General features: G+C 65.7%; 231 protein-coding genes, 1 tRNA gene, 5 pseudogenes and 1 riboswitch (2 of these 238 running past the window's edge). Of the genes and pseudogenes, 130 read left to right on the forward strand and 107 right to left on the reverse strand.

Translation table 11 applies throughout. The features are described 5' to 3' along the window. Positions 1-1,320: the 3' portion of a lipopolysaccharide biosynthesis protein gene (locus OVY29_RS12830; protein ID WP_313911549.1), read on the forward strand. It extends 213 nt beyond the left edge of the window; the window shows 1,320 of its 1,533 coding nt (coding positions 214-1,533); its start codon lies off the left edge, out of view; the stop codon is at positions 1,318-1,320. On the opposite strand, the gene OVY29_RS12835 is transcribed toward OVY29_RS12830, so the two are convergent. Then, complete coding sequence (locus OVY29_RS12835; protein ID WP_037556697.1) at positions 1,305-1,730, reverse strand: CBS domain-containing protein; 426 nt, start codon at positions 1,728-1,730, stop codon at positions 1,305-1,307. The genes OVY29_RS12830 and OVY29_RS12835 overlap by 16 nt on opposite strands. Positions 1,731-1,855: 125 nt before the next feature. On the opposite strand from OVY29_RS12835, the gene OVY29_RS12840 reads away from it, so the two are divergent. Next, entirely contained in the window at positions 1,856-2,158 is a 303-nt protein-coding gene (locus OVY29_RS12840; RefSeq protein WP_037556703.1) for a hypothetical protein, read from the forward strand. Continuing rightward, positions 2,155-2,547, forward strand: coding sequence for an acyl-CoA thioesterase (locus OVY29_RS12845; RefSeq protein ID WP_037556698.1), 393 nt, complete (start codon positions 2,155-2,157; stop codon positions 2,545-2,547). The genes OVY29_RS12840 and OVY29_RS12845 overlap by 4 nt, the downstream gene beginning before the upstream one ends. Here OVY29_RS12845 and OVY29_RS12850 read toward each other — a convergent pair. From OVY29_RS12850 to hisS, 6 genes are all read right to left on the reverse strand, one after another. Beyond that, entirely contained in the window at positions 2,544-4,100 is a 1,557-nt protein-coding gene (locus OVY29_RS12850; RefSeq protein WP_313911550.1) for a hypothetical protein, read from the reverse strand. The genes OVY29_RS12845 and OVY29_RS12850 overlap by 4 nt on opposite strands. A gap of 13 nt (positions 4,101-4,113) precedes the next feature. After that, positions 4,114-5,526, reverse strand: a complete 1,413-nt coding sequence (locus OVY29_RS12855) for a DUF4139 domain-containing protein (RefSeq protein ID WP_081933180.1) — start codon at positions 5,524-5,526, stop codon at positions 4,114-4,116. 75 nt (positions 5,527-5,601) lie between these two features. Then, positions 5,602-6,444, reverse strand: a complete 843-nt coding sequence (locus tag OVY29_RS12860; RefSeq protein WP_037556928.1) for a DUF4167 domain-containing protein — start codon at positions 6,442-6,444, stop codon at positions 5,602-5,604. A gap of 252 nt (positions 6,445-6,696) precedes the next feature. Beyond that, on the reverse strand, positions 6,697-7,521 hold the full coding sequence (gene prmC / locus OVY29_RS12865) for a peptide chain release factor N(5)-glutamine methyltransferase (RefSeq protein ID WP_037556927.1): 825 nt from the start codon (positions 7,519-7,521) through the stop codon (positions 6,697-6,699). Further along, positions 7,514-8,581, reverse strand: coding sequence for a peptide chain release factor 1 (prfA, locus tag OVY29_RS12870; RefSeq protein ID WP_037556926.1), 1,068 nt, complete (start codon positions 8,579-8,581; stop codon positions 7,514-7,516). The genes prmC and prfA overlap by 8 nt, the downstream gene beginning before the upstream one ends. Next, complete coding sequence (gene hisS, locus OVY29_RS12875; RefSeq protein WP_037556925.1) at positions 8,581-9,828, reverse strand: histidine--tRNA ligase; 1,248 nt, start codon at positions 9,826-9,828, stop codon at positions 8,581-8,583. The genes prfA and hisS overlap by 1 nt, the downstream gene beginning before the upstream one ends. Before the next feature lie 256 nt (positions 9,829-10,084). Here hisS and OVY29_RS12880 point away from each other — a divergent pair, with 256 nt between their 5' ends. Beyond that, positions 10,085-12,022, forward strand: coding sequence for a M61 family metallopeptidase (locus tag OVY29_RS12880; RefSeq protein WP_037556923.1), 1,938 nt, complete (start codon positions 10,085-10,087; stop codon positions 12,020-12,022). A gap of 111 nt (positions 12,023-12,133) precedes the next feature. Then, positions 12,134-12,670 (forward strand): inorganic diphosphatase, encoded by a 537-nt coding sequence (gene ppa, locus OVY29_RS12885; RefSeq protein ID WP_037556922.1) that lies wholly within the window; start codon positions 12,134-12,136, stop codon positions 12,668-12,670. Here the strand turns inward: ppa and OVY29_RS12890 are convergent. The 4 genes from OVY29_RS12890 to OVY29_RS12905 form a co-directional block, all read right to left on the reverse strand. Continuing rightward, positions 12,667-13,599 (reverse strand): mechanosensitive ion channel family protein, encoded by a 933-nt coding sequence (locus OVY29_RS12890; RefSeq protein ID WP_052182408.1) that lies wholly within the window; start codon positions 13,597-13,599, stop codon positions 12,667-12,669. The genes ppa and OVY29_RS12890 overlap by 4 nt on opposite strands. Before the next feature lie 5 nt (positions 13,600-13,604). Further along, the gene (metC, locus tag OVY29_RS12895; RefSeq protein WP_037556921.1) at positions 13,605-14,810 is read right to left on the reverse strand and encodes a cystathionine beta-lyase; all 1,206 of its coding nucleotides are present in this window, start codon (positions 14,808-14,810) and stop codon (positions 13,605-13,607) included. A 171-nt stretch (positions 14,811-14,981) separates the two neighbouring features. Continuing rightward, on the reverse strand, positions 14,982-15,821 hold the full coding sequence (gene sseA, locus OVY29_RS12900) for a 3-mercaptopyruvate sulfurtransferase (protein ID WP_037556919.1): 840 nt from the start codon (positions 15,819-15,821) through the stop codon (positions 14,982-14,984). 181 nt (positions 15,822-16,002) lie between these two features. Continuing rightward, positions 16,003-17,301 carry a hypothetical protein gene (locus OVY29_RS12905; RefSeq protein WP_037556918.1) on the reverse strand — a complete coding sequence of 433 codons (1,299 nt, stop codon included), beginning with the start codon at positions 17,299-17,301 and terminating at the stop codon, positions 16,003-16,005. 126 nt (positions 17,302-17,427) lie between these two features. Here OVY29_RS12905 and queF point away from each other — a divergent pair, with 126 nt between their 5' ends. Both queF and OVY29_RS12915 read left to right on the forward strand, forming a co-directional pair. Continuing rightward, positions 17,428-17,898: a preQ(1) synthase gene (gene queF, locus OVY29_RS12910; RefSeq protein ID WP_037556917.1), complete on the forward strand. Its 471-nt coding sequence runs from the start codon at positions 17,428-17,430 to the stop codon at positions 17,896-17,898. 45 nt (positions 17,899-17,943) lie between these two features. After that, complete coding sequence (locus tag OVY29_RS12915) at positions 17,944-18,354, forward strand: acyl-CoA thioesterase (RefSeq protein ID WP_037556916.1); 411 nt, start codon at positions 17,944-17,946, stop codon at positions 18,352-18,354. 49 nt (positions 18,355-18,403) lie between these two features. Here the strand turns inward: OVY29_RS12915 and OVY29_RS12920 are convergent, their stop codons facing one another. After that, a complete protein-coding gene (locus tag OVY29_RS12920; protein ID WP_152567669.1) occupies positions 18,404-18,640 on the reverse strand; it encodes a hypothetical protein in 237 nt (78 codons plus the stop codon). A gap of 82 nt (positions 18,641-18,722) precedes the next feature. After that, on the reverse strand, positions 18,723-20,009 hold the full coding sequence (locus tag OVY29_RS12925) for a cytochrome P450 (protein ID WP_037556914.1): 1,287 nt from the start codon (positions 20,007-20,009) through the stop codon (positions 18,723-18,725). Positions 20,010-20,127: 118 nt separating this feature from the next. Here OVY29_RS12925 and OVY29_RS12930 point away from each other — a divergent pair, with 118 nt between their 5' ends. Beyond that, positions 20,128-22,842, forward strand: coding sequence for a M1 family metallopeptidase (locus OVY29_RS12930; protein ID WP_081933181.1), 2,715 nt, complete (start codon positions 20,128-20,130; stop codon positions 22,840-22,842). Positions 22,843-22,862: 20 nt separating this feature from the next. Here the strand turns inward: OVY29_RS12930 and OVY29_RS12935 are convergent, their stop codons facing one another. From OVY29_RS12935 to rpoB, 4 genes are all read right to left on the reverse strand, one after another. Continuing rightward, positions 22,863-23,321 (reverse strand): hypothetical protein, encoded by a 459-nt coding sequence (locus OVY29_RS12935; RefSeq protein WP_152567668.1) that lies wholly within the window; start codon positions 23,319-23,321, stop codon positions 22,863-22,865. A 55-nt stretch (positions 23,322-23,376) separates the two neighbouring features. Next, entirely contained in the window at positions 23,377-24,972 is a 1,596-nt protein-coding gene (locus tag OVY29_RS12940) for a helicase HerA-like domain-containing protein (protein WP_037556912.1), read from the reverse strand. A gap of 323 nt (positions 24,973-25,295) precedes the next feature. Beyond that, positions 25,296-29,579, reverse strand: coding sequence for a DNA-directed RNA polymerase subunit beta' (rpoC, locus tag OVY29_RS12945; protein WP_313911551.1), 4,284 nt, complete (start codon positions 29,577-29,579; stop codon positions 25,296-25,298). 130 nt (positions 29,580-29,709) lie between these two features. Further along, positions 29,710-33,888: a DNA-directed RNA polymerase subunit beta gene (rpoB, locus tag OVY29_RS12950; RefSeq protein WP_037556875.1), complete on the reverse strand. Its 4,179-nt coding sequence runs from the start codon at positions 33,886-33,888 to the stop codon at positions 29,710-29,712. 365 nt (positions 33,889-34,253) lie between these two features. Between rpoB and OVY29_RS12955 the strand changes: the two genes are divergently transcribed. Further along, on the forward strand, positions 34,254-36,521 hold the full coding sequence (locus tag OVY29_RS12955) for a TonB-dependent receptor (RefSeq protein WP_037556874.1): 2,268 nt from the start codon (positions 34,254-34,256) through the stop codon (positions 36,519-36,521). A gap of 90 nt (positions 36,522-36,611) precedes the next feature. Then, a complete protein-coding gene (locus OVY29_RS12960; RefSeq protein ID WP_037556873.1) occupies positions 36,612-36,941 on the forward strand; it encodes a hypothetical protein in 330 nt (109 codons plus the stop codon). Positions 36,942-36,953: 12 nt separating this feature from the next. Here OVY29_RS12960 and OVY29_RS12965 read toward each other — a convergent pair whose 3' ends face one another. Beyond that, positions 36,954-38,360, reverse strand: coding sequence for a methyltransferase family protein (locus OVY29_RS12965; RefSeq protein WP_409581464.1), 1,407 nt, complete (start codon positions 38,358-38,360; stop codon positions 36,954-36,956). A gap of 232 nt (positions 38,361-38,592) precedes the next feature. Between OVY29_RS12965 and OVY29_RS12970 the strand changes: the two genes are divergently transcribed. Together OVY29_RS12970 and OVY29_RS12975 are read left to right on the forward strand one after the other, a co-directional pair. Next, complete coding sequence (locus tag OVY29_RS12970) at positions 38,593-39,795, forward strand: M23 family metallopeptidase (protein ID WP_052182404.1); 1,203 nt, start codon at positions 38,593-38,595, stop codon at positions 39,793-39,795. Between the two features lies 1 nt (position 39,796). Then, positions 39,797-40,192 carry a polymer-forming cytoskeletal protein gene (locus OVY29_RS12975; RefSeq protein WP_037556872.1) on the forward strand — a complete coding sequence of 132 codons (396 nt, stop codon included), beginning with the start codon at positions 39,797-39,799 and terminating at the stop codon, positions 40,190-40,192. Positions 40,193-40,230: 38 nt separating this feature from the next. On the opposite strand, the gene OVY29_RS12980 is transcribed toward OVY29_RS12975, so the two are convergent. The 3 genes and pseudogenes from OVY29_RS12980 to OVY29_RS12990 all read right to left on the reverse strand — a co-directional run. Then, positions 40,231-41,994 carry a GGDEF domain-containing protein gene (locus OVY29_RS12980; protein ID WP_235211577.1) on the reverse strand — a complete coding sequence of 588 codons (1,764 nt, stop codon included), beginning with the start codon at positions 41,992-41,994 and terminating at the stop codon, positions 40,231-40,233. 46 nt (positions 41,995-42,040) lie between these two features. After that, positions 42,041-42,343 (reverse strand): DUF1905 domain-containing protein, encoded by a 303-nt coding sequence (locus OVY29_RS12985; RefSeq protein ID WP_037556871.1) that lies wholly within the window; start codon positions 42,341-42,343, stop codon positions 42,041-42,043. Then, positions 42,343-43,215, reverse strand: a pseudogene (locus tag OVY29_RS12990) (YifB family Mg chelatase-like AAA ATPase); the annotation flags it as partial. The gene OVY29_RS12985 and the pseudogene OVY29_RS12990, both read right to left, overlap by 1 nt. A 38-nt stretch (positions 43,216-43,253) precedes the next feature. On the opposite strand from OVY29_RS12990, the gene OVY29_RS12995 reads away from it, so the two are divergent. The 5 genes from OVY29_RS12995 to OVY29_RS13015 all read left to right on the forward strand — a co-directional run bounded on the left by OVY29_RS12995 (position 43,254) and on the right by OVY29_RS13015 (position 53,550). Beyond that, positions 43,254-44,819, forward strand: coding sequence for a recombinase family protein (locus OVY29_RS12995; protein ID WP_313911552.1), 1,566 nt, complete (start codon positions 43,254-43,256; stop codon positions 44,817-44,819). Between the two features lie 474 nt (positions 44,820-45,293). Further along, a complete protein-coding gene (locus tag OVY29_RS13000) occupies positions 45,294-45,908 on the forward strand; it encodes a hypothetical protein (RefSeq protein WP_313911553.1) in 615 nt (204 codons plus the stop codon). A 2,026-nt stretch (positions 45,909-47,934) separates the two neighbouring features. Further along, positions 47,935-51,765 carry a hypothetical protein gene (locus OVY29_RS13005; RefSeq protein WP_313911554.1) on the forward strand — a complete coding sequence of 1,277 codons (3,831 nt, stop codon included), beginning with the start codon at positions 47,935-47,937 and terminating at the stop codon, positions 51,763-51,765. 871 nt (positions 51,766-52,636) lie between these two features. Continuing rightward, positions 52,637-52,867, forward strand: a complete 231-nt coding sequence (locus tag OVY29_RS13010; protein WP_313911555.1) for a hypothetical protein — start codon at positions 52,637-52,639, stop codon at positions 52,865-52,867. Next, a complete protein-coding gene (locus OVY29_RS13015; RefSeq protein WP_313911556.1) occupies positions 52,864-53,550 on the forward strand; it encodes a recombinase family protein in 687 nt (228 codons plus the stop codon). The genes OVY29_RS13010 and OVY29_RS13015 overlap by 4 nt, the downstream gene beginning before the upstream one ends. A 94-nt stretch (positions 53,551-53,644) precedes the next feature. Here the strand turns inward: OVY29_RS13015 and OVY29_RS13020 are convergent, their stop codons facing one another. From OVY29_RS13020 to OVY29_RS13030, 3 genes and pseudogenes are all read right to left on the reverse strand, one after another. Further along, a complete protein-coding gene (locus OVY29_RS13020; protein WP_313911557.1) occupies positions 53,645-53,956 on the reverse strand; it encodes a hypothetical protein in 312 nt (103 codons plus the stop codon). 267 nt (positions 53,957-54,223) lie between these two features. Next, positions 54,224-54,598 (reverse strand): DUF4145 domain-containing protein, encoded by a 375-nt coding sequence (locus OVY29_RS13025; protein ID WP_313911558.1) that lies wholly within the window; start codon positions 54,596-54,598, stop codon positions 54,224-54,226. Between the two features lie 790 nt (positions 54,599-55,388). Beyond that, positions 55,389-56,170, reverse strand: a pseudogene (locus OVY29_RS13030) (IS5 family transposase). A 258-nt stretch (positions 56,171-56,428) separates the two neighbouring features. Here OVY29_RS13030 and OVY29_RS13040 point away from each other — a divergent pair. Both OVY29_RS13040 and OVY29_RS13045 read left to right on the forward strand, forming a co-directional pair. Further along, positions 56,429-57,856 (forward strand): P-loop NTPase fold protein, encoded by a 1,428-nt coding sequence (locus tag OVY29_RS13040; RefSeq protein ID WP_313911560.1) that lies wholly within the window; start codon positions 56,429-56,431, stop codon positions 57,854-57,856. A gap of 150 nt (positions 57,857-58,006) precedes the next feature. After that, complete coding sequence (locus OVY29_RS13045) at positions 58,007-58,513, forward strand: hypothetical protein (protein ID WP_313911561.1); 507 nt, start codon at positions 58,007-58,009, stop codon at positions 58,511-58,513. Between the two features lie 123 nt (positions 58,514-58,636). On the opposite strand, the pseudogene OVY29_RS13050 reads toward OVY29_RS13045, so the two are convergent. Next, positions 58,637-59,281 (reverse strand): annotated as a pseudogene (locus OVY29_RS13050) (magnesium chelatase domain-containing protein); the annotation flags it as partial. A gap of 162 nt (positions 59,282-59,443) precedes the next feature. On the opposite strand from OVY29_RS13050, the gene OVY29_RS13055 reads away from it, so the two are divergent. From OVY29_RS13055 to OVY29_RS13175, 25 genes and pseudogenes are all read left to right on the forward strand, one after another. Continuing rightward, a complete protein-coding gene (locus tag OVY29_RS13055; protein ID WP_081933178.1) occupies positions 59,444-60,145 on the forward strand; it encodes a TetR/AcrR family transcriptional regulator in 702 nt (233 codons plus the stop codon). 73 nt (positions 60,146-60,218) lie between these two features. Then, positions 60,219-60,653: a VOC family protein gene (locus OVY29_RS13060; RefSeq protein WP_037556869.1), complete on the forward strand. Its 435-nt coding sequence runs from the start codon at positions 60,219-60,221 to the stop codon at positions 60,651-60,653. Positions 60,654-60,679: 26 nt separating this feature from the next. Further along, a complete protein-coding gene (locus OVY29_RS13065) occupies positions 60,680-61,099 on the forward strand; it encodes a DoxX family protein (protein WP_052182403.1) in 420 nt (139 codons plus the stop codon). 60 nt (positions 61,100-61,159) lie between these two features. After that, positions 61,160-62,128, forward strand: coding sequence for an alpha/beta fold hydrolase (locus OVY29_RS13070; protein ID WP_081933177.1), 969 nt, complete (start codon positions 61,160-61,162; stop codon positions 62,126-62,128). 150 nt (positions 62,129-62,278) lie between these two features. After that, a complete protein-coding gene (locus tag OVY29_RS13075) occupies positions 62,279-62,953 on the forward strand; it encodes a glutathione S-transferase family protein (RefSeq protein ID WP_037556865.1) in 675 nt (224 codons plus the stop codon). A 31-nt stretch (positions 62,954-62,984) separates the two neighbouring features. After that, a pseudogene (locus OVY29_RS13080) lies at positions 62,985-63,281 on the forward strand (DUF1428 domain-containing protein); the annotation flags it as partial. 69 nt (positions 63,282-63,350) lie between these two features. After that, complete coding sequence (locus OVY29_RS13085; protein WP_235211489.1) at positions 63,351-63,704, forward strand: DUF1428 domain-containing protein; 354 nt, start codon at positions 63,351-63,353, stop codon at positions 63,702-63,704. 53 nt (positions 63,705-63,757) lie between these two features. After that, positions 63,758-64,129 carry a nuclear transport factor 2 family protein gene (locus tag OVY29_RS13090; RefSeq protein WP_168707934.1) on the forward strand — a complete coding sequence of 124 codons (372 nt, stop codon included), beginning with the start codon at positions 63,758-63,760 and terminating at the stop codon, positions 64,127-64,129. Between the two features lie 23 nt (positions 64,130-64,152). Beyond that, the gene (locus tag OVY29_RS13095) at positions 64,153-64,797 is read left to right on the forward strand and encodes a glutathione S-transferase family protein (protein WP_313911562.1); all 645 of its coding nucleotides are present in this window, start codon (positions 64,153-64,155) and stop codon (positions 64,795-64,797) included. After that, positions 64,797-65,351: a hypothetical protein gene (locus OVY29_RS13100; RefSeq protein WP_313911563.1), complete on the forward strand. Its 555-nt coding sequence runs from the start codon at positions 64,797-64,799 to the stop codon at positions 65,349-65,351. Before OVY29_RS13095 ends, OVY29_RS13100 begins: the two co-directional genes overlap by 1 nt. Next, positions 65,348-65,659: a DUF6958 family protein gene (locus OVY29_RS13105; protein ID WP_313911564.1), complete on the forward strand. Its 312-nt coding sequence runs from the start codon at positions 65,348-65,350 to the stop codon at positions 65,657-65,659. Before OVY29_RS13100 ends, OVY29_RS13105 begins: the two co-directional genes overlap by 4 nt. A 77-nt stretch (positions 65,660-65,736) precedes the next feature. Beyond that, positions 65,737-66,531 carry a VOC family protein gene (locus OVY29_RS13110; RefSeq protein ID WP_037554966.1) on the forward strand — a complete coding sequence of 265 codons (795 nt, stop codon included), beginning with the start codon at positions 65,737-65,739 and terminating at the stop codon, positions 66,529-66,531. An 87-nt stretch (positions 66,532-66,618) separates the two neighbouring features. Continuing rightward, on the forward strand, positions 66,619-67,044 hold the full coding sequence (locus tag OVY29_RS13115; protein ID WP_037554964.1) for a VOC family protein: 426 nt from the start codon (positions 66,619-66,621) through the stop codon (positions 67,042-67,044). Then, complete coding sequence (locus OVY29_RS13120) at positions 67,041-67,535, forward strand: VOC family protein (protein ID WP_037554963.1); 495 nt, start codon at positions 67,041-67,043, stop codon at positions 67,533-67,535. Before OVY29_RS13115 ends, OVY29_RS13120 begins: the two co-directional genes overlap by 4 nt. A gap of 24 nt (positions 67,536-67,559) precedes the next feature. Further along, complete coding sequence (locus tag OVY29_RS13125) at positions 67,560-68,066, forward strand: VOC family protein (RefSeq protein WP_037554984.1); 507 nt, start codon at positions 67,560-67,562, stop codon at positions 68,064-68,066. Between the two features lie 18 nt (positions 68,067-68,084). Beyond that, positions 68,085-68,738 carry a glutathione S-transferase family protein gene (locus OVY29_RS13130; protein ID WP_037554961.1) on the forward strand — a complete coding sequence of 218 codons (654 nt, stop codon included), beginning with the start codon at positions 68,085-68,087 and terminating at the stop codon, positions 68,736-68,738. A 134-nt stretch (positions 68,739-68,872) separates the two neighbouring features. Continuing rightward, on the forward strand, positions 68,873-69,652 hold the full coding sequence (locus OVY29_RS13135; RefSeq protein WP_037554960.1) for an alpha/beta hydrolase: 780 nt from the start codon (positions 68,873-68,875) through the stop codon (positions 69,650-69,652). A 141-nt stretch (positions 69,653-69,793) separates the two neighbouring features. Further along, positions 69,794-69,928, forward strand: coding sequence for an entericidin A/B family lipoprotein (locus OVY29_RS13140; RefSeq protein WP_152567598.1), 135 nt, complete (start codon positions 69,794-69,796; stop codon positions 69,926-69,928). Positions 69,929-70,166: 238 nt separating this feature from the next. After that, on the forward strand, positions 70,167-70,430 hold the full coding sequence (locus OVY29_RS13145; protein ID WP_037554959.1) for a PGPGW domain-containing protein: 264 nt from the start codon (positions 70,167-70,169) through the stop codon (positions 70,428-70,430). Positions 70,431-70,531: 101 nt separating this feature from the next. After that, positions 70,532-70,666, forward strand: coding sequence for a 50S ribosomal protein L34 (gene rpmH / locus OVY29_RS13150; RefSeq protein ID WP_037554958.1), 135 nt, complete (start codon positions 70,532-70,534; stop codon positions 70,664-70,666). Between the two features lie 29 nt (positions 70,667-70,695). Further along, positions 70,696-71,043, forward strand: coding sequence for a ribonuclease P protein component (rnpA, locus tag OVY29_RS13155; RefSeq protein WP_037554956.1), 348 nt, complete (start codon positions 70,696-70,698; stop codon positions 71,041-71,043). Between the two features lie 166 nt (positions 71,044-71,209). After that, a complete protein-coding gene (gene yidD / locus OVY29_RS13160; protein ID WP_037554955.1) occupies positions 71,210-71,422 on the forward strand; it encodes a membrane protein insertion efficiency factor YidD in 213 nt (70 codons plus the stop codon). Positions 71,423-71,478: 56 nt separating this feature from the next. Further along, complete coding sequence (yidC, locus tag OVY29_RS13165; protein ID WP_037554953.1) at positions 71,479-73,227, forward strand: membrane protein insertase YidC; 1,749 nt, start codon at positions 71,479-71,481, stop codon at positions 73,225-73,227. Next, entirely contained in the window at positions 73,224-73,874 is a 651-nt protein-coding gene (yihA, locus tag OVY29_RS13170) for a ribosome biogenesis GTP-binding protein YihA/YsxC (RefSeq protein WP_052182180.1), read from the forward strand. Before yidC ends, yihA begins: the two co-directional genes overlap by 4 nt. 177 nt (positions 73,875-74,051) lie before the next feature. Continuing rightward, positions 74,052-74,723, forward strand: a complete 672-nt coding sequence (locus OVY29_RS13175; protein WP_037554952.1) for a glutathione S-transferase family protein — start codon at positions 74,052-74,054, stop codon at positions 74,721-74,723. A gap of 7 nt (positions 74,724-74,730) precedes the next feature. Here the strand turns inward: OVY29_RS13175 and OVY29_RS13180 are convergent, their stop codons facing one another. Further along, positions 74,731-75,477 carry a 16S rRNA (uracil(1498)-N(3))-methyltransferase gene (locus OVY29_RS13180; protein ID WP_037554951.1) on the reverse strand — a complete coding sequence of 249 codons (747 nt, stop codon included), beginning with the start codon at positions 75,475-75,477 and terminating at the stop codon, positions 74,731-74,733. 202 nt (positions 75,478-75,679) lie between these two features. Between OVY29_RS13180 and OVY29_RS13185 the strand changes: the two genes are divergently transcribed. From OVY29_RS13185 to ubiA, 4 genes are all read left to right on the forward strand, one after another. After that, positions 75,680-77,647, forward strand: coding sequence for a TadE/TadG family type IV pilus assembly protein (locus OVY29_RS13185; RefSeq protein ID WP_037554950.1), 1,968 nt, complete (start codon positions 75,680-75,682; stop codon positions 77,645-77,647). Further along, positions 77,644-78,213, forward strand: coding sequence for a TadE/TadG family type IV pilus assembly protein (locus tag OVY29_RS13190; RefSeq protein WP_037554949.1), 570 nt, complete (start codon positions 77,644-77,646; stop codon positions 78,211-78,213). Before OVY29_RS13185 ends, OVY29_RS13190 begins: the two co-directional genes overlap by 4 nt. Next, entirely contained in the window at positions 78,210-78,869 is a 660-nt protein-coding gene (locus OVY29_RS13195; protein WP_037554948.1) for a TadE/TadG family type IV pilus assembly protein, read from the forward strand. Before OVY29_RS13190 ends, OVY29_RS13195 begins: the two co-directional genes overlap by 4 nt. 70 nt (positions 78,870-78,939) lie before the next feature. Then, positions 78,940-79,848 carry a 4-hydroxybenzoate octaprenyltransferase gene (gene ubiA / locus OVY29_RS13200; protein ID WP_037554947.1) on the forward strand — a complete coding sequence of 303 codons (909 nt, stop codon included), beginning with the start codon at positions 78,940-78,942 and terminating at the stop codon, positions 79,846-79,848. 207 nt (positions 79,849-80,055) lie between these two features. On the opposite strand, the gene smc is transcribed toward ubiA, so the two are convergent. The 4 genes from smc to OVY29_RS13220 form a co-directional block, all read right to left on the reverse strand. Beyond that, entirely contained in the window at positions 80,056-83,499 is a 3,444-nt protein-coding gene (smc, locus tag OVY29_RS13205) for a chromosome segregation protein SMC (RefSeq protein WP_037554946.1), read from the reverse strand. Positions 83,500-83,801: 302 nt separating this feature from the next. Continuing rightward, entirely contained in the window at positions 83,802-84,539 is a 738-nt protein-coding gene (locus OVY29_RS13210; RefSeq protein ID WP_037554945.1) for a DsbA family protein, read from the reverse strand. 38 nt (positions 84,540-84,577) lie between these two features. Next, positions 84,578-85,294, reverse strand: coding sequence for a thioredoxin domain-containing protein (locus tag OVY29_RS13215; protein ID WP_313911565.1), 717 nt, complete (start codon positions 85,292-85,294; stop codon positions 84,578-84,580). Between the two features lie 10 nt (positions 85,295-85,304). Continuing rightward, positions 85,305-85,901, reverse strand: a complete 597-nt coding sequence (locus tag OVY29_RS13220; RefSeq protein WP_235211487.1) for a DUF721 domain-containing protein — start codon at positions 85,899-85,901, stop codon at positions 85,305-85,307. A gap of 259 nt (positions 85,902-86,160) precedes the next feature. Between OVY29_RS13220 and OVY29_RS13225 the strand changes: the two genes are divergently transcribed. Genes OVY29_RS13225 through nudC form a run of 3 tightly spaced genes read left to right on the forward strand, consistent with a single transcriptional unit; the run spans position 86,161 to position 89,356 of the window. After that, positions 86,161-87,207, forward strand: coding sequence for an A/G-specific adenine glycosylase (locus OVY29_RS13225; RefSeq protein ID WP_037554943.1), 1,047 nt, complete (start codon positions 86,161-86,163; stop codon positions 87,205-87,207). Then, positions 87,204-88,490: a serine hydrolase domain-containing protein gene (locus OVY29_RS13230; protein WP_037554942.1), complete on the forward strand. Its 1,287-nt coding sequence runs from the start codon at positions 87,204-87,206 to the stop codon at positions 88,488-88,490. Before OVY29_RS13225 ends, OVY29_RS13230 begins: the two co-directional genes overlap by 4 nt. Continuing rightward, positions 88,490-89,356, forward strand: a complete 867-nt coding sequence (nudC, locus tag OVY29_RS13235) for an NAD(+) diphosphatase (RefSeq protein ID WP_037554941.1) — start codon at positions 88,490-88,492, stop codon at positions 89,354-89,356. The genes OVY29_RS13230 and nudC overlap by 1 nt, the downstream gene beginning before the upstream one ends. A gap of 98 nt (positions 89,357-89,454) precedes the next feature. Here the strand turns inward: nudC and OVY29_RS13240 are convergent, their stop codons facing one another. Further along, positions 89,455-89,634: a PspC domain-containing protein gene (locus OVY29_RS13240; protein ID WP_037554940.1), complete on the reverse strand. Its 180-nt coding sequence runs from the start codon at positions 89,632-89,634 to the stop codon at positions 89,455-89,457. Between the two features lie 55 nt (positions 89,635-89,689). After that, a complete protein-coding gene (locus OVY29_RS13245) occupies positions 89,690-89,818 on the reverse strand; it encodes a hypothetical protein (RefSeq protein WP_268746858.1) in 129 nt (42 codons plus the stop codon). Between OVY29_RS13245 and OVY29_RS13250 the strand changes: the two genes are divergently transcribed. After that, complete coding sequence (locus tag OVY29_RS13250; RefSeq protein ID WP_152567597.1) at positions 89,817-90,047, forward strand: hypothetical protein; 231 nt, start codon at positions 89,817-89,819, stop codon at positions 90,045-90,047. The genes OVY29_RS13245 and OVY29_RS13250 overlap by 2 nt on opposite strands. Positions 90,048-90,059: 12 nt before the next feature. After that, the gene (gene recF / locus OVY29_RS13255) at positions 90,060-91,166 is read left to right on the forward strand and encodes a DNA replication/repair protein RecF (protein ID WP_313911566.1); all 1,107 of its coding nucleotides are present in this window, start codon (positions 90,060-90,062) and stop codon (positions 91,164-91,166) included. On the opposite strand, the gene arsC is transcribed toward recF, so the two are convergent. Then, positions 91,163-91,507 (reverse strand): arsenate reductase (glutaredoxin), encoded by a 345-nt coding sequence (gene arsC, locus OVY29_RS13260; RefSeq protein ID WP_037554938.1) that lies wholly within the window; start codon positions 91,505-91,507, stop codon positions 91,163-91,165. The genes recF and arsC overlap by 4 nt on opposite strands. A 170-nt stretch (positions 91,508-91,677) precedes the next feature. Between arsC and OVY29_RS13265 the strand changes: the two genes are divergently transcribed. Beyond that, positions 91,678-92,424, forward strand: coding sequence for a murein L,D-transpeptidase catalytic domain-containing protein (locus tag OVY29_RS13265; protein ID WP_052182175.1), 747 nt, complete (start codon positions 91,678-91,680; stop codon positions 92,422-92,424). Positions 92,425-92,623: 199 nt separating this feature from the next. On the opposite strand, the gene OVY29_RS13270 is transcribed toward OVY29_RS13265, so the two are convergent. From OVY29_RS13270 to OVY29_RS13285, 4 genes are all read right to left on the reverse strand, one after another. Beyond that, on the reverse strand, positions 92,624-93,982 hold the full coding sequence (locus OVY29_RS13270; RefSeq protein ID WP_200880166.1) for a L,D-transpeptidase family protein: 1,359 nt from the start codon (positions 93,980-93,982) through the stop codon (positions 92,624-92,626). A gap of 145 nt (positions 93,983-94,127) precedes the next feature. Next, complete coding sequence (gene accC, locus OVY29_RS13275) at positions 94,128-95,489, reverse strand: acetyl-CoA carboxylase biotin carboxylase subunit (RefSeq protein ID WP_037554937.1); 1,362 nt, start codon at positions 95,487-95,489, stop codon at positions 94,128-94,130. An 8-nt stretch (positions 95,490-95,497) separates the two neighbouring features. Continuing rightward, positions 95,498-95,983 carry an acetyl-CoA carboxylase biotin carboxyl carrier protein gene (accB, locus tag OVY29_RS13280; protein ID WP_313911567.1) on the reverse strand — a complete coding sequence of 162 codons (486 nt, stop codon included), beginning with the start codon at positions 95,981-95,983 and terminating at the stop codon, positions 95,498-95,500. Positions 95,984-96,054: 71 nt separating this feature from the next. Then, positions 96,055-96,495 (reverse strand): type II 3-dehydroquinate dehydratase, encoded by a 441-nt coding sequence (locus OVY29_RS13285; RefSeq protein ID WP_037554935.1) that lies wholly within the window; start codon positions 96,493-96,495, stop codon positions 96,055-96,057. Positions 96,496-96,574: 79 nt separating this feature from the next. Here OVY29_RS13285 and thiS point away from each other — a divergent pair, with 79 nt between their 5' ends. The 3 genes from thiS (at position 96,575) to OVY29_RS13300 (ending at position 98,219) form a co-directional block, all read left to right on the forward strand. After that, on the forward strand, positions 96,575-96,775 hold the full coding sequence (gene thiS, locus OVY29_RS13290) for a sulfur carrier protein ThiS (protein WP_037554934.1): 201 nt from the start codon (positions 96,575-96,577) through the stop codon (positions 96,773-96,775). Between the two features lies 1 nt (position 96,776). After that, entirely contained in the window at positions 96,777-97,550 is a 774-nt protein-coding gene (locus tag OVY29_RS13295; RefSeq protein ID WP_037554933.1) for a bifunctional sulfur carrier protein/thiazole synthase protein, read from the forward strand. Positions 97,551-97,646: 96 nt separating this feature from the next. Next, on the forward strand, positions 97,647-98,219 hold the full coding sequence (locus tag OVY29_RS13300; protein ID WP_037554932.1) for a urate hydroxylase PuuD: 573 nt from the start codon (positions 97,647-97,649) through the stop codon (positions 98,217-98,219). Between the two features lie 149 nt (positions 98,220-98,368). On the opposite strand, the gene OVY29_RS13305 is transcribed toward OVY29_RS13300, so the two are convergent. The 7 genes from OVY29_RS13305 to OVY29_RS13335 form a co-directional block, all read right to left on the reverse strand. Beyond that, complete coding sequence (locus OVY29_RS13305) at positions 98,369-98,923, reverse strand: gamma carbonic anhydrase family protein (RefSeq protein WP_037554931.1); 555 nt, start codon at positions 98,921-98,923, stop codon at positions 98,369-98,371. Beyond that, positions 98,920-101,172 carry a fused MFS/spermidine synthase gene (locus OVY29_RS13310; RefSeq protein WP_037554930.1) on the reverse strand — a complete coding sequence of 751 codons (2,253 nt, stop codon included), beginning with the start codon at positions 101,170-101,172 and terminating at the stop codon, positions 98,920-98,922. The genes OVY29_RS13305 and OVY29_RS13310 overlap by 4 nt, the downstream gene beginning before the upstream one ends. After that, entirely contained in the window at positions 101,169-101,723 is a 555-nt protein-coding gene (locus OVY29_RS13315; RefSeq protein ID WP_037554929.1) for a GNAT family N-acetyltransferase, read from the reverse strand. The genes OVY29_RS13310 and OVY29_RS13315 overlap by 4 nt, the downstream gene beginning before the upstream one ends. Next, positions 101,720-102,274, reverse strand: coding sequence for a GNAT family N-acetyltransferase (locus tag OVY29_RS13320; RefSeq protein ID WP_037554928.1), 555 nt, complete (start codon positions 102,272-102,274; stop codon positions 101,720-101,722). Before OVY29_RS13320 ends, OVY29_RS13315 begins: the two co-directional genes overlap by 4 nt. Then, positions 102,271-103,269, reverse strand: a complete 999-nt coding sequence (gene hemB, locus OVY29_RS13325) for a porphobilinogen synthase (protein WP_037554927.1) — start codon at positions 103,267-103,269, stop codon at positions 102,271-102,273. The genes OVY29_RS13320 and hemB overlap by 4 nt, the downstream gene beginning before the upstream one ends. A gap of 83 nt (positions 103,270-103,352) precedes the next feature. After that, positions 103,353-104,894, reverse strand: coding sequence for a peptidoglycan DD-metalloendopeptidase family protein (locus OVY29_RS13330; RefSeq protein ID WP_409581481.1), 1,542 nt, complete (start codon positions 104,892-104,894; stop codon positions 103,353-103,355). 117 nt (positions 104,895-105,011) lie between these two features. Further along, the gene (locus OVY29_RS13335) at positions 105,012-105,197 is read right to left on the reverse strand and encodes a hypothetical protein (protein ID WP_313912087.1); all 186 of its coding nucleotides are present in this window, start codon (positions 105,195-105,197) and stop codon (positions 105,012-105,014) included. On the opposite strand from OVY29_RS13335, the gene OVY29_RS13340 reads away from it, so the two are divergent. The 6 genes and pseudogenes from OVY29_RS13340 (at position 105,169) to OVY29_RS13365 (ending at position 114,122) form a co-directional block, all read left to right on the forward strand. Further along, positions 105,169-107,943: a helicase-related protein gene (locus OVY29_RS13340; RefSeq protein WP_313911569.1), complete on the forward strand. Its 2,775-nt coding sequence runs from the start codon at positions 105,169-105,171 to the stop codon at positions 107,941-107,943. The genes OVY29_RS13335 and OVY29_RS13340 overlap by 29 nt on opposite strands. Positions 107,944-107,950: 7 nt before the next feature. After that, on the forward strand, positions 107,951-108,250 hold the full coding sequence (locus OVY29_RS13345) for an RNA-binding S4 domain-containing protein (protein WP_037554925.1): 300 nt from the start codon (positions 107,951-107,953) through the stop codon (positions 108,248-108,250). 173 nt (positions 108,251-108,423) lie between these two features. Continuing rightward, the gene (gene fdxA / locus OVY29_RS13350) at positions 108,424-108,762 is read left to right on the forward strand and encodes a ferredoxin FdxA (RefSeq protein ID WP_037554924.1); all 339 of its coding nucleotides are present in this window, start codon (positions 108,424-108,426) and stop codon (positions 108,760-108,762) included. 371 nt (positions 108,763-109,133) lie between these two features. Next, the gene (gene clpP, locus OVY29_RS13355; RefSeq protein WP_313911570.1) at positions 109,134-109,784 is read left to right on the forward strand and encodes an ATP-dependent Clp endopeptidase proteolytic subunit ClpP; all 651 of its coding nucleotides are present in this window, start codon (positions 109,134-109,136) and stop codon (positions 109,782-109,784) included. 261 nt (positions 109,785-110,045) lie between these two features. Continuing rightward, positions 110,046-111,317 (forward strand): ATP-dependent Clp protease ATP-binding subunit ClpX, encoded by a 1,272-nt coding sequence (gene clpX / locus OVY29_RS13360; RefSeq protein ID WP_037554922.1) that lies wholly within the window; start codon positions 110,046-110,048, stop codon positions 111,315-111,317. Between the two features lie 270 nt (positions 111,318-111,587). After that, positions 111,588-114,122: pseudogene (locus OVY29_RS13365) on the forward strand (TonB-dependent receptor). 314 nt (positions 114,123-114,436) lie between these two features. Here the strand turns inward: OVY29_RS13365 and OVY29_RS13370 are convergent. The 10 genes from OVY29_RS13370 to OVY29_RS13415 form a co-directional block, all read right to left on the reverse strand. Then, positions 114,437-114,847, reverse strand: coding sequence for a SufE family protein (locus OVY29_RS13370; RefSeq protein WP_313911571.1), 411 nt, complete (start codon positions 114,845-114,847; stop codon positions 114,437-114,439). Between the two features lie 200 nt (positions 114,848-115,047). Further along, a complete protein-coding gene (locus OVY29_RS13375; RefSeq protein WP_037554919.1) occupies positions 115,048-115,293 on the reverse strand; it encodes a hypothetical protein in 246 nt (81 codons plus the stop codon). A 23-nt stretch (positions 115,294-115,316) separates the two neighbouring features. Beyond that, positions 115,317-115,577, reverse strand: a complete 261-nt coding sequence (locus OVY29_RS13380; RefSeq protein WP_037554918.1) for a hypothetical protein — start codon at positions 115,575-115,577, stop codon at positions 115,317-115,319. A 33-nt stretch (positions 115,578-115,610) separates the two neighbouring features. Next, positions 115,611-115,874, reverse strand: a complete 264-nt coding sequence (locus OVY29_RS13385; protein ID WP_037554916.1) for a hypothetical protein — start codon at positions 115,872-115,874, stop codon at positions 115,611-115,613. Positions 115,875-115,885: 11 nt separating this feature from the next. Continuing rightward, positions 115,886-116,203: a hypothetical protein gene (locus tag OVY29_RS13390; protein ID WP_037554914.1), complete on the reverse strand. Its 318-nt coding sequence runs from the start codon at positions 116,201-116,203 to the stop codon at positions 115,886-115,888. A 12-nt stretch (positions 116,204-116,215) separates the two neighbouring features. Next, the gene (locus OVY29_RS13395) at positions 116,216-116,515 is read right to left on the reverse strand and encodes a hypothetical protein (protein ID WP_037554913.1); all 300 of its coding nucleotides are present in this window, start codon (positions 116,513-116,515) and stop codon (positions 116,216-116,218) included. 28 nt (positions 116,516-116,543) lie between these two features. Further along, positions 116,544-116,924 carry an envelope stress response membrane protein PspC gene (gene pspC, locus OVY29_RS13400; protein WP_037554912.1) on the reverse strand — a complete coding sequence of 127 codons (381 nt, stop codon included), beginning with the start codon at positions 116,922-116,924 and terminating at the stop codon, positions 116,544-116,546. Position 116,925: 1 nt separating this feature from the next. After that, positions 116,926-117,204: an envelope stress response membrane protein PspB gene (gene pspB / locus OVY29_RS13405; RefSeq protein WP_037554911.1), complete on the reverse strand. Its 279-nt coding sequence runs from the start codon at positions 117,202-117,204 to the stop codon at positions 116,926-116,928. 12 nt (positions 117,205-117,216) lie between these two features. Continuing rightward, on the reverse strand, positions 117,217-117,879 hold the full coding sequence (pspA, locus tag OVY29_RS13410) for a phage shock protein PspA (protein WP_037554910.1): 663 nt from the start codon (positions 117,877-117,879) through the stop codon (positions 117,217-117,219). A 99-nt stretch (positions 117,880-117,978) separates the two neighbouring features. Then, the gene (locus OVY29_RS13415; protein WP_161786539.1) at positions 117,979-118,149 is read right to left on the reverse strand and encodes a hypothetical protein; all 171 of its coding nucleotides are present in this window, start codon (positions 118,147-118,149) and stop codon (positions 117,979-117,981) included. Positions 118,150-118,323: 174 nt separating this feature from the next. Between OVY29_RS13415 and pspF the strand changes: the two genes are divergently transcribed. Beyond that, complete coding sequence (gene pspF, locus OVY29_RS13420; RefSeq protein WP_313911572.1) at positions 118,324-119,349, forward strand: phage shock protein operon transcriptional activator; 1,026 nt, start codon at positions 118,324-118,326, stop codon at positions 119,347-119,349. A 154-nt stretch (positions 119,350-119,503) separates the two neighbouring features. Here the strand turns inward: pspF and OVY29_RS13425 are convergent, their stop codons facing one another. After that, positions 119,504-120,013 carry a hypothetical protein gene (locus tag OVY29_RS13425; RefSeq protein ID WP_037554907.1) on the reverse strand — a complete coding sequence of 170 codons (510 nt, stop codon included), beginning with the start codon at positions 120,011-120,013 and terminating at the stop codon, positions 119,504-119,506. 229 nt (positions 120,014-120,242) lie between these two features. On the opposite strand from OVY29_RS13425, the gene rplU reads away from it, so the two are divergent. From rplU to OVY29_RS13440, 3 genes are all read left to right on the forward strand, one after another. Further along, positions 120,243-120,731 (forward strand): 50S ribosomal protein L21, encoded by a 489-nt coding sequence (rplU, locus tag OVY29_RS13430; RefSeq protein WP_037554905.1) that lies wholly within the window; start codon positions 120,243-120,245, stop codon positions 120,729-120,731. Between the two features lie 49 nt (positions 120,732-120,780). Beyond that, entirely contained in the window at positions 120,781-121,050 is a 270-nt protein-coding gene (rpmA, locus tag OVY29_RS13435) for a 50S ribosomal protein L27 (protein WP_037554904.1), read from the forward strand. 240 nt (positions 121,051-121,290) lie between these two features. Continuing rightward, entirely contained in the window at positions 121,291-121,887 is a 597-nt protein-coding gene (locus OVY29_RS13440) for a GNAT family N-acetyltransferase (protein ID WP_037554903.1), read from the forward strand. Between the two features lie 142 nt (positions 121,888-122,029). Here OVY29_RS13440 and OVY29_RS13445 read toward each other — a convergent pair whose 3' ends face one another. Continuing rightward, entirely contained in the window at positions 122,030-122,632 is a 603-nt protein-coding gene (locus OVY29_RS13445) for a DUF937 domain-containing protein (protein ID WP_037554902.1), read from the reverse strand. A gap of 175 nt (positions 122,633-122,807) precedes the next feature. Between OVY29_RS13445 and OVY29_RS13450 the strand changes: the two genes are divergently transcribed. From OVY29_RS13450 to OVY29_RS13460, 3 genes are all read left to right on the forward strand, one after another. After that, positions 122,808-123,206 carry a DUF3597 domain-containing protein gene (locus OVY29_RS13450; protein WP_037554901.1) on the forward strand — a complete coding sequence of 133 codons (399 nt, stop codon included), beginning with the start codon at positions 122,808-122,810 and terminating at the stop codon, positions 123,204-123,206. Positions 123,207-123,423: 217 nt separating this feature from the next. Further along, entirely contained in the window at positions 123,424-125,268 is a 1,845-nt protein-coding gene (locus OVY29_RS13455; protein WP_037554900.1) for a DUF885 domain-containing protein, read from the forward strand. After that, positions 125,265-126,206: a DUF2268 domain-containing putative Zn-dependent protease gene (locus OVY29_RS13460; protein ID WP_081933055.1), complete on the forward strand. Its 942-nt coding sequence runs from the start codon at positions 125,265-125,267 to the stop codon at positions 126,204-126,206. Before OVY29_RS13455 ends, OVY29_RS13460 begins: the two co-directional genes overlap by 4 nt. A 147-nt stretch (positions 126,207-126,353) precedes the next feature. On the opposite strand, the gene OVY29_RS13465 is transcribed toward OVY29_RS13460, so the two are convergent. Both OVY29_RS13465 and OVY29_RS13470 read right to left on the reverse strand, forming a co-directional pair. Beyond that, on the reverse strand, positions 126,354-126,803 hold the full coding sequence (locus tag OVY29_RS13465) for a hypothetical protein (RefSeq protein ID WP_052182172.1): 450 nt from the start codon (positions 126,801-126,803) through the stop codon (positions 126,354-126,356). A 49-nt stretch (positions 126,804-126,852) separates the two neighbouring features. Beyond that, complete coding sequence (locus OVY29_RS13470; RefSeq protein ID WP_037554898.1) at positions 126,853-128,454, reverse strand: phosphoenolpyruvate carboxykinase; 1,602 nt, start codon at positions 128,452-128,454, stop codon at positions 126,853-126,855. 278 nt (positions 128,455-128,732) lie between these two features. Here OVY29_RS13470 and OVY29_RS13475 point away from each other — a divergent pair, with 278 nt between their 5' ends. The 8 genes from OVY29_RS13475 (at position 128,733) to OVY29_RS13510 (ending at position 135,157) form a co-directional block, all read left to right on the forward strand. Next, the gene (locus tag OVY29_RS13475) at positions 128,733-129,443 is read left to right on the forward strand and encodes a response regulator transcription factor (RefSeq protein WP_037554897.1); all 711 of its coding nucleotides are present in this window, start codon (positions 128,733-128,735) and stop codon (positions 129,441-129,443) included. Next, positions 129,433-131,055, forward strand: a complete 1,623-nt coding sequence (locus OVY29_RS13480) for an ATP-binding protein (RefSeq protein ID WP_313911573.1) — start codon at positions 129,433-129,435, stop codon at positions 131,053-131,055. Before OVY29_RS13475 ends, OVY29_RS13480 begins: the two co-directional genes overlap by 11 nt. Positions 131,056-131,243: 188 nt before the next feature. After that, a complete protein-coding gene (locus OVY29_RS13485; protein WP_313911574.1) occupies positions 131,244-131,690 on the forward strand; it encodes a serine kinase in 447 nt (148 codons plus the stop codon). Then, the gene (gene rapZ, locus OVY29_RS13490; protein ID WP_313911575.1) at positions 131,687-132,625 is read left to right on the forward strand and encodes an RNase adapter RapZ; all 939 of its coding nucleotides are present in this window, start codon (positions 131,687-131,689) and stop codon (positions 132,623-132,625) included. Before OVY29_RS13485 ends, rapZ begins: the two co-directional genes overlap by 4 nt. Positions 132,626-132,639: 14 nt before the next feature. Then, positions 132,640-133,068: a PTS sugar transporter subunit IIA gene (locus OVY29_RS13495; protein WP_037555413.1), complete on the forward strand. Its 429-nt coding sequence runs from the start codon at positions 132,640-132,642 to the stop codon at positions 133,066-133,068. Next, on the forward strand, positions 133,065-133,343 hold the full coding sequence (locus OVY29_RS13500) for an HPr family phosphocarrier protein (protein ID WP_037555414.1): 279 nt from the start codon (positions 133,065-133,067) through the stop codon (positions 133,341-133,343). Before OVY29_RS13495 ends, OVY29_RS13500 begins: the two co-directional genes overlap by 4 nt. 139 nt (positions 133,344-133,482) lie before the next feature. After that, complete coding sequence (locus OVY29_RS13505) at positions 133,483-134,295, forward strand: TrmH family RNA methyltransferase (RefSeq protein ID WP_037555415.1); 813 nt, start codon at positions 133,483-133,485, stop codon at positions 134,293-134,295. A gap of 148 nt (positions 134,296-134,443) precedes the next feature. Then, positions 134,444-135,157, forward strand: coding sequence for an META domain-containing protein (locus OVY29_RS13510; protein WP_037555416.1), 714 nt, complete (start codon positions 134,444-134,446; stop codon positions 135,155-135,157). 127 nt (positions 135,158-135,284) lie between these two features. Here OVY29_RS13510 and OVY29_RS13515 read toward each other — a convergent pair whose 3' ends face one another. From OVY29_RS13515 to OVY29_RS13525, 3 genes are all read right to left on the reverse strand, one after another. Next, positions 135,285-136,640 carry a DNA recombination protein RmuC gene (locus tag OVY29_RS13515; protein WP_037555417.1) on the reverse strand — a complete coding sequence of 452 codons (1,356 nt, stop codon included), beginning with the start codon at positions 136,638-136,640 and terminating at the stop codon, positions 135,285-135,287. Positions 136,641-137,180: 540 nt separating this feature from the next. After that, a complete protein-coding gene (locus OVY29_RS13520; RefSeq protein ID WP_037555418.1) occupies positions 137,181-137,657 on the reverse strand; it encodes a hypothetical protein in 477 nt (158 codons plus the stop codon). Positions 137,658-137,663: 6 nt separating this feature from the next. Next, positions 137,664-138,200, reverse strand: coding sequence for a copper chaperone PCu(A)C (locus OVY29_RS13525; protein WP_037555419.1), 537 nt, complete (start codon positions 138,198-138,200; stop codon positions 137,664-137,666). Between the two features lie 167 nt (positions 138,201-138,367). Between OVY29_RS13525 and dnaK the strand changes: the two genes are divergently transcribed. After that, positions 138,368-140,275, forward strand: a complete 1,908-nt coding sequence (gene dnaK, locus OVY29_RS13530) for a molecular chaperone DnaK (protein WP_037555420.1) — start codon at positions 138,368-138,370, stop codon at positions 140,273-140,275. A gap of 61 nt (positions 140,276-140,336) precedes the next feature. After that, the gene (gene dnaJ, locus OVY29_RS13535; protein WP_037555421.1) at positions 140,337-141,467 is read left to right on the forward strand and encodes a molecular chaperone DnaJ; all 1,131 of its coding nucleotides are present in this window, start codon (positions 140,337-140,339) and stop codon (positions 141,465-141,467) included. A gap of 161 nt (positions 141,468-141,628) precedes the next feature. Here dnaJ and OVY29_RS13540 read toward each other — a convergent pair whose 3' ends face one another. Continuing rightward, the gene (locus OVY29_RS13540; protein WP_037555422.1) at positions 141,629-143,941 is read right to left on the reverse strand and encodes a patatin-like protein; all 2,313 of its coding nucleotides are present in this window, start codon (positions 143,939-143,941) and stop codon (positions 141,629-141,631) included. Positions 143,942-144,228: 287 nt separating this feature from the next. On the opposite strand from OVY29_RS13540, the gene OVY29_RS13545 reads away from it, so the two are divergent. Both OVY29_RS13545 and OVY29_RS13550 read left to right on the forward strand, forming a co-directional pair. Then, positions 144,229-146,433, forward strand: coding sequence for a TonB-dependent receptor (locus tag OVY29_RS13545; RefSeq protein ID WP_313912064.1), 2,205 nt, complete (start codon positions 144,229-144,231; stop codon positions 146,431-146,433). 2 nt (positions 146,434-146,435) lie between these two features. Beyond that, on the forward strand, positions 146,436-147,524 hold the full coding sequence (locus OVY29_RS13550; RefSeq protein ID WP_037555464.1) for a PepSY-associated TM helix domain-containing protein: 1,089 nt from the start codon (positions 146,436-146,438) through the stop codon (positions 147,522-147,524). A 57-nt stretch (positions 147,525-147,581) separates the two neighbouring features. Here OVY29_RS13550 and OVY29_RS13555 read toward each other — a convergent pair whose 3' ends face one another. Next, positions 147,582-148,601: a MipA/OmpV family protein gene (locus OVY29_RS13555; RefSeq protein ID WP_313911576.1), complete on the reverse strand. Its 1,020-nt coding sequence runs from the start codon at positions 148,599-148,601 to the stop codon at positions 147,582-147,584. Positions 148,602-148,797: 196 nt separating this feature from the next. Between OVY29_RS13555 and OVY29_RS13560 the strand changes: the two genes are divergently transcribed. From OVY29_RS13560 to OVY29_RS13575, 4 genes are all read left to right on the forward strand, one after another. Next, positions 148,798-149,022: a hypothetical protein gene (locus tag OVY29_RS13560; RefSeq protein WP_152567612.1), complete on the forward strand. Its 225-nt coding sequence runs from the start codon at positions 148,798-148,800 to the stop codon at positions 149,020-149,022. Between the two features lie 163 nt (positions 149,023-149,185). Beyond that, positions 149,186-151,114: a 1-deoxy-D-xylulose-5-phosphate synthase gene (gene dxs, locus OVY29_RS13565; RefSeq protein WP_037555424.1), complete on the forward strand. Its 1,929-nt coding sequence runs from the start codon at positions 149,186-149,188 to the stop codon at positions 151,112-151,114. After that, positions 151,111-151,542 carry a hypothetical protein gene (locus tag OVY29_RS13570; protein ID WP_037555425.1) on the forward strand — a complete coding sequence of 144 codons (432 nt, stop codon included), beginning with the start codon at positions 151,111-151,113 and terminating at the stop codon, positions 151,540-151,542. Before dxs ends, OVY29_RS13570 begins: the two co-directional genes overlap by 4 nt. After that, positions 151,539-151,715, forward strand: coding sequence for a hypothetical protein (locus OVY29_RS13575; protein ID WP_161786546.1), 177 nt, complete (start codon positions 151,539-151,541; stop codon positions 151,713-151,715). Before OVY29_RS13570 ends, OVY29_RS13575 begins: the two co-directional genes overlap by 4 nt. Here the strand turns inward: OVY29_RS13575 and OVY29_RS13580 are convergent. After that, on the reverse strand, positions 151,712-152,146 hold the full coding sequence (locus tag OVY29_RS13580) for a PaaI family thioesterase (protein WP_037555426.1): 435 nt from the start codon (positions 152,144-152,146) through the stop codon (positions 151,712-151,714). The two genes, OVY29_RS13575 and OVY29_RS13580, sit on opposite strands and share 4 nt — an antisense overlap. A 79-nt stretch (positions 152,147-152,225) precedes the next feature. On the opposite strand from OVY29_RS13580, the gene OVY29_RS13585 reads away from it, so the two are divergent. Then, positions 152,226-152,576 (forward strand): winged helix-turn-helix transcriptional regulator, encoded by a 351-nt coding sequence (locus OVY29_RS13585; RefSeq protein WP_052182245.1) that lies wholly within the window; start codon positions 152,226-152,228, stop codon positions 152,574-152,576. 308 nt (positions 152,577-152,884) lie between these two features. On the opposite strand, the gene OVY29_RS13590 is transcribed toward OVY29_RS13585, so the two are convergent. The 8 genes from OVY29_RS13590 to purE form a co-directional block, all read right to left on the reverse strand. Beyond that, positions 152,885-153,304, reverse strand: coding sequence for a DUF3035 domain-containing protein (locus OVY29_RS13590; protein ID WP_037555427.1), 420 nt, complete (start codon positions 153,302-153,304; stop codon positions 152,885-152,887). Between the two features lie 25 nt (positions 153,305-153,329). After that, positions 153,330-153,851, reverse strand: coding sequence for a signal peptidase II (gene lspA / locus OVY29_RS13595; protein WP_037555428.1), 522 nt, complete (start codon positions 153,849-153,851; stop codon positions 153,330-153,332). Then, on the reverse strand, positions 153,848-156,853 hold the full coding sequence (gene ileS, locus OVY29_RS13600; protein WP_037555429.1) for an isoleucine--tRNA ligase: 3,006 nt from the start codon (positions 156,851-156,853) through the stop codon (positions 153,848-153,850). Before ileS ends, lspA begins: the two co-directional genes overlap by 4 nt. Before the next feature lie 150 nt (positions 156,854-157,003). Further along, positions 157,004-157,933: a bifunctional riboflavin kinase/FAD synthetase gene (locus OVY29_RS13605; protein WP_052182246.1), complete on the reverse strand. Its 930-nt coding sequence runs from the start codon at positions 157,931-157,933 to the stop codon at positions 157,004-157,006. Between the two features lie 118 nt (positions 157,934-158,051). Continuing rightward, positions 158,052-159,233 (reverse strand): dipeptidase, encoded by a 1,182-nt coding sequence (locus OVY29_RS13610; RefSeq protein WP_037555430.1) that lies wholly within the window; start codon positions 159,231-159,233, stop codon positions 158,052-158,054. Between the two features lie 2 nt (positions 159,234-159,235). Continuing rightward, a complete protein-coding gene (locus tag OVY29_RS13615) occupies positions 159,236-159,727 on the reverse strand; it encodes a dihydrofolate reductase (RefSeq protein ID WP_037555431.1) in 492 nt (163 codons plus the stop codon). Continuing rightward, entirely contained in the window at positions 159,724-160,797 is a 1,074-nt protein-coding gene (locus OVY29_RS13620) for a 5-(carboxyamino)imidazole ribonucleotide synthase (RefSeq protein ID WP_037555432.1), read from the reverse strand. The genes OVY29_RS13615 and OVY29_RS13620 overlap by 4 nt, the downstream gene beginning before the upstream one ends. Positions 160,798-160,806: 9 nt before the next feature. Next, positions 160,807-161,304 (reverse strand): 5-(carboxyamino)imidazole ribonucleotide mutase, encoded by a 498-nt coding sequence (gene purE, locus OVY29_RS13625; protein WP_037555433.1) that lies wholly within the window; start codon positions 161,302-161,304, stop codon positions 160,807-160,809. Between the two features lie 189 nt (positions 161,305-161,493). Here purE and OVY29_RS13630 point away from each other — a divergent pair, with 189 nt between their 5' ends. The 4 genes from OVY29_RS13630 to OVY29_RS13645 all read left to right on the forward strand — a co-directional run bounded on the left by OVY29_RS13630 (position 161,494) and on the right by OVY29_RS13645 (position 163,708). After that, positions 161,494-162,138: a GGDEF domain-containing protein gene (locus OVY29_RS13630; protein WP_037555434.1), complete on the forward strand. Its 645-nt coding sequence runs from the start codon at positions 161,494-161,496 to the stop codon at positions 162,136-162,138. Between the two features lie 65 nt (positions 162,139-162,203). Continuing rightward, entirely contained in the window at positions 162,204-162,533 is a 330-nt protein-coding gene (locus OVY29_RS13635; protein WP_313911577.1) for a hypothetical protein, read from the forward strand. Positions 162,534-162,565: 32 nt separating this feature from the next. Then, a complete protein-coding gene (locus OVY29_RS13640; protein ID WP_037555436.1) occupies positions 162,566-163,132 on the forward strand; it encodes a TMEM165/GDT1 family protein in 567 nt (188 codons plus the stop codon). Between the two features lie 114 nt (positions 163,133-163,246). Next, a complete protein-coding gene (locus OVY29_RS13645) occupies positions 163,247-163,708 on the forward strand; it encodes a Dps family protein (RefSeq protein WP_037555437.1) in 462 nt (153 codons plus the stop codon). Positions 163,709-163,926: 218 nt separating this feature from the next. Here the strand turns inward: OVY29_RS13645 and OVY29_RS13650 are convergent, their stop codons facing one another. From OVY29_RS13650 to OVY29_RS13665, 4 genes are all read right to left on the reverse strand, one after another. After that, positions 163,927-164,352, reverse strand: a complete 426-nt coding sequence (locus tag OVY29_RS13650) for an ExbD/TolR family protein (protein ID WP_037555438.1) — start codon at positions 164,350-164,352, stop codon at positions 163,927-163,929. A 35-nt stretch (positions 164,353-164,387) separates the two neighbouring features. Further along, positions 164,388-164,909 carry an ExbD/TolR family protein gene (locus tag OVY29_RS13655; RefSeq protein WP_037555439.1) on the reverse strand — a complete coding sequence of 174 codons (522 nt, stop codon included), beginning with the start codon at positions 164,907-164,909 and terminating at the stop codon, positions 164,388-164,390. A gap of 127 nt (positions 164,910-165,036) precedes the next feature. After that, positions 165,037-165,852 carry a MotA/TolQ/ExbB proton channel family protein gene (locus tag OVY29_RS13660; protein ID WP_313911578.1) on the reverse strand — a complete coding sequence of 272 codons (816 nt, stop codon included), beginning with the start codon at positions 165,850-165,852 and terminating at the stop codon, positions 165,037-165,039. 54 nt (positions 165,853-165,906) lie between these two features. Beyond that, positions 165,907-166,560 (reverse strand): energy transducer TonB, encoded by a 654-nt coding sequence (locus OVY29_RS13665; RefSeq protein ID WP_037555440.1) that lies wholly within the window; start codon positions 166,558-166,560, stop codon positions 165,907-165,909. A gap of 269 nt (positions 166,561-166,829) precedes the next feature. Here OVY29_RS13665 and OVY29_RS13670 point away from each other — a divergent pair, with 269 nt between their 5' ends. Both OVY29_RS13670 and OVY29_RS13675 read left to right on the forward strand, forming a co-directional pair. Further along, positions 166,830-167,711 (forward strand): hypothetical protein, encoded by an 882-nt coding sequence (locus OVY29_RS13670; protein ID WP_081933086.1) that lies wholly within the window; start codon positions 166,830-166,832, stop codon positions 167,709-167,711. Between the two features lie 215 nt (positions 167,712-167,926). Next, on the forward strand, positions 167,927-169,255 hold the full coding sequence (locus tag OVY29_RS13675; protein ID WP_052182247.1) for a homoserine dehydrogenase: 1,329 nt from the start codon (positions 167,927-167,929) through the stop codon (positions 169,253-169,255). Here OVY29_RS13675 and OVY29_RS13680 read toward each other — a convergent pair. After that, complete coding sequence (locus tag OVY29_RS13680; RefSeq protein ID WP_235211517.1) at positions 169,252-169,653, reverse strand: hypothetical protein; 402 nt, start codon at positions 169,651-169,653, stop codon at positions 169,252-169,254. The genes OVY29_RS13675 and OVY29_RS13680 overlap by 4 nt on opposite strands. A 129-nt stretch (positions 169,654-169,782) precedes the next feature. On the opposite strand from OVY29_RS13680, the gene glpX reads away from it, so the two are divergent. Further along, positions 169,783-170,754, forward strand: a complete 972-nt coding sequence (glpX, locus tag OVY29_RS13685) for a class II fructose-bisphosphatase (protein WP_037555442.1) — start codon at positions 169,783-169,785, stop codon at positions 170,752-170,754. A gap of 210 nt (positions 170,755-170,964) precedes the next feature. Here glpX and rpmG read toward each other — a convergent pair whose 3' ends face one another. From rpmG to OVY29_RS13710, 5 genes are all read right to left on the reverse strand, one after another. Beyond that, positions 170,965-171,132 carry a 50S ribosomal protein L33 gene (gene rpmG / locus OVY29_RS13690; protein WP_003042331.1) on the reverse strand — a complete coding sequence of 56 codons (168 nt, stop codon included), beginning with the start codon at positions 171,130-171,132 and terminating at the stop codon, positions 170,965-170,967. A gap of 218 nt (positions 171,133-171,350) precedes the next feature. Continuing rightward, a complete protein-coding gene (locus tag OVY29_RS13695; protein ID WP_037555443.1) occupies positions 171,351-172,088 on the reverse strand; it encodes an energy transducer TonB in 738 nt (245 codons plus the stop codon). 192 nt (positions 172,089-172,280) lie between these two features. Next, positions 172,281-173,591, reverse strand: a complete 1,311-nt coding sequence (locus OVY29_RS13700) for a glutamate--tRNA ligase (RefSeq protein WP_037555444.1) — start codon at positions 173,589-173,591, stop codon at positions 172,281-172,283. Between the two features lie 39 nt (positions 173,592-173,630). Then, positions 173,631-174,047, reverse strand: a complete 417-nt coding sequence (locus OVY29_RS13705) for a DoxX family protein (RefSeq protein WP_313911579.1) — start codon at positions 174,045-174,047, stop codon at positions 173,631-173,633. Between the two features lie 15 nt (positions 174,048-174,062). Beyond that, positions 174,063-175,724 (reverse strand): NAD+ synthase, encoded by a 1,662-nt coding sequence (locus OVY29_RS13710; protein WP_037555445.1) that lies wholly within the window; start codon positions 175,722-175,724, stop codon positions 174,063-174,065. 406 nt (positions 175,725-176,130) lie between these two features. Between OVY29_RS13710 and OVY29_RS13715 the strand changes: the two genes are divergently transcribed. Beyond that, on the forward strand, positions 176,131-177,066 hold the full coding sequence (locus OVY29_RS13715) for a ribose-phosphate pyrophosphokinase (RefSeq protein ID WP_037555446.1): 936 nt from the start codon (positions 176,131-176,133) through the stop codon (positions 177,064-177,066). Positions 177,067-177,070: 4 nt separating this feature from the next. Here OVY29_RS13715 and OVY29_RS13720 read toward each other — a convergent pair whose 3' ends face one another. Then, on the reverse strand, positions 177,071-177,613 hold the full coding sequence (locus OVY29_RS13720; protein ID WP_052182249.1) for a TetR/AcrR family transcriptional regulator: 543 nt from the start codon (positions 177,611-177,613) through the stop codon (positions 177,071-177,073). Positions 177,614-177,729: 116 nt separating this feature from the next. On the opposite strand from OVY29_RS13720, the gene hisN reads away from it, so the two are divergent. From hisN to rplT, 4 genes are all read left to right on the forward strand, one after another. Continuing rightward, on the forward strand, positions 177,730-178,524 hold the full coding sequence (gene hisN, locus OVY29_RS13725; protein ID WP_037555447.1) for a histidinol-phosphatase: 795 nt from the start codon (positions 177,730-177,732) through the stop codon (positions 178,522-178,524). A gap of 31 nt (positions 178,525-178,555) precedes the next feature. Further along, a complete protein-coding gene (locus OVY29_RS13730; RefSeq protein WP_037555448.1) occupies positions 178,556-178,906 on the forward strand; it encodes a GFA family protein in 351 nt (116 codons plus the stop codon). Between the two features lie 140 nt (positions 178,907-179,046). Next, positions 179,047-179,250: a 50S ribosomal protein L35 gene (gene rpmI / locus OVY29_RS13735; RefSeq protein WP_037555449.1), complete on the forward strand. Its 204-nt coding sequence runs from the start codon at positions 179,047-179,049 to the stop codon at positions 179,248-179,250. A 13-nt stretch (positions 179,251-179,263) separates the two neighbouring features. Next, positions 179,264-179,629, forward strand: coding sequence for a 50S ribosomal protein L20 (gene rplT / locus OVY29_RS13740; protein WP_037555450.1), 366 nt, complete (start codon positions 179,264-179,266; stop codon positions 179,627-179,629). Between the two features lie 277 nt (positions 179,630-179,906). On the opposite strand, the gene OVY29_RS13745 is transcribed toward rplT, so the two are convergent. Beyond that, on the reverse strand, positions 179,907-180,797 hold the full coding sequence (locus OVY29_RS13745; protein ID WP_037555451.1) for a LysR family transcriptional regulator: 891 nt from the start codon (positions 180,795-180,797) through the stop codon (positions 179,907-179,909). Positions 180,798-180,889: 92 nt separating this feature from the next. Between OVY29_RS13745 and OVY29_RS13750 the strand changes: the two genes are divergently transcribed. The 4 genes from OVY29_RS13750 to OVY29_RS13765 are packed head-to-tail and all read left to right on the forward strand — an operon-like array spanning position 180,890 to position 182,836. Continuing rightward, positions 180,890-181,522 carry a pyridoxamine 5'-phosphate oxidase family protein gene (locus OVY29_RS13750; RefSeq protein ID WP_037555452.1) on the forward strand — a complete coding sequence of 211 codons (633 nt, stop codon included), beginning with the start codon at positions 180,890-180,892 and terminating at the stop codon, positions 181,520-181,522. Then, on the forward strand, positions 181,519-182,127 hold the full coding sequence (locus tag OVY29_RS13755; protein WP_037555453.1) for a glutathione S-transferase family protein: 609 nt from the start codon (positions 181,519-181,521) through the stop codon (positions 182,125-182,127). The genes OVY29_RS13750 and OVY29_RS13755 overlap by 4 nt, the downstream gene beginning before the upstream one ends. Next, complete coding sequence (locus tag OVY29_RS13760; protein ID WP_313911580.1) at positions 182,124-182,378, forward strand: 4-oxalocrotonate tautomerase family protein; 255 nt, start codon at positions 182,124-182,126, stop codon at positions 182,376-182,378. Before OVY29_RS13755 ends, OVY29_RS13760 begins: the two co-directional genes overlap by 4 nt. Continuing rightward, positions 182,378-182,836: a DMT family transporter gene (locus OVY29_RS13765; protein ID WP_037555454.1), complete on the forward strand. Its 459-nt coding sequence runs from the start codon at positions 182,378-182,380 to the stop codon at positions 182,834-182,836. Before OVY29_RS13760 ends, OVY29_RS13765 begins: the two co-directional genes overlap by 1 nt. A 101-nt stretch (positions 182,837-182,937) precedes the next feature. Here OVY29_RS13765 and OVY29_RS13770 read toward each other — a convergent pair whose 3' ends face one another. The 3 genes from OVY29_RS13770 to OVY29_RS13780 form a co-directional block, all read right to left on the reverse strand. Continuing rightward, entirely contained in the window at positions 182,938-183,342 is a 405-nt protein-coding gene (locus OVY29_RS13770) for a GFA family protein (RefSeq protein WP_037555455.1), read from the reverse strand. A 79-nt stretch (positions 183,343-183,421) separates the two neighbouring features. Then, positions 183,422-184,117, reverse strand: a complete 696-nt coding sequence (locus OVY29_RS13775) for a helix-turn-helix transcriptional regulator (protein ID WP_037555456.1) — start codon at positions 184,115-184,117, stop codon at positions 183,422-183,424. A gap of 16 nt (positions 184,118-184,133) precedes the next feature. Continuing rightward, positions 184,134-184,574 (reverse strand): DUF6265 family protein, encoded by a 441-nt coding sequence (locus OVY29_RS13780; RefSeq protein ID WP_313911581.1) that lies wholly within the window; start codon positions 184,572-184,574, stop codon positions 184,134-184,136. A 77-nt stretch (positions 184,575-184,651) separates the two neighbouring features. Beyond that, a riboswitch (TPP riboswitch) is annotated at positions 184,652-184,762 on the forward strand. A 42-nt stretch (positions 184,763-184,804) separates the two neighbouring features. On the opposite strand from OVY29_RS13780, the gene thiC reads away from it, so the two are divergent. The 4 genes from thiC (at position 184,805) to OVY29_RS13800 (ending at position 188,353) form a co-directional block, all read left to right on the forward strand. Then, positions 184,805-186,697 carry a phosphomethylpyrimidine synthase ThiC gene (thiC, locus tag OVY29_RS13785; protein WP_037555457.1) on the forward strand — a complete coding sequence of 631 codons (1,893 nt, stop codon included), beginning with the start codon at positions 184,805-184,807 and terminating at the stop codon, positions 186,695-186,697. Between the two features lie 263 nt (positions 186,698-186,960). Continuing rightward, positions 186,961-187,350 carry a hypothetical protein gene (locus OVY29_RS13790; RefSeq protein WP_313911582.1) on the forward strand — a complete coding sequence of 130 codons (390 nt, stop codon included), beginning with the start codon at positions 186,961-186,963 and terminating at the stop codon, positions 187,348-187,350. A 98-nt stretch (positions 187,351-187,448) separates the two neighbouring features. Continuing rightward, positions 187,449-187,733, forward strand: coding sequence for a hypothetical protein (locus tag OVY29_RS13795; RefSeq protein ID WP_313911583.1), 285 nt, complete (start codon positions 187,449-187,451; stop codon positions 187,731-187,733). A 107-nt stretch (positions 187,734-187,840) separates the two neighbouring features. Then, complete coding sequence (locus tag OVY29_RS13800; RefSeq protein WP_052182251.1) at positions 187,841-188,353, forward strand: 2'-5' RNA ligase family protein; 513 nt, start codon at positions 187,841-187,843, stop codon at positions 188,351-188,353. A gap of 167 nt (positions 188,354-188,520) precedes the next feature. Here OVY29_RS13800 and OVY29_RS13805 read toward each other — a convergent pair whose 3' ends face one another. Next, positions 188,521-188,760 carry a hypothetical protein gene (locus OVY29_RS13805; RefSeq protein ID WP_037555462.1) on the reverse strand — a complete coding sequence of 80 codons (240 nt, stop codon included), beginning with the start codon at positions 188,758-188,760 and terminating at the stop codon, positions 188,521-188,523. Between the two features lie 163 nt (positions 188,761-188,923). Here OVY29_RS13805 and OVY29_RS13810 point away from each other — a divergent pair, with 163 nt between their 5' ends. The 6 genes from OVY29_RS13810 to OVY29_RS13835 all read left to right on the forward strand — a co-directional run bounded on the left by OVY29_RS13810 (position 188,924) and on the right by OVY29_RS13835 (position 192,597). Next, positions 188,924-189,577 (forward strand): hypothetical protein, encoded by a 654-nt coding sequence (locus tag OVY29_RS13810; RefSeq protein WP_313911584.1) that lies wholly within the window; start codon positions 188,924-188,926, stop codon positions 189,575-189,577. Positions 189,578-189,670: 93 nt separating this feature from the next. Continuing rightward, positions 189,671-190,204 (forward strand): hypothetical protein, encoded by a 534-nt coding sequence (locus OVY29_RS13815; protein ID WP_200880196.1) that lies wholly within the window; start codon positions 189,671-189,673, stop codon positions 190,202-190,204. Beyond that, the gene (gene arr / locus OVY29_RS13820; RefSeq protein WP_052182338.1) at positions 190,204-190,629 is read left to right on the forward strand and encodes an NAD(+)--rifampin ADP-ribosyltransferase; all 426 of its coding nucleotides are present in this window, start codon (positions 190,204-190,206) and stop codon (positions 190,627-190,629) included. The genes OVY29_RS13815 and arr overlap by 1 nt, the downstream gene beginning before the upstream one ends. Positions 190,630-190,688: 59 nt before the next feature. Then, complete coding sequence (locus OVY29_RS13825) at positions 190,689-191,120, forward strand: NIPSNAP family protein (protein WP_037556301.1); 432 nt, start codon at positions 190,689-190,691, stop codon at positions 191,118-191,120. A gap of 122 nt (positions 191,121-191,242) precedes the next feature. After that, positions 191,243-191,698, forward strand: a complete 456-nt coding sequence (locus tag OVY29_RS13830) for a glycine zipper 2TM domain-containing protein (protein WP_037556300.1) — start codon at positions 191,243-191,245, stop codon at positions 191,696-191,698. Positions 191,699-191,775: 77 nt separating this feature from the next. Further along, positions 191,776-192,597 (forward strand): ThuA domain-containing protein, encoded by an 822-nt coding sequence (locus OVY29_RS13835; protein ID WP_037556299.1) that lies wholly within the window; start codon positions 191,776-191,778, stop codon positions 192,595-192,597. On the opposite strand, the gene OVY29_RS13840 is transcribed toward OVY29_RS13835, so the two are convergent. The 4 genes from OVY29_RS13840 to OVY29_RS13855 form a co-directional block, all read right to left on the reverse strand. After that, positions 192,594-192,992, reverse strand: a complete 399-nt coding sequence (locus OVY29_RS13840; protein WP_037556298.1) for a DUF1801 domain-containing protein — start codon at positions 192,990-192,992, stop codon at positions 192,594-192,596. The two genes, OVY29_RS13835 and OVY29_RS13840, sit on opposite strands and share 4 nt — an antisense overlap. A gap of 10 nt (positions 192,993-193,002) precedes the next feature. Beyond that, entirely contained in the window at positions 193,003-193,431 is a 429-nt protein-coding gene (locus OVY29_RS13845) for a DUF1801 domain-containing protein (protein ID WP_037556297.1), read from the reverse strand. A gap of 11 nt (positions 193,432-193,442) precedes the next feature. Beyond that, positions 193,443-194,300, reverse strand: coding sequence for a TauD/TfdA dioxygenase family protein (locus tag OVY29_RS13850; protein WP_037556296.1), 858 nt, complete (start codon positions 194,298-194,300; stop codon positions 193,443-193,445). A gap of 69 nt (positions 194,301-194,369) precedes the next feature. Further along, positions 194,370-195,251, reverse strand: a complete 882-nt coding sequence (locus OVY29_RS13855) for an arylamine N-acetyltransferase family protein (RefSeq protein WP_081933136.1) — start codon at positions 195,249-195,251, stop codon at positions 194,370-194,372. 196 nt (positions 195,252-195,447) lie between these two features. Between OVY29_RS13855 and OVY29_RS13860 the strand changes: the two genes are divergently transcribed. Both OVY29_RS13860 and OVY29_RS13865 read left to right on the forward strand, forming a co-directional pair. Beyond that, positions 195,448-195,900 (forward strand): nuclear transport factor 2 family protein, encoded by a 453-nt coding sequence (locus OVY29_RS13860; RefSeq protein WP_161786554.1) that lies wholly within the window; start codon positions 195,448-195,450, stop codon positions 195,898-195,900. Positions 195,901-195,970: 70 nt separating this feature from the next. Then, complete coding sequence (locus tag OVY29_RS13865) at positions 195,971-196,555, forward strand: hypothetical protein (protein ID WP_313911585.1); 585 nt, start codon at positions 195,971-195,973, stop codon at positions 196,553-196,555. Here OVY29_RS13865 and OVY29_RS13870 read toward each other — a convergent pair. The 6 genes from OVY29_RS13870 to OVY29_RS13895 all read right to left on the reverse strand — a co-directional run bounded on the left by OVY29_RS13870 (position 196,552) and on the right by OVY29_RS13895 (position 199,362). After that, the gene (locus OVY29_RS13870; protein ID WP_037556293.1) at positions 196,552-196,980 is read right to left on the reverse strand and encodes an OsmC family protein; all 429 of its coding nucleotides are present in this window, start codon (positions 196,978-196,980) and stop codon (positions 196,552-196,554) included. The two genes, OVY29_RS13865 and OVY29_RS13870, sit on opposite strands and share 4 nt — an antisense overlap. A 76-nt stretch (positions 196,981-197,056) precedes the next feature. Next, positions 197,057-197,260 (reverse strand): DUF2061 domain-containing protein, encoded by a 204-nt coding sequence (locus OVY29_RS13875; RefSeq protein ID WP_037556292.1) that lies wholly within the window; start codon positions 197,258-197,260, stop codon positions 197,057-197,059. Positions 197,261-197,333: 73 nt separating this feature from the next. Continuing rightward, entirely contained in the window at positions 197,334-197,681 is a 348-nt protein-coding gene (locus OVY29_RS13880; RefSeq protein WP_313912065.1) for a DUF962 domain-containing protein, read from the reverse strand. Between the two features lie 109 nt (positions 197,682-197,790). Continuing rightward, positions 197,791-198,240, reverse strand: a complete 450-nt coding sequence (locus tag OVY29_RS13885) for a DUF4402 domain-containing protein (protein WP_052182337.1) — start codon at positions 198,238-198,240, stop codon at positions 197,791-197,793. A gap of 226 nt (positions 198,241-198,466) precedes the next feature. Beyond that, positions 198,467-198,664 (reverse strand): zinc-finger domain-containing protein, encoded by a 198-nt coding sequence (locus tag OVY29_RS13890; RefSeq protein WP_037556291.1) that lies wholly within the window; start codon positions 198,662-198,664, stop codon positions 198,467-198,469. Between the two features lie 137 nt (positions 198,665-198,801). Further along, on the reverse strand, positions 198,802-199,362 hold the full coding sequence (locus OVY29_RS13895; RefSeq protein ID WP_037556290.1) for a DUF4402 domain-containing protein: 561 nt from the start codon (positions 199,360-199,362) through the stop codon (positions 198,802-198,804). A gap of 112 nt (positions 199,363-199,474) precedes the next feature. Here OVY29_RS13895 and OVY29_RS13900 point away from each other — a divergent pair, with 112 nt between their 5' ends. Continuing rightward, complete coding sequence (locus OVY29_RS13900) at positions 199,475-200,395, forward strand: ABC transporter ATP-binding protein (RefSeq protein WP_037556310.1); 921 nt, start codon at positions 199,475-199,477, stop codon at positions 200,393-200,395. Between the two features lie 3 nt (positions 200,396-200,398). On the opposite strand, the gene OVY29_RS13905 is transcribed toward OVY29_RS13900, so the two are convergent. Further along, positions 200,399-201,169, reverse strand: coding sequence for a PHB depolymerase family esterase (locus tag OVY29_RS13905; RefSeq protein WP_152567642.1), 771 nt, complete (start codon positions 201,167-201,169; stop codon positions 200,399-200,401). 261 nt (positions 201,170-201,430) lie between these two features. On the opposite strand from OVY29_RS13905, the gene nadB reads away from it, so the two are divergent. After that, positions 201,431-203,017 carry an L-aspartate oxidase gene (gene nadB, locus OVY29_RS13910; protein WP_037556309.1) on the forward strand — a complete coding sequence of 529 codons (1,587 nt, stop codon included), beginning with the start codon at positions 201,431-201,433 and terminating at the stop codon, positions 203,015-203,017. On the opposite strand, the gene OVY29_RS13915 is transcribed toward nadB, so the two are convergent. Next, on the reverse strand, positions 203,014-203,259 hold the full coding sequence (locus OVY29_RS13915) for a GlsB/YeaQ/YmgE family stress response membrane protein (RefSeq protein ID WP_037556288.1): 246 nt from the start codon (positions 203,257-203,259) through the stop codon (positions 203,014-203,016). The two genes, nadB and OVY29_RS13915, sit on opposite strands and share 4 nt — an antisense overlap. Beyond that, positions 203,256-204,488, reverse strand: coding sequence for a M20 family metallopeptidase (locus OVY29_RS13920; RefSeq protein ID WP_409581465.1), 1,233 nt, complete (start codon positions 204,486-204,488; stop codon positions 203,256-203,258). The genes OVY29_RS13915 and OVY29_RS13920 overlap by 4 nt, the downstream gene beginning before the upstream one ends. A 424-nt stretch (positions 204,489-204,912) precedes the next feature. Here OVY29_RS13920 and OVY29_RS13925 point away from each other — a divergent pair, with 424 nt between their 5' ends. Beyond that, positions 204,913-205,269, forward strand: a complete 357-nt coding sequence (locus OVY29_RS13925; RefSeq protein ID WP_161786553.1) for a hypothetical protein — start codon at positions 204,913-204,915, stop codon at positions 205,267-205,269. Between the two features lie 210 nt (positions 205,270-205,479). Further along, positions 205,480-205,797: a metalloregulator ArsR/SmtB family transcription factor gene (locus OVY29_RS13930; RefSeq protein WP_037556285.1), complete on the forward strand. Its 318-nt coding sequence runs from the start codon at positions 205,480-205,482 to the stop codon at positions 205,795-205,797. Here the strand turns inward: OVY29_RS13930 and OVY29_RS13935 are convergent. Next, positions 205,794-206,969 carry an acyl-CoA dehydrogenase family protein gene (locus OVY29_RS13935; protein ID WP_037556308.1) on the reverse strand — a complete coding sequence of 392 codons (1,176 nt, stop codon included), beginning with the start codon at positions 206,967-206,969 and terminating at the stop codon, positions 205,794-205,796. The genes OVY29_RS13930 and OVY29_RS13935 overlap by 4 nt on opposite strands. Before the next feature lie 92 nt (positions 206,970-207,061). On the opposite strand from OVY29_RS13935, the gene OVY29_RS13940 reads away from it, so the two are divergent. Continuing rightward, the gene (locus OVY29_RS13940; RefSeq protein WP_037556284.1) at positions 207,062-208,318 is read left to right on the forward strand and encodes a dipeptidase; all 1,257 of its coding nucleotides are present in this window, start codon (positions 207,062-207,064) and stop codon (positions 208,316-208,318) included. A gap of 4 nt (positions 208,319-208,322) precedes the next feature. On the opposite strand, the gene OVY29_RS13945 is transcribed toward OVY29_RS13940, so the two are convergent. Continuing rightward, the gene (locus OVY29_RS13945) at positions 208,323-208,724 is read right to left on the reverse strand and encodes a DoxX family protein (RefSeq protein WP_200880195.1); all 402 of its coding nucleotides are present in this window, start codon (positions 208,722-208,724) and stop codon (positions 208,323-208,325) included. Then, the gene (locus OVY29_RS13950; RefSeq protein ID WP_037556283.1) at positions 208,721-210,013 is read right to left on the reverse strand and encodes an FAD-dependent oxidoreductase; all 1,293 of its coding nucleotides are present in this window, start codon (positions 210,011-210,013) and stop codon (positions 208,721-208,723) included. The genes OVY29_RS13945 and OVY29_RS13950 overlap by 4 nt, the downstream gene beginning before the upstream one ends. A gap of 154 nt (positions 210,014-210,167) precedes the next feature. Here OVY29_RS13950 and OVY29_RS13955 point away from each other — a divergent pair. The 8 genes from OVY29_RS13955 to OVY29_RS13990 all read left to right on the forward strand — a co-directional run bounded on the left by OVY29_RS13955 (position 210,168) and on the right by OVY29_RS13990 (position 217,645). Further along, positions 210,168-210,241 (forward strand) — tRNA-Gln (locus tag OVY29_RS13955). Between the two features lie 243 nt (positions 210,242-210,484). Further along, the gene (locus OVY29_RS13960) at positions 210,485-210,979 is read left to right on the forward strand and encodes a hypothetical protein (protein WP_152567641.1); all 495 of its coding nucleotides are present in this window, start codon (positions 210,485-210,487) and stop codon (positions 210,977-210,979) included. 27 nt (positions 210,980-211,006) lie between these two features. Next, on the forward strand, positions 211,007-213,868 hold the full coding sequence (locus tag OVY29_RS13965) for a TonB-dependent receptor domain-containing protein (protein ID WP_052182335.1): 2,862 nt from the start codon (positions 211,007-211,009) through the stop codon (positions 213,866-213,868). A gap of 186 nt (positions 213,869-214,054) precedes the next feature. After that, a complete protein-coding gene (locus OVY29_RS13970; RefSeq protein ID WP_052182334.1) occupies positions 214,055-215,179 on the forward strand; it encodes a sensor histidine kinase in 1,125 nt (374 codons plus the stop codon). Then, complete coding sequence (locus OVY29_RS13975; protein WP_037556282.1) at positions 215,176-215,970, forward strand: LytR/AlgR family response regulator transcription factor; 795 nt, start codon at positions 215,176-215,178, stop codon at positions 215,968-215,970. Before OVY29_RS13970 ends, OVY29_RS13975 begins: the two co-directional genes overlap by 4 nt. Before the next feature lie 226 nt (positions 215,971-216,196). Next, positions 216,197-216,793, forward strand: a complete 597-nt coding sequence (locus OVY29_RS13980; RefSeq protein ID WP_037556281.1) for a hypothetical protein — start codon at positions 216,197-216,199, stop codon at positions 216,791-216,793. After that, positions 216,786-217,325 (forward strand): RNA polymerase sigma factor, encoded by a 540-nt coding sequence (locus OVY29_RS13985; protein WP_037556280.1) that lies wholly within the window; start codon positions 216,786-216,788, stop codon positions 217,323-217,325. The genes OVY29_RS13980 and OVY29_RS13985 overlap by 8 nt, the downstream gene beginning before the upstream one ends. Next, complete coding sequence (locus OVY29_RS13990) at positions 217,322-217,645, forward strand: hypothetical protein (protein ID WP_037556279.1); 324 nt, start codon at positions 217,322-217,324, stop codon at positions 217,643-217,645. The genes OVY29_RS13985 and OVY29_RS13990 overlap by 4 nt, the downstream gene beginning before the upstream one ends. 12 nt (positions 217,646-217,657) lie before the next feature. Here OVY29_RS13990 and OVY29_RS13995 read toward each other — a convergent pair whose 3' ends face one another. The 3 genes from OVY29_RS13995 to OVY29_RS14005 form a co-directional block, all read right to left on the reverse strand. Next, complete coding sequence (locus OVY29_RS13995; RefSeq protein ID WP_037556278.1) at positions 217,658-218,386, reverse strand: hypothetical protein; 729 nt, start codon at positions 218,384-218,386, stop codon at positions 217,658-217,660. A gap of 8 nt (positions 218,387-218,394) precedes the next feature. Then, entirely contained in the window at positions 218,395-219,606 is a 1,212-nt protein-coding gene (locus OVY29_RS14000) for a toxic anion resistance protein (RefSeq protein ID WP_037556277.1), read from the reverse strand. Between the two features lie 69 nt (positions 219,607-219,675). Then, a complete protein-coding gene (locus OVY29_RS14005) occupies positions 219,676-220,626 on the reverse strand; it encodes a bile acid:sodium symporter family protein (RefSeq protein ID WP_052182332.1) in 951 nt (316 codons plus the stop codon). Positions 220,627-220,838: 212 nt separating this feature from the next. On the opposite strand from OVY29_RS14005, the gene OVY29_RS14010 reads away from it, so the two are divergent. Beyond that, positions 220,839-221,489: a purine phosphorylase gene (locus OVY29_RS14010; RefSeq protein ID WP_313911586.1), complete on the forward strand. Its 651-nt coding sequence runs from the start codon at positions 220,839-220,841 to the stop codon at positions 221,487-221,489. Between the two features lie 64 nt (positions 221,490-221,553). After that, a protein-coding gene (locus OVY29_RS14015) for a tetratricopeptide repeat protein (RefSeq protein ID WP_081933133.1) crosses the window boundary here: on the forward strand, positions 221,554-221,759 show its start. Its footprint extends 715 nt past the window's final position; the window shows 206 of its 921 coding nt (coding positions 1-206); its start codon is at positions 221,554-221,556; its stop codon lies off the right edge, out of view.

Raw genomic sequence — 221,759 nt, forward strand, 5'->3', positions numbered from 1 at the left:
CTCGCCTTCCTTAATGGGTGGGGATTCGCGAGCGCGCTTGTGCAATCCGACTCGGTCGACCCGTTCCGAATCAGACAAGCGTTCGGCCTGCTGCTGCTGCTCAACGCGCTGCTCGCCGCGATCCAGTTCTTCGGCGCGCCGCTCGCCGCGGCCTATTATGGGCAGCCGATGGTCGCCGACCTGCTTCGCGTGCAGGCGCTGCTCTTCCTCGCCACGCCCTTCATCGCGCTTCCCGAAGTGATGATGAGCCGCGCGCTCGATTTCCGGCGCCAGGCGATCGTCAATCTGCTCGCGGCGTTCGCGGGCGCGGGCACCGCACTCGGCTGCGCGCTCGCGGGCTATGGCGTGTGGACGCTCGTCTATGCGCCGATCGCGATGTTCTGGACGCGCGCTATCGGGCTGACCCTCGTCGCGCGGCTGCTCGTCTGGCCGAGCTTCAACTTCAAGGGATGCGGCCAGATCGTCGGATTCGGATCGGCGGTGCTGTTCAGCCAGCTCTTCTGGCTGGTGCAAAGCCAGTCGGACATTTTCATCGCCGGCGCGCGATTCGATGCCCACGCGCTCGGCCTTTATGCCGAGGCGCTCTTCCTCGCGCAGATATTCATGGCGAAGTTCGTGCCGCCGCTGAACGAGGTCGCCTTCCCCGCCTATGCGCGAATCAAGAGGGATGCCGCCGCGGTGCGCTGGTCCTTTCTGAAGACGGTGCGAATCCTGATGCTCGTCGCCGCGCCCTTCTATTGCGGGCTCGCGGTGGTCGCCGCGCCGATGATCGAAACGCTGTTCGGGACGAAGTGGCTGGGAATGGCGCCCTATATCCAGCTCATCTCGCTCGCGCTGATCCTGATGACGGTGCAGATTCTCTTCGCCCCGGTCACCAATGCGCTCGGCAAACCGTCGATTTCGATGTTCACCGCGATGAGCGGCGCGATTCTCTTTCCGGTGTCATTCCTCGTCGGCGCCGAATGGGGGCTGATCGGCATGGCGTGGGCGTGGCTGATCGCGGCCCCCCTGCTCCTTATCGTCACCGCGCGGCTGTCGGCGCCGCTGATCGGCATATCGCTGTGGGATGTCGCGCGCGCGATGCTGCCGGGACTCGCGCCCGCACTGGTGATGGCGATCGGGGTCGGCTTTGCGGGTCAGGCGCTCGAATCGCTCGGCCTCGCCGCGCCGGTGCAGCTCGCGCTGCTCGTCGGCCTTGGCGTGGCGCTATACGGCGCGCTCCTGTGGCTGCTCGAACGCGAGGCGCTCGCCGAGGTGATCCGTCTGGTGCTTCGTCGCCGGCCGCCCGCCGCCGACGCGCCGACTCAGGACGCGATATAGTCGCGCATCGCCGCGGCTTCGGCCTCGATCTTGTCGATGCGATATTTGACGAGATCGCCGATCGACACGAAGCCCACCATCTTGCCGCCATGGACGACGGGCAGGTGACGGATGCGCTTTTGCGTCATCTGCGATAGCGCGCCGATCACCGCCATGTCCGAATCGCAGGTCACCGGCGATTTGGTCATCACCTCGTCGAGGCTGCGGTCGAGCGCGTCGGGACCATAAGAGGAGAGGAGGCGAACGATATCGCGTTCGGAAAAGATGCCGACCACCATATCGCCCTCGAGCACCGGAACCGCGCCGATTCGATTCTGCGCCAGCAGGTCGATCACGGCGCGGACCGCGTCGCCCGGCCGCGCCGAAATCACCGCCCCGGTCCGTTCACGAAGAATCGCTCCGATCGTCATAGCTGCCGCTCCCATATTTGGTTCTGTTGCCGGGCAAGCCTATCATGATTCGCCGGTGGGACGAAACGTCCCACCCGCCGCAATGCCGCTTGGCCGCGGCGGCGGCTTGGTCCATGGAGGCGCGCATGGTCAAACGCTCTCCGCTCGACAATCGCGACACGTCGAATGTCGCCTGGGCGCGCTATCGCCGGCTGATGAAGGGCATGGCGCTGGTGTCGCTGCTCGCCGTCCTCGGCGCGCTCGGCTGGCTGCGCTTCACGATGGGCGAGGCGCTGACGATCCATATGATCATAGCGACCGCGGCCGGCATCGGCCTGTCGGTGATGCTCGGCGCGGCGCTGATGGGACTCGTCTTTCTGTCGAGCGGCAGCGGCCACGACGAATCGATCGAAGACCCTTTCGAAGACGACCCGGATCTGAAACCATGACCGAACCAACGCCCCCCGATTGCCCGCGCGACCCGATCTTGCGCGTCGTCCCCCGCCCCGCCGACATCAACGCCAACGGGCATATCTTCGGCGGCTGGGTGCTGAGCCAGATGGACATCGCGGGCGGCATCGTCGCCGGGCGCGTCGCACAGGGCGCGGTCGCGACGGTGGCGATCGAGACGATGGAGTTCATCGCACCGATCCTGCTGCGCGACATCATCTCGGTCTATGCGCATCTCGAGCGGCGCGGGCGCACGTCGATGGGCATCAGGATCGAAGTGATCGCGACGCGCGACGGCGGGCGGACCGAGGAGCGCGTCACCGAGGGGCTGTTCACCTTCGTCGCGCTCGACGAGAATCACCGCCCGCGCGCGCTGCCCCCGGCTTAGTCTTCCGCCTTCACGCGGTAGTGGAACGTCTTGCTGCCGTTCGCGGGGACGCGGACGACCCAGGTGAGCAGGCCGTCGCGGCGCGGAAGCTTGCGGATGCGCGAATCGAGGCGGTCGCTGTCGTCGACGTCGAAGCCGAGTTCGACGTCCGCGGGATGCGGGTTCGCATTGGTCACGGTGATGCGATAGTCGTGCTGGCCATTCTTCGGCGGCATATAATTCTCCATGTCGATTCGCACCTGGCTGCTCTCGCCGATGACGAGATCGACCTTCTCGCCGACCGCATGGTCGCGCATCCGGCCCTCGCCGACCAGCATCTCGCGGCCGCCGACGGGCTCGAACACCGCCGCCTGTCCGCTCGGCAGCGGAACGCCCAGCCCTTCGGCCTTCTTGTTCTGCATCCGCAGCAGGATTTCGGGCTCCATCGCCTCGCCCTCGTCGCCCGGATAGACGCGCAGGCGATAGATTGTGCGAAACGGCACGCCGTCCTTGACGAGCAGCGCGACCTGTTTCTGTCCGTTCGCGGCGACGGTGACCGGGATGGGCACGCGATAGAGTTTTAGGTCGCCCAGATCTTCCTGGCTCGCGACGATCGCGACGGGCGTCGTCATCATCGCGCGCTGCATGCGCGATCCGGTGACGACGATGCTGTCCATGCCCTCCTCCATCGCCGCGGGCGGCGGCGGCGCGGGCGGCGGGGGTGGAGGCGGCGCGCCATAGCGTCCGCTGCCGGTCGGAAAGCAGCTGAGATGCAGCGGCGGCGTGCGCGGCCGTTCGGCGAGTTCCTCGAAATCGCTGACTTTATTGAGCGTCCCCGCGATCGCCGCCAGCCCGGCGTCGGCGAAGCTCTCGCCATTGCTGTTGGCGACGGTCAACCAGGCGAAGAGGTCGAGCGTCTTTCCGTCCTCACGCACGCGGGCGACATAATTGCTCGCCCAGTCGAAGCCGGTCGACAAATAGGTGAGCGTCACCGTGGCGCGCTGCGCCGCCGGGCTGCGCGTCGTCACCGACAGCGTCGGCTTCGCGGTCAGCCCCGCGGGCACGCCGTCGTAGAGAATCGATTCGGGAACGCCGGTGCAGCGCAGGGCTTCGTAACCCGCCGATGTTTGCAGCACGACCGCCCCCGCCGGACCCGAGCGGATGATCGCCTCCTCCTCGGTAACCTTGCCCGTCGCGCGACTGGTGCGGCGGATATGGACGCGGTTGCCGAGCGAGCCGTCAAGCAGGCTGGCGGGCGACAGCAGCGCCGCGTCGCGATTTTTCTGCACCACCCCGCCGGGCAAGCCGGTGACGATCGCCGATACCGCGATCATGCCTTCGGCGACGCCTTCGAATCGCACCGTCGCCTCGCCCGCGGGAAGATCGATCGTCCGCGTCTCGGAGATCAATGCGAAACCCTCGAGCCAGTTGGGCGAAATCTCGCCGCCCTCGTCGCGGCCGGGGTCACGAAAGACGCTGACCGAGACTTTCTCGGGGGCGAGCGAGGTCACCGCGGGCTGCGCCGCCGCCGGGGATGCGGCGAGCATCGACAGCAGGAGCGGCCAGCGGCGCATCACCGGCCGCGAATCAGGTGCGCGTTTCAAAGGTGGCGGTGATCGTCGCCTCGCCATTGGCGGGCAATTCGACCCGCCAGCGCGTGCCGTCGCTGTCGAGCCGCTCGCTCTTCCGGCTTTCGTCGACGATGCGCGTGTCGTCCCAATACCAGTCGAGCCCGCGCTGGATGAGGTCGAGCGTGACCGGATTCGCCCGCGCGTTGGTGAGCAGATAGGATATTTGCGTCCGCCAGCGACGGTCCGAAATGCGCTCGCGCTTCATGACCGTCGCCTGTACCTTGACGTCGAACGCCTGTCCGGTCGCGAGGCCGAGTTCGCTTCCCATCGGCGTATGGCCGATGTTGTTTTCGCCGATGAACTGCGGATCGCCGCGCATGTCGCGCTGATAGAAGCGCACCGTTCCCGCGGGCAGCGCGTCGCCGAGGCCGCCGCCCTTCGCGCCCGTGTTGAACTTGATCACGCTCGCCGCACTGGCGGGCTCGGTCATCGTCTCGAACCCGCCGACGGTGAATTCATAGATTTTTTGCGCCGGAACGCCGCTGACGTCGAGGAAGCTCACCTGCTTGGTCTGCGCATTGGCGATCGTCGTCCGTTCGGCGAGCGGATAGAGATAATAATCGCCGAGCTGCTCGCGCGGCGCGGTTTCGGTGCCCGCGCGGCGGAGGTTGCCCGGCGGCTGCGGGCGCGGGCGATAGGCGGGCGAGACCGCGCCGCGGGTCGAGGGCGTTCCCGCGACGAGCAAAGTCTTCGCATTGTCGAAGGTCGTGCCGGTGTTGTTGGAGAGCGTCACCCAGCCCTGGACGTCGATCGTCCCGGCCTTTTCGTCATAGAGCGAGACATAGTCGGCCGCCCAGCCGAGCCCGTTCGTGAGGTAGGAGAGCGTGGCGGGCCGCGTCCCCGCCCGGTCGCTGTCGACGGTGATCGACAGGGTCGGCTTGGCGCGCAGGTTCGGCGGAATCTTGTCGAAGATCACGCGCACCGGCAGCCCGTCGTCACGCAATATCTCGATCCGCGGGCCGATCTGCAGCACGACGCCACCATTGACCGCGAGCACCTTGGCGCGTTCGCGCGTTTCGGCGCCGGTGGCGGGGTTGGTGCGCAGCAGCGTCACCGTCTCGCCCACCGCCTTTTGCATCAGCGCATTCGGCGAGAGCAGATCATAGTCGAAATTCTGCTCGACGATCGCGGTGTTCGCCGCCGCGAAGGAAACCGTCTGCGTTCGGATCTGCGCCGAAACATCGGGAAATTCCTGTCGCGTCCGGCCGGCAGGGAAAGCGATCTGCCGGATATCCTGAACCAGCGACTGGCCGCCGTTATAGATGGTGACGGCAAGATCGCCCTGCGCATTGCCCCTTGTGGGGTCCTGCGCCGCCGCGGGGGCTGCCGTCAGGACGAACGGAACGCAAAGCATTGCCAACGCACGCATAAAAAGCCTCCCCGCGAATATCCCGCGGGGAGGCTATGGCATGTCGGATTCAAATTCTAGCGCGAAATCGCGGGCCTATTCGGCTGCCTCGACGTCGCTATTGCGCGCCGCGAGCGTGCGGCGGGTGCGGCGCGGCTTGGCGGCGGGAGCCTCGTCGGCCGCTTCGCCCTCGGCGCTGCGTTCCGGCCGGCCGATCGCCGGCGGCAGCACGGCGGTGTCGATCCCGGCATTTTCCGCGGCATTGCCCTTGTCGGCGCCGTCGTCCTGACGCGCGCGGCGGGCGGGACGGCGCGCGGGGCGCGGGGCGGGTTCCTGCCCGGCGGCTTCGTCGCGCGGTGCGGCATCGCCACGATCGTCGCGACCTTCGTCCTCGTCGCGATTGCGCGCGGCGCGCCCGCGCGATTGCTGGCGATTGCCGCGATTGTCGTCGTCGCGATCGCCGCGCGCTTCACGGTTGCCGCGATTGTCGCGCGGGCCGCGGTCGCCCCGATCATTGCGATCGCTCCGCTCGTCGCCGCTTTCGCCGTCGTCGCGGCCGGTGTCGGTGTCGATATCGCCGTCGGTATCGTCATGGCCGTCGAAATCCTCGACGCCGCGAATCTCGCGGCCGCGATCATTGCTGCGTTCCTGGCCGTTCGCCGCGGCCTTTTCTTCCTGCCGGGCGCGGAAGTCGCTCACGACGCGGAAATAATGGTCGGCGAACTGCAGATAATATTCGGTCTGAACCCGGTCGCCCGCAAGCTGCGCGTCGCGCGCGAGGTTGCGATATTTTTCGATCATCTGGGCGCCGTTGCCGCGCGCCCGGCTGTCGATGCGGTTGGCTTGGTCGACCCCGCCGCGACCGCCCGACTGCGAGCGGTTGTTATTGTTGCTGTTGTTGTTGCGGCCGCGACGGCGACCGCTCTGCCGGTTGTTCATGTTCAACTGAGACATCCTGTCGAATAAGCTAATAAGCTACGCCAACCCCTTTTGGCCGATCGCGCCAATTGCGCGTCGCGCCCGCGCCATGCGCGGTTCTTGCCCTTTACCGCTTGCGCCGGGCCCCAAGGCCCCGCACCAGCATCGTAAGTGGGAAACAGACCAGCCGGACCGATCAAGGTACCCGTGCCGTGTCTGTAAGCCGCCCCTACCGCGCTTTGCCGCGGAAACCAAGCGAATTCTGTGCGGGTGTCAGGGGCGGGTCAGCAAAAGCGCCCTGTCGCGGCCGCCCAGATCCTGTCTGCAGGCGACCTTGAATCCCGCGGCTTCGGCGAGCTCACCCACCGAAATATGTTGTGTGCGCCCGATTTCAAGGATCGCGACGCCGCCGGGCGCCAATATTCGCGGCAGATCGGGAATGATCCGGCGATAATCGTCGAGGCCGTCGGTGCCGGCGAACAGCGCACCCGCGGGCTCATGATCGGCGACATCGGGCATCAGCTTCTCGTTATCGGCGATATAGGGCGGATTGCAGAGGATGAGGTCGAAGCGGTCCCTGACCTCCTCCGCCCAATTCCCCTGTTTCAGTTCGGCGCGATCGGCCAGCCCGAGCGCCGCCGCATTGGCCCGCGCATAGCCGAGCGCCGTTTCGCTGGCATCGACGCCGAGGCCGCTCGCCGCGGGCCATTCGCAGAGCGCCGCGTAGAGAAGCGTGCCGGGTCCGGTGCCGAGATCGAGGATGCGCTTCGGGCCGGCCGCGCCGAAATGCTGGACGGCCGCTTCGATCAAACTCTCGCTGTCGGGTCGCGGGATCAGCACGCCGGGACCGACCCCGATCCGCGCCGTCCAGAAGTCGCGATAGCCGAGAATGTAGGCGACCGGTTCGTGCGCCGCCCGGCGCGCTACGAGTGCGTCGAAATCCGCCGGCAGGGCGAAGCGCGCCGGATCGAGCAGCAGCGCCTGCCGCTCGACGCCCAGCGCATGCGCCATCAGCAATTCGGCATCGAGCCGCGGCGTATCCGAAACCGCCGCGAGCCGCGCCGCCGCATCGCGCAGCGCGGCGCTTACCTCAGTCACCCAGCCCCGCCAGCCGCTGCGCCTGATCCTCGGCGATCAGCGCGTCGATCAGCTCGTCCATCTGTCCCTCGATGATCTCGGGCAGACGGTGGAGCGTCAGGTTGATGCGGTGGTCTGTCACGCGCCCCTGCGGGAAATTATAGGTGCGGATGCGTTCGGAGCGGTCGCCCGACCCGACCATCGACTTGCGCGCCGACGCCTCGGCGCTGTGGATCTTCTCGCGCTCGAGATCGTAGAGCCGCGCGCGCAGCACCTGCATCGCCTTGGCGCGATTCTTGTGCTGGCTGCGCTGGTCCTGCTGGATCACGACGAGGCCGGTCGGGATATGCGTGATGCGGATCGCCGAATCGGTCGTGTTGACATGCTGCCCGCCGGCGCCGCTCGCGCGGTAGATATCGATCTTGAGGTCATTGTCGTTGATCGCGACGTCGACTTCCTCGGCCTCGGGCAGCACCGCAACGGTCGCGGCGCTGGTGTGGATGCGCCCCTGGCTTTCGGTCGCGGGGACGCGCTGGACGCGGTGGACGCCGCTCTCGAACTTGAGCTTCGCGAAGACGCCCTGGCCGCTGACCGACGCGACGACCTCCTTGTAGCCGCCGACCTCGGCCTCGTTCGCCGAGATGATCTCGACCTTCCACCCCTGCGTATCGGCGAAGCGGCTGTACATGCGCAGCAGATCGCCCGCGAACAGCGCCGCCTCGTCGCCGCCGGTGCCGGCGCGGATTTCGAGCATCGCGGCGCGTTCGTCGGCGACATCCCTGGGGAGCAGCTTGATCGCGAGATCATGCTCGGCCACGGGCAGCGCGTCCTCGATCGCGGCGATTTCTTCGGCCGCCATCGCCTTCATCTCGGGGTCGGCAAGCATCTCGTTCAGCGAGACGAGCTCGCCGCGCAGCCGCGTCACCTCGGCGGCGGCTTTCGCGACGGGTTCGAGCTCGGCGAACTCCTTCGACGCCGCGACGAAATCGGCGGGCGCCATGTCGCCCGTCGCCATGCGCGCCTGCAAGGCGGCGTGGCGTTCGATGATGGCGTCGATCTGTCTTTCGGAAACGGAGGTCATCAGAGCGTACGAATGATCGCGTCGATCGTTATCGTCAGTTCGCTATCGCCGCGAATGTTTGTGTATGATTGGCCATCACGCGTGCCGATTGCAATCAGAGAGAGCGCGGGAATCTTCCCGGCCTTGTCAAAGCGTTTGCGCGGCGAGCCGGTAGCCACGATTTCAGTCGCAAGCCCCTTGTGGCGCATTGCCGCAAGCAACTTCATCGCATACTCAATCAGACCATCGTCCTCGACCGCGATCACTGCGTCGAGCCGGGTATCGATCACGTCGTCGTCAAGCAACATCGCCAGCCGCTCGATCCCCGCTGCCCAGCCGACCGCCGGGGTCGGCGGACCGCCGAGATTCTCGATCAGCCCGTCATATCGCCCACCGCCGAGCACGGTGCCCTGCGCGCCGAGACGGTCGGTGACGAATTCGAACGCGGTGTGGCGATAATAGTCGAGCCCCCGCACCAGCCGCGCGTTGCGCTCCCAAGCGACGCCCGCGGCGTCGAGACCCGCGGTCACTGCGCCGAAGAAATCCTGTGCCTCGCTCGTCAGAAACGCATCGATGTCGGGGGCGCTGTCGGCGATCGGGCGGTCCTTGGGATCCTTGCTGTCGAGGATGCGCAGCGGATTCTTGTCGAGCCGCGCTAGGCTGTCTTCCGACAAATCGCCGCGATGCCCCTCGAAATGCTCGACGAGCGCCGCGCGCCATGCGTCGCGACTCGCCGCATCGCCGAGCGTGTTGAGCGTCAGTGTCACGCCCTCGGCGATCCCCAGCTCTTTCAAAAGCTGATCCGCGAACACCAGCAATTCCGCGTCCGCCAGCGGGCTGTCGCTGCCCAGCACTTCGGCATCCAATTGATGGAACTGGCGATACCGCCCCTTTTGCGGGCGTTCGTAACGGAACAAGGGCCCGTGCGTCGCGACCTTCAGCGGCGCGAACTGCTGCCAGCCGTTGGTGACATAGGCGCGCGCGATCCCCGCGGTGAATTCGGGACGCAAGGTGATCGATTCGCCGCCGCGATCCTCGAACGAATACATTTCCTTCGAGACGACGTCGGTCGTCTCGCCGAGCGAGCGCGCGAACACCGCGGTCGGCTCGATCACCGGCACCTCGATCCGCTTGAAGCCGTAAAGACGGCGCACGCGGTCGAAGGTATCGACGACATGCTGGAAACGGTCGGCGAAATCGCCGAGCATGTCCTGCGTGCCGCGCACGGCCTGCGGCGTCGGGATTCTGGCGGATTTGTCCTTGCTCATGGAGCGGGCGTCTAGTCGATTTTGCCGGGGGCGCAAAGTCCCCTCTCCCCTTGCGGGAGAGGGATGCGCAGACTTGGCAGCTTGCTGCCTAGTCGTAGCTGGGTGAGGGGTAGCGAGCCATTGGCTCGCGCGGTCGCGTTGCGACCGCAACCCCTCATCCAACTGCGCCTAGCCGCTTTGCGGCAAGGCTTCGTATCCTTCTCCCGCAAGGGGAGAAGGTTGTGGAAGAAAGCATTTCCTGCCTAAAGGACAGGCCATGAAAAAAGCACCGTTCGTCGCAGCCGCGTTCTTCGCCCTCGCCCCCGCCGCGCATGCCGAGGAAGCGGGCAGCCGCCCCCAGCCGGTCGTCCAGCCGCTGACCATCCCGCTGCCCGCCGACAAACCCTATCCGGGGACGATGCAGCTGCGCGTCGATGCGACCGACGTTGCGCGCGGCATCTTTCACGTTCGGCAGACGATCCCGGTGGCGAAGACCGGGAAGCTCACCCTGCTCTATCCCGAATGGCTGCCCGGCAAGCACGCGCCGCGCGGCGCGATCGCCGAGATGGCGGGTTTCAAGGCCTCGGCGGGCGGCAAGCCGCTCGCCTGGACGCGCCAGCCGACCGACGTCTACGCCTTTGACATCGACGTCCCTGCGGGCACGAAGAGCATCGACGTCACCTTCGACTTCCTGTCGCCGACGCGCACGAGCGAGGGCCGCGTCGTCGTCACCCCGGCGATGATGAACCTGCAATGGGAACAGGTCAGCCTCTATCCCGCGGGCTATTTCACGCGGAATATTCCGGTGCAGCTCGACGTGACGCTGCCCGAAGGCTGGACCGGCGTGGCGGCGCTCGACGGGCTCAAAGTATCGGCGGGCCGCTACAGCTTTGCCCCGACCAATTACGAGACCCTCGTCGACAGCCCGATGTTTGCGGGGAAATATTTCCGCAAATGGGACCTCGGCAACAAGGTGACGCTGAACGTCGTCGCCGACGAAGCGAAATATCTGGAGGCGAGCCCCGACCATATCGCACGCCACGCAGCGCTGGTGTCCGAAGCCGTCGCGCTGTTCGGCGTCCGCCATTTCGACCGTTATGAATTTCTGCTCGCGCTCAGCGACGAACTTGGCGGGATCGGGCTCGAGCATCACCGTTCGAGCGAGAACAGCCGCAACCCCGACTATTTCACCAAATGGGAGGAGAATGGCAGCGAGCGCGGACTGCTCCCACACGAACTCGTCCACAGCTGGAACGGCAAATATCGCCGGCCGGACAAGCTGTGGACCCCCGATTATCGCACCCCGATGCAGGGCAATCTGCTATGGGTTTACGAAGGCCAGACGAGCTTCTGGGACCTCGTGCTCGCCGCCCGGTCGGGGATGCAGTCGAAAGAGATGGTGCTCGCCGAATGGGCGACCAACGCCGGTTATTACAGTGTCCAGCCGGGGCGCGAGTGGCGCCCGGTCGAGGATACGACGCTCGACCCGGTGATCGCCGCGCGCAAGCCCAAGCCCTTTTCGAGCTGGTCGCGGAGCGAGGATTATTACAACGAGGGATCGCTGATGTGGCTCGAGGCCGACATGCTGATCCGCGGCGCGACGAACAACGCCAAGAGCCTCGACGATTTCGCCCGCGCCTTTTTCGGCGGACGCGAAGGCGATTGGGGGCAGCAGGTCTATGATTTCGACGATGTCGTCGCCGCGCTCAATGCCATCCATTCCTATGACTGGGCGACTTTCCTGCGCGAACGGATGCAGACGAGCGGGCGCCCCGCCCCCACCGGCGGGATCGAGCGCGCAGGCTATCGCCTCGTCTGGCGCAACACGCCGAACGTCTTCGATCGCGACCGCATGGCGCAGGCGAAGAACGCCGATCTCACTCATTCGCTGGGAATGTCGATCGACAAGGATGGCGTCGCGACGGGCATCCTGTGGAACGGTCCTGCCTTCAAGGCCGACATCGTCAATGGCACGAAGATCGTCGCGGTCGAGGGACTCGCCTATAGCCGCGAGCGAATCGAAGCGGCGGTGCAGGCGGCAGCCGACGGCAAGACGCCGGTGCGGCTGCTGGTCGAGCGCGGCGGGCGCTATCGGAATGTCGATATCGACTATCACGGCGGATTGCGCTGGCCGCACCTCGAAAAAAGCGGGGAAAAAAGCGGGAGCGGCCCCGACTGGTTCGATCGGCTATTGGCGCCGCGGCGGGCGCTGTAGCTCCCCTCCCGCCCGCGGGAGGGGACCTAAGCTTCGATAGACGCCCCCTCGACTTTTGGCTCTTTCCGGCGCTAAAGGCGCGCGCAATTCAAAAACACAAAAGGATCTCCCATGCGCATCGACCTGATTCCCGCCGGCGACAACCCGCCCGACAGCCTCAACGTCCTGATCGAAGTGCCGATCGGCGGCGAGCCGGTGAAATATGAATTCGACAAGGCGTCGGGCGCACTGTTCGTCGACCGTTTCCTTCATACCCCGATGCGCTATCCCGCCAATTACGGCTTCGTTCCGCACACGCTGGGCGAGGATGGCGACCCGCTGGATGCCCTGGTCGTCGCGCGCTCGCCGATCGTCGCGGGCGCGGTGGTCAAGTGCCGCCCGATCGGCGTGCTCAACATGGTCGACGATGCCGGCGGCGACGAGAAGCTGCTGTGCGTTCCCGTCAACAAGACCTTTCCCTATTACGATAAGGTCGCGACCTATAAGGACATGCCCGAAATCGTGCTCCAGCAGATCGAGCATTTCTTCACCCACTACAAGGATCTCGAACCCGGCAAATGGGCCAAGCTCAACGGCTGGGGCGATGTCGACGAGGCGAAGCGCATCATCGTCGAATGTATCGAACGCGCGAAGAAGGTCGGCTTCTAATTTTCGTCCGCGGGCGCCGGGTTCTGATCCGGCGCCCCGACCATCCGCACGTCGGTGCGCGGATAGGGAATGCGGATGCCCGCTTCCTTGAACCGGTCCCAGATCCCCAGAAAAACTTCGCCCTGGATGTTGCCGAGCCCCGCCTCGGGGTCCGAAATCCAATAACGCAGCTCATGCTCGACGGCGCGTTCGCCGAAGGCGGTAATCCACACGACGGGTTCGGGTTCGGCGAGGATGCGCGGATTTTCCTTTGCCGTTTCGACCATCAGCCGCTGCGCGAGGCGGAGGTCGCAGTCATAGCCGACCGGAACGCGCATCCGCACGCGCACCTCGGGGCTGGCAAAGCTCCAATTCTCGACCGCCTGCGTCATCAGCAGTTCGTTCGGAATCAGATGCTTCTTGCCGTCGCGGGTGATGACGTTGACCGCGCGCACGCCGATCTTGGCGACGCGCCCGACGTTGGGCATCCCGCCCGGCAAGCTGATGCCGCCCATCGCGCTGCCGTCGCCGACGACGACGATGTCGCCCGGCTTGATCGAGCGGTCCATCAGCAGGATGATTCCGGCGATCAGATTGCCGACGGTTTTCTGTAGTCCGAAGCCGATCGCGAGGCCCGCGGCGCCCGAAAAGACCGCCAGCGCGGTCAGGTCGATGCCGAGCAGGTCGATGCCGAACAATATCGCAAAGACGAAGAGCGCGATCGCGATCAGCTTTTCGGCCAGCAGTCTTTGCGTCGCGTCGATCTGGGTGTTGCGGCGAAGCAGCCATTTGGTCGAGCGCAGCACGATCCGCACCGCGATATAGAGCAGGATCGCGACGATGACCGTCGAAAACAGGCCATAGAGCGACAGCCGGTACGAGCCGACGTCGATGCCGATCGCTTTCAGCGTGTCGATCGCGCGGACGGTCGCTTCGGACAGGCCGTCCATCGCGCTCAACCCCGCATCGCCGCAAAACCGCGTTCGAGATCGGCGATCAGATCGGCCGGATCCTCGAGCCCGATCGACAGGCGGACGAGCGGGTCGGGGTCGGCCCAGCGGGTCGCGGTGCGAATAGTCGCCGGATCGCTCGGCACGACGAGGCTTTCGTAGCCGCCCCAGCTGAAACCGATGCCGAAATGGGCGAGTGAATCGATGAAGCGCGTCCGCGCCGCCTCGTCGGCGCCCTTCAGCGTGAAACCGAACAGCCCGCTGGCGCCCGAAAAGTCGCGCGACCAGATAGCATGCCCGGGATCGCCGGGCAGCGCGGGGTACAGCACGCGGCCGACCTCGGCGCGGTCCGCGAGCCAGTTCGCGACGGCAAGGCCATTTTCGCCCTGCCGCTGCATCCGCACCTCGAGCGTCCGGAGGCCGCGCAGGACAGCCGCGCAATCGTCGGGCGAAACCGACTGGCCGAGCTGGTAGGCGGCGCTGCGAAGCTTCGGCCACACGGCGCGAGTCGCCGTCAGCGAACCCATCATCACGTCGCTGTGCCCGCCGACATATTTGGTGAGGCTCATCATCGCGACGTCGACGCCGTGCGCGAGCGCAGGGAAAAGCAAGGGTGTCGCCCAGGTGTTGTCGAGCATCGTCAACACACCCCGCTCGCGCGCCACGGCAGTAATCGCCGGAATATCCTGCACCTCGAAGGTCAGGCTGCCGGGCGATTCGAGAAAGATCAGCCGGGTTTCCGGCCTAATGAGGTCGGCGATTCCCGCCCCGACAAGCGGGTCATAATAGCTCGTCTCGACGCCGAGCCGTGCGAGCATGGAGTTGCAGAAGGCGCGCGTCGGTTCATAGGCGCTGTCGACCATCAGCAGATGGTCGCCCGGCGACAGCAGCGCGAGCAGCCCCGCCGAATTGGCCGCGACCCCCGACGGGTAGAGCAGGGTCCCTTCGGCGCCCGCCTCCATCCCGGTCAGCGCATCGGCGAGCGCCCACACGGTCGGCGTCCCGCGCCGGCCGTAATAAAGCTTGTCGTGCGTCGCATGGCCGCGCGCCTTGAGGTCGGCGATATTGTCGTAAAGGATCGTCGAGGCGCGCCAGACCGGCGGATTGACGATTCCGCCGCCGAGCCGGGGATCGCCGGTCCACTCGGGCCGCCGTCCGCCCTGCACGAGTTTGGTCGCAGGGCGGAGGCTTGGATCGTCGTTCTTGCTCATCGCAGCCTTGTTAGCGGAGCACGGGCCAAAATCCAGCGATGCAACGACGTGGAGCAAACTAATCCGTTCGCACTGAGCCTGTCGACGTGCCGTTGTTCTTTCAGCGATACAGAAGGAAGAACGGTGCTTCGATAGGCTCAGCACAAACGGTTAGAAAGCCGCTTGGGCGTTTCAGGCCGCCCCGGTCGCCTTCGGCGTCGCGGGGTCGGCGCCCCATTCGAGCCAGCTGCCGTCATAGACTGCGACATCGTCCTTGCCGAGCAGATGCGCGCCGAAGGCGACGACGGTGGCGGTCATGCCGCTGCCGCAGGTGGTGACGAGCGGCTGGTCGAGATCGACTCCGGCGGCGTCGAACGCGGCCTTCAGATCGTCGCCGCGCTTCCATGTGCCGTCGGCGTTGAACAGCTCGCCGTGCGGCAGGCTGCGCGAGTTCGGGATATGACCCGGCGCGAGGCCCGGACGCGGGTCGCGTTCTTCGCCGGTGAAGCGCGCCGCGGGGCGCGCGTCCACGACCTGCTCGGCGCCGCTGTCGACGTTCGCGACCATCTGTTCCTTGGTGCGCACCGCCTTCGCGTCGCGCCAGACGGTAAAGTGGCGGTGGCGCAGCGTCTGCTTGCCCATTTCGAGCGCGCGGCCCTCCGCCTTCCACTTGGCGAGACCGCCGTCGAGCAGCGCGACGTCGTGCGCACCGAACAGCTTCAAAAGCCACCAGGCGCGCGCCGCGCTCTTCAGCGGGCTGTCGTCGTAAAGCACGATGCGGCTGCCGTCGCCGAGCCCCAGGGACTGCATGCGGCTGGCGAATTTCTCGGCGGAGGGAGCCATGTTTTCGACCGCGTTCGACGCGTCGGTCAGCTCGGCCAGGTCCATGAACACCGCACCGGGGATGTGCCCCGCTTCATATTCGGCGCGCGCGTCGCGATCGGTCCCCAGAAATTTCGTCGCATCGACGACCCGCAGGTCCGATGCCCCCAGTTCGCGTTCCAGCCAGTCGGTTGAGACCAAGGCGTCCATGTCATGCTCCTGTTACGACCGGTCGGGAACCTTGTTTGCCTGTCCCTCGCCCGGCCATCCTGCTGTGGCTTCTTTCCGGGGATAGTCAGCCTATGCCCCCACCCCTGCTTTTTCAAGCTGGTCCGTCCTGCCGCAGTCGATGCTGCACCGCAACAGAAAACCAGTGCAGTTTTGAGCCGGACTATTGGCTGCGCTTGATCGCGGTCGCGCGCGCGCCGGGTCGGTCGACGGCATAGGAGGGCCGGTCGAGCGGCAGCGGCGCGAGCTTCTCGCTGCCGCTCGCGCCCTGTTCGCGGCCGATGACGAAGCTGCCCGCATTCTGGCCGAACGCCTCGCCCTCGCCGTCCCAGTGATAGGTGATGTCGAATGCGATGACGGGGACGATCATCGGCTTGCCGCCGATCATCAGCGGCTCGATCGCGGCGCGCGGCAGCATCACTTCGGTCGACAATTCCTCGCCCGCGCCGACCGCCAGCGCGATGTCGTCGCGCAGCACGCTGCCCCCCGCGCCGTCGAAAAAGCGACTGAGCACCGGCTCGGTCATCGCCGAGCCCTGACCCAGCGCGATGCGCACCATCAGGCCGGTCGCCGGCACCGTCCCCTGGTTCATCAGGTTGAGCGCGAAACCGACCGCCACATGATCGGGCGCGAACCGGATGCTGCGGATGTCGAGCGCCATGCCGACCACGGCGCGCTTTTCGTCCGCGGCGCGCGTGACTAGCGGATGGGCGGACGCCGCCTCGGGTCGCGATACCGGTGCGGGTGGTGGAGCGGGCGCCGGACGCGGAACCGGCGGAGCGGCAGGCTTGGGCAGCGGGGCGGCCGCTCGGGCTGCCGGACGCGGGGTCTCGTCAACCTCGTCGACCGCCGGACCGGCTAGCGCGGTGCGGCGACGCCAATACCAGAAAGCGGCACCCCCCGCCGCCAGAACCGCGAGCGCCCAGGCCCAAATCGGCGTGCCCGAGGGCGTCTCGGCCGGCGCGGCGGCAACCGGCGTTTCGTCCGCAGTTTCCGGCGCTGCGTCCACGGTTGCGGGCTGCGGCGGCGCGGCCGTATCGAGGGGCGGCAATGGCTGGTTATCGGTGGTCGTCGCGGGCTCCACCGTTTCGGGCTGGGCCGGACGCGGCGTCGCGGTTGCGGGGGTCTCGCGACGCGCGGGAGCCGGGGCGGGGGTCGCCGTATCCGGCCGCGTCGGCGTCACGCGCGGCGGCGCAACGGGCTGCGGCGATGTCGGTGCTGGAGTCGGCGTGGGTGTCGGCTGACCCCGCCGCTCGCCCGGCGCCACCGGAGGCAAACCATTGTCCGACGGGCCCTGCACGCCCGGCGTGCGGCCGTCGTCGGTAGGCGGCGGCAGGCGGAAATCGATCGGGGGGGACGACGTCGTCGTATCCTGCGCGGCCACAGGACCGCCCGCAGCCAGCGTTGCCGCCGCCAGCGCAAACGCCGCCGCCTGTTGTCGCCCGAAGTTACGCACCGTCATCTTGTCCGCGATCCCACGCTAACCATATGTCGCCCGCGCCGCTGAATTGGCGCTGAACCTTGCAGCGGTCGATTTCCGGGCACCGGCCCGGATGACATCGGCCGCGCTGCGCACTAGAGCCTTTCCATGACCGATTCCACCCCTACCCCGCTCGCGCCCAAACATCTCGGCCAATCGAGCGAACTGCCCGTCTCACCCGAAGCGGCCGTCCTCGATTATGTCCCTAATCCGCGCGCCGGAGAGCTTTATCTCGTTCGCTTCGCCGCGCCCGAATTCACGTCGCTCTGCCCCGTGACCGGCCAGCCCGATTTCGCGCATCTGGTCATCGATTACGCCCCTGGCGAAACGATCGTCGAATCGAAAAGCCTCAAGCTCTTCCTCGGCTCGTTCCGCAATCATGCGGGCTTTCACGAGGATTGCACCGTCGGCATCGGCCGCCGCCTGTTCGACGAGATGCGGCCCCAATGGCTGCGCATCGGCGGCTATTGGTATCCGCGCGGCGGGATTCCGATCGACGTCTTCTGGCAATCGGGAACCCCGCCCGCAGGACTGTGGCTCCCCGATCAGGGCGTTGCGCCCTATCGCGGGCGGGGATGAAGATTCATCTTTCCGTCACAATATATTGACACTAGTGTCAACGATATGAGCGCAACCGCCCTGCCCCACGACCATGACATCAAGGTCGGACCCGACGTCATCGACTTCATGGGGCATGTGAACAACGCCCATTATCTGAGCTGGGTGCAGGAAGCGGTGCTCGCGCATTGGCGCCATATCGCGCCGCCCGAAGCGGTCGCGGCCCATCTGTGGGTCGCGCTGAAGCACGAGATCACCTACCGCCGCCCCGCCTTCCTCGACGATCAGGTCATCGCCACCGTGATCCTCGAGAAGGTTCAGGGCGCGCGCGCCTTTTACGAGACGATCATCAAGCGCGGCGAGGATGTGCTCGCCGAGGTCAAGTCGAGCTGGTGCTGCATCGACGCCGAAACGCTTCGCCCCGCGCGGCTCGCGAGCGAAGTGGTTGCACGCTTCTTTCCTGGCGAGAAGAGCTAGCACCCGCCCCGTTTCGCAGGGGCGGGCGCCTTAAAGCAAAAGAAGAATTTTACGGGCTGACCGGATCGTCATTGTCGTCATCGACGACCAGCCAGATGCCGCCGGCAATGATGGCTAGACCCAGCACGATCGCGATCCAGCTTGCGCCTTCGAGATTATTTTCACCGCTTACAGCCGATGTCGCACGCGCGCCGTCGATTGCAGATGCTGCCGAAGCCGCCACCGGCGCAAGGACCATCGAAGCTGCCGCGATAGCGATCGCGCCCTTTTTCAATCTTTTCATCATCACAAACTCCTCCAGCTCGCCCGAAACGCGGCCCGCGAGCGATCGTTCCATTTTTGCAGGAAAAGGTTGAATCCAAACGTTATTAGGCGATCTCGAAGCGGATCGGCAGGCGCTTCAACCCGCCGACGAACACCGATTCGACGCGTGCGGGTTCGCCCGCGAGTTCGAGGCTCTCGAGGCGCGGCAGCAGCTCCTCCATCAATATCCGCATTTCCATGCGCGCGAGATGCTGGCCGAGACAGACGTGTGCGCCGAAGCCGAAGGCGATCTGCTGGTTCTTCTCGCGATCGGGGTCGAAGGCGAAGGGATCGCCGAACACATCCTCGTCGCGGTTGGCCGATACATAGTTCAGCATCAGCCAGTCGCCTTCGCGGATCGTCTGGCCGCCGATTTCGACGTCTTCGCGCGCGCTGCGCATGAAATGCTGGACCGGCGTCGTCCAGCGAATCGCCTCCTCGATCAGACCGGCCTTGTCGCTTTGTGCATCGCGGAAACGGGCGAACAGCTCGGGGCTCTTCGCCAGTTCCATGATCGCGCCCGCGGTCGAGGCGCTCGTCGTGTCGTGACCCGCGGTCGCGATGATCATATAATAGCCGGCAAGCTCGCGATCGGGGATCGGCGCGCCGCCGACCACGGCATTGGCGATCACCGTCGCGATATCCTCGCGCGGATTGGCTCGGCGGTCGGCGGTCAGCGCGCCGAAATATTGTTCGAAATCGGCGATGACATAATTGAGCATCGCGATCGCCTGTTCGGCACTGGTGATCGCCTCGCGGCTGCGGTTGAGCTCGGGATCGGTCGATCCGAATAATTGCTGCGTCAGCATCAGCATCCGCGGCTCGTCCTCGGGCGGCACCCCCAATATGTCCATGATCACGCGCAGCGGATAATGCGCCGCGACGTCGCGCGCGAAATCGCATTCACCGTCCATCGCGAGCATCTGTTCGACCGCATTGCGCGCGTGGTGACGGATCCGGTCTTCGACGATCTTCAAATTCTTGGGCATGAACCAGGCCTGGGTGAGCAGCCGGTATTTCATATGATCGGGGGCATCCATCTGCACCAGCGAACGGATGAGGTGCCCGTCACCCCCCGGCGTCGCGGCGCGCGCGATCGCCTCGCCGTCGCGGTTGGTGAGCACCGTGGGGCGCAGACCATTGGCGAAGCGCTGCGGATCGCGGCTGATCGCCATGATGTCGGCGTGGCGCGTCACCAGCCAGAAGGGATCGAGCTCGGGGTTTTCGGCCACCGCAAGCGGCGCATTCGCCCGCGCCCATGCAAGCTTTTCGTGCAGCGGGTCCCAATTGCCGTATGCGACGGGGTCGACGACGGCGGCGGCTACCTCTCCGGGCAATATAGGTTTCGTCATGCAACCAAGCTGCCGCGAATCGCGTCGTCTGTCGATAGGCTTTGACCACCCGTCGAAGCGGCGCCCGCGCGAACGCCGCATCGGCGTAGCGCGGCATAAAATAACCGGGGATTTCATCATGAAAACAATTGCACGTCGTTTCCTTTTCGCCGCCGTCTCGTCGCTCAGCCTCGCAGCCTGTGCCGCGCAGCCGGGGATCGCGCCGACCGCACCCGTCGCGACCGCACCCGTCGCAGCGGCGCCCGCGCTCGCCGGCGCGCCGCTCGACGCGAGCATCCCGAGCCAGCTGCCGCGGATCGCGCGGCCGGTGCATTACGACATCAGCGTCGTCCCCGATGCGCAGGCGCTGCGCTTCACCGGCGAGGCGGGCATCGACATCATATTATACGAACCCTCGGCGGTGCTGACGCTGAACGCGCTCGACCTCGACTTCGCGGGCGCCAGCCTCACCGGTGCCGACGGCAAGGCGATTCCGCTGACCGCGACGACCGATGCCGCGGCGCAGACGGTGCGTTTCACCGCGCCCGCGCCGCTCGCGCCGGGCAAATATCGCCTCGCTACCCGCTACACCGGCACGATCAACACGCAGGCGAACGGGCTTTTCGCGCTCGATTATCCCGACAAGGTCAGCGGCGACGAGGTGCGCGGGCTGTTCACCCAGTTCGAGGCCCCCGACGCGCGGCGCTTCGTCCCGAGCTTCGACGAGCCGAGCTACAAGGCGACCTTCAGCCTCTCCGCCACCGTCTCCGCGGGCGATCTTGCGGTGAGCAACATGCCCGTGGCGAGCGAAACGCCGGCCCCCGGCGGCAAGAAGAAGGTGACCTTCGAGATCTCGCCCAAAATGTCGTCCTATCTCCTCTTCTTCGCGACCGGAAGTTTCGAGCGGCTCGCGGCGAAGAGCGAGGGCGGCGTCGAGGTCGGCATCGTGTCGCCCAAGGGGTCGGGCGAGCAGGCGCGCTTCGCGCTCGACAGCCTCGGTCCGCTGCTCGGCTATTACAGCGACTATTTCGGCCAGCCCTATCCGCTGCCCAAGCTCGACAATGTCGCGGGGCCCGGTCAGTCGCAATTCTTCGGCGCGATGGAAAATTGGGGCGCGATCTTCACCTTCGAGCGCATCCTGCTCGACGATCCCAAGATCACGAGCGATGCGACGCGGCAGGCGATCTATTCGGTGCAGGCGCACGAGGTCGCGCACCAATGGTTCGGCGACCTCGTCACCATGGCGTGGTGGGACGACCTCTGGCTCAACGAAGGGTTCGCGAGCTGGATGGAAACCAAGGCGAGCGATCATTTCCATCCCGATTGGCAGCCCTTGCTCGACCGCGTCGATGGCCGCGAGCGCGCAATGGGGCTCGACGCCTTTGCGACGACCCACCCGATCGTCCAGACGATCCGCACGGTCGAGGACACCAACCAGGCGTTCGATGCGATCACTTATCAGAAGGGCGAGGCGGTGATCACCATGCTCGAATCCTACGCCGGCGAGGATGTGTGGCGGCAGGGTCTGCGCACCTATATGGAAAAGCACAAATATGCGAACACGCGCACCGACGACCTGTGGAACGCGGTCGAGGCGGCGGGCGCCGAGGGGCTGACCGCGATCGCGCATGATTTCACCAATCAGCCGGGCATTCCGCTGCTGCGCGTCGGCAGCGTGACCTGCGCCGGCGGCAAGACGATTGTCGAGGTGGCGCAGGGCGAATTTTCACGCGACCGCAAGGACGCGATCGAAGCCGAAGGCCGCCGCTGGAAGGTGCCCGTTCTCGCGCGCGCCGGCACTGGCGCGATCGCGCGGCAGGTAGTCGCGAGCGGGACCGGCACGCTGACCCTGCCCGGCTGCGGCGCGGTGCTGATCAATGCCGGTCAGGCGGGCTATTACCGCACGCTCTATTCGCCCGCCGCGCTCGCGGCGCTGCGTGGCGCGTTTGCGACCTTGGCCCCGATCGACCAGCTCGGGCTGCTCGGCGACAATTTCGCGCTCGCTTATGCCGGTTATCAGCCGATGGGCGCGGCGCTCGACCTGCTGGCGGCGGTGCCGAATGATGCAAACCAGAAGCTGCTCGGCGACGCCGCCGGGCGCTATGCCGCGCTCTACAAGCTGTTCGACGGCCAGCCCGCGGTGCAAAAGCAGATCGCGGCACGCGGCACCGCGGCGCTCGGCGCGGCGATGGCGCGGCTCGGCTTCGACGCGCGCGCCGGCGAGCCCGCACTCGACAGCATCTTGCGCTCCGAATCGCTCGGCGCACTCGGCACGCTGGGCGATGCCAAAATACTCGCCGAAGCGCGGCGGCGCTTCGCGCTGCTCGACCGCGATCCCGCCGCGCTCGACGGCCCGCTGAAGGCGCGCTGGCTGAGCATCGTCGCGGCGAACGCGGGCGACGCCGAATGGAACAAGCTGCGCGCAATGGCGAAGGCGTCGAAGTCGGCGGTCGAGCGCAGCACTTTCTACACGCTGCTCGGCTCGGCGAAGGACGAAGCGCTCGCCAAGCGCGCGCTCGCGCTCGCGCTGACCGACGAACCCGGCAAGACGGTCAGCGCCTCCATCATCGGCGCGGTCGCGGCGAACCATGCCGAAATGGCGGTCGATTTTGCGCAGGCCAATCAGGCGGCGGTCGACCGGCTGATCGACGCCTCGGCGCGCGCGCGCTTCCTCGCGGGGCTCGCCGCATCGTCGAACGACCCCGCAATGATCGCAAAGCTCGAAGCGATCGCGGCGCCGCTGCCCGCCGATGTGCGCAAACCCTATGACAAGGTGCTGGCGAGCCTGAAGGAACGCAGCGTCAGCCGCCCGCGCATCACGCGCGAAACCGCGAGCTGGCTGAAGGCGAAGTAGGAAAAGTCCGCCGCAGTTCGTCAGCCCGCCGGCTGCGGCGTTCCAACCGGCATCGCGCTTTCCCACTCGGCGCGCGCTTGGCGGATCATCGCCTTCAGGGCCTCGGCCTGGCGCCGCCATGCGGCCGCCGCGGCGGCGCTCCATCCCGCACCTGACGCGGTGCCGAGTTCTTCGACCGTCATGTCGATGAAGGCGTCATATTCGGCGATCGGCAATGGCCCATAGGCGCGGTGGGTGAAGACGAGTTCGGCGACGAGCGGCCAGACCCAGCCCTCGCCTTTCGCCAGCCCGAGCATCATCTGCAATGTCTCGTCGGTCATCCGCCGCGACGAGGCATCGACGATCATGAAGCTCGCGCGGCGGTCGGGAAAGACGGCGAAGAAGCGATCGAACAGCGCGTGGCGGACATCCACCCCCGCGTCGGCGACGGCGACGAGGCTCGCCTCCATCGCCGCGACGTCATGAGCCGCCCCCGACATTCTCTATCGGTCATCCCGGCGAAGGCCGGGATGACGGACAGGAGGATGCGGCGGTTCACTTGAACAGGCTGCCCAAAATGCCGCGCATCAGCTGGCCGCCGAACTTGCCGGCGACCTGCCGGCCGAGGCTCGTCGCCGCGGATCGCGCAGCGGACTGCATCATCTTTTCGGCCATCGAGGGCTTCGCCGCCTCGCGCGCGGCGGCCTTTTCGAGCCGGATGCGCTCGCGCTCCTCGGCCGCCTTGCGCTTCGCCTCTTCCTTCGCGGCGATCGCAGCCTGCTTGTCGGCTTCGACCTGGGCTTTCGCCTCGATCGCGGCGGCCTGCGCCTGCTCGGCCTTGGCGGCGAGCAGTTCTTCGGCGCTTTCGCGATCTACGGCCGTGTCATATTTGCCCTCGACCGGCGAGATCGACTGGATGATCGCGCGCTCCTTGGCCTCCAGAGGACCGGCGCGCGAGCAGGGCGGCTTGATCAGCGTGCGCTCGACCGGCGACGGCGCGCCGTCGGCCATCAGCAGCGAGACGAGCGCCTCGCCGACCTTCAGCTCGGTGATCTCGCGCGCGACGTCGACCTTGGGGTTGGGGCGGAAGGTTTCGGCGGCGGCCTTCACCGCCTTCTGGTCGCGCGGCGTGAAGGCGCGGAGTGCGTGCTGGACACGATTGCCGAGCTGGCCCGCGACCTCTTCGGGCACGTCGATCGGATTTTGCGTCACGAAATAGACGCCGACGCCCTTCGAGCGGATCAGCCGCACGACCTGCTCGATCTTTTCGGTCAGCGCGGGCGGCGCGTCGTCGAACAGCAGATGCGCCTCGTCGAAGAAGAAGACGAGCTTCGGCTTGTCGGGGTCGCCGACCTCGGGAAGCGTCTCGAACATCTCCGACAAGAGCCAGAGCAGGAAGGTCGCATAGAGTTTCGGGCTCGCCATCAGCTTGTCGGCGGCGAGGATGTTGACATAGCCGCGGCCGTTTTCGTCCGAGCGGATCATGTCCTGAATGTCGAGCGCGGGCTCGCCGAAGAAATGGTCGCCGCCCTGACTTTCGAGCGTGAGCAATTGCCGCTGGATCGTGCCGACGGTCGCCTTCGACACATTGCCATATTTGGTCGTGAGTTCGTCGGCGTTCTCGGCGCACCAGACGAGCATCGCCTGCAAATCGCCCAGATCGAGCAACAGCAGATTCTGTTCGTCGGCGACCCGGAACGCGATCGCGAGCACGCCTTCCTGCACTTCGTTGAGGCCCATCAGCCGCGCGAGCAGCAGCGGGCCCATTTCGGAGATGGTGGTGCGGATCGGGTGCCCCTGTTCGCCGAACAGGTCCCAGAAGATCACCGGATTGTCGCGATAGGCCCATGTCGTGTCGCCAATTTCGGCGGCGCGCTTCGAAAAAGGCTCATGCACCTTGGCGGTCGAACTGCCCGCCATCGCCATGCCGGCGAGGTCGCCCTTTACGTCGGCGACGAACACCGGGACGCCCACCGCCGAAAAGCCCTCGGCGAGGCCCTGCAGGGTCACCGTCTTGCCGGTGCCAGTCGCACCGGCGATCAGCCCGTGACGGTTCGCGCGTTTGAGCACCAGCGACTGGCGCGGTCCGTCGGCCGCCCCGCCGCCGCCAAGACCGATATAGATTTCGCTCGCCGTGCTGCCGTCGCTCACCCGCTGTCCTCCGTTCGAAAGCCTTTCCCAAGGTCTAGAGCGGGGGGCCGGGACAGGCAATCGGCAATGGGGCGCTGGTGGCCGTATCGACCGGTTGCGGCATTGAGAAGCCCTCCCTTCAGGGAGGTTGTGAGGTCATCGCGCGTCGATAGACCCCACCCCACTACCCGACCAGGCAGCAAGCTGCCGTTCGCGTTGCCCCTCCCCGAAGGGAGGGGCTAAATTGCCGCAACGTCCGCCTCCACCCCACAGTCGCCAAAGAAAAGCCCCGCCGGATCGCTCCGGCGGGGCTCATTTCTGTCGGGCCAAAGCCGCGAGGAAGCTTATTCCTCGCCCTCACCTTCGGGGCGTTCCTCGACCATCACGTCGTCCGACGTGAAGTCCTCGCCCTGCACCTTGCCGAGCGGATCGTCGCCCATCGCGGCTTCGGGGCCCTGCGCCAGTTCGGCTTCATGCTCTTCAGCGGCGGTCGCCGGCGCGATCAGATGCTCCTGGTTCGCGGCGCGCATCGCGGCGCGCAGCGCGGCATCCTTCGACGAGGCGGTCACGCGGACGCGGTTCATGGCAGCGCCGGTACCCGCCGGGATGAGGCGGCCGACGATGACATTCTCCTTGAGGCCCTGCAGCGAGTCGATCTTGCCCTGCACCGAAGCCTCGGTGAGAACGCGGGTCGTCTCCTGGAAGGAAGCGGCCGAAACGAAGCTGCGGGTCTGCAGCGACGCCTTGGTGATGCCGAGCAGGACCGGACGGCCCTCTGCCGGCACGCCGTTCTTCGGCAGCTTGGCGTTATATTCCATCATCTCCAGATAATCGAGCTGTTCGCCCGGCAGCAGCGTGGTGTCGCCGCCCGAGGTGATCTCGACCTTTTGCAGCATCTGGCGAACGATCACCTCGATGTGCTTGTCGTTGATCTTCACGCCCTGCAGTCGATAGACTTCCTGGATTTCCGCGACGAGATATTCCGCCAGCGCCTCGACGCCCATGACGTCGAGGATGTCGTGAGGGTTCGGCGAGCCCGAAATCAGCGCGTCGCCGCGCTTGACCTGGTCGCCTTCCTGCACTTCGAGGACTTTCGACTTGGGGATCAGATACTCGATCGGATCGCCTTCTTCCGGAACGATCGCGATCTTGCGCTTCGCCTTGTAATCCTTGACGAATTCAATGCGGCCGCTGATCTTCGCGATAACGCTGTTGTCCTTCGGAATGCGCGCTTCGAACAGCTCGGCAACACGCGGCAGACCGCCGGTGATGTCGCGCGTCTTCGACGCTTCGCGGCTGACGCGCGCCAGAACGTCGCCCGCCTGTACTTCCTGACCGTCCTCGACCGACAGCATCGTCCCGACCGCGAGCAGGTAGCGCGCGGCTTCACCCGACTCGTCGTCCAGCAGGGTGAGGCGCGGCTGAAGATCTTCCTTCTTGGCGCGGCCCGCCGAGCGATATTCAATCACGACGCGCTGGGCGATGCCCGTCGCTTCGTCGACCTGTTCGACCAGCGTCTTGCCGTCGGCCAGATCCTGATACTTCACGACGCCCTGCTTTTCGGTGATCAGCGGCATGGTGAACGGATCCCATTCGGCAATCCGGTCGCCCTTCTTCACCTTCTCGCCGTCCTTGTGCATGATCTGCGCACCATAGGGCAGCTTGTGCGTCGCGCGCTCGCGGCCTTCGCTGTCGATGATCGCGATTTCGCCCGAACGCGACAGCGCCAGACGGCGGCCGCGCTGGTCGACGATCGTCGCCATGTCGCGATATTCGATCGTGCCGTCCGAAATCGCTTCGGCGTTCGACTGCTCGTTCACCTGCGCCGCGCCACCGATGTGGAAGGTACGCATCGTCAGCTGCGTGCCGGGTTCGCCGATCGACTGCGCGGCGATGACGCCGACAGCTTCACCGATGTTCACCGGCGTACCGCGGGCGAGGTCGCGGCCATAGCATTTGCCGCAAACGCCGAGCGTCGCTTCGCAAACCAAAGGCGAACGGATCTTGACCGACTGGACTTCGGCGTCTTCAATGCGCTGCGTCGTCGCTTCGTCGAGCAGCGTGCCGACCGGCGCGATGATGTTGCCGTCCTTGTCGGCGACATCCTCGAGCGTCGTACGGCCGAGGATGCGCTCGCCGAGCGAAGCGATCGTCGAACCGCCCTGGATGATCGCGCGCATTTCCATGCCGCGTTCGGTGCCGCAATCTTCCTCGATCACGACGCAGTCCTGCGATACGTCGACCAGACGGCGGGTCAAATAACCCGAGTTCGCCGTCTTGAGCGCCGTATCGGCCAGACCCTTACGCGCACCGTGGGTCGAGTTGAAATACTCGAGAACGGTGAGACCTTCCTTGAAGTTCGAGATGATCGGCGTTTCGATGATCTCGCCCGACGGCTTGGCCATCAGGCCGCGCATGCCGGCAAGCTGCTTCATCTGGGCCTGCGAACCACGGGCACCCGAGTGCGCCATCATATAGATGGAGTTGATCGGGGCCAGACGGCCGTCGTCGAGCTTCGGCGTCGCACGGATTTCGTCCATCATCGCGTTCGCGACCTTGTCGCCGCACTGCGACCACGCATCAATGGCCTTATTGTACTTTTCCTGCTGCGTGATCAGGCCGTCCTGATACTGCTGCTCGAAATCCTTCACGAGCGCGCGGGTTTCGTCGACCATCCCTTCCTTCGACGCCGGGATGATCATGTCGTCCTTGCCGAAGGAGATGCCGGCCTTGAACGCGTTGCGGAAGCCCAGCGCCATGATGGCGTCCGCGAACAGAACCGTCTCTTTCTGGCCGGTGTGGCGATAGACCTGATCGATCACGTCGCCGATTTCCTTCTTGGTCAGAAGGCGGTTGACGACGTCGAAGGGCACGGTGTGCGACTTCGGCAGGCATTCGCCAATCAGCATGCGGCCCGGCGTGGTCTCGAACCGCTTGAGATACTCGTTGCCCTGCTCGTCGGTCTGCGGAACGCGGCTCACCACCTTGGTGTGCAGCGTCACCGCGCCGGTGAACAGCGCCTGATGCACTTCGGCCATGTCGGCGAGCAACATACCCTCGCCCGGTTCGCCTTCGCGTTCGAGCGACAGGTAATAGAGACCGAGGACCATGTCCTGCGACGGAACGATAATCGGCTTGCCGTTCGCGGGGCTGAGGATGTTGTTGGTCGACATCATCAGCACGCGCGCTTCGAGCTGCGCTTCCAGCGAGAGCGGCACGTGGACCGCCATCTGGTCGCCGTCGAAGTCGGCGTTGAACGCGGCGCAGACCAGCGGGTGAAGCTGGATCGCCTTGCCTTCGATCAGCACGGGCTCGAACGCCTGAATGCCGAGGCGGTGGAGCGTCGGGGCGCGGTTCAGCAGCACCGGATGCTCGCGAATGACTTCGTCGAGGATGTCCCAGACTTCCTTGCGTTCCTTTTCGACCCACTTCTTCGCCTGCTTCAGGGTCATCGACAGACCCTTGGCGTCGAGGCGCGCGTAGATGAACGGCTTGAACAGTTCGAGCGCCATCTTCTTCGGCAGGCCGCACTGGTGCAGCTTGAGTTCGGGACCGGTCACGATGACCGAACGACCCGAATAGTCGACGCGCTTGCCGAGCAGGTTCTGACGGAAGCGGCCCTGCTTGCCCTTGAGCATGTCGGAGAGCGACTTGAGGGGCCGCTTGTTCGCGCCGGTGATCGTGCGGCCGCGGCGACCGTTGTCGAACAGCGCGTCGACCGCTTCCTGCAGCATGCGCTTTTCGTTGCGGACGATGATGTCCGGCGCGCGCAGCTCCATCAGGCGCTTCAAACGATTGTTGCGGTTGATCACGCGGCGGTAAAGATCGTTAAGGTCGCTTGTCGCGAAGCGGCCGCCGTCGAGCGGCACCAGCGGGCGCAGTTCGGGCGGGATGACCGGCACGACTTCGAGGATCATCCACTCGGGACGGTTGCCCGATTCGATGAAGCTCTCGACCACCTTGAGGCGCTTGATGATCTTCTTGGGCTTGAGCTCCGACTTGGTGGTCGCGAGCTCTTCCATCAGGTCAACGCGTTCCTGTTCGAGATCGAGATTTTCGAGGAGCACGCGGATCGCCTCGGCGCCGATACCGGCCGAGAAGGCGTCCTCGCCATATTCGTCCTGCGCGTCGAGCAGTTCGTCTTCGGTCAGAAGCTGGAACTTTTCGAGCGGGGTCAGGCCGGGCTCGAGCACGATATAGGCTTCGAAATAGAGGACGCGCTCGAGCTGCTTCAGCTGCATGTCGAGCAGCAGGCCGATGCGCGACGGCAGCGACTTCAGGAACCAGATGTGCGCGACGGGCGCGGCGAGCTCGATATGGCCCATGCGCTCGCGGCGGACCTTGGTCACCGTGACTTCGACACCGCACTTCTCGCAGACGATGCCCTTGTATTTCATGCGCTTATACTTACCGCACAGGCATTCATAATCCTTGATCGGGCCAAAGATGCGCGCGCAGAACAGGCCGTCACGCTCGGGCTTGAACGTGCGGTAGTTGATCGTTTCGGGCTTCTTGATCTCGCCGAACGACCACGAGCGGATACGCTCGGGGCTCGCGATGCCGATCTTGATCATGTCGAAGGTTTCGGGCTTCGCGACCGGGTTCATGAAGTTGGTAAGCTGGTTCATTCTTTTCGTCCCTCGATCCAGTTCCCCTCCCGCTTGCGGGAGGGGTTAGGGGTGGGCAATCTGGTCTCTCAGAAGTGGGCTTGTCCCGCGCCCACCCCCGGCCCCTCCCGCAAGCGGGAGGGGAGATCTATTATTCGGCGGCTTCCGGTAGCGCTTCCGGACCTTCGTCATCGTCTTCGTCCGCATAGGACGAAAGCTCGACGTTGAGGCCCAGCGAGCGCATTTCCTTGACGAGCACGTTGAAGCTTTCGGGAATGCCGGCCTCGAAGGTGTCGTCGCCCTTGACGATCGCTTCGTAAACCTTGGTGCGGCCGATCACGTCGTCGGACTTCACCGTCAGCATTTCCTGCAGCGTGTATGCCGCGCCATAAGCTTGCAGAGCCCACACTTCCATTTCACCGAAGCGCTGGCCACCGAACTGCGCCTTACCGCCCAGCGGCTGCTGGGTGACGAGGCTGTAGGGACCGATCGAACGCGCGTGGATCTTGTCGTCGACGAGGTGGTGGAGCTTCAGCATATAGATGTAGCCCACGGTCACCTTGCGGTCGAACTTGTCGCCGGTGCGGCCGTCGTAAAGATCCGACTGCCCCGATTCGTGCAGCCCCGCGAGGGTCAGCATGTTCGACACATCGGCTTCCTTCGCGCCGTCGAACACCGGGGTCGCGAACGGCACGCCAACGCGGAGGTTGTCGGCCAGTTCGACGATGCTTTCGGCATCGCGCGACTTGATGTCCTCGACATATTCGCCGCCATAGACGTTTTCGAGCGCATCGCGCACGGCCGCGGGCATCTGCCCGCCGACCGCGTCGGGATTGGCGTCGCGCCATTCGTCGAGCGCCTGCGTGACCTGCCGGCCCAGACCGCGCGAAGCCCAGCCGAGGTGGGTTTCGAGGATCTGCCCGACGTTCATGCGCGAGGGCACGCCCAGCGGGTTGAGCACGATGTCGACATGCGTCCCGTCCTCGAGGAACGGCATGTCCTCGTTCGGGAGGATGCGGCTGATGACGCCCTTGTTGCCGTGACGGCCGGCCATCTTGTCACCCGGCTGCAGCTTGCGCTTGATGGCGACAAAGACCTTGACCATCTTGAGCACGCCCGGGGCGAGTTCGTCGCCGCGCTGCAGCTTCTCGACGCGATCTTCATACTTCGCGTTGATCCGCTTGATCGCGTCGTCATACTGCGCCTTGATGGCTTCCAATGCGGTCTGGGCATTGTCCTCGACCACCGCGAGCTTCCACCAGTCGGCGCGGTCGAGCTCGACCAGCATCTCTTCGGTGACGACATCGCCCTTCTTCAGCCCCTTCGGCACCGCGCTGGTCGTCTGACCGATCAGCAGGTCCTTGAGGCTCGAGAAGGTCGCGCGGTTGAGGATCGCGCGCTCGTCGTCGGCGTCCTGCTTCAGCCGTTCGATTTCCTCGCGTTCGATCGCGATCGCACGTTCGTCCTTGTCGATGCCGTGACGGTTGAAGACGCGGACTTCGACGACGGTGCCCGACACGCCCGGCGGCAGGCGAAGCGACGTGTCGCGCACGTCGCTGGCCTTTTCGCCGAAGATCGCGCGGAGCAGCTTTTCTTCCGGCGTCATCGGCGATTCACCCTTGGGGGTGATCTTGCCGGCCAGAATGTCGCCCGGGCCGACTTCGGCGCCGATGTAGACGATGCCCGCTTCGTCGAGGTTGCGAAGCGCTTCCTCGCCGACGTTCGGGATGTCGCGCGTGATATCTTCGGGGCCAAGGCGCGTGTCGCGTGCGGTGACTTCGAATTCCTCGATATGGATCGAGGTGAAGACGTCGTCCTTCACGATGCGTTCGCTGATGAGGATCGAGTCCTCATAGTTGTAGCCGTTCCACGGCATGAACGCGACGAGCACATTCTTGCCGAGCGCCAGTTCGCCGAGCTCGGTCGACGGACCGTCGGCGATGATGTCGCCCGAGCGGACGACGTCGCCAACCTTCACCAGCGGACGCTGGTTGATGCAGGTCGACTGGTTCGAACGCTGGAACTTCTGCAGGCGATAGATGTCGACGCCCGACTTGCCGGGTTCGACCATGTCGGTCGCGCGGATAACGATACGCGTCGCATCGACCTGGTCGATCACGCCGCCGCGGCGTGCGGCAATGGCGGCACCCGAGTCGCGTGCCACGGTGCCTTCCATGCCCGTGCCGACGACCGGAGCCTCCGCGCGGAGCAGCGGCACCGCCTGACGCTGCATGTTCGATCCCATGAGCGCGCGGTTGGCGTCGTCGTTCTCGAGGAACGGAATGAGCGACGCTGCAACCGAAACGAGCTGCTTCGGCGACACGTCCATCAGCGTGATCTGGTCGCGCGGGGCCATCAGGAATTCGCCCGCTTCGCGTGCCGAGATCAGTTCGTCGATGAAGCTGCCGTCGGGGTTGAGGTCGGCGTTCGCCTGCGCGACGGTGTGCTTCGACTCTTCCATCGCCGAGAGATAGACGACTTCGTTGGTGACCTTGCCGTCGACGATGCGGCGGTACGGCGTCTCGATGAAGCCATATTTGTTGACGCGCGCAAAGGTCGCGAGGCTGTTGATCAGACCGATGTTCGGGCCTTCGGGCGTTTCGATCGGGCAGATGCGGCCATAGTGGGTCGGGTGAACGTCGCGGACTTCGAAGCCCGCGCGTTCACGCGTCAGACCGCCCGGCCCGAGCGCCGACACGCGGCGCTTGTGGGTGACTTCGGACAGCGGGTTGGTCTGGTCCATGAACTGCGAGAGTTGCGACGAGCCGAAGAATTCGCGCACCGCGGCGACAGCGGGCTTCGCGTTGATCAGGTCGTTCGGCATCACGGTCGACACGTCGACCGAGCTCATGCGCTCCTTGACCGCGCGTTCCATGCGGAGCAGGCCGACGCGATACTGGTTTTCGAGCAGCTCGCCGACCGAACGCACGCGGCGGTTGCCGAGATTGTCGATGTCGTCGATCTCGCCCTTGCCGTCCTTCAGGTTCACCAGCTCCTTGACCACGGCGAGGATATCTTCGCTGCGCAGCGTGGTGACCGTGTCCTCGGCGTCGAGGCCAAGGCGCATGTTGAGCTTGACGCGGCCGACGGCCGACAGGTCGTAGCGCTCGGCGTCGAAGAACAGGCCGCCGAAGAGGGCTTCGGCGGTTTCGCGCGTCGGCGGCTCGCCGGGGCGCATCACGCGATAAATGTCGCTCAATGCCTGGTCGCGGTCCTCGGCCTTGTCGGCCTTGAGCGTGTTGCGGATCCAGGGGCCCGTGTTGTTGTGGTCGATGTCGAGCAGGACGAGCTTGTCGATGCCCGCGGCGTCGAGCTTCTCGAGGTTGTCGGCCGACACTTCGTCGCCGGCTTCGATGTAGATCTCGCCGGTCGCTTCGTTGATCAGGTCATAAGCGCTGTAGCGGCCGAAGATTTCCTCGGTCGGGATAAGCAGCGTGTCGAGACCGTCCTTCGCGGCCTTGTTGGCAAGGCGCGGGCTGATCTTGTGGCCGGCGGCGAAGACGACTTCGCCGGTCTTGGCGTCGACCACGTCGAAGGCGGGCTTGGAGCCGCGCCAGTTTTCGACGACGAACGGCACCTTCCAGCCGTTTTCGGCGCGCTCGAAGACGAGGCGGTCATAGAAATGGTTGAGGATTTCCTCACCCGTCATGCCCAGCGCATAGAGCAGGCTGGTGACCGGCAGCTTGCGCTTGCGGTCGATACGAACGTTGACGATATCCTTGGCGTCGAATTCGAAGTCGAGCCACGAACCACGGTAGGGGATGACGCGCGCGGCGAACAGGAATTTGCCCGACGAGTGGGTCTTGCCGCGGTCATGGTCGAAGAGCACACCCGGCGAACGGTGCATCTGCGACACGATGACGCGCTCGGTGCCGTTGACGAAGAAGGTGCCGTTCTCGGTCATGAGCGGCATGTCGCCCATGTAGACGTCCTGCTCCTTGATATCGAGGACCGAACGGGTGTCGGTTTCGCTGTCGACCTCGAAGACGATCAGGCGCAGCGTGACCTTCATCGGCGCCGCATAGGTGATGCCGCGCTGACGGCATTCCTCGACGTCGTACTTGGGCTCTTCGAGTTCGTAATGGACGAAGTCGAGCTCGGCGGTGCCGGCGAAATCGCGGATCGGGAAAACGCTGCGCAGCGTCTTTTCGAGACCCGAAACATAACCGATCGAAGGATCCGAGCGCAGGAACTGCTCATAGGATTCGCGCTGCACCTCGATGAGGTTGGGCATCTCCACCGCTTCGTGGATGTTGCCGAACAGCTTGCGGATTCGCTTGCTTGCGGTTGCTTCGAGGGCCTTGCCCACCGACTTCGCCTTGGTCGCCATAAGTGATTGTCTCGCCTTAAGAAAATAGCTCGCGAGCGCAGGAGAGACGCAAAAAGGCCGCGACGAACCGTTGCCGGCTTACCGCAGCTTTCCAACGCATCTCGAAATCCCCGCCGCCCTATCCGTACAGCCTGTTGCGCAAAGTCAGGCCCTATCTCGGACGACGGGATATGGGCGCAATATAGGATTGGGGCCACGCGGTGTCAACGGCGGCGGGGCGGTCGCCAAAGTGCAGCAATTTCGCAACACTGCTGACACGAACGTCAGCGCCGCGCATTTCCGCGATTGATCGCGCGCGCGCGCGCAGCCAAAGAGCCTTGGTTTTCCGCTCTCCCATCGTCAACTCTGTTTCAGGAAGCTCGCCCATGCGCCACTTTCCTTCCGCTACCGCTATAAGCCTTGCCCTCGCCGCCGCGACCTGGGCCGTCCCCGCCGCCGCGCAGGATGCGCCTGTCGATCCCGTGACCGAAGACAGCGGCCTTGGCGACATCGTCGTCACCGCGCAGCGCCGCGAAGAAAGCCTGCAGGACGTGCCCGTCGCCGTCTCGGTGCTGTCGGGCGACACGCTCGGCGCGATCACCTCGACCGGCGCCGACGTCCGCGTGCTCGCGGGCCGCGTCCCCAGCCTCAACATCGAAAGCTCGTTCGGGCGCACCTTCCCGCGCTTCTATATCCGCGGGCTCGGCAACACCGACTTCGACCTCAACGCGTCGCAGCCGGTCAGCCTCGTCTATGACGATGTCGTGCTCGAAAACCCGATCCTCAAAGGCTTCCCGATCTTCGACCTCGACCGCGTCGAAGTGCTGCGCGGGCCGCAGGGCACGCTGTTCGGCCGCAACACGCCGGCGGGTATCGTCAAGTTCGACACGGTCAAGCCCGGCAAGACCGGCGGCCATGCCCGCGTCAGCTATGGCCGTTACGGCACGAGCCAGGTCGAGGTCGCGGCGGGTGCCGCCGACGACAGCGGCTTCTCGGTCCGCCTTTCGGGCCTCTATCAGCATCGCGACGACTGGGTCGACAATATCGCGACGACGAAGAAGGACGATCTCGGCGGCTATGACGATATCGCCGCGCGCCTCCAGCTCCAATATGAAAACGGCCCCTTCACCGGCCGCGTCACCGGCCAGGTCCGCGTCTATGACGGCTCGGCGATCATCTTCCGCGCCAACACGCAGGTTCCGGGCAGCAACAAGCTCGTCGGGCTCGGCGGCGCAGGCACCGAGTTCGAGCGCGACAAGGTGTGGCAGGACGGGATCAACTTCCAGAAGCTCAACACCTATAATGCCGCGTTGAACCTCGAATATGATTTCGGGCCGGTGACCGCCTATTCGATCACCTCCTACTGGAACGGCAATTTCCGCAGCCGCGGCGACATCGACGGCGGCTTCGGCGCGGTGTTCCTGCCCGAATCGGGGCCGGGGCTGATTCCGTTCCAGGCGCAGAGCCAGGATAATGTCCCGAGCCTCGACCAGTTCACGCAGGAAATCCGCATCGCGTCGAACAACAGCGGCGGGCTCGGCTATCAGTTCGGCGCCTTCTATTTCGACGAAAAGCTCGACATTTCGAGCTTCGAATTCGGCGGCCCGACCGACGCGACCCCGTCGGCGATCGCGATCCAGCGTCAGGACAGCGAAGCTTACGGCATTTTCGGCTCGGTCAATTATGAATTCGACAATGGCTTCAAGCTGCAGGCCGGCGCGCGTTACAACAACGACACGCGCGATTTCGTCGCGTCGCGTCCGGTCGAGACGCGCCCCGACTTCGTCGTCAACCCGAACACGCCGGTCCCGCCGCAGGCCGCCCGCGTCAAGGGCAAGCTGCTGACGTGGGACGCAAGCGCGAGCTATGAAGCGTCGGACGCACTGACGCTCTACGCCCGTGTCGCACGCGGCTATCGCGCGCCGTCGGTGCAGGGTCGCCTGACCTTTGCGCGGACGATCTCGACCGCCGATCAGGAAGAAACGATGTCGTATGAAGCGGGGATCAAGACCGCGTTCCTGAACGACCGGGTCCGCTTCAACCTGACCGGCTATTATTTCGACACCAAGGATCTGCAGCTGACCGCGGTCGGCGGTACCGCGAACGTCGCGAGCCTGCTCAACGTCGACGCCAAGGGCCACGGGATCGAGGCCGAGCTGCAGGCGGCGCCCGCGCGCGGGCTGACCTTCTCGGTCGGCGGCGCGTGGAACGTCGCCGAAATCGACGATGCCAACGCCTTCGTCGCGGGTTGCGGCTCGGCGACGCCGTGCACCATACTCGATCCGCAGCGCCCCGGCAGCCCCGGCATCTTCTCGATCGACGGCAACCAGCTGCCGCAGTCGCCGAAATGGACGCTCAATGCGACCGCGGGTTATGAAATCCCCGTCGGCGACGGCGCCATCTATGCCTTCACCGACTGGTATTATCGTTCGAAGGTGCAGTTCTTCCTCTATCGCTCGGTCGAATTTTCGGACGACAAGATGATCGAGGGCGGGCTGCGCGTCGGATACAAGACCGATCGCTTCGACATTGCGGGCTTCGTACGCAACATCACCAATGATGAATCGCCGACCGGCGGCATCGATTTCAACAATCTGACCAGCTACGTCAACGAACCCCGCATCTGGGGCGTCGAGGCGGGCGTGAAGTTCTGATGATGGTCCGGCCCGCGCGGTTCCAGCACCGCGCGGGCCGGGCTTCGCATCGCGATCTTTCCATGTTATCATCGACATGCAACCCAGTTGATGTGGGAGTCGATGATGATCCGTTGGACCGCCAGCCTGACCGCGCTTGCCCTGTTTTCTACCGCTGCGGCGGCGCAGGGCATAGACCTCAACTCGGCCGCCACGATCGGCTCCAATAGCTTCGGCGAATATGTCCGGGCCTTTCCTGCAGGCGCCGATGACAGCCCCAAGGCCGTCCTCGCGCGGCTCAATCAGCTTTGCGCCAGCGATCGGTATTCCGATCAGCAACGCTGCGAAAAGGCGTGGCGGCTGATCAATCGGGCCCATGCCGATCTGCAGGCCCGCCGCGCGGCCGAAGCCGCCGCGGCAAGCCATAGCGTCACAAATTAGGAAGAACGGAAGCTAGGCGACCGGACCGACGCGCTCGTCGGGTTCGAGCCGGATGAGTGGGCGCGGGCGGCCGGTCATCCGGGCGAACAGGCGCGGCACCAGCGCATGGGTTTGCGCCCAATTCCAATATTGGACATAGGCGGGATCGGCGAGAAGATGCTTCTCCTCGGTCTTGGCGCGCCAGTAATAGATGCCGCTGACCAGCCCGAGCAGCGCGACATTGCGCGCGCCCTCGATCCAGCCGCCCGCGGTGACGAGGAACGGCAGCGAACCGATCCACCAGGTCATATTCTTGGAAATATAGGCGGGATGGCGGGTGAAGGCATAGGGCCCGTGGGTGATGATGCCGCGATGCGTCAGGTTCGAAAAGCGGATGCCGAACGCCATCGTCGCCCAGCTGTAGACCGCGGTGAGCAACACCAGCAGGGTCCCCCAGACGATCAGCAGCCCCTCGTGCCCCGCGAGCCAATAGCCCCAGTCGGAACCATGAACCTGATAATCGAGCGGACCGCCGCTCATCAGGATGAAGGGGGGGTAGCAGACGAGCGCCGCGACCCACGCCATGCCATAGGGATTGGCGGTGCGGATATGCGCGTCGAGCGGCTTCAGCGTCAATATATAGCCGACCGTCGCGATATGGACGTCCACCAGATAGAGGAGATTGATCGCCCACAGCCCGGTCAGATAGGGATTGGCGGTTACCTCGCGCATCGGCACGGTGACGAGTGCCGAAAAATTGCCCGGCACGATCGACAGCATGAAGGCGGTGAAGAAGCCTTTCACCGCCCAGGCGCGCAGATGATGCCCGATCGCCTTGCCGTCGACGGGTTGGCCGGGCGCGATCAGCCAGCGCCCGAATTGCCAGCAGCCGTCGCGCGGCTCGACCAAGCGGCGGTCGAGCCACAACATATAGGGGACCGAGACGAGCAACAGCCACGGCGCGACGGTCTCGAGCAGGTTCATCGAAAAGGCGTAATTGCCTTCCCAATAATAGCGCATCGTCGCATAGATCAGCGCGATCAGACCCCAAGTCGCCCAAAGACCCGCGAGCTTGGTCAGGCTGATATCAAGCGTTTCGCGCCACGGTCGGCGCTGCGCCCAGTCGACCCCGGTCGACGGATTGCGATGCACCTTGTCGACGAAGACCGACCACAGCACCATCGGCAGACCGCAGGCGAGCACACTCGCGATCGCCGAATTCGGCCCGCTCATCGGCCCGCGCGATCCCCACTCGATGCCAAGGAAAGCCGCGATTTCCGGCGTGAAGCGCGCGATGAGCAAATAGCTTACCAATCCCGCGAGGCCGACGATGCCGACCCCCGTGCTGACCGCCGAACGCGGACGTGCGCCCGTCGGCGCGGATACGTCGCGCGGCGATTCGTCCGAAGCGGAGAAAGCGGATTCGGCCATGATATTCACCCGCTTAGTCCTAGCCAAAAAGGGTAAGCAAGCCGTCAATATAAAAGACCGATTCGCCTGCGGAATCCCGCCAAATTGGTAGCATTCGCGCAAGTTGACACCGTTCACCGCGCAAGGGTTTCGATTCAACCCGACTCGGGGCGCAAAGATTCGCCTGGGTCCGATCGGCCTGATAAGGCGCGCATCAATCGGGGCGGAGGGCTCCACAAAACAAACAAGATGGGGTCGCCACTTGTCGTCGAAAACAACGGGCCTGCGCGATTTGCGCCAGCGCGTCTCCGCGCTGTTTCAGGACCATGAAATCTTCGTTCGCACGCACGGCCATGTCCGATTCCTGCGTGTCAGCGCCGTCTGGCAAAAACGCGTCGCGCTGATCGCCGGCGTCGTGCTGCTCGCCTGGGCCGGCGCTACGCTTGCCGTGCTGATCAACCAGTTGCTCACCGCCGACGAACGCGCGGCCGTGGCGCATCAGCAAGCCGCCGCCGCCGCATCGGAAGCGCGCATCGCCAAATATCGTGATCGCGTCGCCGAAACCGCCGCCGATCTCGAGGAGCGCCAGGCGCTGCTCGAAAGCGTCGCCGAAACCCATTTCGGGATCGATCCGGCGGCGATGCCCGCCGAAGCGGCGGCGCAGCAGCCCGCCGTTCCGGCCGAGCCCGTCAAGACCAGCGCGATCGATCCGAACCTGCCTCCCGAAGCGCAGATCCTCGCGCGGCTCGCCACGCGGCAGGAAGCCTTCGCGGGCCGCCTGCTCGCGGCGGTCAAGGACCGTGCGGCGAAGGCCGAAACCGCGGTCGCAGCGCTCGGCCTCAACCCCGACAGGCTCGTACGCAACGCCGCGGCCGGCCGCGGTGGTCCCTTCATCCCCTATCGCGACCGCATGGGCAAAGCCAAGACGCTGGGCGCCAGCTTCGCGGCGCTCGACAGCGCGCTGTTCCGCATGGAGGTGCTCGAACGCACGCTCGTCGCGGTGCCGTCGGGCAATCCCGCCAATGTGATGATGATGTCCTCGGGCTTCGGCTATCGCAGCGACCCCTTCACCGGCGCGGGCGCGATGCACGCGGGTCTCGACTTCCGCGGCCCGATCGGCACCCCTATCCTCGCCGCCGCACCGGGCCGCGTCAGCTTCGTCGGCCGGAAGTCGGGCTATGGCAATGTCGTCGAGGTCGATCATGGTCAGGGCATCCTGACGCGCTATGCGCACTTGTCGGGGTTCACCACCAAGGTCGGCACGCAGGTCACCGCCGGCCAGCAAATCGCCAAGATGGGCTCGACCGGCCGATCGACCGGCAGCCACCTGCATTTCGAAGTCCGCCTGAACGGCGAAGCGGTCAATCCACGCAGATTCCTGGAGGCAAAAGCCGATGTTCTCGAAGTCAAAGCCGATGCCCGACAGCGAGTCGGTTCCGTCGCTGCCGCCCGCAGTGCCCGCTAAGATGGCGACCGGCGCGCGTCATACGACCTTTTCGATCCTCGGATCGGACGTTGTCGTCACCGGCAATGTCGCCGCCAGCGTCGACCTGCACGTCGACGGCAAAATCGAGGGCGACCTTAAATGCGCCAATCTCGTCCAGGGCGAGGCGAGCGAGATCAAGGGCGCCGTGACCGCCGAGACCGCGAAGATCGCGGGGCTGCTCGACGGGTCGATCGAAGCCAAGACGCTGATCGTCCACGCGACCGCGCGGATTACCGGCGACGTGGTCTATGAGACCATCACGATCGAGAACGGCGGCAAGGTCGACGGCAAGCTGTCGCATCGCCGCCATGGGGCCGCGGCCGCCAAAGCGCCGCCGCCGCTGGAAGTCGTCGAGAACAAGTCGGCCGCGCTCTGACCGGAGCCGCGCATCGGCGCGGCCCCAATCATTTCACGTCATTTCGATACGGCGATCTCGCGCCCGGACGCGCGGCCCGCGTCATTCTGGTGGCGCTGGACGGCGACCCTGTTCCGGCCGCCGCGCTTGGCGTCGTAAAGCGCTTCGTCGGCGAGCCGGTAGAGCTGCTTGAAATCGCACGCCGGCCGCACCTCGGCGACGCCCACGCTCGCAGTCACCAGCCGCTCACCCACCGCCTCGCTATGATCGCACGCGGCGATCCCGCGCCGGATGCTTTCGGCGAAGCGGCTCAGGATGATGCCCTCCATCCCGATCGTCAGCAATCCGAACTCTTCGCCGCCCAGCCGCGCGACGGTACACATCGGACCTTCCCACCGTTCGATCCGGCGGCCGATACCGCACAGCACCGCGTCGCCCGCCTCATGACCGAAAATATCGTTGATCGACTTGAACCGGTCGATGTCGACGAGGAGCAGCGCCGCCGGCAAATTGTCGGCGCGCGCGCGGTCGAGCAGCGGCGTCACGCTGTCGATGAAGCCCCGGCGGTTCGGCAGGCCGGTCAGCGGGTCGCGGCGCGCCAGTTGCTGCGCCTGCGCCTCGGCATCGCGTGCATGGTCGCGCTCGATCCGCAGATGGGCGAGGCGGCGCGTCGCCGCCGCCGCGAGCCACAGCGCCTGCCATGTCGCGGCGACGAGCATGACGAGCTTCGACCCGCCGCCCCAGAAGCCGTCCTCGATATCGACGATGTGAATGAAGGCCAGCACCGCCATGGGCAGCCCCCAGGCGCCAAGGAAGTCGCGCGCCTCGATCGACCCGCGCCGCCACGCCCAGCCGAGATAGAGGACGACCATCACCAGGTCGGCGATGACGAGGAGCCCGAGCAGATCGGCCAGCGCCGCGAGGCTGCCGCCGCGGATGAGCGCCAGCGGTATGCCCGCGAGGCCGACGCCGACGCCGAGAAGCAGCGTGGCGGTCCGGAGTCCCTTGGGCACGGTACCGCGTTCGACGGCGGTTACCGCGCTGGCGGTCGCGACAGCGATCGCGAGGCAAGCGAGGAAGGTCCCGGCCTGCGCGGTGATCGTGCCCGCCGTCGCCGGCACGAGCCCCAGATGCGCCTGCGACCAGAGCGCACCCCAGAGCAGCATTGTAGCCGCCCACGCCGCCTGCCACGCGAGATATTGGCGGCGCACCGCGACCGCGAGCGAGAGGCTGTAGATGCCGCTGACGAGCAGCAGGGTCAGCGCGGCGCCGACCGCCGCCGCCATGCCCGCCGACTGCATTCCCGCCTCGTCCTTCGTAAGAATCCGCGCCCGCACGAACTGGTGTCCCGAAAGCCCGTCGAAGCGCATCGTCACGGCGGTGAGCGGGACGCCGCGCCCGGGTGCCTCGAACAATATCTGTCCGCCGGCGCGCCAGTGCGTCCCGAAATCGCCGCTGCGCACCCGCTGCCAGCGCGTCGCGCCGTCGGCATAGGAGAAGCCGGCCGCGAGCCGGTCGAACCGTGAATTATGGACCATCAGCGCCAGATCGCGGCGTGGTACGGTGCCGTCGAGCGGAGTGCGGAGCCACAGGCTCCCCCGCTGATAGCCCGCCGGCGCGCCGCGGCACGAAAAGCGAAGCCCGGACAGGGCATCGTCGTCCAGCGTGGTGCCGCTCACCGCGTGGCAGAAGTCGCGTTCGACATCGAGCGCGCGCGCATGCGCGGGGGCAGCGATCAGGGCGAGAAGCAGCGCGGACAGGCCGAGCCACAGCCGGCCGCGCCATGTTTCCACCAGATCGCCCGTCGCAGTCATCGCCGCCATATGACATCAATAGGTTGTGAAATCTTTGCCATCGGGCAAACTCGCTTCAGCGCGCGCCGGGCCGGCCGACCCGCATGGCGACCGCGACCCGATTGCCGAGGCCGATGCTCTCGGCTTTCTGCACCGCCAGCTTGACCGGCAACAAATAGCTTCCGTCGCGCGGGAAAAGCGAGGTCGCGAACTCGGTGCCGCCGATCGTCGCCACCACCGGCACCACGCCCCAGCCATAGCTCGCCGTCATCGCGGCATAACGGATCGCGCCGATATGCTCGTCGGGAACGACCGCGAAAAGGAAGGGCGCCGGTCCGCGCCATTCGATGATCTCAGCCCCGAAGCGGAACGTCTCCATCAGTTCCTCGGCGCCTGCCTGCGATAGCTCAATGCCTCCGCGATATGGATGCGACCCACGGATTCGGCGGCCGCAAGGTCGGCGATCGTCCGCGCCACGCGCAGAATCCGCGTATAACCGCGCGCCGAAAGCCGCATCGCCTCGGCCGCCTGGGCGAGCAGCTTGCGCCCGGCTTCGTCGGGTGTCGCGACAGCTTCGAGCAGTTCGCCATCGATCTCGGCATTGGTGCGCGCCTTGTGCCCGGCATAGCGCGCGGTCTGCACATCGCGCGCCGCCGCGACGCGCGCCGCGACTTCGGCGCTGCCCTCGGCGGGCGGCGGCAGGACGAGGTCGGCGGCGCTCACCGCCTGTACTTCGACGTGGAGGTCGATGCGGTCGAGTAAGGGCCCCGACAGCTTCGCCTGATAGTCGGCGGCGCAGCGGGGTGCGCGGCTGCACGCGAGCGCCGCGTCGCCGAGATGGCCGCAGCGGCACGGGTTCATCGCGGCGACGAGCTGGACGCGCGCCGGAAAAGTGACATGGGCGTTGGCGCGCGCGACGCTGACCTCGCCTGTCTCAAGCGGCTGGCGGAGCGAATCGAGCACCCCGCGCTGGAATTCGGGAAGCTCGTCGAGGAAGAGCACGCCGAGATGCGCAAGGCTGACCTCGCCCGGCCGCACCCGCAGCCCGCCGCCAACGAGCGCGGGCATCGACGCCGAATGATGCGGGCTGCGGAACGGGCGCGCGCGGACGAGGCGCCCGCCTTCGAGCGTTCCCGCGACCGAGGCGATCATCGACACTTCGAGCGCCTCGGCGGGCGTCAGGTCGGGGAGGATGCCCGGCATGCACGCCGCCATCAGCGACTTGCCCGCGCCGGGCGGTCCCGACATCATCATATATCGCACTTGGAGACCCCCTTGATGGAGCTTCAATGATGCGGCACGCTTACCCCATGCCCAAGCTATACTCCTACACACGATTTAGCACCGCGGAACAAGGCGAAGGCGATAGCGAACGCCGGCAGATGCAAGCGGCTGCTGAGTTTGCTGCGGCCCGCGGTCTGGAACTCGACGAAGCTTTGAAGATCGCGGATTTCGGCGTATCGGGTTACAGGCTGGCCAATCTATCGCCCGACGCCGGTCTCGGTAAGTTTATGGAAGCCGTCCGCGCGGGGCTGGTTGAACCGGGCTCAATGCTTCTCCTGGAAAGCCTCGACCGCTTTTCACGCGCCGAGCCTGTCGACGTTCAGCACGAACTTACCGGCCTCATTCGAGCCGGTATCGAGATAGCGACGCTCAACGACGGGCGGGTCTATTCACGCGAGAGCTTAGCGAGAGACAATGGCCTGGGGCTCATGATCTCCCTTATGGTCGCCATAAGGGCCCATGAAGAAAGCAAAGCGAAAGGTGATCGCGTCGCCGCGGCTTGGGAAGAGAAGCGCCGTAAGGTCCGCGCGGGCGAGACCAAGCGGCTGACCAAGCGAGCCCCTGCTTGGCTCATATGGGACGCGAAGGCGGAAACATGGGGGATCGACAACGATAAAGCCGAGACGGTCCGCAAGATATTCCAATGGGCCCTGGAGGGACAGGGCGAGCACAAGATCGTCGCACGATTGAACCGTGAGGGCATCCCGACTTTAGGCAGAGGCGAGCAATGGGGCCGCTCCAGTGTTGGAAAAATTCTCCGAAACCGCGCTGTCATTGGCGAGCTCATCCCTGGGAGGATCGAGCATCACGAAGGAAGGAAGCGCAGGGTCCTGGAGGAGCCCGTCAAGGGCGTGTTTCCTGTGATCATTTCCGATGCTGATTGGAACGCCGTGGCGGGCCTAAAGGACGGACATGCGCCGGCACCCAAGGGACGCGGCGCGCTTCGCCCCCTTGCTAATTTGTTGGGCGGGTTGGCTCGCTGCCCGGTTTGCGGCTCAGCAATGACGCGCGTTGTAAAAGGGAAGAAAGGCGGTGCACCGAAACTTGTCTGCACGCGCGCCAAGGCTGGCAACGGGTGTGTCTATCGGGCCGTCCCGCTCGCCGCAGTAGAGGCGGTGATTTTGGGATCGGGAGCCGACCTACTTGCAAATATACCCGCGGGCGATGCTGAAAGCCGGTTGGACGCGAGGGCGCTTGAGCTGGAAAGCAATATCGCCGGGACGCTGGAGCACATGCGCGACCTTGGCGACGCTCTAGAAGCTAGCCCGTCTAAGGCCGGCGCGGCGCGTCTAGCTAAACTCGAACGAGAATTAGAAACTCTCCATGATGCGCTGGTAGCCACCCAGGAACAGAGACGGCTGGTGGATGGCGGGCTAATTACGGCACGAACAGAACGACTTTATGATGCCTTGGAAGCCGGGATTTCTGAGGGTCGGGAAGGGATCAACACGCTGTTGCGCGTGCTGTTTGACTCCGTCACGGTCGACTACGTCCGCAGGGTATTGGTCTTCCGATGGCGGCAAGGCGGTGAGACCGAAATACCATGCGGGTTTGGCGACCTCGTCAATTAGCTCACACTATGTGGAGAAGAGAAACCCCCCATAGCTGGGGATGACGGTTATCCTCGGACCCTTGGGGGGTAAGGGGGGTAAACGTTATGGGTCTATATGATTGAACATAATCATATCCCATATGGTTTCCCTTTTAGAAGACCCATAAACAAGATCACCCATAGAGATCACATTATGATTGGTCTCTAGTGGGGTCTCTCCTCGGGTGGTCTTTCATCGGCACCGCCGATTAAGCTGGTCGACCCATATGTCCCCCCTAAGGGCTCCTGTGAGCTCGCTGAGTAATTGCAGCCCACACCTGCCAATCAACCTGCCCTGCCCCCTTGATACGCTCAAGGGGCCGCCTGAGGGCATCCCAGAGCTTCCATATTTCGCGCAGCGTCTGCCGTGCGCGACTTCCGCCCCCGGCGTCATTCTCGGCCCGCTGGGGGCGGCCTACCCTTCAATGGCCGAGCAATTACAGGAAAACGAAATATGGCCGAGAACGCCAATTCTGACGACGACGAATTTACCGGCATTCCCGATATGCCCTCCGACGATAGCATTCGCTCAGAGGTGATCCGAACGGGAGGCATAGAACATTGGAACCCCCGCGGCGCTACGAGAACAGGCCCGGTCGACTTTACCGCCCTTTCCAAGGACATGGCTAACAAGGTATTGGCTGCTCGACTTGCGATGGGGCCTGGCCCGAACGCGAATGCGTTCCAGCACGCCATCTGGGATCAACATCGGCGCATCGCTGAGCTCGATAACGAACATGATCGAATTGTGAAGCAACTTGACGAGGTTCGGCGCTTCGAGAACGTAGAAGGCAAAGCGGTCCCTATTCCCATGCTTTCGGACCCGCAACGACGCAAAGCTTTGGGCTTGCGACTTGTGGAAATTGCGAAAGAGCAATCGCTAATCGAGGGTGAGCCTGGGCAGAAGAAGTTGAACAAGGCGGTTGCTGAAAGCGTGCTCGCTGAAAAGCGCCGTATCAAACAGGCCTATATCGCCTCTGAAGCCAAACGTCGCGCTGCCGCCTCATTGACAAATGATGCCATTGATCGGCTCGCGGACGGCATCCGAAAGACCGCACCAAGCGCATGACCTCGCGCCTAGCAAACCGGGCGCGTGCAATTAAGCGGAAACGGGCCAGATCCGGCGACAATGCAGCCTACGCCGTCCTCACTCGCGGTAGCTCATCCCCTGACCCCTGGGCGAATATTCCAGCGCATCAGCGGATAACCGTGACAAAGACGCTCGCAAGCGGGGCCATCGTGACGAGCTACGTCGACACCCTCGCTGACCATTTCAAGCCAGCGACGCGGGCTCCTGAAAAGACTTCGGCGCCAGTTCCTCTGGAACAATCGGCGCCAGTTGTCAGGGAAGAGCAACAGCATAACCCCGATAATCCTTGGTCTCTGATTGATAAATCGGATGAAAGAACCATTGGGGATAGCCAGTGACGGCACTGTCTGCGCGTCTCTACGGTTTCGACCTGCGATGGCATCCGGGTTGGGAGCCCCTGCTTCTCGTCATGTCTTAATGGGCCGAATGGCTCAATCCAACAGCACACCTGGCTCTCCACTAGCTCCCGCACAGGGTTGAGCTGTGGAGACCCGCGGCGGCCTCATTGGCCCGCATGGCAGGGGCCTCGAATTGGGGCCGCCGCGTAGCTGCCAACTGCCAACTGCCAACTGCCATAATTGGTGAAAGGAAATATCCTGCCATGTCGAATACCATGAATGAACGCACTTGCGCGAACTGCGGCGGCCCGATGGAGGGTAAGCGTTCTCACGCGCAATATTGCTCAGATCATTGCCGCAGTCTTGCTGCAAATAGACGGCGCTATCACGCTGACCTGGACGCCGCCCGCTCTCGCAATCGAGACAAATATTATCGCATCAAGGCTCGTCGCGAAAACCAGCCGCGTCCTGCCCTGAGCCTTTGGGAGCGATTGCTTTCAGCATTCCGCCGTTTGCTTGCGGTGTATGCTACGAAGTGAGAGGCCGCCACGAAACATCATGCCAAAGCTGTGGCATCACATTTCAGGCCTCTCGCGCGGACGCCAAATACTGTTCCGCCCGGTGTCGCCAAAGAGCCCGTAGGAAACCTCAAGATTTCCGCAGCCGGCTACTTGGAAAAGCACTGAAGGCGGCCGGGTTTCTAATCGGGCCAGTCGGCTCAACCCGCGTGGATGGAAAAATAGAACCCGTCCTAGGCTTGTTGATCCCCCGCGCCGCGGCGCTTGTCGAGCTCAACCACTTTCTAAACATGCCTGAGCAATATACGGAGGCTGAGCTTTCAGCCGTATTGCGGTCTGAAAACATCATAGATTACAGCGCCGGTGCCTCGAATGAGGCGACTGGTGATCGCGGCAAGCGGCGTCGACGTTCTGGCTAAAGTCCGTAAGCGCAATAGGCGGACCTTAACCGACCGCGAGTTCGCCGCACTCAAAGATATCCGTCGAGCGACGTCTAAAGCCAAAGGCTCAGATTATTCCGAAATCCGAGCCGCCTTTCACACCTTCCTTACGGCTGAGAGAGGCGCTCCCAGTCCGAAAGATACTTAGGGTCCGATGACTAAGTTTCGGGCCTTGTCCCGTAAGGTCCCTGAACGATCCACACCCAACTCAAGGAGCCCGTAGAGGCTTCGGCAGCCTGTCCCTTGTGGGAAGACATAAGAGCCTTGATGGCCCTTCTCGACCCACAAGGGGCCATCGTGCCCACTTCGGGTAGAACCAAAAGCGGCTCATCGACGCGCCGACATTCTCGTCGCTAGCTGTGACAATTCGGCGCGGCGCTGCCTTACATATACCGCCCCCGATTTTGTCACAAATTACGGCGGTGAAACCCGCAGAAATGTGTGGGTAAGATATCGAGTTTTGAGGAGCCTCGGGTCGCTGTGTTTAGACCCTGACCTCCCCTGCCAGAAAGATCATATATGGATTATCCATTCGCTCACATTGCGAGCCGAATGAAGACCGAACTCGCGCGCGATAGGTTCGCGGAGCGAGTGCTTCACAATTCCGGCCGCTATGAATTGTTGCGCCGTGCCTACGAACACCATGCGGACACCTCGCTGCCGACGCGTGGGGTCCAGCCGACTAGCGCCAATTCGGAAGGAGACAGCAATGCCTCTCACTCCTGAAGAACAACGCGAATTAGAGTTTCTAGAGAGCCTCTATGGTCCTCAGACTGAGGATGAGAAAGGGGTCGAAAAGGCTGAAGCCTTCCGCACCATGGCCTCGCGGCCGGTGAAGAAGGACACCGCTCGCCCCTTCTCTTTCCAGCGCGCCTTTGGTGGCGGTCTTCGTGATGCCATTCAAGGCATCTTCGATACCGCACAGGACTACCAAGCGTCCCGAAATATGCTGGTAGCGAACCTCACTGACGCCATAATCACCCCTGAGGCTGGCGAAGTGTCCGCATCACAGTATGCAAAGCTTGTTGCAGAAGGCACGCGGTTCACTCTGCCCAACTTCAAGGGCTCTGAGGACGCGGGCTGGGCGGAGAGCGCGGTGCGCGGTATCACGTCCTGGGCGATCCCCTTCAGCGGGTTCGCTAAGGCGGCCTCTACGCTGCGCAGCACCACGATCCTGGGCCGACTGGGTCAGGGCCTGGCGGCTGGCGCCGCGGCTGATTTCGTTCAGTTCGATCCTGTGGCCGGTAATATGGCCAATGTCCTCCGTGATGGGTTCGGGATAGACAACGAAATGTTGAGCTCGCTGGCGGCCGAAGAGGATGATACGGCGCTTATGCAGCGGTTTAAGGCCGCAGCCGCGGGCGCCCCTTTGGGCATCGTCGGTGACGCGGCCTTTGAGGCCGGCGGTCGTCTCTTGAAAGCCTATCGAGGCTGGAAAGGTTCGGTCGATGAGGCTTCGGCTATCGTCGAGAACCTGAAGAAAGGTCCGATTGAGATCGACCGACCCAAGTTGCTGACCCAAGCGGCGCGTGACGTCGGTGTGGTTGACGATGCTGGGGCCGCAGCAGCGCGTGGGGCCGATGAAGGCGATATCCCGCTGGTCGAGGCCGATGAAATACTCGATCCAGTTGACGCTGAGCTCGGGCTGAAGAGCCGCGAGTTCGATGACTTCGATGATATCCTGGATTTCTTGAAGTCCAAGGCTGGCGATCCTGACCTGAGCGATGCTGCGATAGAGCGAATGGCTCTCCATCTCCTCGAAGGTGACCCAGAGAACGCCTTAGCCCGCCTTGGGATCGACCCATTGAAGATCGACTTCTCCAAGTGGGACAACGAGGCTCTCCTTGGTCGGCTCCATAAGGGCCTTGGGGAAATCTATGAGACCCTTGCCTCCCGCCTGGGTCGCTCGAATATCCGGGTTTCAGAGCTCGCCATCGTGCGCGGGGCGGAAGCCCTGGGCTCCGATCCTGGCGTCCTGAAGACCCTTTACAAAGCCACAGAGAACCTCCCGGAGCTCCTGATGGGCGCCCGTCTCTTCGTAGGCGCGCACTCGACGAAACTCCTAGCCACCGCAGAGGCCGCATTGGCGGACCTTAAGGCGGGTAAGGGGACCGGCGAAGCCTGGACCTCCTTCCTGGAAGCGTTCTCGCGCCAAGCCTACTACCTCGGGACGCTCCGCGGTGCAGGCTCTGAGATCGCGCGGGCACTTAGGTCGCTCCAAACGGTCCCGAGCGCCGGCAAGCGGCTGGCCGCCAAGGTTCTGGTCGACGCTGACACCAATGAGGCAGCAATCCAGCGGCTGGGTGGTGGCGGTGACGGGTTCGCAGATGCGTCCCGCACCTTTGCCGACACGCTCAACACCGATGCTGAGCGCATCCAGGCTCTACAGCGCCTTATCGATCTCCGCGGTGACGCAGGGGAGCTCTCGCGGACCACGCGGGAGATGATGAGCAACAGTGGTCAGCGGATCACCCAAGCCTACCGCGAGACGGTTGGCAACCTGTTCACGCCGGCCACTGGTCTGGCGAACGCGGGGAGCGGTATCAGCTTCCTAGCCATGAACGGGCTCGGCAAGATCACCGCGGCGATCGCTCGAACGCCTGGCCTTCTTGCCGGCGGTCGGGCCGCTTTCGAGGCCAAACGGGCCGCTTATGAAGCATGGGCCTACAACGAAGCCTTGATCAACGGCTGGGGCGTTGCTTTCCGTGAGACTTGGAAACTGCTTCAGCGTGAGGGGATATCAGAGGCCGCAGTCAATTTAGACGGACTTGGGCTAAGCAAGCTTGCAACGAAGGCGGCGGCAAAGTCTTCAGACATAGGGCTGGAGATGGTCGAGCACTTCGAGCGCGCCGATGTTGTCCATACGAAGCGTTTCGCTTTGACTTCGGCAGAGACCCGGACGCTAGAAAATTGGGCGACCGAGAACTCTGGGTTCAGCTTTATTGAAGCCGGGTTGCGAGGTCTGATCCGATCCGTTGGGAGTGTGATAAATGCCGCGGGTTCAGTGACGCGGACGGGCACGACCCTCTTCATCAATGCCCCTGATCAACTTGTTGGAACCATCGCGGTCCAAGCAGGCGCCAAAGCGCAGGCCGTAAGGCTAGCCGCGGCGGAGGCGGCGGAGCTAGGTCTTACCGGCAAAGAGCTCCGGGAATACCTCAAGGCCCGCACGGTGCAGTTATATGGCCATGGCCCTGAAACATGGGGAAGCAATGGCTCTCTGGCTGGCGAGCGTTACATCATGGCCCGCGCCGGCGAAACGGAAGCTAAGTCGGTCCTCTTCCAAGATGATTTAGAGACGGTGTGGCTCAGGGGTGCTGATGCTTTCCTCGCCAGAAATGGTGGGATCGTATCTAGCACCCTCATGCCGTTCTTTAGAACGCCCGCGCGCATCATTGAGCGAACGGCAATCGACTTCACACCGCTTGGCCTCGTCAAAGAACGTATCCGCAAAGCAATCGCAGCGGGTGGCCCTCAGCGCGACGAAGCTGTGACCCGAATGGCCCTGTCGGCAGTCGTGATGACTGTTGCGTTCAATCTCGCTGACGAAGACGCCGATGGAGACAGGAGCTTGGTGGGTTATGATGGCGGCTTCCGCAGCACAGCCCGCGACGCTGATCGTCCAAGCTACTCGATCAAGGTCGGGGATGATGCTTTGGAGTTCAACAGGCTTGACCCCTTGGGCACCCTCCTGGGGATGGCCGCAGACCTTCGGGCTTTCTATGATGCCGCTGAGGAAAGCCCGCAGCGCGACAGCACGATAGCTGAAGGGTTGGAGGCGATCTTTTGGTCCTTGAACCGCAACGTTCTCTCCAAGACCTGGCTAACGTCGCTGGACGGCATCATGCAGATCGTCACCGCGAAAAGTGCTGAAGAGCTTGCAGATGCAAAAAGGCGCTTCGCCGTGAACGCGGCGGGGCGTATTGTCCCCGGTGCCGGTATTCAGAAGACCGCGGAAGGCATTACTGACGGAAATATGCGCGAAGCGCGCACCTTCGTTGATGGCCTCCTTCGGGCCTCGCTGGGCGCCGACCAACTCCCCATTAAGCGGGACTTCCTGGGTCGACCGTTGCGTCTTACCGAACAAGAACGGATCACCGGACTGAAGGGAGGCATCCAGCCTTGGGAGGGTGATGATCCGTTGAACGCGGAGATGGCCAAGCTGTCTCTGACCACAGCGAAACCCGCGTGGACCCAGGACGGCGTCACGCTGACGCCTACGCAATACTCTCGGCTCCTTGAGATACGTGGGCAGGAGGTGGTCGACCCGGCGACGGGCATGACGATGCAGCAGGCGCTGGACACTCTGATCCAGATGGAAGGCTATGACGAACTCCCCCGGCCGGCCAAGGTCGAAGCCTGGCGGGAGGTGATCAGCGGTTACACGGCGCTGGCGAAGGGACCCATGGTTGATGAGTTCCCTGAGTTGGGCCGCGAATGGCTTAAAACAAAGGTCTGGGGTGATGCGGCTCGCGAGGGCTGGCAACCAGACAGACGTGACCGAGAGCTCCAGAAACTAAAGGCGGACCTCGGGCTCTAAGCGCACTATGGAGGCGGCTACGTCGGGATTGGTCTCGGCGTGGCTTGCCGCCCTAGCGTGCTCGATAGGAGCACATGAGGATACATAAGGTGTCTTCATGTGTTCTTCATGTAGATAATCCATAATCTATATCATAATACAATCATAAGGGTTCACTTAGAGTGAACATTATGTTGAACCTTATGGGATCATTATGTCTAACATAAAGATAACATAGGGGGCTCTCCAACTACTGCGTGCCAATTAACACCGTAGGTTGGAGAGCCTTGGATTTGCTGGCCTTAGGGGTTATTATCCTGGGGTGGTCTTACCCAAGTATGTGCCTGGGGGAGACTTGGTGAGCCTAAAACGTTGCGCCCGCACCCCCGAGCAAGCCGAGAAGCCGGCCACCGGCGCCGACCTTCAAGGCCGTCCAGGTTCTCATAAGGTTTCAGAAAGGGCACGTTCGGCATCGAACGGGAAACTGCCGATTGCTTTTGGTGCAAAAATCCGAAGCCCCATATACGTGTGTTCGTCGACCGCATTCCCCCATGGGGGTGCCGCCCGGTGACACAGCCTGACGCGCTTTGCTGTCACACTAAAGCCAATGCGCGCCCGTCTTCCCGCCTTAGATGACATAAGGGATGGCATGGCGGCTTGATCATGGGAGCCTCATGGGTCGAAAGGGCGAGGCATGGGCGTAGGCCGCGCTTCGCTTGCGGCGCCTGTCGGGGCGCTATGGATCGCCAAGGTTGCGGACCTGATCTCCTTCCACAATCCCGCTCATAAGCTGGCTCGGTTTGATATTTTGCTTGCCTCTTGACATGTCTGCCCTTCTGTTCCATATTGCCTATCGGTCATTAGGCCAAATGGAACAAGAGGAGGAATTACCATGTCTATCGTCAAGCTAGCCGCTGATCGCGCCATTGCCGTGCGCGCTAACGCTGAAGTTGTCCGCGCCTCGCGTATCCGGGATGCCATCTATGGTATCGTAGGTATCGAGGCGGTGGACCGTCGCGCCATGCGTTCCACGCCCGCATTGCCAAAGGCGCGGTCATCGGAAATGCAACGTGCTTTAGAGCTAGCTGGGCACGCCAAGCGCCTCATTGGGGTGAGCCTATGAAGGCCGTCGCCTACTATCGAGTATCAACTGCCGCGCAGGGGCGTTCGGGGCTTGGCCTCGACGCTCAGCGGAAGGCCGTCGCGGACTTATGCAGCGCGCGCGGTTGGGAGTTGATCGCGGAATATACCGAGATTGAAAGCGGCAAGCGGAACAATCGCCCCGAGCTCTCAGAAGCCTTGCGGCGGGCCAAGCTAACAGGTGCAACCTTGGTGGTAGCCAAGCTGGATCGCCTATCACGGTCCGTTGCGTTCCTGTCCGCGCTGCAAGAAAGCGGCGCGAACTTCGTTGCGGCGGACATGCCGGAAGCGAATGAGCTTACTGTCCATATTCTAGCCGCCGTCGCCCAAGCTGAGCGCAAGGCCATCTCTCGGCGCACCAAAGAAGCCCTAGAGGCCGCAAAGGCTCGCGGGATCAAGCTAGGTAACCCCAATGGTGCGGCACCACTTCGCCGCGCGGGAAAGGGCAACAGTGCGGCCGTAGCTGCACGCCAAGCGGCTCTTAATGAGCGATGTGCGGAGCTGTCCGATGAAATCGCAGCGATACGCCAAGAGGGCGCAAAGAGCCTTAGAGAGATCGCGGCGGCCCTTAACGCTCGCCATATTGAAGCCCCTCGCGGCGGCTTATGGCATCCTCCGGCAGTCGCGCGGTTGCTTAAGAGGCTGGAGGTCCAAAAATCGACCTAGTGCGGCGCCTATCGCCCCAATACGCGCATTCGGCGGCCTCAATCACGGCGGCGATTGTTTGCCTTGTCCGTCCGTCACCCCCTGCTTTTTTTGTTCAGGCGCCGCGCCAAGCCATAAGCGCCACAATGACCACCATAACCGCCCCTAAGGAGAATGAGCGCCGCCATGCCGCGAGCCCGACGCCAAGCGTCGCGGGCAATATTGCCCCGACAAGGGAATATATGCCGGTCCTGCTAAAGCTCCCTGCCAAGCCGTCAGCGGCAGCATTGAGGGCGCCCCAAGGTATCATTGCGACCGCGCCCAAAGCGTAGATCAGGGCCGCCTCGTATAACGTTATCCTAGGGCGCTTCGCCCCGCCGGTTGCGGCGCCAGTAGGCACATCGCCGTTTGCTTCGAGTTCGTTCATGCTGTTCCCCATCTTCGCCGACGCCGCGCATGTCCCTGACAAGTTATCTGTGACAAAATGGCCTATCCTATCCTAGGATACCCCCGCCGTTCAGATTGCGCTGTAAGACCCCTTTTTGGGCAATCTAGAGGCAAATGATAGCCAGCCGGCCACCCCATCAATCTACCATAGAGTTCCCATGAAGCGACCCTCAGCTATTCAGATCGAATTTGTGCTGGTTCTCTTAATGTCGGTCGCCGGGATCGTTATGTTCGTTATAGGCTTATTCTAAGGTTGATTGGCTTCCTTAGCGCCGCTTTGCTTTCGCAGTGACGATAGAGCGCCTAAGAGCTTGTCATATTGATAGCCAGCCTTGACTATCTCCTTTGCAAGCATGACTGCGACCGCAGCTTCCTGGGCTCCCACTTTGTCATAAGTTGCTGCTTCCACATGGGCAGCGTCGTTTCCAAGCAAGCGAAGTTCGTCCATAGCGGCGAGGAGCGCAGCGGGTAGCGTCATAACTGTCCCTAAGCTGGCTATGCGTTCCTTGAGATTTTTCCCTGTGGCGCCTTTGTCTTTACAGACCTCTTCGATAGTGCGCCGCACCATTAAGGCAGACGCGCGGAAGCACCCAGCTGCGTGGCAGGAGATCGCTTCTTCCAAGCTCGTCGCTATAACCTCGGGCAGGCCGTCAGCGTCAAAATCGATACGCTCTCGGGGCAGGCTATGGAGAACTTTCGTTCCCGACGAGATGATAAAAACCGGAGCCCGGCAACCAGCGTTCGGGCAAAATCTGATAGACGCATTCACTACCCGCCCTACGGCGCCCGCATCCGTCTGATGTTCTACTTGATATTGCCATCCCTGAGGAATTTGGAATGTCCCTACATGGCTACAGTGCGGGCATTTCAAGGTTACGTTCGCCGGCGCTTCAGCGCCTGCTGAGCCTCGCGCACCTAGTTTAGCAATTGGCACGCTGGACCAGTCGAACTCCCGCGAGCCTTGAGCTATTAGTTGAGACACCCCTGCATACCTCCCTTTCAACCGACTTATCGCTGTTCCGCCTTCAGATGAGAGGCCTAGACAATGCAGCGTCCACCATAGCCGCCCATATTCTCATCGTAAGAGGTCTACGCGCAGGCAAGCTTTCTATATGAGCCTCGCCCGCAATCGTCATGGCCTCATCCGGCGCTCGGATCGCACCCAATACCGCGCGAGCTTCCGGGAGATAGTCCTGCCAGAGCGGCTTGCCATCCATCATGGCATCCTCAGGGTGGCCGTCGAGGTGACATAGTGCGCGTGCGGCGCGCTCAAGGGCGGGCTTGCTCATTGGGGCGATATACTCCCATTGCGTCCCTGTCTCGATAGATAATTATCTGTAACAAAATGACGGAGACCATATCAGGGCACCTCCGAGCTTAACTTCGCGCTGTGAGGGCAGTTTCTGGGCAATCTAGGCCGCGTTGACAAAAGACTTCAACCATAGGCGCACGGCAGCGAGGTTGAGGAAGCTCTCGAAGGACAGGATGGTCTTGTCGTAACGGGTGGCGATGCGTCGCTGCTGCTTGAGTTTGCCGAACATGCGTTCGATGCGGTTGCGATCCTTGTAGCGCCGATAGTCAGGATGTTCGGGGGCCTTGCGGTTCGAGCGCGGCGGGATGATCGGCAGGATGCCCTGGATCAAGAGGCTTTCGCGGAAGCGATCACCGTCATAGCCTTTGTCGGCGAGCAGCGCCTTGGGCTTGGCGACCGGGATTTTCATCAGCGGTTCGGCGGCGGCGTAATCCGATGCTTCACCGCCGGTCAGGAGGAAGCCGAGAGGGCGTCCCTGATTGTCCGAGCGGGCGTGGACCTTGCACGTAAAGCCGCCGCGTGATCGACCAAAAGCGTTCGCAGCATCCCCCCTTTTCCGCCCACTGCCGAGACATGGCCGCGAACCGTGGTACTGTCGATCATGTGCTGCCAGTCGTCGGTGAGCCCCAGATCGACCAGCGTTTGCAGCAGGCCATCCCAAACCCCTTGTTCGGCCCAGCGCCGGAACCGGACATAGACCGAGTTCCACTTGCCATAGCGCTCGTGCATGTCCCGCCAGGGACAGCCGACCCGCAAAACATGCAGCATCCCGTTCAGGAACCGTCGGTTGTCGCCCGCCGGACGCGCCCAGCGTCCCCGCTCAGATGGCAACAGCGGTCCGATCAGCGCCCATTCCCCGTCCGACAAATCCCCGCGACCCATGGCTGCTCCCCAAAAAACAGCTCTGAATCAGAACTAGACCCGTTTGGGAATCCCTTTTGTCAACACGGCCTAGACACATATCAGGCCGCCGTTACAAGTTCGGCTTTGTTATTATGGACGCTACTTCTTTTCCAGAATAGTGTTTAGGGTCAATTCTTCACAACCACGTCGGGGGCAACATTGGCTGCGCTAGAGGATATTTGGCAAGACGACACACTGGGACGGCGGCATGACGGGGACACGGTATATCGGTTCCTGATGGGACAGATCGAAGCTCGCCGCGCGCGGGGCGCTGTCGCCTCATACGTGTTGAACATCGATGCCGCATGGGGGCACGGCAAGAGCTACTTTCTCGACCGTTTCGCCACTCAGCTAGAGCTCTCCGGCCATGTCGTTGCCCGCGTGAATGCTTGGGAAAACGACCTAACTAATGAGCCGATGATAGCTGTAATGGCGGCGATAGAGGATGCCCTTAAGGACCACCTATCGACCCCCTCGAAAGTCCAACGCAAATGGAAGGCGCTGGTAAAATCGAGCGGTCCCCTCGCGGTTTCGCTGGTGCGCGGTGTGGCTACTAGCCTTCTCAAGAAGCATACGGACACCTTTTTAGAAGACGTTGGCGATGCCCTTAACGGGGAACCGATGTCAACCACCGCTTCAGAGGATGCGGACGACTCCGCCATTGGCGAGGGCGTGGCTGCGGTCGTTGAGAAACTCGGGGATGACTTCGCTTCTGGCTTGATCGAAGCCCATAAGCAGCAGCTAAATTCCATAAAAACCTTTCGTGCTAATCTGGCGTCTATGTCCGCGAGTTTGCGCGAAAGCATGGGGACGGACTCTCTCATATTTATTCTCGTAGATGAACTCGACCGATGCCGGCCGAGCCACGCCATCGACCTCTTGGAGGCTGTAAAACACCTCTTCAACACCGACGGCATCGTCTTCGTCGTGGCGACAAACACCGACCAACTCTCGGCATCGGTGAAGGCGGTCTACGGGAATGACTTCAACGCGAAGACTTACCTTCTCCGCTTTTTCGACCGCACATTTAGGTTTCGAGACGCGGAGCCGAAGATATTCATTGGCCACCTGTTCAAACTACACGGGATCGACCCCGCCCCTCTTTCAAGATTTCAAATGGACAGCATCGAGTTGAGCGCGGCTTATTTCTCGATCTTTGATATGTCGTTGAGGGATATCGAACAGTGCTTTGAGATTTTCGCCACGGTGCACACCCTATGGGAAAGCAAAGTGCCGTTGCAGCTTCCCCTACTCTGGCCGATGATTTGTATGTATCATACCGGACGGGAACAGGCGTTCGAACTCCTCTGCGGTCAGCCGTCGCGTGCTGAAATCGATTCTGTGTTTCCCACCAACCGAATCCTGCTTTCGCAGAAAGAGCACGATCTCCCCCGCCGAGAAATAGTGACAAAGTCAATCGAGGCCAAAGGTTTAACGCAGTGCTTCATGAGCGGCTTTACGAAGCCCCTCCATAATTTGGTGGACGCCTCGACCGGATCGCTGGCAAGACGCGCTGCCGCTGATTACTTTGCCGCAGAGCTAAGCCAGCTACACGGGAATCGCTACAACCCGGCCGACCCGCCCTATTCCGTTATTCGACAATACCGAGATTTGGTTAAGCTGGCCGTGCAATTCAAACAGTCTGAGCCTACCGACGCGCTTTGACAGCCGCCGTCGCCAAATAGCGCGAAACTAGCGGGCCGCGACTGTTATTGAAATTAGAGAGGCGCCGCCACGTCGGTGAAATCTGTTGGTTGTTGGTAAGGAATTTCGGCCTATAGCGGTTGGCAGATAGTAGTTCGGAGGGGGGAATTGATGAGATTGACCGCTATAATGATTGCTGCGCTTGCCTCACCGGCCACAGCGCAAGCGGAACCTGTGTGGGACAAGGTAGAATTTGGGATGACGCGCACGCAGGTGGAGGCGCTCTATCCGAAATCCTCGAAGGTAGACTACCAAAAGAAGGCAATCGAGATTAGCGACATTCCGATCATCGCTAAATGTAATGCCGAAGTGAACATCAGGTTCGACGACAGCGATACCGTTCATCAAGTCATGATCGCGGGCGACCCTAGCCTCGGCGGGCGCTGCTCGCGCGATGTGCTGGCCGCTCTATCGGCTAAATATGGCGAGCCCCTCAATCGCGATACCAGCGATGGCTCAATCCTCGCCCGCCAAGGGAAAATATTCACATGGACGCGCCCCGGCGGCGTCACCATGCAGTTCAAGAAGTTTGAAAACGGGGGCTTTGGAGGCGGAGGTCTAGGCAAGGCATCGTGGGAACTGACCTACTCGAAACTTGGTGAACTGATTGGGCTATAGCTGGAGGTTCCGGCCTCCTAATCTGTCGAGCCGGCTGTCCCGGCTATGCTCCGCGGCTCGATAGGAACTACGACGGCATAGGTTGCGGATAGACCCTTATTCGGGGAAGGGTCTTTACGTTTCCAACATCATCAGATTGTGCGCGCCCGCCGCCGCGATTTCGAGCGCGCGCTTCGCGGTCTCCTGTCCCTTGACCTGCGACAGGTCGGCGGCGCGGACGGGTTCTTCGACTTCGCCGGGCACCGGCGGCGACAGCGGGGCATTGCCCTTGAAATGATTGAGCAGCGACAGGAGGTCGGGGGCGCCGATCACCTCGACATTGCCCGCCCACGCCGCCTCGGGACCCTGGATCGCGGGGCAGATGAGCCCGCGCTCGACGCTGCCCGCGTGGATCGCGGCAAGCAGCACGCCGGGCGACGGTGCGACGCGGCCGTCGAGGCCGAGCTCGCCGACGACGACATAGGAAGCGAGCGTCTCGGGGTCGATCACGCCCATTGCGCCGAGGAGCGCGAGCGCGATGGGGAGGTCGTAGTGCGAGCCTTCCTTGGGCAGGTCGGCGGGCGAGAGGTTGACGGTGATGACCTTGGGCGGGAGCGACAGGCCGATCGCGGCGATCGCGGCGCGGACGCGCTCGCGGCTTTCGCCGACCGCCTTGTCGGGCAGGCCGACGACGACGAAGCGCGGGACGCCCGGCGTGATCTGGCACTGCACCTCGACCCCGCGGGCTTCGATGCCGAGATAGGCGGTGGTTGAGACGATCGCGACCATATTTTCCCCCGGAACCGCACGATGTGCCCCCTTTGTTCCGAGGGCCTTTTTAGGCGAAGTGGCGGGAAGGTCGAGTCTTTTTCGGAAGGTGACGAAGGTGCCGCGGAGCTTGGGCCCGATCGCCGTTTGACAACATACCAACTAGTCGGTATGTTGATTCGCATGACGACGACGAATCGCCCTTCCTCTTCCTCCGCAGCGAGCCCCGCAGCCGCCGCCCGCGTCCCCTCGGCGGGCGGCGGCACCCCGGGCCAGCGCGCGCCGCGCGGCAGCGCCCGCGCCAAGCTGATCGCGGCGGCGCACGCGATGGTGCGCAAACAGGGCTATGCGGCGACGACGGTCGACCAGATCTGCGCCGAAGCGGGCGTGACCAAGGGCGCCTTTTTCCACCATTTCGCGTCGAAGGAGGATCTGGCGGTCGCGGCGGCCGAGGGCTGGACCGACCGGGCGCGCCCGATGTTCGAGATGCCGCCGCACGTCCACCTCGACGATCCGCTGGCCCGGCTGCTCGGCCATATCGATTTCCGCCTTGCGATGCTCGACGGCCCGACCGAAGATTACACCTGCTTCGTCGGCACGATGGTGCAGGAAGCCTATGCGACGAGCGACCGGATCCGCGCCGCGTGCGAGGCGAGCATCAACGCCTATTGCGAAGCGCTCGCGCCCGACATCCAGGCGACGATCGATCTTTATGGCGCGCCCGGGGACGTCACCGCGATCGGCCTCGCCCAGCATATCCAGTCGGTGCTGCAGGGCAGCTTCGTTCTGGCGAAAACGACGAACGATCCGGCGATTGCGCGCGAGAGCGTCACCCATCTGAAGCGTTATGTGCGGATGCTGTTCGGCAGCGGAGGCGCGGCATGACGCGACAGGTAATTGCGGCGGCGCGCCGCGCACGCTGACTTCGAACAACCACCACCCCCCAAGGAGAGAGTAAATGCCCCAGATGATTTTCGTGAACCTGCCGGTCACCGACCTGGACAAGTCGAAAGCCTTTTATGAGGCGGTCGGCGCGGCGAACAACCCCGCCTTCACCGACGAGACCGCCGCGTGCATGGTCGTCGCCGAAGGGTCGATCCACGTCATGCTGCTGACCCACGCCAAATGGGCAGACTTCACGACCAAGACGATCCCCGACGCGCACACGACCGCGCAGGTCCTGCTCTGCCTGTCGGCCGACAGCCGCGAAGAGGTCGACGGCCAGGTCGACAAGGCGGTCAAGGCGGGCGGCAAGGCCGACCCGACCCCGACGCAGGATTTCGGCTTCATGTACGGCCGCAGCTTCGAGGACCCCGACGGCCATATCTGGGAAGTGATGTGGATGGACCCCACCGCGATCCCCGCCGGCGAACCCGCCGAAGCGACCGCATAAGCCAAGCCACAGGGAGGAGGAAGAGAATGACCGACGCAGCCCCCGGAAATGGGCCCGGAAAAGGTCAATTGATCGCCGGCCGCGTCCTGAGCGGCCTTGTGATCCTCTTCCTCCTCTTCGATGCCGGGCTCAAGCTGGTGTCGCCCGAAACGGCGATCAAATACAGCCCGCCCGGCCTCGGATGGCCGCTCGAAGTCGGCACGATGCACATGCTCGGTATCCTGCTGCTGATCCCGACCTTGCTTTATATCTGGCCGCGCACCGCCGTGCTCGGCGCGATCCTGATCACCGGCTATCTCGGCGGCGCGATCGCGACGCATCTGCGCATCGACAGCCCGCTGTTCAGCCACACATTGTTCGGCGTCTATCTGGGCGTGATGCTCTGGGCAGGCCTGTGGCTACGTTCGCCCGCATTGCGCTTGCTGATCACCCCCCGACGGGCCTGATCGCCTGTCTCAAAGGCAAACGCGCCTAGTCTCCGTCTAACACGCAAAGAGGATGGTTCGATGATACGACGCTCTCCCCTCCCCACGCTTGCCTCGGCCTTTGCGATGATCGCGGTCGTGGCGACGCTCGCCGCGCTGCCGCAGCCGGCGGCAGCAGAAGCGCCCGGCGCCAGCGAGCGGCCCGCCGCCCCGTCCGCCGGCGCCGTCCGGAACGGCCATGTCGATGTCGCCGGCGCCGCGATCCATTATCAGGTGCACGGCGACCTCGCATCGGGCCGCACCCCGCTGCTCGTCCTCCACGGCGCCTTCATGTCGGCCGATGCGATGAAGCCGCTGATCGATCCGCTCGCCGCGTCGCGGCCGGTGATCGCGGTCGACGCGCGCGGCCATGGCCGCTCGGGCGGCGTCGACGGACCGCTGAGCTATGACCGCATGGCCGACGACACGGCGGCGGTGCTCGACAAGCTCGGCGTCGAAAAGGCCGATGTCCTCGGTTACTCGATGGGCGGTTCGACCGCGGTCGCGCTGGCAGTCGGGCATCCCGACAAGGTCGGCAAGCAGGTGATATTGTCGGCGACCTCGCGGCTCGACGGCTGGTATCCCGAAGTGCTGGCCGGCATTTCCACGCTGACCCCCGACATCTTCGCGGGCAGCCCGATCGACACCGAATATAAGCGCCTGTCGCCCGCGCCCGACAAGTTCCCGAAACTGGTCGCCAATATCAAGGCGCTCGACGCGACGCCGTTCGGCTGGTCCGACGCCGCGGTGCAGGCGATCCCCGGCAAGACGATGGTGATCATCGGCGACGCCGACGGCGTCACGCTCGACCATGCGATCGCGCTGTTCAAGCTGCGCGGCGGCGGCGACGTGGCGGCCGCGACGCAGGGCTTTCTGACCGCGGCGCCGAAGGCGCGGCTCGCGATCCTGCCCGCGACCTCGCACATCGGGATCATGGGCGAAATCCCCGCGATCGCGGCGATGGTCGTGCCCTTTCTCGACGACAAGGCGCCGCCGCCGCCGTCCTTCTAGCGCGGCTTGGCTTCCATCGTCATTCCGGCGGAGGCCGGAATCTCGACGGAGCGGAAGAAAGCAAGGGTGAGATCCCGGCCCCTTGGACTGCCTTGCAGGCGCTCAGGTCAGGCTTCGCCCGGATGACGATAGGAAACAGAAGGAACGATCATGCCCGTGAACCCCGACAGCAACATCGAAGTCACCGCCTTTGACTGGGTCCCCGATTTCGCGCGCGGCTATGTCCGCGACCTTCGCCCGCGCTGGGCGTGCGAGGAAATCGGCCTCGATTATGCCGAACATCTGATCAGCGCGGTCAACCGCCCCGCCGACCATTTCCTGTTCCAGCCATGGGGGCAGGTCCCCGTGCTCTGCGACAATGGCGTGCGATTGTTCGAGAGCGGCGCGATCCTGCTCCACCTTGCCGAAAAGGACGAACGGCTGATGCCGCGCGACGCGCAGGCGCGCGCGAGCACGCTCGCCTGGCTGTTCGCCGCCTATAACAGCGTCGAACCGATGCTGTTCGAGCTCGGCAATGTCGACCTGTTCGCGAAGGACGAGGAGTGGGCGAAGCTGCGCCGGCCGAGCCTGATCGAATTCATCCAGGGCCGGCTCGGCCGCCTTAACGACGCGATGGGCGACAAGGAATATCTGGTCGACGAATTCACCGTCGCCGACATCGCGATGGCGACCGTGCTGCGCGAAGGTGTCGAAGCCGGGCTGATTGCCGAGCAGCCGCGGTTGCAGGCCTATCTCGACCGCTGCCTCGCCCGCCCCGCCTTCCAGCGCGCGATGGACGCGCAGCTGGCCGCCTTCAGCGAAGAAGCGGGACCGCCCGCCGCCTGAAACCCCCTCCCGCCCCCCAAGGAGAGACAAGATGACCTATGTAGAAGGATTTGTGGTCGCGGTGCCGACCGCCAACAAGGAAGCCTATCGCAAACATGCCGCCGAGGCGGCGCCGCTGTTCAAGGAATTCGGCGTCAGCCGCATGGTCGAATGCTGGGGCGACGATGTTCCCGACGGCAAGGTGAACGACTTCAAGGGCGCGGTGCAGGCGAAGCCCGACGAGACCGTCGTGTTCAGCTGGTTCGAATATCCCGACAAGGCGACGCGCGACGCCGCGAACGAAAAGATGATGAGCGATCCCCGGATGCAGAGCATGGGCGAAGCGATGCCGTTCGACGCGAAACGCATGATCATCGGCGGTTTCGATTCGATCGTCGACGACGCCGCGGACGGCAAGATGGGCTATGTCGACGGCTATATCGTTCCCGTCCCCGACGGCAACAAGGACGCCTATCGCACGATGGCACAAAAGGCGTCCGAAGTGTTCCGCGATTATGGCGCGACGCGCGTCGTCGAGGCGTGGAGCGACGACGTTCCCGACGGCAAGGTCACCGACTATGCCCGCGCCGCGCACAGGAAGGATGGCGAGAGCGTCGTCTACAGCTGGGTGGAATGGCCCGACAAGGAAACGCGGGTCGCCGGCTGGGAAAAGATGATGACCGACGAGCGGATGAAGAATGATCCCGCGACCAACCCGTTCGACGGCAAGCGCATGATCTATGGCGGCTTCGCGCCGATCGTCGAGGCGTGAAACGAGGGCGCGGCGGCAGGCCCGTCGCGCCCCGCCCCCCGAAGGAACGAACCATGGCCAAATCCCCCACCGAGGTCGCCAAGGCTGCATTTCAGGCCTATGTCGACGACGATCGCGCCGCCATCGAGGCGCTGATCGCCGACGATCTGGTCTTTACCAGCCCCTATGACAATGGGATCGGCCGCGAGACATATTTCACGCTTTGCTGGCCCAATCACGAAAGAATGGCCGGAGTCGATATCGTCCGCGCGATCGAGTCCGGGAACGAAGCCCTGCTGACCTATGTCGGCCGGATGAAGGACGGGCGCGCCAGCCGAAACACCGAAATCTTCACGATCCGGGATGGGCGTATCCATGCGGTCGAAGTCTATTTCGGCTGGTCGATCCCCCATGATGCGGCGCCCGGCCAGCACAAGAATCCCTGATCAAGGATTTGAAAGGCCAAAAGATGATCACACTCTATGGCACTCCCCCCACCCGCGCCTTGCGCGCGATGTGGCTGCTCAATGAACTCGACCTCGCGCATGAGATCGTCCCCATCGACATCGGCGCCGGTGAAAACCGGACCTCCGAATTTCTCGCGCTCAACCCCGCCGGAAAGCTGCCGGTGCTGGTCGACGGCGATCTGGTGATCAGCGAATCGGCGGCGATCCAGCTCTATCTCGCCGATAAATATGGCGACCGCTTTCCGGGCGGCGGGCTGATCCCCGAGACGGCCGATGATCGCGCGCGCATGCACCACTGGCTGTTCTTCCTGATGACCGAGATCGAGGCGCCGCTGTGGCGGGTCGCCCTGCACAGCTTCCTCTATGCCGAGGACGAGAAATCGGAAGCCGAGATCGCGCTGGCTAAGCGCGACGGCCGGCGGATGATCGCGGTGCTCGAACAGCATATGCAGGGACGCGATTTCATCGTCGGCGGCGCGGTCACCGTGGCCGATTTCAACGCCGCCTTCACGCTCGACTGGGCGAACGAAGAAGGGCTTCTCGACGAAGCTCCCGCGCTCCGCGCCTGGCTGAAGTCGATGTATGCGCGCGCCAAGGCGCCGGTGACGATCGCCGAGGGCATGGCCGCGCTGGAAGCATCGGCGTGATGGCCCGCGCCGACAAGCCTGACATCAAGCGCATCGCATCGTGCCGGTGCGGCGCGGTGACGCTGGAGCTTTCCGGCAAGCCGATCGTCGCGGCGACCTGTTACTGCCATAGCTGTCAGGAGGCGGGCCGTGGCTTCGAGGCGGCACCGGGCGCGCCCGCCGTCGTCGGCGCCGATGGCGGCACGCCCTATGTGCTGATGCGCAAGGACCGCCTCCTATGGCTGTCGGGATCGGACGAACTGGAGGCGCACCGGCTGAAACCCGAGTCGCCGACGCGGCGCTTCGTCGCGCGTTGTTGCAATGCGCCGATCGCGCTCGAATTCACCAAGGGGCATTGGCTCAGCGTCTATTCGGACCGCATCGCCGCAGAAGAGCGGCCGGCGGCCGAGATGCGGACGATCGTCGGCGACCGGCCCGCGGGTGTCGAGCTGCCCGGCGACATCCCCAATTACCGGACGCCGTCGGGCAAGTTCATGTGGCGGCTGCTGAAGGCCTGGGCGGCGATGGGCTTTCGCGCCCCGCCGCTGGAAGCGACGAAGGGATTTGCGCAATGAGCAGGAATATCGCCAAAACCGTCGAACGCGTCGAGATGCGCAGCATAACCAGCCCCGGCTTCGCGCTGAATGTCGACAAGGCGAAATATGACGCGATGAAAGAGGCGCTGCTCGCGGCGGTGCCGAAAGGCCACCCGGGGCTGACTGTCGCCGAGGTCAAGGAAGGCGTGCTGCCGTTGCTGCCCGATGCGCTGTTCCCCGGCGGTGCGAAGGCGGGCTGGTGGCTGAAGGGCGTTCAGCTCGACCTCGAGGCGCGCGGGACGCTCGCGCGCGAAAATACGAAGCCGCTGCGGTTGTACCGGCCATAGGAAAGCAGGAGGTGCAGGACGGGCGCGGCGACTGGCTTTCCCGCTGACCCACGCCCCGACATCTGAGGAGAGAGACGATGAGCAAAGCATCGAACTTCATCTGGTACGAATTGATGACGTCCGACCCCGCGGGCGCGGCGCGCTTTTACGGCGCGGTGGTCGGCTGGACGATCGCCGCGACACGCGATCCCGCGGCGGGCGACGTCGACTATCGCATGATCGTGCGCGGCGACGGCGGCAATGCCGGCGGAGTACTCGCGCTCGGCGCCGACATGCTTGCGGGCGGCGCGCGGCCGGGCTGGATGGGCTATCTCGAGGTCGACGACGTCGATAGCACCCTCGCGGCGATCAAGGCCGACGGCGGCGCGGTGCATATGCCCGCGACCGATCTGCCCGTCGGACGCATCGCGATGGTGTCGGACCCGCAGGGCGCGCATTTCTATGTCATGGATCCGATCCCGCCCGAAGGGATGGAGACACAAGAGAGCGACGTGTTTTCGGTGACCGAGGCGCAGCATATGCGCTGGAACGAGCTCGCGACGAGCGACTCCGACGCGGCGATCGCCTTTTACCGCAAGCATTTCGGCTGGGGGCAGGAGGGCGCGATGGATATGGGGCCGCTCGGTTCCTATCGCTTCCTCCAGCGCGGCGAGGTGATGATCGGCGCGGTGATGCCGCTGATGGAAGGCTATCCGGTGCCGGTGTGGAATTTCTACATCGGCGTCGACGACATCGACCGCGCGCACGCCGCGGTGACCGCGAACGGCGGCACCGTCACCAGCGAGCCGATGGAAATTCCCGGCGGCGAATATGCGATGAACGGCATCGACCCGCAGGGCGCCGCCTTCGGCCTCGTCGGCCCGCGCCGATAACCGGAACCTTCAAGGGGGCGGGGCGGGACCGACTGGTATCCGAGCCTGCGATACGACGACTGAACCCACAGGAAGAGGAGAGAGACGATGGCGAACCCCGCGAATACCGCGCCGACCGGCGGCCTGACCCCGCACATCACGATCCGCGACCGGCGCGCGAAGGAGGCGATCGACTTCTACGCCAAGGCGTTTGGCGCGACCGAAGTCGTGCGCGTTCCCGCCGACGACGGCGAGCGGCTGATGCACGCGCATGTCCATATCAACGGCGCGTCGCTGATGATGCACGACGATTTTCCGGAATATACGGGCGGCCCGGCATCCGAGCCCGCGTCCGTCGTGCTCCATCTGCAGGTCGACGACGCCGACAGCTGGTACGACCGCGCGATCGCCGCGGGGGCGGTGTCGGTGATGGCGCCCGAAAATATGTTCTGGGGGGACCGCTACGCGCAGGTGCGCGACCCGTTCGGCCATCTCTGGTCGATCGGCCACCCGTTGAAAGGAGAAGACGCATGACCAAGACGCCGATGACGCTCTGCCTCTGGTACGAAGGCGATGCCGAGGAGGCCGCGGCCTTTTACGCGAAGACCTTTGCCGACAGCAAAGTCGGCGCGGTCAACCGCGCGCCGGCGGATTCGCCGGGCGGCAAGGAAGGCGATGTGCAGACGGTGGAGTTCACTTTGCTCGGCACGCCGTGCGTGGGGCTCAACGGCCCGCCGATCTTCAAGCACAACGAAGCCTTCTCGTTCCAGGTCCATACCGACACGCAGGAAGAGACCGACCGGCTGTGGAACGCGATCGTCGATAATGGCGGACAGGAAAGCGTGTGCGGCTGGTGCAAGGATAAATGGGGCGTCTCGTGGCAGATCTGCCCGCGCGCGCTCACCGACGCGACGACCGGCAGCGACCGCGCGGCGGCGAAGCGCGCGTTCGAGGCGATGATGACGATGAAGAAGATCGACATCGCGAAGATCGAGGCCGCGGTGCGCGGCGAAGCGGTCGCCTGACGGCCGCGACAAGGGAGAAGGATGATGAGCGAAGGAAGCGAACCGGTCACGATGTGCCTGTGGTACGATCGTGACGCCGAAGCGGCGGCGAAATTCTATGCCGCGACCTTTCCGGACAGCGAATTCGTCGCGGCGAACCGATCGCCGAGCGACTTTCCCGACGGCAAGGAAGGCGATGTGCTGACGGTCGAATTCACCGTGATGGGCGTGCCCTTCATCGCGATCAACGGCGGGCCCGCGTTCAAGCAGGACGAGGCGTTTTCGATCGTGATCAACACCGACACGCAGGAAGAGACCGACCGTTACTGGAACGCGATCGTGGGCAACGGCGGCGCCGAAAGCATGTGCGGCTGGTGCAAGGACAAATGGGGGGTCAACTGGCAGATCACCCCGCGCGTGCTGACGCGCGCGATGACCCACCCCGACCGCGCCGCGGCGAAGCGCGCGATGGACGCGATGATGACGATGAAGAAGATCGAAATCGCGAAGATCGAGGCGGCGCTGAAGGGCGAAACCGTCGGCGCGGCGTAGCCAGAGGAAAGGCAATCGATGCTGATTTTTTATGGACACCCCTTCTCTTCCTATACGTGGAAGGTGCTGATCGCGCTTTACGAGAAGGGGGTCGATTTCGACTATCGCGTGATCGGGCCCGACGCGCCGCAGCATGGCGAGGAATTGCAGGCGCACTGGCCGGTGGGACAGTTTCCGTTGCTCGTCGCGGACGGGGTGCCTTATTTCGAATCGTCGATCATCATCGAATATCTCGACCATCTGGTGCCCGAACCGCGGCTGATCCCCGCCGATTTCGGGGCGGCGCTGAGGGTGCGCTTCTTCGACCGCATCTTCGACAATCATGTGATGGCGCGGATGCAGGCGGTGGTCGCCGACGCGCTGCGCGGGCCCGAAAATCATGTGCCGATGATCGTCGATCAGGCGAAGGCGGCGCTCGGGAGCGTCTATGGCTGGCTCGACAAGGAGCTGGCGGGCGGCGGCTGGGCGACGCCCGACGGCTTCACGCTGGCCGATTGCGCGGCGGCGCCATCGCTTTTCTATGCCGACTGGGTGCATCCGATCCCCGAGCGGCACGAGAATCTGCGTGCCTATCGCGCGCGGCTGCTCGCGCATCCGTCGGTTTCGCGCTGCGTCGAGGATGCACGGCCGTATCGCGCCTTCTTCCCGCTCGGCGCGCCCGACCGCGACTGATCTCATCTTGGTCATCCCGGCCTTCGCCGGGATGACGGGATAAGGGTTCGTGCCGCCGTCCCGAAACGGGGTTAACGGCGTGCTGACGCTGCCCGTTTGCCAATTGATCATCGCGCCCGCGCGAAAGCGGGGCCATGGGTTCGCCGTCCGCCTTTCTTCGCACGCTGATCGTCGCCGCTTTGGCGGCGGTGCTGGCGTTCGCGCCGGCGCACGCACAGCAGGTCGTGACGATCACGACGACGGTGACGACGTGGACCTATGACGAGGGCGACGACGCGGGCGCGGACACTATCGACGAGGACGCCGCACTGCTGGATGACGAGGCGCTGGCCGACGATGCCGAGTTCGCCGCGACGCGGCGCTATGCCCCCGCCGCCACGCTTACGACGCTGGGCCATGCGAAGGCGCGGTTCGGGCCGTTTTCGGTCATCGACGCATCGACGGTTCGCATGGCGGGCGACGTCACCTCGGCGAGCCCGCGCCAGTTCGCGGCGATGCTCGCCGCCTTTCCGGGGCTGAGGCGGCTCGAGATGGTCGATTGCCCCGGCAGCCTCGACGAGGAGGCCAATCTGATCCTCGCGCGCGCGATCCGGCGGCAGGGGATGGAGACGGTGGTGCCCGCGGGCGGATCGATCCGCTCGGGCGCGGTCGAGCTGTGGCTTGCCGGCGTCACGCGCCGCGCGGCGCCCGACGCCGAATTCGGCGTGCATAGCTGGGCCGACGAATATGGCCGCGAGGCGAACGACTATCCCGCGAACGACCCGGTTCACGCCGAATATCTGGGCTATTACCGTGAAATGGGGATGGATGGCGCGAAGGCGCGCGCCTTTTACGCGCTGACCAACGCGACGCCGTTCGACGACGTCCGTTACCTGACGCGCGACGATATGGCGCGCTTCGTCACGCTCGACTGAATAGCGTCGCAGCCCCTTTCCCAGCCTGACGATCATTTGGAACGCTTCGGCCAGCGTGACGCCGGCGCAGCGGAACGATCGCTGCGAACAGCCGTTTCGGCTCAATGGAGGGCAGTTCGCCCTCGCCGTCGGAGAGAGACAATGAAAAAGCTTCTGACCATTTTCGCACTTGGCAGCTCGATGCTGCTTTTGTCGGCCTGCAACACCGTTGAAGGTGCCGGAAAAGACGTTGAATCGGTTGGCGACTGTGCCGATGGCGTTGAAGGCAATTGCTAGGCGGCGTGAACAAATCGGCGTGAACCGGCGTTCGCGGATCGCCGTTATCGGCCGATTATTGCCGTCTCCCCTCCCGCTTGCGGGAGGGGGATGACTGAAACCCGCCCCAAAACCGCCGTTCGCGGTCGTCGCCACCTCGCGCCGAGCTGCTTTAGCCTTGTAACACGCCGTCGTCTCCCCCACATCGCCCCCTATGGCGAAGCGGAGCCTCTACCAACGATTGCGGTCGAATGCGCAGATGCGCACCGCCTTGTTCGCGCTCGGCATATTGCTGATGATCACGGGCATCGCGATCGGGCCGTTGCCGGGACCCGGATTCCTGATCGTCTTTCCGCTCGGCCTCATGCTCTGCCTGCAGAACAGTGCGTGGGCCAAGCGCGCCTATGTGCGCTTCAAGTGGCGCCACCCCCGCTATGGCGACTGGGCCGACCGGATCATGCGCCGCGTCAGCGCCGCGCGGCGCCGGGCGCGCGCCGCGCTGGACAAGCTAGATGGCGATTGACTTTCCACCGACTCTTGCTTATCCGCGCCCTCAACAGTGGCCGCCCACGCTTGGCGGCCCTTTTCTGTTGCAGCATTTGACGAGATCTAGGGAAAACCGCGATGAAGCGCACTTATCAACCGAGCCGCCTCGTGCGCAAGCGCCGTCACGGCTTCCGCGCCCGCAAGGCCACCGTCGGCGGCCGCAAGGTCCTGGCCGCCCGCCGCGCCCGTGGCCGCGCGAAGCTGTCGGCCTGATCGCCCACGCTTCGCCGCCAGCGCGTCTGGTGCGAACGCTTTCAAAACGTAGCGAATTTCTGGCCGCGAACCGCGGCCTTCGCTTTCCCATGCCCGGCTTCGTCCTGCTCGTCCGTCCGCGCGGCGACGATGAGGATGCGCTGGGCATCGGCTATACGGTCAGCAAGAAGGTCGGCAACGCGGTCACGCGCAACCGGATGAAGCGGCGATTTCGCGAACTCGCGCGCGCCGCGCTGCCGGAGGCGGGAATCGCCGGCGCCGACCATGTGCTGATCGGCCGCCCGGGGGCGAACGACATGCCGTTTGCCGAATTGGGCGAGCATCTCGATTCGGCGCTGAAGCGCGCGGCGAAGAAGCTGGCGGCGAAGGCGTCGTGATTACGCCCACTGCCTCTTATCGTCACCCCGGACCCTTCGACAACGCCCAGGACAGGCTTGATCCGGGGTCCATTGCCACCGGCGCCGCATGGACCCCGGATCAAGTCCGGGGTGACGAAGTGGGGCCAATCGCGAATAAACTTCCACCGTTTTCCGGGCTTCCTGCATGATCGCCCGCCTGTTGATCCTGATCGCGCGCGGTTGGCAGCTTGGTCCGTCGCGCATCCTTCCCCCCACCTGCCGCTATGCGCCGTCGTGCAGCGAATATGCGATTATCGCGCTCCAGCGCCATGGTGCGATCAAGGGTGGCTGGCTGGCGACAAAGCGGCTATTGCGCTGCCATCCTTGGGGGGGCCACGGCTATGACCCGGTGCCATAGGCCTTCGGCGCCGGCATCATCCCCGATATTTTTGAGACGAAGAGAGACCGAAGAGCGTGGACGACAAGCGTAACCTGATCGCGGCGATTTTGCTGTCGGTGGCCATATTGATCGGCTGGAACTTCGTTTCGGAGAAATATTTTCCGACCCCCGACACGCCCGACGTGACCGAGACGGTCGCGGGCGCAAACGGCGCGGCGCCCGCAGCGACGCCCGCGACGCAGGGCCAGCCGAGCGCGCTGCCTACCCCGGGTGCGCCCGCCGCGCAGACGATCCGCCCGGTCGACGCGGTGCTCGCCGAAGGCCGGCGTATTCCGATCGAAACCCCCGCGATCAAGGGGTCGATCAACCTCGTCGGCGCGCGCATCGACGACATCACGCTCAGCAAATATCGCCAGACGATCAAGAAGGATTCGCCCGCGGTGCGCCTGTTCGCGCCGGGCGGGACCGAGGCCGCCTATTTCGCGAGCCTCGGCTGGTCGGCGCAGGGCATCGAGGTGCCGAACGCGAACACCGTGTGGACCGCGAGCGGTGCGAAGCTGACCCCGGCGACGCCGGTAACGCTGAGCTGGTCGAACGCGACCGGGCAGACGTTCCGCATCGAATATAGCATCGATGCCGATTACCTGATCACCGCGAAGCAGACAATCGCCAACACCGGCACCGCCCCGGTCAATGCGAGCAGCTTTGCGCTGATCGACCGGCTCGGCAAGCCGACCGACCCGCACGAAGTCGACAGCTGGACGATCCACGTCGGCCCGACGGGCTATCTCGACGGCAAGTCGGTGTTCGACACCGATTATGACGATGTCGAGGAAGCGACGAACCGCACCGTGCGATACAATTCGGCGGGCTGGCTCGGCTTCACCGACAAATATTGGCTCGCCGCGATCGTCCCGGCGAAGGGCGAGCGCGTGACCGCCGCGATCAGTTCGCCCGCCGCGAACAATTACCAGACTTTGTTCGCGCGCGACTTCCGCCAGATCGCGCCCGGCACGCAGGTGACGACGACGAGCCGCATCTTCGCCGGCGCCAAGGAAGTCAGCATCCTGTCGCAATATCAGGACAAGGAAGGCATCACGCGCCTGTCGAACGCGATCGACTGGGGCTGGTTCGAATTTTTCGAGGTCCCGATCTTCAAGCTGCTCGACTGGCTGTTCCGCATGGTCGGCAATTTCGGCGTCGCGATCATGGCGCTGACGCTGATCATCCGCCTGCTGATGTTCCCGATCGCGAACCGGCAATTCTCGTCGATGGCGCAGATGCGCCTCGTCCAGCCGAAGATGAAGGCGCTGCAGGAACGCCACAAGGACGACAAGCCGAAGATGCAGCAGGAGCTGATGAAGCTCTATAAGGACGAGAAGATCAATCCGCTCGCGGGCTGTTTGCCGATCGTCATCCAGATCCCGATCTTCTATGCACTGTACAAGGTGCTGATGCTGACGATCGAAATGCGGCACCAGCCGTTCATCCTGTGGATCAAGGATCTGTCGGCGCCCGATCCGCTGCACATTTTGAACCTGTTCGGCCTCTTGCCCTTCACCCCGCCGTCGATCCTGTCGATCGGCGTGCTCGCGGTGATCCTGGGCATCACCATGTGGTTGCAGTTCCGCCTCAACCCGCAGGCGACCGACCCCGTGCAGCAACAGGTGTTCAAGATCATGCCGTGGCTGTTCATGTTCATCATGGCGCCGTTCGCGGCGGGCCTGCTCCTCTACTGGATCACCAACAATATCCTGTCGATCGGGCAGCAGCAGTGGATGTACCGCAAGTTCCCGGCGCTGCGGGCGGCGCCGGCGAAGTGAGCGCGATCGATCCGGGCGCAGAGGACAGGGCGGAGCGGGCGCGCAAGCTGTTCGCGGGCCCGATCGCCTTTCTGAAATCGGCGCCCGCGCTCCAGCATCTGCCGAGCCCGAGCGTGCCCGAGATCGCCTTTGCGGGCCGATCGAACGTCGGCAAATCGTCGCTGCTCAACGCGCTGACGAACCGGAACGGGCTGGCGCGCACGTCGGTGACGCCGGGGCGAACGCAGGAGCTCAATTATTTCGACGTGGGTTCGCCTTTGGTGTTCCGGCTGGTCGACATGCCGGGCTATGGTTTTGCCAAGGCGCCGAAAGATATCGTCAAGAAATGGCGCTTCCTCGTCAATGATTACCTCCGCGGGCGGCAGGTCTTGAAACGGACATTGGTGCTGATCGACAGTCGCCACGGGATCAAGGACGTCGATCGCGAGGTGCTCGAGATGCTCGACGTTGCGGCGGTGAGTTACCGGCTCGTGCTGACCAAGGCCGACAAGATCAAGGCGACCGAACTTGAAGCCGTACAGGCCGCGACCGAAGCCGAAGCCCGCAAGCATCCCGCCGCGCACCCACAGGTGATCGCGACGAGCAGCGAAAAGGGCATGGGGATCGCCGAACTGCGCACCGCGGTGCTGGAGGCGGTGGAGTCATAAACGCTCCTCTCCCCTTGCGGGAGAGGATGGTGCAGGTTGCGGACTTGTCCGCTACCGTAACCTGATGAGGGTATGCAGGCGGCGGTTGACACCCCTCACCCAGCTTCGGCTAGGCAGCAAGCTGCCAAGCCTGCACAACCCTCTCCCCCAAGGGGAGAGGGGGTTTAAGGAGACCCCATGAAACTCTTCATCGGCAACAAGGCCTATTCCAGCTGGAGCCTGCGCGGCTGGCTCGCGGTCAAGCATAGCGGGCTGCCGTTCGAGGAAGTCACCGTCCCGCTCTATGACGAGGACTGGTCGAACCGGCGCGAGGGCGACGAGTTCGCGCCGTCGGGCGGCAAGGTGCCGATATTGTGGGACGGCGACGATATCGTCGTGTGGGACAGCCTCGCGATCGTCGATTATCTCAACGAAAAGACCGGCGGGACGAAGCATTTCTGGCCCGACGACATGGCGGCGCGCGCGATGGCGCGGTCGATGGCCGCCGAAATGCACTCGAGCTTCGCCGCGTTGCGCCGCGAGCACAGCATGAACATCCGGCGCATCTACCCCGCGGCCGAGCTGCTGCCCGAAGTGCAGGCCGATGTCGTGCGCATCTTCCAGATCTGGGCCGAGGCGCGCGCGCGGTTCGGCGGCGAGGGCGATTTCCTCTTCGGCGACTGGTCGGCGGCCGACATCATGTTCGCGCCGGTGGTGACGCGCTTCGTCACCTATTCGATTCCGCTGCCGCGCTTCGCCGCCGCCTATGCGCAGGCGGTGATCAGCCATCCGTGCATGCAGGAATGGATCGGCGGCGCGCAGGCCGAGGATTGGGTGATCGAGCAGTTCGAGGGGCCGGTCGAGGGCTAGGGACCGCCTATCCGCCCGCCCAGTCGCCGTGCTGCGCCATCCACAGGCTGACGGCGGCGAGCGCGGCGGTTTCGGCGCGCAGGATGCGCGGGCCGAGCGCGATGCGGCGCACCGCGGCGTGGGCGAGGAGCATGTCGCGCTCGCGGTCGGTGAAGCCGCCCTCGGGACCAGTGAGGATCGCCGCGGGCGCGGGTGCCGCGACGTCGGCGACCGGGACGCCCCCGGCTTCGTCGGCGAAGAGCAGCGCGCGCGTCGCAGGCCAGCCCTTCAGCAGCTGCGGCAGTTTGACCGGCGGCGCCAGTTCGGGAAGCGCGGTGCGGCCGCATTGCTCGCACGCCTCGACGATCTGCGCCTCGATCCGCTCGCTCTTGACGCGTTCGACGATCGTGCGTTCGGTGATCACCGGCTGCAAGCGCGCGACGCCGAGTTCGGTCGCCTTTTCGACGATCCAGTCGAGCCGCGCCTTCTTCACCGGCGCGAAACAGAGCCAAAGGTCGGGCACGCGCTCGAGCGGGCGCGTCTGCCGCTCGATCCTCAAGGTCAGCGAACGTTTCGCGGCGTCGGCGACGACCGCGAGCCATTCGCCGCTCCGGTTGTCGAAGAGGAGCACCGGATCGCCCGCCTTCAGCCGCATGACGCCGAGCAGATAATGCGCGGCCGGCCCGTCGATCGCGGGCGCGGCGTCGGGGGCGAGCGGCTGGTCGATGAACAGGCGGGGCGTGCTGGCGGGCGGCCAGGCGGGAGTCGCGGGCATGGTGCGCGCGATAGCAGATGGCGGCCTGTCGTGCATCTTTTGCCGCAAGATGGGACAGCCTGTCCCGATCCGGGGCAAAAGCGCCGATCCGGGCCCTGCCGCGCCGCGCCGATTAGCCATTTGGTAAGCAGTTCCCCCCTAGGTGCGAGGATACCAGCGGCCCAACTGGTGGGGGCGCCGCGGGCCGAAGAGGGGTTTGACCATGCGAGGGACCTGGATCAGCCGGCTGCGCGCCGGTGCCAAAGCGCTTCTGAGCGACCAGCGCGGCAACGCCTTCATGCTGACCGCGGCGGCGATCATACCGGTGATCGGCATCGTCGGGTCGGCGGTCGACATCGGCCGCGCCTATATGACGCAGCTGCGCCTGCAGCAGGCGTGCGACTCGGGCGTGCTCGCCGGACGGCGCGCGATGGGCGGCGCGACCTATTCGGACGCGGCGCAGGCCGAAGCGAACAAGATGTTCAACTTCAACTTTCCCGAGGCCAAATATGGCGCGTCGGGCATTCTCTTCTCCTCGCAAGCCATAAACGCGTCGGACGTCGCCGGACAGGCCTCGGCCGCTTTGCCCACCGAGCTGATGTTCCTGTTCGGCAAGGACCAGTTCCGCCTGTCGGCCAATTGCACGGCGAAGCTCGAAATCTCGAACGTCGATGTCATGCTCGTGCTCGACGTCACGGGATCGATGGCGCAAACCAATTCGGGCGATACGGTAAACCGCATCACGGCGCTCCAAGATGCGACGATGGACTTTTTCGACACGCTGACGACGGCCGATATCGGTGACGGGCGGCTGCGCTTCGGCGTGGTGCCCTATAGCTCGACGGCGAATGTCGGCGCGATTCTTCGCGAAGAGAATCCCGACTGGCTGTCGGATTTTACCATCCTGCCTTCACGCTCGCCGGTCATCCGCTATGACTGGAGCGGCACCAATCCGCCCACGTCGGTCACCACGGGCACGACCACCAACGGCGCATGGGAGAATTTTCTGCCGATCAGCGGCTTTACGAACAGCACCGCCTGTTCGGCCGTCGTTGCGCCGGCCGACACGATGCCGGCGCTGACAGATGCCCAGAATATGAATCGGACGGCGCGGGTCGTCGACCGCAACGGCACGCGCCGCTATGTCACCGTCGCCGGCACACAGCACCGCTATTTCAACTATCGCTACAACTATAATTCGTCGGACGACACCTGCTGGCTGCAACGCCGCACGGTGACATTCGACCACACGGCCTCGCCGGCTCCCAGCTCGACGTCCTTTTTCAGCCAGTATCGCTATGAAGACCGCCTGTTCGACGTGAGCAGCGCCAAGAACGGCGGGACGATCAGCGTCGATACGGGCGATTCGGGCGCTTTGCAGAGCGTCAGTTGGAGCGGCTGCGTGATCGAACGCCGCACGTCGCCCTTCGGGGCGTCGTCGTCGGCGTCCGACTCCGCGCTCGACATGGACATTGACCTCGTTCCAAACGATGAAAACAGCCGCTGGCGGATTCTGCTTCCGGAAATCTCCTATCATCGCGCCACCAACCTGGGTACCGTGCCTTCGGGGACGGGCGTTCGGACCATCGCAAGCTCGAACGTATCCGGCGGCAACTGGCAAAACTATAGTTATCACGCGTCAAGCGGTTGGGGCGCCTGCCCGGTCGAAGCGATGAAGCTGACCGAGATGGACAAGGATGATCGCCCCGCCTTCAACACCTATATCCAGTCGCTGCAGCCTTTGGGCGGCACCTATCACGATGCCGGCATGATCTGGGGCGCCCGGCTGCTATCGCCAAGCGGCTTGTTCGCGGACGAAAATGCGACGGCGCCGAACAATCGGCCGATCAGCCGCCATATCGTCTTCATGACCGACGGTGCGATGGCCCCGAACTGGCAGAATCTGACGTTCCAAGGTTATGAATATCTGATGCAGCGCATCAGCGGTTCGGCCACGACCGATAACTCGCTGCTCACCGCACGCCACAACAACCGCTTCGTGCAATTGTGCCGCGCGGCGCGCCAGCGCGGCATCACGATCTGGGTTGTGTCCTTCGGCGTGGGCAGCAACAGCAATCTGAACAGCTGTGCTTCCTCGGGCGAGGCTTTCGAGGCCGACAACGCCGCCGAGCTCAACGAGCAGTTCCAGGCGATCGCGCGGCAGATTTCCAAGCTGAGGCTGTCGCAATGACCGGCGGGCGCACCCTGCTCCGCCGGCTGCGGCGAAGCGAGCGCGGCACCGCGTTCGTCGAATTCGCGCTGACCGCGCCGGTCTTCCTGCTGATCCTGCTCGGCATCTTCGATTATTGCTGGCAGATGTATGCGCAACAGGTGTTGCAGGGCGTGGTCGCCAAGGCGGGCCGCGACGCAACGCTCGAAGGCTTTGCCGCCGACCAGCAGGCACTCGACGACAAGGTCGAAGCGGAAGTGAAGAAGGTGTTCAAGAACGCCACGGTCAATTTCAACCGCCGCGTTTTCGACGATTACAGCGATATCAGGCCGCTACGCTGGGTCGACACCAACGGCAACGGCGTCCAGGACCCCTCGCCCGACGATTGCTGGGAGGATGGCGGCCGGCAGGGCAATGGCGGCGCCGACGACGTCGTCCAATATACGGTGTCGATGCGTTTCGACCGCGTGCTGCCGGTGTGGCAGATGCTGGGACAGCCGCAATCCAAAACGCTCACCTCGACGACGCTGCTGCGCAACCAGCCCTTCGCCGCCGATGGCGAGGTGCTGGCGGAGACGTGCGGATGACCCGGCTTTCGCGCCTTTGCCGCCGGGCGCGGGTCGCCGCGCGCCATCTCGCGCGCAGCACCCGCGGTGCCGTGATGCTCGAAATGGCCTTTGCCATTCCCTTCCTCGTGCTCGTCGGCTTCGGCGGGCTCGAGATCGCCAATCTGACGCTCGCGCACACGCGCGTCAGCCAGCTCGGGCTCAACACCGCCGACAATGCCGCGCGGATCGCGGCGGGGAGCAATCTGACGCAGCCACAGGTTCGCGAGGTCGACATCAACGAGGTGTTCGAAGGCGCCGAACGGCAGGTTGCGGGGCTGAATTTCGAGAATAACGGCCGCATCATCCTGTCGAGCCTGCAGCGCAACAACGATGGCGGGCAGACGATCAAATGGCAGCGCTGTTTCGGCAATATGGAGGTCGCATCGGCCTATGGCGTCGAAGGCACCGGCGCGACGGGGACCGATTTCCCGGGCATGGGACCGGTGGGCCGCGAGGTGACCGCGGCGGCGGGCACCGCGATCATGTTCGTCGAGGTCACCTATCAATATCAGCCGCTGCTGTTCGGTGCCTGGCTGGGGCCGCAGACCATCCGGTCGACCGCGGCCTATAATATCCGCGAGGCGCGCGACCTGTCGGGGGTCAAGGCACCCGGCACTCCGGCCACCTGCACCTGAGGGCGCGGGCGCAGACGACATCGATCGGGCATTTATTCCCTGCATTGGGCCTGCTATCGCCCGGGCATCGATGACGGCCACCCATCCTCCCGACAGCCAGCTTCGCGGTTTCGTCGCGCTGCTCCCCGCCGCGGCGCGGCCCTATGCGCTGCTCGCGCGCTTCGACCGGCCGATCGGCTGGTGGCTGCTTTACTGGCCGTGCGCCTGGGCCATCGCGCTCGGCGGTGGGGCGGTGAGCCACTGGCCGCTTTTCCTCTGGTTGCTGCTCGGCGCGATCGCGATGCGCGGGGCAGGATGCGTCTATAACGACGTCGTCGACCGCGATCTCGACGCGAAGGTCGCGCGCACGGCGTCGCGGCCGGTGGCGAGCGGGGCGGTGCCGGTGCGAAACGCCTTGCTCTGGACACTGCTGTTGTCGCTGGTCGGCCTGCTCGTGCTGCTCCAGCTGCCGCGGCCGGCGCAGATCGTCGCGCTCGCGAGCCTGATCCTCGTCGCGGGCTATCCCTTCATGAAGCGCATCACCTGGTGGCCGCAGGCGTGGCTGGGGCTGGTGTTCAGCTGGGGCGCGCTCGTCGCCTGGGTCGCGGTCGGCGGCCAGCAGGGCCTCGCGTTGCCCTTGCTCTATGCCGGCTCTATCGCGTGGGTAATCGGGTATGACACCATCTATGCGCTGCAGGATATCGAGGACGATATGCTGGTCGGCGTGAAGTCGAGCGCGCGCGCGATGGGGAGCCATGTGAAGGGCGGGGTCGCGATGTGCTATGCGGCGGCGCTCGCGTGCTGGGGCGGCGCGCTGTGGGCGGTGCGCCCCGATCCGCTGGCGCTCGCCGCGCTGTTGCCCGCGGCGGTGCATCTGACCGGACAGGTGGTGACGCTCGACCCTGCGAACGGCGAGGATGCGCTGGCGAAATTCCGGAGCAATCGCTTTGCGGGGCTGCTGGTGTTCGCCGCGATGCTGGTGGTGGGGATGGCGCCGTGATCTTTCCTCCCTGTCGCGTAGCGATGGGGAGGTGGCAGCGGCCCTTCGGCTGCCTTGCAGGCGCTCAGGATAAACTGCGCCTTTGGCGCAGCCGCTGACGGAGGAGCAGATAGCGAGCCGTCGCGGCCCCTCCACCACCGCTTCGCGGCGGTCCCGCTGGCGCTACGCGCCGTCTGCGACTCCCCCACGGCTCCGCCGCAGGGAGGATCATTCCGCCGCGAGCAGCTCCTCGGCGCCGCCGAGGTCGACCGAGACGAGGCGGCTGACGCCGCGTTCGACCATCGTCACCCCGAACAGGCGGTGCATGCGCGCCATCGTCACCGCATTGTGGGTGACGATCAGGTAGCGCGTGTCGGTTTCGCGCGCCATGCGGTCGAGCAGATCGCAGAAGCGTTCGATATTGGCGTCGTCGAGCGGCGCATCGACCTCGTCGAGGACGCAGATCGGCGCGGGGTTGGTGAGGAAGAGGCCGAAGATCAGCGCGACGGCGGTGAGCGCCTGTTCGCCGCCCGACAGCAAGGTCAGCGTGCCGAGCCGCTTGCCCGGCGGCTGCGCCATGATTTCGAGCCCGGCTTCCAAGGGATCGTCCGAATCGACGAGTTCGAGATGCGCCTGTCCGCCGTTGAACAGCGTCGTGAAAAGGCGCTGGAAATGCGCGTTCACCGCCTCGAACGCCGCGAGCAGGCGTGCCCGCCCTTCGCGGTTGAGGCTGCCGATCGAGCCGCGCAGCCGGTTCACCGCCTGCGTCAACTCCTCGATCTCCGCTGCGTTTCTTTCCCGTTCGGTGTCGAGTTCGACGAGTTCGTCGGCGGCGACGAGGTTGACCGGCCCCAATCGCTCGCGATCCGCAACGAGCCGGTCGTGCTGCGCCGATTCGGCATTGGCGTCGCCCACGCTCGCACTTTCGAACCCCGCCTTTTGCGGGAGGAGCGGCGGCGGGCATTCGAAACGCTCGCCCGAGAGGCGGCCCATCTCGATCCGGCGGAGTTCGGCATTTTCGGAGCGCGCGACGGCTCCCGCGCGCGTTTCGCGCGCGGCGGCGACGCGCTCGCGGATCGCGTTCAGCGCGGTTTCGGCTTCGCGGAGCGCGGCCTCGGCGGCGCGCTCCTGCGCTTCGGCGGCGGCGACCTTGTCGCGCAGCGCGTCCTGCTGCGCCTCGGCGGCGGCGCGCTGCTGCGCGAGCTTCGCGGGCGCGTCGGCAAGCTTGGCGGCTTCGGCGGCGAGCGCCTCGGCGCGCTTGTCCATTTCGGTGACGCGGCGCGCGGCCTCGCCCGCGCGGGCTTTCCAGCTCTTGATCTCGGCGCTGACGACCGCCTGCCGCTCGCTGAGGCTCGCGAGCGTGCGTTCGTGCGCCGCGAGCGCATCCCGCGCCGTGCCCGCGTCGGCGCGCGCGCGCTCGGTCGCCGCCTCCTCGGCATCGAGCGCGGCGCGCGCCAGCCGCTCGTCGGGGAGCGCGGCAAGCGCGGCCTCGTGCGTCGCGAGCGTGTCGGCGGCTTCCTGTCCCGCTTCGGCGATCTCGGCGAGGCGGCGATCGAACAGCGCGGCGGCGTCGCGGTGCCGGTCGAGCGCGGCCTGCGCCTGATCGGCGGCGCGCAGCGCGGTGCGGCGCGCCTCGTCGGCCCCGGCCAGCGCCTTGCGCGCGGTCGCGGCGGCGTCGGCGAGGGTGGCGGCTTTTGCGGCGGCGGCGTCGCGGCGGTCGCGCAGTTCCTGCACGCCGAGCTCGACCTGCGGGCGCTGCGCCGCGAGCGCGTCGAGGCGGTTCTGGCGTTGCAACCGCTCGGTCGCGGTCGCGCCGTCGCCGCGCGTGACGAAGCCGTCCCAGCGGCGCATCACGCCGTCGAGGGTGACGAGCCGCTGGCCGACCGCGAGCGGCTGGCCCGCGTCGGTTTCGGCCGCCGCGACCTGCGCGAGACGGCGCGCGAGCGCGGCGGGGGCCTTTACATATTCGGCGAGCGGCGTGGTGCCGGCAGGCAGCGAAGGGTCGCCCTTCGCCGTATCGGCGCCGCCCCAGCTCCGCGCGGCGTCGCGGTCGGTGCCGGCGTCGAGATCGTCGCCGAGCGCGGCGGCGAGCGCGGCTTCATAACCCGGCGCGACGCGCAATTTGTCGAGGATGCGGTCGTCGTCGCTGCGCGCGGCGGCGAGCGCGCGTTCGAGCGTCGTCGCCTCGCCTTCGAGCGCGGCGAGCGCGGCGCGCGCTTCGGCGAGCCCGGCTTCGGCGCTCGCGAGGTCGGCGGCGGTCGCTTCGCGGTCGGCTTCGGCGTTCTGCAGCGCGGTTTCGGCGGCCGCGATCGCGGCTTCGGCAGCTTCGGCAGCCTGCACGCTGTGGGCATGCGTCGCCGTGAGCGCGGCGCTGTCGCCGAGCGCCGCGACCTCGGCATCGACGCGCGCCTTGTCCTGTGCGACCCGGCGCACGGCAGCTTCGGCGCTGTCCACCGCCGACACCGCAATGCGCCGGTCGGCGGCTTCGCTCGCGGCCTTGGCGCGCGCTTGCGCAAGCGCGACCTCGGCATCGCGGAGGCGCGCCTGCGCGGCGAGGCTGGCGTCGGCGAGCGCGGCCTTGCCCGCGTCGTGCCCGGTGATGTCCTGTGCGAGCTTTTTGGTTTCGGCGTCGAGCGCGGTGAGTGCGGCATGGGCTTCGCGCGCGAGTTCGCCCTCGTGCGCGCGGTCGTCGGCGATCCGCCGCTGCTGCGCCGCGAGATCCTCGAGCCGCTGGAGCGCGGCGCGCTCCTCGCCCTGCAATCGCACCTGCGTCGCGGTGGCGTCGGCGAGCGCGTCGCGCTGCGCCTGCGCATCGCTGCGCGCCGCCGCGACGCGCGTCGCGACCTCGGTCTGCGCTTTCGAGATGGTTTCGAGTTCGTCCTGCGCCGCCTTCACCGCCGCCTCGGCGGCGTCGGCGTCGCGGCGCGCCTGATCGGCGGCTTCGGCGGCGTCGCGCCAGCGCGCGTAGATCAACCGCCCCTCGGCGATGCGAATGTCGTCCGAGAGCTTCTTGTATTTCTCCGCCGCGCGCGCTTGCCGCCGCAGCGCGTTCGCGCGCACCTCCATGTCGGCGACGATTTCGGAGAGGCGCGTCAAATTGGTCTCGGTCGCGCGCAATTTCTGCTCGGCGTCCTTGCGGCGGACGTGGAGGCCCGCGATACCCGCCGCTTCCTCGAGCATCGCGCGGCGGTCGGTCGGCTTGGCGGCGATGACGTTGGCAATCTTGCCCTGGCTGACGAGCGCGGGGCTGTGCGCGCCGGTCGCGGCGTCGGCGAAGATCAGCGCGACGTCCTTGGCGCGCACGTCGCGGCCGTTGGCGCGATAGGCGCTGCCCGCGCCGCGCTCGATGCGGCGGATGACCTCGAGATCGTCGCCGTCGCCGCCATCCGACAGGCCCGCGACGAGCGCGCCCTCGGTATCGCAATGGAGCGCGACCTCGGCGAAATCGCGCGCCGGGCGCGACGAGGTGCCGGCGAAGATCACATCCTCCATCCCGCCGCCGCGCATCGATTTGGGCGAAGATTCGCCCATCACCCAGCGGATCGCCTCGAGCAGGTTCGACTTGCCGCAGCCATTGGGGCCGACGACGCCGGTCAGCCCGGGTTCGATGCGGAGTTCGGTGGGTTCGACGAAAGATTTGAAACCGGTGAGGCGCAGCCGTTTTATCTGCACGGGATGCCCCCGGGCAGCTCATCGAATCGGAGCTGGTGCAACCTTGGTGTCACATATCCCCCATGCAGCCGTCATGCCGCGTGGCGGGGGGAGTCGCAAGGGGCTCAAATTCTCCCTGCCGCCCTTCGGCTGGCCGGCAGGCCGGCCGCTCAGGATGAACTCCCTTCGGGGCAGCGATGGGGAGGTGGCAGCCCGGCGGGCTGACGGAGGGGCAAATAACGCGACGTTGGGGCCCCTCCACCATCCGCTTCGCGGACGGTCCCCCTCCCCATGGCTGCGCTACAGGGAGGATCTCGATCGTATCAGCGCGCGCCCATCGTGCGCAGGCGGTCGCGCAAGGGACCCCATGATGCGATGCCTTCGGCGACCTGGCCGTTGATGACGAAGGTCGGCGTGCCGGTGATCTGATATTTCTCGACCCCGGCGTTGGTGCCTTTTTCGATCGCCTCGACATTTTCGACCTTGCTGAGACACTGTTCGATCGTCGCGGCGGGGACGCCGCGCTGCTGGTAGAATTGATCGATCCCCCAGCCCTTGGCGAGCGCGGTGAAACGCTGCGCGGGCGGCAGCTTCATCGCTTCCTCGATCCCCGGCTGCGGCTTCGACGCGCCGGCGATGAAGGCTTCATGCTCGATGAAGGTCGCATCGGCGAGCGGGAAGAAGCGGTCGAGGCCGGTGCATTTGACGATCGCACCGGCGATCGCGTCGACCGGGTGGAGCATGAACGGCGTCAGCTTGTACGATACGCGGCCGGTGTCGACGAAGTCGCGCTTCAGTTCCTCGTGCGAATCCTGCGTGAATTTCGCGCAGTGCCCGCAGGTGAAGGCGCCGAATTCCTCGATCTTGATCGGGGCATCGGGGTTGCCCATCACGACGCCGTCGCCGTCGACGCGCACGACCTGCGACCAGCTCTTGCCGGCGGGCGGTGCGACCTTCGCAACCACCTCCTGCTCCTTGGCGGGATCGGTCTTGCTTTCGCCGCACGCGGCAAGGGCGAGCGCGCCCATCGAGGTCAGGAGGACGGTACGCAGCAGGGTCATGATCTTTCTTTCTCCACAAAGGGGGGAATGCGGGGCTTTTAAGAGGCCTTGAGCGCGAGGTCGAGTTTCGATTTGAGCGCGGGCCAAGCGGTGACTTCGGCGTTGCGGCCATTGACGAAGAAGCTCGGCGTGCCCTCGACCCGGTCGGCATTTAGGCCGATGTTGGTCATGCCGGTGAGTTCGGCCTGCGCGACCTCGCTGTCGAGCGCGGCGTCGAGCTGGGTTTGCGAATAGCCCCGCGCGCGCATCAGCGCGAAGAGGCCGGTGCCGGCCGCGATCTTCCGCGCGCGCTCGGCCGTGGTGCCTTCGAGCCAGCTCTTTTTCTGCGCCTCGGTGGCTTTCTGGACCTTGGCGATCGTCGCCGGGAAAGCGGCGAAGATCGCCTGGTGATTGCCGGCGAAAGCTTTCGCGCCGCCAACGCGTGCCAGCAACGCCGCGGTCATGTCGACGGGGTCGCGGACGAGATTGCGATATTCGAACAGCACGAGCCCGCGGTCGATATAGCCCGTCTTGAGCGGCAGCGAGCCCGCCTTCGCGAAATCGGCGCAGATGTGGCAGGTGTAGCTGAAATATTCGACGAGCCGGACCTTCGCGGCGGGGTTTCCGGCGACGAAGGCGCCGATCGGGCTGGTCGTGACGCTCTGCGACCATGTAGCGGATTTGGCGGGCGCCGCCGCGATCAGGCCGAGCGCCGCACCCGAGAGCGCGAGCACCGCCGTGCGGCGGTCGAGAAGCGGGTCGTCAAAAACGGACATGATCGTGGCCCTAACTGATTTTCGGAAGCCTGGGCGGCGCCGCGAGGCCGGCGGCCATGCGTTCGAGCACGGTCCTGAGTTCCGGATCGCCGATGTCGCGGAGACTGTCCCCCAGTTCGGCGGGTACGGGTTTGAGCATTGCCGGCGGCTGAACGGGCGCGGCGGGGGTGACCTGGCCGTGCGTCATGCGGACGGCGGCGATCGCGGCATAGCCGAAGAAGCGGTTGACCGCGGCGATGATGTCGGGCGCGACATGCTGGAGCATCGGCGCGTGCGCGCCGCTGATCGTCAGGTGGAGCGTGCCGCCCGCTTTCTGCCCGGCGGGAAAGCGGATCATCGCGGGCTGGGTGACGTCGGCGAGTTTGTCGCCGACGATCTCGCGCCAGCGGCTGACCACCGACGACTGGACGAAGCCGAATTTGCGAAAGGCGGTGCGGCCGATTTCGGGGACGAGGTCGGAAATCGCGCGCGCCTCGCCGCCGCGCGGGCGCTCATAGGGACGTGCGGGGGCCTTCGCGGTTTTCACGCCGCCTTTCGCCGCGCCCTTCGCCCCCCCTTTCGCCTTCGCCTTTTTGGCGGGCGGGCCGTCTCCCGTCTCTTTCGTCATGCGGGAGGCCATGCCATAGGCGGGGGGTGAGCGTCCAGACTTCCGCTATCGCAGGTGACACTGAATCGACCCTCCCCTTCAGGGGAGGGCAGCGAGACTTGCGAACTTGTTCGCTAGTCGCAGCGGGTGGGGCCGCGCGGCCTTGCGCAAGGATCAGAGGCCCCACCCCAACCCAGTGCCGGGTGAAACGTCCCCCGGACGTTTCAGGTCGGTCCGGGGGACCGACCGGCCCGACACTCCTGAAGGGGAGGGGCTTAATATGACCGCCGCAATAGAGACGATGAACTTTTCGAGCCGCCTGCTCGGCTGGTACGACCGGTCGGCGCGCATCCTGCCGTGGCGGATCGCGCCGGGAAGCGCGGAGAGCCCCGATCCCTATCGCGTCTGGCTCGCCGAGGTGATGCTGCAGCAGACGACGGTCGCCGCGGTCGCGGGCTATTTCGCGCGCTTCACGGCGCGCTGGCCGACGGTCGCCGACCTCGCCGCCGCCGACGACGCCGACGTCATGGCGGCGTGGGCGGGGCTCGGTTATTATGCCCGCGCGCGCAACCTGCTCGCGTGCGCGCGCGCCGTCGTCGCCGATCATGGCGGGATTTTTCCCGATAGCGAGGCGGGGCTGCGCGCGCTGCCGGGGGTCGGCGACTATACCGCCACGGCGGTCGCGGCGATCGCCTTCGGGCGACCGGCGGTCGTCGTCGATGCCAATATCGAGCGCGTGATCGCGCGCCACCGGCTGATCACAACCCCGCTGCCAACGGCGAAGCGCGAGATTCGCGCCGCGCTCGCCCCGCTCGTCCCCGGCGAGCGGCCGGGCGATTTCGCGCAGGCGTTGATGGATCTCGGTGCCACGATCTGCACGCCGCGCTCGCCTTCCTGCGCGATCTGCCCGGTGATGGCCGATTGCCGCGCGCGCGGCCGGCCCGACATCGAGCGCCTGCCGGTCAAGCCGCCGAAGAAGGCGAAGCCGCATCGCCACGGGCTGGCCTGGTGGATCGAGCGCGACGGCGCGATCTGGCTCGTTCGGCGGCCCGACAAGGGAATGCTGGGCGGGATGCGCGCGCTGCCCGGCGGCGACTGGTCGGACGAACCCCCGCCCGAGTCGGGAATCGTCCGCGTCGATCATGGGTTCACCCATTTCGACCTGACGCTGGCGCTGGTGCGCCGCGACGCGCCGCCCAAAGCCTCTGCCGAAGCGCCGGATGCCGCAGCGGAAGGCATATGGTGGCCGATCGCGGAGCTTGACGCCGCCGGACTGCCGACGCTCTATCGCAAGCTGACCGACAAGATGCTGGAGAGGGATTTATGAACATGATGGTTTCGCGCCGCGCGTTGATGGGCGGAATGGCGCTGGCGGGCGCGGGCGCGCTGCTGCCGCGCGTCGCGCTCGCATGGCGCGCCGACGGCGCGGCGCTTTATCCCGCGACCAGCGCGTTCATCCAAGGCTTCGTCGACCGCCGCGAACTCGCCGGCACGCTCGCCGCGATCGGCAAGGGACAGGAGGCGCCGGTGTTCATCGGCGCGGGGGTGCAGTCGAACGGGTCGCCGACGCCGGTCGGTCCCGACACGTTGTGGCGGCTTTATTCGATGACCAAGCCGGTCACCGGGATCGCGGCGATGCTGCTGATCGAGGACGGCAAGATGACGCTCGACCAGCCGATCGCCGATTTCCTGCCCGCCTTCGCCAATATGAAGGTCCAGAACACCCCCGACGGTTCGATCACCGACGTGCGCCCGGCGAGGGGCCCGATCACGGTGCGCCAATTGCTCACCCATACCGCGGGGCTCGGCTACAACATCATCCAGAAGGGGCCGATCAAGGCGGCCTATGATCGTGCGGGCATCGTCGGCGGCCAGGCGAGCCGCCTGCCGATCCCCGGTTTCGCCGAGGTGACGCCGGCGCCGAGCCTCGCCGTCATGGCCGACCGGCTCGCCGAGCTGCCGCTGGTCTATGAACCGGGGACGAAATGGAGCTATTCGATCGGCCTCGACCTGATGGGGCGGCTGATCGAGGTCGTGTCGGGGCAGGCGTTCGACGCCTTTCTGAAGGCGCGGCTGTTCGGCCCGCTCGGCATGACGAGCACGGGGTTCATGGTGAAGGCGGAGGACGTCGCGCGCTTCACGAGCAATTATGCGCCGTTCGGCGGTGCGCTCATCCCCTTCGACCCCGCCGCGAGTTCGATCTATCTCGATCCCCCGCCCTATCCGTTCGGCGGCGGCGGGCTGGTGTCGAGCGCGCGCGATTACGACCGCTTCCTTGCGATGCTGCTGGGGGAAGGCGCCACGGGCGGGGTGCGCGTGATGAAACCCGAAACCGCAAGGCTTGCGATGTCGAACCTGATCGCCGACAGCGTCGACCGCAAGGGCAGCTTCATCGACGGGCAGGGTTTCGGCGCGGGCGGGCGCGTGTCGCTGCCGACCTCGCCCGGCGGCGAAGGCATTTTCGGCTGGGCGGGCGCCGCGGGGACGATCGGTTTCGTCCACCGCGGGCTCGGCTATCGCGCCGCCGGCTATACGCAGATCATGCCGCCCGAAGCGGTGCCGTTCCAGAGCAAGTTCGGCGAGACTTTCTTCAGGGATGTGACGAGCTGATGCCCTTGCCGCTCGGTTTTACCGGCGCTCGGCTCGACCGCGCCGACCAGTTGCGCACGAACGAGGCCGCGTTCGCCGCCGCCGCGGCGGATCCGCGCGCGACCTGCCTGACGCTCGACGGGATCGATTTTGTTCCGGGGGCGAGCGGCGGGTTGCTGTGGGAGCCGCTCGACCCCGCCGACGAGCGCGCGCTGATGCTGCTCGGGATCGACGATACCGGCGCGCCGCGCTTCGTGCGCGAAGCGGCGGGGGGTCGTATCGACGCGCGTTCGCGCACGGTGATGCGGTTGCTGCCGTTGCTGTCGACCGAGGAGGCCGCGCTCTATGGCGGCGCGCGCAGCCTCGTCGACTGGCACGCACGGCACCGTTTCTGCGCGGTGTGCGGATCGCCCACCGACCTGTTCCGCGGCGGCTGGGGGCGGCGCTGCGGCAGTTGCAACGCCGAGCATTTCCCGCGCGTCGACCCGGTCGTGATCATGCTCGCCGAGTTCGAGGGCCGCGTTCTCGTCGGGCGGCAGGGCGGCTTTCCGCCGGGCTTTTTCTCGGCGCTTGCGGGCTTTGTCGAGCCCGGCGAATCGCTCGAAGAAGCGGTCGCGCGCGAATTGTTCGAGGAGGCGGGCATCCATGTTTCGGACGTCTCCTATGTGGCGAGCCAGCCCTGGCCCTTCCCCTCGTCGCTGATGATCGGATGCCGCGCGGTGGCGAAGGATCCGGCGCTGACGCTCGACACGACCGAGATCGAGGCGGCGATGTGGGTCGACCGCGCCGAGGTGCGCGCGGCGCTTGGCGGAGACATGGGCGCGCCCTTCATGGCGCCGCCGTCGCTGGCGATCGCGCGCTATCTGCTCGAGGACTGGGCGGCATAATGAAAAGGGCCCACCGGTCCGGCCGGTGAGCCCCTGGTCTTTGGGAATGTGCGGGCCGGTGCGACTGTGCGCTTCGAAAGCGTCCAGCCCGGGCTGTCCTATGGCGCGAGGATCGCGACGGCGAGGTACAGCAGCAGAGGCAGGCCGAAGCCCAAGAGCGTCAGTGCGACAAAGGCGATGCGCGTCCACAAGACATCGATGCCGAACTGGTCCGCCATCCCGGCGCAGACGCCGAAGATCATCCCGTTACGGCGATTCTTGCGAAAACCCTGGTTCATTTCTTTCCTTTCGATCCCGGCCTTTTGGCCGGCGTTTTGGGAGTGGGGCGGCTGGTCAGGCGACCAGCCCGCCGAAATGCGCAGCGTTCGGGCCGACAGCGGCGAGGAACATCAGCGAGCAGTAGAGCGAGGCAACACCAGCGATCGCGTAGCTCTTGAACGATTCGACGTTGAAATGGGCCATGATATTTTCCTTCCTTGAACCTTCCATCCGGACCATCCGGTGGATGCCGGAGGTGGTGCAGGGACCGTGCCAATTTCATTCATTGGCGGTTAAGCGCGGTTTTTTGGTTCCAGAAATTTTATTTCAGCGCGAAATATGCGCCAAGATGGTGAAAATTCCCGTTCGTCGGAAAAATTTCTATGCCGGATCAGGGCGCGATGGGCTGGCTTCGCCCGATGCGCTGCGGTAGGCGCGATTCAGAATGACGCTGACCCGCCTATCGCTGACCGATTTTCGCAATCATGCCGCCGCGGACATGGCGGCCGGGCCGGGACTCGTCGCGCTCTACGGCGACAATGGCGCGGGCAAGACCAATATATTGGAGGCGGTCTCGCTGCTCGCGCCGGGGCGCGGGCTGCGCCGCGCGCCGTTGGCGGACATGGTGCGCGACGGAGCGAGCGGCGGCGCCGTCTTTGCCGAGGTTCAGGCGGGCGCCGACCTGCCCCCCGTCGCGCTGGGGACGGGAATGGAGCCCGCGCAGCCGGGGCGGCGGATCGTGCGCATCAACGGCGCCCCCGCCGCGGCGACGGCGCTCGGCGAATGGCTGGCGGTGCTGTGGCTGACCCCCGCGATGGACCGGCTGTTCGTCGAGAGCGCGGGGAATCGGCGCCGCTTCCTCGACCGGCTCGTGCTCGCGCTCGACCCGCGCCACGCGCAGCACGGCAATCGTTATGAAGCGGCGCTACGCGCGCGCGGCAAGCTGCTCGCCGACCCCGCCGGTGCCGACCAGCAATGGCTCGCCAGCCTCGAGGCACAGCTCGCCGAGCATGGCGCCGCGATCGACGCCGCGCGGCAGGCGATGCTCGCGGGGCTGTCGGCCGAACTCGCGGGCCAGCCCGACGCGCCCTTCGCCCGCCCGTTGCTGACGCTCGTCGACAGCGACGGCAAGGCGCGCGCCGCGCCGTATGCGGCCGATACGTTGAAGGCGTTGTTCGCGTCGCGCCGGCGGATCGACGCCGCCGCGGGCCGCGCGACCGCCGGGCCGCATCGCGACGACCTCGACGCCGTCCATGCCGCGACGGGCCGCGCGGCGGCGCGCTGCTCGACCGGCGAGCAAAAGGCGATGCTGCTCTCGCTGATCCTCGCGCACAGCGACTGCGTCGCGCGCGCCAGAGAGAGGCGTCCGCTCCTGTTGCTCGACGAGGTCGCCGCGCATCTCGACCCGCTGCGCCGCGCCGCGCTCTATGATCGACTCGCCGGGCAAGGCGGCCAGGCGTGGCTTACCGGGACCGAGGCGGCGCTGTTCGACGCCATGCCCGGCCCCGCTACGCGCTTTCGCGTCGCGGGCGGGCGGATCGCCGCGGGCTAGAGAATTTCGCGCACCACATCCTGCGGACGGCACAGGCGCACGCCCTTGTCGGTTTCGACGATCGGGCGCTCGACATAGGCGGGGTTGGTCGCCATAGCGGCGATGATCTCGTCCTCGCTCGCGTCCTTCAGGCCGCGCTCTTCGGCGTCGGTGCCGCGCAGGCGCAGCGCGTCGCGCGCGGTGAGGCCAGCGTCGGCGAAGAGCTGGCGCAGCTTGCCGGCGCTATAGGGATTTTTGAGATATTCGACGACGGTGAGCTCGACGCCCGGCGTCTCTTCGAGAATCGCCAGCGTCTTGCGCGAGGTGCCGCATGCGGGGTTGTGCCAGATGGTCGCTTTCATGGAATGGCGTCCTAACGCAGCCTTACCGCGGCGTAAACGCGCTATTCATGGCATATATGGCACATCTTCCCGCATGAAGGGGAACCACCAGCTTGCCTTTCGCGGCCGACACACGACTTATGCGAAGTCGAGGGATCGCCAAAGGCGGCCAATGCGGGGTTGGGTTGCAAGTGAATGAATTGATCGATCGCAGAAGGCTGCTCGCCGGGATCGCGGGAGCGGGGGCGCTGGCCGCCGTTCCGACGCGCGCGCAGCTTCCGAACTGGGTCCAGCAACCGGTGGCGCCATTGCCCCCGCCGGTCGACTATCTCGCCGTCGCGAAGAAGCAGCTTGCGATGCAGGCGCGCAATATCCCGCAGACCGACCGCGTCGGCGTCGTCGATTTCGGCCTGCCCTCGTCGCGCCCGCGTTTCGCTTTGGTCGACATGGTCGCGGGCAAGATCGACATGTTCCCGGTGACGCACGGGCGCGGATCGGATCCGCAGCACGACGGCTGGCTCAAGAGCTTTTCGAGCCGCGTCGGCAGCCTTGCGACTTCGCGCGGCGCCTATCGCACCAGCGACTATTATTGGGGCGCGAACGGATCGTCGATGCGCCTCGCGGGGCTGGAGCCCGACAATTATACCGCCGACCAGCGCGCGATCGTCGTGCACGGCGCCTGGTACGCCGACCCGGCACTGATCGCGACGCAGGGCAAGCTCGGGCGCAGCGAGGGCTGCTTCGTGTTCGGCGAGGAACTGCTGCCGATGATCCTCTACAAGCTGGGGCCCGGCCGACTGCTCTTCGCCGACCGGCTGAGCGCGCATCCGCCGACGCCGACGCCGTTCCAGCTGCCGCCCGCCGACCCGCTGCCGGGAACCGAAAATCTGCGGCGCGCGAGTACGTTCAGCGGGACGCTGCCGACGACCGCGGATTAAGCGGCGAAAGGGTGGGGAACTGCCCTAAGCTCCTCCCTGTGGCGAAGCCATGGGGAGGTGGCAGCGCGAAGCACTGACGAAGGGGCTATTGCGCTACCGTCGCGGCCCCTCCACCACGCCCTGCGGGCGCGGTCCCGCTCCCCGCGGCTTCGCCGCAGGGAGGATATAACGGCCGCTTCCGGTCGCTAGCTGACCCCGCTCAATAAATCCCACTCGTCGAGGGCGTCGTCACGCGCGCGGCGGTGGGGATCGTCGGGACGACCGGCGGCGGCTCGGGCGCGATGATCGTCGCGGTCGGGCGGCCGGGCTTGGCGAAGCTCGCCACCACCGGCGCGTCGCGGCCATAGATGTCGGCGAGCTTTTTCACGCCGCCCTTGCCGTCGGGAACCATCGTCCAATAGGCGACATAGACGGGGAAGGGCTGGTCGAAGCCGAAGCGCGTCGTCTTGCCGCTCGCGATCGCCTCGCCGAATTCCTCGGGGCTTCTCCCCGCGAACATCACCGCCATCAGGCCCGAGAAGTGCAGCGCGCGCTCGGTGCGGATGCAGCCGTGGCTGAACGCGCGCGCCGCGGCGTTGAACGCGCCCTTCGAGGGGGTGTCGTGAAGGTAGATCGCATGCTCGTTGAGCATTTCCATCTTCATCACGCCGAGCGCATTGTTCGCCCCCGGCTGCTGCACCACCGACAGCGTCTTGCCGCTGCCCGTCCAGGTATAGCCCTGCGCGCGCGCCGAGGCGGGGTTGCGCGCGATCGTCGCGCCGATGCCCTCGTTGATGATGCTGCGCGGCAGCGTCCAAGTGGGGTTGACGATGATGCCGGTCGCCATCGGGTTCAATTGCGGCGTCGGGGTCGAATTCTTGCCGACGACGGCCTTGTGCGTGGCGATGGTCGTGCCGCCGTGGACGACGCGCGTGACATATTCGGGGACGTTGCTGACGACATAGCGTTCGCCGAGGCTGCGCGGCATCCAGCGCCAGCGTTCCATATTGACGCGGATCGCATTGGCCTCGGCGGGCGTTTTCGCCGTCTTGAGCGACGCCTTGAGTAGCGCGAAATCGGGATGGACGGGGTCGAGGCTGGCGAGCGTTTCGGGCACCGTTCCGGCGCCGAGCGCGGCCGTGAGCAGCGACAGCAGGGGTTCGCTGTCGCCGTCGCTGTCGGTCATGAACCATTGCTTGCGCGCGGCATTCGGCGTCCGGCCGTCGCGCAGGTGCGTCGCGAGCAACAGGAAGCGGTCGGTCGCGGCCTTGTCGAGCGCCGCCTGATCGTCGGCGAGGATCGCGGCGGCGAGGCCGTCGGGATAATAATCCTTGGCGAACAGGCCCTCGTCGCCGACCTTTTCGATGAAGCTCAGCAGCGCGGTCGCATTGTCCTCGGTCCAGCTCGGCATGTCGATTTGCACGGCGACGACGGGCGCGTCATCCTTCACCTTGTCGGGCTGGAGGATCACCGAATCCTCCTTCACCTCGGTTTGCGCGAAGGCAGGGACCGCGAACAGGGTCAGCGGGAGGAGGAGGAGCGCAGCGGGACGCGCGGAAAAGGGAGCGTTTTTGGCCATGGTCAAAGCCCATAGCCAAAAACAAGAGCTAGCGGAAGTGACGCGGAGCACGCTCCGTCGCAGGTCAAAACTTCCTTTGTCATTCCGGCGGAGGCCGGAATCTCGACGGCGGGACCCCGGCCTTCGCCGGGGTGACGGGATGTGGCTAAGCCCCGGCCTCCTCATCCTGCCGCGCCAGCCATTCCTCGAGCCACTTGATCGTATAGTCGCCGTGGATGACGTCGGGGTCGGCGAGCAAGGCCTGATGGAGCGGGATGTTCGTCTTGACCCCGCCGATCACCATTTCCTCGAGCGCGCGGCGCATCCGCATCATGCAGCTTTCGCGGCTGCGGCCATAGACGATCAGCTTGCCGATCATGCTGTCGTAATAGGGCGGGATCGAATAGCCGGCGTAGAGCCCGCTATCGACGCGGACGTGCATGCCGCCCGCGGCGTGATAGCTCGTCACCTTGCCCGGCGAGGGCAGGAAGCTGCGCGGATCCTCGGCATTGATGCGGCATTCGATCGAATGGCCGCGAAATTCGAGGTCTTCCTGTTTGACCGAAAGCCCCGCGCCGCCCGCGATGCGGATCTGTTCGCGAACGAGGTCGAAACCGGTGATCATCTCGGTCACCGGATGTTCGACCTGGATGCGGGTGTTCATCTCGATGAAGAAGAATTCGCCATTTTCCCACAGGAATTCGATCGTGCCGGCGCCGCGATAGCCCATCGCCGCCATCGCGTCGGCGCAGACCTTGCCCATGCGCGCGCGTTCGTCGGCCGAGATGATCGGCGAAGGCGCTTCTTCGAGCACCTTCTGGTGCCGCCGCTGGAGCGAGCAGTCGCGCTCGCCCAAATGGATCGCGTTGCCGTTGCCGTCGCCGAACACCTGAAATTCGATGTGGCGCGGGTTGCCGAGATATTTTTCCATGTAAACGGTCGGGTCGCCGAAGGCGGCCGCCGCTTCGGAGGAAGCCTGTCCCATCAGGCTTTCGAGGCTGTCCTCGTCGGGGACGACCTTCATGCCGCGCCCGCCGCCGCCCGAGGCGGCCTTGATCAGCACCGGATAGCCGATTTCCTTGGCGAGCTTTTTGGTTTCCTCGCTGAAGGTGACGGCACCGGGAGAGCCCGGAACGACCGGAAGGCCGAGTGCCACCGCGGTACGCTTCGCCTCGACCTTGTCGCCCATCGTGCGGATATGCTCGGGCTTCGGCCCGACGAAGACCATATTATGCGCTTCGATGATCTCGGCGAAACGCTCGTTTTCCGACAGGAAGCCGTAACCCGGGTGGATCGCGTCGGCGCCGGTGATTTCGGCCGCCGCGATGATCGCGGGAATGTTGAGATAGCTGTCCTTTGCCGCGGGCGGGCCGATGCACACCGCCTCGTCGGCGAGGCGGACGTGCATCGCGTCGGTGTCGGCGGTCGAATGGACCGCGACCGTCTTGATGCCCATTTCGTGGCACGCACGATGGATGCGCAGCGCGATCTCGCCGCGGTTGGCGATCAGGAGTTTCTCGATAGCCATAGGATGGATCAGCCGATGGTGAACAGCGGCTGGTCGAACTCGACCGGCTGGCTGTTCTCGACATGCACGGCCTTGAGCGTGCCCGACGCGGTCGCGGTGATCGGGTTCATGACCTTCATCGCTTCGATGATCAGGATCGTGTCGCCGGGCTTCACCGCCGAGCCGACGGCCGCGAAATTGGGCGCGCCGGGTTCGGGCGCGAGATAGACGGTGCCGACCATCGGCGACTTCACCGCGTCGGCGAAATTGTCGGCGGCGGGGGCCGCCGCCGCAGGGGCGGCGGCCGGAGCGGCGGGGGCTGCGGCGGGCGCGGCCACCGGCGCCGGCGCGAAGGCGACGGGTGCGGCGGCGGCGGTCAGCGTGCGCGCGACGCGCACCTTGCGGTCGCCGTCCTCGACCTCGATTTCGCTCAGCTGCGTGTCGTCGAGCAGCTCGGCGAGCGCGCGAACGAACGCCGGATCGATGTTGATGCCATTGTCTTTATGGTCACCCATGAGAATTTTTCCTGCTGTTGCGGCGCTGTCGTTGCAAACGCCCGGACCCCGATTTTTGATGCGCCCTATTGTCAGAGACGCGCGGCGGCGTCCAGCGCCAGCGTATAGCTGTTCGCGCCATGCCCTGCAAAATGCTGGGCCGCCGCCATGCCGACATAGCTGATGTGGCGAAACGTCTCGCGCTGCATCGGGTCCGACAGATGGACCTCGATCACCGGCACCTTGATCGACTTGATCGCGTCGTGGATCGCGATCGAGGTATGCGTATAGCCCCCCGCGTTGAGCAGCACCGCCTTGGCGCCAGCGATATAGGCTTCGTGCAGCCAGTCGATCAGCACGCCCTCATGGTTCGTCTGGCGGCATTCGAGCCTGATCCCTAGCCCCTCCGCCTGCGCCTCCAGCCGCGCGTGAATGTCGTTGAGCGTGTCATGGCCATAGATTTCGGGCTCGCGCGTGCCGAGCAGGTTGAGATTGGGGCCGGAGAGGACAAAGACGGTCGGAAGTTCAGCCAAGGCACGGCCTTTCGGTTGCGGCGTTGCGGGCTCCCCCTATATGGGCTGCTCGGCAAAAGGCAAAGCGAGGCGAATTGACGTGATTTCGGTCATTCTCAACGGCGAACCCCGGCAGGTGCGCGAAGGCAGCATCGCCGACCTCGTCGCGTCGCTCGGCCTCGACGTCAAGAAGGTCGCGGTCGAGCGCAACCGCGACATCGTCCCGCGCTCGACGCTCGCCGACGTCGCGCTCGCCGAGGGCGATGCGCTCGAAATCGTTCATTTCGTAGGAGGCGGTTGAGTTGTCAGCGGATCAGTGGAGCGTCGCCGGCCGGACATTTACGTCGCGGCTGATCGTCGGCACCGGCAAATACAAGGATTTCGAACAGAACGCCGCCGCCCTCGAAGCGTCGGGGGCGGAGATCGTCACCGTCGCGGTGCGCCGCGTCAATGTGTCCGATCCGACGGCGCCGATGCTCACCGACTATATTGATCCCAAGAAGGTCACTTACCTCCCCAACACCGCGGGCTGTTTCAACGCCGACGAAGCGATCCGCACCTTGCGCCTCGCGCGCGAGGCGGGAGGCTGGGATCTGGTGAAGCTCGAGGTGCTCGGCGAGGCGAAGACGCTCTATCCCAATATGCGCGAAACGCTCGAGGCGACCGAGGTGCTCGCGAAGGAGGGCTTCCTGCCCATGGTTTACTGCGTCGACGATCCGATCGCCGCGAAGCAGCTTGAGGATGCGGGCGCGGTCGCGATCATGCCCTTGGGCGCACCGATCGGGTCGGGGCTCGGCATCCAGAACCGCGTGACGATCCGCCTGATCGTCGAGGGCGCCTCGGTGCCCGTGCTCGTCGATGCCGGCGTCGGCACCGCGAGCGACGCCGCGGTCGCGATGGAGCTCGGTTGCGACGGGGTGCTGATGAACACCGCGATCGCCGAGGCGAAGGACCCGATTCTTATGGCGCGCGCGATGAAGCGCGCGGTCGAGGCGGGACGCGACGCCTATCTGGCGGGGCGCATGGGACTTCGCAAATATGCCGATCCGTCGAGCCCGCTCGCGGGGTTGATCTAGGCCCCGCTTCCAACAAGCTTGAGCGCTTCCCCCGTCGCTGGCATATCGGCACAGGCACCGGGTCGCACGGCGCCGATATAAAATGGGGGAACTGCCATGGACAAGTTTTTCGGAAATCTGCACGCCGTGCTCGGCACGGGCCTGGTGCTCGCAATTATCCTGATGCTGTGCCTCAACGGCCAGAATTTCGAGGACGGCGTCGCCGCGGGCAACGCGATCATGCGCTGGCTGCACACCTTCTTCGGCGTGCTGTGGATCGGGCTGCTTTACTATTTCAACTTCGTCCAGATGCCGACGATGCCCAAGATTCCGGCCGAGCTGAAACCCGCCGTCGGCAAGCATATCGCGCCCGCCGCGCTCTTCTGGTTCCGCTGGGCGGCACTGCTGACCGTCTTGCTGGGGATCGGCATCGCGGGGCACGCCAAATATCTGGCGCCCGCGCTGGGACTGCAGGAACCTTACCGGCTGATCGGCGTCGGCATGTGGCTGGGGCTGATCATGGCGTTCAACGTCTGGTTCCTGATCTGGCCGAACCAGAAAAAGGCGCTGGGGATCGTCGAGGCCGACGACGCGGCCAAGGCCAAGGCCGCGCGGACCGCGATGATCTTTTCGCGGACCAACACCTTGCTGTCGATCCCGATGCTCTATGCGATGGTGAATTTCAGCTAAGCCAACATCCTCCCTGTGGCGAAGCCATGGGGAGGTGGCGGCGGCGTAGCCGCTGACGGAGGGGCGATAGCGCAGCGTTGCCGCCCCTCCACCACCGCCTGCGGCGGCGGTCCCCCTCCCCATGCCCTTCGGGCACAGGGAGGATTTGCTCATCCCTCCACCGCCGCCTTGTGCATGCGGCCGTTCATCACATAATGCGCGACGCCGAGCTGCATGCCCGCCGCCTGCGCATCGCCGATTTCGCGCACGCGCCGCGCGGGCGATCCGGCCCAGAGTTCGCGGTCGGGAATTTCCTTATTCTCGGTCAGCAGCGCGCCCGCGGCGAGCATCGCGTCGCTGCCGATGCGGCAGCCGTTCATCACCGTCGCTTTCAGGCCGACGAAGGCCCGATCCGCCAGCGTGCAGCCGTGCACCATCGCGAGATGGCCGATCAGCACATCTTCGCCGATGATCGTCGGAAAGCCTTCGGGGTGATGCGGCATCGGGCCGTCGCAATGGACGACGCTGCCGTCCTGGATGTTCGATCGCGCACCGACGACGATATGGCTGACGTCGGCGCGCAGCACGCAATTATACCAGATGCTGACGTCGGGCCCGATCGTCACGTCGCCGATGATCCGGCAGCCGGGCGCGATGAAGGCGCTGGGGTCGATCCGCGGCGTCTTGCCATTGACGCTGATGATGCTGACGTCCTGATATGTCATTCGTCGCGGCCTCCGATGATATTCTTCCAGATGAGGACCGGCAGCGTCGAGGCATAATCGTCGGTCCAGCGGGTGAAACCGGGGCGCGCCTCGAGCGGAACCCACGCCCCATCGTCGTAGCTATCCTTGCGCGGCCGGATGCCGCCGGTCAATTGCCGCATCCGGTCCGGCGTCGCGGTCAGCGCGACCCAGTTCGACCCCGTCAGATCGCCATATTCGTCGCCCGCCGGGCCGGGATCCATGCGGATCGCCGCGGTCCAGCCGCGCGCCTTCGCCTCCGCCGCGAGCACGGGTTCGAGCCCGAAGAAGCGGTTCGAGATATGGATGAGCAGGATGCCGCCGGGTTTCAGCGCGCGCGCATAGATGCCGATCGCTTCCTTCGTCAGCAGATGGAGCGGGATCGCGTCCGACGAAAAGGCGTCGATGACGATGATGTCGAAGTGGCCCGAGGGTTGCTCGGCGATCCGGAGCCGCGCATCGCCGATGACGATCGGCGTGTCGGGCGCGCAGTCGGAAAGGAAAGTGAATTTGGCGGGATCGCGCGCGATGTCGACCATCACCGGATCGATCTCGAAAATCGTCCAGTCCTGCCCCGGCTTCCGATAACAAGCGAGCGTCCCTGCGCCGAGCCCGACGATGCCGACCGACGCGTTCGGACCCGCGAGCGCCTCGGCCCTGCCCAATGTCAGCCCGACCCCCGACTGCGGCCCATAATAGGTCGTCGGGTCGCGCCGGTGTTCGGCGTCGGTGCGCTGGAGCCCGTGGAGCGTCGTGCCGTGCGCGAGGCGGCGCTGGTTCGTTTCGGGATAGTCGGTGACCGTATAGACGCCGAAATAGCTGCGCACGCGCGCGTCGGTGAAGCTTTCCTGGATCGTGTCCCAGCCGCCCACACCGATCATCAGCAGCGCGAGCGCCGACACGAAGGCCCAGCGCCAGCCGATCACGAGCATGCCGATGACGAAGATCGCGACGCCCCACACGGTCACGGCCTGGTCGAGCCGCCCGGTCCAGTCTTCGACCATGTGCCACGCGGCAAAGGCGGCGATCGCGACGAGCAGCACCACCAGCGCCCGCGCGGCCTTGTCCTCGAGTCCCAGCCATTTGTCCCACGGGAGAAGCGCAGGGAGCGGGATCAGCATCGCCGCAGCGAGAATCAGCAGCGGATGCTCGTACACCCAGTCGAAGATCAGCGGCGCGAACAGCGCGGCGAACAGCCCGCCGATGACGCCGCCCGCCGACATGATCAGATAGAAAAGCGTCAGGTGCCGCGCGCCCGGGCGGAGGTGATAGAGATAGCCGTGGAGCGCGACCGCGACGGTGAAGAGCATCGCGAGGCTGGCGAGCGCGACCATCATCGACCCGCCGCCTGAGCTCAGCAGCCCGAGCCCGCCGACCGCGAGCAGCACCACCGGCGCGAGCAAAGTGATGATCTGCGTCAGACGCGTGAACGTCGAAAAGGCGATGACGAAGCTCAGAAGATAGAGGCCGAGCGGCAGCACCCATAGCAAGGGCATCGCGACGATGTCGGTGGTGAGATGCGTCGTCGTCGACAGCATCAGCCCCGACGGGACCGCGGCGATCAGCAGCCAGTGGACCTGCCGCCGCAGCGTCGGGCGCGGTTCGTCGGTGACGGCGGCGTGCGCCTCAATCCCAGCGTGCCGGCGCGCCGCCGCCGCGCCCGCGACGAGCAGGACGAGCAGCACATAGCCCGCGGTCCAGCCCCAGCTTTGCGCGGCGAGCGGCATCGCGGGTTCGACGAGCGCCGGATAGCTGATCAGGCCCGCAAAGCTGCCGAGGTTCGACGCGGCGTAGAGATAATAGGGGTCGCCGGCGCGGGGATCGGCGGCGAACCAGCGTTGCATCAACGGCGCCTGCGCCGACACGACGAAGAAAACGGGGCCGATCGACGCAAGCAGGAGCAAGGGCACCCACAGCGCCTCCTGCCCCGGGCCGGGCGATGCGAGCTGCGCGATACCGATCGGGAGCCAGAGCGCGGCGACGAGAAAAAGCGCAAGATGGATGATCGCCTGCCGCCGCACGGTAAAGCGGCCGAGCCAGTGCGCATAGGCGTAGCCGCCGAGCAGCAGTGCCTGATAGACGAGCATCGCGCTGTTCCACACCGCGGGCGCGCCGCCGAGCTTGGGCAGCACCATCCGCGCGACCATCGGCTGGACGAGGAAGAGGAGAAAGCTGCCGACGAGGATCGTCAGCACGAACAGCCAGCGGCGCGGCGACAGCGAAGATGTCATGCGGTTTTCCATGTCGAGCGCGGCAACGAATAGGTGACGTGCGGCCGCAAGCGGTCGCCTTCGGCCAGTTTGGGATGATCGAAGTCGAGGTCGGCGCGATAGTGCATGCCGAGCCGTTCCATCACCGCGCGGCTGCGGACATTGCCCCGCCATGTAATCGCCCGGATTTCATCGTCGGGCAGATTGGCGAAGCTCCACGCCGCCGCACCGCGGGCCGCCTCGCTCGCGAAACCCGCGCCCCAGCAATCGCGCGCGAGCCGCCAGCCGATCTCGACCTTGTCCGCCACCGGACCCGTGTCGCCGCGGATCACGCCGCACCAGCCGATCAGCCGCGCATCTTCGCGGCGCTCGAGCGCCCAGAAGCAATGACCATGCGCGGCTTCATGCTCGCGCATCCATGCGATCCGCGCCGCGGTGGCATCGATATCGAGCGGCGGGCCGAGCGTCGCCATGACCTCGGGATCGCTGCATATCCGCTGGAAAGGCACGATGTCTTCGTCGCGCCAACTGCGCATCCGCAGCCGGCCGGTGTCGATCGCGATCCCGGTCATGCACGCCCATCCCACGCTTCGCGCGCGATGCGCCACACGGTGGTCGGATTGTCCTCGACCGGATAATCGGGATCGAAATAATCGAGCGCGGGGAGGCGCTCGAAGCCCAGCCGCAGCATCATGCGGGTCGATCCGATATTCGAATCACTGGTTTGCCCAAAAATGGCCGCACAATGAGAAGCCGCGAAGCCATAGCCCAGCGCCGCGCGCGCCGCCTCGGTCGCATAACCCTGCCCCCACGCCCGTTCGGCGAGCGTCCAGCCGATCTCGCTCGCGCCGCGCAGAGCTTCGGGCGCGGCTTCGCTATGCACATGAAACAGGCCGCAGCGACCTATGCGGCGGTCGTCGTCGCGCCGCCATATTGTCCATCGCCGATGCCCGGCCGCTTCTGCGAAAGCTGCGATATCGGCAGCAAGGCCGTCGGCGACCTCCGCATCGCTCCGCATTCCGCCGAGGTGGCGCATCACCGCTTCGCTATTCATCTCGGCGCGTATCCACGGCAAGTCCTCCGCGCTCGGAGGACGCAGCACCAGCCGTTCGGTCTCGATCATGCACCAAGCAGTCTCGCGGCATGGAGCGCGTGATAGCTGAGTACGCCCGAGGCGCCGGCACGGCGGAAGGCGAGCAGGGTTTCGAGGACGAGCGCATCGCGGTCGCCCGCGCCGGCAGCCGCCGACGCCTCGATCATCGCATATTCGCCCGACACCTGATAGGCGTAGACGGGCACCGCGAAATTGTCCTTCACCGCGCGTATGATGTCGAGATAGGGCAGCCCGGGCTTGACCATCACGCTGTCGGCGCCCTCGGCCAGGTCCTGCGCGACCTCGCGCAGCGCTTCCTCGCTGTTCGCGGGGTCCATCTGGTACGTCTTCTTGTCGCCCTTCAAGAGCCCGCGCGAGCCGACCGCGTCGCGGAACGGGCCATAAAAGGCCGAGGCATATTTGGCGGCATAGCTCATGATCTGGACATGGCCGAAGCCTTCGGCCTCGAGCGCCTGCCGGACCCTGCCGATACGGCCGTCCATCATGTCGCTGGGCGCGATGATGTCGGCGCCCGCGCGCGCCTGATTGAGCGCCTGCCCGACGAGCACCTCGACCGTTTCGTCGTTGAGGACATAGCCCGCGCCGTCGATCAGCCCGTCCTGCCCGTGGCTGGTATAGGGATCGAGCGCGACGTCGGTGAGGACCCCGATCTCGTCGCCGAGCGCCTGCTTGATCGCGGCGGTGGCGCGGCACATGAGGTTATCGGGATTGAGCGCCTCGCCGCCATCCGCGCTGCGCCGCTCGGCCTGCGTATAGGGGAAGAGCGCGAGGCACGGGATGCCCGCCGCGACCGCCTCCTTCGCGCGCTCGACGAGCAGGTCGACCGACCAGCGCGACACGCCGGGCAGGCTCGCGACCGGTTCCTCGCGGTCCGATCCGTCGCAGACGAAGAGCGGCCAGATGAGGTTCGCGGGCGAAAGATGCGTTTCGCGCACCATCGCGCGGCTCCAGCCGGTGCGGCGGGTGCGGCGCAGGCGCAGGTCGGGGAAAGCGGCGTGGGTCATGCGGCGTGCATAGCGGCGCGCGGGCGCGGGGCAAATGGATAATGGAGCGCAAACCTCCCCTCCCGCTTGCGGGAGGGAGGGGCTTATATCCCGTCGCCCGCCCGCTTCGACGCCACATCGGCGAGGCTGCCGAGCTGCGGTCCCTCGACCTGCTTCGGCGCGATCGGGGTGAGTGCGGCGCCCGGGGCGACCGAGGTCAGTTCGCGGATGCGCGCACGGAAGGCGGCGAGCGCCTTGCCCTCGAGCAGCGCGCGGGTGACGAAGGTCACCGACGACGGGTTGACCGCGCGGCCGTTGCGATACAGCTCGTAATGGAGATGCGGGCCGGTCGACAGGCCGGTCGAGCCGATATAGCCGATCACCTGCCCGCGCTTGACGCGCTGGCCCGACCGTACCGCGATCCGGCTCATATGCCCGTAACCGGTGCCGAGCCCCTTGCCGTGATTGAGCTTCACATAATTGCCGAAACCGCCGTGGCGCCCGGCGATCGTCACGATGCCGTCGGTCACCGCATAGATCGGCGCGCCATAGCCGCCGCCGAAATCCATGCCGCTGTGCATGCGCTTGTAACCGAGGATCGGGTGGCGCCGCATCCCGAAATTCGAAGTGACGCGGCCGCGCGTCGGCCGCGTCATGCCGCCGCGCTGTTCGCCGACGCCCGACGCCTCGAACCATTGGGAGCGGCCGTCGGCATTCCATTCGAGCATCGAGAGTTTGGGTTTCCCGCCGCGAATGAGCCCGGCGTAGAGCAGCTTGCCCGTCTCGCTTTCGCCCGTTTCGGCGCGGCGATAGTCGACGATGATGTCGAACTCGTCGCTGCTGCGAATATCGCGGCTGACCGAAATCTGGCGGCCGATGACGCGCAGATAGGACTGGATCGCCTCCGGCGGCGCACCCGCGGCGCGCGCCGAGCGGTAGAGGCTGTCGCCGACTTTGCCGCGGATACGCAGCGGCGTCGCATCGACCGCGATCGGGATACGCCGCATCATGAGCTGGCCGCCGACGCGCTCCATTTCGATGCGCAGGTCGAAACGCGCGCGCATCGCGAGCGCTTCGACCGGGCGCGGCATGGTACGCGCGGCGCGGCGGCCGAGGATCAGGTCGATGCGCGTGCCCGGCGCGATGTCGGCCAGCGGAACCGCGCCCGACACGCGGTTTGCCAGCGCCTGCGCCTCGCTGCTCCCGACGCCCGAGCGTTCGAGCAGGCGCGCGAAGCTGTCGCCGCGCCCCAGGGTGGCGGTGAGTTCGATCTGCGGCCGTTCGGGGGTCTGAGTGAGCGGGCGGACGGCGTCGGTCGCCGCCATGTGGCGGCCGGTGTCGCCGCCGAAGGCCAGCGGCACGATCATCTGCGCGCGCGCTTCGTTGAAATCGGCGGCGTCGAGCGCGGGCGCGCCCACCGCGAGCGGCTGGACGCCCGGGAAGGTCGCGATCGCGGTGCCGCAAAGCAGGGTTAACGTCGCGAGCCCGCGCCACCATTCGGCCGATCCGATGTTGCTGCCAAGGTCGGGGACAAGGTCGAGTTGCGCCAGCCGGTCGCGCCAGCCGAGCTGCGGCTGCGCGCCGGAATCGGCCCGCCGCAGCGGGATCGCTTGCGACATCGTGAGCGCCGCCGCGTTGCCGGACATCCCCGCGATGGGTTCGTGACGCTGAAACAAAGTGCAACCCCCGCTCGGCGGACCTCCCCATAGCCGGCCGCCGAATGATGTTTTCGAGGGCTTGTCTGTAAAGAAAGACCGTTAAAGTCAATTTAATGGCGGATTTGCGCCGGTGCATTGCGGCGAGGCGTGGCGGGGCCGGGATATTTTGCGGGCGCTGCGGGAAAAATCGGCCGCCTCCCCGCTATTCGACGATCGGCTGTTGCGCGCGACCCGCGCCCATGCCAGCTTGGCTTCCAAGAAAATGACCTCTTCCTCTTCCCAGCCGGTCAAGGCTGTCCTTGGCCCCACCAACACCGGCAAAACCCATTTGGCGGTCGAGCGCCTGACCGCCCATTCGAGTGGCATGATCGGCTTTCCGCTGCGTCTGCTCGCGCGCGAGGTTTACGACCGCGTCGTGGCGATCAAGGGCGCGGCGCAGGTCGGCCTGATCACCGGCGAGGAGCGCATCCTGCCGCCCGACGCGCGCTATCTGCTCGGCACGATGGAAGCACTGCCGGTGACGCGCGACGTCGCCTTCGTCGGCATCGACGAGGCGCAGCTCGGCGCCGATCCCGAACGCGGCCATGTCTTCACCGACCGGATGCTGCGCGCGCGCGGGCGCGAGGAAACGATGATCCTCGGCTCGGCGAGCATCAAGGGGCTGGTCAAGGGACTGGTGCCCGAAGCCGAGATCATCACGCGTCCGCGTTTCTCGACGCTGAGCTATGCCGGATCGTCGAAGCTGTCGCGCCTGCCCAAACGCTCGGCGGTCGTCGCCTTCTCGGCCGAGGAGGTTTACGCGATCGCCGAAATGCTACGCCGTTTCTCCGGCGGCGCCGCGGTGGTGATGGGCGCACTCAGCCCCAAGACGCGCAACGCCCAGGTCGCGATGTTCGAGGCGGGCGAGGTCGATTATCTGGTCGCCACCGACGCGATCGGCATGGGGCTGAACCTCGACGTCCAGCATGTCGCCTTTGCGAGCCTGCAGAAATTTGACGGACGGCGCCTGCGCCGCCTGACGATTTCGGAGATGGCGCAGATCGCCGGGCGCGCCGGGCGCCACCAGCAGGACGGCAGCTTCGGCACCGTCGGCTTGCCGCAAGGCGGCTTCACGCCCGAGGAAATTCACGCGATCGAGGGCCATCATTTCCCGCCGCTCGCCAGCCTGTTCTGGCGCAATCCGACGCCGCGCTTCGGCTCGCTCGACCAGCTTCTGGCCGATCTGGCGCAGCCGCCCAGCCAGCCGATGCTGCGCGCCGCGCCCGAGGCGGTCGACATCGCGGTGCTGAGGCATCTGGCGGGCGACATGGAGGTGCGCGCGCGCGGTGGCGATTTCGATGCCGTCGAACGACTGTGGGACGTGTGCGGCCTGCCCGATTTCGAGCAATTGGGCGCCGAGCACCACAGCCGCACCGTGTTCAAGCTGTGGCAATGGCGCACGAGCGGCGACGGGATGATCGATCCCGACTGGTTCGCGCGGCGCCTCGCCCGGCTCAACGATGTCGAGGGCGACATCGACCAGCTCGCGAGCCGTATCGCTGCCGTCCGCACGCTCTGTTTCATCGCGCAGCGCGGCGACTGGATCGCCGGCGCCGCGGGCTGGACCGAGCAGGCGCAGGCGCTCGAATCGCGATTGTCCGACGCGCTCCACGACGCGCTCGCGCAGCGCTTCGTCGACCGGCGGCTCGCGCTGCTGCTGCGCGACGCGGGACAGCGCGGTACCGCGCTGCCGGTCGCGGTCGGCGCCGACGGGACCGTCGCGGTCGACGGCGAGGCGATCGGCACGCTCAAAGGGTTTCAGTTCAAGGTCGACCCGGTCGCCAAGGCGAGCGACCACCGGTTGCTGCTCGCGGCGGCCGAAAAGCATCTGCGCGCCGAGCTGGCGCGCCGCGCGACCGCGCTCGCCGAGGGCGACGACGCCGCGCTGTCGCTGGTCGCCGAGCCCGGCACCGCGCCGCGCCTCGCCTGGCACGGCCATGTCGTCGCGACATTGACGCGCGGCCCGACGCTCGTTCAGCCCGCGATCCAGATCGACCCCTCGCTCCGCCGCCTCGAGCCGAGCCAGGTGCAGGCGATCGCCGAGCGGCTCCAGCGCTTCGTCGCGGCGCAGCTCGCGCGCCACGCCGGCCCGCTCGCCGCGATGGGCGAGGCCGCGGGGGACCTGTTCACCCCGCCGCGCGTCCGCGCGCTGCTCGCCGCGCTCACCGACAACAGCGGCACAATCGGCCGGGCGGCGGTCGAAGAGCAGCTGAACGCGCTGACGGCGGACGAGCGCCCGCAGCTGCGCAAGCTCGGCTTCACCATCGGCTCGCTCGACATCTTCCATCCCTTGTTGCTCAAGCCCGAGGCGGTGCGCTGGCGCGCCGCGCTGACCGCCGCGCAGCAAGGGGCCCCCGTGCCCGCGCTGCCCCCGCACGGCGCGGTGCTGCAAAAGACGGGCAGCCAGGCGGGCCTCGCCATCGCGGGTTTCCGCCGCTGCGCATCTGGCTGGCTGCGCATCGACATGGCCGAAAAGCTGGCACGGCAGGCCCACGCCGCGCGCATGCAGGCGGCCGCCCCGCCGACTTCGCCGGTCGCGGGCGGCGCCGAGCATCATCACGACGATCATGGCGAAGAGGAAGTCCACAGCGCCGCGCCGCCGGGCTTCGTGATCGACCCCGCGCTCGCGACCTCGCTCGGGCTCGACGAGGAAACGCGCCGCGCGCTGCTCGGCAGCTTCGGCTTCCGCGGCGTCGGCGACCCGGCGCTGCAGCGCTGGCGCTGGTCGGGGCTGCGCAAGGCCGCCGACAAGCGCCCGCGCCGCAAGAAGGACCGCAAGGGAAGCGACAGCGCACCGCGCGCCGCCGCCAATGGCGCCGCGCGCCGCCCCCCCGCCGATCAGGCAAAGGGCAAGCGCGGCAAGCCGGGCAAGCCCCGCCCCGACACCGGCCGGCCGCCGCGCCCGGATCGCCCCGACCGATCGCCGCGCCGCGGTCCGTCGCCGAACAGCCCGTTCGCGGGCCTTGCCGCGCTGCTCGCCGACGCACGCAAGGACTGACGCGCGGATGGCGAGTCCCGGCGCGGCAGGAAGCATCCGGCTCGACAAGCTGCTGTGGTTCCTGCGTTTCGCGCGCTCGCGCAGCATCGCGCAGGCGATGGTCGAAACGGGGCATATCCGGCTCGACGGGCGGCGCGTCACGCGCTCGTCCTCTGCGGTCCACGCTGGGGCGACACTGGTGCTGCCGGTCGGCGAGCGCATCGAGGTGATCCGGCTTCTGACCCTGCCCTTGCGTCGCGGCCCGGCGCCCGAGGCGCAGTCCTGCTATGTCCGGCTCGACTCGCCGGACCCCGCCCCCTCCAGCTGAACTATCGGCGGGCAAGGAAAAGCTGTCGCCCGGAACCGCATGATTTTCCCTATCGAGTGAGAGTGATTCGCAACTGTCGCTTTGCGTTGACGCGTAACATTCGCGCGGCTTAGAGGCAGGGGCATTCATTGTCCGGACGGCAAGGGTGCCGCCGACCAAGGGAGCGAATACCCATGACCTATGTCGTCACCGATGCCTGCGTCCGGTGCAAATATATGGACTGCGTCGAGGTGTGCCCCGTCGACTGTTTCTATGAGGGCGAGAATATGCTCGTCATCAACCCGAACGAGTGCATCGACTGCGGCGTGTGCGAACCCGAATGCCCCGCCGAGGCGATCCTGCCCGACACCGAGAGCGGCCTCGAAAAATGGCTCGAGGTCAACAGCAAGTTCAGCGCCGAATGGCCGAACATCACGGTCAAGAAGGAAACCCCCGCCGACGCCGACGAGTATAAGGGCGTCGAGGACAAGTTCGACAAATTTTTCTCGCCCGAACCGGGCGAAGGCGACTGATCGCTTCGATACGAGACAATGGGGCGGGACTTTCCCGCCCCTTATTTTTTGGCGAGAGTGATCCTTAGGGTCAGGACCCTAATCCTCCCTGTGGCGAAGCCATGGGAGGGGGGCCGTTCGCGAAGCGAATGGTGGAGGGGCCAGCGACGTCGCGCCACAGCCCCTCCGTCAGCGGCCGCGCCGCTGCCACCTCCCCATGGCTTCGCCACAAGGAGGATCGGTCCACCGCCACCCACCCACGCGACCATCGCCAACCGTCCCCCATGATTTGCCCTCTTGAAACACTCCGCCTTGCCGCCGATGTAGGTCACCGAAGGGGGAGCCCGCCGGTCCTCGGCGCGGCAATCCGGAAAATATAAGGACTCTATTCCATGATCGACCCGCTCGCCGCCCTTGTTCCCGTCGTCGTCGAGCAGACGAGCCGCGGCGAACGCAGCTTCGACATTTTCTCGCGTCTGCTGCGCGAACGGATCGTCTTCGTCACCGGCGAGGTCGAGGATAATATGGCCTCGCTGATCGTAGCCCAGCTGCTCTTCCTCGAATCGGAAAATCCGAAGAAGGACATCTATATGTACATCAACTCGCCGGGCGGCGTCGTCACGGCGGGCATGGCGATCCACGACACGATGCAATATATCCGCCCGCGCGTCGGCACCGTCTGCATCGGCCAGGCCGCGTCGATGGGCAGCTTCCTGCTCGCGGCGGGCGAGCCCGGGATGCGCGTCGCGCTGACCAACGCGCGCGTGATGGTCCACCAGCCGTCGGGCGGCGCGCGCGGCATGGCGTCGGACATCGAGATTCAGGCCAAGGAAATCCTGCGCATCAAGAAGCGGATGAACGACCTGTACGTCAAATATACCGGCAAGCCGCTGAAAGAGATCGAAAAGGCGATGGACCGCGACACCTTCCTCGAGGCCGACGAAGCGAAGGAATTCGGCATCGTCGATCATGTCTACGACCGCCGCCCGGGCCTTCCCGGCGACGACGCGCCGAAGGATGTGAGCGAGGGGCCGACGCCCTGATTCGGTAGTGTTACGGCACCGGCCCGCTCCCCCTCCCAGCCTCCCGACATGGTATCCTATGGGAGGCTGGGAGGGGGAGCGGGCCGGTGCCGCCTGTGCCGACGAAAGGCCCTGGTAACCGCATTTGTTGACATCCGCTTGGCGCCTTGGCGCTAGGCGGAACATTGAACCCATGTCACCCAATTGCCATATTGTATTTGGGTGACCGGGGGCTAGGATAAGGACGGCCGCGCCCCTTTCGGGCCCGCCATAGGAAGATTTATGACGAAATTGAGTGGCTCGGACAGCAAGAGCACCCTCTATTGCTCCTTCTGCGGCAAGTCGCAGCACGAAGTCCGCAAGCTGATTGCCGGGCCGACCGTGTTCATCTGCGACGAATGCGTCGAGCTGTGCAACGACATCATCCGCGAAGAGATCAAGGGCGGCGTCGCCGCGCGCAAGGACGGCGCGGTGCCCACGCCGCTCGAAATCTGCCAGCATCTCGACGCCTATGTCATCGGCCAGAACACCGCCAAGCGCGTGCTGTCGGTCGCGGTGCACAATCACTACAAGCGCCTCGCGAACAGCGGCCGCGGCGACGATGTCGAACTGGCGAAGTCGAACATCCTGCTCGTCGGCCCGACCGGCAGCGGCAAAACCCTGCTCGCGCAGACGCTCGCGCGCTTCCTCGACGTGCCCTTCACCATGGCCGATGCGACGACGCTGACCGAGGCGGGCTATGTCGGTGAGGATGTCGAGAATATCATCCTCAAGCTGCTGCAGGCCAGCGACTATAATGTCGAAAAGGCGCAGCGCGGCATCGTCTATATCGACGAGATCGACAAGATCAGCCGCAAGGCCGAAAATCCGTCGATCACGCGCGACGTGTCGGGCGAGGGCGTGCAGCAGGCGCTCCTCAAGCTGATGGAAGGCACGACCGCGAGCGTTCCGCCGCAGGGCGGGCGCAAGCATCCGCAGCAGGAATTCCTGCAGGTCGACACGACGAACATATTGTTCATCGCGGGCGGCGCGTTCAGCGGGCTCGAAAAGATCATCGGCGACCGCCTCCAGGGCAAGTCGATCGGTTTCGGCGCGCATGTCGCCGGCCCCGACGAGCGCCGCAGCGGCGAAGTGCTGAAGCAGATCGAGCCCGAGGATCTGCTGAAGTTCGGCCTGATCCCCGAATTCGTCGGCCGCCTGCCCGTTATCGCGACGCTCGAAGATCTCGACGTCGACGCGCTGGTCAAGATTCTGGGCGAGCCCAAGAATGCGCTGGTCAAACAATATAAGAAGCTGTTCGATCTCGAGGAAGTCGCGCTGACTTTCACCGACGACGCGCTCGTCGCGGTCGCCAAAAAGGCGATCGAACGCAAGACCGGCGCGCGCGGGCTGCGCTCGATCGTCGAGGCGATCCTGCTCGACACCATGTTCGACCTGCCCGACCTCACCGATGTGGTCGAGATCGTCGTCGACAAGGATGTCGTCGAAGGCCGCAAGGATCCCGTGCGCGTCTATGCCGACAAAACGAAGGAAGCGGCCGGCGACGCCGCCTGATCCGAGTCGCGCGCCTTTCGGCGCGCGACTTTATGTTGCATTGCAGCAACAGTAGCCCGGAAAAACGCAGCCGCGCCTGTGGATAATTTCGCGCGCGCCACGGAAATTCGGGCTTTTTCGATCCCCCTTCGGGTAGCCCGCCGCACGCGGCTTGCACTGTCACAATTGCTGTCACAATCGTGCCACATGCGGGCTTCAGGGGCGCTCGCAGGTCTTGGCGCGCCCCGATTGCGTGCCTGCCGAACGCACCACCAAAGGGGAAATCCTGAAATGAAATTCCGTCAAACGCTCACCGCCAGCGTTGCGCTGCTTCCGGTCGCGCTGCTTTCCACGCCGGCCTTCGCCCAGTCGACCGGCTCGGTCGACTTCGAGGACGAAATCGTCGTCTCGGGTTCGCGCGTCACCGACGTCGCCGGCATCCAGTCGCCCGATACGTCGAAGGCAAAGTCGGTTCTGGGCCAGGAAGTCATCGCCCGCCAGAACCCCGGCCAGACGATCCTCGACACGATCAATCTCGTGCCGGGCGTCGTCTTCACCAACAATGACGCCTATGGTTCGTCGGGCGGTCAGCTGACCATCCGCGGCTTTTCGGCCGACCGCATCAGCCTGACCTTCGACGGCGTGCCGCTCAACGATTCGGGCAACTATGCTATTTACTCGAACCAGCAGCTCGACCCCGAGCTGATCGAACAGGTCAACGTCAACCTCGGCTCGACCGATGTCGACAGCCCGACCGCCGCCGCCACGGGTTCGACCGTCAATTACCGCACGATGGTTCCGACCGAAGAATTCGGCGTCAACCTGTCGGGCTCGGCGGGCGAGTTTAAATTCTTCCGCATCTTCGGCCTCGTGAACACCGGCACCTTCACGCCGTGGGGCACGCGCGCTTTCCTTTCGGCCTCGACCGCGTCGAACGACAATCCGTTCAACAATTATGGCCGCGTCCGCAAGAAGCAGTTCAACGGCCGCATCTATCAGCCGATCGGCGCCGATGGCGACTTCGTCTCGGTCGCGGGTCACTATAACGAAAACCGCAACAACTTCTTCGGTTCGGTGTCGCTGCGCAACGACCGTGACGTTCCTTCGGGTTTCCCGCAGTCGAGCGACGACCGCGAATATGACATCAACTATCCGTGCAACACGACCGCGACGGTCACGCCGGGTGAAGCCGATGCGGCTTCGTCGTGCGGCACCGAATTCGATCGCCGCTAAAACCCCTCGAACACGGGCAACATCCGCGGCGCGTCGAAGTTCACGCTGAGCGAAGGCATCACGCTGACCGTCGACCCCAGCTACCAATATGTGAAGGCTAACGGCGGCGGTACTGTCAACGCCCGCGAACGCTTCAACAATGGCCTGACCGGTTATATGGGCGGACGTCCCTATTTCGGCATGGACCTCAACGGCGACGGCGACCTGCTCGACGAAGTCGCGATGCTGGCACCGAGCCAGACGCAGACGCACCGCTATGGCGTGATCGCCAACCTGCGCTGGGACATCACCGAGGGCCACACCGTCCGCATCGGTTACACCTATGACCGCGCGCGTCACCGCCAGACCGGCCAGGTCGGGCTGCTCCAGTTCAACGGCGAACCTTTCGACGTCTTCCCGGTCAACGATCCGCAGACCGACGTCAGCGGCGCGGTGCTGCAGAAGCGCGATCGCCTGTCCTACGCGATGCTTAATCAGGTGTCGGGCGAATATCGCGGCGAATTCCTCGACGGGACCCTCGTCACGACGCTTGGTGTGCGCGCGCCCTTCTTCAAGCGCGACCTGAACAATTATTGCTTCACGACCAGCGATTCGGGCTTCGTCGACTGCTTCGGCAAGGACGACCCGCGCAACGCCGCCTATGCGGCTGCCAACCCGACCAACTCGGACGGATCGGTACGTCAGGGGCCGCAGCAGCGCGTCCTGAAATATGACGACATCCTCCCGAACGTCGGCCTGCTTTTCAAGCCGAGCAACCAGATGTCGGTCTTCGCCAACTATTCGAAGGGGCTGCAGGTTCCGGGCACCGACGCGCTGTATAATGCCTTCTATTTCGATGCCGACACGCCGTCGGCACGGCCGAAGGCGGAAACCTCGGACAACTTCGACCTCGGCGTCCGCTATCGCAGCGGCAAGATCCAGGCGCAGCTGTCGGGCTGGTTCACCAAGTATAACGACCGCCTCGCCTCGGCCTATGACCCGGTTACCGAGCGCAACGTCTATCGCAACCTCGGCCGCGTCGACAAATATGGCGTCGACGGCAGCATCGCCTTCCAGCCGGTTCCCGAACTCGCCCTCTACGCCTTCGGCTCGTGGATGAAGTCGGAAATCAAGGACGATGTCCAGTCGGGTACGTGCGACGCCGATGACATTGCCGACGACGTCCCGGGCTGCTCGGCGGTGGGCGATCCCATCTTCACGCCGACCAAGGGCAAGCGCGAAGCCGGTGCCCCCGAATATACCTTCGGCGCATCGGCGCGCGGGACGCTGGGTCCGGTCGAGCTGGGCGTCACCGCAAAGCGCACCGGTGGTCGCTTTATCTACGACACCAACGTTCCGGTGGTGGCCAGCGGCGTCGAAGTCTATCCGGCGAAGACCAATGCTTATTGGCTGGTCAACCTCGATGCTCGCCTGAGCCTCGAATTCCTCGGCCTGAACGACAAGACCTTCTTCCAGCTGAACGTCTACAACCTGTTCGACGAACTCTATGTCGGCAGCTACACGAGCTCGCTGGCTCAGGGCACCTCGTCGCCGCCGTTCGCCCAGATCGGCGCGCCGCGCACGGTCAGCGGCACGCTTTCGGTCGCTTTCTAAGCGATCCCAAAGAACGGGAAATCGGGCGCGGGAGGTAACTCCCGCGCCCCTTTCTTTTGGGCAGACGGCGGTCGTTGAGAGGCCGCTTTCGACCGGCTGCGACCCTTGATCCTCCCTGTGGCGAAGCCATGGGGAGGTGGCAGCGCGAAGCGCTGACGGACGGGCTAATGGCGCGACGTCGCGGCGCCTCCACCATCCGCTTCGCGGACGATCCCCCTCCCCATCGCTTCGCGACAGGGAGGATCGGTAATGGCAGCTCACCCACCCCAAAACTGCCTTCAAGTCGCAACCCCGCCGCGCGACGATGCGGCGCCTCAGTCCGCCACGATCCTCCGCGCGGTGTCCTGGACGAGCGCGATCATGTTTGGGACACCCTGCGTGCGGTTCGACGACAGCTGGCGCGTCAGGTCGAAGGGCGCGAGCGCGGCGGCGACGTCCATCGCCGCGACCTCGCTCGCCGCTTTGTCCTGTACCGCGGCGAGGACGAGCGCGACGATCCCCTTGGTGATCGCGGCATTGCTGTCCGCGAGGAAATGGAGCCGGCCGTCATCGCGCGGCACCGGATAGACCCACACGCTCGCGCTGCAGCCGCGCACCAGCGTCGCGTCGGTCTTGAGCGCGTCGGGCATCGGTTCCAGCTCGCGGCCGAGTTCGATCAGTAGGCGATAGCGATCGTCGCCGTCGAGAAAATCATATTCTTCGAAGATGTCGGAGAGGCTGCGCATGGCGGCGGCAGTGGCAGATTTGGGGAGGAGTTGGAAGGTCTGTTTCGTCTCTCCTATGGAGAGGCAACGAGACTGGCAGCTTGCTGCCTAGTCGCAGTGGTGAGGGGTCCGGAGCTTGCCGACAGGGCAGAGCCCCTCATCCAACTCCGCCTAACCGCTTCGCGGTAAGCCTCCATATCCTTCTCCCTCAGGGAGAAGGATTATAAGTCGACCCCCGCCGCGATCGCCTCCAGTTTGCGCAGCCGTTCCTTGAGGTCGGCGATCTCGATCCGCGACCCGGCGTTCGGGACGCTGTGGTCCTGCGGTGCCGCGACATGCCCCGCGGCGAGTTCCTCGCGCTTGAGCTGGATCCAGTCGCGCCAGCCGCGCAGCGCGACGAGGCTGACGATGCTCAGCGCGCTGAGCGCGACCGCTGCGGCGGTGAAGTCGGGCGTGATGAAAGCCATGAGCGTTGCTCCTTTGCCGGCATTCAGATTTTGCTGCTGTCGCGCAGCTTCTCGATTTCCTGATCGAGCGTGACCGCGCGGTTGTTGTCGGTGGCGATGCGTTCGAGCACCTGGATCCGGTCCTTGAGCGCGCGGATCTCGGCCTGCAGCGCCTTGGTCTCGGCGTCGTTTCCGACGACATAATCATGGCCGTGGCGGTCGCGGCGGATGCCGTGCTTGGCGCGGATGATGCTGCCGACCGTCACGATGAGGACGATGCCGATGACCATTTCAAACGGGCCCATGGGGAGGTTCCTTTCCTGTCTCTCTTTTTCTTGTCAGTTGAGCGGGGCGTCGCGCAGCTTTTCGATCTCGTCGGCGACATCAATTCCCTTGTCGGTAACGATGCGCTCGAGAACGCGGACGCGCGCCTCCAGCCGTTCGGTGTGCGCCGCATATTGGGCGGCCTTTTCGGCGGTTTCGTTGGTGATCGCCTTGAACTGCCGTTCCTTGAACTTCAGGTGGCGCTCATAGGCGGCGTAGCCGATGCCGAGGGTGACGGGCAGTCCGACGACGATCAGGAGGATGACGATGGCTTCCATGGTTACTCTCCTCAGTTCGCCGGGCGCCGCAGCGCCTCGATCTCGTGGCTCAGCCGGTGCCCCTCGTCGGTGACGATGCGTTCGATCACCGCGAGGCGATCCTTCACCGAACCGAGTTCGGCGCGCAGCTGGGCATTTTCCTGACTGATCAGCTTGACGCGCTCCATCGCCTCGTCGCTGGTCTTGGGATAGACCGCCTTGCCCCAGCTGTTCTCGAGCGGATAGCCGTTCTTGACGCGCAGCCAGGTGGTGAAGACCCATCCCGCGACCCCGGCCAGGCCAACGATCGCGGCAACAGGGGCAACGGCGTTCAGCACATCCAAATTCATTGTCTTATCCTCTCAGCGCAGACGGTCGATCTGGTCGGCGAGCTGCGCCGCCTTTCCGCCCTCTTCGGTCGCGATGCGTTCGAGCACCGAGATCCGCTCCTCCAGCCGGCTGACCTGCCCCGCCAGCTTGGCGTTGTCGTCGGTCAGCAGGGCGATTTTTCGATCAGCGTCGGGGTCGGTTCGATGAACCGTGCCGCCCCATTCATTCTCGACGGGATAGCCGTGCTTGGCGCGGATCCAGGTGGTGAACATCCAGCCGCCGATCGACAGAGCGATGATGGCGAGGACGAAAGCGGTACCACCGAAATTCATATGTCGTCTCCCTGTTGCTCCAGCCCGCTCAGCGCAGCGCGTCGATCTCGTCGGCGAGGCGGCGGTTATGGCTGGTGTAATATTGCTCGATGTCGGCAAGCCGGCGGTCGATGTCGCGGAAGCGCGACTTGATGTCGCGGGTCGACGCGGCCGGGTTGCTGCGCACGCCCTGCCAGAATTTCGCTTCCTCGCTCGATCCATAGAGCGCGAATGGCTTGGGCGTGCCCATCCAGGCGACCATCCAATATGCGATCAGCGTCCAGGGGAAGCCGCCCATCAGGGTGAGCAGCACCGCGCCGACGCGGACCCAGAGCACGTCGATCCCGCTATAGTCCGCGATCCCCGCGCACACGCCGCTCCATTTGGCGTTCTGCTTGTCGAGATAGAATTTGGTGCGGCTGGCAGACATCTCAGTTCCTCCGGTTCGTCATGTTTTCGAGCTGCGCCAGTTCTTCATCGCTGCGTACCGCGGGGCGGAAGTCGGGATGGTCGGCGCTGATGATACGTTCGACAGTATGTAGACGATTCTCGAGCCGCCGAGCCGTATCGTAAAGTTCGTCGAGCAGCTGTTCATCTTCTCCGGTCAGCGTCTTGGCCTGCTTCCACTTGGTGATGTAGTGGAGGATCAGCCAGGGCAGACCGAGGAAGAGCGTTCCGATGACGATCGGGACGATGATGACTTCTTCCATCGGTCCGGCTCCTTATTTCTTGCCCTGCGCGGCCTTCAGCTCGGCGAGTTCGTCGGCGACCTTGTCGGCGGCCTGCAGCTCGGCGATTTCCTCGTCGAGCGACTTCTTGTAGCCGAGGCCCAGCGCATCGGCACGGCCTTCGGCTTCGTCGACGCGGCGTTCGAGGATTTCGAAGCGCGAGAAGGCGTCTTCGACACGGTCGCCGTTGGTCATCTCGCGCAGCTTGTAGCGATTCTCGGCGCTTTCGAGGCGGTTGACCACGCTCGACTGGCGCGCGCGGGCTTCCGAAAGCTTCTTCTGCAGCTTGGCGATGTCGGCTTCATAGCCGGTCAGCGCGTCGTCGAGGACGGCGATCTCGGCCTTGAGACGCTCGGCCATGTCGCCCGCCTTCTGCTTTTCGACGAGCGCGGCGGTGGCGAGGTCCTCGCGGTCCTTCGACAGCGCGAGTTCGGCCTTTTCCTTCCAGCCGTCCTGCAGGCTTTCGAGCTTGGCGATATGGCGGCGCATCTCCTTCTGGTCCGCAATCGTGCGGGCGGCGGAGGCGCGGACTTCGACGAGCGTTTCGTTCATCTCGAAGATGATCTGGCGGATCATCTTTTCGGGGTCCTCGGCCCGGTCGAGCAGGTCGGTGACGTTGGCGGCGATGATGTCGCGGGTTCGTGAGAAAATACCCATTTGAAACTCCTGTCGAAAACTTGAGACCATTGTCTGTTCTTAAAAAAGGCTGGTGCCGGGGCGGGGCAAGGGGGGAGAGTGCTCCGGCACCAGTGCCGGTCAGGCCATCGGACTGACCGCCGGGGTCGAAGCAGCACCGACCAGACCGACGACCGGGAGGCCGGCGGCGTTGGCGGCTGTGGCAGGATAGTCGATCACGCCGACGAGGACGGCCAGCGCACCCACCGCGCTGAACGCGAAAGTAGCGGCCTGGGCAATCTTCGTTTTCATCGTTTCGACCTTCCTGTTTGCTGCACCGGCGCGCTGTGCGCCGGTTCGCTGAAATCTTTGCAGGAGGCGTGCCAATTATAGAAAACGGCAGGAAAGCCGGAAAATTCGCGTATAATTCTGCACCGCAACCGATTTGACTTGCCAATCTGCGGGAAAATTTGCCAATGATTGGGAATGGAGCGTGAAACGCAATTCATCGGCCAGTCGGCGGCGTTTCAGGACGCGGTCGAGCGCGCGAGCCTCGCGGCGTCGCTCGACCGCCCGGTGCTCGTGATAGGCGAGCGCGGCACGGGCAAGGAACTGATCGCCGAGCGCCTCCACCGCCTGTCGACGCGGTGGGATCGGCCCTATGTCATCATGAACTGCGCCGCGATGCCCGAAACGCTGATCGAAAGCGAACTGTTCGGGCACGAGGCGGGCGCCTTCACCGGCGCGACGCGCAGCCGCGCCGGCCGTTTCGAGGAGGCCGACGGCGGCACGCTCTTTCTCGACGAGCTTGCGACGATGTCGATGGGCGCACAGGAACGCCTGCTGCGCGCGGTCGAATATGGCGAGGTGACGCGCGTCGGCGCGTCGCGCCCGATCCGCGTCGATGTGCGCATCGTCGCCGCGACGAACGAGCATCTGCCCGCACTGGTCGACGACAATCGTTTCCGGGCCGACCTGCTCGACCGGCTGTCGTTCGAGGTCATCACCCTGCCCCCGCTGCGCGCGCGCGAAGGCGATATCGAGGTGCTCGCCACCTATTTCGGCCAGCGCATGGCGGCAGTGATCGGCTGGGACGAATGGCCGGGCTTCGGCCCGCGCGCGCTCGCGGCGATGGAGGGACACGACTGGCCGGGCAATGTCCGCGAGCTTCGCAACGTCATCGAGCGCGCCATATATCGTTGGGCCGACCCGACGAAACCGGTCGATGCGCTGAGCTTCGATCCGTTCGCGAGCCCGTGGCAGCCCGCGGTGCGCAAGGCGGCGGCGAAAGCCGAAGCGCCTGCCGCGACGACGGCCGATCCGGCGCCGGCGGCCACCGCGCCCGCAGGTCCGGTCAGCGACCTGCGCGCCGCGGTCGACGCCTACGAACGGACGATCCTCGCCGACACGATGGCGCGCTGCCGCTTCAACCAGAAGGTCGCGGCCGAGGCGCTGGGGCTGAGTTACGACCAGATCCGCCACGCGCTGAAGAAGCATGGGTTGAATCAGTAGCATCAAATTGATCCTCCCTGTGGCGAAGCCATGGGGAGGGGGACCGTTCGCGCAGCGAATGGTGGATGGGCTGCGACGGTGCGCAAAGGGCCCCTCCGTCAGTGCTTCGCCCTGCCACCTCCCCATGGCTTCGCCACGGGGAGGATTTGGAGCATTACCCCCTCGGCAAGCCTGCACTCAACGCCTCGATCACCGCATCCTGCGTCGAGACCAGATCGGCGAGCCGGTCGCGCAGCGCATAGATATCGGGCAGGCCGTCGACCTGCTCGTCGACGCTGCGATCGAGATACAGCCGGTCGATGTCGGCGAGCGCTGCGGTGAGCGGCGCGCGCGCGGCGATCAGGCGCGAGATCGCCTGCTGCGCGACGACCCAGCGTTCGCCGGCAACCGGCGCGCCCGCCGCGGCCGCCACGAGCGAGGCGGCGGCGGCGCGCTCGGCGGCGAACGCCTGCTGCCCGGCGGCGGCATCGGCCTCCCAGCGATCGAGCCGCCCGGCGAGGTCGGCGGGCAGCGGCCCGGGCGGTGCCACGACGACCGCGGGCGGCGCGACGTCGAATCGCCCCTCGACCGCGCGCTTCGCCAGCGAGGGGCCGTCACCGGACTGCGTCGCGGCGCAAGCGGGCAGCGACAGGAACAACGGGGTGAAAAGAAGGACGCGCTTCATCGCCGCCCCTGATATGGTCGCGCCGGTGGCGCAGCAAGTGCCGAATCGGGCGCGCGCGCAATAATCGGCACCATCGCCGCGCTTTCGGATAAAAAGCGCGGAAATATGCGGTTGACAGCACGGGCCTGGCTCGCTAGTGGCGCTGACTTTCCCGCATGCCGGAAAAATCGCCCGCTTCGGCGGGGGACTGGCAGCGCGGGTGTTCTAGTTTCTGATTGGATGGAAGACCATGTTCGCAATCGTGCGCACGGGCGGAAAGCAGTATCGCGTTGCCGCCGGAGACAAGATCGCCGTCGAGAAGATCGAGGGTGAAGCCGGTGACACCGTGTCGCTGGGCGACATCCTGCTGGCCGGCGACGGCGGCGAGGTGAAGGATGCGAAGGGTCTCGTCGTTTCGGCCGAGATCATCGCCCAGACGCGCGGCGAAAAGGTCATCGTCTTCAAGAAGCGCCGCCGGCACAATTATCGCCGCCGCAACGGTCACCGCCAGTCGCTGACGCTGCTGCGCATCCTCGCCGTCGGCGATGCCAAGAAGGCCGCGCCGAAGAAGGAAGCCGCTCCGAAGGCCGAAGCCGCTCCCGCCGCCGAAGCCAAGGCTGCTCCCGCGAAGGAAGCCGCGCCGAAGAAGGCCGCTGCTCCCAAGAAGGAAGCCGCACCCAAGGCCGAAGCTGAAAAGAAGCCCGCTGCCAAGAAGGCGGCCCCCAAGAAGGACGCCTGAGCGCGATTTCGCGGCTCGGCCTCCCCGAACGAATTAAGGAGCATCAGTCATGGCACATAAGAAAGCAGGCGGTTCTTCGCGCAACGGTCGCGACTCAGCCGGCCGCCGCCTTGGCGTGAAGAAGTTCGGCGGTCAGGAAGTGATCGGCGGCAACATTATCGTGCGCCAGCGCGGTACCAAGGTGTACCCGGGCGCCAATGTCGGCATGGGCAAGGACCACACGCTGTTCGCGACCGCGGACGGCCGCGTCCGATTCCACGACGGCAAGCTCGGCCGCAAATATGTATCGGTCGACATGATGGCCGAAGCCGCCGAATAAAGGACGTTTCCTGCGGGTCGTCCACCAAGGGATGACCCGGAGCTGTCCTTTCCGCCACCAGCGGGAACAAGGTTCGAAAAGAGGGAGACGGGTCACCCCGGACTCCCTTTTTTCTTGCCCGAAATCCGTCGCTTGAGACGAACGGGCGCGAAAACGGGGCCATCCATCTCCCTCCATATCGAATGTCGTCAAAGCGTCACCATCTGGCGCCAAGGCGACAGGCATTGGGAGTTTGAGAATATGTTCGCGCGTACCGAAAGACTGTTGCTGCGGCCCGGCTGGCAGGAAGATGCCCCCGCGCTCGCCCGTGCGATCGGCGAAGAAGCGGTGGTCCGCAATCTCGCGACCGCCCCCTGGCCCTATGGCGAGGCGCAGGCGCAGGAGTTTCTGGCGAAGCCGATCGACCCCGACCAGCCACGTTTCCTGATCTTCGCGCGCACCGGCGGCGCGCCGCGCCTCGTCGGCGGCTGCGGCATTTCGCCGAGCCCGGAAGGCGAACTCGAAATGGGTTACTGGATCGCGCGGCCCTATTGGGGTCTCGGTTTCGCGACCGAGGCGGGGCGCCAGCTGCTTCACATCGCGCGCGCGATGAACCTGCCCAGGCTGTCGGCGGGCCATTTCCTCGACAATCCGGCGTCGGGCGCGGTGCTGCGCAAGCTCGGCTTTCGTCCGACCGGCAAGGTCGCGCAGCGTTACAGCCTCGCGCGCGGCGGCGACGCGCCCTGCGCGCTGTTCGAGGAAGGCGATGCCGACGCCGATGGCACCGTCACCCCGATGCGAAGCCGCATCGGGGTGGACGAGGATTTCCGCGAGGATATCAGGCTGATGGCGGCGTGAACATACACGCCCTCCCCTTCAGGGGAGGGCAGCGAGACTTGCCAGCTTGCTGGCTTAGTCGCAGCGGGTGGGGTCCATCGGCCTTGCGCAAGGCCGATGGACCCCACCCCAACCCCTCCCCTGAAGGGGAGGGGCTTGATGATCACCCCCGCATCTTGTTCACCATGCCCATGATGTCGTCGAGCGGATTGCCGTTGCCGTCCATGTCGAGCATCTTGCCGATGCCGCCCAAACCGCCGGCGGAAGCCGCCGCGCCGCCGCCCATCGCGCCGCCGAGGACATTGCCGAGCATGCCGCCGAGGCCGCCGCTGGCCGCGCCCCCGCCGCTCGCGCCGCCCTGCTTCGCCATATAGCCCGCAACCATCATCGCGAGCATCGGCAGCATCTGCTTGAGCAGCCTCGAATCGATCCCGGTCTGTGCGGCCGCCTGCCCCGCTACCGTCCGGCTGACATCCTTCGACCCGAAAATCTGGCCGAGCACCTCATTCCCCTGGCTTACCGGGGTCGGCTGCGGCGCGAGCACCGAATCGAGCAGGCCGCCGCCGCCGAGCTGACCGAGCAGCCCGCCGAGTCCCTCGAGGCCCTGGGCTCCCCCGCCGCCCGATTGTGCCTGTTTCTTGAACCCGCCGAGGATCGCGGGGAGCAGGGCCTCGGCGCCCTGTTTCGCCATCGCGGGCGGAATTCCGAGTTCTTTCGCCATCGATTCGATGCCGCCGGCCTGAGCCAAAATATCGGTCAGATTCATGGATCATACTCCCGCTGCGGCACGGATCGGACCGCGCCGATACGTATCAGTATAGCAGCCGGGGGGATCGGGAGGAGTCGTCATTTGGCTGTCATTCTCAATTGCATAGTCCTAGCCTGCACCAGTGCGACTCGCCTTTCCGGGGAGCGCCGTGGTTTCTAGTGGGAGCTACACAATGAGCATTTTCGGCAAGATCAAGGACGCCATTTTCGGCAAGAAGGCCGTCGCCGCGGAACCTGCCGCCCCGGCTGCGCCCAGCCCCGTCGGCACCGCGCTCGACGCCGCGACGCAGGCAATGGCGTCGGCCGCCGCCGCGCCGGTCGACGTCGACGCGATCCTCACCGCCGAGGCGGCGAAGGCCGGGCAGGATCTCAACTGGCGCACGTCGATCGTCGACCTGATGAAGCTGCTCGGCATCGATTCGAGCCTCGCCAACCGCAAGGAACTGGCGCAGGAGCTCGGCTATACCGGCGCGCTCGACGGCAGCGCCGAAATGAACATCTGGCTGCACAAGGCGGTGATGCGCGAGCTCGCGGCGAACGGCGGCAAGGTGCCCGCCGATCTTACCGACTGACTTTTTTAATCCTCCCTGTGGCGAAGCCATGGGGAGGTGGCAGCGGCGCAGCCGCTGACGGAGGGGCCATAGCGCACCGTCGCCGCCCCTCCACCATCCTTAGGATGGTCCCCCTCCCCACCGCTTCGCGGCAGGGAGGATCGGCAATGTCATTGACCGCGCTGCGCCCCACTCCCTAGACAGGTTTCACAAGAAACAAAGTCGCAGGGAGCCCGTAGTGCAACATCCGCTTTCCATCCCCGTCAGCCGCCGACGCACGCTCGCCACGCTTGGCGCGGGCACCGCCGGCCTCGCGATCGCGGGCCCCGCCGCGGCGCTTCAGGACCCGCCCAAGAGCGGCGCGCAGCAATTGCTCGACTCGGTTGCCGACAATCTGCTCGCGCAGTCGCCCGAGGGTGCGACCTCGCTCGGCATCGACACCGGCGCGCGCGCGGCGATGCGCGGGCAGCTGAGCGATCGCTCGGCGGCGGGGGTGAAGGCGCTTGCCGACACGCTGAAAGCCGACGTCGCGCGCGTCCGCGCCTTCGACAAAGCGGGGCTCGACCATGCGACGCGCACCAGCCTCGCGGTCGTCGAAAGCGCCTATGACGTCGCGCTCGCGGGCTTCGCGCTGCCCTATGGCGATGTCGCGGTCGGCGGCTGGCGCAACACGCCTTACGTGGTGATCCAGAATGTCGGCGCCTATCTCGATGTGCCGAAATTCCTCGACAGCGACCATCCGGTGAAGAGCTCGGCCGACGCCGAGGCCTATCTCGCGCGCCTCAACGCCTTTTCCGGCGTGCTTGATGGTGAAACCGACCGGCTGAAGGCAGCGGGCGGCCAGGGACTGATCGCCCCCGCCTTCCTGATCGACAAGGCGGTCAAGCAGATGGAAGCGACGATCGCCGACGCGAAGGCGGGCGGGTTGATGGTCGAAAGCCTCGTCCGCCGCACCGGCGAAGCGAAGATCGCGGGCGACTGGTCGGCGCGTTCGGCGAAGATCGTGCAGGGCCCCGTCGCCGCGGCGCTCGAACGCCAGCTCGCCGAGCTGAAGGCGCAGCAGCCCAAGGCGACGATGGATGCGGGTATGTGGGCGCGCCCCGGCGGCGACGAATGGTATGCCTGGGGGCTCCGAGCCTCGACGACGACGCGCATGACCCCCGACGAGATTCACGCGATGGGCCGCGAGGAACTCGCCGAACTCCATGGCCGGATGGACCCGATCCTCAGGAAGCTTGGGCTTACGCAGGGCTCGGTCGGCGACCGGATGAACGCGCTCGCCAAGGATCCCAAATATAAATTCCCCGACAATGATCGGGGCCGCGCCGAGATCACTGCCTATATCCAGACCTGGCTCGGCAAGATCCGCGCCGAACTGCCGCGCGCCTTCCGCACTTTGGTGAAGGGCAATGTCGAGGTGAAGCGGCTGCCGCTCGCCGAGGAGCCCGGCGCGCCCGCGGCCTATGGCGGCGCGGGGTCGATCGACGGCAGCATTCCCGGACGCTTCTGGATCAACCTGCGCACGACCGAACTGCACAGCAAATATTCGCTCCCCGATTTGACGATGCACGAAGCGATCCCGGGCCATGCCTGGCAGGGCGAATATGCGCATGCGATGCCGCTGATCCGCACGATGCTGGCGTTCAACGCCTATTCGGAAGGCTGGGCGCTCTATGCCGAGCAGCTTGCCGACGAACTCGGCCTTTACGACGATTTCGAGGTCGGGCGCCTCGGCTATCTCCAGTCGCTCGCCTTCCGCGCCTGCCGCCTCGTCGTCGACACCGGCCTCCACGCCAAACGCTGGACGCGCGAGCAGGGGGTGGAGTTTTTCGTGCGTGAAAATGGCTCGAACCCGCTCGAGGTCGCGAGCGAGGTCGACCGCTATTGCAGCTGGGCCGGGCAGGCCTGCGGCTACAAGGTCGGGCACAGCGAAATCGTGCGCCAGCGCGGGCTGGCGCAAAAGGCGCTGGGCGCAAAATATGACCTGCGCGATTTCAACGATGTCGTGGTCAAGGGCGGCAACGTCCCGCTCGACGTGCTCGCGAAGAATGTCGAGGAATATGTGCGGGAGGCGAAGGCATGAGGCCGCACGTCATGATGAAGGGCCTGTTCGGCGCCGCATTGCTCGCCGCGATCCCCGCCCACGCGCATGAAACGGCGGAAGCGCCCGGCGGCGGGCGCGTCACCATCGCGACGAGCGACGTCGATCGCTTTTACGCGCTCTATGACGACCCCGCGCTCGCGGCGCAGCCCGAGGTGGTGGCGGCGCGCTATCTCGCCACCCCTTCGCCGGGTCTCGCCGAATTCATGGTGATGCGCCGGATCACGCCCGAAAAGCTCGCCGCCGCGCTGGGCAAGAAGCCGCAGGTCTTTGCCGACGCGCGCGGCTGCGCGGCAAATCTTCCCGCGGTGCGCACGCGCCTTGTCGCCGCGACCGATCGCCTCGCGCAAATCTATCCCGCCGCGAAATTTCCGCCGATCACCATCGCGATCGGCCGCGCGACGACCGCGGGGACCGCCAATGCGAAGGGGCTTTACATCGGCCTCGAAGCCCTGTGCGCCGCCAAATTCGTCGAAGCCGACGACGAGGACCGCTTCGTCCATGTCATCGCGCATGAATATGTCCATGTGCAGCAGCCGCTGGCGCAGGTCGAGGACCGCGAAGAATCGGTGCTGCGCGCGGCGCTCGTCGAGGGCGCGGCCGAATTCGTCGCCGAGCGGATGACCGGATCGGTCGCCTATCCGCTGCTGCACCAATGGGCGAAGGGGCGCGAGAAGGAGCTCGAGACGATCTTCCTCGCCGAAAAGGACCAGAAGGCGATCGGTTCGCGCTGGCTCTACAATCAGAAGGGCGCCGATGGCTGGCCGGGCGACCTTGGCTATTGGGTCGGTTATCGCGTCGCCAAAGCCTATTACGACCGCACGCCCGACAAGGCGGCGGCGATCAAGGCGATCGTCGAAATGAAGGATCCGGCCGCCTTTCTTGCGGAAAGCGGCTGGTCGCCGGGCATCGGGCTTTAGGGCTTCCTCGACCGAATAAACTGTGCTCCCGCGAAGGCGGGAGCCTATCTCCGGCCGGCGCTATTTTGAACCGGCGGGAGATGGGTCCCCGCCTTCGCGGGGACACGGGAATTTCTCAAATGCGCTTCATTCAAAGCCGAACAGCATCTAGCCGGGCAGCGGCGCCAGGTCGGGTTCGACGAAACCGCGCCGCGCGGGAACCGAAAAGAGCAGTTCGCGGCTGTAGAAGCGCAGCGGCCAGTCGCGGTGGCCGACGTCGGACAGCAGCAGCGCGTTGACGCGCGCCGCAAGCCCCGTCTCGGCCGTTTCCCGCAGGAACAGCCGCACGCCGACGACATAGGCGCGCGTGATGCTGTCGTGATAGCCATTATGGTCGTCGTTCACGCCACCGACGCTCTCGTTGAAGCGGCGGATCAGGCCTGCGATCTCGGCATCGATATCGATGTCGGGGCGCTCGGTCAGGAGCCAGAGGCACGCGCCGAGATGCGCCTCGTGCGTCCACGCCTCGCGCGGCAACGCGCACGCCAGCAAGCCTTTACCAAGCGCGCGGATGTCTTCGTCGCGCGCGAACAGACGTGGTATATATTCGGTAGTCATTTGTCCGGTCCTTCCGGGTGAATGAACACCCGGAAGCGATCCGGGTCAATTATGCGGCGACGGCCGCCCGCGGTGCCGCCTGGCGGACGCCTTCGTCGACATGCTCCGCAAATTGCGCGAAATTTTCGATGAATTGGCCGACAAGCGTCTGCGCGGTGCGGTCATAGGCGGCCTTGTCGGCCCAGGCTTCGCGCGGGTCGAGCAGCGCTGAATCGACGCCCGGAACCGCGACGGGGACCATGAAGCCGAAATTGGGGTCCTTGCGGAATTCGGCGTCATTGAGGCTGCCGTCGAGCGCGGCGTTGAGCAGCGCGCGGGTCGCCTTGATCGGCATGCGCTTGATGCCGTCCATCGTCGCCATGCCGCCGGTCCAGCCGGTGTTGACGAGCCAGCACTGGACGCCGCCCCTGGCGATGCGGTCCTTGAGCAGATTGCCATAAACCGACGGATGGCGCGGCATGAAGGGCGCGCCGAAGCAGGTCGAGAAGGTCGCCTCAGGCTCGGTCACGCCGATCTCGGTCCCCGCGACGCGCGCGGTGTAACCCGACAGGAAGTGATACATCGCCTGATCGGGGGTCAGCTTCGCGATCGGGGGCAGCACGCCGTACGCATCGGCGGTGAGCATGATCACCGTCTTGGGCACCGGGCCCATATTCTGTTCCGACGTGTTCGGAATGAAGTCGATCGGGTAGGAGCCGCGGCTGTTCTCGGCGAGGCTCGCGTCGTCGAAATCGAGTTCGCGCGTCGCGGGGTCCATCACGACATTTTCGAGGATCGTGCCGAAGCGCTTGGTCGTCGCGAAAATCTCGGGCTCGGCCTCGGGCGAGAGGCGGATCATCTTGGCATAGCAGCCGCCCTCGAAATTGAAGACCGCGGTATCCGACCAGCCATGCTCGTCGTCGCCGATCAGCGTGCGCGAGGCGTCGGCCGACAGCGTCGTCTTGCCGGTGCCCGAAAGGCCGAAGAAGACGGCGGTGTCGCCGTTCGCGCCAATGTTGGCCGAACAGTGCATCGGCATCACGCCCTTTACCGGGAGCAGATAGTTCAAGATGCCGAACACCGACTTCTTCATCTCGCCGGCATATTGCGTGCCGCCGATCAGGATCAGCTTCTCGGTGAAATTGACCGCGATCACCGTTTCGCTCCGCGTGCCGTGCTTCGCCGGGTCGGCGCGGAAGCTCGGCAGGTCGATGATCGTATATTCGGCCGCGAAATCCACGAGCTCGGCCGCGGTGGGGCGACAGAGCAAGGTGCGGATGAACTGGCTGTGCCAGGCGAATTCGGTGACGACCTGCACCGCGACGCGGTGCTCGGGCTGCGAGCCGCCGAACAGTTGCTGGCGATAGAGGCGTGGACGTTCGGCGAGGTGCGCGAGGAAATCGGCCTTGAGCGACGCGAAATGATTGGGGGTCATGGGGACGTTCGTCTTGCCCCACCAGATGGTGTCGGCGGTCTCGGCGTCCTGAACGATGAACTTGTCCTTGGCGCTGCGCCCCGTGTGCTTGCCCGTCTCGACGACAAGCGGGCCGTCCTTGGCGAGCCGGCCTTCGCCGTGGCGCACCGCGTCCTCGATCAGCGCCGACGTGCCCCAGTTTTCGGCCACCTCCGCCTTCGTCTCGATGCTGTCGCGGCCGAACACAATCTTGGTCATTTGCTTCGCCTTTCCTTGCCGGACAGCGTCCTTGCATACCTATGCAATGCTTAGCGCGCTAATGGGCTGGCCCGCATATACATGGGTGCCGACGTGTCCGCCGATTCCGAAATCCCGGCCGCGTTAGCGACGGCGGGGGCCGAGGTCAAAAGATTAACGTGGCGCAGTGCAGCATGTGCGACGAGCGCATGACCAAGGGAACCGGTGCCACGCGCGCGGTTGTCGCTGAACGCCGGATAGGCTAATCGCTCCCTTGGAGCCCGCCCAATGGAAAGAGCATGACGGCAACCATCGCGCTGGTCGACGACGACCGCAATATCCTGCAATCGCTGTCGATCGCGCTGCAAGCCGAGGGATTCGTCACGCGCGTCTATTCGGACGGCGAGGCGGCGCTGAAGCCGTTGATCGACAATCCGCCCGACCTGGCCGTTTTCGACATCAAGATGCCGCGGATGGACGGGCTCGAACTGCTGCGGCGGCTGCGCGAGAAGAGCCAGCTTCCCGTCATCTTCCTGACCAGCAAGGACGACGAGATCGACGAGGCGCTGGGCCTCGCGATGGGCGCCGACGACTATATCGCCAAACCCTTTTCGCAGCGGCTGGTGATCGCGCGCATCCGCGCCATTCTGCGCCGCGTCGAGCTCAACCGGAGCGCGCCGAGCGAGGACGACGAGCCCGTCGCCGAGCCGATCACGCGCGGGCGGCTGAGCATGGACCCGGCGCGGCACAAGGTCGCCTGGGACGGCAAGGATGTGACGCTGACCGTCACCGAATTCCTGATCCTCGAAACGCTCGCGAGCCGCCCCGGCGTCGTGCGCAGCCGCAATCAGCTGATGGACGCCGCCTATCAGGACGACGTCTATATCGACGACCGCACGATCGACAGCCACATCAAGCGCCTGCGCCGCAAGTTCCGCGAGGTCGATCCCGAATTCGACGCGATCGCGACCCTCTATGGCGCGGGCTACCGCTTCGCCGATGAAAGCTGACGCCCCGAAACCCGACCGGCTGAAGGCCGACGCGAGCATCGCCGAACAGGAGGAATCGCCGCTCGTCTGGTCGGCGCGCTGGTCGCTGACCACCCGCATCCTCGCGGTCAATATCCTCGCCGTCGCGCTGCTCGCGGGCGGCTTCTATTATCTCGACACCTATCGCAGCCGTCTGGTCGACACGCGCATCGAGGTGATGAAAGACCAGCTCGCGATGCTCGACAGCGCGCTCGAAGCCGCGCGGCCCGACCAGCGCGCCAGCCTGATCAGCGAATTCACCAGGGCTACCGAATCGCGGCTGCGCTTCTATGGTGCCGACGGCAGGCGCCTCTCCGACAGCTTCGCGAACGGGCCGCCGACCTACACGCTGCGCGATCCCGAGCTGCAACCGTGGAAACGCGATGCCGCGCGCGCGATGGACCGCGGCATCGACTGGATCGTGGGCGCACCAAGCTATCCCGATTTCGAGGAACCGCGCGTCGACCGCGCGCAGTCGTGGCCCGAAGTCGTCGAGGCGCAGCGAAGCGGCCTCGCGGCGAGCCGCTTCCGTTATGCGCCCGAGCGCACGCCGCTGCTCAGCGCCGCGCGCGTCGTCGATCTCGAAGCGCCGCAAACGGTGCTGATGACGCTCAACGCGCGCGACATCACGCGCACGGTGCGCGCCGAACGCTTCCGGCTCGCGGTGGTCATCCTCGTCGTGCTGATGGCGTCGGTGCTGCTCTCGCTCTTCCTCGCGCGCACGATCGTCCGCCCATTGCGCCGCCTCGCGCGCGCTGCCGTCCGCGTCCGGCTAGGCCGCGCGCGCGAAGTCGTGGTGCCGCGCCTGCCGAGCCGCCGCGACGAGATCGGCACGCTGGCGCGCGCGCTGTCGGACATGACGCAAGCCCTTCGCGAGCGCATCGACGCGGGCGAGCATTTCGCCGCCGACGTGACGCACGAGCTCAAGAACCCGATCGCCTCGGTCCGCTCGGCGATCGAGGGGCTCGGCCGCGTCAAGAGCGACGAGCAGCGCGCGCAATTGCTCCGCATCGCCGACGAAGACGTCCGCCGGCTCGACCGGCTGGTGAGCGACATCAGCGAGGCGAGCCGCGTCGATGCGCAACTGTCGCGCACCCTGTTCGAACCCGTCGACGTCGGCATCATGATCGAATCGATGCTCGCCGCGCGCGCCGCGCGCGTCGAGGCGGGCGCGCCGCACCCGCGCGTCGCCTTCGCCCGCCCGCGCAAGGGGACGACCGTGGTGATGGGCGACGGCCACCGGCTCGAGCGCGCGATCGACAATGTCATCGACAATGCGATCAGCTTCTCGCCCGCGAACGGTCTCGTCTGCGTGTCGGCGACCCGCCTCGGCGACGAGGTGCATGTGAAGGTCGACGACGACGGCCCGGGAATCGAACCGGCGCAGCGCGACGCGATTTTCCGCCGCTTTCACAGCGAGCGCCCCGCGAGCGAAGCGTTCGGGCGCCACAGCGGCCTCGGCCTCGCGATCGCGCGGACGATCGTCGAAGGCCACAGCGGGACGATCAGCGCCCGGGATCGCGACGACGGCAATCCGGGCGCGAGCCTGCTGATCACGCTGCCGGCGCGCGAGGGCGGACAGGAGGCGGGCTGAACAATCCTCCCTGTCGCGCAGCGATGGGGAGGGGGACCGCTCGCGAAGCGAGTGGTGGAGGGGCCGCGACGTCGCGTCATGGCCCCTCCGTCAGCGGCTCCGCCGCTGCCACCTCCCCATGGCTTCGCCACAGGGAGGATCAGTTTGTCGCCTTGCGGCCCCGCTTCGGCGCCGGTAAGCCTTGCGCCATGCTTCCGAGCCGGACCAGAACCGAAATCGTCAATATCCATGCGAGCTGCGTCGCGGCGGGCAATGGCGGCGTCCTGATTCTCGGCAATTCGGGGCAAGGCAAGTCGGACCTTGCGCTGCGGCTGATCGATCGCGGCGCCAAGCTGGTCGCCGACGACCGCTGCGATATCTGGTTCGATCGGGGGCGCCTGTGGTGCCGCCCGCCCGAGGCGCTCGCCGGCAAGCTCGAGGTGCGCGGGATCGGCATCGTCGAGCGCCCGTGGACGGCGCCGGTGTCGCTCGCGCTCGCGGTGCGCCTCTCCGACCGTTACGACCGCATGCCCGCGGTGGGTCAGGTCGAAACGGTCGCGGGCCATCCGCTTCCCGCGCTGCTCTTGTCGGCGTTCGAAGCATCGGCGCCGATCAAGATCCTGCTCGCGCTCGAACAGCTGGCGCCCGCGGCATGAGCCAGGATGCCGAATCGCGGCTGCTGCTCGTCACCGGCCTGTCGGGCGCGGGCAAGTCGACCGTGCTCAAGGTGCTCGAGGATCTCGGCTGGGAGGTGGTCGACAACTTGCCCCTAGCCTTGCTCGAAACGCTAATCGACGCCCCTGCCAAGCGCGGCGAGGCGGGGCGCCCGCTCGCGATCGGTATCGACAGCCGCAGCCGCGGCTTCCGCCCCGCCTTGCTCGTCCGGCGGATCAAGGAATTGCGCGAAAGCGGCCGCCGCGACATCCAGACTTTGTTCCTCGACTGCGCCGGCGCCGAGCTCGAGCGCCGCTTTTCCGAAACGCGGCGGCGCCACCCGATGGCCGAGGACCGCCCCGCCGCCGACGGGATCGCGCGCGAGCGCGAGATGATGGAGCCGCTCCGCCGCTGGGCCGAGCATGTCGTCGACACGACCAATTACAGCAGCAACGATTTGCAGCAGGAAATCCGCCAGCGCTTCGCCGCCGCGAACGACGGCGAACCGGTGCTCAACATCCTGAGCTTCGGCTTCGCGCGCGGCCTGCCGCGCAACGCCGACCTGGTGTTCGACATGCGCTATCTGCGCAACCCGCATTGGGACCCGAAGCTCAAGCCCGGCACCGGGCTCGACGCCGACGTCGCCGCCTATGTGATCGCCGATCCGGCCTATGAGGACAGCGTGTCGCAGATCGAGCGGCTGATCCTGACATTGCTGCCGCGCTACCGCGCCGAGGGCAAAAGCTATGTCACTATTGCCTTTGGCTGCACCGGCGGGCGGCACCGGTCGGTCCATGTCGCGGCGCGGGTGGCTCAAACGCTGCGCGAGTCCGGTTATGAGCCAGCGTTGACCCACCGCAATCTTGACTCCGCCCCGCAAGATGGGCTTGAGGGCAGGCCCCCGCCCGCTTCTCCCGTAACCGGCGGCAACATATAAGGGTCGACGACTGCATGGGTAACGACAAGGCTCTGCCGCTCTTGGGAATGGTGCTCGTCACCCACGGCCGTCTCGCCGAGGAAATGGTGCGCGCGATGGAGCATGTCGTCGGTCCGCAAAGGGCGATCGCGACCGTGTGCATCGGCCCCAACGACAATATGGAAATGCGCCGCAAGGAAATCGCCGACGCGATTCGCAAGGTCGACGAGGGCCGCGGCGTCGTGATGCTGACCGACCTGTTCGGCGGCACGCCATCGAACCTCGCGATCAGCCTGCTCGAAGCGGGGCGCACCGAAGTGATCGCCGGCGTCAACCTGCCGATGCTGATCCGCCTCGAAAGCGCCCGCAAGACGATGGAACTTCGCGCCGCGGTGATCGCGGCGAAGGAAGCCGGCCAGAAATATATTTCGGTCGCGTCGGAAATGCTGGGAGTAGGCCCTTGAACGAAAATAGCGAGACGGTCGAAATCACCAATCAGCGCGGGCTGCACGCGCGCGCCAGCGCCAAATTCGTGACCTTCGTCAGCCGCCTGCCCGAAAGCGTGTCGGTCGAGGTCGAAAAGGGCGGCAGCCGCGTCAACGGCACATCGATCATGGGACTGATGATGCTCGGCGCCGCGAAGGGCGATTCGATCACCATCCATACGAAGGGCGACGGCGCCGACGCGGCGCTGCTCAAGCTGGTCGGGCTGGTCAAGGACAGCTTCGGCGAGGATTGATATTCTTCCTCGCATCCCCGAGCGAAGACGAGGGGCCATGCCGAGCGAAGTCGAGGCAGCAACGTGGCGGTTCTCGCTACGCTCGAACGAGCCCCTCGTCTTCGCTCGGGGATGCGGGGTCCTGCCTTAAGGATTAGCGTTGACCCATCGCCGCAGCACAATCGAAAGCCTCTCCAATCCGCTGGTCAAGCGGATGCGGCTGCTGCGCGAGAAGCGCCATCGCCGCGCCGAGCGGCTGTTCCTCGCCGAAGGGCTGCGCATCGCGACCGAGGCGCGTGAGGCGGGAATATTGCCTTTATGGCTGTTCCTCGGCCCCGAGGGAGCGGCGCATCCGCTGGCGAAGGCGCTGGCCGACGCAACCTTGGCGGCGGGGGGCGAGGTGATCGACACAACGCCGGCGATCCTTTCCAAATTGTCGGGCAAGGATAATCCGCAGACGGTCGTCGGCATCTATGCCGAGCCCGAAACCGCGCTCGCCGATCTCGACCGCGACGCGGCGCCGATCTGGCTCGTCGCCGAGCGCCTCCGCGACCCCGGCAATCTCGGCACGATGCTGCGCACCGGCGACGCGGTCGGCGCGGGCGGGCTGATCCTGCTCGATGACAGCACCGATCCCTATGCGGTCGAGGCGGTGCGCGCGAGCATGGGGGCGATCTTCACGCAAAAGCTGGTGGTCGCGCGCTGGGAGGAATTCCTCCCCTGGCTGCGCCAGGGGCCGGGCCAGCTCGTCGCGACCTGGCTCGGCGGCGACACCGAGGATTATCAGGCAGTGCGCTATGCCGCGCCGACCTTCATCCTCACCGGCAATGAATCGCAGGGGCTGCCGCCCGAATATGCCGCCGCCGCCGACGTGCGGGTCAAGATGCCGATGCTGGGCAAGGCCGACAGTTTGAACGCCGCGGTCGCGACCGCCGTGATGGCCTATGAGGTGCTGAACCAGCGGCGGCGATAGTTTTCCATCGGAGTTTTCTGTAACCTTCGCCATGCTGAACTCGATTCAGCATCCATTCTTCCTTCGGCCGATAAGCAGACGCCGAATGGATCCCGGATCTCCTGAGCTTGTCGAAGGACCGGGATGACGACGAGGAAAGGTCCGTTCGATGATCCGCACCCCGCTTCTGATTGCCCTGCCCGTCTTTGCCGCCCTCGCCGCCTGCGCACCCGCGGCCGACATGCCGCGCGGCCCCGGCGAACCGCCCGCCGCCTATATGGCGCTCGGCACCGAACCCGGATGGACGCTCGAGATCACGCCGTCGCGGCTCAATTACGACGGCGATTATGGCGAGACCAAGATCATGGTGCCGAACCCCGGCGCGCGCGCCGTCACGGACGGCGAAGAATATGTGACCGACCGGCTGAAGGTCGAGATCGCGCGCGGCGAATGCAGCGACGGGATGAGCGACCGCCGCTATCGCGACACGGTGACCGTCGTCGCCGACGGCAAGACGGTGAAAGGCTGCGGCGGCGGAATCTTGCCGCCGACCGAGCTGGCGGGCACCAACTGGACCTTCGTGTCGATCGGCGGGGTGCCCGTCGCGGCCGACCGCCCGACCGCGCTCGCCTTCGATGCCGACCGGCTGAGCGGCAGCGCGGGCTGCAACCGCTTCTCGGGCGGCTATTCGCTTGCCGACCGCACGCTGACCGCGGGGCCGCTGATGGCGACCAAGATGGCGTGTCCCGGCGCGGGCATGACGCAGGAAAGCGCCTTCTTCGCGCTGATGCGCGGTCCGGTAAGCCTGGCCTTCCCGACCGATGGGACGCTGATCCTGACGGGGAGCGACGGGCAGACGGCGGTGTTGAAGCGGGTGATTTGAGCTTCAAGACGCGCGTCCATCAAACCCCGTTCGTGCTGAGCTTGTCGAAGCACCGTTCTTCTTTCTGGGCCGAAGAGAAGAACGGCCCTTCGACAAGCTCAGGGCGAACGGGAGTGGGATAGGCTCGCTACTCGCCCGCGTCGTTGACCGCCGCGGGCGCGGGCGCCAGCTTAGCGAGCGGACGCGCCGCCTGTTCGGCGACGGGAAGCGCGGGAATTTCCTTGCCGCCGGTCTCGACGTCGAGCGCCTCGAACCGCTTCGCCTGCGTCAACACCTGGCTTTCGAAACTGCCGACGAAGGCGTTATAGGCGCCCGTCGCCTGATCGAGATTCTTGCCGACGCGCGCGATGTGCGAACCCATCACCGACATGCGCGCATAGAGCTCCTTGCCCAGCGCCGCGATCTCGCGCGCTTGGCCCGCGAGCTTTTCCTGCCGCCACACCGCCGCGACGGTGCGCGCGATCGCGATGAGGTTCGTCGGCGTCGCGAGCAGCACCTTGCGCTCGAACGCATAATCCCAAAGCTCGTGATCCTGATCGAGCGCGGCGACGAGGAAATGTTCGCCGGGGACGAACATCACGACGAAGTCCGGCGTGTCGTCGAACTGGTTCCAATAGCTTTTGGCGCCGAGCGTGTTGACGTGCGCGCGCATCGCCGCGGCATGCGCGGCGAGATGCGTGGCCTTCTCGCTTTCGTCGACCGCGCCGAAGGCGTCCTGATAGGCGTTGAGCGAGACTTTAGCGTCGATGACGAGGTTTTGCCCGCCGGGGACCTTGACGACGACGTCGGGACGCAGCCGTCCGCCGTCGCCATCCTGGACGCTGACCTCGGTCTGGAAATCGGCATGTTCGGAAAGCCCGCAGCTTTCAAGCACGTTCCTGAGCTGCTGCTCGCCCCAGCGCCCGCGCGCCTTGGGTGCATTGCGGAGCGCGTTGACGAGCTTCGCCGCCTCGCTCGACACGCGTTCGGTGCCCTCACGCATCGCGGCGATCTGGCCGTGGAGCAGCCCGAACGCGTCGCGGCGCTCGGCCTCGACCTTGCCGACGGCTTCCTCATATTTGGCGAGCCGCTCGTGGACGGGCGACAGCAGCGCCTTCAGATTCTGTCCCGCGCTCTCCTCGCTCTGCCGGAAACGCGCATCGGCGCGCTCGAGAAACGCCTTTTGCGCTTCGCCGAGCATCGTCTGCCCCACTTCGCGGAACTGCGCGGTGAGCGCCGCCTGCGCGTCCTTCAATTGCGCGATCTGCGCATCGTGCGCGGCGTCGCGCGCCTTTTGTTCACTGAGCAATGCCGCGAGCCGGATATCGGCCGCCTTGCGCGCCTCGGCCTCGGCCGCGAGGTCGGTCACCGCGCTCTTGAACCGTTCCGCCAACCCGTCGCGCTCGGCCTTGAGCCCGCCCGATTGCCGGCCGGCGAAAAGCCAGCCGATCAGCGCGCCGATGGCGAGGGCAACAAGGGCGACGACGAGCGAGAGTTCATCCATGCCGGGAACATAGGACGAACGCCGGGGGCTTGGCTAGCCGATAATTGGGGAACGGCACGGGTGCCGCTTTGGGGTGGGGAGCTGTCGTCCAGATACTCCCCTTTGCGCAGCAATGGGGAGGTGGCAGCCCGCAGGGCTGACGGAGGGGTCGACGCCGTCAGGCGTCGGCGCAAGGCCAGACCCCTCCACCACCGCTTCGCGGCGGTCCCCCTCCCCAGCGCTTCGCGATGGGGAGGATCGAGCGGCCGCTTCCGGTCGTAGCGCGCATCTAGCAAAGCCCGAAGCTACTCTGCCTTATTTTTGAGCGCCGCAGCGCTTCTGAACTTTTCAATCGCAGCCTGCTTGGCAGCTCTGCTCTGGCCGAGCGGGTCACCGACATGATCTAAACTCCCGTCCAGTTTCGGCACCGACTGGTGAGCGCGCGCCTTCCTGCGAGCGCTCCCCGTTCTCGTACGGCTGGCTGATACGACGCTAGACATACTCCGCAGATAACATGAAGTCCGAGAAAGCCAAATGTCCGCAATCGGTCGAATCAAGACGTCACACCGTGTTCCACGACCCGGGCAGGATCGCGCGATAGGCCTCCACGCCCGGCGCACCGCCGACCACCATGCCCTGCGTCAGCAGCCAGTAATGCCGCACGATCTCGGCCTGTTGTTCGAGCCCGTAGCGTTCGAGGAGCCAGCCGGGTTTGAGACTGTAGCTGTAGGTCGCGAACGGGTGGCGCATCAGCACCAGATACCAGCGCCCGCGCGTCTGCGCCTGCCAGACATGCGTCATTTCATGGATGAACAGCCCCTGGAGCCGCTGCGACGCCGCGCTGAAATCCTCGCAATAGAGGTCGCCGTGCGGATTGAAGTGCAGGCTGCCCATCGGCGCCATCACGATATGGCGCGGCTGGAAGAATATCCATTTATGATGGTTCACGCGCACGCGGTCATAGGCGATCGCTTCGCCGAACACCGTCCGGGCGAGCGCGATCTCGCCGGTCGTCAGCGGTCGCGACGGACGCGGCACCGATGCTTATTTCTTCGCGGCGTCGGGGACGGCCGTTTCGGCGCCCTTCTCGATCGAACCATGGTCCATCGCGCCATGATCGGCCGCGTCGGCGGCGCCTTCGGCGGGCTTGATCACCATATCGAAGAGGATGCGTTCGTTATTGTTGTTGGTGAAGACGAACGCCATCGGCAGCTTGCCCGCGCGCACCGCGGCGCCGTTGATGCCCCAGATCATCAGATGCTTGCCGCCCTGCTTGAACACCAGCTCGCCCTTGGCGGGGACCGGCGCGCGGAGCAGCGGCTTCATCGTCGTCATTCCATTCTCGCGCACGCTTTCGTGCATCTCGACCCGCTGCGCGAGGTCGCTGGTCACCGCGACCAGCTCGACGTCGCGCGGCCCGCCTTCGACGCGGAAATAGCCGACCGCCGGGCGGTCCGCCGTCGCCCCCATCACGATATGGCCGCTCACCACATTGAGCGGCTGCCCCGCACCCAGATTTTCACCGCAGCCGGTCAGGCTGAGCGCGGCGGCGGCGAGAGCGGCAAGTGCGAAGGGTTTCATTTTGGGAGGACTCCGTAAAAGCGCGACAATTCGCACCCTCGATAAGCCGTCAAAGCCCTTGTGCCAAGGATTAGCGCACCTATATCGCGCCCATGTAACCCCCAAGGGATCAACAGGACGGCGTGCCTTTTCAGGGCGCCGGAAGAAGCAACAAGGACGTAATACCAATGGCCAAAGTGATCGGGATCGACCTCGGCACCACGAACAGCTGTGTCGCGGTGATGGAAGGCGGGAAACCCAAGGTTATCGAAAATGTCGAAGGCACGCGCACGACCCCGTCGATCGTCGCCTTCGCGAAGGATGGCGAGCGCCTGATCGGCCAGCCGGCGAAGCGCCAGGCCGTCACCAACCCCGAAAATACCATCTTTGCGGTGAAGCGCCTGATCGGCCGCCGCTTCGACGATCCCATGACCAAGAAGGACATGGAGCTCGTCCCCTATTCGATCGTCAAGGGCGCCAATGGCGACGCGTGGGTCAAGGCCGGCGGCGAGGATTATTCGCCGTCGCAGATCAGCGCCTTCATCCTCCAGAAGATGAAGGAAACCGCCGAAGCCTATCTGGGCGAAAAGGTCGAGCAGGCGGTGATCACCGTTCCCGCTTACTTCAACGACGCGCAGCGTCAGGCGACCAAGGACGCGGGCAAGATCGCGGGTCTCGAAGTGCTGCGCATCATCAACGAGCCGACCGCGGCAGCGCTCGCCTATGGCCTCGACAAGACCGAGAACAAGACGATCGCGGTCTATGACCTGGGCGGCGGCACCTTCGACATCTCGATCCTCGAAGTCGGCGACGGCGTGTTCGAGGTGAAGTCGACCAATGGCGACACCTTCCTCGGCGGCGAGGATTTCGACAGCAAGATCGTCGAATATCTCGCCGACGGCTTCAAGAAGGACGAAGGCATTGATCTCCGCGGCGACAAGCTCGCGCTCCAGCGCCTGAAGGAAGCCGCCGAAAAGGCGAAGATCGAACTGTCGTCGGCCGCGACGACCGAGGTCAACCTGCCCTTCATCACCGCCGACGCCAACGGACCGAAGCACCTTGTCAAGACGATCACGCGTTCGGACCTCGAACGCCTTGTCGAAGAGCTGATCAAGCGCACGCTCGAGCCGTGCAAGAAGGCGATCAAGGACGCGGGCGTGTCGGCGAGCGAGATCGACGAAGTCGTGCTGGTCGGCGGCATGACGCGCATGCCGCGCGTCCGCGAAGTCGTGAAGGATTTCTTCGGCAAGGAGCCGCACACCGGCGTCAACCCCGACGAAGTCGTCGCGATCGGCGCCGCGATCCAGGCGGGCGTGCTGCAGGGCGACGTCAAGGATGTGCTGCTGCTCGACGTGACCCCGCTGAGCCTCGGCATCGAGACGCTGGGCGGCATCATGACAAAGATGATCGACCGCAACACGACGATCCCGACCAAGAAGAGCCAAGTCTATTCGACCGCCGACGACAATCAATCGGCGGTGACGATCCGCGTGTTCCAGGGCGAGCGCGAAATGGCGGCGGACAACAAGCTGCTCGGCCAGTTCGACCTCGTCGGCATTCCGCCCGCACCGCGCGGCGTGCCGCAGATCGAGGTGACCTTCGACATCGACGCCAACGGCATCGTGTCGGTCCACGCCAAGGACAAGGGCACCGGCAAGGAACAGCAGATCAAGATCCAGGCATCGGGCGGTCTCAGCGACGCGGACATCGACCAGATGGTCAAGGACGCCGAGCAGTTCGCCGAAGAGGACAAGGCGCGCCGCGAGGCGGCCGAGGCGAAGAACAACGCCGAAAGCCTCGTTCACTCGACCGAACGTCAGATCGCCGAACATGGCGACAAGGTCGATGCGGGCCTCAAGTCCGAGATCGAAGCCGCGATCGCCGAAACCAAGACGGCGATCGAGGGCGGCGACGCCGCCGCGATGACCGAAAAGGCCGGCGCGCTCGCGCAGGTTGCGATGAAGCTCGGCCAGGCGATCTACGAGAAGGAGCAGCAGTCGGCCGCGTCCCCCGGCGCCGACGAAGCCGATACGGCGAAGAGTGACGAAGATGTCGTCGATGCCGAATTCTCGGAAGTCGAAGACGACAAGAAGTAAGAATGAAACTCTCTCCGCCGCGCCCCATGGGTGCGGCGGAGTTGAGGGGGCCTTTTGACCTATGTCACTCGACGTCGATTATTACGAACTGCTGGAAGTCGAGCGCACCGCCGACGATGCGGCTCTGAAGGCGAGCTACCGCAAGCTCGCGATGAAATATCACCCCGACAAGAATCCGGGCTGCGGCGACAGCGAAGCGCGCTTCAAGGCGATCAGCGAAGCCTATGACTGCCTGAAGGACCCGCAGAAGCGCGCGGCCTATGATCGCTTCGGCAAGGCCGGAGTCAACGGCGGCGCGGGCGGTTTCGGCGGCGGCAACGGCGCCGATTTCGGCGATATCGGCGATATTTTCGAATCGATCTTCGGATCGGCGTTCGGCGGCGGACGCCAGCAGCGCGGCCCCGCGCGCGGCGCCGACCTGCGCTATGACATGGAAATCCGGCTCGAAGATGCCTTTTCGGGCATCACACGCGAGATTCAGGTCGACGTCGCCGCGCGCTGCGAGACGTGCGACGGATCGGGCGCGAAGCCCGGCACCTCGACCAACCGCTGCACGACCTGCGCCGGCCACGGCAAGGTGCGCGCGCAGCAGGGCTTCTTCATGGTCGAGCGCACCTGCCCGACCTGTCAGGGCGCGGGCGAGGTGATCGCCGATCCCTGCAATACGTGCCATGGCGAAGGCCGTGTCGACCGGCGCAAGACGCTGACCGTCAACATCCCCGCCGGGGTCGACGAGGGCACACGCATCCGCCTGTCGGGCGAGGGCGAGAGCGGCGCGCGCGGCGCCGCGCCGGGCGATCTCTACATTTTTCTCCACATGGCGCGGCACAAGGTCTTCGAACGCGAAGGCACGACACTGTTCACGCGCGCGCCGATCAGCTTCACGACCGCGGCATTGGGCGGCGAAATCACCATTCCCGGCCTCGACGGCAAGAAGCACGACATCAATATTCCCGCGGGCATCCAGTCGGGCAAGCAGCTCCGCCAGCGCGGCGCGGGCATGCCGGTGCTCAATGGCCGCGGCCACGGCGACCTCGTCGTCCAGATCGACGTCGAGACGCCGACCAGACTCACCGCGCGGCAGAAGGAACTGCTGTGCGAATTCCGCGAGACCGAGACCGGCGAGGAATGCCCGGCGAGCCAGGGCTTTTTCGGGCGCATCAAGGAAATGTGGGACGATTTGACGGATTGATCCGTTTCATCCCTCTCCCCTTGCGGGAGAGGGATGCGCAGACTTGCCAGCTTGCTGGCTAGGGGTTGCGAGCCTTTGGCTCGCAACCCCTCATCCAAGTCCGCCTAGCCGCTTCGCGGCAAGGCTACCTATCCTTCTCCCCCAAGGGGAGAAGGTCTTCGTCACCCAATCTCACCCCTCAGCTCGTCGATCAAAGCCTTTACCTTGGGCAGGCGCTCTTCCTCTTCGTCCAATATCGCGTGGAACGCGCGGCGCTTGATCGCTTTCAACTCGTCCGCCGCCAGCGCGCCGTCGCCGGTCACGCTCGACGCAACGATGTCGATGAGCCGGTCGGCGCCGTGGAGCCGCCCCCACAGATAATCATTCTCGCGGTAGGCGCGGCTGAAGAAGGCGCCGAAGCTGTTGAACTCGACCCCCTTGAGCATCGCCGCGGCGCCGCCGGTGCGGATCGCGGTCGCGTCCGACGGCGAGATGCGGTCGATCTTGATCGGGTCGAACTCGTCGAACCCCTCCCCTTGCAACAGCGGCAGGGTCGCGATGTCGTAAAAGGGATAGCCGAGATAGGCGAGCAGCAGCGTCCGCCGGTCATCCTTGGGCAAGAGCGCCAGCGCCTCGGCCATCAGCGCGTCGGCTTCGGCATCGGCGCCGATCAGGTCGCGCCGTTCGCCGATCGCGTCGATCCACTCGCCCCGTCCGGCTTCGGGCGATATATCGAGATCGGCGAACCAATTGTCGCCCTCGCGTTCAAGATAGAGGCCGAGCGCGGTGTAGATGGCATCGCGCATCGCGTCGCACGCCGGATCGCGCGTGTCGCGCTTCGCCTCGACCACGCGGTCGAGTTCGCGCGCGAGGAAACGAAGCCGCCGCACGCGAAAGCCGAGGTCGTGGCTGCGAAAGAAAGTGACAGCATCGTCGCTCGCGCCCGACCCGCGCTTGCCCGAAATGCGGTCGAGCCCGCGCGCGCGGACCTCGTCCCACATCGCGTCGCGCCGGTTGCGGCGATGGATGTCGCCCTCGGCCGGGGCGAGCCGGTCGACCAGCGTCACCAATTCCTCGACCACCGCCGATAATTTGAGATGACCATAGGGCGCAAAGGCAAAGCCCGCGCGCGCCGCCGCCTGGTCCTGTGCCTTCGCGCGCCATTTCCGGAGCCGGACGGGCGTCGGCGTGTCGAGGAAAAAGGTCGTACCGAACAGCGCCGCGACCTGTTCCTCGACCTCGACCTTCATCGCATCGACGATGCGCTGCATGCGGCGGATCCGCCGCGACATGCCCTCGATCGCCTCGACGTTGTCGCGGATCGGCTGCTCGCGCGGAATCTCCGACAGCGCGCCGAGGATCGTCGAGAGGAAACCCGGCAGCTTCGGCGCTTCGCCTTCGGCGACCTCGCCCGGCTTGCCGAAGCTGATCGAGCGATAATCGGGCTTGGGGTCGATATAGACGAAGCGCCGGTCGATCTCGCGCCGCGCCGGCCGCTGCTTGAGCGCGGCGATCGCGGGACGAAAGGGCGCGTTGGCGAGCACCGATCCGTCGATGAGCACGCGGTCGGCGGGATCGGCCTCGCCGCTCGCCGGAAGCTGCCGAGCGATGAAGGCGTCGCGCCCCGGCCAGTCGATCCCGCGCTTCTCGAGCACCCGGTCGAGTTCGCGGAGCGTGAAGGGTGGAAAGGCGCCCGGAAAGCTCGCCGTCGCGCGCGCCGCGGCGGTGAGCGCGGGGACATCGTCGAGGCGCTTTCCGGTGCGGCGGTCCTCGCGGAACCGCATGATCAGCCGGTGCTCCTGCTCGGTGACGCGCGGCGGGCTGTTGAGCGACAAGGGCGCGCTGTGCCCGGCAAAATCGGTCACCGACACGAACAGGTCGACGGGCTGTCCGGCGGGAACGAGCGGCGGCCCCTTGGGTGCCGCATCCATCGCGTCGAACGCGTCGAGCAGCAAGTTCGAGAAGATCGCGCCGCCAAAGGGCGGTTCGAACCAGCGCGCGCGCACGAAACGCGACAGCTTGGCGCGCACCTCGTCCTGCGCGGCTTCGCCCACCGTGCGGTCGATGACGTTGCCGCGCCGTTTCATCGCCCATCCCGCGATCGGCACCGCCCAGAATTTCGTCGCCGCCGACAGCGCGCGCGCGTCGGGATCGAGCAGCCGGTCGACATCGGCGCCGTCGAGCCACAGCCCGGTGAGCGGATCGAGCGACTGGCCGGTGGCGAGCGCCCGCGCCAGGAAAATGCCGTTGATCCCGCCCGCGCTCGCTCCGGCGACGATATCGGCAAGGACGCGGAGCTTGACCCCGCTCTTTTCGGCGATGTCCGCGAGCAAGTCGTGATAGACGCCGCAGGCGCCCGAAGGGGGCGCCTCCTCATGAAAGGCGCGCGACGCTGCCGCAAGCCGCCATATCTCCTTGGTGATGCCGTGCATGTAAACGGCAAGGCTGATGCCGCCGTAGCAAATCAGGGCGAAGCGCAGTTCCTTTTCCCGCATGAGCCGGGTGATAGCGGGGTTTGATGCGCCGCGTCACCCCTTGCGGGGTGATCAGGCGATCCTCCCTGGCTGCAGGCATGGGGAGGTGGCAACGGCACAGCCGCTGACGGAGGGACCAATGGCGCACCGTCGCGGCCCCTCCACCGCCTTCGGCGGTCCCCACCCCACGGCTTCGCCGCAGGGAGGATCCTGAGCAAATAACCAACCCCCGCTTGCCCGCCCCCACCAAAATCGCTTGCTTTTGAGAATGTGTCGCACTAGCGGGCGCTCCGAAACAGGAGTTCATGATGAATCGCAAATTCGCTCTCGCCGCGCTTGCCTGCACGGCGCTTTCCTCGACCGCCTTCGCGCAGGACACCGCGCCCGCCGACACGGCCGGGAGCGAAGACGCGATCGTCGTCACCGCCGCGCGCACGATCCTGCCGCCGAACGCGCTGCCGCTGACGATCGAGGTGATCGACAAGGAGACGCTCGACCAGCAGATCGCGATTTCGGGTTCGGTGACCGATGCGGTCGCAACGCTGACTCCCAGCTTCTCGCCGACGCGTCAGAAACTGTCGGGCGCGGGCGAGACACTGCGCGGTCGTTCGCCGCTCTATGCGATCAACGGCATCCCGCAGTCGACCCCGCTGCGCGACGGCAGCCGCGACGGTTTCACCATCGACGGCTTCTTCGTCGATCGGGTCGAAGTCCTCTTCGGATCGAACGCGTTGCAGGGGATCGGCGGCACCGGCGGCATCGTCAACCAGGTCACCGTCGGCGCGCCGACCGAAGAGGGCGTATCGGGCCGCGCGCTGCTGCAGGCGACGGCCGACAATGAATTTTCGGACGCCGGCATGGGCGGCAAGGCCGCGGGCCTGATCCAGTACAAGGCCGGACGCTTCGACGCCTCGGTCGGCGCGGCCTATGAGCTGCGCGGCCTGTTCCGCGACGGCGAGGGCCGGCCGGTCGGCATCAACCTGACGCAGGGCGAGACGATGGATTCGAAGGCGCTCTCGCTCTTTGGCCGCTTCGGCTATGCGGTGACCGACACGATGCGGCTCGACCTGATCGCGAGCCGTTTCGAGCTCGAGGGCGACGGCGATTATGCCCCCGTCGCGGGCAACAAGGCGGCCGGCCTGCCGACAAGTGCCGAACCCGGCACACCGCCGGGCGTTCCGGCGACCAATCGGACCGAAAGCGTCGCGTTGTCGCTGACCGACACCGACCTTGGCGGCGGTAATTTCGTCAGCCAGATCTTCTGGAACCGCAGCCGCGACACCTTCGGCGGCGAACCCAATCCGATCGCCAGTTTCCAGGACCCCGCGATCGCGCCGGTCGGCACATTGCTCGACCAGTCGCAGAATCGCAGTCGCAAATTCGGCGGCAAGATTAGCTATGAGCGCGCGGTCCCGGGCTTCGAGGCGCTGACGCTCGTCGCCGGCTTCGACGCGCTGTGGGACGAAACCGAACAGCGGTTGATCGCGACCGGTCGCGCGTGGGTTCCGCCGACGAAATTCCGCAGCTTCGCGCCCTTCGGCCAAGCCAATCTGAAGCTCGCGGACGGCCTCGTGCGCCTCGCGGGCGGTGCGCGCTACGAGAATGTGAAGATCAAGATCGACGATTATCGCACGCTGGCGGCAACCACCTTTGTCGCCTGCCCCGCGCCGCCGGCGGTGCCGACGCGGCCGTGCGGGCTCGCCTCCTATGGCGGCGTCGCCGTCGCGGGCGGCAGCCCCTCGTTCGACGATGTGCTGCTGAACGGCGGCGCGATCGTCGAGCCGGTCAAGGGCATCCGCGTCTACGCAAGCTATGCCGAAGGCTATACCGCGCCCGACGTCGGCCGCATCACGCGCGCAGTGAAGGCGACCGGCGTCGACATCGACGATTTCCTGAACATTCGTCCGATCGTTTCGAACAATCGCGAGATCGGGGTCGAGGTGAAGCGCGGCCCGCTCGACGCCAGCGCGACCTATTTCTGGTCGACGAGCAAGGAAGGCCAGCTGCTGATCGCGCGGCCCGACGGGATTTTCGACGTCGTCCGCCAGCGCGTCGAGATCGAGGGGATCGAAATCAACCTCGCGGTCAGAATGCCGATCGACGGGCTGACGCTGTCGGCGGGTTATGCGCATCTGAACGGCCGGTTCGACGATGACGAGGACGGCACCGTCGATACCGACCTCGACGGCGCGAACATCTCGCCCGACCGGCTCAACCTCGCCGCAGCCTATGCCGGCGGCCCGGTCTCGGCGCGGGTGCAGACGCAATTCTACCTCGCACGCACCTTCCGCGGCGCCGGGCGCGACCCGCGCAACGACTTCGGAGGCTATAATCTCACCGACGCCATCGTCCGCTATCAGACGAGCCTCGGCGGCGTGAGCCTCGCGGTGCAGAATCTGTTCGACAAGCAATATATCAGCTACGCGAGCGACACCCAGCGGCCGACCGACAATTTCTTCAATTTCGCCGGACGCGGGCGCACCTTCACGCTCGGCTGGGATTACCGCTTCTGATGATGAAACTGCTCGACACGCTGCATCGCTGGACGGGGGGCCTGATCGGCCTCGTGCTCGCGCTGCTCGGCCTGTCGGGCACGATCCTGCTCTACGAGCATCTGTGGATCGGCGTGCCGGGGACGGGCGATCCGCTGCGCGGCGACCTTGCTACGGTCGCGGCGGCCACCGAAAAGCTGATGGCGATGCCGGGCGCGCAGGGCATCATCTATGCCGACGAGCGCTTCGGATTGCATCAATTGCGTTTCGAGGAAGGCGCGGGCGCCTACGCGCGCCAGTCGGGCGAAATCGCGGCGCGCTGGGCGAGCCAGTGGGAACGCCCCGAGCTCTGGATCTTCGATTTCCACCACCATCTGTTCGCAGGCGACAATGGCGAATGGGTGATCGGCATCGCGGGACTGGCCGGGCTCTTCTTCGTGATCAGCGGCGCGATCCTGTGGTGGCGCACGCGGGGGACCTTCCAGCTCCGCCTATGGCCCAAGCGGATGAGCCGCCCCGCGGTCGTGATGCACCACCGCGACCTCGGCATCATCGTCGCGCCCTTGTTGCTGATCTCGATCGTCACCGGCACGATGATGATTTTCCGCCCGTTCGCGATGGTGATGATCGCGCCCTTCGGCTCGCCCGCCGCGGCCGCGAAGGCCATGGAGCCGCCGAAATATGAAAGCGGCCCGCTCGCCGAAAAGCCCGACTACACGGCCATGCTGACCGAAGCGCGCCGCCGTTTCCCCGACGCCGAGTTCCGGATCCTCAGCCTGCCGCGCAAGGCGGGCGACCCGATCGGCCTGCGCATGAAGCAGCCCGCCGAATGGCTGCCCAACGGGCGCACGACGCTCGCCTTCGACGCCGCGACGGGCAAGATGCTGGGCGCGCGCGACGCGCTCGCGCTGCCGAGCGGCGCGCAGGCATTCAACAAGGCCTTCCCCATCCACGCCTCGAAGGTCGGCGGCTGGATGTGGCGCATCATCTTGACGATCTCGGGCGTATCGCTGACGCTGCTCGGCAGCCTTGCGGTGTGGACCTTCTGGTTCAGGCGGCCGAAGCCCGCGAAGCGGACGGCGAAGAAGAAGACGGTACTGGCTTCGACATAAGCCCGAAGGCGCCCTCACGTTGCGGGGGAATGATGTCCGAAGCCGGCCGATAGCCGTTCAGAATTGATACGCGAGCCCCCCACCGAAGAGCCACTGGTCGGCGCTGCCGACGTCCGCCACGATCGGCGATTTCGCGAAGCGCGAGGCGATGCGGCCATATTGCGCACCGCCGATCAGCGTGAACCCCTTTCGCAAATCGCCCGACAGCGAATAGGCGCCCGCGATGCCGAGCGTATATTTGCCCGCGGTCGCCTTGCGCCCCGCGCCGTCATAGACGGGAAGCCCGCTCGCGGCGCTGTCTTCGGCGTCGATGTCGTAATAATAGCGGCCGAAGCCCTTGCCATAGAAATTCACCGACGCCGAAACGCCGATATAGGCGCGTTTCGACAGCGGCGTGCCGTAATCGATCGTCGGCGAGGCGGTCCAGCTGCCGTGGCGCCCCGAAACATCCTTCGACGCCGACATGCGGTAACCGATCTGGTCATATTTGCTGGTGAGCACGCCGGTCTGGGTAACCCCGGCGAACAGCCCGAGTTCGACCGCGACCTTGCGCTTGCCGAGCGCCGCGACCTGCGGATCGTCGATCTTGCCGCTACGGTCGCCGCGCAGGCTGATCGTCGGGCCGAATTTGAAATCGGTCTTTTGCCCCCGCCGCTGGCGGATCAGGTCGACCACGAGATTGGTGCCGCGCGTCGAAAAGGAAAAGCCGCTTACCCGCCCGCGAAAATAAAAGGCGGGCAAGGTGCGGCGATCGTCCGAGCCACTATATTTCGGCGTGTTCAAAACGCCCACGGCGACCGCGAAATAGTCGCGCGACCATTTGCGTTCGGGGTCGTCGTCCTGCGGCCGCGCGGGGGGCAGCAGGATATTCTCGTCGATCTCGGTGTTCTGGAAATAGGCCGCCTGTTCGTCCTCGCCGGTGGCGAGCGTCGTGTCGGCGCTGGCCGGCAGGTCATAGGGAAGCGCGGCATCCTCGGCGGCGGCGGGCGCGGCTAAACCGGCGAGGATAAAGACAGCAAGCGGAGGGAGCGATCGGGCCGGACGGGCCAAGCGGAACAACACGGTCAAATTGGGCATAAACATCCGCCTATATTTTCTTGTCTATACCCCTCTTTACGGGGGTGTAAGTAAATGACGCGCCTTTGCAACGGCTTCGTCTTGCGGAGGGACGCATTTCGCCGCATGTGGCTTTCATGTCACGACGCTCCTTCGCCGCTTTCATATGCGCCCGCAGCGCCATTGGTTCCCTTGGGCGCGCCCGGGTTTCGTGCGCATGAGCCGGATTCCGCGCCTGATCGGCTATGGCTTCATGGCAGCGGCGGCGCTGCTGGCGGCGGTGATGAAGAAGGAGGGGGTCGAGACGATCGGGCCGCTGCCCGCCGTCGCGGTCGCGCTGTTTCTCGGCATGGTCGGGGTGATGCTGGTGTTCACCGACCTGATGGTGCGCGGACTCTATGCGCAGGTCGATGCCGCCAAACGGCGCGAGGAAGGCGATTGACCCCCCTCCACTTGCGGGAGGGGTCGGGGCTTGTCGCATCGCTACCCCTCCCCGCTGCGACTAGCGAGCAAGCTCGCAAGTCTCGCTGCCGCTCCCGCAGGCGGGAGGGGATAAGATTGGCTTTTCGTTCGACACTCTCAGCGGTACCCTTTATGACGGCGCGATGACCGACCGTCCGCATACGCCGCTGCTCGACACGGTGGATGTCCCCGCCGACCTCCGCAAGCTGAAGCCCGAAGACCTCCGCCAGTTCGCCGACGAGCTGCGCGCCGAGATGATCTCGGCGGTCGGCACGACGGGCGGGCACCTTGGCTCGGGGCTCGGCGTCGTCGAGCTGACGACCGCGCTCCATTATGTGTTCGACACGCCGCGCGACAAGATCGTGTGGGATGTCGGCCACCAATGCTATCCGCACAAGATCATCACCGGGCGCCGCGACCGCATCCGGACATTGCGGACCGGCGGCGGGCTGTCGGGTTTCACCAAGCGCAGCGAAAGCGAATATGATCCGTTCGGCGCGGCGCACAGCTCGACCTCGATCAGCGCAGCATTGGGCTTCGCGGTCGCCAACAAGCTGACCGGCGCCCCCGGGCGCGCGATCGCGGTGATCGGCGACGGGTCGATGTCGGCGGGCATGGCCTATGAGGCGATGAACAATGCCAAGCAGGCGGGCAACCGGCTGATCGTCATCCTGAACGACAATGACATGTCGATCGCGCCGCCCGTTGGAGGACTCTCGGCCTATCTGGCGAAGCTGGTGTCGTCGCGGCCCTTCGTCGAGCTGCGCGAGATCGCGCGGCGCTTTGCGCGCAAACTGCCCGAGCCGCTGCACAAGGCGGCGAAAAAGACCGACGAGTTCGCGCGCGGCATGGCGATGGGCGGCACGCTCTTCGAGGAGCTCGGCTTTTATTATGTCGGTCCGATCGACGGGCATAATCTCGAGCATCTGATCCCCGTGCTCGAAAATGTCCGCGACAGCGAACATGGCCCGGTGCTGATCCACGCGGTGACCAAGAAGGGCAAGGGCTATGCCCCCGCCGAGGCCGCCGCCGACAAATATCATGGCGTCCAGAAATTCGACGTGATCACCGGCGAGCAGGCGAAGGCGCCGCCGGGGCCGCCCGCCTATCAGAATGTCTTCGGCGAAACGCTCGCCAAGCTCGCCGAGAGCGACAAGCGCATCGTCGCGATTACCGCGGCGATGCCTTCGGGGACCGGCGTCGACAAATTCGCGAAGGCGCATCCCGAGCGCAGCTTCGACGTCGGCATCGCCGAACAGCATGCGGTGACCTTCGCCGCGGGGCTCGCGGCGCAGGGGATGCGTCCGTTCGCGGCGATTTATTCGACCTTCCTCCAGCGCGCCTATGATCAGGTCGTGCATGATGTGGCGATCCAGAATCTGCCGGTGCGCTTCGCGATCGACCGCGCGGGACTCGTCGGCGCCGACGGCTCGACGCACGCGGGCTCGTTCGACGTCACTTATCTGGCGACGCTTCCGAACATGGTGGTGATGGCGGCGGCCGACGAGGCCGAGCTGGTCCATATGACCTATACCGCGGCCGAATATGACGCCGGCCCGATCGCCTTCCGCTATCCGCGCGGCAACGGCACGGGCGTGGCGCTGCCCGAGGTTCCCGAGAAGCTCGAAATCGGCAAGGGGCGCGTCGTGCGCGGCGGCAAGACCGTCGCGATCTTCTCGCTCGGCACCCGGCTCGCCGAGGCGCTGAAAGCCGCCGACACGCTCGAAGCGCGGGGTCTGTCGACGAGCGTGATCGACCTGCGCTTCGCGAAGCCGCTCGACGAGGAGCTGATCCGCAAGACGCTCGCCGCCCATGAGGTTTGCGTGACGATCGAGGAAGGCAGCATCGGCGGGCTCGGCGCGCATGTGCTGACGCTCGCGAGCGACGAGGGACTGATCGACGCGGGGCTGAAGCTGCGCACGATGCGCCTGCCCGACGTGTTTCAGGATCAGGACAAGCCCGAGCTGCAATATGACGCGGCGGGGCTCAACGCGCCGCAGATCGTCGACACGGTGCTGAAGGCGCTGCGCCACAACAGCGCCGGTGTCGAAGAGGCGGGCGCGCGGGCTTGAACGGCTGGTGGTTCGCCGCCGGTTGCGTCGGGCTATATCCGCTGCTGTGGGCATTCACGGCCCGAAAATGGAAACGACATGCGGTTGCGCTGGCGGCTCGGCGCGAGAATGTCGGGCGCGAGCAGTTCCTTGCCATGCTGGCCGGCGATTGCGAGCGCGACGTAGCGGAGTTTCTCTGGGACGAGTGGCTGTCCGAATGGTCCTATTGGCAGGATGGCCTGACCCCGCATCCCGACGACGATTTCCTGAAGGACCTGCCGATCGACGATGAGGGGCCGCAGGACTGGCTCGAGCATTATTGCGACGGCCGGGGGCTCGAATGGCGGCGCTGGACGAATTGGGACCAGAGCCAGCCGACGACGGTCCGTAATTTCGCGCGCTGGCTTTCCAATGGGCCGGCGTCGCCAGTCGCGGACGTCGCCGCATGAACTTCTTCAACCTCCTGCAATCGCTCGACGAGCTGCTGTGGTTCGGTTTTTTGCAGACCGCCTGGTTCAACCAGCATCTGAAATGCGGGCGGCTCAAAGCGTTCGGCCACGCGTCGCGCGCGATGGCCGAGAGCCTCGCCGCGATGCTCCTGCTGTCGAGTTTGTTCAGCTAGCCGACCGGGACGATCGTCGCCTGCGCGATCGCGCAGCGGCGCGGTTCTTCGCCGTCGCTTTCGGCCCAGACGTCGGCGCGCACGATCGCCTGCCGCTTGCCCGCCTTGACCACGCTGCCCTTCGCGCGCAGCCGGCTGCCTTGCGCGGGGGCGAGGAAGTTGATCGTATAGCTGCCGGTGACGACGTCGCCGATCACGCTCGACGCCGCCCAGGCGCAGGCATTGTCGGCCATCAGCCCGACGATCGCGCCATGCGCATAGCCGTGATGCTGGGTCATGTCGGGGCGCAGCGCGAGCAGCAATTCGGACTCGCCATCGAAGCAGCGCAGCGGTTCGACGCCGAGGAAGGCGGTGAAGCCCGAGGCGTCGACCGCGACACTTTTCATATAGGCGACGGCTTCGTCGTTATTGGCGAATCGGTGGCCGCGCATGGGAGAGCATCCTATTAGTCTGTAACGCAGACTTTATCGCCGGTTGCGCCGCATGGCGTCAAGTCTTAAATCCAGACTTATGAAGGACTATGTGCCCTCGCGTTCGCCCTGCGCCGTCGGCCGCGCGTCGCGGCTGCTCGGCGACCGCTGGGTGCTGCTGATCCTGCGCGAAGCGTTTCTGGGGATCGATCGCTTCGAGGATTTCCTCGGCCGGCTCGACATTTCGCGCGCCGCGCTGACCTCGCGGCTCGGCTGGATGGTCGCGGCCGGGGTCCTCGAACGCGTGCCGCCCGAGGGCAAGCGCGCGCTGTACCGCCTCACGCCCGCGGGCGAGGCCCTGCGCCCCACCTATGACGCGATCAAGGCGTGGGGAGATATATGGCTGCCGCGCGCAGGAGAGGCGATGGGCGATGGAGACATGTCGATCTGAGGTCGGGTTCGACCGGAAGGCGCCGTTGATCCTCCCTGTGCCGCAGGCATGGGGAGGTGGCAGCGCCCTTCGACTGCCTTGCAGGCGCTCTGGATAAACTGCGCCTTCGGCGCAGCGCTGACGGAGGGGCCATGGCGCGAGGTTGCCGCCCCTCCACCTTCGCATGCGGCGCCTCGCGGGAAGCAACGCGCCCCGCGCGTTGCTTTTACCCCGCTCGCTCCCCCTCCCCATCGCTGCGCGACAGGGAGGATAGATTCCCCGCCGTCATCCCCGACTTGATCCGGGATGACGAAGTTGGGTTGAACGCCTTACGCGCCCGGAATCGCCGCCTGCGCGTCGCGGCCGTCGCCTTCGGGGGCGGCGAGGATGTCGCGGACGACAAGGCCCTTGTCGACGACCTGCGTGCCGGGGCTGCCGACTGCGCTGCGGATGCCGGGGTCGGCGCGCTGGCCGTCGGCGGCGCCGATGATCTGCGTCTCGCTCGCGCTGCGCGGCGCGGCGCCGCCGAAGAGCGCGCGCAGCGTCTGTTCGGCGGTCGATTCGCCGCCGGGGCGTGCGGTGCCCGGCGCGGGCGGGGTCAGCGCGAAATCGGGCGGCACGACGAGCGGCGCCTGACGCGACACCATCATCTCGTCGGGGCGGTCGCGGCTGAACAGGCTGTTCGACCCGCAGGCCGACAGGGTGATGGCAAATATCGAGGCTGCCAGGATGGCGGTGGTCCGGTTCACGTCAAAAAACTCCTATGCGCCCCGTTTACTCGGCGGACGGCGTGGCGTCCGCGGCTGGGGCCTTTTCGCCCAAGAGCAGCGCGCGCGCAACCAGCAAAAGCACGCCGAGCGTGATGCACGCATCGGCGACGTTGAAGATCATGAAGGGGCGGAAATCGCCGAAATGCAGGTCGGCGAAGTCGACGACATAGCCGAAGCGCACGCGGTCGACGATATTGCCGAGCGCGCCGCCGAGGATCATCGCGAGCGCGATCACATCGCCCTTTGCCTGTTCGCGCGTCATCCAGAAGGCGACCGCGGCGGCGACGATCCCGGTCACCGCGACGAGCGTCCAGCGCGTCGTGTCGGTGCAGCTCGCGAACATCGACAGCGAAATGCCGCAGTTTTCGGCCCAGGTCAGGTTGAAAAAGCTGGTGAGCTCGATCTGCCCCTTGGGTTCGAGCGACAGCGGGACGGTCACGACCCACTTGGTGATCTGGTCGAGGATGAAGGCGACCGCGGCGAAAATCAGACCGAAGCGCAGATAGGGCGAACGTGTGCTGCTCATGCCGAGGTCAATACCGTGTCGCAGCGATTGCACAAGCTGCCGTCGGTTTCGACCTCGGGCAAGTGGCGCCAGCAGCGGCCGCATTTGTGGTTGGTGGTGGGGGTGACCGCAATGCCTTCGATGCTTTGATCTTGGCGAACGGTCCCGCTGATAAAGATTTCGGCCAGCTCGATATCGCTATGATCACCGGCGGCAACTGGAGTGTCCCCACCTAATACGACTTCCGCCTCTAGGCTTGAGCGTACGATCTTTTCGCGCCGCAGCGGCTCAATCGCTTCCGTAACCTGCGCACGGGCGGCCCGGACTCGCCCCCATTTTTGTTCGATATAGTTGGCGCCATCCAAATCCTTCGCGCCAGCATCCTCTTCAGGAAGGGTAGGAAGCACTGGCCATTCGAGCAGATGCACGCTGCCCGCTTCCGGATAGCGCGTCCCCCACACCTCTTCGCTGGTGAACACCAGCACCGGCGCGGCGTAGCGGATCAGGGCGTGGAAAAGGATGTCGAGCACGCTGCGATAGGCACGGCGCGTGTCGGTGCCGAGCGGCGCGGCGGGGCCGAGGTCGCAGTAGAGGACGTCCTTGCGGATGTCGAAATAGAAGGCCGACAGGTCCTCGTTGCAGAAATCGGCGAGCAGGCGCGTGTAGCTGTTATAGTCGAAGTCATCGACCGCGCGGGCCATCTTCGCATCGAGATCGGCGAGCAGGCTGAGCATGTAGCGTTCGAGCTCGGGCATCGCCGCGACGTCGGTGATGCGTTCCTCTTCGGTAAAGCCGTCGAGTGCGCCCAAAAGATAGCGGAAGCTGTTGCGCAGCTTGCGATATTGGTCGGCGACGCCGGCAAGGATTTCCTTGCCGATGCGGTGATCCTCGGTGAAGTCCACGCTCAGCGCCCAGAGGCGGAGGATGTCGGCGCCATAGTCGCGCATCAGGTCGATCGGGCTGATCGTGTTGCCGAGCGACTTCGACATTTTGAAGCCCTTGGCGTCCATCGTGAAGCCGTGCGTCAGCACCGCCTTGTACGGCGCCTGTCCGCGCGTGCCGCAGCTTTCCAGCAGCGACGACTGGAACCAGCCGCGATGCTGGTCGCTGCCCTCGAGATAGAGGTCGGCGCTGTGGGTGCCGCCGTCGTGGCGGACGAGCGCGGGCCATTTGCCGCTCTCCAGTACGAAGGCGTGGGTGCAGCCCGAATCGAACCAGACGTCGAGAATGTCGGTGATGCGCTCGTAATCGGCGGCGTTGTACGCGTCGCCGAGATATTCCTGCGCGCGCGCGTCCGACCATGCATCGACGCCACCCTCGCGCACCGCCGCGACGATGCGGTCGTTGACGAGCGGGTCGTTCAGATATTGCCCGGTCTTGCGGTCGACGAACAGCGTGATCGGCACGCCCCACGCGCGCTGGCGGCTGAGCACCCAGTCGGGGCGGTCCTTGACCATGCTGCCGATGCGGTTTCGGCCCTTTTCGGGGACGAAGCGGGTGCGGTCGATCGCGTGCATCGCGGCCTGCCGCAAGGTCGGGGCGTCGCACAGGCCTTCCTCGGCCGGGTTGATCGCGCCGCCTTCGCTTTCCCAGCGCTGCTCGCGCGGCGCCTTGGGCTCGATGTGGGTCATGACCTTGTCCATCGGCACGAACCATTGCGGGGTGCAGCGATAGATGACCTTGGCTTTCGAGCGCCAGCTGTGGGGGTAGCTGTGCTTATAGTCGGCACTGGCGGCGAGCAGCGCGCCGGCGTCGCGAAGGTCGGTGCAGATCGGGCCGTCGGGGGCGTTGAACTTGGGGTTGATCACGGATCCCTGGCCGCCGAGCCAGCCCCAGTCTTCGCGATATTTGCCGTCGCCCTCGACCGCGAACACAGGGTCGAGCCCGTTCGCCTTGCACAGGTCGAAATCATCCTCGCCATGGTCGGGCGACATATGGACGAGCCCGGTGCCGCTGTCGGTGGTGACGAAATTGCCCGCGAGGAAAGGGCGCGGACGCGCGAAGAAGCCGCCGAGCGCGTGCATCGGGTGGCGCGCGATGGTGCCTGCGAGGTCGGAGCCTTTAATAGTGCCAACTTCCTCAACTGGCCCTTCGACCGCGTAGGAGCGGGGTTGTTCGGGCACCTCACCCAGAATTTCTGAAAGGGAGGGTGATTGTCCGCAACGCACGAGGAATGCCTGATACAGTTCTTCGGCTACGAGGCACCGTTTGCCGTGCGCGACGACCAGCCGATATTCGATCTCCGGCCCATAGGCCAAAGCCTGGTTGACCGGGATCGTCCACGGCGTCGTCGTCCAGATCACCGCATAAGCGCCGACCAGTTCGGCGATCGGGCTCTCCGTGATCTCGAACGCGACGTCGATCTGGGTCGAGACGATATCCTCATATTCGACCTCGGCCTCGGCGAGCGCGGTCTTTTCGACCGGCGACCACATCACCGGCTTGGCGCCGCGATAGAGCATGTCGTTCGCGGCGAATTTGAGCAGTTCGCGCACGATGGTGGCCTCGGCCGCATAATCCATCGTCAGATACGGATGGTCCCAGTCGCCGCCGATGCCGAGGCGCTTCAGTTGTTCCCTTTGGGTGTCGACCCAGTGCTGCGCATAGGCGCGGCACTCGGCGCGGAATTCCTCGACCGGAACCTCGTCCTTGTTGAGCTTTTTCTTGCGATACTGCTCCTCGACCTTCCACTCGATCGGCAGGCCGTGGCAGTCCCAGCCGGGCACATAGGGCGAATCCTTGCCCTTCAGCGTCTGGGTGCGGACGACCATGTCCTTGAGGATATGGTTGAGTGCATGGCCGATGTGCATGTCGCCATTGGCATAGGGCGGGCCGTCATGGAGGATGAACTGGTCGCGGCCCTTGCGCGACGCGCGAATCTGCCCCTCGAGATCGCCCTCGAGCCATTTCGCCAGAATCAGCGGTTCCTTCTGCGGCAGGCCGGCCTTCATCGGGAAGTCGGTCTTGGGCAGGAAGACGGTGTCGCGGTAGTCGCGCTGCTCGGTTGCGGGCGTATCGGTCATGGTGCGCGGCGCTTAGCGCAGATTCGGGCGGGAGCAAAGCTTATGGGCGCAAGACGTGACTCCCGCCCATTCGTCATTCCGGACTTGATCCGGAATCCATCCCAGCCTCGCTGCATGGACCCCGGATCAAGTCCGGGGTGACGAACAAAATCACACGTCCTCGAGCCGCGCTTTCGCCGCGTCGCAATCGGCCGCGATCTGCGCCATCAACGCGTCCATGCTGTCGAACTTCGCCTCGGGCCGGATGAAGGCATGGAAGGCGACGTCGATTTCCTGCCCATAGAGATCCTCGGCGAAGTCGAAGAAATGCGGTTCGAGCAACTCCTTCGGCGGGTCGAAGCTCGGACGGATGCCGAGGTTCGCGGCGCCCTTCAGCATGCGTCCGTCGGCAAGCCGGCCGGTGACGGCGTAGATGCCGTAGCGCGGGCGCAGATATTGCCCCATTTCGATATTTGCGGTCGGGAAACCGAGCAGGCGGCCGTTCTTGTCGCCGTGCTGGACGGTGCCGCGCACCGTGAAGGGACGCGTGAGCAGGCGCGTCGCGGTTTCGCAGTCGCCCCCCTGCAGCGCCTCGCGAATGCGGCTCGACGAAATGACTTCCACCGCATCGTCGACCGGCGCAACCATTTCGGTGAAGAAGCCGAGGCGGCGCGCATGGTCGGCGAGCGTGACGACATTGCCGCCGCGGCCCTTGCCGAAGACGAAGTCGGCGCCGGTGACGACCCCCGCGGCGCCATAGCGATCGAGCAAAAGCCCGGTGATGAAATCCTCTGCCGTCGTGCCCGCGAGCGCGGCGTCGAAGGGGAGGACGAGCATCGCATCGGCGCCCGCGGCGGCGAACTGTTCCTGCCTTTGGTCGAGCGTCGTCAGGCGAAAGGGCGGGACGTCGGGTTTGAAGAAGCGCACCGGATGCGGGTCGAAGGTCGCGACGATCGCGGGAAGTCCCTCGTCCTTCGCATGATGGACCGCGCGGCCGACGACCGCCTGATGCCCGGCGTGAAAGCCGTCGAAATTGCCGAGCGCAATCACCCCGCCGCGCAAGGCCCCCTCGATGCGCTGGTGGCCGTCGAGGCGGATCACAAGCCCACCTCTCTCCGTTTGTGCTGAGCTTGTCGAAGCACCGTTCTTTCTTCTTTCGAGGTTGAAAGAAAGAACGGCCCTTCGACAAGCTCAGGGCAAACGGTTTTTGAGGTAGGGGTCATGGCGTAGGCGGAGTCTGCGGAACAAGCCCCGCCTTGAGCACGCGGACCGCGTTGCCGCCCATGACGGCGCGGATTTCGTCGTCGGAAAAGCCCGCGTCGATCAGCGCCTGCGTGACCTGAACGAGCTTCGACGTGTCGAAGCGCACCGTGGTGGCGCCGTCATAATCGCTGCCGAGCGCGACATGCCGGACGCCGACGAGATCGCGGACATGCTTCATCGCTTTCGCGATGCTCGCGGGCGAGGTGTCGCAGACCGCGGCGTCCCAATAGCCGATGCCGATCAGCCCGCCGGTCGCGGCGACGCCCCTGATCTGCTCGTCGGAAAGGTTGCGGTTGACCTTGCACGTCGCCTGCACCCCGCCGTGGCTCGACACCACCGGGCGGTGCGCTATTGCGAGGATGTCGGCGACGCAGGCGGCCGAGCAATGCGCGATGTCGACGATCATGCCCTTCGCCTCCATCGTTTCGACGACCTGCCGGCCGAGGGGCGTGAGCCCGCCCTTTTTCAGTCCGTGCATCGACCCCGCGAGGTCGTTGTCGAAGAAATGGGTGAGCCCTGCCATGCGGAAGCCGGCGGCGTAGAGCTTGTCCAAGTTGGCGAGCCTGCCTTCGAGGACGTGCAGCCCCTCAATGCTGAGCATCGCGCCGACGGGCAGCGCATTGCCGCCGCGCGCGGCGAGCAACGTGTCGATATCCTCGGGCGCATCGACCGCGCGCAGCTCGCCCGCCGAATCGGCGACGGCGCGGTGGAGCTTTTCGGCGTGCCACAGCGAGCGTTCGAGCAGCGAGTTCCAGGTGCGGATTGGCTGGAGCTGCGCGATCACGAGGCTGGTTATATTGTCGGTGTCCCCGCTATTCGCGTCGTAATTCTGCCCCTTGGGCGACTTGGTCGTGCTGGCGAGGATTTGCAGCGCGACATTGCCGTCCTCGAGCCGCGGCAGGTCCATATGGCCGCGTGTCGCGCGGTCGAGGATGCTGCGCTTCCACAGCAACGTATCGCTGTGCAGGTCGACGATCGTCAGCGTCCGGTGCAGGGCCTTGGCGCGTTCGCTGACCGTCGGCAGCGGCTTGCCGTCGATCTGGTTCGTGCTGCGCTCGATCATCCCGGGGGCAAGCGCGAAGAAGGCGAGCGCCGCGAGCGCAACAACGAGCAATATGCCGATCAGCCAGCGACGCATGCCTATTTCCTTGTCAGCGTGACGAAACTGTAGGCCGGACGGCCTGCCTCGTCGGCCGGATGGTCCTCGCGCGCCGTCTCGCGCCAGTCTGCGGCGGGGGGATAATCGATGCTCGCGTCGCCTTTCGGTTCGAGCGCGACCTCGGTCAGCTCGATGCGGTCGGCGAGCGGAAGGAAAAGCCGGTAGATTTCGGCGCCGCCGATCACCATCACATGCGGCGCGTTGGCAAGCCTCAGCGCCTCCTCGATCGTGCCGACCGGCTCGGCGCCTTCGTCCTGCCATTCGGGATCGCGCGTGATGACGATGTGGCGGCGGCCTTCGAGAATCGCAGGCAGGCTGTCGAAGGTCTTGCGCCCCATGATCATCGGGCGGCCCATGGTGAGCTGCTTGAAGCGGCGAAGGTCGGCGGGCAGGTGCCACGCCATCTTGCCGCCGGCGCCGATCACGCCATTGGCCGCGCGGGCGAGGATTAGCGTAATCTCGGGGCGATTCATGCGGGAGAGGCTCCAACCCATGTGGCGTGGCCAAGTTTGCGCCCCTCGCGCACCTCGGTCTTGCTGTAATGATGGACGTGGCAATTTTCGTCGGCGAGCAGCGCGGGGATATCCGCGATGCCGGCGCCGATCAGGTTGCGCATCGTGACGGGCAGCGCCCGCGTCGCGGTGCTGCCGAGCGGCAGACCCGCGATCGCGCGGATGTGATTTTCGAACTGGCTCGCGACCGCGCCCTCCATCGTCCAGTGGCCGCTGTTGTGGACGCGCGGCGCCATCTCGTTGAACACGGGGCCATCATCCGTCGCAAAAAACTCGCCGGTGAGCACGCCGACATAGTCGAGCTCCTCGGCGATTTTCGCCATCAACGCGCGCGCTTCGTCCTGCTGATCCAGGACGATTTGCGGCGGCGGCAGGCTCGATGTGGCGAGGATGCCGCCCTCATGGACGTTGACCGGCGAGTCCCAGAAGCGCACCTCGCCGTCGATGCCGCGCACGAGGATCACCGAAAATTCATGTGCGAAGGTGACGAAACCTTCGAGCACCGCCGCGTGGCGGCCGATGCCGTCCCATGCCGCGTCGGCGTCGGCGGGCGTCAAGATGCGCGCCTGCCCCTTGCCATCATAGCCCATGCGCACCGTCTTGAGGATCGCGGGCGCGCCGACTTGTTCGAGCGCCGTATCGAGCGCGGCACGGTCGGCAACCGCGGCGAAGGGCGCGGGGCGGCCGCCGAGCCCGGCGACGAAAGTCTTTTCGGCGAGGCGGTCCTGCGCGATTTCGAGCCCCGCCGCGCCGGGGCGCACCGCGACATGCCCCGACAGGAAGCGCACCGTGTCGACCGGCACATTTTCGAATTCATAGGTCACCGCGTCGCACGCGGCGGCAAAGGCCGCGAGGCGCGGTTCGTCGTCCCACGCCGCCTGGCTGTGGTGCGCGGTCACTTCGGCCGCGACGCTTTCGGCGTCGGGGGCGTAGATATGGACCTTGTAGCCGAGCTGCGCCGCCGCGAGGCCGAGCATCCGGCCGAGCTGGCCGCCGCCGAGGATGCCGATCGTCGAACCGGGAGGTAGCAAGTTGGGGTCCTAGCCTTCGCGAACGGGAACGGGGGCGACGCTGTTCGTCTGCGCCTCGCGCCAGCCGTCCAGCTTGTCCGCTAGGCCCGCATCCTCGTTCGCGAGCAACGCCGCGGCGAAGAGCCCGGCGTTGGTCGCGCCCGCCTTGCCGATCGCGAAGGTCGCCACCGGAATGCCGCCGGGCATCTGGACGATCGAATAAAGGCTGTCGACGCCGCTCAGCACCGCCGACTGGACGGGTACGCCGAGCACGGGAACGCGCGTCATCGACGCGACCATGCCGGGCAGGTGCGCTGCGCCGCCCGCGCCCGCGATGATCGCCTTCAGGCCGCGCTCCGCCGCACTTTTGGCATAGGCGACGAGGCGATCGGGAGTGCGGTGCGCCGAGACGATCTGCACCTCGTGCGCGATGCCGAATTCCTCGAGGATCTGGACCGCGTGCGCCATCGTCGGCCAGTCCGACTGGCTGCCCATGATGACACCGACTTGCGGTGCGTTGTCGCCCATCACCCTGTCCCTCCTGCGGCGGCATGAATCGCCGCCGCCTTCCCCCTAGCGGTTGCGCTTCGTGCGGGCAACGTCGTGCAATTGATGTCGGGCGCGTTTACCGATTGGTATCAAGTCGCGGCTAGGGTTGCCGCATCATATCCGCCAGCATCGGGCAGGCGGAGGGGTAGGGCGCGCCGGGGACAAGGCATGGATAGCATAGGGGGGGCACGGATCGCGGTCGACCAGTTCGCCGCCGTACCCGTTGACTCCATCGAGGACCAGCTGCGTGAAATACGCCGGGAACGCGACGCCTTGCGCCGCGAAAACCGCGTATTGAAGATCGCCGTCGCCGAGCTCGAACGCGTGTCCGAGCGCGACACGCTGACCCCGCTGTTCAACCGCCGCTATTTCCTGACTGCGATCCATCACCGCATGGCGCGCTTCGAACGACACGCCGAGCGCGCCGCGGTCGTGTTCATCGACGTCAACCAGCTCAAATATATCAACGACAATTTCGGCCATGCCGCGGGCGACTTCGCGCTGATGGAAATCGCCAAGCGGCTCGCGGGCTCGATCCGCGCGACCGACGTCGCGGCGCGCATCGGTGGCGACGAATTCGGCCTGATCCTCGATCAGTCGAGCGAGGACGGCGCGCGCGCGCAGGTCACGCGGCTGTGCGACGTGCTGACCGCGGCGCCCGCGCATTATGACGGGCACGAGATCGCCCTGTCGGCCTGTTTCGGGGTCGCGATGCTCCAGACCGGAATGAACGAATCGGACATTTTGGCGGCGGCCGACCGCGACATGTATCGCTGCAAGCAGGGACAGGGCGGACCCTTGGGCCACCGCTAATGGGGCACCGCTAACCGCGCGTTAACCAAAAAAGCGCATCTTTCCCCGACGACAGGGGGTGGACGATGCGAAACCAGACCGACCCATATCTCGACATACAGAACCGGATCACCGGCCAGATCGGCGCGCTGGCCGAAGCCTTGCCGAATTGCGCGCTGGCGCAGATCGTGCAGGGGATCGACGATATTCGCTGCCTCGCGCGCGACAACGGCTTCGCCGCGGTCGAAACGCTGGCGAGCCGGCTCGAATCGGCGGTGGCGGGCGGCGGCTATCGCGCCGCGATCCTGACCTATCTCGACGCGATGAGCGACGCCGCGCAGGCGCCGCGCGGACCGATGCCGGCCGCCGCGCACGAGGCGTGGCTGGCATCGGTGGCGAGCCGGCTCGGGCATTGACCCCGCACGCCTGACGATCCAGATCCGACGTCATGGACGCAATCATGCTCGCGCTGGTGGCGGTGCTGCTCGCCAATGCCGACGGGCGCAGCGGAATCGCGCTGTCGCGGCTGGTCAGCGCGCGCAGCGACCGGCGCGCCACCGTCGGCATCGCTTTCGGCGCTTTCATCGTCAACGCGATCGTCGCCGCGATCGCCGGGGCGATCGCGAACCGGATGATCGGTCAGGGCGTCGCCGCCCTGCTCGTCGCGCTCGCGATGCTGTCGGCCGCGGTGGCGCTATTGTGGCCGATGAAGCCCGCTCGTGAGGAAGGAGACGGCGACGCGCCGACGGCGCTGTTCGCGGGACGGATGCTCGCGAACCAGTTCGGCGACCGCAGCCACTTCCTGATCGCGGCGCTCGCCGCGACCAGCGGCGCAGGACAATGGGCGGCGGCGGGCGGGCTCGTCGGCTGGACGCTGTCGATGCTGCCGTTTTTGGCATTCGGCCCCGCGCTAGCCGAGCGGCGCGCGGCGCGCGGCCTGCGCTGGGCGGCGGCGGCGATCCTGGTGATCTGGGGCCTGCGCACCGCGCTCGGCGCCTTCGGGCTGATCGGATGATCGATCGATTAGCGTGAGTTTCATCGTTTTTGTCGATGATGCTCATCCGAAGCTTCAATGGGAAAACCTCCCGTGGCTTCGCTATATCGGCGGGGCAACAGAAAGGATGCTCCCATGTCCGAGAAGAACAACAATGCTCCCGCCGTCGCCGACGCGCTCAACGCGCTGCTCGCCGACAGCTTCGCCCTCTATCTCAAGACCAAAAATTATCACTGGCACGTTCAGGGCCCGCGCTTTCGCGAGCTGCACCTGCTGTTCGACGAACAGGCGGCGCAGATTTTCGCGACGACCGACCTGATCGCCGAGCGCGTGCGCAAGAATGGCGCGCCGACGCTGCGTTCGATCGGCGATATCGGCCGCCGCGCGTCGATCCGCGACGACGACAGCGCGGATGCCGATGCCGAGACGATGATCCGCAGGCTGGCCGACGACAACAAGCTGCTGCTCGGCCAGCTCAAGGAGGTGAAGGCAACCGCCGAAGCCGATGGCGACATCGCGACCAGCGGGTTGGTCGACGGCTGGGCCGACGAAACGCAGCAGCGCATCTGGTTCCTCGAGGCGACGCTCGGTTATTGAGCCCGGATGGACCTCCCCGGTGCGGGAGGGATTTCGTCCCGCTTTGGGGGTGGGGAGCTGCCGTTGCGGCAATTTGGCCCCTCTCCTTCAGGGGAGCGGCTTTCTTCTCTCAATGGCAGCAACCGGCCGAAAGCAGTCGCTCCGTACCAACCAAGGAAAAGGGCCGCGAATTGCTTCGCGGCCCCATCCATTTTTGCCTGACGGCTTCCGATCAGAAATCAGAAGACGCGTGCATATTGTTCGTTGCCGACGAAGCCGAGCTTGCCGACGCCGCTGCGCTTGATCACCGCCATGACATTGTCGACGACGATATAGCGCGCATAGGGGTCGGGCTGAACCTGCAGTTCGGGTTCGACCGGCAGCGCCTTGGTCTGTTCCAGATATTGCGCCAGCTGCGCGAGGTCGACCGGCGTTCCGTTCCAGGTGATCGTCCCCGCGGGGTCGATCATCACCTTGTTCTTCTCGGGGTCGACATTGCTCTGGCTGTCGGTCGGGACCGGCAGGTCGATCTTCACCGCGTGGGTCTGGACCGGGATGGTGATGATGAACATGATGAGGAGCACGAGCATGACGTCGATAAGCGGCGTCGTGTTCATGTCCATCATCGGTTCATTTTCGTCCCGGTCTCCAACTGCCATGGACATGCGATTATTCCTTCATTCCTAAACGGAAGGCCGCCTTAGAGGCGACCCACCGTGCCCGAGCCAGGAGCCGGTTCGGAAATGAACCCGATCTTCTGGAAGCCGGCATATTGCATCGTATAGATCACGCCGCCGATGCACTGGTACGGCGTGTTCACGTCGCCGCGGATATGCACTTCGGGGAAGTTCTCTTCGGTGATGTTCTGAGGCCCGCCGATATCTTCGAGCAGCTTTTCGAGCTTTTGCTGCCCGCGTTCGAGCAACTGCCGCGAATCGACCGGGGTCTGGCCCCAATAGACTTCGCACGCGCTGCTGTCGGCATTGGGCTCGCCATCGCCGTCGGTGTCGGCCGAACGGATCGACAGCAGCACATTTTCAGGCTTCGTCGTCGTCGGCTCGAAGACCACGTCGGGCAGCTTGAGGTTCACCGTCTCCAGCACCACGGGAACCGTGATGAGGAAGATGATGAGCAACACAAGCATGATGTCCACGAGCGGGGTCGTGTTGATTTCGGACATCGGGGCGTCTTCACCGCCACTGTCGCCTACACTCATCGCCATAGGATTAGCATCCTGTCACAAAATTACTGTCATGGACCTGAGGGTCGTCGCGCCACCGGCGCTGCGCCCTTGTCCAGCGGACCCCGCCCGTCGCCACGCGGCGACAAGGCGGGGATCCAGGAACCAATCAGGCCTTCTTCGGCGCGGCGGCCGGAGCGGCGGCCTTTGCCGGAGCAAGCGACGCCGGCTTCACCTGGCCGTTCGACATGATCGAGCCGAGCACGTCGTTCGAGAAGGTCGACAGACGGCGGGCGATCGCCTTGTTGCGGCTCTGCAGCCAGTTGAACGCGAGCACCGCGGGAACCGCCACGATCAGACCGATGGCGGTCATGATGAGCGCTTCACCGACCGGACCGGCGACGGTGTCGATCGACGCCTGACCCGACGCACCGATCTTCACGAGCGCGCGAAGAATACCGATAACGGTACCGAACAGGCCGACGAACGGCGCGGTCGAACCCACGGTCGCGAGGAAGGCGAGGCCCGAATTGAGCTTCGAGTTGATGTGGTTCTGCGAACGCTCGAGCGTGCCGTGCATCCAGTCGTGGGCTTCGACGGGGTCGGTCAGCTTGTTATGCTCTTCGTTGGCGCGCAGACCGTCTTCGACGACCTGACGATAGGCGCTGTTCTTTTCGAGCTTCGACGCGCCGTCGGCGAGCGTCGGCGCGCGCCAGAAGTTGGCGTTGACCGCCTTGCCCTGGTTGATCACCTTGTTCTGTTCGAACAGCTTGGTGAACAGGATGTAGAGCGTGCCGATGAACATGATCAGCAGGACGAGGAAGGTGACCTGCGACACGATGCCGCCTTCGCAGAGCGCGGGGACGAGACCGTAGGGGTTCTGGCCTTCTTCCTTCACGCACATCGATGCGGGCATCAGGCTCATGCCTGCGTCGTGAGCGGCAGCCGGCGCCGCAGCGGCGGCATTTGCGATCAGATTAAACATATAGGAAATTCCCTCTCAAAATATTCAAAATCGAAAACGGTGGTCCGGCGCCGATCAGCGCGGAATCTGCCAACGGATACGGTTGCTATAGGTACCGCCCGTGGGATTACCCGCGCGGTCCTTGCCCGGATTGAACCGGCCACGGCGCTGGATAAGCTTGCAGGTTTCGGCATCGAGATCGGCGTGCCCGCTCGACGACGTGACGTCGCACGAGGTCACGCGGCCCTCGACATTATAGGTCACGCGGAAACCCGTCGTGCCTTCGCGTTCTTCACGCATGGCGCGCGCCGGATAGTCGTCGTTCGTCGCCCAGCGGCCCGGGTTGCCACGCGGCGAACCGGCCTGACTGAGGTCGGGCGCCGGGGGCGCGGGGGGAGCCGGCGGCGTGAAGACCGGCGGCGGCGGCGTCGGCGGCGCCTTCGGCACCGACTGGACCGTATTGGTCGTCACCGGCGGCGGAATCGGCGACGGCGGCGTCACGACCGGCGGCGGCGGCGGCAGCTTGTTGTCCGGCGGCGGCGGCGGCGGCGGCTCCTCCGGCGGCGGCGGCTCTTCGACGTCCACCACATCCAATTTTTCGGCGATCTTCTTGACGATGCTGATATTCAAGCCGTTGACCAGGCCATAGCCCAGAACTGCCGTAAACAGACCAACCAAGACAATCGCCACTACCCTGTTTTTAGGGTCGACATTATCACCATAAGCCATTCAGGGACGACGCTCCTTGCTAGATCATCCTGACACCAATTCCCAACCCTCGGGACGGTTGCCAAATGCCCGGATGATTTCCGATGCGTTTTCACAGACCCGACGGCGCTACATCCGGCTTATTATGTTTTCGCCGGACGCTTCGCGGCCCGTCCTATCGCGGTGGCGGCACATTCGCAAACCCTTTATCAGCGGTTAATGTGCCATGTCCCATGATGGGGATTCAGGCGCCGATACCGGTGTCACAGATGATGGAAAGTAGATCGACCATGCGCCTCCCTCACCCGGCCGCCATCGCCGGCATATTGACCTTGAGCTTTGGAATCCCAAGCGTTTCCGCAATGCAGGCGCCAGCGGGCGCCGCGGCGGCGAGTCCCTACACCTATGCCGACATCGCCGATCTGGCGACCGCGGCACCGATCGTCCTGCACGCGCGCATCCGCGACGCGACCGATCTGAAACCCGAGCGCGCGCCCGGAGTCGCGGCGGGTCATGTCCGATTCTACGTCGAAGCCGACGTCGTCAGCCTGATTCGCGGCAGCGGCCCGCTCGCGTCGCGAATCTCCTATCTCGTCGACCTGCCGGTCGATACGCGCGGCAAGCCGCCGAAGCTCAAGCGGAAGCAGCCGGTCCTGCTCTTCGCCGGACCCGTCGCGGGTTCGGCGGCAGGCACGAACAGCACCGGCAGCGTCCGCCTGATCGCCCCCGACGCCCAGCTGCCGTGGGATCCCGCCACCGAAGCGCAATTGCGCGCGATCCTGACCGAGCTGGTCAAACCCGGCGCCCCGCCCGCGATCACCGGCATCGCCAACGGCTTCCACGTCCCGGGCACGCTTCCCGGCGAGGGCGAGACGCAATTGTTCCTGAACACCGAAACCGGAGACCCGGTGTCGCTCACCGTGCTCACCGCCGCCGACGGGTCGCGGCGCTGGGCGGCGGCGTTCGGCGAGATCGTCGATGGGTCCGCGGCGGTGCCCGCGCGCGATACGCTCGCCTGGTACCGTCTCGCCTGCGGCCTGCCGCGCCAGCTGCCGCTGAACAAGCTCGCGGGGACCCCGCCCGGGGACCGGCGCAAGGCGGCGGCGGACTATGGCGTCATCCTCGGCGCGCTCGGCGACTGCACGCGCACGCGCAAGCCGCCGGTCGATTGATGGAGTTTTTCGCCTGACGGCAAAGGCGGCACCGGCCCGCTCCCCCTCCCGGCCTCCCTAGGTTACTATCGTCGGGGAGGCCGGGAGGAGGAGCGGGCCGGTGCCGCATGTTTTTCCCGCAGCGGAAACAGAAAAGCTTCCTTGTTTCGCGCGCAAAAGCCGATAGGGCGCTCGCGATAACGGGGCGAGGCTCCGTCCTTTCTACGGAGTCCCGCATGTCGCCCTATTCCGCCCCGACCGCCCCCCGCCCGCCGCTACGCGTCGCGCTCGCGGGGATCGGCGTCGTCGGCGGCGGCGTCGTCCGGCTGCTCGAGGCGAACCGCGAGCTGATCGCGCGCCGCGCGGGCCGCCCGATCGAAATCGTCGCGGTATCGGCGCGCGACCGGCACAAGGATCGCGGCGTCGACCTGTCCCGCTATCGCTGGGAAGACGATATGGACGCGATCGTCGCGGCGGACGATGTCGATGTCGTCGTCGAGATGATCGGCGGCGCCGACGGATCGGCGCTGACGCTCGCGCGCCACGCGCTTGGAGCGGGCAAGGCGCTCGTCACCGCCAACAAGGCGATGATCGCGCATCACGGGCTCGATCTCGCCCGGCTGGCCGAACAAAAGGACACGCCGCTCAAATATGAAGCCGCGGTCGCGGGCGGTATTCCCGTCATCAAGGCGATCCGCGAGGGCGCGTCGGCGAACGAGATCGCGCGCGTCTATGGCATCCTCAACGGCACCTGCAATTATATCCTGACGCAAATGGAACGGAACGGCGCAAGCTTTGCCGACGCGCTCGCCGCCGCACAGGCCGAGGGTTATGCCGAGGCCGATCCCACCTTCGACGTCGACGGGATCGACGCCGCGCACAAATTGTCGATCCTCGCCGCGCTCTGTTTCGGGACGCAGCTCGACATCGGCGCGGTCACCGCCGACGGCATTCGCGGCCTGATCGCCGCCGACATTCGCGAGGCCGAAGCGCTCGGCCACCGCGTCCGCCTGATCGGTATGGCCGAGCGCGACAGGGAGAATGGTGGCGGGCTCTATCAGCATGTCCAGCCGTGCCTCGTCCCCGCCGACCACCCGCTCGCCTATGTCCCCGGCGCGCTCAATGCCGTGGTTGCCGAAGGCAATTTCGTCGGCCGGCTCTTCTTCGAAGGCGCGGGCGCGGGCGCGGGGCCGACCGCGTCCGCCATCGTCGCCGACATCATCGATATCGCGCGCGACGAATATGGCCCCGCTTTCGCGATGCCCGTCGACGCGCTCGATGCGGCGCCCGCTGCCGATGCCGGCGCACGCGTCGGCAAACATTATGTCCGCCTGATCGTCGAGGACCGCATCGGCGTGCTCGCCGAGATCGCGACGGCGATGCGCGACGCCGGCGTCTCGATCGAAAGCCTGATCCAGCGCGGCAGCGAGGACGGCGACGGCGTCGTGATCGTGCTCGTCACCCACGAAGGCCCGGCCAGCGCGATCCACGCCGCGCTAGACGTGCTCGGCGCTTCGGACCATGTCGTCGGCGCGCCGATGCACATGCCGATCCTCGCGCTTTAAGGTTCCTCTTCGGCGGGCGGCGGATCGCCCGTCTCGGGGTCGGTGCGCTCCTTCGCCATTTCATAGAGCGCATTATATTCGGGGCCCGGCTTCATCCGGCCGCCGATCGAGATCCAGTTATAGGGCAGCTTGTCGAGCGTCATCGCCCGCGCCTCGGCGCGCGGAAGCTTGGGCGGCGCCTCGCGCCCCTCGTTCGCGATCGCGCGCAATTCGGGGGTCAGGCGGTGGCGTTCGGTGTCGGTGCCGCACACGTTGATCGATCCATCTTCGGCGGGTTTGCAGCGCCGGATCGGATCGACCAACTCCTTCGCATTGGCCGCGGCACTTTCGGCGTCGCGCGGCGGCGGCGGGGCGGGCGGCCCCTGCACCTGCGCCGCGGCCGGCACCGCCAACGTCATCGTGACGACACAGCTCAGGGCGAAAGCGGCACCGAATCGGGCGAAGCGTTCTCGACAAGTGGCGCGGGCGACCATATGGCGCCCACCATGCCGACGCGGCGCAGCAAGTAAAGACGGAGAGTGCGAAAGATGACGGATAGCGGCAGCAACCTCGACCGGGTGCTCGTGCTCGAAATGGTGCGCGTCACCGAAGCCGCGGCGATCGCCGCCGCGAAGCTGATCGGCCGCGGCGACGAGAAAGCCGCCGACGCCGCCGCGGTCGAGGCGATGCGCACCGCGTTCAACACGCTCTATATGGACGGCACGATCGTCATCGGCGAGGGCGAGCGCGACGAGGCGCCGATGCTCTATATCGGCGAGAAGGTCGGCAACGCGCCCGGCAAGGGTCCGAAGATCGACATCGCGGTCGACCCGCTCGAAGGCACGACGATCACCGCCAAGGCCGGTCCGAACGCGCTCGCGGTGCTCGCGATCGCCGAGGAAGGCTGCCTGCTCAACGCCCCCGACGTCTATATGGACAAGCTCGCGGTCGGCGCGGGCTATTCGCCCGATGTCGTCAATTTCGACAACAGCGTGCGCGAGAATGTCGAGGCGGTCGCGCGCGAAAAGGGCTGCAAGCCCGAACAGATCATCGTCTGCGTGCTCGACCGCCCGCGCCACGAGGCGATCATCGCCGAACTGCGCGCGATCGGCTGCGGCGTCGCGCTGATCCCCGACGGCGACGTGGCGGGGGTGATCGCGACGACCAACCCCGAAACCAATATCGACATCTATATGGGGTCGGGCGGCGCGCCCGAGGGCGTGCTCGCCGCGGCGGCGCTGCGCTGCGTCGGCGGCCAGTTCAAGGGCCGCCTCCTCTTCCGCAACGACGACGAGCGCAAGCGCGCGAAGAAATGGGGCATCGAGGATCTCGACCGCGTCTATGACCTCGAGGATCTCGCCAAGGGCGACGTGATCTTCGCCGCGACGGGGGTCACCGACGGGTCGCTGCTGCGCGGCGTCAAGCGCCGCCGCGACGGGGTGATGACCACCGAGACCGTCGTGATGCGGGCTTCGTCGGGTACGGTGCGCTGGGTGAAGGGCGAACATCGCGCGCACTGAGAACAGAAAGGCGGCCGGCGGCCGCCTTTCGACATCGTGCCCCCTCCCCTCCCCGAGAGCATATCCGGGATGACGATAGACGGGTGCGGCAGCTTGCCGTCCATTCCCGGCACGCAAAAAAGGGCGGCACGCGGCCGCCCTCCTGGATCCCGGCACTGGCCGGGATAGCGCATTTTCCTACCGCGCGCCGTCAGCGCACGGGAAAATGGATCACTTGATCTTGGCTTCCTTGAACTCGACATGCTTGCGCGCACGCGGGTCGTATTTCCGCACCGACATTTTTTCGGTCATCGTGCGCGGGTTCTTTTTCGTGACATAGAAAAAGCCCGTGTCGGCGGTGCTCACCAGCTTGATCTTGACGGTCGTCGGCTTGGCCATGGCCCTGTTCCTCGAAATAACTGCACATCCGCCGGAGTTCCGATGGATGCCGCGGGACTAGGGGCCCCGACGTTGGTGTGAAAAACATAGAGGGCCGCGCGACGTCGCGCCGCCCCCAATATCCGGGCGCCTTTGGCGGGATTCGGCTTTTCTGTCAAGCGAAAGCGAAGGGCGGGCGGCAATATCGGCCGCCCGCCCGGGAGGGGTCGGTTGGGTCTTCAAGCGTTCTTGATCTCGAAGCGGACGGTCATCACCTTCCAGCTTTCCTCGGGCACCCCGCCGCGCGTCGCGGGCTTGAAGCGCCATTTGGCGAGCGCGCGGCGCTTCGTCGCCTCGAAAAAGGCCGGGCTGTCGGCGCTGATCAGTTCGACCGCCTTGACGCGCCCGTCGGTGCCGATCAGCACGCGGACCTTCGCCACGCCCTCGATCCCGCCGCGCTGCTCGCGCGCCGGATATTCGGGCTGGAAGGCACCGGCGAAGCGCGGATCGATGTCGGCGAGCACGAGGTTGGGCTTGGTCGGCGCGACGGGCGGATCAAGCGGAACCGACGGCCCGGTGCCTGTCCCTGCCGGCGGGACATAGGGCGGAAGCGGCGGCGCCTCGGGCGGGTCCTTCACCACCGGCGGCAGGGGCCTCGGCGGCGCGGTAAATTGCGTTTGAGGCGGCTGTGTTTGGGGTTTGGGATCGGGCTGTGTCTCGGGCGGCTTGGGCTTCGGCAGCGTGATTGATGTCCACGGCGGCGTGACGGTCGTCGGCTTGTCCTCCACGATCATCGGCGACAGCGCCACCGCGACGACGAGCGCCGCGGGTAGCCCCACTGCGAACAGCGCCGCGAACGGATGATGGGTTCTGTCGGCGCCATAGCTGCCGCGCGGCTGCATCGCCGGGGCGGGGGCCGGAGCCGTCATCGCCTCGGGCGCGGTCACAATCGCCGAAATCAAGGGTATCAAGGTCATGGCATCTCTCCTTGCCTGTCGACCCGGCCCCGCGGCATTCTGACCGTCGAACTGGCCAAGTCAGAGTGACGTGATATTATAACATCACTAGACTTGTCAAGCGGATCGGTAAGCAAGAACAGGAAGGGCTGATAAGCGAGAGCGCCGAGCGTTCAATATGAACCGTTTGATGCTGATTTAACGCTCGCTGCTCTATCTCGCCAAAAGCCGCGCGGTCGCCTCGCTCTTGTCGATCAGCGGCAGCAGCTCGGCCATGTCGGGACCATGATCGCGTCCCGTCAGCGCACGGCGCAGCGGCAGGAACAGCGCTCGGCCCTTCGCCCCCGTCGCCTCCTTCGCTGCGCCGGTCAGCGCATGCCACGGGTCGTTCGCCCAATCGATGCCCGATACGGCACCGGCGGCGGCGGCGAGCACCGCGCGGTCTGTCTCCTCGGCAAGCGGCGGCGCGAAGGGGCCGTCGAATACCGGCGCCCAGTCAGCCGCCTCGGCCACCGTCATCAGGTTCGGGCGAATCGCGTTCCAGCGCGCTTCGGTGATCGCGGCGGGCAGGCGATCGGCGACCGCGGCATGGTCCGTGTGATGCAAAATCTTCTGGTTGAGCAGCGCGAGCTCGCCCTCGTCGAAGCGCGCGGGCGCGCGGCCGAAGCGTGCGAAGTCGATGCTTTCGATCAGCGGGGCGACATGCGTCACCGGCTCGACCGGATCGCTCGTCCCGAGCCGCGCGAGCAATGCGACGAGCGCGATCGGCTCGATGCCTTCGTCGCGGAGGCTCGCCATGCCGAGCGAGCCGAGCCGCTTCGACAATTTGCCCTCGGTCCCGACGAGCAGAGCCTCGTGGGCAAAGGCCGCCGGCGCGGCGCCAAGCGCTTCGAACATCTGGATCTGCGCCGCGGTGTTCGACACATGATCCTCGCCGCGCACCACATGCGTAATCCCCATCGCGATGTCGTCGATCACGCTCGGCAGCAGATAGAGCCAGCTGCCGTCGGCGCGGCGCACGACGGGATCGGACATCGTCTTCGGCTCGAAATGCTGCGGCCCGCGGACCATGTCGGTCCACTCGATCGGCGCATCATGGTCGAGCCGGAAGCGCCAGTGCGGCGCGACGCCTTCGGGCACCGGCGCGCCCTCGGGCTTGCGCTCGTAAACCGGGGGCAATCCGCGCGAAAGCAGCACCTTGCGGCGAATGTCCAGCTCTTCGGGCGTCTCGTAACAGGCATAGACCCGCCCCGCCGCCTTCAGTTTCTCGAACTCGCCCTCATAAAGCGCGAAGCGCGCCGACTGCCGTTCCTCGCCGTCGATGTCGAGCCCGAGCCACGCAAGGTCGGCGCGGATACCCTCGACATATTCCTCTTTCGACCGCTCGAGATCGGTATCGTCGATGCGCAGCAGGAAGCGCCCGCCATGCTTGCGCGCCCACAGCCAGTTGTGAAGCGCGGTGCGGACATTGCCGACGTGCAAGCTGCCGGTCGGCGAGGGAGCGAAGCGGGTGATGACGGTCATGCGGCGCGCCTATAGCCGCATTTGCCCGCGAGGCGATAGCTATGCGCTGCGCCGCGCGGGCCACCAGGCCCAAGCGATGCCGAGCAGCGCGACGATCAGGATGACGCTATATTCCATTCCGTTGCGCCCGCCGCCGACGACGAACCAGCCCGCGGGAAGGTGGACGAGGATCATGCCGAGCGTCAGGATGAAGGCATGGCCGAGCGCGGCGAGGCTGGTCCAGCGGCGCGTCAGCATCAGCGCCGGGCCCACCAGCTCGTAGAGCGTCACCGCCATCGCCCAGCCATAGCCATAGGGAAAGCCGAGGCTGTCGAGCCAGATGCCGAAGGGCACCACGAGCCCCGCCGCGAGGCGATAGATGCCGTGGATCAGAATCAGGATCGCGACGGTGATCCGCAGCAGCTCGATAAATTGCTCCGCGCGTTCGGGCCGCGCCTTCGGTCCCCGCAATCCCATTCGACGTCCCCCTGATTATCCCGTGCGGAACCCGTGCGTGATCGGATAGCGCCGGTCGCGCCCGAAATTCCGCGTCGACAATTTGACCCCCGGCGGCGCCTGCCGGCGCTTATATTCGGCGAGCATCAGGAGCCGCTCGATCCGCGTCACCGCCTCGCGATCGAAGCCATATTTGGCAACGACGTCGTCGACGCTCGCTTCCTCCTCGACGAGCATGTGGAGCATGCGGTCGAGGTCGGCATAAGGCGGCAGGCTGTCCTCGTCCTTCTGGTCGGGGCGCAGCTCGGCGCTCGGCGGCTTGGTGACGATATTGTCGGGCATCACCGGCGCGACCCGGTTGCGCGACAGGCGCGGCACATTCTCGTTGCGCCATTTCGCGATCGCAAAGACCGTCATCTTGTACGCATCCTTCAGCGGATTATAGCCGCCCGCCATGTCGCCATAGATGGTCGCATAGCCGACGCTCATCTCGCTCTTGTTGCCCGTCGTCAGCAGCATCGGGCCGAATTTGTTGCTGAGCGCCATCAGCGTAACGCCGCGGATGCGCGACTGGACATTCTCCTCGGTGATGTCGACGTCTTTGTCGGCGAAGCTCCCCGCGAGCATCTGGTCGAACGCATCGACCGCGGGGACGATCGGGATGGTGTCGAGCCGGCATCCAATCATCTCGGCGCAGCCCTTCGCATCGTCGAGGCTCTCCTCGCTGGTGAAGCGGCTCGGCATCATCACGCACCAGACCTTGTCGGGTCCGAGCGCATCGGCGGCGATCGCGGCGCAGATCGCCGAATCGATCCCTCCCGACAGGCCGAGCACGACGCCGGGAAAGCGGTTGCGTGTCACATAGTCGCGCAAGCTCACGATCATCGCGCTATAGATGTCGGCGGGATGCGCCTCCCATTCGGCGATTGCACCGGGTTCGCAGACCCAGCGCCCGTCGCCCGCATTCGTCCAGCGCGTGACGCGCTCCTCGCCCCCCCAGTCGGTCAGCCGGTGCGCGGTCGTCCCGTCGTCGTTCAGCACGAAAGAGCAGCCGTCGAACACCAGCTCGTCCTGCCCGCCGATGCGGTTGAGGAAGATCAGCGGCAGCTTGGTTTCGGCGACGCGGCTCGCAAAGACCTGCGATAAACGCCGCTCGTCCTTGTCGATCTCATAGGGGCTGCCGTTGACCGAAATCAGCAATTCGGCGCCCTGCGCCGTGAGATGCCGGCACACGGTCGGCAGCCAGCCGTCCTCGCAGATCGGCAGCCCGAGCTTCACCCCGCGCCATTCGACGATGTCGGGGAGCGGGCCGGGCGCGAAGATGCGCTTCTCGTCGAAGGTGCCGTAATTGGGCAGTTCGTGCTTGCGCCGCGTCGCGACGATTTCGCCCCCGTCGAGCAGCGCGACGATATTGTAGAGATCGGCGCCGTCGCGCTCGACCGATCCGACGAGCATCGCCGGACCGCCATCGGCAGTCTCGGCGGCGAGTTCGGCGAGCAGCTTCGCCGCGCGTTCGGCCAGCGCGGGCTTCAGCACCAGATCTTCGGGCGGATAGCCGATCAGCTGGAACTCGGGGTAGAGGATCAGGTCGGCGTCGCGGTGGCGGGCGCGAACGCTACGCATCGCATCGGCGTTGGCCGCGAGGTCGCCGACCGCCTGCGTCATCTGGGAAAGGACGATGGAGAGCGTTTCGGTCATGTCAGCGGTTTAGGCGCAAGTCGGGCGATTTCAACCGAAGACCGATACCCGCATCGGCATTGGGGTGGAGAGCTGTCGTCCAGATCCTCCCTTGCGCAGCAATGGGGAGGTGGCAACCGCAGGGCTGACGGAGGGTCGACGCCGTCAGGCGTCGGTGCACAGGACTTCTCCACACAGCTTCGCGGAGTGTGGTTGGAAGTCTGCAATCCGTCCAGTCCGGGGACTGGACGACCCACATCCTCCCCAGCGCTTCCGATGGGGAGGATCGGCGGCCGCTTCCGGTCGAAAGCTGTCTTTCCAATATCTCGCGCGACGCGCCGCAATGGCTTTAACCCCTTCCCCTTCGCGCCCGCGCTGGCTAAGGGGGCGCGCAATCCCACCCCGCGCGAAAGGGCTTTGCACCTTTATGAAACTCATCTCCGGCAACAGCAACCTGCCGCTGGCCCGCGCGATCGCGGACTATCTCGAACTGCCGCTCACCGACACCAGCGTGCGCCGCTTCGCCGACGAGGAAGTCTTCGTCGAGATCCACGAGAATGTCCGCGGCCAGGACGTCTTCGTCGTCCAGCCGACGAATTTCCCCGCGAACGACAATCTGATGGAATTGCTCATCATCAACGACGCGCTGCGCCGCGCGTCGGCGAAGCGCATCACCGCGGTCGTCCCCTATTTCGGCTATGCGCGGCAGGACCGCAAACCCGGCCCGCGCACCCCGATCTCGGCCAAGCTCGTCGCGAACCTCATCACCACCTCGGGCGCCGACCGCGTGCTCGCGATCGACCTCCATGCGGGGCAGATCCAGGGCTTCTTCGACATCCCGACCGACAATCTCTATGCCGCACCGGTGATGAGCGCCGACATCCAGGCACGCTTCGGTGACAAGAATCTGATGGTCGTGTCGCCCGACGTCGGCGGCGTCGTCCGCGCGCGCGCGCTCGCCAAGCGCCTCGACAACGCCCCGCTCGCGATCGTCGACAAGCGCCGCGAGCGCGCTGGCGAATCGGAGGTGATGAACATCATCGGCGACGTCTCGGGCCGCTTCTGCATCCTGATCGACGACATTGTCGATTCGGCGGGCACGCTCTGCAACGCCGCCGCCGCATTGAAGGCCGCGGGCGCCGAGGGTGTCGTCGCCTATTGCACCCACGGCGTGCTGTCGGGCGGCGCGGTCGCGCGCGTCGATGCGAGCGAGCTTACCGAACTCGTCATCACCGATTCGATCATGCCGACCGACGCGGTGAACGACAGCAACAAGGTCCGCGCGCTCACCGTCGCGCCCTTGCTCGGCGAAGCGATCAAGCGCATCGCCGACGAAAGCAGCGTCTCCTCGCTATTTGATTGATGCGTCAGCGCGCGACCAGCGCGCCGACGATATGATCGAGCTGGCGCCGGAAGCTCGCATGATCGGGCACCGCATGGACCAGCCCGCGCGCCGTCCAACATAAGGCCTGCGCCATGCTCCCCGCGCGCGGCACCGCCGAGCCGGGGCCGCTGAGCCGGATCGCTTCGGCCATCGCCGCGACCAGCCGCCGCTCAGCCGCACGCGCCGCGTCGGGTGGATCGCGCTGGAGCATCGCCACGATTTCGGCGCCGTGCGGCGAGGAATGAAGCGCCGCCATATGCCGGCCCACCCACGCGTCGAGCGCATCGGCCAACCGCTCGGCGAGCGTCTTGGCGGGCTGCTCGATGCTGGCGAGCGCGGCGGCGAGCGACGTATCGACCATGCCTTTGGTCGCCCAGTCGATCAGCGCGCCCTTCGATCCGAAGCGCAGATAAAGCGCCTGCCGCGACACGCCGAGCGCCGCGGCGACATCCTCCATCGATGCCTTGCGCAGCCCGTAGCGAGCGAAGGTCGCGACGATCGGATCGAGAGGAAAATCGCCCGGCATGAGGCCGATTTTACAATTTATATCATGTTTGTAAAATCTATAAAATCGGGGCCGCTCGGGATGTAATAGCTTTGCATGGACTGGCGGCGCGGACCGCACTGGGCTAGCGCGAAGCCATGTCGATCACCTCTGACCTCGCCCTCGCCAACCGCCTCGCCGACGCCGCCGGCGAAGCGATCCGTCCGCTCTTTCGTTCGAACTGGGTCCACGAAGCCAAGGCCGACGCCTCGCCCGTCACCGAGGCCGACCGCGCCGCCGAAGCCGCGATGCGCCGCCTGCTCGACGCCGAGGCGCCGCGCGACGGCATCATCGGCGAGGAATATGGCGCCGAGCGCCCCGAAGCCTCGCGCCAGTGGGTGCTCGACCCGATCGACGGCACCGTCAGCTTCATGGCCGGCCGCCCGATCTTCGGCACGCTGATCGCGCTGCTGCAGGACGGCTGGCCGATCCTCGGCATCATCGACCAGCCGATCGCCGGCGAACGCTGGGTCGGCGCGTTGGGGCAACCGACCCTGTTCAACGGCGCCCCGGCGCGCGCGCGCGCCTGCCGCAACCTCGCCGACGCCGTGCTCGCGACGACCGGGCCGCAGTATTTCAGCGACCATGACGGCGAGCATTTCATGGCGCTCGCGGCGAAGACGTCGCACAAGCGGATGGTCTTCGGTGGCGATTGCTATAATTATGGCCTGCTCGCGAGCGGGCATATCGACCTGGTGGTCGAAGCGGGGCTCAAGCTCCACGACTTCGCCGCGCTCGCGCCGATCGTCGAGGGCGCCGGCGGCACCATGTGCGACTGGAACGGCGATCCGCTCAGCGCCGACAGCGCCAAAGAGAATGGGGGCCATGTCATCGCGCTCGGCGACCCGGCGCGGCTCGAAGATGTGATCGAGGGGCTCGCCTGCCACCATTGAGGCCGGGGCCCCGGAAAGGAGAGGAACCGACATGGCTTATGAAGGAAGCTGTCACTGCGGCGCGGTGACCTATAGCGTCGAGGGCGACATTCCCGACACGGCGATGAGCTGCAACTGCTCGCACTGCCGCCGCAAGGGCTTTCTGCTCAGCTTCGTGCCGATCGACCAGTTCCGGCTGCAGAGCGGCGCCGAGCGGCTGACGTCGTACAAGTTCAACAAGCATAATATCGACCATCAATTCTGCGACGAATGCGGGTGCCAGAGCTTTTCGGTGGGCACCGGCCCCGACGGCGCGAAGATGGCGGCGGTCAACCTGCGCTGCGTTCCGGGCGCCGATCTCGACGCGCTGAATATCCAGAAGGTCGACGGCGCAAGTTTCTGATCCCACAACGCTTGCAATTCCGGGCGAATCCACCTAAGCGCGCCGCTTCCGATTGTGTCGGCTGGCTGAAAGGGCTGCCAGGCCGATACGCAAACGGACTCTAGATTCGGTGCCGGATCTCAACAACATAGGAGACCAAAATGCCCAAGATGAAGACCAAGAGCGGTGTGAAGAAACGCTTCAAATTCACCGCCTCGGGCAAGGTGAAGCACGGCGTCGCCGGCAAGCGCCACCGCCTGATTTCGCATAACTCGAAATATATCCGCACCAACCGCGGCACCAGCGTGCTCAGCGATTCGGACGCGGCCCATGTGCGCCTCTGGGCGCCCTACGGCCTGAAGTAAGGAGCGCTAGACGATGTCACGCATCAAACGCGGCACGACCACGCGTGCCAAGCACAAGCGGATTTTGGATCAGGCGAAGGGCTATTATGGCCGTCGCAAGAATACGATCCGCATCGCCAAGCAGGCGGTCGAAAAGGCCGGCCAATACGCCTATCGCGACCGCAAGGTTAAGAAGCGGAGCTTCCGCGCCCTGTGGATCCAGCGCATCAACGCCGCGGTCCGCGCCGAAGGCCTGACCTATTCGCAGTTCATGCACGGCGTGAAGCTCGCCGGCATCGACCTCGACCGCAAGGTCATGGCCGACCTTGCGATGAACGAAGGCGGCGTGTTCACCGCGATCATCGCGCAGGCGAAGGCGGCGCTGCCCAAGGCGGCCTGACGCTTTTCAGCCAAGGCGAACGAAATCGAGGGCGGTCCCGGCGGGGCCGCCCTTTTTCGTTGGAGGTCCGCAAAGGACCGGTTTCGGTCGGAAGCTGCCGATCCTCCCCGGCACGGGGAGGGGGACCACCGAAGGTGGTGGAGGGGCACAGGCGGAGCGCACGACGCAGATAGGGCAGGAAACACCTCGCGTGCCCCTCCACCATGCTTCGCATGGTCCCCCTCCCCCAAGGGGGAGGACCGTCCGCTCTCCACCCCAAAACAGCCCTTCACCCTCCTCAATCCAACCCCGACTCCCGCATCCGTTCCGTCATCGCGGCGACGAACGCGCGCACCGAGGGCAACCCCGCGCGTGACGGCTCGAACAGCAGATGGACCGGCAACGGCGGCGGCGCTTCGTCAGCCAGCAACGATATCAGCCGCCCCGCATCGACTGCCTCGGCGAGCTGGTAGCTCAGCAAATTCGCTATCCCGAGCCCCGCCTCGGCCGCCGCCAGCACCCCTTCGACGCTGTTGACGGCGAGGCGCGGCGGCGCGCCGAGCCGCCAGCGCCGCGATGCGAATTGCCATTCGGTCGTCCAGCGCGGCCCCATCGTGCCGATCAGCTCATGGCCCGCCAGGTCCGCGATCGTCGCGGGCGCCCTGCGGCGCGCGAGATAGGCGGGGCTCGCGACAAGCATCTGGCGCACCCGGCCGATGCGCTTGGCCTTCAGCGTCGTATCGGCGAGCGGCCCGATCCGCACCGCGACGTCGATCCCTTCCTCGACGATGCGGACGTTGCGGTCGATCAGCATCATCCGCACGGCAAGCTCGCGGTGCTGCGCCATCAGCGCGCCGACCACCGGCAGCACATGCAGCCGCCCGAACATGACGGGCGCGGTCAGATGGAGCTGCCCACGCGGTTCGGCTTCGGCGCCGCGCAACGCGCGCTCGGCGCCCGCCAGCTCGGCGAGGATGCGCCGCGCCTGCTCCAGAAAGGCGGCGCCCGCGTCGGTCAGTGCGACCGCACGCGTCGACCGGTGGAACAGCCGCGTCGCCAGCCGCGCCTCGAGCGCCGCGATCCCGCGCGTCACTGCGGGCGGTGAGCTGCCGAGCTTGCGCGCCGCCGCGGCGAAACCGCCTTCGCTCGCGACCGCGACGAACATTTCGAGCGTGGTGAGCCGGTCCATGATTATTCCAGTCTACGGAATTAATTTGTCCAATATTCACTCATTATCACCAATCGCGCAATGTCCTAGATCGTCTCCGAAGGGAGCGAACGATGGCGCGAAATTACCGACACACGCTTTTCAACGACGCGGTGAAGGCGCTGCAGGAACGCCATGGCTCGCGCGCCGCCTATGTGAAGATGGACGCGGGCGCCGACGGCACCCCCGATGCGCTGACCGCCAAGGAACTGGGCTATATCGCGCTCCGCGACAGCTTCTATATCGCGAGCGTCACCGCCGACGGCTGGCCCTATATGCAGCATCGCGGCGGGCCCGCGGGCTTCCTCCGCCATATCGCGGGCAATCGCATCGGTTTCGCCGACTATCGCGGCAACAAACAATATATCAGCACCGCGAACCTGATGGGCAACGACCGCGTCTCGCTCTTCCTGATGGATTACCCGAACCGCGACCGGCTGAAGCTTGTCGGCCATGCGACGGTCGTCGAACTTGCCGACGATCCCGCCGCGGTCACCGCGCTGATGCCGGAAGGCTATCGCGCGACGCCCGAACGCGCCTTCTTCGTCGACGTGATCGGCTGGGAATGGAATTGTTCGCAGCATATCACCCCGCGTTTCACCGAAGCCGAAATATCCGCCGCGGTTCGCCCGATGGCGGCCGAAATCAACCAGCTGCGCGCCGAAATTGCAGCCTTGCGCGCCGCCCCGAAAGGAGACCGAACATGATCCACCTCTATGCGTCCGAAATGTCGGGCAATGCCCACAAGGTGCGGATGGCGCTCGCCTTCCTCGGGCTCGGCTGGGACGAGCGGGCGACCGACGCGGCCGCGCGCACCACCGATGCCTTCCTTGCGCTCAACCCGATGGCGCAGATCCCCGTCTATGTCGAAGGCGATTTCATCTTGCGCGACAGCCAGGCGATCCTCGCCTATCTCGCCGCGCGGCACCGGCCCGGCGACTGGGACGGGCGCACGCCCGAGGAACGCGGCGCGATCATGGTCTGGCTGTCGCACGCAGCGAACGAGATTTTCAACGGCCCCGCGCTGCTTCGCGCCGAGCGCCTGTTCGGCTGGTCGGTCGATCGGGGCCGCGCGGCCGCGGTCACCGACCGCATCCTGCCGGTGGTCGAGGCGCATCTCGCGGGACGCGACTGGCTGGTCGGCGACCGGCTGACCATCGCCGACCTTGCCGCGAGCCCCTATCTCGCGCTCGCGCCCGACGGCGGTGTCGACCTTGAACAATGGCCCGCGATCCACGCCTGGACCCGCCGGATCGCCGCGCTTCCCGCCTTTCCCGCCATGCCGGGCTGGCCCGCCGAGGGCGCCGCATGATGCCCTATGTTGATATCAAGATCACCCGCGAGGCCTGTCCTGAGCGCCTGCAAGGCAGTCGAAGGGGCGCGACGGCCGAGCAGAAGGCCGAACCGATCGCCGGCGTCACCGACCTGCTCCGGCGCATCCTCGGCAAGAATCCCGCGACCACCGTCGTCGCGATCGATGAGGTCGACACCGCCAATTGGGGAGTGGGCGGATGGCCCGTGCCGGGCTATCGCGCCGCACAGGCTGCCAAGGAGACCCAGTGATGACCGCGAACAACGCCGCCCCGGCCTTTGCCACGATCATGTTCCTGACCGGGGTCGGCATCCCGATCCTCGCCGCCCTGAACGGCGGGCTCGGCGCGCGGCTCGAAAGCCCGATGGCGGCCTCGGTGATCCTTTTCAGCCTCGGCCTCCTCATCGCGGTCACCGGCGCGATCGCGACCGGTACGCTCGGGCAGGTGCGGTTGTCGTCCGGCATTCCGGCGCATTTCTATTTCGGCGGCGCCTTCATGGCCTTTTACGCGATCGCGGTGACGTTCATCGCGCCCAAATTCGGGGTCGGCAACGCGATCTTCTTCGTGCTCGTCGGCCAGCTGATCAGCGCCGCGACGATCGACCATTTCGGCCTGTTCGGCGCGATCCGCTCGGCAATCGACGCGAAACGCGTCGCGGGGATCGCGCTGATGGTCGTGGGGGTGTATTTGGCGCGGCGGACAGGTTGACGACAGGTTTCGGCCGGGTGTTGCCATAAGATCCTCCCTGTCGCGAAGCCGTGGGGAGGACTAAACGCCCGCTCCCCACCCCAAAGCCGCCCTCGCACGCCTCACATATGCGCGGTCACCTCCGGCGGGTTCCACCAATTATTGCCCGCGCCATCCATATGGCTCACCGGCAGCGCCGCCATCTCGGCGGGGGTGAGGTCGTCGAGGCATGCGATCGCGACCGAATAATAGGCGCCACCGATCTCCTCGACATAGCCATGGCCGAAGGAGGAGACGCCGCACGTCTTGCAGAAGACATGATGCGCGCTGTTCGATCCGAACTGATAGTCGGCGAGCGCCGCGGGATCGGTCAGCAGGCGGAAGGCGTCGGGCTTGATCTGCGCGCTCCAGTTCCGTTTCTTGGTGCAGATCGAGCAATTGCACTTGCCCGTCCCCGCTTCGAGATCGAGGTCGGCTTCGAACTTGACCGCGCCGCAGTGGCACGAACCATGGTGGGTCTTGAGCATCTTCTATTCTCCGGCTGGCAGCGCGACCCGTCGCGCCCTTCACCCGAAGCGATGTAGCCTCTGCCCCTGACAGATCGTGTCAGGAGGCGTCGTCCCACCCGTTTCGCCGCCACCAGTCGGCCATCAGCACCGCGCGGCGCCGCCCGAACCCCTCATCGCCGATCCGCGCCGCGGCGATGCGGTCGATACGGAAACTCCGGTAATCCTGCCGCAGCAGGCACCATGCGGCGATGATCTGCTTCTCCTCGAAATAGGCGAGCGCGGCGGGCCAGATCGACCGCTCGGTCGCCGTGCCCTTCTCGTCGGCATAGTCGATGTGCAGCACTTTCTCGGCGCGCATCGCCTCGCGCACCGTCGCGAGCAGCGGCGCGTCGGTTTCGCGCCAACGGCTGTTCACCGGCCACAGCCCCGCCTCGTCGATCCGCTGCCTGAGTTCGTCGGGGCTCGCGGCGGCGATCTTGGCGAGCGCCAGCCCTGCCGCGCGCGACAGCGCCCCGTCCTGCCGCCCCTCGACCCAGCGCGCGCCCAATACCAATGCTTCCAGCTCCTCGGCACTGAACATCAGGGGCGGCAGGAAGAAACCCGGCCGCAGCACATAGCCGACCCCCGCCTCGCCCTCGACCGGCGCGCCGAGCGCGATCAGCGTCTGGATGTCGCGATAGAGGGTGCGCACCGACACGCCCTGCTCCTCGGCCAGCGCCTCGGCGGTCACCGGTCGGCGGCGGCGGCGCAGCGTGTCGATGATCGCGAAGAGCCGTGCCGTCTTGTCCGCCATGGTGCCCTTCGTCCGTTCAGCGCCGCCGATAGGTCCAGCGCCGCGGCTTCGACCCGTCGATCGCCGAGATCGTCGCGGTCAGCGTGTCGCCGTCGCGGGCATAGACGATGCGCTGCGGATAATCATGCGCCGGATTCTCGAAGGTCGCGCTGGCCGTGTCGTGCCGTACCAGCGCGAACGCGACCGGCGCCCCGCCCTGCGGCATCGCGATATAGGAAATCGCGCCATCCTCGCCCGCCGCGATGCGGATGAATTCGAACTCGCGCAGCGCCTCGCCGCGTCCCGACCGGCTTACCCCCAGCATCACCCCGCCGCGCGGGGCCGTCCAGCTTTCCTCGGTCCAGCGCTCGCCGTCCTCGCGCACCCAGTCGCCCGCGAGCCAGCCGAGATCGTCCACGCGCGCCGCCGGGCTCGCCGCCACCAGCAACACCGCCAAGACCGCCGCCATGATCCGCATGAATATCTCCCTCACCGCTCCTTACCACCGGGGCATCGGCACCGCCATGGACAGCGCACCCCCCGCCGCCTATAACCCCTCCATCCCCGGGGAGCCTGTGTGCAGACACAGGTTGAGAGCGGAACAAGCCGCGACCCGTTGAACCTGATCCGGGTAATACCGGCGGAGGGAGGGCCGGCATTCCGCACCGGAAAACCGTCTTTCGCTCCGATATTATGGAGCAACTGCACATGGCCGACATCGATTCCCGCCTCGACAAGAGCGCCGCCACCCCCATCGGCGTCACCACCGGACCCATTCGTGGCAGCCGCAAGATCCATGTCGCGGCGCAGACCGGCAGCGGCATCCGCGTCGCGATGCGCGAGATCGACCTCGACCCGCATTCGGGCGAACCCCCCGTCCGCGTCTATGACACCAGCGGGCCTTATACGGACGCCAACGCCACCATCGACATCAACGCCGGCCTGCCCGAACTGCGCCGCGACTGGATCCGGGGTCGCGGCGACGTCGAAGAAGTCGCCCAGCGCGAAGTCCGCCCCGAGGATAACGGCCAGCTCGGCCCCGACCGCTCAGGTGGCGTCCCCGCCTTCCCCAACGTCCGCCGCCAGGTCCTCCGCGCCAGGCCCGGCGCGAACGTCAGCCAGATGCACTATGCCCGCCGCGGCATCATCACGCCCGAGATGGAATATGTCGCCGAGCGCGAAAATCTCGGCCGCACGCGCCTCGCCGAGTACAAGCGCGACGGCGAAAGCTTCGGCGCCAGCATCCCCGATTATGTCACCCCCGAATTCGTCCGCGACGAGGTCGCCCGCGGCCGCGCGATCATCCCCAGCAACATCAACCACCCCGAAAGCGAGCCGATGGCGATCGGCCGCAACTTCCTCGTCAAGATCAACGCCAATATCGGCAACAGCGCGGTCGCGTCCGACGTCGCATCCGAAGTCGACAAGATGGTCTGGTCGATCCGCTGGGGCGCCGACACCGTCATGGACCTGTCGACGGGGCGCAACATCCACGACACGCGCGAATGGATCATCCGCAATTCGCCCGTCCCGATCGGCACCGTCCCCATCTATCAGGCGCTCGAAAAGGTCGGCGGCGTCGCCGAGGACCTGACCTGGGAAATCTTCGCCGACACGCTGATCGAGCAGGCCGAACAGGGCGTCGACTATTTCACCATCCATGCGGGCGTCCGGCTGCCCTACGTCCCCCTCGCGGCCAAGCGCATGACCGGCATCGTGTCGCGCGGCGGCAGCATCATGGCGAAATGGTGCCTCGCGCATCACAAGGAAAGCTTCCTCTACGAACGCTTCGACGAGATTACCGAGATCATGAAGGCCTATGACGTCGCCTACAGCCTCGGCGACGGTCTGCGCCCCGGCAGCATCTATGACGCGAACGACGAGGCGCAGTTCGCCGAGCTCTACACGCTCGGCGAGCTCACCAAGCGCGCGTGGGCGCAGGATGTGCAGGTGATGATCGAGGGGCCGGGCCATGTCCCGATGCACAAGATCAAGGAAAATATGGACAAGCAATTGGAAGCGTGCGGCGAGGCGCCCTTCTACACGCTCGGGCCGCTCACCACCGACATCGCGCCGGGCTACGACCATATCACCAGCGGCATCGGCGCCGCGCAGATCGGCTGGTACGGCACCGCGATGCTTTGCTACGTCACGCCCAAGGAGCATCTGGGCCTGCCCGATCGCGACGATGTGAAGGTCGGCGTCGTCACCTACAAGCTCGCCGCCCACGCCGCCGACCTCGCCAAGGGCCACCCCGCCGCACAGGTCCGCGACGACGCACTATCGAAAGCGCGCTTCGAATTCCGCTGGCGCGACCAGTTCAACCTGTCGCTCGACCCCGACACGGCGGAGCAGTACCACGACCAGACGCTCCCCGCCGAGGGCGCCAAGTCGGCGCATTTCTGCAGCATGTGCGGCCCGAAGTTCTGCTCGATGAAGATCAGCCAGGAAGTGCGCGAGTTTGCGAAGCTGCAAAATCAGGACAGCGCAGGCTTCATCGCGGCGGAAGAGGCCGAGAAGGGCATGGCGGAAATGAGCCAGGTCTATGAGGACACGGGGCGCGAGCTGTATATGGGCGCGGGCGGGCGGGAGCATGATTGAAGCTCATCACCCATAAAAATATGGGCGCGAGACTAGGTCTCGCGCCTACCATACGGATGCTGAGGAAATCTCTCATCCTCAGCATATTGCGTTCATATTATATTTTGTCGCCCTGATGCATGGATCGCGCAGAAGTTGATGCCTTTACGACATCTCCCCATCTTTGATCGGGTTTAAACTGCCCACCCATTCGCCGTGCCATACGCTCTGCACCTGAAACCAGCCGTTGTTCGTAGCTTTGTGTCTTACGATTACCGTCGTTCATGACCGTTCCCATATCAACTCCTGAACCTGATATCGCGCAGAAGGTCGAGGAAATAATCATAAGGGACTATGACGAAGGAGACAGCGCCCATGGACAGCATCTGCGAGACACCTTTCACCTAGCGGATGTTTTTGTCGACGGAATTAATAAGGACCGGATGAAATCCGGTCTAGAACGCTTTTTCCAAGCATTCTTTGGTCGCGTAGACATCGGTCCATCAAAGATAGAATATGGAATGTACGCCGCCAAGGGAGCGTCATTGCGCTCAACCGATTTATCAAGACAGGTCGGAGCAGCAATTTTCTCGCCTGACGGTGAGTTGGTCACTCAGGGCTGCAACGAAGTACCTAAAGCATTTGGCGGCACATATGCGACGCCGCGAGACTAGGAAAGTCCATTAAGGGTTCGATATTATTCTGCACTACATTCCCATGTCATAATTGCACAAAGCACATTTTAGCATCTGGAATACGTCAAGTCATATTTATGGAACCCTATCCAAAAAGCAAAGCAAAGCAGCTTCACAAGAACGAAATAGAGATAGAGAAATCAAGTGAAACTCGCGTTTCATTTGTTCCATTTCTAGGCATATCCCCATTTAGATATCGGGATATTTTTGAGAAGAAATCAAGAAAATCTGCTGGCAAGGCGATTACATGGTATAAAGGCGAACCAAGGCCATTGCTCGATGTCGCTGCTCCGGCGTATCTCGACAACGAGTCCTTAGAAATTAGCAAACTCGGCGGAAGCTTTCAGCCTTCTCTATTTTAACGCATATTATACTTCATGAATTATGTAACAATTTAACAAATTTCATTCCGGTCCGAACGGAGCGGCGCCGATGGCGTCGCACTAACACCATGCTACACCCCCCGCCCATGCGCGCCCGGAACCTCCTCTATGTCATGGCCAAGCCGCCGCCGGAGGTGCAGGCGGCGATCGGCGCGTTGCCGCGCAACGACCCCGGGCGCGGCCCCGACCTGCTCCATGTCACGCTCATCTCGCTCTACGACCTGCATTATGCGCCGCCCGAGTGGCTGCCCGCGACCATCGCCGCGCTGGACAGCTTCGCCGCACCGCCCTTTCCGCTCGCCTTCGACCGCATCGAAAACCGCAAGGCGGTGACGCTGCGCACGCGCGATCCGCTGGCCGGGGCGCGGGCGTTCCAGAAGGCGCTGGTCGACCATCTGCTGCGCGAAAAGGCGCCGATCATGGACGGCACCACCCCCGAACCGCACATCACGATCAACTATCGCGGCGACCGGCTGAATGCCCAGAAAATCCCGCCGATCCGCTGGACGGTCGATGAAATCATCCTCACCGAAAGCATCGTCGGCAAAACCACCCATGTCGAACACGGCCGCTGGAAGCTGCGCGGGGATGCGGGCTGATCGGGAATGTAACCCACCTCGTCATCCTCTAACGAGACGCGTGGCTCGTTAGACTTGATCCGGGATCCACTGCGGCGCTGAAGTCATCGACCCCGGATCAAGCCTGTCCCGAGCTTGTCGAAGGGCCCGGGGTGACGAAACGGGCTGCGGCGGCCTGGAACACCCCGTCAGCCAAAGTATCGCCGAAACCAACCCCGCTTTCCGGGAACGACCGGCGACTGGCCGGAAATGCGGACCAGATAATGCCCCAGGACCGCCGCTTGCTGCTTGGTCATCAATATCCGGAACAGGTCGGGGTCGTGCGCGTTGGCCGCTTCCGAAGACTGCACGCTTTCCAGCCGGAGCATGATGCGGTCGCCCGCGTCATGATGGCCCCAGCCGACCAGTGCCCCGAAACTCTCCATCATCCCGCCTCTCCCCCACCATCTTCGCGCGGCCGATGCCGACGATCCGATAGGGCGTTTTACCAGAGCCGCGGTGCAATGTCGTCCAATCGTCGAAAAGCCGCCCGTCGCGGCCCCCCGCAAAAACCCCTTTCCTACATCGCATCGCCATGCTTCATCCTGCCAGATGACCCAGCCCAAACCCCATGCTCGCCCCGCGCGGCCGCGTGGTCCGGCTTTGCAAGGCCCGGCGCCGCAAAGCCTGACCGCCGCGCTGTCCTCCTTCACCCCCGCGCAGCTTCAGCGCCAGCGCAGCAGCGGCTGGACCCCCGACCGCCAGCGCAAGTTTATCGAGGCGCTCGCCGCATCGGCCTGCGTGACCGAGGCGGCCGCGAGCGTCGGGCTGTCGGCGACATCGGCCTATAACCTTCGCCGCCGCCCCGATGCCCATGCGTTCCGCCATGCATGGGATGCCGCGATCGATTTCGGGATGCGGCGGCTGGTCGATGCCGCGCTGGCGCGCGCGGTCCACGGCGTGCCGGTCCCCATATTCTACAAGGGCGAACAGGTGGGTGAACGGCGCGAATATCCCGAACGGCTCGCGATGTTCCTGATGCGCGCGCACGACCCCCATCGCTTTGGCGCCGCGGGCCGGGACGACCCGAACGGCGGCGCCACGCCAGCGCATGGCGACCCCGCCGAAGCCCGGCTGGCCGATGCGCTCGCGGATCAGCGCGCCCGCCGACACCCGCCGCGCCCGCTGCCTGCCTGGCCCGACTGCCGACGACGGCGACGGCCCGGACCAATGACTGTTTCATGGACCCGGAGGTGGCAAGTTTGACAAGTTTAAGGCAAAAAACACGCTCCCCACGGCTCGACCCCGACGCCGCTTGCCGATAGGATGCCCGCCTTGGCCCAGGACAGGAGACGGACGATGCGTGGACAGGCATTAGGCGCGGCGATGCTGCTGCTCGCGGCGTGCGGAGAGGCCGATGCCCCCGCGGCGCCCGAAAAATCGGTGCTGGCCGATGGCCCCGCGGCCACAATCGACGACGTCGCCGCCGCCGACCTGCCCCCCGCGGTGCGCGACGCCGTGCTCGCCAAGGTGCCCGGCATGAAGATCGCCGAGGCCGAGCGCAAGGAACGCGACGGCAAGATCTTCTACGACGTCGAGGGGACGCGCCCCGACGGCAGCCCGGTCGAGCTCGACCTGATCGAGGAGGCGGGGGCATTTCGCGTCGTCGAGATGCAGCGCGACATCGCCTGGGCCGACGCCCCCGCACCGGTGCGCGCCGCCGCAGCCGCCCCCGCCGACGCCTTCACCCCCGCGCGCGTCATCGAAAGCACCCAGAATGACGGCACGATCGTCTACGAACTCTTCGCCCCCGGCAAGGCCGACGAGCCCGCCGCCGAGGTGAACTGGAAGGATGGCAAGGCGGTGCTGCGCACCGAGCGGAACGAATATTGATGACCGGCGCGGCTCCCACCGGGCCCGATATAGGCGCGACCTTCTATCACGGCACGCGCGCCGACCTCGCCGTCGGCGACCTGCTCGCCGCGGGCTGGTCCTCCAACTATTCCGACCGCAAGCCGCTGTCGTGGATCTATTTCTCCGCCGCGCTCGAATCGGCGATCTGGGGCTGCGAGCTCGCGGCCGGCGAGGGGCGCGAGCGCATCTATATCGTCGAGCCCACCGGCGACTGGTTCGACGATCCCAATCTCACCGACAAGAAATTCCCCGGCAACCCGACGCGCAGCTACCGCAGCCGGTCGCCGCTGCGCGTCATCGGCGAGGTCGAAAGCTGGACCCCGCACGCGCCCGAAGTGCTCCAGGCGATGAAGGACGGCCTCGCGAAGCTGAAGGCCGAAGGAAGGGACGTGATCATCGACTGAGCCATCCTTCGACCCATATCTTCGTGAGCCCGGAAAACAGAAACGGAGAGAAAACACCCATGCCCTCCCCCGTCCGCACCCTCACCCTCGCCGCGCTGCTCGCGCTTGCGCCCGCCGCCGCTATCGCTGCGCCCGCGACCACCCCCGCGCCGCTCCAACAGCTGCGCATCTACGAAATCCCGCGGACCAACGAAGGCGTCTTCCACGACCGTTTCCGCGATCATGCGCTGCGCATCATGGCACGCCACGGTTTCGCGGTGCGCTCGATCTGGCGTAGCGAGCATGAGGGAAAGGTCGAATTCGTCTATCTGCTCGACTGGCCCGACACCGCCACGATGAAGGCGGCGTGGGCCGCTTTCATGGCCGACGAGGAATGGGCCGCGATCAAGAAGGAAACGGGCGCGCGCCACGGGCGCTTCGTCGACGCGATTTCGGATCGCACGCTCGAACCCGCGCCTTACTCGCCCGACCGAGCGGGCGGAGGCGGCTAGGGAAGGCAAGGCGGAGGCGGCGCGGACGGAACCGGGGCACGCTTTCGCGGGTCTATCCTGCAGAGGGGCCATCCGCATGCCCCGCCCGCTTGGCCCGGCACGCGACAAATGGAGTGAAGCCGATGAACAAGCTCATGATCCTGCCCCTCGCCGCCGCGACCGCGATGCTCGGCGCCTGCGCCTCGACCGGCGGCTACGGCGGCGGCTATGACGATGGCGGTTACGGCTATTACGACCGCAGCTATTACGACCAATACGGCCGCTACGACTGGGACCGCCCCGATCCGCGCCACGACGGCTATTATGCCGATAATTATTACCGCAACGACCGCCGTTACCGCGAGCGGCGCCTGTCGAACAACGACCGCATCTATCGCGGGCGCGACGGCAAATATTATTGCCGCCGCAACGACGGCTCGACCGGGCTGATCGTCGGCGGCGTGATCGGCGGCATCGCGGGCAATGTCATCGCGCCGGGCGATTCGAAGACGCTCGGCACCGTGCTCGGCGCGGTCGGCGGCGCGGTCGCCGGACGCGCGATCGAACGCAGCGGTAACGACGAGGTGCGCTGCCGCTGAGCATCGCGCCGCGACGGTGGCTTGCGAAGGTTCACCGGTGTCATTAGCCTCCGCCCGATGCTGTCGGGAGAGGCCCTATGATCACCGCCGCCAAGCTCGCCGCCGCCGCGCTGCTGCTGATGCTCGGCGCCGCGCAGGCGGCGCCCGACCCGCGCCGCCCGGCACCGACCTTTGACCGCGTGCCGCCCGAACTGCCCGTGCTCACCCGCCCGGCGCTGCTGATCGTCAGCAAGACCAATGGCTATCGCCACGACAGCATCGCGGAAGCCGTGCCCGCGATCGAGGCATTAGCGAAGGCGCGCGGCTGGAGCAGCTTCGCGACCGAAAATGCCGCCGTCTTCAACCCCCGCGACCTCGCCAGATTCGACGTCATCGTCTTCGCCAATGCCAGCGGCGACATCTACACCCCCGACCAACGCGACGCCTTCCGCGCGTGGATCGCCCGCGGCGGCGGTTTCGTTGGCCTCCACAGCGCGGGCGACGGCAGCCACCCCGGCTGGTTCGTGAAGCTGCGCGGCAATGGCCGTTTCACCGGCCATCCGGGCGGCGCCGACCAGTTCCAGGCGGCCGACCTCGCGGTGACCGGCCCTAGCCATCCCGCGACGCGCCACCTGCCCGCGCGCTGGCGCTGGACCGACGAATATTACAGCTGGGACGCCCCGCCCGCCACCGACGCGCACATCCTCGCATCGCTCGACGAAAGCACGCTGCGCCTCGACGCCAGATATCGCATGGGCGCGGGCCACGCGCTGATCTGGTGGCGCTGCGAGGGCCGCGCGCGCATCTTCTATTCGGCGCTCGGGCACAAGGCCGAAGCGTGGAGCGACGCCGCGCATCTCCGAATGATCGACGGCGCGATCGGCTGGGCCGCGCGCGCCGAAGGAACGGGCTGCGACTAAGCCTTTTTGACCCGCGCCGGCTTTTCGAGGTTCGCCTCGACCGCGGCGCGGATCAGCGCCTTGAAGGCCGCTTCGTCGATGCTGTCGCCCTCGAACAGGTCGATCGCGCGCCGCGTATTGCCGTCGAGGCTCGAATTGAACAGTTTCTTCGGATCGGCGAGCGCCGCGCCCTTTGCAAAGGTCAGCTTGACCTTGTCCTTATACGTCTCGCCCGTGCACAGGATGCCCGCATGTTCCCACACCGGCACGCCCGCCGGATTCGAGGGTTTCTGCCACTTCACCGTCTCTTCGACTTGCGCGTCGGCAGCGTGGATCAGCGCGCGCAGCTTCGCCAGCGTGTCGCCGCGCCAGTCACCGAGCCCCGCAATCTTCGCATCGATCAGGTCCGCCGCCATCGCCTCTTCCTCACATCTTCTCGCCGGGCAGCGCCGCGGCCTGTTTCACCCAGCCGGCGAACGCCGCTTCGTCGACCTTGTCGTCCTCATGGATATGGAAATAGCGCGTGTCGCCGCTTTTCGACGCGACCGGCGGCACCGGATCGAGCGACTGGCCGCGAAAGAAGGCGACCTTGATATAGCGGTCGAAGCAATGGATGCTCAGGAACCAGTGGGTCGGCGCGTCGCCCTGCCCCGGCGGACCATAGAAGGGCGAGTTCCATTTGACCGCCTTCGCGACCCCCGGAACCGTCCTTTCAATGAGCTTGTCGAGCCGTGCCCAGGCGGCCGACTTCCACCCCGGCATCGCGGCGATATAGGCCTGCACCGGCGCGTCGCCATAGGCTTTGGCGATCTGCGGATTGCCGCCCGACAGCAGCACGACCTTTTTGTCGCTCATCGCTGGGTTCTTCAGCGTTCGTCGCGATAGAAGGGCCGGTCGCCCGCGATCGTCACCCGCTCCATCCGCCGCACCGCCGGGAAATAGTCGGACGCCGCATAATGCTGCGCGGCGCGATTGTCCCAAAAGACGACCGAGCCCGCGCGCCAGCGGAACCGGCACTGGATTTCGGGAACCGCAGCCTGAGCATAGAGGTGCGCGAGCAGCCACTCGCTCTCCTTTGCCGACAATCCCTCGATATGGCTCGTGAAGGCGGTGTTGACGTAGAGCGCCTGTTCGCCCGTTTCGGGATGGGTGCGCACCACCGGGTGAAGCTGCGGCGGATATTGTTCGTGCAGTTCGTGCGCGCTCTTGCCCAGCCTTTTGGCGAAGACGCGCGCGATGTCGTGCACCGCTGTCAGCGAGCGGCACCAGTCCTGCATCGCGGGCGACAGCCCGCGAAACGCCGCCGCCATGTCGGCGAACAGCGTGTCGCCGCCGACCTCGGGCACCTCGATCGCGCGCAGGATCGACCCCAGCGACGGTTCGGCGCGCCAGGTGACATCCGAATGCCAGAAATTCTCGCGCCCGCGCGAATCGGGCCCGTGCGCGATGTGCAGAACCTCGCGATTCGGCTGATCCTGCGGCGTCGCGGGGTGGATTTCGAGCGGGCCGAAGCGCCGCGCAAAGGCGATATGCTGCTCGGGCGTCATCGACTGGTCGCGAAAGAAGACGACCTTGTACGCGAGCAGCGCGGCGCGGATTTCGGCGATCGTCGCATCATCCTGTTCGCGGCCGAGGTCGATGCCCGAGATTTCGGCGCCGATCGACGGCGTCAGAGGCGCGACCTTCAGCCGCTCGAAAACCCGCTCAGATGTCGCGAGGGTCATGGTTTTGCTCCTGCCGTTCGGTGTCGGAGCATGAGAAAGCCACGGCGGCGGCGAGTCAAGCCGCGGCGACTAGCCGACGATCTCCGCCGTCGCCGCGCGCTCGATCGCGCCGCGCCAGTGCGGCCGCACCGGCAGCAGGAAAATCTCCGACAAAGCGCGCTCGATCTCGTCGGCCGTCAGGTAGCGCCGGTCGGATCGCCCGTCGACGAGCCGCGTCGTCAGCCGGTTGTCGCGCAGCCCGTAACGCGCCTCGGTCGTCGTCCGCGCCGCGATCAATTGATGGCGGAAATGCGATTCGGGATGCGCCGAGGTGTACCAATTGCCAAGCTCGTAATCGATCGCCGGCGGCGCCGCATTCTCGATCCGGTAGAGCGTCCGCCATTGGTCCTCGATCAGCGCCGCGACCTGCCATTCGTCGCCTTGCCGGACGACGCGATAGCTTTCGTGCCGCGTCGGCTGCGCCTCCTCGCGGTCCATCGCCAGCGGCTGCGGCGGCACCGCCGCGCCGAAGCCGACATCGGCGAGCCACGGTCGTCCGTCGATCGCCACGCGCACGACCATATGCGAGCGCGGCGTCGCCGGCGCATCGTCGGGCAGCATCCAGCGCACCCGCCCGATCAGCCCCTCCGCCGCAAAGCCGATCGTCTGCAGGACACGGAGAAACAGGCCGTTCTGCTCGAAGCAATATCCGCCGCGCCGCTGGCCGATCAGCTTCGCGTCGATCGCGTCGGCGCCGATATCGATCCCGGCGCCGGTCAGTGCGTCGATCGCCTCGAAGGGGATGGTGGCGATATGCGCGGCCTGAAGCGCGGCGAGCACCCCCAGCGTGGGCGCGACGGGACCGGTATAGCCGATGCGCGCGAAATAGCGCGGCAGGAACGTGCCGGCCGCGTCGGGGGACGCATCGTCGCCATCGGCCGGGTCGGTGGGGGCAGCGGGGTAGTGCAACATGGACAAGAGCTCCGTTCGCAAATCGTCTGCCCGCTTTATGAAAGCTCAACCGCGGTTGAGATCAAGCGCGAATCCGGTCCGAATGATCAATTCCCTGAAAAACACAGTCCTGTTCGCAACTTGGCCCTTGCGGCAGCGCATATGCCGGCGCACACCATGCCACAATGTTGGCGGCGGCACGTCCGGGGAGGAATATATGCGAGCGATGACGGTCATGTTGCTGCTTGTCGGCATGGGGCCGCCCGCTCTCGCCGCCGAAGCGCCGCAAGGCGACCTCGCCGACCTCACCGCCTTCGCCGACGCCTTCGATGCGGCGCAGATCGCGCAGGATCGCGCCGCGCTCGACCGCATGGTCGCCGACGACCTCGTCTTCATCGACGGCAGCGGCAAGCGCTACGGCAAGGCCTTCTTCATCGATGGCTGGACGGGGCCCGACGACGATTATGATCCGGTGACGCTGAAGGACCGGGTCATCCTGCCCCTCGGCAAGGATGCGGGCCTCGCGAGCGCCGAGACGATCCTGTCGGGCCGCTCGGCGGGCAAGCCCTTCCGCGTCGGCATCCGCTTCACCGATATCTTCCGGCGCCATGGCGACAGCTGGCAGGCGAGCTACATCCATGTCACGCGCATGCCCGTCGAAGGCGATTAGCGGAAGGATTCGACTCCCCCGGCGAGTAAGAACATAATGGGAACATTGATCCGATTCGGAGGAATGGACGATGGACCCGATGTTCCGATACTTCCTTGGCTTTCAGCTTGCCGCCGACCGCGCCGGCTGGCTGGCGCGTCAATTGCCGCCCGTTTCGGGCGATCTGTTCGCGGGGCTGAAGCCGCAAAATTATCACCTTACCCTGTGCACGATCGACGAGACGTCGGTTCCGCATCCCTTCCTGCGGCAACGCGTCGCCAGCGCGTTCGAAGATGGCCTGCCCGCCACCGCTTCGATTCCCTTTGGCCGGATCGTCAGCCGGGATGCCGGCGCCGAACTGGTCACGGTCGGAAGCATCGCCCCCATTCGTCAGCTTTACGACGACCTTGTCGCGCGGCTTGCACCGCACGGTATCGCGCCCTGGTATCGCCAGTCGGGACTCCGCCCGCACATCACGCTCGGCTATGGCAGACATGCGTTCGATCCGGTGCCGGTTGCGTGGAACTGGACCCCGCGCGAGCTCGTCCTGATCGAAAGCCATGTCGGCCACAGCCGCCACCGCGTCCTCCAGCGCTGGCGACTGCCCGCGCCCGCGCAGGGCGTCTTCGACTTCATGGACGACGCGCTGCCGCCGCCGCTTCGCTATGCGGCCTAGCCTTCCAGGCTGTGCTCGAGCGTGATCTCGCAGTCGAGCAGCTTCGACACCGGGCAATTCTTTTCGGCTTCTTCGGCGATCTTCGCGAATTCGTCGGCCGCGATTCCCGGTACCTTGCCGATCAGCGTCAGCGCCGACTTGGTGATCGTGAAGCCGCCGTCCTGCTGTTCGAGCGTCACCGCGGCGCTCGTCTCGAGCGTGTCGCCGCTATAGCCCGCACGTGCGAGCCCGAAGGACAGCGCCATGGTGAAGCAGGCCGCATGCGCCGCGGCGATCAATTCCTCGGGATTGGTCCCGGGCTGCCCCTCGAAGCGCGTCCCGAAACCATAGGGCTGCTTGTCGAGCACCCCCGACTTGGTCGTGATCGATCCCTTGCCCTCCTTGCCGAAACCTTCGTAACGGGCCGATGCGCGATTGACGGTCATGCGATTTCTCCAGGGTTGGATCGGGGCGTTCGATCGAAAGTACGAAACGGAATAGGCGCCCGGGACTCGGGAAGCCTCAGACGGCGAGCAGCTTACGCCTCGTGCCCAGCCGCTTCCACGCCTTTTCGTGAAAGAAGAAGGCGACCGCATTGATGCACGGCTCGATAATCGCGATACCGCCCGCGAGCGCGACCGATCCGGTCATCGCATAGGCGACGCTGAACCCGATCGTCAGATGGATCGAAAGATAGGTGAGGGTCTTGATCAGGTCGGTGGGCATGGCCCGTCTCCAGCAGCGGCGAACCCGGCCAAGTTAAGAATGATTCGCAAAGACTGCCAGTTGGAGCTTTCGTTCAGTCTGATCGATTATCCCGCGCCACGCCCGCGCGGTCGAGTTCGGGCCCGAGCCGCCCGCCGAGCCACATCGCCCACATCTTGAAGTCCGCGGCGAGGCTCCACAGCGGATAGGTGAAGGTCGCGGGACGGTTCTTCTCGACCCCGAAATGCGCGACCCACGCAAAGAAATAGCCCGCGACCGGCAGCGCGACGAGCCAGCCCCAGCGGCCGCTCAGCACCGCCGCAACCGCAATCAACACGACGAGGCTGGTCCCGACATAATGCAGCGCGCGCGTCGATGTCTTGCTGTACTCACGCAGGTAAAAGGGCCAGAATTCGGCGAAGCTGTTATAGAGGCGCGACATATTGACGAAGATGCTGCGGCCGGCGTGCGACGTCAAGACGACGGTCACAATGCAGAAACGGAGTAGTGCCGGGAGGATTGGTCGCTTCCGGCCGCAGCCGGCCGCCGATCTACAAATAATTGACGGTGAGCGTGAAGGTGCCGCTGTAGTCCCCCGCGGGCTGATTCGCGGGGACGGTGAGCGTGCCGCCGATATAATAGGTCTGCACCCCGCTCGGCAGCAATGTCGCGCCGAGCAAGGCGATGCCGCCGCCGCTCGTGGTTGCGGCGCGGACGAGGCTTGCGGTCATCGGCGGTGCGCCACCGCCGGCGCGCGCGAGCGTGACCGAGGTGCTGCCCGACACGGTGATCAGAAATATGCCGCCGGTGCCCTGGAAGACCGCGCGGCGACCGTCATTGCCGACGAGCGTCGCGCCGCCCGCCGCACTGCGTCCGTTGGTGACGGGGTTGATCGTGACCGTGCCGCCCGCCGGTCCGCTCAGCAGCGTGCCGAAGTCGAGATCGTCGGTTTTGATCAGCGTGTTCGGCCGAACGACCGCCGCATTGGCGGTGCTGCTCATGTCGGCGGCGTGCGCGATCGCGTATGGCGCCGCGCTCGCGGCGGCCGCGGCGATAGTCAGGGCGCGAGCCGCGCCCCGACAGTGGCTGGTCCCTCGAATTCCCACAGATTCTGCTCCTGTCTGGCACAGATCATGCCGTCGGGACCTTCATTACGGGTGCACGGGGTTGGTAAATCGTCGATTTACCGGTCGCGGCGGGCTATGTGCGCTCTGCGCTCGCGCTGGCTCAACCTTTGTCGGCGACTCCGCCGATCAAAATGAAGCGCCGGTCGCAATAGCCGCAATCGACGAAGCCTTCGTCTGTATCGATTTCGAGCCACACGCGCGGGTGGCCGAGCGCCGCATCGGCGAGGCCGTCGCCGGTGCCGTCGCAGGCGATGCGGGTCTTGGGCGTGCGGATGGTTTCAGGGGCGTTCTGGGTCATCGACCGCGCCCATAGCAAGCAGGCGAAGACTCGGCAATCGGGTCTGCGCACGCGGCGGCAGGGCCATGACGGCACCGGTGCAAGCCCCCGTCTGGGTGCCAGTGGTCCCCCGGTGCCGCCTCCCCCCACGGGAAAGCCTAAAGATAGTTCAAGGTGATCGTGAAGGTGCCGCTGTAATCGCCCGGCGCCTGGTTCGCGCCGACCTCGAGCGTCGCCCCGACCGGGAAGTTGTAATTGCCGAGCGGCGAGGTGATGCGGAAGCGCGTCGGCGACGTCGACAATATCGCGGTCGGCGTGCTGCCGATCTCGAAATTGCGGACGCGCATCCGCGTGCCCGGTCCGGTGAGCCAGATGCTGTTCGATCCCAGCGAGATATTGACCTGGCGATTGAAGCTACCGAGCCCGGCGAAGCGCGCGGGCTCGCCGCCGTCGCCCGCGAGCGTCACGCCGCCGGTGCGGTTCCGCGATCCGTCGGGTTCGATCGTTACGGTCCCCGCGGTGTTCGACGGGATAATGTCGCCGAAGTCGAGGTCATTCACCTTGAAGAAGGACAGCGGCCGAAGCACGATGGCGTCAGCCTCGCCCTGCGCGGCCGCCTGCGCCTGTGCCGGCGAGTTGACGCCGGGCGCGATGAAAAGCGCGAATGCGATGAGACCGCGCTGCACACGCAGCGGGCGAAAGATGTGACTGGTCCCCACGGGCCTCGTTCTAGCCGCGAGTTTCCAATTTAGCGTTAACGCACCGGTCAGCAGAAAATCTATCGGCGATCATGGCTTTCGCGTGGGCTGGCGCGCGGCTATGGAGGCCGCCATGAGTGAAGCCGCCATCCGCATCGACGCCGTCTCCAAACTCTATGCCGGCGGCAAGCAGGCGCTCGACAATGTCAGTTTCGATGTACCGCGTGGCCAGATTTTCGGGCTGCTCGGGCCGAACGGTGCGGGCAAATCGACGCTGATCAACATCCTTGCGGGGCTGGTCAACAAAACGGGTGGCAAAGCGAGCATCTGGGGCTTCGACATCGACGCCGACCCGCGCAACGCCAAATATTCGATCGGCATCGTGCCGCAGGAAATCGTCTTCGATCCTTTCTTCACGCCGTTCGAGACGCTGGAGAATCAGGCGGGGCTGTACGGCGTGGCAAAAGACAGGCGCATTTCCGACCAGTTGCTCGCCGCGGTGCACCTCAGCGACAAGCGCGACGCCTATGCGCGCACCCTGTCGGGCGGCATGAAGCGCCGCCTGCTCGTCGCGAAGGCGATGGTGCATTCGCCGCCGATCATCGTGCTCGACGAACCGACCGCGGGGGTCGATATCGAGCTTCGTCAGCAACTCTGGGAATATGTGCAGAGCCTCAACGATCGCGGCGTGACCGTGGTGCTCACGACGCACTATCTGGAGGAAGCCGAGGAGCTCTGCGACCGCATCGCGATCATCAACCATGGCAAGCTGATCGCGAACAAGCCGACGCGCGAGCTGGTCGACATGGCGCGCGAAAAGATCGTCGTCGTGACCCTCGACCAGGACATCGCCCAGCTGCCGTCGCATCCCGCCTTCGACAAGGTTGAGCGCGAGGGCGAGCGCGGGCTCGCTATCAGCTATAACAAGGACCGGATGAACGCGGGCGAAGTGCTCGCGGCGGTGAACGCGATGGGGCACGGCATCGTCGATGTTTCGACGCGCGAGGCCGACCTTGAGGACGTCTTCCTCAACCTGACGCGCAGCGCGGCCTGAGGCTCAGCGCCGGTAGCGCGCGAAAAAGGCCCACATCGCCTCATTGTCGGCGACCCATTCGTGGCCGCGACCCTGGACGATACGCCCTGCGACGCGCGCGTTGCCGAGGCAGTTCGAATAGATTTGCTCTTCGGCGGTCTCGGACACGGGGACGGTTTCGGGGCCGGTGCTGCAGCGATCGAGTTCGGCCCAGCGCGCGAGCGCGGTCGCCATCGAATATTGCCAATAGCCCGCACCGCCGCCCGCGACCGGGTTGGTCGTGTCGTCGCTGCCCGCAAAGGCATAGACCGGAATCGCCTTCTTCGGCTGACAGGTTGCGGGGTCGGGGCGCTGCGGATCGCCGGGTGAAGGATTGCCGGCGCGAAGCCCGACGACGGGTGCGATCGCCGCGAAGCGATCCGACGCTACGCAGCCGAGCCAGGAGGTCATGCGCCCGCCGCCCGACAGACCCGTCGCGTAGACACGCTCTTCATCGATGCAAGTCTGCGCGGCAAGCCAGTCGATCGCGGCGGTCAGATAGGCGACGTCGTCGGGATCGTCGGCGGTCGGCACCGCACCGGTGACGGTCGGCACGCCGGGGATGTTCCAGACGAAGCCCTTGCCGGCGGGAATGCCGGCGTCGGGCGCCGCGAGCAGGAAGCCGTGATGGTCGGAGGTCGCGGCGAGCCCCGAATGACGTAGCATTTCCTGCCCATTTCCGGTGCTGCCGTGGAGAAGGAAGACGAGCGGCAGATCGCGGATGCGACGCACCCCGGCGGGAATATGAATCAGCATCGAACGCCTGGTGTCCCCGACCGCGACGCGCTGCGTCGTTCCCGGTGCGCCGAGGGTGCAGCCGGGCGCGGCCAGTGCGGGCGTGCCGAAACCGAGAACCGCGATCAGGGCGACGGCGAGGATGCGAAACAGGGACAGGGGGGCTTCTCCTTCGTGGCTTTGCTAGGCGGCGAGGGCGGTTGCGGCAAGGGCGCGCATCGAATTGAACCGCCGCCGCTTTCGCGTATAGGTGCGCGCACCGACGGCCGAGAGGAGCCTGCCTTGTCCACCGAAATACAGCATGACGTCATCATCATCGGCTCGGGCGCCGCGGGGCTGACCGCCGCGATCGCGCTCGCCGATCATTGCCGCGTGCTCGTGCTGGCGAAGGGTGATCTGACCGGCGGATCGACCGCCTGGGCGCAGGGCGGCATCGCGGCGGTGCTCGACGCGGGCGATACGTTCGAGAATCACATCGAGGACACGATGGTCGCCGGAGCGGGCCTGAACCGCCGCGACACGGTCGAGTTCGTGATCGAGAATGCGCCGCACGCGATCGAACGGCTCGTCGAAATGGGCGTCCCCTTCAACAAGCAAGCCGAGGCGCTGCACCTGACGCGCGAGGGTGGGCATTCGCACCGCCGTATCGTCCATGTCGACGACGCGACCGGCTGGGCGGTGCAGGCGGCTTTATTGAAGACCGCCGAAGCGCATCCGAACATCACGCTCCTACCGGGGCAGGCGTGCATCGACCTGATCACCGGCCGCCACGAGGAGCGCTATTCGGGCTCGGGGCGCGTGTGGGGCGTCTATGCGCTCGACGAAAAGAGCGGCAAGGTCCACGCGCATGTCGGCCGCGCGACGATCCTCGCGAGCGGCGGGGCGGGGCGCGTGTACCAGTTCTCCACGGCGCCGCGCGGCGCGACCGGCGACGGCATCGCGATGGCCTGGCGCGCGGGCTGCCGCGTCTCGAACATGGAGATGATGCAGTTCCACCCGACCTGCCTCTACAATCTCGACGTCAAGAATTTCCTGATCACCGAGGCGGTGCGCGGCGAAGGCGGCATATTGAAGCACCCCGTCACGGGGCATCGTTATATGCCCGATTATGACGCGCGTGCCGAACTCGCGCCGCGCGATGTCGTCGCGCGCGCCAACGACGACCAGATCAAGCGCTCGGGGCTCGACTATGTCCATCTCGATATCAGTCATCAGGACCCGGATTTCGTCGCGGGGCATTTCCCGAACATCTATGAAAAGCTGCTGACGCTCGGCATCGACATGACGAAGCAGCCGATCCCCGTCGTGCCCGCGCAGCATTATACGTGCGGCGGCATCCTGATCGACCTCGACGGGCGCACCGACCTTCCCGGGCTCTATGCGGCGGGTGAATGCACCGAGAGCGGTCTGCACGGCGCCAATCGCCTCGCGTCGAACAGCCTCCTCGAATGCTTCGTCTTCGGCGAGGCGGCGGCGAAGGACATCATCGCGCGCTGGGACCAGCTCGAACCGCCGCCCGCGATCCGGCCGTGGGACGAAAGCCGCGTCACCGATTCGGACGAAGAGGTGGTGATCAAGCAGAACTGGACCGAGATCCGCCGCTTCATGTGGAACTACGTCGGCATCGTCCGCACGACCAAAAGGCTCGAACGCGCGCAGCACCGGATCAAGATGCTGGCGGGCGAGGTCGGCGACTATTACGGCCACTTCCGCGTCACGACCGACCTGATCGAGCTCCGCAATCTGCTTCAATGCGCCGAGCTGATCGTGAAGAGCGCGCTCCACCGCAAGGAAAGCCGCGGGCTGCACTATACGCTCGATTATCCCGACATGCTGGCGCAGGCGGTCGATACGGTGCTGGTGCCCTAGCCCCCGATCCCGAGCAGACGGCCCGCCAGAATCAACACGATCGCGCCGATCACCGAGGCAAAGCAGCCCGCGCGGCTGAAATCGCCGCGACCGCGCGAGGTCGCCAGCCCCGCGAGCAACGAACCGCCGATGCCGAGCAGGATCGTCGCGATCCACCCCATCTCGACCGCGCCGGGATAGAAGAAGCGCGCGAGCGCGCCGATGATGAGGCCCGAGATGATCGCGCCGATGATATTGATCATACGTTGAACCCTTCATTGAGGAACCGCTCGGCGAGCGCCGCGTGCAATGCCGCGCCACGCGCCATCACGCTTTCGTCAAGTACCATATGGTTCGAATGCAGCCCGCAGCATTGGCGCCAGTCGCTGCCCGCTTCGCTCGCGCCGAGCCAGAACATCGCGCCGGGGACTTTTTCGAGCACATAGGAGAAATCCTCGGCGCCCATCACCGGATTTTCCATCGTCAGCCACGCCTGCTCGCCGAAGGTGTCCTCGACGACCGCTTGGCCGAAGCCGACCGCGCGCGCGTCGCAGATGGTCACGGGGAAGCCCTCCTCGATATGTACCTCGGCGGTGCAGCCGTGCGCTTCGGCGATCGCGGGGGCGAGGCGCTTCAACTCGCGCGCGACCATCGCGCGCCTTTCCGGCGACAGGGTGCGGATCGTGCCGAGCATTTCGGCCGTCTCGGGAATGATATTGTTCGTCGTCCCCGCCGCGATCTTCGCGATAGTGACGACCGCGGGGTCGAAGACCGAGATGCGGCGCGTGACCATCGTCTGGATCGCGGTGACGATCGAACAGGCGACGGGGATCGGGTCGATCGCGTCCTGCGGCATCGACGCGTGCCCGCCCGCGCCCTTGACCGTAATCGAAAGCACGTCCGACGAGGCCAGCAGCGGCCCCGCGCGCCCCGCGAAGATGCCGTGCGGCGCGTTGGGCATGATGTGGAGTGCGAAGGCTGCGTCGGGCAGCGGATCGATGATCCCGTCCTCGAGCATGAAGCGCGCACCATGATGGCCCTCCTCGCCCGGCTGGAACATGAATATCACCGTGCCCGGCAACCGGTCGCGCGCCGCGCAGAGCAGCTTCGCCGCGCCGACGAGCATCGCGACATGCGTGTCGTGCCCGCACGCGTGCATCGCGCCGCTGATCTCCGACGAGAAATCGAGCCCGGTCTCCTCGAGCAAAGGCAGCGCATCCATGTCGCCGCGCAGCAGCACGGTGCGTCCGTTCGCCGGGCCGCGAAGGATCGCGATCAACCCGGTCGTCGAAGGCCCTTCGCGGAATTCGAGTGGCAGCCCCGCGAGCGCGTCCTTGATCTTGGCGAGCGTCTTCGGGTTCTGCAGCCCGAGTTCGGGTTCGCGATGGATCGCGCGGCGGAGGTCGACGAGATCGCCCAAGAGGGTTTCGGCCTCGGCGGGCCAGCTGTGAGACAGTTCCATCCAGCGAATGTGCCGCGAAGCCATCGTCATGTCGAGGGACCTCGGACAGGCCTGGACGGAGACCCATCGTGTCGGGCGTCCGAACGTCCCACATCAGCCCGAACCGCTCGCAGAGCCGGATGAAGGTATAGCCCCAATCGCTCTGGCCGGGGTGCAGGCCGATGCGCGCCGAGCCCGGATGGGCGTGGTGGTTATTGTGCCACGCCTCGCCCATCGTCGGGATCGCGGCCCATGGCACGTCGAACGCCTGCACGCCGTGCGCATCGATGGTCCAGTGCTGCGGCCCGCGATTGTGCGCGAGGTGGCCGACGAGCCAGTGCCCGTGGTTCGCGACCGCAATGCGCGCGGCGACGCCCCAGACGGCCCAGCCCCAACCGCCGATCGCGAAGAATAGGAGCGCGACGGGCAGTTGCTGCCAGCGCCATGTCGCCTCAAGCCAGCGATGGAAGGGGTCGTGGTCGAGTTCGGCGAAATCGAAGCGTGGCGGACGGTCGAGGTCGAGGCGGCAATAAATCTGCCACCATGCGTCGCGGAGCATCCCCGTGCCGTGGCGCAGGAAGGGATGGCAGTCGACCTGCCGCTGCGCCCAATCGCGCGTATCGTGCGCGCGAATGATGCCATATGGCCCGGCCATGCCGACGAAAGCGCCGAACCAGACGAGCGTGCGGGTGAGCCAGCGCGGCGCCTTGAAGGCGCCGTGGATCATCATCCGGTGATAGCCGACGCTATGCCCAAGCAGCAGCGCCGCGCCGGTCGTGACGAAAAAGAGGGTGATAGCGCCCGGCGTCAGGAAGGATGGACCGGCGGCTAGGGCGATCACGGCCATCCCGCCATTCCAGACAATGCTCGGCATGTCGGCACGGACTTGCCCCGTAACGGGATCGGGGCCGTCTTCGTCGATCAGGAAATTGACGGCATGGGGATCATCGCTGCGCATCACTCGACTCCTGCAATGAAATAAGAAATTACTTAAATATCTAATTCCTTGTCAAGAGGCGCAAGGGCGCCCATTTAGGGACCTATGGAACGGGTCTTTCAGGCATTGGCGTCGACGCCGCGACGGCGGATTCTCGCCTATCTTGCGCATGCGGAGCTCAGCGCGGGCGACATTGCGGCGCGATTCGAGATGAGCAAGCCCGCCGTCTCGCAGCATCTGTCGGTGCTCGAAAATGCCGGGCTGATTGCGAGCGAGAAGCGCGGGCAATTCGTCTTCTATCGCCTGATCCCCGACGCGCTGACCAACGTGCTCAACGGCTATGTGCAGGAAGTCTGCCCGGTGTCGCGCCCGCTCAAGGCCGAATCGCGCGCGCTGGCCGAGAAGCGGCGCGATGAGGGTTAGCGCGTTCCTCCAAACAATTGCCGTCCCGCGAGGTCGAGCATGATTTCCTCGCTGCCGCCGCCAATCGCATTGACGCGCACCTCGCGGTAGATGCGTTCGACCTTGCTGCCAGTGATATAGCTCGCACCGCCGAGTATCTGTGCGGCCTCGCGCGCGACGGCCTCGAGCATGCGCGTCGCCTGCACCTTGAGCATTGCGAAGTCGGCGGGGCGGTCCTTGCCGTTTTTGACCTGCCAGGCGCAAAGGTCGACCCACGCCTGCGTCGCCTCGATCTGGCGTTCCATGTCGGCGAGCTTGATGCGGATCGACTGATGGCCGACGAGAGGCTTGCCGAAGGTCTCGCGGTTCTGCGCCCATTCGGCCGCCTCGGCCATCGCGACGCGGGCGTATGCGCAGCAGCCCATCGCCATGCCGAGCCGCTCGCTGTTGAAGTTGCGCATGATGCCGATGAAGCCGGCATTCTCCTGGCCGATCAGATTCGCGGCGGGGACGCGAACGTCGCTGAAATGGATCGCGGCGGTGTCGCTGCAGCGCCAGCCCATCTTGTCGAGCCGCGTGCGCTCGACGCCGGGCGCGTCCATGTCGATCAGCAGCAACGAGATGCCTGCCGCGCCCGGCCCGCCGGTGCGCACCGCGCAGGTCAGCCAGTCGGCGCGCATGCCGCTGGTGATGAACATCTTGCCGCCGTTGACGATATAGCTGTCGCCGTCCTGCACCGCGGTGGTCTTGAGGTTCGCGACGTCGCTGCCGCCACCCGCCTCGGTGATGCCGAGCGCGATGATCTTTTCGCCCGCGAGCACGGGCGGCGCGACGCGCTGTTTCAGCTCGTCCGAGCCGAGCGCGAGGATCGGGGGCAGCCCGATACCGTGCGTCATCAGCGACGCGCTTAAACCCCCCGCGCCGACCGCGGCGAGTTCTTCGGTGAGGACGAGGCCGTGGAAATTGTCGAAGCCTTCCGAATGGCCGCCATATTGCTCGGGATAGCGCAGGCCAAGGATGCCCGCGTCGGACGCTTTTTTGTGGAGTTCGCGCGGCAATTCGCCTTCGGCCTCCCAGCGGTCGATATGCGGCGCGATCTCGCGCGCGACGAAACGGCGGACGCTCTGCGCCAGCGCTTCGTGGGTTTCGTCATAATAGGGCGAGCGCGCGCGCCAGTCGTCGAAGGCTGTCATGGTGCGATGCTGGGCCGGGTTGACGGGCACGTCAAGTAGGAGGCGTCAAGCGAGGCTTGCGCCGCGACGACAACGACTTAAGGTCGCGCGCCATGAACAAGCCCACCCTGCTCGCCGGCCTCGCCGCTCTCGCCCTGATCTCCACCCCCGCCATGGCGCAAAAGTCCCCCGAGGCGGCTGCCGAAGCCGCGCTCAAGAAAGCACCGGTGTTCGACGGGCATAATGACGTGCCGTGGGAGCTGCGGGGCAGTGTCGGCAATGTGATCAACGATTTCGATTTTCGTGACACCACCAAGCCCAAGCCCGACGGCAGCGTGATGCACACCGATATCCAGCGCCTGCGCAAGGGGCATGTCGGGGCGCAATTCTGGTCGGTCTATGTGCCCAGCAACACGAACGAGCAGCAGGCGGTGCAGCAGACGATCGAGCAGATCGACGTCGCGAAGCGGCTGATCGCGCGCTACCCGAACGACCTCGGCTTCGCGTCGACCTCGACCGAACTCGAACAGCAGATGAAGGCGGGCAAGGTGGCGGGCATGCTCGGCGCCGAAGGCGGTCAGTCGATCGGCTCGTCGCTCGCTGTGCTGCGCGAGCTTTATGGCATGGGCGTGCGCTACATGACGCTGACCCATGGCAAAACGACGCCGTGGGCCGACAGTGCGACCGATGCGCCGCAGCATGACGGGCTCACCGATTTCGGCAAACAGGTCGTTCGCGAAATGAACCGGATCGGCATGATCGTCGATCTGAGTCACGTCAGCGAAGCGACTATGAAGGACGCGCTGGAGGCGTCGAAGGCGCCGGTGATGTTCAGCCACTCGGGGGTGCGCGCGGTCAACGACCATCCGCGCAACGTGCCCGACAGCGTGCTGCCCGCGGTCAAGGCGAACGGCGGTGTCGTGATGGTCGTGCTCTACGCAGCGTTCCTCGATCCCAAGCTGCGCGCGCACGGCCTGTCGCGCACGGCGGAAAAGGCGCGGCTCGACGCGCTGTACGTAGGCAATCCCGATGCTGTCGCCCCGGCGCTGAAAGCGTGGGACGCCGCGAACCCGGCGCCGCAGGTGCCGATCGGGATCGCGGCGGACCATATCGATCATCTCAAGAAGACGATCGGTGTCGATCATATCGGGATCGGCGGCGACTATGACGGCATGGACGCGACCCCGGTCGGGCTGGAGGATGTCACAGGCTATCCGCGGCTGTTCGCCGAACTCGCGCGGCGTGGTTATACGCAGGCCGAACTCGAGAAGATTTCGAGCGGCAATATGCTGCGCGTGCTGAAGGCGGTCGAGGCCTATGCGGCGAGCCAGAAAGGCCAGCCGCCAATCGAGACGCCGGTCGCGAAATAGGGGGCTAGGGGCGGCGGCGAAACGGCCAGTCGGTCGCGCCGCTCGCCCACAGCGCCCACCAGATGATCAGCGGCTGTGCGGCGAGGCGTGGGCCGTGATACCACCAGCTTAGTGTCTCGCCGCCGATCGCGACATTGGCGAGCGCGTGGTGGAAGTTCGCGGGCCAGACGCAGAGGGCATAGAGCGCAAGGCCCCAGCCGGCCGCCTTGCGCGTCGCCGGGATCATCAATCCGACCGCGCCCGCGATCTCGGCAATACCGGTCGCGGAGACGACCAATTCGGGCTGCGGCACCCACAGTGGCACGATCGCGAGGAAGGGCGCGGGCCGCGCCAGATGCGCCCAACCCGCATAGCCATAAGCGAGCGCGAGCAGCCAGCGCAGCGCGGTACGAACGGGGTCCTTCACCGCCCGATCGCGCCGAGCATCGCCTCTATGCTGGTGAATTTCTCGCGCGGGTTGCCGTCGAGCGCCGCCTTGACCTCGGCCTCCTCGATCCGGCGCCAGTCGCGGAAGGTGACGGGAGTGATGCCGCGGCTCGCAAGCAGCGCGTCGAGCCCCGCGCGCCCGGCCTTGCCCGCGCCGCGGCCGATATCCTCCAGCACCATCTCGCCGATGCGCGCACCGTCGGGCTTGTTCGTGCCGATCGTTCCCGAAGGCCCGCGCCGCGCCCAGCCGACCGCATAGAGGCCGGGCAGAATCCGCCCTTCGTCGCTCGCGAAGCGGCCGCGGCCATGTTCGTAGGGAACGCCGGGGATCGGCGGGGTCTGATAGCCGATGCAACTGATCACGAGACCGGCGTCGACGGCATAGGTTTCGCCGGTGCCATGGCTGCGGAGGTCGGCGTCGAGAACGGTCTTCTCGACGATGATGCGCTGGACTCGCCCGTCGCCCTCGATCGCCACTGGCATCGCGAAGAAGTCGAAATCGATCGTCACCGGCTTGGCGACCGGGTTGGCCGCGAACTGCCGAAGGTGCGTCACCGACTTGCGCATCCCGGGCTCGAGCATCGCGTCGTCGCCCTCGTCGGGAAGGTCGGCGGGGTCGACGCGCGGGCTCGCGCGCTCGAGATGGCCGAGTTCGCCAAGCTCCTTCGGCGTCATCGCGATCTGGTGCGGGCCGCGGCGGCCGAGGATCTGGATATGGCGCACCGCGCTCGCCGCCAACATATCGCGCGCGTGCGCGACGATGTCGCTGCCCGCGAACTCCCGGGGGGTCTTGGCGAGGATGCGCGCGACGTCGAGGGCGACATTGCCGTTGCCGATCACCGCCACACCCGGCGCGTCGAGCGGTGGATCGAGATCGGCGAAGTCGGGGTGGCCGTTGTACCAGCCGACGAAAGCCGCGCTGCCGATTACGCCGGGAAGGTCGGCGCCGGCTATGTCGAGCGGCCGGTCGTTCGGCGCGCCGGTCGCGAGCACCACGGCGTCGTAGAGGCCGACAAGCTCGTCGATCGTCACGTCGCTGCCGACCGAGACATGGCCGACGAAGCGGACATTGTCAGTCAGCGCGGTGCCCTCGTAGCGGCGCGACACCGCCTTGATCGATTGATGGTCGGGCGCGACGCCGGTGCGGATCAGGCCGTAGGGCACGGGCAGCCGGTCGATGACGTCGACCGCGATATCGTCGGCTTTCTGCAATGTTTCGGCGGTGTAATAGCCCGCCGGGCCCGACCCGACGATCGCGACATGACGCATCAACCCACTCCTTCGGGCATCCGCGCGGGCGCGCGGCCCCTCTTTTGTTATCGGGTGATGCTAGCGGCGAAATGCGTCAGGGCAAGCGCGCTTGTACGGGCCGCCGCTCCGGCCTTGACAGGCGGCCCCCGCAATCATATTGCGCGCCCCTCTTTGCCCCGTCGTCTAATGGTAAGACTACGGATTCTGATTCCGTCTATTGAGGTTCGAATCCTCACGGGGCATCCATTTTCTATCGCCGCGATCGCAAGGGCGGTGCGGAAACTCCCGAACATTGATGGCGCCCCGGCCGCTTGTTGCGCCACAAGGCCCCGCATTGGCACGCGCATGCTTTGCGTTCACCCCGCGGGGCGTGACGTTCGCCGTTGCCGGCATGCGTTGGGCTGCACCGCCACGCCGATCGGCGGCGATTCGCTCCAAGCGATGAACGGCCCGCGCTAGCGCCCCCCCTTGAAAGAAGAGGGGACGAAGATGATCGAGGCTACGCATGTTGTCGCGGAAACCGGCCCGACGGCGCCTGTGAAGGCGATCCTGATCGGCGGTCTGGTGGGCGGCGTTCTCGATCTGGGTTTCGCCTTCACCGCCTGGGCGCTGAGGGGCGTCGGCCCGGCCGATATATTGCGGAGCATCGCGTCGGGGCTGCTGGGCCCCGCGGCCCGGAGCGGCTTTGCGCCGGTGCCCTTGGGATTGGTGAGCCATTTCCTGCTCTCGTTCCTGTTTGCCGCGGCATTCGTCCTCATCGCCGCGCGGATCGCGCCGTTGGGGCGCCAATCGCCCTGGCTCGCCGGTCCGCTCTACGGCGTCGCCGTCTATTTCGTGATGAACCGCATCGTGCTCCCGCTCTCGAACTTCGCCGTTCCGGCTGGCGGGATGTCGCTCAGCTTTGCGGACCTCGCATCGCACATGTTCCTCTTCGGCCTGCCGATCGCGCTGGCAGCGCATCGTTGGGTGCGGGTCGTTTCATAATAACCGATAATAACAGGGAGTATCAATATGTTGGGCAAATTTCGACCGCGTCACTATCTGCTTTCGACGACATTGCTCGGGAGCGTCGCCTGCATTACGCCGGCCTATGCGCAGGACGCGACGGGGGGCGAGACGGCGATCGAGGATTCGGCGCCGATCGTCGTCACCGGATCGCGCATCCAGAACCCCAATCTCGAGCAATCGAGCCCCGTCCAGGTGGTGGGCTCGACCGAAATCGGGCTGCGCCAGGCGACCAATGCCGAGGAGCTGATCGGCGATCTGCCCGGCGTGTCGCCGGGCGCCAACAGCGCGGTCAACAACGGCGGCGCGGGCTTCGCTTCGCTCAACCTGCGCGGCGTCGGCACCAACCGCAATCTCGTGCTGCTCGACGGGACGCGGCTCGTACCGTCGTCGCTGCTCAGCGAGACCGACCTCAACATCATTCCCGTCGCGCTGATCGAGCGCGCCGAGATCGTGACCGGCGGCGCTTCGTCGGTCTATGGCGCCGACGCGATCGCCGGGGTCGCAAACTTCATCACCAAGCGCGACTTCGCCGGCGTCGAGCTCGCCAGCACGGTCGGCATCACCGAGCGCGGCGACGGCGCGCGCTATCGCTTCGACGTGACGGTTGGCGCCAATTTCGACGACGGCCGCGGCAATGCGGTGCTGAATGTCGGCTATCAGAAGGTCGAGCCGGTGCTGCAGGGCGGCCGCGCCGTTTCGCGCGACACCTATTTCCTCGACGGCAGCCTCGTCGGTTCGGGAACGACGACCCCGACGCGCATCAACAACCGCATCTACAACCCCGCCGATGGTGCGCTGCGCGACTATGTCGGGTCGCGCGACGCCTATAATTTCGCGCCCGCCAATTATTTCCAGACCCCGCTCGAGCGCTATAATCTGTTCGGGGCCGCCCAATATGAAGTCGCCGACGGCATCGAAGTCTATGCCAAGGGCATGTTCACCCGGTCGAAGGTGCAGCTCAGCCTCGCCTCGTCGGGGATGTTCGGCGACACATGGCAGCTGCCGCTCAACAACCCGTTCCTGCCCGATGCCGTGCGCTCGGAGGTTTGTGCGTCGAACGCGATCTCGGCCGCCGACTGCGCCGCCGCGGGCGCCGCGACCAGTCCGAACGATCCCGCGTACCGCGAGGTCGCGACGGTCATCAACCGCCGCTTCATCGAGGCCGGGCCGCGCATCCGCAACCTGACGACCAATCAGTTTCAGGTCTGGGCCGGCGTCCGCGGGTCGATCACCGATGCGATCGATTTCGACGTCTATGGTCTGCATGGCGAATCGGACCGCAAGAACAGCAATATCAACTGGGGACTGAAATCGCGCGTGCAGCAGGCGCTGCGCGCCAACAGCACGACCGAATGTGCCGATCCGTCGAACGGGTGCGTGCCGATCAACCTTTTCGGCGATGGCACCGACATCACGGACGAGGCGATCGCCTTTTTCAACCAGCCGGCCGGATCGACGGTGAGCACGCGCCTGTCGGTCGTCAGCGGCAGCATTTCGGGCGAGCTGGGCAATTTCCTGGCCGGGGAAACGCCGATCGGCTTCGCGCTGGGCGCCGAATATCGCAAATATGGCGCCGAGCAGGTGTCCGACGTCGCCTTCGGGACGCAGGACGAAGTGCTGGGCACCGGGGCGCCGTCGCCGTCCTTTGCGGGCACCTATGACGTCAAGGAAGTCTTCGGCGAGCTGATCGTGCCGATCGTCGAGGATGTACCCGGCATCTACAGCCTGACCGCCGAAGCGGGCATCCGCCTGTCGGACTATTCGAACACGGGCACGAGCACGACGTGGAAGGCCGGCGGCACCTGGGAGCCGTTCCGCGGGTACAAGATCCGCGGCATCTATCAGCATTCGGTGCGCTCGCCGAATATTTCGGAGCTCTTCACGCCGATCACCACGGGCCTCGCGAACCTTGCCGAGGATCCGTGCCAGGGCTCCAACCCGGTCGGCAACGCCGCGCTCACCGCGATCTGCATCGCGCAGGGCGCGCCCGCGGGTTCGATCGGGAATATTCCGGCACCTTCGTCGGGCCAGATCAACCAGACGGCGGGCGGCAATCCGGACCTCGACGTCGAGACCGCCGATTCCTATACGCTGGGACTGGTCGTGACGCCGCCGCAGGTGCCCGGGCTCGCGATCACCGCGGATTATTATCATATCAAGATCACCGACGCGATCACGCTGCCGACGCCCAACGACGTCTTCGGCCCCTGTTTCGACGAGGGCGATGCGGAGGCGTGCGCGCTGATCCGCCGCAACCCGCTCAACGGGTCGCTGAATGGCGGGGGGGATACGCCGGGGCAGATCGCGCTGCTCACCAATCAGGGCACGATAACGACATCGGGCGTCGATCTGCGGATCAACTATGGCTTGCCCACCGGTTTCGGGCGGCTCAACTTCGACCTTTCGGGCAACTGGACCGAGCAGTCGAAGTTCAAGGCCTCGCCGACCAGCATCAACCGCGAGTGCGTCGGCCAATATAGTTCGAACTGCGGTTTCTTCGCCGGCGAAATCACCCCCAAATACAGCTTCAACATGCGTGCGACGGCGCAGATCGACGATTTCGGGGACATCTCGCTGCTGTGGCGCTGGCTCGACGGTTCCGATTATGAGCGAATTCTGGACGCCGACGGGATCGAACCCGATTATCTGCATATCCCGAGCTATAGCTATTTCGACCTGACCTATCGCGCCAAGGTCGCCGACATCTTCACGCTCACGCTGGCGGTCCAGAACCTGCTTGACAAGGACCCGCCGCTCGTCAGCAACTATGTCGGCACCACGGCGCTCAACTCGGGGAACACCTATCCGACCACCTACGACGTGCTGGGACGGCGTTACAGCCTGACCGCGAGCATGCGCTTTTAAGGGTCGCGCTTCCGGCGCCGGGGACCAGTCCCCCTCGGTGCCGGCCCGGTGTGCGGACGAAGGGTGGTGCCTTCGTCCGCGCATCACCTACGCTCTCACCCGCGCCTCTTCCGGCGCGGGTGAACGCACGATATCTGCGGCCGAACGTCGGTCGACAGCTTCCCGCCTTCCTGCGATAACCGCGCGATGAACCAGGTCGCGGCCTTTCCATCCACCGGCGTTTACGAAGTGGCTACGGCCGGCCGGCCGGGCAGCCTCGAACGCCAGCGGCGGCAAGCGATCCTGTGGCTTACCGGCGCCTTCTGGGGCGTGCACACGCTGGCGCTATGGATCGCCGATCTGCTCGACCACCACCCGCATCTCCTCCGCGCGACTGCGGTGCGGTTGATGCTCATGGCGATCGGCCTCGCGCTTTGCTTCGGCATCCACATGATATTGCAGAAGCTGAGCCGGCGGGCCTGGCGCCAAAAGGCGCCGATCGTCTTTTTCGCTTCGCTCGTCGCGGCCGAATTCTTCGCCTGGTGCACCTATTTCGCCCTGGTTTATGCGAAGGGAGAGCCGGTCCAACTCGCGATCGACGGCAGCGCTGTGATCCGCACCCTCGTTCCCTGGACCTGGTTTTTTCTGGCGTGGGTCGGGCTCTATCTGGCCGTTCAATATGGTTTCGAGGCGCGCGCGGAGGAACGGCGCTCGGCGCAGCTTCGCACGATGGCGCAAGCGGCCAAGCTGCAGGCGCTCCATTACCAGATCAATCCGCATTTCCTGTTCAACAGTTTCAACGCGGTATCGGCGCTGATCCTCGACGGGCGGGCCGACGACGCCAATGCGATGGTCGAGCGGCTCGCGGGCTTTTTCCGCGTCAACCTTGCCACCAATCCCGACGTCGACATTTCGCTGGCGGAGGAGGTCGCGCTGCAGGCGACCTATCTTGAAATCGAGCAGACGCGTTATCCCGATCTGGCAGTCCGCATCGACCTGCCGCCGGCGCTCGGGCGCGCGGCGGTGCCGGCTTTCCTGTTGCAGCCGCTGGTCGAGAACGCGGTCAAGCATGGCGCCGGAACGGTCGGCGCCGGCGACGCGTGGATTGCGATCTCGGCGCGGCAAGAACAGGGCCGGCTGGAGGTCGTGGTCGAAAACAGCTGTTCGTCGGCCTCCGGGCGCGCAGGGGTTTGCGGCACGCATACCGGCCTTCGCAATGTCCGCGACCGGCTCTCCAATCGCTTTGGCGCGGACGCGAAATTGTCGATCGAGCGGCTGCCCGCATCCCGCTTTCGCGCGACGCTCAAATTGCCGCTGGGATATGCCGAATGACGATGCGGGTGCTGACCGTCGACGATGAGCCGCTCGCGCTCCGGCGGCTCGAGTTGATCCTAGCGAAGCTGCCCGACGTGGAGCATGTCGGGTCGGCGAGCGGTTGCCGCGAGGCGATCGCGAAGATCGCCGAGCTGAAACCCGATACCGTACTGCTCGACATCAAGATGCGCGACGGAACGGGTTTCGACGTCCTCAGCCGGCTCCCCGAGGATGGCGTCCCGGGGGTGATTTTCACGACAGCGTTCGACCATTTCGCCGTTCGCGCCTTCGAAGCGCATGCCATCGATTATATCCTCAAGCCGATCGAAATTTCGCGGCTGCGTGCAGCGATCGACCGGTCGCGCGACCGGCTCGCGGCGGCCGATGCGCGCGAACAAATCGCCCAGATGCGCGCGGTGATCGACGATCTGCGCGCGGGATATCACGAGCAGGGGATACGGCAGCGCGACGACGAGCTGTGGCTGCGTGGGACCGCGGGTGCGCTGACCTGCATCCAGCGCGCCGATATCGACATGATCACCGCCGAGGACGACTATGTCCGGCTGCACACGGCGTCGGCATCCTATCTGCTGCGCGGGTCGATCAGGGCGGCGCAGGCCGACCTCGACCTTCCCGAAGAGGAGTTCGTCCGCGTGCATCGCCGCGCGCTGCTGCGGCGAAGCGCGATCGCAAGCGTGCGGCGCTCGGCCGGAAAGGGCGTGCGGGTGATCCTGCGAAACGGCACCGACGTCGGCGCGGGGCGAGTCTACGCCAAAAAATTGCTCCGCTCGCTTCCCGCGGTCGGCTGACCTTCCGTCAAAAGGCGGTTTCGCCCATCCGGCGCTACGAAAAAAATCGCGAATCTGCATCCATCTATGCGCGCCGCGCCGTCCAGTCGATGATCGGCGGCTGCGCCGGTCCGGGCGGCGGCTTCGCGCGGCGGCCGATCTGGCTCCCCGGTTCGGATCGTCCCCGCCTTGCCGGAGGCCGCCGCCTGTGGTTTCACCATGCCGAGCGGCATGAAGGAGAGAGAAGTTGGATCAGCTGATAACCGCTGCGGCAGCCGCCGTCCCCGCCGCACCCGCCGCGGTTCCGCCCGCCGCGGTCAGCGTGCCCCTCCCGGGCGCGCAGTCGATCAGTCCCGCCGACGTTGCGGCCTATATCGATCCGCGCGACGTCGCCTCGTTCCTGCCCCCGCCCGCACCGACCACCGAGCTTGTCGCGGTGAGTGACCGCTTCTTCGGCTGGCTTGAAAATATGACGATGGTCGCGCTGTTCGTTGTCGGCTTTTTCCTGCTCGCGCGATTGCTCCACGCGTGGATGCTCCACCGCTCGATCCGCCGCGCGCTCGATGCGAAATCGGATGCGGTCAGCCCGCTGATCGACAAGCTCAACAAGCCCTATGAGCATCTTGGCGGCCAGAGCCCCGACACGCCGGGCGACGACCGCAACGCGCTGGTGCTGCTCGCGATCGGCCTCGCGATGGCGGGTTTCGGGCTGATTCAGGGACATGAGCAATTGATCCGCACTTCGGCGGGCGCCGCGCTCTTTCCCATATTCGTCGGTATCGCCCTCCTCGTCCGCCGCCGCCTCGCGCGCGCGGCGGCTGCGGAGGAGCGCGCCGCTGCGTGATGGGGTACGCGCCGATGAGGATTGGGCTCTCAGCCAGCGTGTCGCGGGGGGCGATCGCGCCGCTTTTCAGCTCCTCGTGCTGCGGCACGAAGGGCGATTGCGCGCCTTCCTGTCCCGCGCCGCCGGGTGCGATGCCGACGATCTGGCGCAGGAAGCCTTCGTTCGCGCGTGGCAGCGCGCGGGCGAGTTTCGGGGGCAAGGAAGTTACGCGGCCTGGCTCATGGGAATCGGCTGGCGGCTGTTTCTCGACCAGCGGCGCACCGCGCGCCGGCGCGAGGGGCTGGCGGCGGGCGAGGAGGCAGCGAGCGCGACCGATCCGCGGCCCGCGAGCGATGCCGCGATCGATGCCGACCGCCTGCTCGCCGCGCTGTCGCCGCAGGAACGCGCCGCGCTTACGCTCTGTTTCGGCCATGGCTGGTCGCATGGCGAGGCGGCCGCGATCATGGGGGTGCCGCTCGGCACGCTCAAATCGCTGGCCTTGCGCGGCCGCGCCAAGGCGCAGAAGATGATGGGCGAAGGAGCGGACCGATGACCCAGCCGGCCGATCAGGCGATGGACACGCTGCTCGCCGCGCTGCTGGCGCCGCCCGAGCGGCCGGGCGACCGCGGCTTTGCGATCGGGGTCGAGCGCGCGATCGATGCGCGGGCGGCCTATGCGCACGCGCGGCGGCGCTTCTGGCGCAGCTTCGCGTTCGAGGCGCTCGCCGTGGCCGCGCTGCTCGCGGCGCTGTGGCTTTTGTCGTCGGCGCCGTCGCTCGCTCCGCTTGCCGGAGCCGCGCATTGGGGCCTCGCGCCGCCCTTATTGCTCATCCTGCTGCTGTGGTTCGGGACGCAGCGCTGGCGCCAGGCCTAGGGCACCGCGCGGCTAGCCGGCGGCCGCGTCCTCGCCCTCGAGCCCCTGATATTTGAGCTGGAGATAGCGTTCGCGCGTCGCGAGCTTGTCGAGCTCGCCGGCGGCGAGGCTGCGCGCGGCGTTGCCGATTTCGCCTTCGAGCATCTTGAGGCCGCCGACGAGCGTCTCGTCGGGGGTACGGCCGGCGTGGGCTTCCTTGCGGAGACCCGCGGGAATGCGCTGGTAGCCCGCGACGAGTTCGGGCAGATCCTCGCCGACCAGCTTGCGGATATTCGCCGCCGCCGGGCTCGATGCGTCGAGCGTCTGGAGCTGCGGCGCGAGCAGGTCGAGCTGGACGCCGATGCCGTCGACGAGCTGGCGCGCCGGCGCGGGCAGCATCGGCCGCTGCGCTTCGAGCCAGATTTCAGTGCGGCCCGCGAGCTGTTTGAGATCGGCCTTGGGCAAATCCTGCTGACGCGGCTCGGGAAAGGGCGGCCATTTGCCGAACAGTACCGCGACGCCGACGAGCAGCACGAACAGCGCGAGCAGCCCGACGAAGCCGAGCGGCTGGATCAGCGCGCCGAACACCGCAGCCCCGATCAGCACAATCCCGCCCGCGATGAGCATCCGGCCGAGCTTTTTGTAGAGATGCTGGCGGCGCAGCGCGACGCTCTTCGTCCCGATCGGCCGGCGGCGCTCGCGCGACCGTTCGATCGCCGATTCGGCCGAAAGCCGGATCTTGTCGACTTCGCTCATCGTCATCGTGCGCCTTAGCCTTCGAGCGCGGCGAGCGGGCTATCGGCGCCGCCGACGCTGGCCTGCGCCTGGCTCGCCCCCTCGGCGCGCGCGATATAGCCCTTCGACTTCGCGACCTCGCTTTCGAGCGTGCCCACCGTCGTCTTCATGCTGTCGAGCGCCTTCAGCTTGAAGGTGTCGATCGCGTCCATCGTGTCGTAGATATTCTGGAACGCGCGCTGGAGCGTTTCCATCGGGATCGTACTCGACGCCGCCTGCTCGTGGATACGTGCGGTATTGTCCTTCAGCATCTTCGACGTGCCGTCGATGATGTTCGCCGTGGTGGTGTTGAGCGCGGTGATCTGTTCGAGCACCAGCTTCTGGTTCGTCATCGCCTGTGCGACGGTGATCGCGGTCTTGAGCGCGCCGACGGTGGTCGTGCTCGCGCGGTCGACGCCCTTCACCAGCTCGACATTGTTCTTTTTGACGAGGTCGAGCGCGAGATAGCCCTGCACCGTCACCGCCATCTGGGTGAGCAGGTCCTGCGTCCGCTGGCGCGCGTAGAAAAGTGCGTTCTCGCGAAGGATTTTCGCCTTTGCCGGATCGACGCCGTCGAGTTCGTTGGCTTTCGCTTCGAGTTTCTCGTCGAGCGTCTGGGCGATGTGGACCATCTGCTCGAGCTTGCCCATCGATTCCCACATCTTGCGGCGTTCGACGTCGATCGCCGCATTATCCATCAAGAGCTCGTCCTTGCCGTTGGCGAGCGCGGTCAGGATGCCGCCGATATGCGTCTGCGCGCTCCGATATTGCGCGAAATAATTGTTGATCTTGCCGCCGAAAATCTTGTCGAGAAAACCGCGCTTCGAGATCAGCTTGCCGTTCGCCGACGGGTCGAGCCGCTCGACAGTGGTGCGCAGTTCGATGAGGTTCTGGCCGATGTCGGTGTCGCGGTCCATCGCGCGGATCGGGCGATCGAGGAAGCGGTTCGAATGGCTCGCCGCCTCCAGCATCTCCTTGCGGCCCATATTGGTGATCTGGTCGACCTTTTGCCCGAAGGCGGGCGAATTGACGTCCTGCGCGACGAGGTCGTCGATGAACCCGTCGACGCGCTCGCCGAGCTTCGATTTCTGTTCGGTCGACAGGGGGACGAGGCCCGCGGCCTTTTCGGGCGAAACCGACGGTACGGGGTCGGGCGGGGTCAGCTTCAGCTCGTCGGTTGCGGTCGCCGTCGCGGTCACTTCGCTCATTCGTCTTCCTTCCAGCCCCTTACCGTCCGCCTATATGGCACGCGGTCCTGTATTATTCAAGCACTACACCTATTCCGCCTTCAGAACTGGGGCGATCCACGCGGACAGGATCAGCTGCGCCATATGATAGACGAGGATCGGGACGAGCACCATGCCGGCGATGGCCGGCGGGAACAGCGTCGCCGCGAGCGGCGCGCCGACCGCGATGCTTTTCTGAGCCCCTGAAAAGAGCAGCGTGATGCGGTCCGGGTGCGCGAGCTTCAGCAGCCCGCCGAGCGCCCAGGCGCCACCGAAGGACAGCGCGAGCAGCGCAGCCACGGCGGCGAGCACGATCGCGATCTCGCGCGCGTCGAGCAGGCCCCAGATGCCGGCAACCACCGCCGCGGAAAAGGCGACATAGACGGCGATCGCGATCGCGGCGCGGTCCATGAAGGTCGCGAGGCCGCGGTGCGCAAGTACCCACGGGCGCAGCCAGCGCTGGACGAGCTGCCCGGCGACGAAGGGCAGGAGCAGGATCGAGACGATGCGGAGCACCGCTTGCCCATGTATTTCGCCCGCGCTTCCCGCGAGCAGCGCGAAAAGAAGGGGTGAAAGCGCGACGCCGCTGAGGTTGAGCAGCGCCGCGGCAACCACGCTCGCGGCGACATTGCCGCCGGCCAGGCTCGACGCCGCGGTGGCAGACTGGACGGTCGAGGGCAGGATGCCGAGGAAAAGGAAACCGAGCGCGAGCGTTGCGGGCAGGACGGAGGCGGTCGCCGCCTGCGCTGCTAGGCCGAGCAGCGCCATGCCGCCGAAGCAGAAGGCGAGCGCGCCTCCCTGCAATTTCCAGTTGCGGATGCCGTGGATCACTTCCTCGCGCGGCAGACGCACGCCGTTGAGGAAGAAGAGAAAGACGATCGCCGCGGTCGACAGCCCTCCCGCAATCGGCACCGCGGCGCCGCGCACCGGAAGCAGGCTGGCGAGCAGAATCGTCGCGAGCAGCACGGGGACGAAACGGTCGGGGAAGATGCGGGACAGCATTGGGATGAGCGATGGCGGTCTTGCGCAACGTTGGCAAGGCGAACGATCCTCCCTGCCGCGAAGCGGTGGGGAGGGGACCGCTCGCGAAGCGAGTGGTGGAGGGGCCGCGACGTCGCGCCCCAAGCCCCTCCGTCAGCGCTTCGCGCTGCCACCTCCCCATGGCTTCGCCACAGGGAGGATTGGATGTGGCGCGAACTCGGCTAAACAGCCGCATGACCCATATCCTTACCCTCGCCGCTTTGCCCGAAGAGGCCGACGCGCTCTTTCCCGGCACCGGTGCGCGCGCGGCGGGACCGTTCGCCGAGCGGCGCATCGGCGTGGGCGGTCACGATCTTACTATCGCGACCTGTGGTCTCGGCAAGGTCAATGCTGCGCTTTGTGCCGGGGCGCTCGCGGGCGATGCCGATATGCTGCTGATGACCGGCACCTGCGGCTCGCTCGGCGCCGCGCCCGGCGCTTACTGGATCGCCGAGGCGCTGCAGCATGATTATGGCGCCAATCAGCCCGGCCTTTTTCGCCGGTACCGCGCCGGCGAATGGCCGATCGGCGAAGCGGGGGAAGCGCATTTCTCGGCGATGGCCGATCCGGGACTCGGCCTGCCGCATGCGCGGATCGCGAGCGGCGACAGCTTCGTCGCCTGCCCCCAAGCCGCGGCCGATTTGGCGGCGCTCGGCGCGACGCTCGTCGATATGGAGGTCGGCGCGGTCGCGCAGGTTGCGGCAAAGCTCGGGCTTCCGTGGGCCGCGATCAAAGCGGTGACCGATGACGCGAACGACGACAGCGCGGGCGATTTTCATGCCAATCTCGTCCGCGCGGCGTGCTCCGCGGCGGACGAGGTCGAGCGGCTGATCGCGATGATCTGAGCCGTTCCGCGCGGCCCCCGGCTGTGGTAAGCTTGTGCCACAACGACCGAGGGAGAGACTCGCGATGCGATACCGGTCTTCACTAGCCATGCTCGCCGCCTGTGCGGTCTTCGCTGCGCCGATCGCCTTCGCCGCGGGAAGCGGCGGGAGCGGGAGCAGCGCGCCGCCCAGCCAGAGCAGTTACGACCCCACGGTCGACTACAAGAAGGGCGCCGATGCCTTTGCCTCGGGCAAATATGCGGAAGCGGCGAAAGCGTTCAAAAAGGTCGT

Source organism: Sphingopyxis sp. SE2 (assembly GCF_032227185.1).
GTDB lineage: Bacteria > Pseudomonadota > Alphaproteobacteria > Sphingomonadales > Sphingomonadaceae > Sphingopyxis.

Excerpts from the sequence above, each read along its gene's own strand:
- OVY29_RS13730 (WP_037555448.1), top strand. The coding sequence starts at position 178,556 with ATGGCTTATGAAGGAAGCTGTCACTGCGGCGCGGTGACCTATAGCGTC.
- OVY29_RS13710 (WP_037555445.1), bottom strand. The coding sequence starts at position 175,724 with ATGACCGAAACGCTCTCCATCGTCCTTTCCCAGATGACGCAGGCGGTC.
- OVY29_RS13680 (WP_235211517.1), bottom strand. The coding sequence starts at position 169,653 with ATGACGTTGGCGGTGCCGGCCGCGGCGCAGGTGCAGGGGCCGCCCGCC.
- OVY29_RS13310 (WP_037554930.1), bottom strand. The coding sequence starts at position 101,172 with ATGACATCTTCGCTGTCGCCGCGCCGCTGGCTGTTCGTGCTGACGATC.
- OVY29_RS13065 (WP_052182403.1), top strand. The coding sequence starts at position 60,680 with ATGACCGACGCAGCCCCCGGAAATGGGCCCGGAAAAGGTCAATTGATC.
- lspA (WP_037555428.1), bottom strand. The coding sequence starts at position 153,851 with ATGAGCAGCACACGTTCGCCCTATCTGCGCTTCGGTCTGATTTTCGCC.
- OVY29_RS13140 (WP_152567598.1), top strand. The coding sequence starts at position 69,794 with ATGAAAAAGCTTCTGACCATTTTCGCACTTGGCAGCTCGATGCTGCTT.
- OVY29_RS13770 (WP_037555455.1), bottom strand. The coding sequence starts at position 183,342 with ATGCTCAAGACCCACCATGGTTCGTGCCACTGCGGCGCGGTCAAGTTC.
- hisS (WP_037556925.1), bottom strand. The coding sequence starts at position 9,828 with ATGAGCAAGGACAAATCCGCCAGAATCCCGACGCCGCAGGCCGTGCGC.
- OVY29_RS13125 (WP_037554984.1), top strand. The coding sequence starts at position 67,560 with ATGAGCGAAGGAAGCGAACCGGTCACGATGTGCCTGTGGTACGATCGT.
- OVY29_RS13935 (WP_037556308.1), bottom strand. The coding sequence starts at position 206,969 with ATGACAGCCTTCGACGACTGGCGCGCGCGCTCGCCCTATTATGACGAA.
- nudC (WP_037554941.1), top strand. The coding sequence starts at position 88,490 with ATGCCCTTGCCGCTCGGTTTTACCGGCGCTCGGCTCGACCGCGCCGAC.
- OVY29_RS13840 (WP_037556298.1), bottom strand. The coding sequence starts at position 192,992 with ATGGCGGCGGACCTGATCGATGCGAAGATTGCGGGGCTCGGTGACTGG.
- OVY29_RS13020 (WP_313911557.1), bottom strand. The coding sequence starts at position 53,956 with ATGAACGAACTCGAAGCAAACGGCGATGTGCCTACTGGCGCCGCAACC.
- clpX (WP_037554922.1), top strand. The coding sequence starts at position 110,046 with ATGACGAAATTGAGTGGCTCGGACAGCAAGAGCACCCTCTATTGCTCC.
- pspB (WP_037554911.1), bottom strand. The coding sequence starts at position 117,204 with ATGGAAGAAGTCATCATCGTCCCGATCGTCATCGGAACGCTCTTCCTC.
- OVY29_RS13425 (WP_037554907.1), bottom strand. The coding sequence starts at position 120,013 with ATGAAGCGCGTCCTTCTTTTCACCCCGTTGTTCCTGTCGCTGCCCGCT.
- OVY29_RS13115 (WP_037554964.1), top strand. The coding sequence starts at position 66,619 with ATGGCGAACCCCGCGAATACCGCGCCGACCGGCGGCCTGACCCCGCAC.
- OVY29_RS13270 (WP_200880166.1), bottom strand. The coding sequence starts at position 93,982 with ATGGCCAAAAACGCTCCCTTTTCCGCGCGTCCCGCTGCGCTCCTCCTC.
- OVY29_RS13245 (WP_268746858.1), bottom strand. The coding sequence starts at position 89,818 with ATGGCCCATTTCAACGTCGAATCGTTCAAGAGCTACGCGATCGCTGGT.
- OVY29_RS13440 (WP_037554903.1), top strand. The coding sequence starts at position 121,291 with ATGTTCGCGCGTACCGAAAGACTGTTGCTGCGGCCCGGCTGGCAGGAA.
- OVY29_RS13175 (WP_037554952.1), top strand. The coding sequence starts at position 74,052 with ATGAAACTCTTCATCGGCAACAAGGCCTATTCCAGCTGGAGCCTGCGC.
- hisN (WP_037555447.1), top strand. The coding sequence starts at position 177,730 with ATGTCGATCACCTCTGACCTCGCCCTCGCCAACCGCCTCGCCGACGCC.
- OVY29_RS13485 (WP_313911574.1), top strand. The coding sequence starts at position 131,244 with ATGCTTCCGAGCCGGACCAGAACCGAAATCGTCAATATCCATGCGAGC.
- OVY29_RS13370 (WP_313911571.1), bottom strand. The coding sequence starts at position 114,847 with ATGCGCAGCCTCTCCGACATCTTCGAAGAATATGATTTTCTCGACGGC.
- purE (WP_037555433.1), bottom strand. The coding sequence starts at position 161,304 with ATGGGCGACAACGCACCGCAAGTCGGTGTCATCATGGGCAGCCAGTCG.
- OVY29_RS13110 (WP_037554966.1), top strand. The coding sequence starts at position 65,737 with ATGAGCAAAGCATCGAACTTCATCTGGTACGAATTGATGACGTCCGAC.
- OVY29_RS13650 (WP_037555438.1), bottom strand. The coding sequence starts at position 164,352 with ATGTCCATGGCAGTTGGAGACCGGGACGAAAATGAACCGATGATGGAC.
- OVY29_RS13345 (WP_037554925.1), top strand. The coding sequence starts at position 107,951 with ATGGCGAGTCCCGGCGCGGCAGGAAGCATCCGGCTCGACAAGCTGCTG.
- OVY29_RS13950 (WP_037556283.1), bottom strand. The coding sequence starts at position 210,013 with ATGCGTCATGTCGCGATCGTCGGGTCGGGCCCGGCGGGCTATTACACC.
- OVY29_RS13875 (WP_037556292.1), bottom strand. The coding sequence starts at position 197,260 with ATGCCCACCGACCTGATCAAGACCCTCACCTATCTTTCGATCCATCTG.
- OVY29_RS12850 (WP_313911550.1), bottom strand. The coding sequence starts at position 4,100 with ATGCGCCGCTGGCCGCTCCTGCTGTCGATGCTCGCCGCATCCCCGGCG.
- OVY29_RS13580 (WP_037555426.1), bottom strand. The coding sequence starts at position 152,146 with ATGCGCGGCCACCGATTCGCCAATAACGACGAAGCCGTCGCCTATATG.
- OVY29_RS13145 (WP_037554959.1), top strand. The coding sequence starts at position 70,167 with ATGCGCACCGCCTTGTTCGCGCTCGGCATATTGCTGATGATCACGGGC.
- OVY29_RS12980 (WP_235211577.1), bottom strand. The coding sequence starts at position 41,994 with ATGGCGGCGATGACTGCGACGGGCGATCTGGTGGAAACATGGCGCGGC.
- OVY29_RS13230 (WP_037554942.1), top strand. The coding sequence starts at position 87,204 with ATGAACATGATGGTTTCGCGCCGCGCGTTGATGGGCGGAATGGCGCTG.
- rpoB (WP_037556875.1), bottom strand. The coding sequence starts at position 33,888 with ATGGCGACCAAGGCGAAGTCGGTGGGCAAGGCCCTCGAAGCAACCGCA.
- OVY29_RS13380 (WP_037554918.1), bottom strand. The coding sequence starts at position 115,577 with ATGGGCCCGTTTGAAATGGTCATCGGCATCGTCCTCATCGTGACGGTC.
- OVY29_RS13825 (WP_037556301.1), top strand. The coding sequence starts at position 190,689 with ATGCCCTCCCCCGTCCGCACCCTCACCCTCGCCGCGCTGCTCGCGCTT.
- OVY29_RS13100 (WP_313911563.1), top strand. The coding sequence starts at position 64,797 with ATGGCCCGCGCCGACAAGCCTGACATCAAGCGCATCGCATCGTGCCGG.
- pspF (WP_313911572.1), top strand. The coding sequence starts at position 118,324 with ATGGAGCGTGAAACGCAATTCATCGGCCAGTCGGCGGCGTTTCAGGAC.
- OVY29_RS13070 (WP_081933177.1), top strand. The coding sequence starts at position 61,160 with ATGATACGACGCTCTCCCCTCCCCACGCTTGCCTCGGCCTTTGCGATG.
- OVY29_RS13655 (WP_037555439.1), bottom strand. The coding sequence starts at position 164,909 with ATGGCGATGAGTGTAGGCGACAGTGGCGGTGAAGACGCCCCGATGTCC.
- rplT (WP_037555450.1), top strand. The coding sequence starts at position 179,264 with ATGTCACGCATCAAACGCGGCACGACCACGCGTGCCAAGCACAAGCGG.
- OVY29_RS13965 (WP_052182335.1), top strand. The coding sequence starts at position 211,007 with ATGTTGGGCAAATTTCGACCGCGTCACTATCTGCTTTCGACGACATTG.
- yidD (WP_037554955.1), top strand. The coding sequence starts at position 71,210 with ATGATCGCCCGCCTGTTGATCCTGATCGCGCGCGGTTGGCAGCTTGGT.
- OVY29_RS13320 (WP_037554928.1), bottom strand. The coding sequence starts at position 102,274 with ATGATCGAGACCGAACGGCTGGTGCTGCGTCCTCCGAGCGCGGAGGAC.
- OVY29_RS13130 (WP_037554961.1), top strand. The coding sequence starts at position 68,085 with ATGCTGATTTTTTATGGACACCCCTTCTCTTCCTATACGTGGAAGGTG.
- OVY29_RS13750 (WP_037555452.1), top strand. The coding sequence starts at position 180,890 with ATGGCGCGAAATTACCGACACACGCTTTTCAACGACGCGGTGAAGGCG.
- OVY29_RS13845 (WP_037556297.1), bottom strand. The coding sequence starts at position 193,431 with ATGAGCGACAAAAAGGTCGTGCTGCTGTCGGGCGGCAATCCGCAGATC.
- OVY29_RS13210 (WP_037554945.1), bottom strand. The coding sequence starts at position 84,539 with ATGACCCTGCTGCGTACCGTCCTCCTGACCTCGATGGGCGCGCTCGCC.
- OVY29_RS13060 (WP_037556869.1), top strand. The coding sequence starts at position 60,219 with ATGCCCCAGATGATTTTCGTGAACCTGCCGGTCACCGACCTGGACAAG.
- OVY29_RS12925 (WP_037556914.1), bottom strand. The coding sequence starts at position 20,009 with ATGACGAAACCTATATTGCCCGGAGAGGTAGCCGCCGCCGTCGTCGAC.
- OVY29_RS13930 (WP_037556285.1), top strand. The coding sequence starts at position 205,480 with ATGGAACGGGTCTTTCAGGCATTGGCGTCGACGCCGCGACGGCGGATT.
- OVY29_RS13515 (WP_037555417.1), bottom strand. The coding sequence starts at position 136,640 with ATGGATGAACTCTCGCTCGTCGTCGCCCTTGTTGCCCTCGCCATCGGC.
- OVY29_RS13465 (WP_052182172.1), bottom strand. The coding sequence starts at position 126,803 with ATGACTACCGAATATATACCACGTCTGTTCGCGCGCGACGAAGACATC.
- OVY29_RS13120 (WP_037554963.1), top strand. The coding sequence starts at position 67,041 with ATGACCAAGACGCCGATGACGCTCTGCCTCTGGTACGAAGGCGATGCC.
- OVY29_RS13815 (WP_200880196.1), top strand. The coding sequence starts at position 189,671 with ATGCGTGGACAGGCATTAGGCGCGGCGATGCTGCTGCTCGCGGCGTGC.
- OVY29_RS13995 (WP_037556278.1), bottom strand. The coding sequence starts at position 218,386 with ATGACGATGAGCGAAGTCGACAAGATCCGGCTTTCGGCCGAATCGGCG.
- OVY29_RS12880 (WP_037556923.1), top strand. The coding sequence starts at position 10,085 with ATGAAAAAAGCACCGTTCGTCGCAGCCGCGTTCTTCGCCCTCGCCCCC.
- fdxA (WP_037554924.1), top strand. The coding sequence starts at position 108,424 with ATGACCTATGTCGTCACCGATGCCTGCGTCCGGTGCAAATATATGGAC.
- ubiA (WP_037554947.1), top strand. The coding sequence starts at position 78,940 with ATGACGGCCACCCATCCTCCCGACAGCCAGCTTCGCGGTTTCGTCGCG.
- OVY29_RS13555 (WP_313911576.1), bottom strand. The coding sequence starts at position 148,601 with ATGCCCAATTTGACCGTGTTGTTCCGCTTGGCCCGTCCGGCCCGATCG.
- OVY29_RS13885 (WP_052182337.1), bottom strand. The coding sequence starts at position 198,240 with ATGAGCAGCACCGCCAATGCGGCGGTCGTTCGGCCGAACACGCTGATC.
- OVY29_RS13240 (WP_037554940.1), bottom strand. The coding sequence starts at position 89,634 with ATGAACCAGGGTTTTCGCAAGAATCGCCGTAACGGGATGATCTTCGGC.
- OVY29_RS13475 (WP_037554897.1), top strand. The coding sequence starts at position 128,733 with ATGACGGCAACCATCGCGCTGGTCGACGACGACCGCAATATCCTGCAA.
- OVY29_RS13745 (WP_037555451.1), bottom strand. The coding sequence starts at position 180,797 with ATGGACCGGCTCACCACGCTCGAAATGTTCGTCGCGGTCGCGAGCGAA.
- hemB (WP_037554927.1), bottom strand. The coding sequence starts at position 103,269 with ATGACCCACGCCGCTTTCCCCGACCTGCGCCTGCGCCGCACCCGCCGC.
- glpX (WP_037555442.1), top strand. The coding sequence starts at position 169,783 with ATGACGGATAGCGGCAGCAACCTCGACCGGGTGCTCGTGCTCGAAATG.
- OVY29_RS13635 (WP_313911577.1), top strand. The coding sequence starts at position 162,204 with ATGCGAAACCAGACCGACCCATATCTCGACATACAGAACCGGATCACC.
- OVY29_RS13805 (WP_037555462.1), bottom strand. The coding sequence starts at position 188,760 with ATGATGGAGAGTTTCGGGGCACTGGTCGGCTGGGGCCATCATGACGCG.
- OVY29_RS12890 (WP_052182408.1), bottom strand. The coding sequence starts at position 13,599 with ATGGACGGCCTGTCCGAAGCGACCGTCCGCGCGATCGACACGCTGAAA.
- OVY29_RS13180 (WP_037554951.1), bottom strand. The coding sequence starts at position 75,477 with ATGCCCGCGACTCCCGCCTGGCCGCCCGCCAGCACGCCCCGCCTGTTC.
- OVY29_RS13695 (WP_037555443.1), bottom strand. The coding sequence starts at position 172,088 with ATGACCTTGATACCCTTGATTTCGGCGATTGTGACCGCGCCCGAGGCG.
- queF (WP_037556917.1), top strand. The coding sequence starts at position 17,428 with ATGACCGATTCCACCCCTACCCCGCTCGCGCCCAAACATCTCGGCCAA.
- dnaJ (WP_037555421.1), top strand. The coding sequence starts at position 140,337 with ATGTCACTCGACGTCGATTATTACGAACTGCTGGAAGTCGAGCGCACC.
- OVY29_RS12840 (WP_037556703.1), top strand. The coding sequence starts at position 1,856 with ATGGTCAAACGCTCTCCGCTCGACAATCGCGACACGTCGAATGTCGCC.
- OVY29_RS13390 (WP_037554914.1), bottom strand. The coding sequence starts at position 116,203 with ATGAATTTGGATGTGCTGAACGCCGTTGCCCCTGTTGCCGCGATCGTT.
- OVY29_RS13525 (WP_037555419.1), bottom strand. The coding sequence starts at position 138,200 with ATGAAACCCTTCGCACTTGCCGCTCTCGCCGCCGCCGCGCTCAGCCTG.
- dnaK (WP_037555420.1), top strand. The coding sequence starts at position 138,368 with ATGGCCAAAGTGATCGGGATCGACCTCGGCACCACGAACAGCTGTGTC.
- OVY29_RS13715 (WP_037555446.1), top strand. The coding sequence starts at position 176,131 with ATGAAACTCATCTCCGGCAACAGCAACCTGCCGCTGGCCCGCGCGATC.
- thiC (WP_037555457.1), top strand. The coding sequence starts at position 184,805 with ATGGCCGACATCGATTCCCGCCTCGACAAGAGCGCCGCCACCCCCATC.
- OVY29_RS13415 (WP_161786539.1), bottom strand. The coding sequence starts at position 118,149 with ATGAAAACGAAGATTGCCCAGGCCGCTACTTTCGCGTTCAGCGCGGTG.
- OVY29_RS12905 (WP_037556918.1), bottom strand. The coding sequence starts at position 17,301 with ATGACGGTGCGTAACTTCGGGCGACAACAGGCGGCGGCGTTTGCGCTG.
- OVY29_RS13510 (WP_037555416.1), top strand. The coding sequence starts at position 134,444 with ATGATCCGCACCCCGCTTCTGATTGCCCTGCCCGTCTTTGCCGCCCTC.
- accC (WP_037554937.1), bottom strand. The coding sequence starts at position 95,489 with ATGGCTATCGAGAAACTCCTGATCGCCAACCGCGGCGAGATCGCGCTG.
- rpoC (WP_313911551.1), bottom strand. The coding sequence starts at position 29,579 with ATGAACCAGCTTACCAACTTCATGAACCCGGTCGCGAAGCCCGAAACC.
- OVY29_RS13755 (WP_037555453.1), top strand. The coding sequence starts at position 181,519 with ATGATCCACCTCTATGCGTCCGAAATGTCGGGCAATGCCCACAAGGTG.
- sseA (WP_037556919.1), bottom strand. The coding sequence starts at position 15,821 with ATGGACGCCTTGGTCTCAACCGACTGGCTGGAACGCGAACTGGGGGCA.
- OVY29_RS13660 (WP_313911578.1), bottom strand. The coding sequence starts at position 165,852 with ATGTTTAATCTGATCGCAAATGCCGCCGCTGCGGCGCCGGCTGCCGCT.
- arr (WP_052182338.1), top strand. The coding sequence starts at position 190,204 with ATGACCGGCGCGGCTCCCACCGGGCCCGATATAGGCGCGACCTTCTAT.
- OVY29_RS12845 (WP_037556698.1), top strand. The coding sequence starts at position 2,155 with ATGACCGAACCAACGCCCCCCGATTGCCCGCGCGACCCGATCTTGCGC.
- OVY29_RS13550 (WP_037555464.1), top strand. The coding sequence starts at position 146,436 with ATGAAACTGCTCGACACGCTGCATCGCTGGACGGGGGGCCTGATCGGC.
- OVY29_RS12955 (WP_037556874.1), top strand. The coding sequence starts at position 34,254 with ATGCGCCACTTTCCTTCCGCTACCGCTATAAGCCTTGCCCTCGCCGCC.
- OVY29_RS13225 (WP_037554943.1), top strand. The coding sequence starts at position 86,161 with ATGACCGCCGCAATAGAGACGATGAACTTTTCGAGCCGCCTGCTCGGC.
- OVY29_RS13250 (WP_152567597.1), top strand. The coding sequence starts at position 89,817 with ATGATATTTTCCTTCCTTGAACCTTCCATCCGGACCATCCGGTGGATG.
- prfA (WP_037556926.1), bottom strand. The coding sequence starts at position 8,581 with ATGACCTCCGTTTCCGAAAGACAGATCGACGCCATCATCGAACGCCAC.
- OVY29_RS13450 (WP_037554901.1), top strand. The coding sequence starts at position 122,808 with ATGAGCATTTTCGGCAAGATCAAGGACGCCATTTTCGGCAAGAAGGCC.
- OVY29_RS13470 (WP_037554898.1), bottom strand. The coding sequence starts at position 128,454 with ATGACCAAGATTGTGTTCGGCCGCGACAGCATCGAGACGAAGGCGGAG.
- OVY29_RS13300 (WP_037554932.1), top strand. The coding sequence starts at position 97,647 with ATGGACAAGTTTTTCGGAAATCTGCACGCCGTGCTCGGCACGGGCCTG.
- OVY29_RS12960 (WP_037556873.1), top strand. The coding sequence starts at position 36,612 with ATGTGGGAGTCGATGATGATCCGTTGGACCGCCAGCCTGACCGCGCTT.
- OVY29_RS13865 (WP_313911585.1), top strand. The coding sequence starts at position 195,971 with ATGGACCCGATGTTCCGATACTTCCTTGGCTTTCAGCTTGCCGCCGAC.
- clpP (WP_313911570.1), top strand. The coding sequence starts at position 109,134 with ATGATCGACCCGCTCGCCGCCCTTGTTCCCGTCGTCGTCGAGCAGACG.
- OVY29_RS13670 (WP_081933086.1), top strand. The coding sequence starts at position 166,830 with ATGCGCCTCCCTCACCCGGCCGCCATCGCCGGCATATTGACCTTGAGC.
- OVY29_RS12860 (WP_037556928.1), bottom strand. The coding sequence starts at position 6,444 with ATGAACAACCGGCAGAGCGGTCGCCGTCGCGGCCGCAACAACAACAGC.
- OVY29_RS13375 (WP_037554919.1), bottom strand. The coding sequence starts at position 115,293 with ATGGCTTTCATCACGCCCGACTTCACCGCCGCAGCGGTCGCGCTCAGC.
- OVY29_RS12915 (WP_037556916.1), top strand. The coding sequence starts at position 17,944 with ATGAGCGCAACCGCCCTGCCCCACGACCATGACATCAAGGTCGGACCC.
- rpmI (WP_037555449.1), top strand. The coding sequence starts at position 179,047 with ATGCCCAAGATGAAGACCAAGAGCGGTGTGAAGAAACGCTTCAAATTC.
- OVY29_RS13095 (WP_313911562.1), top strand. The coding sequence starts at position 64,153 with ATGATCACACTCTATGGCACTCCCCCCACCCGCGCCTTGCGCGCGATG.
- OVY29_RS13545 (WP_313912064.1), top strand. The coding sequence starts at position 144,229 with ATGAATCGCAAATTCGCTCTCGCCGCGCTTGCCTGCACGGCGCTTTCC.
- OVY29_RS12975 (WP_037556872.1), top strand. The coding sequence starts at position 39,797 with ATGGCGACCGGCGCGCGTCATACGACCTTTTCGATCCTCGGATCGGAC.
- OVY29_RS13850 (WP_037556296.1), bottom strand. The coding sequence starts at position 194,300 with ATGACCCTCGCGACATCTGAGCGGGTTTTCGAGCGGCTGAAGGTCGCG.
- OVY29_RS13185 (WP_037554950.1), top strand. The coding sequence starts at position 75,680 with ATGCGAGGGACCTGGATCAGCCGGCTGCGCGCCGGTGCCAAAGCGCTT.
- OVY29_RS13790 (WP_313911582.1), top strand. The coding sequence starts at position 186,961 with ATGACCGTTCCCATATCAACTCCTGAACCTGATATCGCGCAGAAGGTC.
- OVY29_RS13610 (WP_037555430.1), bottom strand. The coding sequence starts at position 159,233 with ATGCGTCGCTGGCTGATCGGCATATTGCTCGTTGTTGCGCTCGCGGCG.
- OVY29_RS13075 (WP_037556865.1), top strand. The coding sequence starts at position 62,279 with ATGCCCGTGAACCCCGACAGCAACATCGAAGTCACCGCCTTTGACTGG.
- OVY29_RS13795 (WP_313911583.1), top strand. The coding sequence starts at position 187,449 with ATGGAACCCTATCCAAAAAGCAAAGCAAAGCAGCTTCACAAGAACGAA.
- OVY29_RS13960 (WP_152567641.1), top strand. The coding sequence starts at position 210,485 with ATGATCGAGGCTACGCATGTTGTCGCGGAAACCGGCCCGACGGCGCCT.
- OVY29_RS13560 (WP_152567612.1), top strand. The coding sequence starts at position 148,798 with ATGAGCCGGATTCCGCGCCTGATCGGCTATGGCTTCATGGCAGCGGCG.
- OVY29_RS13615 (WP_037555431.1), bottom strand. The coding sequence starts at position 159,727 with ATGAATCGCCCCGAGATTACGCTAATCCTCGCCCGCGCGGCCAATGGC.
- OVY29_RS13640 (WP_037555436.1), top strand. The coding sequence starts at position 162,566 with ATGGACGCAATCATGCTCGCGCTGGTGGCGGTGCTGCTCGCCAATGCC.
- dxs (WP_037555424.1), top strand. The coding sequence starts at position 149,186 with ATGACCGACCGTCCGCATACGCCGCTGCTCGACACGGTGGATGTCCCC.
- OVY29_RS13900 (WP_037556310.1), top strand. The coding sequence starts at position 199,475 with ATGAGTGAAGCCGCCATCCGCATCGACGCCGTCTCCAAACTCTATGCC.
- ileS (WP_037555429.1), bottom strand. The coding sequence starts at position 156,853 with ATGACCGATACGCCCGCAACCGAGCAGCGCGACTACCGCGACACCGTC.
- OVY29_RS13330 (WP_409581481.1), bottom strand. The coding sequence starts at position 104,894 with ATGTCCGGCAACGCGGCGGCGCTCACGATGTCGCAAGCGATCCCGCTG.
- OVY29_RS13055 (WP_081933178.1), top strand. The coding sequence starts at position 59,444 with ATGACGACGACGAATCGCCCTTCCTCTTCCTCCGCAGCGAGCCCCGCA.
- OVY29_RS13970 (WP_052182334.1), top strand. The coding sequence starts at position 214,055 with ATGAACCAGGTCGCGGCCTTTCCATCCACCGGCGTTTACGAAGTGGCT.
- OVY29_RS13835 (WP_037556299.1), top strand. The coding sequence starts at position 191,776 with ATGATCACCGCCGCCAAGCTCGCCGCCGCCGCGCTGCTGCTGATGCTC.
- OVY29_RS13990 (WP_037556279.1), top strand. The coding sequence starts at position 217,322 with ATGACCCAGCCGGCCGATCAGGCGATGGACACGCTGCTCGCCGCGCTG.
- OVY29_RS13540 (WP_037555422.1), bottom strand. The coding sequence starts at position 143,941 with ATGCGGGAAAAGGAACTGCGCTTCGCCCTGATTTGCTACGGCGGCATC.
- OVY29_RS12855 (WP_081933180.1), bottom strand. The coding sequence starts at position 5,526 with ATGCGTGCGTTGGCAATGCTTTGCGTTCCGTTCGTCCTGACGGCAGCC.
- accB (WP_313911567.1), bottom strand. The coding sequence starts at position 95,983 with ATGGGTGACCATAAAGACAATGGCATCAACATCGATCCGGCGTTCGTT.
- OVY29_RS13340 (WP_313911569.1), top strand. The coding sequence starts at position 105,169 with ATGACCTCTTCCTCTTCCCAGCCGGTCAAGGCTGTCCTTGGCCCCACC.
- OVY29_RS13305 (WP_037554931.1), bottom strand. The coding sequence starts at position 98,923 with ATGACATATCAGGACGTCAGCATCATCAGCGTCAATGGCAAGACGCCG.
- pspA (WP_037554910.1), bottom strand. The coding sequence starts at position 117,879 with ATGGGTATTTTCTCACGAACCCGCGACATCATCGCCGCCAACGTCACC.
- OVY29_RS13720 (WP_052182249.1), bottom strand. The coding sequence starts at position 177,613 with ATGCCGGGCGATTTTCCTCTCGATCCGATCGTCGCGACCTTCGCTCGC.
- OVY29_RS13105 (WP_313911564.1), top strand. The coding sequence starts at position 65,348 with ATGAGCAGGAATATCGCCAAAACCGTCGAACGCGTCGAGATGCGCAGC.
- rpmG (WP_003042331.1), bottom strand. The coding sequence starts at position 171,132 with ATGGCCAAGCCGACGACCGTCAAGATCAAGCTGGTGAGCACCGCCGAC.
- recF (WP_313911566.1), top strand. The coding sequence starts at position 90,060 with ATGACGCTGACCCGCCTATCGCTGACCGATTTTCGCAATCATGCCGCC.
- OVY29_RS13015 (WP_313911556.1), top strand. The coding sequence starts at position 52,864 with ATGAAGGCCGTCGCCTACTATCGAGTATCAACTGCCGCGCAGGGGCGT.
- rpmH (WP_037554958.1), top strand. The coding sequence starts at position 70,532 with ATGAAGCGCACTTATCAACCGAGCCGCCTCGTGCGCAAGCGCCGTCAC.
- rapZ (WP_313911575.1), top strand. The coding sequence starts at position 131,687 with ATGAGCCAGGATGCCGAATCGCGGCTGCTGCTCGTCACCGGCCTGTCG.
- OVY29_RS13010 (WP_313911555.1), top strand. The coding sequence starts at position 52,637 with ATGTCTATCGTCAAGCTAGCCGCTGATCGCGCCATTGCCGTGCGCGCT.
- OVY29_RS13090 (WP_168707934.1), top strand. The coding sequence starts at position 63,758 with ATGGCCAAATCCCCCACCGAGGTCGCCAAGGCTGCATTTCAGGCCTAT.
- OVY29_RS13700 (WP_037555444.1), bottom strand. The coding sequence starts at position 173,591 with ATGACCGTCATCACCCGCTTCGCTCCCTCGCCGACCGGCAGCTTGCAC.
- OVY29_RS13220 (WP_235211487.1), bottom strand. The coding sequence starts at position 85,901 with ATGACGAAAGAGACGGGAGACGGCCCGCCCGCCAAAAAGGCGAAGGCG.
- OVY29_RS13575 (WP_161786546.1), top strand. The coding sequence starts at position 151,539 with ATGAACTTCTTCAACCTCCTGCAATCGCTCGACGAGCTGCTGTGGTTC.
- OVY29_RS13760 (WP_313911580.1), top strand. The coding sequence starts at position 182,124 with ATGATGCCCTATGTTGATATCAAGATCACCCGCGAGGCCTGTCCTGAG.
- OVY29_RS13190 (WP_037554949.1), top strand. The coding sequence starts at position 77,644 with ATGACCGGCGGGCGCACCCTGCTCCGCCGGCTGCGGCGAAGCGAGCGC.
- arsC (WP_037554938.1), bottom strand. The coding sequence starts at position 91,507 with ATGAAAGCGACCATCTGGCACAACCCCGCATGCGGCACCTCGCGCAAG.
- OVY29_RS14000 (WP_037556277.1), bottom strand. The coding sequence starts at position 219,606 with ATGAGCGAAGTGACCGCGACGGCGACCGCAACCGACGAGCTGAAGCTG.
- OVY29_RS13675 (WP_052182247.1), top strand. The coding sequence starts at position 167,927 with ATGTCGCCCTATTCCGCCCCGACCGCCCCCCGCCCGCCGCTACGCGTC.
- OVY29_RS13880 (WP_313912065.1), bottom strand. The coding sequence starts at position 197,681 with ATGTCGCGCCTCTATAACAGCTTCGCCGAATTCTGGCCCTTTTACCTG.
- OVY29_RS13975 (WP_037556282.1), top strand. The coding sequence starts at position 215,176 with ATGACGATGCGGGTGCTGACCGTCGACGATGAGCCGCTCGCGCTCCGG.
- OVY29_RS12995 (WP_313911552.1), top strand. The coding sequence starts at position 43,254 with ATGATGCGGCACGCTTACCCCATGCCCAAGCTATACTCCTACACACGA.
- OVY29_RS13005 (WP_313911554.1), top strand. The coding sequence starts at position 47,935 with ATGCCTCTCACTCCTGAAGAACAACGCGAATTAGAGTTTCTAGAGAGC.
- rplU (WP_037554905.1), top strand. The coding sequence starts at position 120,243 with ATGTTCGCAATCGTGCGCACGGGCGGAAAGCAGTATCGCGTTGCCGCC.
- pspC (WP_037554912.1), bottom strand. The coding sequence starts at position 116,924 with ATGTCTGCCAGCCGCACCAAATTCTATCTCGACAAGCAGAACGCCAAA.
- ppa (WP_037556922.1), top strand. The coding sequence starts at position 12,134 with ATGCGCATCGACCTGATTCCCGCCGGCGACAACCCGCCCGACAGCCTC.
- metC (WP_037556921.1), bottom strand. The coding sequence starts at position 14,810 with ATGAGCAAGAACGACGATCCAAGCCTCCGCCCTGCGACCAAACTCGTG.
- OVY29_RS13630 (WP_037555434.1), top strand. The coding sequence starts at position 161,494 with ATGGATAGCATAGGGGGGGCACGGATCGCGGTCGACCAGTTCGCCGCC.
- OVY29_RS13135 (WP_037554960.1), top strand. The coding sequence starts at position 68,873 with ATGGGTTCGCCGTCCGCCTTTCTTCGCACGCTGATCGTCGCCGCTTTG.
- OVY29_RS13830 (WP_037556300.1), top strand. The coding sequence starts at position 191,243 with ATGAACAAGCTCATGATCCTGCCCCTCGCCGCCGCGACCGCGATGCTC.
- OVY29_RS13445 (WP_037554902.1), bottom strand. The coding sequence starts at position 122,632 with ATGAATCTGACCGATATTTTGGCTCAGGCCGGCGGCATCGAATCGATG.
- OVY29_RS13495 (WP_037555413.1), top strand. The coding sequence starts at position 132,640 with ATGGGTAACGACAAGGCTCTGCCGCTCTTGGGAATGGTGCTCGTCACC.
- OVY29_RS13800 (WP_052182251.1), top strand. The coding sequence starts at position 187,841 with ATGCGCGCCCGGAACCTCCTCTATGTCATGGCCAAGCCGCCGCCGGAG.
- OVY29_RS12985 (WP_037556871.1), bottom strand. The coding sequence starts at position 42,343 with ATGGAGACGTTCCGCTTCGGGGCTGAGATCATCGAATGGCGCGGACCG.
- OVY29_RS13395 (WP_037554913.1), bottom strand. The coding sequence starts at position 116,515 with ATGAATTTCGGTGGTACCGCTTTCGTCCTCGCCATCATCGCTCTGTCG.
- OVY29_RS13780 (WP_313911581.1), bottom strand. The coding sequence starts at position 184,574 with ATGCGGATCATGGCGGCGGTCTTGGCGGTGTTGCTGGTGGCGGCGAGC.
- OVY29_RS14005 (WP_052182332.1), bottom strand. The coding sequence starts at position 220,626 with ATGCTGTCCCGCATCTTCCCCGACCGTTTCGTCCCCGTGCTGCTCGCG.
- OVY29_RS13040 (WP_313911560.1), top strand. The coding sequence starts at position 56,429 with ATGGGACAGATCGAAGCTCGCCGCGCGCGGGGCGCTGTCGCCTCATAC.
- OVY29_RS13195 (WP_037554948.1), top strand. The coding sequence starts at position 78,210 with ATGACCCGGCTTTCGCGCCTTTGCCGCCGGGCGCGGGTCGCCGCGCGC.
- OVY29_RS13045 (WP_313911561.1), top strand. The coding sequence starts at position 58,007 with ATGAGATTGACCGCTATAATGATTGCTGCGCTTGCCTCACCGGCCACA.
- OVY29_RS12920 (WP_152567669.1), bottom strand. The coding sequence starts at position 18,640 with ATGATGAAAAGATTGAAAAAGGGCGCGATCGCTATCGCGGCAGCTTCG.
- OVY29_RS13915 (WP_037556288.1), bottom strand. The coding sequence starts at position 203,259 with ATGATCAATATCATCGGCGCGATCATCTCGGGCCTCATCATCGGCGCG.
- OVY29_RS13775 (WP_037555456.1), bottom strand. The coding sequence starts at position 184,117 with ATGGCGGACAAGACGGCACGGCTCTTCGCGATCATCGACACGCTGCGC.
- OVY29_RS13480 (WP_313911573.1), top strand. The coding sequence starts at position 129,433 with ATGAAAGCTGACGCCCCGAAACCCGACCGGCTGAAGGCCGACGCGAGC.
- OVY29_RS13460 (WP_081933055.1), top strand. The coding sequence starts at position 125,265 with ATGAGGCCGCACGTCATGATGAAGGGCCTGTTCGGCGCCGCATTGCTC.
- rpmA (WP_037554904.1), top strand. The coding sequence starts at position 120,781 with ATGGCACATAAGAAAGCAGGCGGTTCTTCGCGCAACGGTCGCGACTCA.
- OVY29_RS13705 (WP_313911579.1), bottom strand. The coding sequence starts at position 174,047 with ATGGGATTGCGGGGACCGAAGGCGCGGCCCGAACGCGCGGAGCAATTT.
- OVY29_RS12835 (WP_037556697.1), bottom strand. The coding sequence starts at position 1,730 with ATGACGATCGGAGCGATTCTTCGTGAACGGACCGGGGCGGTGATTTCG.
- OVY29_RS13860 (WP_161786554.1), top strand. The coding sequence starts at position 195,448 with ATGCGAGCGATGACGGTCATGTTGCTGCTTGTCGGCATGGGGCCGCCC.
- OVY29_RS13905 (WP_152567642.1), bottom strand. The coding sequence starts at position 201,169 with ATGCTGATTCATATTCCCGCCGGGGTGCGTCGCATCCGCGATCTGCCG.
- OVY29_RS13315 (WP_037554929.1), bottom strand. The coding sequence starts at position 101,723 with ATGACCGGGATCGCGATCGACACCGGCCGGCTGCGGATGCGCAGTTGG.
- OVY29_RS13215 (WP_313911565.1), bottom strand. The coding sequence starts at position 85,294 with ATGTCCGTTTTTGACGACCCGCTTCTCGACCGCCGCACGGCGGTGCTC.
- OVY29_RS13810 (WP_313911584.1), top strand. The coding sequence starts at position 188,924 with ATGACCCAGCCCAAACCCCATGCTCGCCCCGCGCGGCCGCGTGGTCCG.
- OVY29_RS13920 (WP_409581465.1), bottom strand. The coding sequence starts at position 204,488 with ATGACGATGGCTTCGCGGCACATTCGCTGGATGGAACTGTCTCACAGC.
- OVY29_RS13000 (WP_313911553.1), top strand. The coding sequence starts at position 45,294 with ATGGCCGAGAACGCCAATTCTGACGACGACGAATTTACCGGCATTCCC.
- OVY29_RS13085 (WP_235211489.1), top strand. The coding sequence starts at position 63,351 with ATGGGCTATGTCGACGGCTATATCGTTCCCGTCCCCGACGGCAACAAG.
- OVY29_RS13645 (WP_037555437.1), top strand. The coding sequence starts at position 163,247 with ATGTCCGAGAAGAACAACAATGCTCCCGCCGTCGCCGACGCGCTCAAC.
- OVY29_RS13855 (WP_081933136.1), bottom strand. The coding sequence starts at position 195,251 with ATGTTGCACTACCCCGCTGCCCCCACCGACCCGGCCGATGGCGACGAT.
- OVY29_RS13665 (WP_037555440.1), bottom strand. The coding sequence starts at position 166,560 with ATGGCTTATGGTGATAATGTCGACCCTAAAAACAGGGTAGTGGCGATT.
- OVY29_RS12930 (WP_081933181.1), top strand. The coding sequence starts at position 20,128 with ATGAAAACAATTGCACGTCGTTTCCTTTTCGCCGCCGTCTCGTCGCTC.
- OVY29_RS13870 (WP_037556293.1), bottom strand. The coding sequence starts at position 196,980 with ATGACCGTCAATCGCGCATCGGCCCGTTACGAAGGTTTCGGCAAGGAG.
- OVY29_RS13940 (WP_037556284.1), top strand. The coding sequence starts at position 207,062 with ATGAACAAGCCCACCCTGCTCGCCGGCCTCGCCGCTCTCGCCCTGATC.
- OVY29_RS13765 (WP_037555454.1), top strand. The coding sequence starts at position 182,378 with ATGACCGCGAACAACGCCGCCCCGGCCTTTGCCACGATCATGTTCCTG.
- OVY29_RS13890 (WP_037556291.1), bottom strand. The coding sequence starts at position 198,664 with ATGACCCAGAACGCCCCTGAAACCATCCGCACGCCCAAGACCCGCATC.
- OVY29_RS14010 (WP_313911586.1), top strand. The coding sequence starts at position 220,839 with ATGACCCATATCCTTACCCTCGCCGCTTTGCCCGAAGAGGCCGACGCG.
- OVY29_RS12935 (WP_152567668.1), bottom strand. The coding sequence starts at position 23,321 with ATGTCGGGGGCGGCTCATGACGTCGCGGCGATGGAGGCGAGCCTCGTC.
- OVY29_RS13385 (WP_037554916.1), bottom strand. The coding sequence starts at position 115,874 with ATGGAAGCCATCGTCATCCTCCTGATCGTCGTCGGACTGCCCGTCACC.
- OVY29_RS13585 (WP_052182245.1), top strand. The coding sequence starts at position 152,226 with ATGAAGGACTATGTGCCCTCGCGTTCGCCCTGCGCCGTCGGCCGCGCG.